This is a genomic window from Novosphingobium sp. Sphag1I (assembly GCF_056279125.1).
Genome location: NZ_JBWBQS010000007.1, coordinates 1 through 220,434 on the forward strand (window position 1 = coordinate 1; position 220,434 = coordinate 220,434).

At 61.9% G+C, this 220,434-nt stretch carries 230 protein-coding genes, 6 tRNA genes and 1 pseudogene; 125 read left to right on the forward strand and 112 right to left on the reverse strand.

Features of this window, described 5'->3' with window-relative positions; genetic code table 11:
- The 3 genes from ACZ9HU_RS09370 to ACZ9HU_RS09380 form a co-directional block, all read right to left on the reverse strand.
- On the reverse strand, nt 1-91 hold a 91-nt coding region (locus ACZ9HU_RS09370), incomplete at its 3' end, for an FAD-binding protein (protein ID WP_476104794.1).
- 143 nt (nt 92-234) lie between these two features.
- The gene (locus tag ACZ9HU_RS09375; protein WP_476104451.1) at nt 235-1,143 is read right to left on the reverse strand and encodes a LysR family transcriptional regulator; all 909 of its coding nucleotides are present in this window, start codon (nt 1,141-1,143) and stop codon (nt 235-237) included.
- A 96-nt stretch (nt 1,144-1,239) separates the two neighbouring features.
- Complete coding sequence (locus ACZ9HU_RS09380; RefSeq protein ID WP_476104452.1) at nt 1,240-3,453, reverse strand: TonB-dependent receptor; 2,214 nt, start codon at nt 3,451-3,453, stop codon at nt 1,240-1,242.
- A gap of 529 nt (nt 3,454-3,982) precedes the next feature.
- Between ACZ9HU_RS09380 and ACZ9HU_RS09385 the strand changes: the two genes are divergently transcribed.
- The 4 genes from ACZ9HU_RS09385 to ACZ9HU_RS09400 are packed head-to-tail and all read left to right on the forward strand — an operon-like array spanning nt 3,983 to nt 7,930.
- Nucleotides 3,983-5,191 carry an MFS transporter gene (locus tag ACZ9HU_RS09385; RefSeq protein WP_476104454.1) on the forward strand — a complete coding sequence of 403 codons (1,209 nt, stop codon included), beginning with the start codon at nt 3,983-3,985 and terminating at the stop codon, nt 5,189-5,191.
- Between the two features lie 5 nt (nt 5,192-5,196).
- On the forward strand, nt 5,197-6,198 hold the full coding sequence (locus ACZ9HU_RS09390) for a sugar phosphate isomerase/epimerase family protein (protein ID WP_476104456.1): 1,002 nt from the start codon (nt 5,197-5,199) through the stop codon (nt 6,196-6,198).
- Entirely contained in the window at nt 6,198-6,584 is a 387-nt protein-coding gene (locus ACZ9HU_RS09395; protein ID WP_476104458.1) for a C-glycoside deglycosidase beta subunit domain-containing protein, read from the forward strand. The genes ACZ9HU_RS09390 and ACZ9HU_RS09395 overlap by 1 nt, the downstream gene beginning before the upstream one ends.
- The gene (locus tag ACZ9HU_RS09400; protein ID WP_476104460.1) at nt 6,581-7,930 is read left to right on the forward strand and encodes a glycoside hydrolase family 1 protein; all 1,350 of its coding nucleotides are present in this window, start codon (nt 6,581-6,583) and stop codon (nt 7,928-7,930) included. The genes ACZ9HU_RS09395 and ACZ9HU_RS09400 overlap by 4 nt, the downstream gene beginning before the upstream one ends.
- Nucleotides 7,931-7,963: 33 nt before the next feature.
- Here the strand turns inward: ACZ9HU_RS09400 and ACZ9HU_RS09405 are convergent, their stop codons facing one another.
- The 9 genes from ACZ9HU_RS09405 to ACZ9HU_RS09445 all read right to left on the reverse strand — a co-directional run bounded on the left by ACZ9HU_RS09405 (nt 7,964) and on the right by ACZ9HU_RS09445 (nt 14,167).
- Nucleotides 7,964-8,590, reverse strand: a complete 627-nt coding sequence (locus ACZ9HU_RS09405; protein WP_476104462.1) for a MarC family protein — start codon at nt 8,588-8,590, stop codon at nt 7,964-7,966.
- A gap of 41 nt (nt 8,591-8,631) precedes the next feature.
- Complete coding sequence (locus tag ACZ9HU_RS09410; RefSeq protein WP_476104463.1) at nt 8,632-9,270, reverse strand: hypothetical protein; 639 nt, start codon at nt 9,268-9,270, stop codon at nt 8,632-8,634.
- Between the two features lie 56 nt (nt 9,271-9,326).
- A complete protein-coding gene (folD, locus tag ACZ9HU_RS09415) occupies nt 9,327-10,241 on the reverse strand; it encodes a bifunctional methylenetetrahydrofolate dehydrogenase/methenyltetrahydrofolate cyclohydrolase FolD (RefSeq protein ID WP_476104465.1) in 915 nt (304 codons plus the stop codon).
- The gene (locus ACZ9HU_RS09420; protein WP_476104467.1) at nt 10,238-10,531 is read right to left on the reverse strand and encodes a YggT family protein; all 294 of its coding nucleotides are present in this window, start codon (nt 10,529-10,531) and stop codon (nt 10,238-10,240) included. The genes folD and ACZ9HU_RS09420 overlap by 4 nt, the downstream gene beginning before the upstream one ends.
- Before the next feature lie 161 nt (nt 10,532-10,692).
- Nucleotides 10,693-11,619, reverse strand: coding sequence for an acetylglutamate kinase (gene argB / locus ACZ9HU_RS09425; RefSeq protein ID WP_476104469.1), 927 nt, complete (start codon nt 11,617-11,619; stop codon nt 10,693-10,695).
- Nucleotides 11,620-11,661: 42 nt separating this feature from the next.
- Complete coding sequence (locus ACZ9HU_RS09430; RefSeq protein ID WP_476104470.1) at nt 11,662-12,330, reverse strand: queuosine precursor transporter; 669 nt, start codon at nt 12,328-12,330, stop codon at nt 11,662-11,664.
- A gap of 294 nt (nt 12,331-12,624) precedes the next feature.
- Nucleotides 12,625-13,305, reverse strand: coding sequence for a guanylate kinase (gmk, locus tag ACZ9HU_RS09435; protein ID WP_476104472.1), 681 nt, complete (start codon nt 13,303-13,305; stop codon nt 12,625-12,627).
- A 64-nt stretch (nt 13,306-13,369) separates the two neighbouring features.
- Nucleotides 13,370-13,645 (reverse strand): hypothetical protein, encoded by a 276-nt coding sequence (locus ACZ9HU_RS09440; RefSeq protein ID WP_476104474.1) that lies wholly within the window; start codon nt 13,643-13,645, stop codon nt 13,370-13,372.
- A gap of 24 nt (nt 13,646-13,669) precedes the next feature.
- Entirely contained in the window at nt 13,670-14,167 is a 498-nt protein-coding gene (locus ACZ9HU_RS09445) for an SspB family protein (protein WP_476104476.1), read from the reverse strand.
- A gap of 107 nt (nt 14,168-14,274) precedes the next feature.
- Here ACZ9HU_RS09445 and hisB point away from each other — a divergent pair, with 107 nt between their 5' ends.
- The 13 genes from hisB to pal all read left to right on the forward strand — a co-directional run bounded on the left by hisB (nt 14,275) and on the right by pal (nt 23,151).
- Nucleotides 14,275-14,883 (forward strand): imidazoleglycerol-phosphate dehydratase HisB, encoded by a 609-nt coding sequence (gene hisB, locus ACZ9HU_RS09450; RefSeq protein ID WP_476104478.1) that lies wholly within the window; start codon nt 14,275-14,277, stop codon nt 14,881-14,883.
- 8 nt (nt 14,884-14,891) lie between these two features.
- The gene (hisH, locus tag ACZ9HU_RS09455) at nt 14,892-15,512 is read left to right on the forward strand and encodes an imidazole glycerol phosphate synthase subunit HisH (RefSeq protein ID WP_476104480.1); all 621 of its coding nucleotides are present in this window, start codon (nt 14,892-14,894) and stop codon (nt 15,510-15,512) included.
- Nucleotide 15,513: 1 nt separating this feature from the next.
- Nucleotides 15,514-16,242: a 1-(5-phosphoribosyl)-5-[(5-phosphoribosylamino)methylideneamino]imidazole-4-carboxamide isomerase gene (gene hisA, locus ACZ9HU_RS09460; protein ID WP_476104482.1), complete on the forward strand. Its 729-nt coding sequence runs from the start codon at nt 15,514-15,516 to the stop codon at nt 16,240-16,242.
- A gap of 232 nt (nt 16,243-16,474) precedes the next feature.
- Nucleotides 16,475-17,239: an imidazole glycerol phosphate synthase subunit HisF gene (gene hisF / locus ACZ9HU_RS09465; RefSeq protein ID WP_476104483.1), complete on the forward strand. Its 765-nt coding sequence runs from the start codon at nt 16,475-16,477 to the stop codon at nt 17,237-17,239.
- Between the two features lie 138 nt (nt 17,240-17,377).
- Nucleotides 17,378-17,578, forward strand: coding sequence for a hypothetical protein (locus ACZ9HU_RS09470; RefSeq protein WP_476104485.1), 201 nt, complete (start codon nt 17,378-17,380; stop codon nt 17,576-17,578).
- A 50-nt stretch (nt 17,579-17,628) separates the two neighbouring features.
- A complete protein-coding gene (locus ACZ9HU_RS09475) occupies nt 17,629-17,973 on the forward strand; it encodes a phosphoribosyl-ATP diphosphatase (RefSeq protein WP_476104486.1) in 345 nt (114 codons plus the stop codon).
- Nucleotides 17,974-17,976: 3 nt separating this feature from the next.
- A complete protein-coding gene (locus tag ACZ9HU_RS09480; protein WP_476104488.1) occupies nt 17,977-18,354 on the forward strand; it encodes a histidine triad nucleotide-binding protein in 378 nt (125 codons plus the stop codon).
- Nucleotides 18,355-18,418: 64 nt separating this feature from the next.
- Nucleotides 18,419-18,928: a YbgC/FadM family acyl-CoA thioesterase gene (locus ACZ9HU_RS09485; RefSeq protein WP_476104489.1), complete on the forward strand. Its 510-nt coding sequence runs from the start codon at nt 18,419-18,421 to the stop codon at nt 18,926-18,928.
- Nucleotides 18,925-19,632 carry a protein TolQ gene (gene tolQ / locus ACZ9HU_RS09490; protein ID WP_476104490.1) on the forward strand — a complete coding sequence of 236 codons (708 nt, stop codon included), beginning with the start codon at nt 18,925-18,927 and terminating at the stop codon, nt 19,630-19,632. The genes ACZ9HU_RS09485 and tolQ overlap by 4 nt, the downstream gene beginning before the upstream one ends.
- Nucleotides 19,633-19,635: 3 nt before the next feature.
- Entirely contained in the window at nt 19,636-20,121 is a 486-nt protein-coding gene (locus tag ACZ9HU_RS09495) for a biopolymer transporter ExbD (protein ID WP_476104492.1), read from the forward strand.
- A 4-nt stretch (nt 20,122-20,125) separates the two neighbouring features.
- The gene (locus ACZ9HU_RS09500; protein ID WP_476104493.1) at nt 20,126-21,136 is read left to right on the forward strand and encodes a hypothetical protein; all 1,011 of its coding nucleotides are present in this window, start codon (nt 20,126-20,128) and stop codon (nt 21,134-21,136) included.
- A gap of 2 nt (nt 21,137-21,138) precedes the next feature.
- Nucleotides 21,139-22,530 (forward strand): Tol-Pal system beta propeller repeat protein TolB, encoded by a 1,392-nt coding sequence (tolB, locus tag ACZ9HU_RS09505; RefSeq protein ID WP_476104795.1) that lies wholly within the window; start codon nt 21,139-21,141, stop codon nt 22,528-22,530.
- 90 nt (nt 22,531-22,620) lie between these two features.
- Entirely contained in the window at nt 22,621-23,151 is a 531-nt protein-coding gene (pal, locus tag ACZ9HU_RS09510; RefSeq protein WP_476104495.1) for a peptidoglycan-associated lipoprotein Pal, read from the forward strand.
- Nucleotides 23,152-23,224: 73 nt separating this feature from the next.
- Here the strand turns inward: pal and ACZ9HU_RS09515 are convergent, their stop codons facing one another.
- On the reverse strand, nt 23,225-23,380 hold the full coding sequence (locus ACZ9HU_RS09515; protein ID WP_476104497.1) for a hypothetical protein: 156 nt from the start codon (nt 23,378-23,380) through the stop codon (nt 23,225-23,227).
- A 124-nt stretch (nt 23,381-23,504) separates the two neighbouring features.
- Here ACZ9HU_RS09515 and ACZ9HU_RS09520 point away from each other — a divergent pair, with 124 nt between their 5' ends.
- The gene (locus ACZ9HU_RS09520; protein ID WP_476104499.1) at nt 23,505-24,047 is read left to right on the forward strand and encodes a J domain-containing protein; all 543 of its coding nucleotides are present in this window, start codon (nt 23,505-23,507) and stop codon (nt 24,045-24,047) included.
- A 116-nt stretch (nt 24,048-24,163) separates the two neighbouring features.
- Complete coding sequence (locus ACZ9HU_RS09525) at nt 24,164-26,545, forward strand: penicillin acylase family protein (RefSeq protein WP_476104501.1); 2,382 nt, start codon at nt 24,164-24,166, stop codon at nt 26,543-26,545.
- 11 nt (nt 26,546-26,556) lie between these two features.
- Here ACZ9HU_RS09525 and ACZ9HU_RS09530 read toward each other — a convergent pair whose 3' ends face one another.
- On the reverse strand, nt 26,557-27,432 hold the full coding sequence (locus ACZ9HU_RS09530; RefSeq protein WP_476104503.1) for a DMT family transporter: 876 nt from the start codon (nt 27,430-27,432) through the stop codon (nt 26,557-26,559).
- A gap of 99 nt (nt 27,433-27,531) precedes the next feature.
- Between ACZ9HU_RS09530 and ACZ9HU_RS09535 the strand changes: the two genes are divergently transcribed.
- Nucleotides 27,532-28,956, forward strand: a complete 1,425-nt coding sequence (locus ACZ9HU_RS09535; protein ID WP_476104505.1) for an aminotransferase-like domain-containing protein — start codon at nt 27,532-27,534, stop codon at nt 28,954-28,956.
- Between the two features lie 33 nt (nt 28,957-28,989).
- Nucleotides 28,990-30,216: an NAD(P)/FAD-dependent oxidoreductase gene (locus tag ACZ9HU_RS09540; protein ID WP_476104507.1), complete on the forward strand. Its 1,227-nt coding sequence runs from the start codon at nt 28,990-28,992 to the stop codon at nt 30,214-30,216.
- Between the two features lie 16 nt (nt 30,217-30,232).
- On the opposite strand, the gene map is transcribed toward ACZ9HU_RS09540, so the two are convergent.
- The 3 genes from map to ACZ9HU_RS09555 all read right to left on the reverse strand — a co-directional run bounded on the left by map (nt 30,233) and on the right by ACZ9HU_RS09555 (nt 31,718).
- A complete protein-coding gene (map, locus tag ACZ9HU_RS09545) occupies nt 30,233-31,003 on the reverse strand; it encodes a type I methionyl aminopeptidase (protein ID WP_476104509.1) in 771 nt (256 codons plus the stop codon).
- Nucleotides 31,000-31,236, reverse strand: a complete 237-nt coding sequence (locus tag ACZ9HU_RS09550; RefSeq protein WP_476104511.1) for a ParD-like family protein — start codon at nt 31,234-31,236, stop codon at nt 31,000-31,002. Before ACZ9HU_RS09550 ends, map begins: the two co-directional genes overlap by 4 nt.
- Nucleotides 31,237-31,331: 95 nt before the next feature.
- Nucleotides 31,332-31,718 (reverse strand): UrcA family protein, encoded by a 387-nt coding sequence (locus tag ACZ9HU_RS09555; protein ID WP_476104513.1) that lies wholly within the window; start codon nt 31,716-31,718, stop codon nt 31,332-31,334.
- 120 nt (nt 31,719-31,838) lie between these two features.
- On the opposite strand from ACZ9HU_RS09555, the gene ACZ9HU_RS09560 reads away from it, so the two are divergent.
- Nucleotides 31,839-33,239 carry an aminotransferase-like domain-containing protein gene (locus tag ACZ9HU_RS09560; RefSeq protein ID WP_476104514.1) on the forward strand — a complete coding sequence of 467 codons (1,401 nt, stop codon included), beginning with the start codon at nt 31,839-31,841 and terminating at the stop codon, nt 33,237-33,239.
- A 63-nt stretch (nt 33,240-33,302) separates the two neighbouring features.
- On the opposite strand, the gene ACZ9HU_RS09565 is transcribed toward ACZ9HU_RS09560, so the two are convergent.
- Together ACZ9HU_RS09565 and ACZ9HU_RS09570 are read right to left on the reverse strand one after the other, a co-directional pair.
- Nucleotides 33,303-33,389: transfer RNA gene (locus ACZ9HU_RS09565), tRNA-Leu, on the reverse strand.
- A gap of 113 nt (nt 33,390-33,502) precedes the next feature.
- On the reverse strand, nt 33,503-34,345 hold the full coding sequence (locus tag ACZ9HU_RS09570; protein ID WP_476104515.1) for a zinc-ribbon domain-containing protein: 843 nt from the start codon (nt 34,343-34,345) through the stop codon (nt 33,503-33,505).
- Between the two features lie 219 nt (nt 34,346-34,564).
- Here ACZ9HU_RS09570 and ftsE point away from each other — a divergent pair, with 219 nt between their 5' ends.
- Genes ftsE through ACZ9HU_RS09595 form a run of 5 tightly spaced genes read left to right on the forward strand, consistent with a single transcriptional unit; the run spans nt 34,565 to nt 38,810 of the window.
- Nucleotides 34,565-35,278 (forward strand): cell division ATP-binding protein FtsE, encoded by a 714-nt coding sequence (gene ftsE / locus ACZ9HU_RS09575; protein ID WP_476104796.1) that lies wholly within the window; start codon nt 34,565-34,567, stop codon nt 35,276-35,278.
- Nucleotides 35,275-36,303, forward strand: a complete 1,029-nt coding sequence (locus ACZ9HU_RS09580) for a cell division protein FtsX (RefSeq protein ID WP_476104516.1) — start codon at nt 35,275-35,277, stop codon at nt 36,301-36,303. Before ftsE ends, ACZ9HU_RS09580 begins: the two co-directional genes overlap by 4 nt.
- Entirely contained in the window at nt 36,303-36,842 is a 540-nt protein-coding gene (locus tag ACZ9HU_RS09585) for a YdcF family protein (RefSeq protein ID WP_476104517.1), read from the forward strand. Before ACZ9HU_RS09580 ends, ACZ9HU_RS09585 begins: the two co-directional genes overlap by 1 nt.
- A complete protein-coding gene (locus ACZ9HU_RS09590) occupies nt 36,835-37,551 on the forward strand; it encodes a lysophospholipid acyltransferase family protein (RefSeq protein WP_476104518.1) in 717 nt (238 codons plus the stop codon). The genes ACZ9HU_RS09585 and ACZ9HU_RS09590 overlap by 8 nt, the downstream gene beginning before the upstream one ends.
- Nucleotides 37,548-38,810, forward strand: a complete 1,263-nt coding sequence (locus ACZ9HU_RS09595; protein WP_476104519.1) for an NRAMP family divalent metal transporter — start codon at nt 37,548-37,550, stop codon at nt 38,808-38,810. Before ACZ9HU_RS09590 ends, ACZ9HU_RS09595 begins: the two co-directional genes overlap by 4 nt.
- Before the next feature lie 235 nt (nt 38,811-39,045).
- Here the strand turns inward: ACZ9HU_RS09595 and ACZ9HU_RS09600 are convergent, their stop codons facing one another.
- Together ACZ9HU_RS09600 and ACZ9HU_RS09605 are read right to left on the reverse strand one after the other, a co-directional pair.
- Entirely contained in the window at nt 39,046-39,954 is a 909-nt protein-coding gene (locus ACZ9HU_RS09600; RefSeq protein ID WP_476104521.1) for a prephenate/arogenate dehydrogenase family protein, read from the reverse strand.
- A 3-nt stretch (nt 39,955-39,957) separates the two neighbouring features.
- Nucleotides 39,958-41,055: a pyridoxal phosphate-dependent aminotransferase gene (locus ACZ9HU_RS09605; protein ID WP_476104522.1), complete on the reverse strand. Its 1,098-nt coding sequence runs from the start codon at nt 41,053-41,055 to the stop codon at nt 39,958-39,960.
- Nucleotides 41,056-41,146: 91 nt separating this feature from the next.
- Between ACZ9HU_RS09605 and metX the strand changes: the two genes are divergently transcribed.
- From metX to ftsH, 3 genes are all read left to right on the forward strand, one after another.
- Nucleotides 41,147-42,268 (forward strand): homoserine O-acetyltransferase MetX, encoded by a 1,122-nt coding sequence (gene metX, locus ACZ9HU_RS09610; RefSeq protein WP_476104523.1) that lies wholly within the window; start codon nt 41,147-41,149, stop codon nt 42,266-42,268.
- Nucleotides 42,269-42,276: 8 nt separating this feature from the next.
- Nucleotides 42,277-42,870, forward strand: coding sequence for a methionine biosynthesis protein MetW (metW, locus tag ACZ9HU_RS09615; RefSeq protein ID WP_476104524.1), 594 nt, complete (start codon nt 42,277-42,279; stop codon nt 42,868-42,870).
- 223 nt (nt 42,871-43,093) lie between these two features.
- Nucleotides 43,094-45,031, forward strand: a complete 1,938-nt coding sequence (gene ftsH, locus ACZ9HU_RS09620; RefSeq protein ID WP_476104525.1) for an ATP-dependent zinc metalloprotease FtsH — start codon at nt 43,094-43,096, stop codon at nt 45,029-45,031.
- A 63-nt stretch (nt 45,032-45,094) separates the two neighbouring features.
- On the opposite strand, the gene ACZ9HU_RS09625 is transcribed toward ftsH, so the two are convergent.
- The 3 genes from ACZ9HU_RS09625 to ACZ9HU_RS09635 form a co-directional block, all read right to left on the reverse strand.
- The gene (locus ACZ9HU_RS09625; RefSeq protein ID WP_476104526.1) at nt 45,095-46,021 is read right to left on the reverse strand and encodes an SGNH/GDSL hydrolase family protein; all 927 of its coding nucleotides are present in this window, start codon (nt 46,019-46,021) and stop codon (nt 45,095-45,097) included.
- 135 nt (nt 46,022-46,156) lie between these two features.
- Nucleotides 46,157-46,501 carry a DNA-directed RNA polymerase subunit omega gene (gene rpoZ / locus ACZ9HU_RS09630; RefSeq protein ID WP_476104527.1) on the reverse strand — a complete coding sequence of 115 codons (345 nt, stop codon included), beginning with the start codon at nt 46,499-46,501 and terminating at the stop codon, nt 46,157-46,159.
- Between the two features lie 93 nt (nt 46,502-46,594).
- Nucleotides 46,595-48,151: a replicative DNA helicase gene (locus ACZ9HU_RS09635; RefSeq protein ID WP_476104529.1), complete on the reverse strand. Its 1,557-nt coding sequence runs from the start codon at nt 48,149-48,151 to the stop codon at nt 46,595-46,597.
- A gap of 189 nt (nt 48,152-48,340) precedes the next feature.
- Between ACZ9HU_RS09635 and ACZ9HU_RS09640 the strand changes: the two genes are divergently transcribed.
- The 3 genes from ACZ9HU_RS09640 to ACZ9HU_RS09650 are packed head-to-tail and all read left to right on the forward strand — an operon-like array spanning nt 48,341 to nt 50,089.
- Nucleotides 48,341-48,859, forward strand: coding sequence for a UPF0262 family protein (locus tag ACZ9HU_RS09640; protein WP_476104530.1), 519 nt, complete (start codon nt 48,341-48,343; stop codon nt 48,857-48,859).
- A 52-nt stretch (nt 48,860-48,911) separates the two neighbouring features.
- Nucleotides 48,912-49,640, forward strand: coding sequence for a glycoside hydrolase family 25 protein (locus tag ACZ9HU_RS09645; protein WP_476104531.1), 729 nt, complete (start codon nt 48,912-48,914; stop codon nt 49,638-49,640).
- An 8-nt stretch (nt 49,641-49,648) separates the two neighbouring features.
- Nucleotides 49,649-50,089 carry a cytidine deaminase gene (locus ACZ9HU_RS09650; RefSeq protein ID WP_476104533.1) on the forward strand — a complete coding sequence of 147 codons (441 nt, stop codon included), beginning with the start codon at nt 49,649-49,651 and terminating at the stop codon, nt 50,087-50,089.
- Here the strand turns inward: ACZ9HU_RS09650 and ACZ9HU_RS09655 are convergent.
- On the reverse strand, nt 50,086-50,520 hold the full coding sequence (locus tag ACZ9HU_RS09655) for a nuclear transport factor 2 family protein (RefSeq protein ID WP_476104534.1): 435 nt from the start codon (nt 50,518-50,520) through the stop codon (nt 50,086-50,088). The two genes, ACZ9HU_RS09650 and ACZ9HU_RS09655, sit on opposite strands and share 4 nt — an antisense overlap.
- A 256-nt stretch (nt 50,521-50,776) precedes the next feature.
- A complete protein-coding gene (locus ACZ9HU_RS09660) occupies nt 50,777-51,508 on the reverse strand; it encodes a nuclear transport factor 2 family protein (RefSeq protein ID WP_476104535.1) in 732 nt (243 codons plus the stop codon).
- Between the two features lie 153 nt (nt 51,509-51,661).
- Here ACZ9HU_RS09660 and ACZ9HU_RS09665 point away from each other — a divergent pair, with 153 nt between their 5' ends.
- From ACZ9HU_RS09665 to ACZ9HU_RS09695, 7 genes are all read left to right on the forward strand, one after another.
- Nucleotides 51,662-52,675, forward strand: a complete 1,014-nt coding sequence (locus ACZ9HU_RS09665) for a zinc-dependent alcohol dehydrogenase family protein (protein WP_476104537.1) — start codon at nt 51,662-51,664, stop codon at nt 52,673-52,675.
- A gap of 10 nt (nt 52,676-52,685) precedes the next feature.
- A complete protein-coding gene (locus ACZ9HU_RS09670) occupies nt 52,686-53,795 on the forward strand; it encodes an NAD(P)-dependent alcohol dehydrogenase (RefSeq protein ID WP_476104538.1) in 1,110 nt (369 codons plus the stop codon).
- A 306-nt stretch (nt 53,796-54,101) separates the two neighbouring features.
- The gene (locus ACZ9HU_RS09675; protein WP_476104540.1) at nt 54,102-55,235 is read left to right on the forward strand and encodes a cobalamin-independent methionine synthase II family protein; all 1,134 of its coding nucleotides are present in this window, start codon (nt 54,102-54,104) and stop codon (nt 55,233-55,235) included.
- A 42-nt stretch (nt 55,236-55,277) separates the two neighbouring features.
- A complete protein-coding gene (locus tag ACZ9HU_RS09680) occupies nt 55,278-56,024 on the forward strand; it encodes an IclR family transcriptional regulator (RefSeq protein ID WP_476104542.1) in 747 nt (248 codons plus the stop codon).
- 172 nt (nt 56,025-56,196) lie between these two features.
- Entirely contained in the window at nt 56,197-56,628 is a 432-nt protein-coding gene (rplK, locus tag ACZ9HU_RS09685; RefSeq protein ID WP_476104543.1) for a 50S ribosomal protein L11, read from the forward strand.
- Nucleotides 56,629-56,632: 4 nt separating this feature from the next.
- Complete coding sequence (gene rplA / locus ACZ9HU_RS09690) at nt 56,633-57,334, forward strand: 50S ribosomal protein L1 (RefSeq protein ID WP_476104544.1); 702 nt, start codon at nt 56,633-56,635, stop codon at nt 57,332-57,334.
- A 131-nt stretch (nt 57,335-57,465) separates the two neighbouring features.
- On the forward strand, nt 57,466-57,801 hold the full coding sequence (locus ACZ9HU_RS09695) for a hypothetical protein (protein ID WP_476104545.1): 336 nt from the start codon (nt 57,466-57,468) through the stop codon (nt 57,799-57,801).
- On the opposite strand, the gene ACZ9HU_RS09700 is transcribed toward ACZ9HU_RS09695, so the two are convergent.
- The 6 genes from ACZ9HU_RS09700 to rimO all read right to left on the reverse strand — a co-directional run bounded on the left by ACZ9HU_RS09700 (nt 57,786) and on the right by rimO (nt 63,412).
- Nucleotides 57,786-58,532: a hypothetical protein gene (locus ACZ9HU_RS09700; protein ID WP_476104546.1), complete on the reverse strand. Its 747-nt coding sequence runs from the start codon at nt 58,530-58,532 to the stop codon at nt 57,786-57,788. The two genes, ACZ9HU_RS09695 and ACZ9HU_RS09700, sit on opposite strands and share 16 nt — an antisense overlap.
- A gap of 2 nt (nt 58,533-58,534) precedes the next feature.
- Nucleotides 58,535-59,731 carry a toxic anion resistance protein gene (locus ACZ9HU_RS09705; protein ID WP_476104548.1) on the reverse strand — a complete coding sequence of 399 codons (1,197 nt, stop codon included), beginning with the start codon at nt 59,729-59,731 and terminating at the stop codon, nt 58,535-58,537.
- An 87-nt stretch (nt 59,732-59,818) separates the two neighbouring features.
- Nucleotides 59,819-60,379, reverse strand: a complete 561-nt coding sequence (locus tag ACZ9HU_RS09710; protein WP_476104550.1) for a YqgE/AlgH family protein — start codon at nt 60,377-60,379, stop codon at nt 59,819-59,821.
- Nucleotides 60,380-60,448: 69 nt separating this feature from the next.
- Nucleotides 60,449-60,979 (reverse strand): hypothetical protein, encoded by a 531-nt coding sequence (locus tag ACZ9HU_RS09715; RefSeq protein ID WP_476104552.1) that lies wholly within the window; start codon nt 60,977-60,979, stop codon nt 60,449-60,451.
- A complete protein-coding gene (locus ACZ9HU_RS09720) occupies nt 60,979-61,755 on the reverse strand; it encodes a competence/damage-inducible protein A (RefSeq protein WP_476104553.1) in 777 nt (258 codons plus the stop codon). The genes ACZ9HU_RS09715 and ACZ9HU_RS09720 overlap by 1 nt, the downstream gene beginning before the upstream one ends.
- A gap of 274 nt (nt 61,756-62,029) precedes the next feature.
- Complete coding sequence (gene rimO, locus ACZ9HU_RS09725) at nt 62,030-63,412, reverse strand: 30S ribosomal protein S12 methylthiotransferase RimO (protein WP_476104554.1); 1,383 nt, start codon at nt 63,410-63,412, stop codon at nt 62,030-62,032.
- Between the two features lie 74 nt (nt 63,413-63,486).
- On the opposite strand from rimO, the gene ACZ9HU_RS09730 reads away from it, so the two are divergent.
- Nucleotides 63,487-63,846 (forward strand): DUF1761 domain-containing protein, encoded by a 360-nt coding sequence (locus ACZ9HU_RS09730; protein ID WP_476104555.1) that lies wholly within the window; start codon nt 63,487-63,489, stop codon nt 63,844-63,846.
- A gap of 54 nt (nt 63,847-63,900) precedes the next feature.
- Here ACZ9HU_RS09730 and ACZ9HU_RS09735 read toward each other — a convergent pair whose 3' ends face one another.
- The 7 genes from ACZ9HU_RS09735 to ACZ9HU_RS09765 all read right to left on the reverse strand — a co-directional run bounded on the left by ACZ9HU_RS09735 (nt 63,901) and on the right by ACZ9HU_RS09765 (nt 70,187).
- A complete protein-coding gene (locus ACZ9HU_RS09735; RefSeq protein WP_476104557.1) occupies nt 63,901-65,031 on the reverse strand; it encodes a peptidoglycan DD-metalloendopeptidase family protein in 1,131 nt (376 codons plus the stop codon).
- A complete protein-coding gene (gene surE, locus ACZ9HU_RS09740) occupies nt 65,028-65,792 on the reverse strand; it encodes a 5'/3'-nucleotidase SurE (protein WP_476104559.1) in 765 nt (254 codons plus the stop codon). Before surE ends, ACZ9HU_RS09735 begins: the two co-directional genes overlap by 4 nt.
- 137 nt (nt 65,793-65,929) lie before the next feature.
- Entirely contained in the window at nt 65,930-66,175 is a 246-nt protein-coding gene (locus ACZ9HU_RS09745; protein ID WP_476104560.1) for a hypothetical protein, read from the reverse strand.
- Nucleotides 66,176-66,251: 76 nt separating this feature from the next.
- Complete coding sequence (serS, locus tag ACZ9HU_RS09750) at nt 66,252-67,523, reverse strand: serine--tRNA ligase (protein WP_476104563.1); 1,272 nt, start codon at nt 67,521-67,523, stop codon at nt 66,252-66,254.
- Between the two features lie 145 nt (nt 67,524-67,668).
- Nucleotides 67,669-67,863, reverse strand: coding sequence for a hypothetical protein (locus ACZ9HU_RS09755; protein ID WP_476104565.1), 195 nt, complete (start codon nt 67,861-67,863; stop codon nt 67,669-67,671).
- Between the two features lie 279 nt (nt 67,864-68,142).
- Entirely contained in the window at nt 68,143-69,432 is a 1,290-nt protein-coding gene (locus ACZ9HU_RS09760; protein ID WP_476104566.1) for a dicarboxylate/amino acid:cation symporter, read from the reverse strand.
- A 257-nt stretch (nt 69,433-69,689) separates the two neighbouring features.
- Nucleotides 69,690-70,187 carry a hypothetical protein gene (locus ACZ9HU_RS09765; protein ID WP_476104568.1) on the reverse strand — a complete coding sequence of 166 codons (498 nt, stop codon included), beginning with the start codon at nt 70,185-70,187 and terminating at the stop codon, nt 69,690-69,692.
- 140 nt (nt 70,188-70,327) lie between these two features.
- On the opposite strand from ACZ9HU_RS09765, the gene ACZ9HU_RS09770 reads away from it, so the two are divergent.
- The 8 genes and pseudogenes from ACZ9HU_RS09770 to ACZ9HU_RS09805 all read left to right on the forward strand — a co-directional run bounded on the left by ACZ9HU_RS09770 (nt 70,328) and on the right by ACZ9HU_RS09805 (nt 76,245).
- Complete coding sequence (locus ACZ9HU_RS09770) at nt 70,328-72,409, forward strand: TonB-dependent receptor plug domain-containing protein (RefSeq protein ID WP_476104570.1); 2,082 nt, start codon at nt 70,328-70,330, stop codon at nt 72,407-72,409.
- 203 nt (nt 72,410-72,612) lie between these two features.
- Nucleotides 72,613-72,966 (forward strand): DUF2946 family protein, encoded by a 354-nt coding sequence (locus ACZ9HU_RS09775; protein WP_476104571.1) that lies wholly within the window; start codon nt 72,613-72,615, stop codon nt 72,964-72,966.
- An 88-nt stretch (nt 72,967-73,054) separates the two neighbouring features.
- Nucleotides 73,055-73,381, forward strand: coding sequence for a hypothetical protein (locus tag ACZ9HU_RS09780; protein ID WP_476104572.1), 327 nt, complete (start codon nt 73,055-73,057; stop codon nt 73,379-73,381).
- A complete protein-coding gene (locus ACZ9HU_RS09785) occupies nt 73,378-73,878 on the forward strand; it encodes a copper chaperone PCu(A)C (protein ID WP_476104574.1) in 501 nt (166 codons plus the stop codon). The genes ACZ9HU_RS09780 and ACZ9HU_RS09785 overlap by 4 nt, the downstream gene beginning before the upstream one ends.
- Complete coding sequence (locus ACZ9HU_RS09790) at nt 73,865-74,476, forward strand: SCO family protein (protein ID WP_476104575.1); 612 nt, start codon at nt 73,865-73,867, stop codon at nt 74,474-74,476. The genes ACZ9HU_RS09785 and ACZ9HU_RS09790 overlap by 14 nt, the downstream gene beginning before the upstream one ends.
- Nucleotides 74,477-74,533: 57 nt before the next feature.
- Nucleotides 74,534-74,656: pseudogene (locus ACZ9HU_RS09795) on the forward strand (ATP-binding protein); the annotation flags it as partial.
- A 25-nt stretch (nt 74,657-74,681) separates the two neighbouring features.
- Nucleotides 74,682-74,996: a hypothetical protein gene (locus tag ACZ9HU_RS09800; RefSeq protein ID WP_476104576.1), complete on the forward strand. Its 315-nt coding sequence runs from the start codon at nt 74,682-74,684 to the stop codon at nt 74,994-74,996.
- A gap of 10 nt (nt 74,997-75,006) precedes the next feature.
- Nucleotides 75,007-76,245 (forward strand): glycoside hydrolase family 6 protein, encoded by a 1,239-nt coding sequence (locus ACZ9HU_RS09805; RefSeq protein WP_476104577.1) that lies wholly within the window; start codon nt 75,007-75,009, stop codon nt 76,243-76,245.
- A gap of 71 nt (nt 76,246-76,316) precedes the next feature.
- Here the strand turns inward: ACZ9HU_RS09805 and ACZ9HU_RS09810 are convergent, their stop codons facing one another.
- Nucleotides 76,317-77,330: a substrate-binding domain-containing protein gene (locus tag ACZ9HU_RS09810; protein ID WP_476104579.1), complete on the reverse strand. Its 1,014-nt coding sequence runs from the start codon at nt 77,328-77,330 to the stop codon at nt 76,317-76,319.
- A 192-nt stretch (nt 77,331-77,522) separates the two neighbouring features.
- Between ACZ9HU_RS09810 and ACZ9HU_RS09815 the strand changes: the two genes are divergently transcribed.
- The 4 genes from ACZ9HU_RS09815 to ACZ9HU_RS09830 all read left to right on the forward strand — a co-directional run bounded on the left by ACZ9HU_RS09815 (nt 77,523) and on the right by ACZ9HU_RS09830 (nt 84,522).
- On the forward strand, nt 77,523-80,045 hold the full coding sequence (locus ACZ9HU_RS09815) for a glycoside hydrolase family 3 N-terminal domain-containing protein (protein WP_476104581.1): 2,523 nt from the start codon (nt 77,523-77,525) through the stop codon (nt 80,043-80,045).
- 73 nt (nt 80,046-80,118) lie between these two features.
- On the forward strand, nt 80,119-82,758 hold the full coding sequence (locus ACZ9HU_RS09820; protein ID WP_476104583.1) for a TonB-dependent receptor: 2,640 nt from the start codon (nt 80,119-80,121) through the stop codon (nt 82,756-82,758).
- A 114-nt stretch (nt 82,759-82,872) separates the two neighbouring features.
- Complete coding sequence (locus tag ACZ9HU_RS09825; RefSeq protein WP_476104584.1) at nt 82,873-84,120, forward strand: MFS transporter; 1,248 nt, start codon at nt 82,873-82,875, stop codon at nt 84,118-84,120.
- Nucleotides 84,121-84,180: 60 nt separating this feature from the next.
- The gene (locus tag ACZ9HU_RS09830; RefSeq protein WP_476104586.1) at nt 84,181-84,522 is read left to right on the forward strand and encodes a hypothetical protein; all 342 of its coding nucleotides are present in this window, start codon (nt 84,181-84,183) and stop codon (nt 84,520-84,522) included.
- Here the strand turns inward: ACZ9HU_RS09830 and ACZ9HU_RS09835 are convergent.
- Nucleotides 84,501-84,575 (reverse strand) — tRNA-Val (locus ACZ9HU_RS09835). The two genes, ACZ9HU_RS09830 and ACZ9HU_RS09835, sit on opposite strands and share 22 nt — an antisense overlap.
- Nucleotides 84,576-84,687: 112 nt before the next feature.
- Between ACZ9HU_RS09835 and ACZ9HU_RS09840 the strand changes: the two genes are divergently transcribed.
- Nucleotides 84,688-84,963, forward strand: coding sequence for a DUF3297 family protein (locus ACZ9HU_RS09840; protein ID WP_476104588.1), 276 nt, complete (start codon nt 84,688-84,690; stop codon nt 84,961-84,963).
- A gap of 344 nt (nt 84,964-85,307) precedes the next feature.
- On the opposite strand, the gene ACZ9HU_RS09845 is transcribed toward ACZ9HU_RS09840, so the two are convergent.
- From ACZ9HU_RS09845 to ACZ9HU_RS09975, 27 genes are all read right to left on the reverse strand, one after another.
- A complete protein-coding gene (locus tag ACZ9HU_RS09845) occupies nt 85,308-86,276 on the reverse strand; it encodes a DNA adenine methylase (protein ID WP_476104589.1) in 969 nt (322 codons plus the stop codon).
- A 160-nt stretch (nt 86,277-86,436) separates the two neighbouring features.
- On the reverse strand, nt 86,437-87,645 hold the full coding sequence (locus ACZ9HU_RS09850) for a phage head morphogenesis protein (protein WP_476104590.1): 1,209 nt from the start codon (nt 87,643-87,645) through the stop codon (nt 86,437-86,439).
- On the reverse strand, nt 87,638-88,237 hold the full coding sequence (locus tag ACZ9HU_RS09855; RefSeq protein WP_476104591.1) for a hypothetical protein: 600 nt from the start codon (nt 88,235-88,237) through the stop codon (nt 87,638-87,640). The genes ACZ9HU_RS09850 and ACZ9HU_RS09855 overlap by 8 nt, the downstream gene beginning before the upstream one ends.
- Nucleotides 88,234-88,359: a hypothetical protein gene (locus ACZ9HU_RS09860; RefSeq protein ID WP_476104593.1), complete on the reverse strand. Its 126-nt coding sequence runs from the start codon at nt 88,357-88,359 to the stop codon at nt 88,234-88,236. Before ACZ9HU_RS09860 ends, ACZ9HU_RS09855 begins: the two co-directional genes overlap by 4 nt.
- The gene (locus ACZ9HU_RS09865; protein WP_476104594.1) at nt 88,356-88,571 is read right to left on the reverse strand and encodes a hypothetical protein; all 216 of its coding nucleotides are present in this window, start codon (nt 88,569-88,571) and stop codon (nt 88,356-88,358) included. The genes ACZ9HU_RS09860 and ACZ9HU_RS09865 overlap by 4 nt, the downstream gene beginning before the upstream one ends.
- A complete protein-coding gene (locus ACZ9HU_RS09870) occupies nt 88,568-89,137 on the reverse strand; it encodes a hypothetical protein (RefSeq protein WP_476104596.1) in 570 nt (189 codons plus the stop codon). The genes ACZ9HU_RS09865 and ACZ9HU_RS09870 overlap by 4 nt, the downstream gene beginning before the upstream one ends.
- Before the next feature lie 181 nt (nt 89,138-89,318).
- Nucleotides 89,319-89,570, reverse strand: a complete 252-nt coding sequence (locus tag ACZ9HU_RS09875) for a hypothetical protein (RefSeq protein ID WP_476104597.1) — start codon at nt 89,568-89,570, stop codon at nt 89,319-89,321.
- Nucleotides 89,567-89,746 carry a hypothetical protein gene (locus ACZ9HU_RS09880; RefSeq protein WP_476104598.1) on the reverse strand — a complete coding sequence of 60 codons (180 nt, stop codon included), beginning with the start codon at nt 89,744-89,746 and terminating at the stop codon, nt 89,567-89,569. The genes ACZ9HU_RS09875 and ACZ9HU_RS09880 overlap by 4 nt, the downstream gene beginning before the upstream one ends.
- Nucleotides 89,743-90,018 (reverse strand): hypothetical protein, encoded by a 276-nt coding sequence (locus ACZ9HU_RS09885; RefSeq protein WP_476104600.1) that lies wholly within the window; start codon nt 90,016-90,018, stop codon nt 89,743-89,745. The genes ACZ9HU_RS09880 and ACZ9HU_RS09885 overlap by 4 nt, the downstream gene beginning before the upstream one ends.
- Nucleotides 90,015-92,075: a phage portal protein family protein gene (locus ACZ9HU_RS09890; protein WP_476104601.1), complete on the reverse strand. Its 2,061-nt coding sequence runs from the start codon at nt 92,073-92,075 to the stop codon at nt 90,015-90,017. Before ACZ9HU_RS09890 ends, ACZ9HU_RS09885 begins: the two co-directional genes overlap by 4 nt.
- A 2-nt stretch (nt 92,076-92,077) precedes the next feature.
- A complete protein-coding gene (locus ACZ9HU_RS09895) occupies nt 92,078-93,619 on the reverse strand; it encodes a terminase large subunit domain-containing protein (protein ID WP_476104602.1) in 1,542 nt (513 codons plus the stop codon).
- A complete protein-coding gene (locus ACZ9HU_RS09900) occupies nt 93,616-94,146 on the reverse strand; it encodes a phage protein Gp27 family protein (protein WP_476104603.1) in 531 nt (176 codons plus the stop codon). The genes ACZ9HU_RS09895 and ACZ9HU_RS09900 overlap by 4 nt, the downstream gene beginning before the upstream one ends.
- Before the next feature lie 2 nt (nt 94,147-94,148).
- Complete coding sequence (locus ACZ9HU_RS09905; RefSeq protein ID WP_476104604.1) at nt 94,149-94,439, reverse strand: hypothetical protein; 291 nt, start codon at nt 94,437-94,439, stop codon at nt 94,149-94,151.
- Nucleotides 94,436-94,795 (reverse strand): hypothetical protein, encoded by a 360-nt coding sequence (locus tag ACZ9HU_RS09910; protein ID WP_476104605.1) that lies wholly within the window; start codon nt 94,793-94,795, stop codon nt 94,436-94,438. Before ACZ9HU_RS09910 ends, ACZ9HU_RS09905 begins: the two co-directional genes overlap by 4 nt.
- Before the next feature lie 130 nt (nt 94,796-94,925).
- The gene (locus ACZ9HU_RS09915; RefSeq protein WP_476104607.1) at nt 94,926-95,414 is read right to left on the reverse strand and encodes a hypothetical protein; all 489 of its coding nucleotides are present in this window, start codon (nt 95,412-95,414) and stop codon (nt 94,926-94,928) included.
- Between the two features lies 1 nt (nt 95,415).
- Nucleotides 95,416-96,078 (reverse strand): regulatory protein GemA, encoded by a 663-nt coding sequence (locus ACZ9HU_RS09920; protein ID WP_476104608.1) that lies wholly within the window; start codon nt 96,076-96,078, stop codon nt 95,416-95,418.
- On the reverse strand, nt 96,071-96,421 hold the full coding sequence (locus ACZ9HU_RS09925) for a LexA family protein (protein ID WP_476104610.1): 351 nt from the start codon (nt 96,419-96,421) through the stop codon (nt 96,071-96,073). Before ACZ9HU_RS09925 ends, ACZ9HU_RS09920 begins: the two co-directional genes overlap by 8 nt.
- On the reverse strand, nt 96,418-96,681 hold the full coding sequence (locus tag ACZ9HU_RS09930; RefSeq protein WP_476104612.1) for a hypothetical protein: 264 nt from the start codon (nt 96,679-96,681) through the stop codon (nt 96,418-96,420). Before ACZ9HU_RS09930 ends, ACZ9HU_RS09925 begins: the two co-directional genes overlap by 4 nt.
- A gap of 27 nt (nt 96,682-96,708) precedes the next feature.
- Nucleotides 96,709-97,281: a host-nuclease inhibitor Gam family protein gene (locus ACZ9HU_RS09935; protein ID WP_476104613.1), complete on the reverse strand. Its 573-nt coding sequence runs from the start codon at nt 97,279-97,281 to the stop codon at nt 96,709-96,711.
- Nucleotides 97,282-97,284: 3 nt separating this feature from the next.
- Nucleotides 97,285-97,500 (reverse strand): hypothetical protein, encoded by a 216-nt coding sequence (locus ACZ9HU_RS09940; RefSeq protein ID WP_476104614.1) that lies wholly within the window; start codon nt 97,498-97,500, stop codon nt 97,285-97,287.
- Between the two features lie 41 nt (nt 97,501-97,541).
- Nucleotides 97,542-97,922 (reverse strand): hypothetical protein, encoded by a 381-nt coding sequence (locus ACZ9HU_RS09945; RefSeq protein WP_476104615.1) that lies wholly within the window; start codon nt 97,920-97,922, stop codon nt 97,542-97,544.
- A gap of 30 nt (nt 97,923-97,952) precedes the next feature.
- Entirely contained in the window at nt 97,953-98,546 is a 594-nt protein-coding gene (locus ACZ9HU_RS09950) for a hypothetical protein (RefSeq protein ID WP_476104617.1), read from the reverse strand.
- The gene (locus tag ACZ9HU_RS09955) at nt 98,543-98,953 is read right to left on the reverse strand and encodes a helix-turn-helix domain-containing protein (protein ID WP_476104618.1); all 411 of its coding nucleotides are present in this window, start codon (nt 98,951-98,953) and stop codon (nt 98,543-98,545) included. Before ACZ9HU_RS09955 ends, ACZ9HU_RS09950 begins: the two co-directional genes overlap by 4 nt.
- A complete protein-coding gene (locus ACZ9HU_RS09960; protein ID WP_476104620.1) occupies nt 98,953-99,768 on the reverse strand; it encodes an AAA family ATPase in 816 nt (271 codons plus the stop codon). Before ACZ9HU_RS09960 ends, ACZ9HU_RS09955 begins: the two co-directional genes overlap by 1 nt.
- A complete protein-coding gene (locus ACZ9HU_RS09965; RefSeq protein ID WP_476104622.1) occupies nt 99,768-101,576 on the reverse strand; it encodes a DDE-type integrase/transposase/recombinase in 1,809 nt (602 codons plus the stop codon). Before ACZ9HU_RS09965 ends, ACZ9HU_RS09960 begins: the two co-directional genes overlap by 1 nt.
- Nucleotides 101,573-102,124 (reverse strand): hypothetical protein, encoded by a 552-nt coding sequence (locus ACZ9HU_RS09970; RefSeq protein ID WP_476104623.1) that lies wholly within the window; start codon nt 102,122-102,124, stop codon nt 101,573-101,575. The genes ACZ9HU_RS09965 and ACZ9HU_RS09970 overlap by 4 nt, the downstream gene beginning before the upstream one ends.
- On the reverse strand, nt 102,121-102,375 hold the full coding sequence (locus ACZ9HU_RS09975; protein WP_476104624.1) for a helix-turn-helix domain-containing protein: 255 nt from the start codon (nt 102,373-102,375) through the stop codon (nt 102,121-102,123). Before ACZ9HU_RS09975 ends, ACZ9HU_RS09970 begins: the two co-directional genes overlap by 4 nt.
- Before the next feature lie 50 nt (nt 102,376-102,425).
- Between ACZ9HU_RS09975 and ACZ9HU_RS09980 the strand changes: the two genes are divergently transcribed.
- Both ACZ9HU_RS09980 and ACZ9HU_RS09985 read left to right on the forward strand, forming a co-directional pair.
- Complete coding sequence (locus ACZ9HU_RS09980) at nt 102,426-103,139, forward strand: XRE family transcriptional regulator (RefSeq protein WP_476104625.1); 714 nt, start codon at nt 102,426-102,428, stop codon at nt 103,137-103,139.
- A 15-nt stretch (nt 103,140-103,154) separates the two neighbouring features.
- Nucleotides 103,155-103,685, forward strand: a complete 531-nt coding sequence (locus ACZ9HU_RS09985) for a hypothetical protein (RefSeq protein ID WP_476104626.1) — start codon at nt 103,155-103,157, stop codon at nt 103,683-103,685.
- A gap of 4 nt (nt 103,686-103,689) precedes the next feature.
- On the opposite strand, the gene ACZ9HU_RS09990 is transcribed toward ACZ9HU_RS09985, so the two are convergent.
- Both ACZ9HU_RS09990 and ACZ9HU_RS09995 read right to left on the reverse strand, forming a co-directional pair.
- Complete coding sequence (locus ACZ9HU_RS09990; protein WP_476104628.1) at nt 103,690-104,265, reverse strand: hypothetical protein; 576 nt, start codon at nt 104,263-104,265, stop codon at nt 103,690-103,692.
- Nucleotides 104,262-104,843: a lysozyme gene (locus ACZ9HU_RS09995; RefSeq protein WP_476104630.1), complete on the reverse strand. Its 582-nt coding sequence runs from the start codon at nt 104,841-104,843 to the stop codon at nt 104,262-104,264. The genes ACZ9HU_RS09990 and ACZ9HU_RS09995 overlap by 4 nt, the downstream gene beginning before the upstream one ends.
- Nucleotides 104,844-105,090: 247 nt before the next feature.
- Between ACZ9HU_RS09995 and ACZ9HU_RS10000 the strand changes: the two genes are divergently transcribed.
- The 19 genes from ACZ9HU_RS10000 (at nt 105,091) to ACZ9HU_RS10090 (ending at nt 122,576) form a co-directional block, all read left to right on the forward strand.
- Complete coding sequence (locus ACZ9HU_RS10000; protein WP_476104631.1) at nt 105,091-106,065, forward strand: hypothetical protein; 975 nt, start codon at nt 105,091-105,093, stop codon at nt 106,063-106,065.
- A gap of 45 nt (nt 106,066-106,110) precedes the next feature.
- The gene (locus tag ACZ9HU_RS10005; RefSeq protein ID WP_476104633.1) at nt 106,111-106,446 is read left to right on the forward strand and encodes a capsid cement protein; all 336 of its coding nucleotides are present in this window, start codon (nt 106,111-106,113) and stop codon (nt 106,444-106,446) included.
- A 145-nt stretch (nt 106,447-106,591) separates the two neighbouring features.
- On the forward strand, nt 106,592-107,521 hold the full coding sequence (locus ACZ9HU_RS10010; protein ID WP_476104635.1) for a major capsid protein: 930 nt from the start codon (nt 106,592-106,594) through the stop codon (nt 107,519-107,521).
- 88 nt (nt 107,522-107,609) lie between these two features.
- Nucleotides 107,610-108,191: a hypothetical protein gene (locus ACZ9HU_RS10015; protein ID WP_476104637.1), complete on the forward strand. Its 582-nt coding sequence runs from the start codon at nt 107,610-107,612 to the stop codon at nt 108,189-108,191.
- An 11-nt stretch (nt 108,192-108,202) separates the two neighbouring features.
- Complete coding sequence (locus tag ACZ9HU_RS10020) at nt 108,203-108,928, forward strand: phage protein Gp36 family protein (protein ID WP_476104640.1); 726 nt, start codon at nt 108,203-108,205, stop codon at nt 108,926-108,928.
- Nucleotides 108,928-109,452: a phage virion morphogenesis protein gene (locus tag ACZ9HU_RS10025; protein ID WP_476104642.1), complete on the forward strand. Its 525-nt coding sequence runs from the start codon at nt 108,928-108,930 to the stop codon at nt 109,450-109,452. The genes ACZ9HU_RS10020 and ACZ9HU_RS10025 overlap by 1 nt, the downstream gene beginning before the upstream one ends.
- Nucleotides 109,449-109,868, forward strand: coding sequence for a phage tail terminator protein (locus ACZ9HU_RS10030; protein WP_476104644.1), 420 nt, complete (start codon nt 109,449-109,451; stop codon nt 109,866-109,868). Before ACZ9HU_RS10025 ends, ACZ9HU_RS10030 begins: the two co-directional genes overlap by 4 nt.
- Complete coding sequence (locus tag ACZ9HU_RS10035; protein WP_476104646.1) at nt 109,865-110,113, forward strand: hypothetical protein; 249 nt, start codon at nt 109,865-109,867, stop codon at nt 110,111-110,113. Before ACZ9HU_RS10030 ends, ACZ9HU_RS10035 begins: the two co-directional genes overlap by 4 nt.
- On the forward strand, nt 110,106-111,041 hold the full coding sequence (locus tag ACZ9HU_RS10040) for a phage tail tube protein (protein ID WP_476104648.1): 936 nt from the start codon (nt 110,106-110,108) through the stop codon (nt 111,039-111,041). Before ACZ9HU_RS10035 ends, ACZ9HU_RS10040 begins: the two co-directional genes overlap by 8 nt.
- A gap of 119 nt (nt 111,042-111,160) precedes the next feature.
- The gene (locus tag ACZ9HU_RS10045) at nt 111,161-111,574 is read left to right on the forward strand and encodes a hypothetical protein (protein WP_476104649.1); all 414 of its coding nucleotides are present in this window, start codon (nt 111,161-111,163) and stop codon (nt 111,572-111,574) included.
- 62 nt (nt 111,575-111,636) lie between these two features.
- Nucleotides 111,637-111,933 (forward strand): DUF1799 domain-containing protein, encoded by a 297-nt coding sequence (locus ACZ9HU_RS10050; protein ID WP_476104652.1) that lies wholly within the window; start codon nt 111,637-111,639, stop codon nt 111,931-111,933.
- Nucleotides 111,930-115,790, forward strand: a complete 3,861-nt coding sequence (locus tag ACZ9HU_RS10055; protein ID WP_476104653.1) for a coiled-coil domain-containing protein — start codon at nt 111,930-111,932, stop codon at nt 115,788-115,790. Before ACZ9HU_RS10050 ends, ACZ9HU_RS10055 begins: the two co-directional genes overlap by 4 nt.
- Nucleotides 115,790-117,958: a hypothetical protein gene (locus tag ACZ9HU_RS10060; RefSeq protein WP_476104655.1), complete on the forward strand. Its 2,169-nt coding sequence runs from the start codon at nt 115,790-115,792 to the stop codon at nt 117,956-117,958. Before ACZ9HU_RS10055 ends, ACZ9HU_RS10060 begins: the two co-directional genes overlap by 1 nt.
- The gene (locus tag ACZ9HU_RS10065) at nt 117,955-118,332 is read left to right on the forward strand and encodes a tail fiber assembly protein (protein WP_476104657.1); all 378 of its coding nucleotides are present in this window, start codon (nt 117,955-117,957) and stop codon (nt 118,330-118,332) included. Before ACZ9HU_RS10060 ends, ACZ9HU_RS10065 begins: the two co-directional genes overlap by 4 nt.
- Entirely contained in the window at nt 118,329-118,691 is a 363-nt protein-coding gene (locus ACZ9HU_RS10070; RefSeq protein ID WP_476104658.1) for a hypothetical protein, read from the forward strand. The genes ACZ9HU_RS10065 and ACZ9HU_RS10070 overlap by 4 nt, the downstream gene beginning before the upstream one ends.
- Before the next feature lies 1 nt (nt 118,692).
- Nucleotides 118,693-119,559, forward strand: coding sequence for a hypothetical protein (locus ACZ9HU_RS10075; RefSeq protein WP_476104659.1), 867 nt, complete (start codon nt 118,693-118,695; stop codon nt 119,557-119,559).
- Nucleotide 119,560: 1 nt separating this feature from the next.
- Entirely contained in the window at nt 119,561-121,276 is a 1,716-nt protein-coding gene (locus ACZ9HU_RS10080; protein ID WP_476104661.1) for a hypothetical protein, read from the forward strand.
- Between the two features lie 13 nt (nt 121,277-121,289).
- On the forward strand, nt 121,290-122,180 hold the full coding sequence (locus ACZ9HU_RS10085) for a hypothetical protein (RefSeq protein ID WP_476104663.1): 891 nt from the start codon (nt 121,290-121,292) through the stop codon (nt 122,178-122,180).
- An 81-nt stretch (nt 122,181-122,261) separates the two neighbouring features.
- The gene (locus ACZ9HU_RS10090) at nt 122,262-122,576 is read left to right on the forward strand and encodes a hypothetical protein (protein WP_476104664.1); all 315 of its coding nucleotides are present in this window, start codon (nt 122,262-122,264) and stop codon (nt 122,574-122,576) included.
- A gap of 157 nt (nt 122,577-122,733) precedes the next feature.
- On the opposite strand, the gene ACZ9HU_RS10095 is transcribed toward ACZ9HU_RS10090, so the two are convergent.
- Nucleotides 122,734-123,411 carry a CHAP domain-containing protein gene (locus ACZ9HU_RS10095; protein WP_476104665.1) on the reverse strand — a complete coding sequence of 226 codons (678 nt, stop codon included), beginning with the start codon at nt 123,409-123,411 and terminating at the stop codon, nt 122,734-122,736.
- A 233-nt stretch (nt 123,412-123,644) separates the two neighbouring features.
- Here ACZ9HU_RS10095 and der point away from each other — a divergent pair, with 233 nt between their 5' ends.
- A complete protein-coding gene (gene der, locus ACZ9HU_RS10100; protein WP_476104666.1) occupies nt 123,645-125,030 on the forward strand; it encodes a ribosome biogenesis GTPase Der in 1,386 nt (461 codons plus the stop codon).
- A 76-nt stretch (nt 125,031-125,106) separates the two neighbouring features.
- Here der and ACZ9HU_RS10105 read toward each other — a convergent pair whose 3' ends face one another.
- Nucleotides 125,107-126,459 (reverse strand): SPOR domain-containing protein, encoded by a 1,353-nt coding sequence (locus ACZ9HU_RS10105; protein ID WP_476104667.1) that lies wholly within the window; start codon nt 126,457-126,459, stop codon nt 125,107-125,109.
- Nucleotides 126,460-126,769: 310 nt separating this feature from the next.
- Here ACZ9HU_RS10105 and ACZ9HU_RS10110 point away from each other — a divergent pair, with 310 nt between their 5' ends.
- Nucleotides 126,770-127,891: an SPOR domain-containing protein gene (locus tag ACZ9HU_RS10110; RefSeq protein WP_476104668.1), complete on the forward strand. Its 1,122-nt coding sequence runs from the start codon at nt 126,770-126,772 to the stop codon at nt 127,889-127,891.
- Between the two features lie 4 nt (nt 127,892-127,895).
- On the forward strand, nt 127,896-129,152 hold the full coding sequence (locus ACZ9HU_RS10115; protein WP_476104669.1) for a DUF418 domain-containing protein: 1,257 nt from the start codon (nt 127,896-127,898) through the stop codon (nt 129,150-129,152).
- 36 nt (nt 129,153-129,188) lie between these two features.
- On the opposite strand, the gene ACZ9HU_RS10120 is transcribed toward ACZ9HU_RS10115, so the two are convergent.
- Nucleotides 129,189-129,986, reverse strand: a complete 798-nt coding sequence (locus tag ACZ9HU_RS10120; protein WP_476104670.1) for an EF-hand domain-containing protein — start codon at nt 129,984-129,986, stop codon at nt 129,189-129,191.
- A gap of 120 nt (nt 129,987-130,106) precedes the next feature.
- On the opposite strand from ACZ9HU_RS10120, the gene recO reads away from it, so the two are divergent.
- The 3 genes from recO to ACZ9HU_RS10135 all read left to right on the forward strand — a co-directional run bounded on the left by recO (nt 130,107) and on the right by ACZ9HU_RS10135 (nt 133,097).
- Entirely contained in the window at nt 130,107-130,733 is a 627-nt protein-coding gene (gene recO / locus ACZ9HU_RS10125; RefSeq protein WP_476104671.1) for a DNA repair protein RecO, read from the forward strand.
- A 13-nt stretch (nt 130,734-130,746) separates the two neighbouring features.
- Nucleotides 130,747-131,805: a 3-isopropylmalate dehydrogenase gene (leuB, locus tag ACZ9HU_RS10130; protein WP_476104673.1), complete on the forward strand. Its 1,059-nt coding sequence runs from the start codon at nt 130,747-130,749 to the stop codon at nt 131,803-131,805.
- A 149-nt stretch (nt 131,806-131,954) separates the two neighbouring features.
- On the forward strand, nt 131,955-133,097 hold the full coding sequence (locus ACZ9HU_RS10135; RefSeq protein WP_476104675.1) for a glycosyltransferase: 1,143 nt from the start codon (nt 131,955-131,957) through the stop codon (nt 133,095-133,097).
- A gap of 21 nt (nt 133,098-133,118) precedes the next feature.
- Here ACZ9HU_RS10135 and ACZ9HU_RS10140 read toward each other — a convergent pair whose 3' ends face one another.
- On the reverse strand, nt 133,119-134,381 hold the full coding sequence (locus ACZ9HU_RS10140; RefSeq protein WP_476104676.1) for a phospholipid carrier-dependent glycosyltransferase: 1,263 nt from the start codon (nt 134,379-134,381) through the stop codon (nt 133,119-133,121).
- A gap of 93 nt (nt 134,382-134,474) precedes the next feature.
- Between ACZ9HU_RS10140 and ACZ9HU_RS10145 the strand changes: the two genes are divergently transcribed.
- Nucleotides 134,475-135,683, forward strand: a complete 1,209-nt coding sequence (locus ACZ9HU_RS10145; RefSeq protein ID WP_476104677.1) for a trans-sulfuration enzyme family protein — start codon at nt 134,475-134,477, stop codon at nt 135,681-135,683.
- Here the strand turns inward: ACZ9HU_RS10145 and ACZ9HU_RS10150 are convergent.
- Entirely contained in the window at nt 135,680-136,108 is a 429-nt protein-coding gene (locus tag ACZ9HU_RS10150; RefSeq protein ID WP_476104678.1) for a DUF6628 family protein, read from the reverse strand. The genes ACZ9HU_RS10145 and ACZ9HU_RS10150 overlap by 4 nt on opposite strands.
- 174 nt (nt 136,109-136,282) lie before the next feature.
- Between ACZ9HU_RS10150 and apaG the strand changes: the two genes are divergently transcribed.
- Nucleotides 136,283-136,696 (forward strand): Co2+/Mg2+ efflux protein ApaG, encoded by a 414-nt coding sequence (gene apaG / locus ACZ9HU_RS10155; protein ID WP_476104797.1) that lies wholly within the window; start codon nt 136,283-136,285, stop codon nt 136,694-136,696.
- A gap of 51 nt (nt 136,697-136,747) precedes the next feature.
- Nucleotides 136,748-137,530 carry a LysR family transcriptional regulator gene (locus ACZ9HU_RS10160; RefSeq protein ID WP_476104680.1) on the forward strand — a complete coding sequence of 261 codons (783 nt, stop codon included), beginning with the start codon at nt 136,748-136,750 and terminating at the stop codon, nt 137,528-137,530.
- A 3-nt stretch (nt 137,531-137,533) separates the two neighbouring features.
- On the opposite strand, the gene ACZ9HU_RS10165 is transcribed toward ACZ9HU_RS10160, so the two are convergent.
- The 4 genes from ACZ9HU_RS10165 to ACZ9HU_RS10180 form a co-directional block, all read right to left on the reverse strand.
- A complete protein-coding gene (locus tag ACZ9HU_RS10165; RefSeq protein WP_476104681.1) occupies nt 137,534-138,043 on the reverse strand; it encodes a hypothetical protein in 510 nt (169 codons plus the stop codon).
- A 334-nt stretch (nt 138,044-138,377) separates the two neighbouring features.
- Nucleotides 138,378-139,160 (reverse strand): 3-hydroxybutyrate dehydrogenase, encoded by a 783-nt coding sequence (locus ACZ9HU_RS10170; protein WP_476104682.1) that lies wholly within the window; start codon nt 139,158-139,160, stop codon nt 138,378-138,380.
- An 83-nt stretch (nt 139,161-139,243) separates the two neighbouring features.
- A complete protein-coding gene (locus ACZ9HU_RS10175; protein ID WP_476104684.1) occupies nt 139,244-139,855 on the reverse strand; it encodes a nucleotidyltransferase family protein in 612 nt (203 codons plus the stop codon).
- Nucleotides 139,855-141,363 (reverse strand): hypothetical protein, encoded by a 1,509-nt coding sequence (locus ACZ9HU_RS10180; protein ID WP_476104685.1) that lies wholly within the window; start codon nt 141,361-141,363, stop codon nt 139,855-139,857. Before ACZ9HU_RS10180 ends, ACZ9HU_RS10175 begins: the two co-directional genes overlap by 1 nt.
- Nucleotides 141,364-141,727: 364 nt before the next feature.
- On the opposite strand from ACZ9HU_RS10180, the gene pstS reads away from it, so the two are divergent.
- Genes pstS through pstB form a run of 4 tightly spaced genes read left to right on the forward strand, consistent with a single transcriptional unit; the run spans nt 141,728 to nt 145,387 of the window.
- Nucleotides 141,728-142,741, forward strand: coding sequence for a phosphate ABC transporter substrate-binding protein PstS (gene pstS / locus ACZ9HU_RS10185; protein WP_476104686.1), 1,014 nt, complete (start codon nt 141,728-141,730; stop codon nt 142,739-142,741).
- Nucleotides 142,714-143,676 carry a phosphate ABC transporter permease subunit PstC gene (gene pstC, locus ACZ9HU_RS10190; RefSeq protein ID WP_476104687.1) on the forward strand — a complete coding sequence of 321 codons (963 nt, stop codon included), beginning with the start codon at nt 142,714-142,716 and terminating at the stop codon, nt 143,674-143,676. The genes pstS and pstC overlap by 28 nt, the downstream gene beginning before the upstream one ends.
- Nucleotides 143,676-144,536 carry a phosphate ABC transporter permease PstA gene (pstA, locus tag ACZ9HU_RS10195; protein WP_476104688.1) on the forward strand — a complete coding sequence of 287 codons (861 nt, stop codon included), beginning with the start codon at nt 143,676-143,678 and terminating at the stop codon, nt 144,534-144,536. The genes pstC and pstA overlap by 1 nt, the downstream gene beginning before the upstream one ends.
- Nucleotides 144,537-144,586: 50 nt before the next feature.
- Nucleotides 144,587-145,387 carry a phosphate ABC transporter ATP-binding protein PstB gene (gene pstB / locus ACZ9HU_RS10200; protein ID WP_476104798.1) on the forward strand — a complete coding sequence of 267 codons (801 nt, stop codon included), beginning with the start codon at nt 144,587-144,589 and terminating at the stop codon, nt 145,385-145,387.
- A gap of 241 nt (nt 145,388-145,628) precedes the next feature.
- On the opposite strand, the gene hemA is transcribed toward pstB, so the two are convergent.
- Both hemA and murI read right to left on the reverse strand, forming a co-directional pair.
- The gene (hemA, locus tag ACZ9HU_RS10205; protein WP_476104689.1) at nt 145,629-146,843 is read right to left on the reverse strand and encodes a 5-aminolevulinate synthase; all 1,215 of its coding nucleotides are present in this window, start codon (nt 146,841-146,843) and stop codon (nt 145,629-145,631) included.
- A gap of 157 nt (nt 146,844-147,000) precedes the next feature.
- Complete coding sequence (gene murI / locus ACZ9HU_RS10210; protein ID WP_476104691.1) at nt 147,001-147,816, reverse strand: glutamate racemase; 816 nt, start codon at nt 147,814-147,816, stop codon at nt 147,001-147,003.
- A gap of 144 nt (nt 147,817-147,960) precedes the next feature.
- Here murI and plsY point away from each other — a divergent pair, with 144 nt between their 5' ends.
- The 3 genes from plsY (at nt 147,961) to topA (ending at nt 152,558) form a co-directional block, all read left to right on the forward strand.
- The gene (plsY, locus tag ACZ9HU_RS10215) at nt 147,961-148,578 is read left to right on the forward strand and encodes a glycerol-3-phosphate 1-O-acyltransferase PlsY (protein WP_476104692.1); all 618 of its coding nucleotides are present in this window, start codon (nt 147,961-147,963) and stop codon (nt 148,576-148,578) included.
- Nucleotides 148,575-149,756 carry a DNA-processing protein DprA gene (dprA, locus tag ACZ9HU_RS10220; protein ID WP_476104694.1) on the forward strand — a complete coding sequence of 394 codons (1,182 nt, stop codon included), beginning with the start codon at nt 148,575-148,577 and terminating at the stop codon, nt 149,754-149,756. Before plsY ends, dprA begins: the two co-directional genes overlap by 4 nt.
- A gap of 192 nt (nt 149,757-149,948) precedes the next feature.
- Entirely contained in the window at nt 149,949-152,558 is a 2,610-nt protein-coding gene (gene topA / locus ACZ9HU_RS10225) for a type I DNA topoisomerase (protein WP_476104696.1), read from the forward strand.
- A gap of 76 nt (nt 152,559-152,634) precedes the next feature.
- On the opposite strand, the gene ACZ9HU_RS10230 is transcribed toward topA, so the two are convergent.
- From ACZ9HU_RS10230 to lepB, 4 genes are all read right to left on the reverse strand, one after another.
- Nucleotides 152,635-154,218 (reverse strand): ArnT family glycosyltransferase, encoded by a 1,584-nt coding sequence (locus ACZ9HU_RS10230; RefSeq protein ID WP_476104697.1) that lies wholly within the window; start codon nt 154,216-154,218, stop codon nt 152,635-152,637.
- A 182-nt stretch (nt 154,219-154,400) separates the two neighbouring features.
- Complete coding sequence (gene era / locus ACZ9HU_RS10235) at nt 154,401-155,315, reverse strand: GTPase Era (RefSeq protein WP_476104698.1); 915 nt, start codon at nt 155,313-155,315, stop codon at nt 154,401-154,403.
- Nucleotides 155,312-156,103 (reverse strand): ribonuclease III, encoded by a 792-nt coding sequence (gene rnc / locus ACZ9HU_RS10240; RefSeq protein WP_476104699.1) that lies wholly within the window; start codon nt 156,101-156,103, stop codon nt 155,312-155,314. The genes era and rnc overlap by 4 nt, the downstream gene beginning before the upstream one ends.
- Nucleotides 156,040-156,888: a signal peptidase I gene (gene lepB, locus ACZ9HU_RS10245; RefSeq protein ID WP_476104701.1), complete on the reverse strand. Its 849-nt coding sequence runs from the start codon at nt 156,886-156,888 to the stop codon at nt 156,040-156,042. Before lepB ends, rnc begins: the two co-directional genes overlap by 64 nt.
- 242 nt (nt 156,889-157,130) lie before the next feature.
- On the opposite strand from lepB, the gene pgi reads away from it, so the two are divergent.
- From pgi to gorA, 4 genes are all read left to right on the forward strand, one after another.
- On the forward strand, nt 157,131-158,660 hold the full coding sequence (pgi, locus tag ACZ9HU_RS10250) for a glucose-6-phosphate isomerase (protein ID WP_476104702.1): 1,530 nt from the start codon (nt 157,131-157,133) through the stop codon (nt 158,658-158,660).
- Nucleotides 158,661-158,817: 157 nt separating this feature from the next.
- Nucleotides 158,818-160,794 carry an alpha/beta hydrolase family protein gene (locus ACZ9HU_RS10255; protein WP_476104703.1) on the forward strand — a complete coding sequence of 659 codons (1,977 nt, stop codon included), beginning with the start codon at nt 158,818-158,820 and terminating at the stop codon, nt 160,792-160,794.
- 41 nt (nt 160,795-160,835) lie between these two features.
- On the forward strand, nt 160,836-162,836 hold the full coding sequence (locus ACZ9HU_RS10260) for an alpha/beta hydrolase family protein (RefSeq protein WP_476104704.1): 2,001 nt from the start codon (nt 160,836-160,838) through the stop codon (nt 162,834-162,836).
- A 90-nt stretch (nt 162,837-162,926) separates the two neighbouring features.
- Nucleotides 162,927-164,273, forward strand: a complete 1,347-nt coding sequence (gene gorA, locus ACZ9HU_RS10265; RefSeq protein ID WP_476104705.1) for a glutathione-disulfide reductase — start codon at nt 162,927-162,929, stop codon at nt 164,271-164,273.
- Between the two features lie 203 nt (nt 164,274-164,476).
- Here gorA and aroB read toward each other — a convergent pair whose 3' ends face one another.
- Both aroB and ACZ9HU_RS10275 read right to left on the reverse strand, forming a co-directional pair.
- Entirely contained in the window at nt 164,477-165,583 is a 1,107-nt protein-coding gene (gene aroB / locus ACZ9HU_RS10270) for a 3-dehydroquinate synthase (RefSeq protein ID WP_476104707.1), read from the reverse strand.
- A 7-nt stretch (nt 165,584-165,590) separates the two neighbouring features.
- Nucleotides 165,591-166,253: a shikimate kinase gene (locus tag ACZ9HU_RS10275; protein WP_476104708.1), complete on the reverse strand. Its 663-nt coding sequence runs from the start codon at nt 166,251-166,253 to the stop codon at nt 165,591-165,593.
- A gap of 147 nt (nt 166,254-166,400) precedes the next feature.
- Between ACZ9HU_RS10275 and ACZ9HU_RS10280 the strand changes: the two genes are divergently transcribed.
- The 4 genes from ACZ9HU_RS10280 to ACZ9HU_RS10295 are packed head-to-tail and all read left to right on the forward strand — an operon-like array spanning nt 166,401 to nt 170,363.
- Nucleotides 166,401-166,568 carry a hypothetical protein gene (locus tag ACZ9HU_RS10280; protein WP_476104709.1) on the forward strand — a complete coding sequence of 56 codons (168 nt, stop codon included), beginning with the start codon at nt 166,401-166,403 and terminating at the stop codon, nt 166,566-166,568.
- The gene (locus tag ACZ9HU_RS10285; RefSeq protein ID WP_476104710.1) at nt 166,565-168,469 is read left to right on the forward strand and encodes a hypothetical protein; all 1,905 of its coding nucleotides are present in this window, start codon (nt 166,565-166,567) and stop codon (nt 168,467-168,469) included. The genes ACZ9HU_RS10280 and ACZ9HU_RS10285 overlap by 4 nt, the downstream gene beginning before the upstream one ends.
- On the forward strand, nt 168,466-169,365 hold the full coding sequence (locus ACZ9HU_RS10290; RefSeq protein WP_476104712.1) for a tyrosine recombinase: 900 nt from the start codon (nt 168,466-168,468) through the stop codon (nt 169,363-169,365). The genes ACZ9HU_RS10285 and ACZ9HU_RS10290 overlap by 4 nt, the downstream gene beginning before the upstream one ends.
- 50 nt (nt 169,366-169,415) lie before the next feature.
- Complete coding sequence (locus ACZ9HU_RS10295) at nt 169,416-170,363, forward strand: acetyl-CoA carboxylase carboxyltransferase subunit alpha (RefSeq protein ID WP_476104714.1); 948 nt, start codon at nt 169,416-169,418, stop codon at nt 170,361-170,363.
- A gap of 111 nt (nt 170,364-170,474) precedes the next feature.
- On the opposite strand, the gene ACZ9HU_RS10300 is transcribed toward ACZ9HU_RS10295, so the two are convergent.
- The 3 genes from ACZ9HU_RS10300 to ACZ9HU_RS10310 form a co-directional block, all read right to left on the reverse strand.
- Nucleotides 170,475-170,657: a Flp family type IVb pilin gene (locus ACZ9HU_RS10300; protein WP_476104716.1), complete on the reverse strand. Its 183-nt coding sequence runs from the start codon at nt 170,655-170,657 to the stop codon at nt 170,475-170,477.
- A gap of 201 nt (nt 170,658-170,858) precedes the next feature.
- A complete protein-coding gene (locus ACZ9HU_RS10305; RefSeq protein ID WP_476104717.1) occupies nt 170,859-171,041 on the reverse strand; it encodes a Flp family type IVb pilin in 183 nt (60 codons plus the stop codon).
- Between the two features lie 232 nt (nt 171,042-171,273).
- Entirely contained in the window at nt 171,274-171,471 is a 198-nt protein-coding gene (locus ACZ9HU_RS10310) for a Flp family type IVb pilin (protein ID WP_476104718.1), read from the reverse strand.
- 110 nt (nt 171,472-171,581) lie between these two features.
- Here ACZ9HU_RS10310 and ACZ9HU_RS10315 point away from each other — a divergent pair, with 110 nt between their 5' ends.
- From ACZ9HU_RS10315 to ACZ9HU_RS10345, 7 genes are all read left to right on the forward strand, one after another.
- Nucleotides 171,582-172,001, forward strand: a complete 420-nt coding sequence (locus tag ACZ9HU_RS10315; RefSeq protein WP_476104719.1) for a (deoxy)nucleoside triphosphate pyrophosphohydrolase — start codon at nt 171,582-171,584, stop codon at nt 171,999-172,001.
- Between the two features lie 65 nt (nt 172,002-172,066).
- A tRNA-Arg gene (locus tag ACZ9HU_RS10320) sits at nt 172,067-172,143 on the forward strand.
- 57 nt (nt 172,144-172,200) lie between these two features.
- Nucleotides 172,201-172,277: transfer RNA gene (locus tag ACZ9HU_RS10325), tRNA-Arg, on the forward strand.
- A gap of 229 nt (nt 172,278-172,506) precedes the next feature.
- A complete protein-coding gene (gene folE / locus ACZ9HU_RS10330) occupies nt 172,507-173,124 on the forward strand; it encodes a GTP cyclohydrolase I FolE (protein ID WP_476104720.1) in 618 nt (205 codons plus the stop codon).
- 44 nt (nt 173,125-173,168) lie between these two features.
- On the forward strand, nt 173,169-174,104 hold the full coding sequence (locus tag ACZ9HU_RS10335; RefSeq protein ID WP_476104721.1) for an alpha/beta hydrolase family protein: 936 nt from the start codon (nt 173,169-173,171) through the stop codon (nt 174,102-174,104).
- A gap of 84 nt (nt 174,105-174,188) precedes the next feature.
- Nucleotides 174,189-174,986 carry a right-handed parallel beta-helix repeat-containing protein gene (locus ACZ9HU_RS10340; RefSeq protein WP_476104722.1) on the forward strand — a complete coding sequence of 266 codons (798 nt, stop codon included), beginning with the start codon at nt 174,189-174,191 and terminating at the stop codon, nt 174,984-174,986.
- A gap of 126 nt (nt 174,987-175,112) precedes the next feature.
- The gene (locus ACZ9HU_RS10345) at nt 175,113-175,856 is read left to right on the forward strand and encodes a ParA family protein (RefSeq protein WP_476104724.1); all 744 of its coding nucleotides are present in this window, start codon (nt 175,113-175,115) and stop codon (nt 175,854-175,856) included.
- Nucleotides 175,857-175,927: 71 nt separating this feature from the next.
- Here ACZ9HU_RS10345 and ACZ9HU_RS10350 read toward each other — a convergent pair whose 3' ends face one another.
- Nucleotides 175,928-176,407, reverse strand: coding sequence for a redoxin family protein (locus ACZ9HU_RS10350; RefSeq protein ID WP_476104726.1), 480 nt, complete (start codon nt 176,405-176,407; stop codon nt 175,928-175,930).
- Nucleotides 176,408-176,697: 290 nt separating this feature from the next.
- On the opposite strand from ACZ9HU_RS10350, the gene ahcY reads away from it, so the two are divergent.
- The 8 genes from ahcY to trxA all read left to right on the forward strand — a co-directional run bounded on the left by ahcY (nt 176,698) and on the right by trxA (nt 189,977).
- A complete protein-coding gene (gene ahcY, locus ACZ9HU_RS10355) occupies nt 176,698-178,101 on the forward strand; it encodes an adenosylhomocysteinase (protein ID WP_476104727.1) in 1,404 nt (467 codons plus the stop codon).
- Between the two features lie 387 nt (nt 178,102-178,488).
- Nucleotides 178,489-180,867, forward strand: a complete 2,379-nt coding sequence (locus tag ACZ9HU_RS10360; protein WP_476104728.1) for a PAS domain-containing sensor histidine kinase — start codon at nt 178,489-178,491, stop codon at nt 180,865-180,867.
- Entirely contained in the window at nt 180,867-181,307 is a 441-nt protein-coding gene (gene tsaE, locus ACZ9HU_RS10365) for a tRNA (adenosine(37)-N6)-threonylcarbamoyltransferase complex ATPase subunit type 1 TsaE (RefSeq protein WP_476104730.1), read from the forward strand. Before ACZ9HU_RS10360 ends, tsaE begins: the two co-directional genes overlap by 1 nt.
- Complete coding sequence (locus tag ACZ9HU_RS10370) at nt 181,301-182,323, forward strand: aminoglycoside phosphotransferase family protein (protein ID WP_476104732.1); 1,023 nt, start codon at nt 181,301-181,303, stop codon at nt 182,321-182,323. The genes tsaE and ACZ9HU_RS10370 overlap by 7 nt, the downstream gene beginning before the upstream one ends.
- Nucleotides 182,320-183,042 carry a nucleotidyltransferase family protein gene (locus ACZ9HU_RS10375; protein WP_476104733.1) on the forward strand — a complete coding sequence of 241 codons (723 nt, stop codon included), beginning with the start codon at nt 182,320-182,322 and terminating at the stop codon, nt 183,040-183,042. Before ACZ9HU_RS10370 ends, ACZ9HU_RS10375 begins: the two co-directional genes overlap by 4 nt.
- A complete protein-coding gene (gene addB, locus ACZ9HU_RS10380; RefSeq protein ID WP_476104735.1) occupies nt 183,035-186,085 on the forward strand; it encodes a double-strand break repair protein AddB in 3,051 nt (1,016 codons plus the stop codon). The genes ACZ9HU_RS10375 and addB overlap by 8 nt, the downstream gene beginning before the upstream one ends.
- Nucleotides 186,082-189,594: a double-strand break repair helicase AddA gene (gene addA, locus ACZ9HU_RS10385; protein WP_476104736.1), complete on the forward strand. Its 3,513-nt coding sequence runs from the start codon at nt 186,082-186,084 to the stop codon at nt 189,592-189,594. The genes addB and addA overlap by 4 nt, the downstream gene beginning before the upstream one ends.
- Before the next feature lie 62 nt (nt 189,595-189,656).
- The gene (gene trxA, locus ACZ9HU_RS10390; RefSeq protein ID WP_476104737.1) at nt 189,657-189,977 is read left to right on the forward strand and encodes a thioredoxin; all 321 of its coding nucleotides are present in this window, start codon (nt 189,657-189,659) and stop codon (nt 189,975-189,977) included.
- A 48-nt stretch (nt 189,978-190,025) separates the two neighbouring features.
- Here trxA and ACZ9HU_RS10395 read toward each other — a convergent pair whose 3' ends face one another.
- The 6 genes from ACZ9HU_RS10395 to ACZ9HU_RS10420 all read right to left on the reverse strand — a co-directional run bounded on the left by ACZ9HU_RS10395 (nt 190,026) and on the right by ACZ9HU_RS10420 (nt 194,752).
- Entirely contained in the window at nt 190,026-190,616 is a 591-nt protein-coding gene (locus ACZ9HU_RS10395; protein ID WP_476104738.1) for an outer membrane protein, read from the reverse strand.
- A 154-nt stretch (nt 190,617-190,770) separates the two neighbouring features.
- Nucleotides 190,771-191,040, reverse strand: coding sequence for a DUF1294 domain-containing protein (locus ACZ9HU_RS10400; RefSeq protein ID WP_476104740.1), 270 nt, complete (start codon nt 191,038-191,040; stop codon nt 190,771-190,773).
- Entirely contained in the window at nt 191,037-191,837 is an 801-nt protein-coding gene (locus tag ACZ9HU_RS10405) for an inositol monophosphatase family protein (protein WP_476104742.1), read from the reverse strand. The genes ACZ9HU_RS10400 and ACZ9HU_RS10405 overlap by 4 nt, the downstream gene beginning before the upstream one ends.
- Nucleotides 191,838-191,849: 12 nt before the next feature.
- Entirely contained in the window at nt 191,850-192,467 is a 618-nt protein-coding gene (locus tag ACZ9HU_RS10410) for a glutathione S-transferase family protein (RefSeq protein ID WP_476104743.1), read from the reverse strand.
- Nucleotides 192,468-192,472: 5 nt separating this feature from the next.
- Nucleotides 192,473-193,699, reverse strand: a complete 1,227-nt coding sequence (argJ, locus tag ACZ9HU_RS10415; RefSeq protein WP_476104745.1) for a bifunctional glutamate N-acetyltransferase/amino-acid acetyltransferase ArgJ — start codon at nt 193,697-193,699, stop codon at nt 192,473-192,475.
- Between the two features lie 33 nt (nt 193,700-193,732).
- The gene (locus tag ACZ9HU_RS10420; RefSeq protein WP_476104746.1) at nt 193,733-194,752 is read right to left on the reverse strand and encodes an acyltransferase family protein; all 1,020 of its coding nucleotides are present in this window, start codon (nt 194,750-194,752) and stop codon (nt 193,733-193,735) included.
- A gap of 99 nt (nt 194,753-194,851) precedes the next feature.
- Between ACZ9HU_RS10420 and ACZ9HU_RS10425 the strand changes: the two genes are divergently transcribed.
- The 4 genes from ACZ9HU_RS10425 to ACZ9HU_RS10440 all read left to right on the forward strand — a co-directional run bounded on the left by ACZ9HU_RS10425 (nt 194,852) and on the right by ACZ9HU_RS10440 (nt 199,538).
- Nucleotides 194,852-195,493, forward strand: coding sequence for an energy transducer TonB (locus ACZ9HU_RS10425; RefSeq protein WP_476104747.1), 642 nt, complete (start codon nt 194,852-194,854; stop codon nt 195,491-195,493).
- 33 nt (nt 195,494-195,526) lie between these two features.
- Nucleotides 195,527-195,799 carry a hypothetical protein gene (locus tag ACZ9HU_RS10430; protein ID WP_476104748.1) on the forward strand — a complete coding sequence of 91 codons (273 nt, stop codon included), beginning with the start codon at nt 195,527-195,529 and terminating at the stop codon, nt 195,797-195,799.
- A gap of 93 nt (nt 195,800-195,892) precedes the next feature.
- Nucleotides 195,893-198,592, forward strand: coding sequence for a preprotein translocase subunit SecA (gene secA, locus ACZ9HU_RS10435; RefSeq protein ID WP_476104750.1), 2,700 nt, complete (start codon nt 195,893-195,895; stop codon nt 198,590-198,592).
- Nucleotides 198,593-198,866: 274 nt separating this feature from the next.
- Nucleotides 198,867-199,538 carry a PilZ domain-containing protein gene (locus ACZ9HU_RS10440; RefSeq protein ID WP_476104751.1) on the forward strand — a complete coding sequence of 224 codons (672 nt, stop codon included), beginning with the start codon at nt 198,867-198,869 and terminating at the stop codon, nt 199,536-199,538.
- Nucleotides 199,539-199,629: 91 nt separating this feature from the next.
- Here ACZ9HU_RS10440 and ACZ9HU_RS10445 read toward each other — a convergent pair whose 3' ends face one another.
- The 5 genes from ACZ9HU_RS10445 to ACZ9HU_RS10465 all read right to left on the reverse strand — a co-directional run bounded on the left by ACZ9HU_RS10445 (nt 199,630) and on the right by ACZ9HU_RS10465 (nt 201,950).
- Nucleotides 199,630-200,031, reverse strand: coding sequence for a hypothetical protein (locus tag ACZ9HU_RS10445; RefSeq protein WP_476104753.1), 402 nt, complete (start codon nt 200,029-200,031; stop codon nt 199,630-199,632).
- Between the two features lie 123 nt (nt 200,032-200,154).
- On the reverse strand, nt 200,155-200,664 hold the full coding sequence (locus ACZ9HU_RS10450) for a hypothetical protein (RefSeq protein ID WP_476104754.1): 510 nt from the start codon (nt 200,662-200,664) through the stop codon (nt 200,155-200,157).
- 154 nt (nt 200,665-200,818) lie between these two features.
- A tRNA-Asn gene (locus ACZ9HU_RS10455) sits at nt 200,819-200,893 on the reverse strand.
- Between the two features lie 66 nt (nt 200,894-200,959).
- Nucleotides 200,960-201,034: transfer RNA gene (locus tag ACZ9HU_RS10460), tRNA-Asn, on the reverse strand.
- A gap of 136 nt (nt 201,035-201,170) precedes the next feature.
- Nucleotides 201,171-201,950, reverse strand: coding sequence for an NAD kinase (locus ACZ9HU_RS10465; RefSeq protein ID WP_476104755.1), 780 nt, complete (start codon nt 201,948-201,950; stop codon nt 201,171-201,173).
- 173 nt (nt 201,951-202,123) lie between these two features.
- On the opposite strand from ACZ9HU_RS10465, the gene ACZ9HU_RS10470 reads away from it, so the two are divergent.
- Complete coding sequence (locus ACZ9HU_RS10470) at nt 202,124-203,500, forward strand: EAL domain-containing protein (protein WP_476104756.1); 1,377 nt, start codon at nt 202,124-202,126, stop codon at nt 203,498-203,500.
- 135 nt (nt 203,501-203,635) lie between these two features.
- A complete protein-coding gene (locus ACZ9HU_RS10475) occupies nt 203,636-204,097 on the forward strand; it encodes a cache domain-containing protein (protein WP_476104758.1) in 462 nt (153 codons plus the stop codon).
- 216 nt (nt 204,098-204,313) lie between these two features.
- Here ACZ9HU_RS10475 and mfd read toward each other — a convergent pair whose 3' ends face one another.
- The 3 genes from mfd to ACZ9HU_RS10490 form a co-directional block, all read right to left on the reverse strand.
- Nucleotides 204,314-207,808, reverse strand: a complete 3,495-nt coding sequence (gene mfd / locus ACZ9HU_RS10480; protein ID WP_476104760.1) for a transcription-repair coupling factor — start codon at nt 207,806-207,808, stop codon at nt 204,314-204,316.
- 159 nt (nt 207,809-207,967) lie between these two features.
- Entirely contained in the window at nt 207,968-208,252 is a 285-nt protein-coding gene (locus ACZ9HU_RS10485) for an FAD assembly factor SdhE (protein WP_476104762.1), read from the reverse strand.
- A 61-nt stretch (nt 208,253-208,313) separates the two neighbouring features.
- The gene (locus ACZ9HU_RS10490) at nt 208,314-208,700 is read right to left on the reverse strand and encodes a host attachment protein (RefSeq protein WP_476104764.1); all 387 of its coding nucleotides are present in this window, start codon (nt 208,698-208,700) and stop codon (nt 208,314-208,316) included.
- 144 nt (nt 208,701-208,844) lie between these two features.
- Here ACZ9HU_RS10490 and recG point away from each other — a divergent pair, with 144 nt between their 5' ends.
- A complete protein-coding gene (gene recG, locus ACZ9HU_RS10495; RefSeq protein ID WP_476104765.1) occupies nt 208,845-210,902 on the forward strand; it encodes an ATP-dependent DNA helicase RecG in 2,058 nt (685 codons plus the stop codon).
- Between the two features lie 210 nt (nt 210,903-211,112).
- Here the strand turns inward: recG and ACZ9HU_RS10500 are convergent, their stop codons facing one another.
- A complete protein-coding gene (locus tag ACZ9HU_RS10500) occupies nt 211,113-212,129 on the reverse strand; it encodes a 2-hydroxyacid dehydrogenase (RefSeq protein ID WP_476104766.1) in 1,017 nt (338 codons plus the stop codon).
- Nucleotides 212,130-212,278: 149 nt separating this feature from the next.
- Between ACZ9HU_RS10500 and ACZ9HU_RS10505 the strand changes: the two genes are divergently transcribed.
- The gene (locus ACZ9HU_RS10505; protein WP_476104768.1) at nt 212,279-213,121 is read left to right on the forward strand and encodes a TorF family putative porin; all 843 of its coding nucleotides are present in this window, start codon (nt 212,279-212,281) and stop codon (nt 213,119-213,121) included.
- 104 nt (nt 213,122-213,225) lie between these two features.
- Here the strand turns inward: ACZ9HU_RS10505 and ACZ9HU_RS10510 are convergent, their stop codons facing one another.
- Complete coding sequence (locus ACZ9HU_RS10510) at nt 213,226-214,161, reverse strand: isopenicillin N synthase family dioxygenase (protein WP_476104770.1); 936 nt, start codon at nt 214,159-214,161, stop codon at nt 213,226-213,228.
- Nucleotides 214,162-214,238: 77 nt separating this feature from the next.
- Here ACZ9HU_RS10510 and ACZ9HU_RS10515 point away from each other — a divergent pair, with 77 nt between their 5' ends.
- Together ACZ9HU_RS10515 and ACZ9HU_RS10520 are read left to right on the forward strand one after the other, a co-directional pair.
- Nucleotides 214,239-214,658, forward strand: coding sequence for an EVE domain-containing protein (locus tag ACZ9HU_RS10515; protein WP_476104771.1), 420 nt, complete (start codon nt 214,239-214,241; stop codon nt 214,656-214,658).
- Between the two features lie 112 nt (nt 214,659-214,770).
- A complete protein-coding gene (locus ACZ9HU_RS10520) occupies nt 214,771-215,061 on the forward strand; it encodes a hypothetical protein (RefSeq protein ID WP_476104772.1) in 291 nt (96 codons plus the stop codon).
- 21 nt (nt 215,062-215,082) lie between these two features.
- On the opposite strand, the gene ACZ9HU_RS10525 is transcribed toward ACZ9HU_RS10520, so the two are convergent.
- On the reverse strand, nt 215,083-216,444 hold the full coding sequence (locus tag ACZ9HU_RS10525; RefSeq protein ID WP_476104773.1) for an MFS transporter: 1,362 nt from the start codon (nt 216,442-216,444) through the stop codon (nt 215,083-215,085).
- A gap of 197 nt (nt 216,445-216,641) precedes the next feature.
- On the opposite strand from ACZ9HU_RS10525, the gene pgsA reads away from it, so the two are divergent.
- A complete protein-coding gene (gene pgsA, locus ACZ9HU_RS10530) occupies nt 216,642-217,235 on the forward strand; it encodes a CDP-diacylglycerol--glycerol-3-phosphate 3-phosphatidyltransferase (protein ID WP_476104775.1) in 594 nt (197 codons plus the stop codon).
- A gap of 32 nt (nt 217,236-217,267) precedes the next feature.
- Here pgsA and ACZ9HU_RS10535 read toward each other — a convergent pair whose 3' ends face one another.
- The 4 genes from ACZ9HU_RS10535 to rnd all read right to left on the reverse strand — a co-directional run bounded on the left by ACZ9HU_RS10535 (nt 217,268) and on the right by rnd (nt 220,329).
- A complete protein-coding gene (locus ACZ9HU_RS10535; RefSeq protein WP_476104776.1) occupies nt 217,268-217,432 on the reverse strand; it encodes a hypothetical protein in 165 nt (54 codons plus the stop codon).
- Nucleotides 217,433-217,497: 65 nt separating this feature from the next.
- Nucleotides 217,498-218,091: a YitT family protein gene (locus ACZ9HU_RS10540; protein WP_476104778.1), complete on the reverse strand. Its 594-nt coding sequence runs from the start codon at nt 218,089-218,091 to the stop codon at nt 217,498-217,500.
- Nucleotides 218,092-218,176: 85 nt separating this feature from the next.
- A complete protein-coding gene (locus tag ACZ9HU_RS10545) occupies nt 218,177-219,073 on the reverse strand; it encodes a hydrogen peroxide-inducible genes activator (RefSeq protein ID WP_476104780.1) in 897 nt (298 codons plus the stop codon).
- Nucleotides 219,070-220,329, reverse strand: coding sequence for a ribonuclease D (gene rnd / locus ACZ9HU_RS10550; RefSeq protein ID WP_476104782.1), 1,260 nt, complete (start codon nt 220,327-220,329; stop codon nt 219,070-219,072). The genes ACZ9HU_RS10545 and rnd overlap by 4 nt, the downstream gene beginning before the upstream one ends.
- Between the last annotated feature and the right edge of the window lie 105 nt (nt 220,330-220,434).

Here is a 220,434-nt window from a genome sequence, read left to right on the forward strand (position 1 = left end):
CCGTGACATTATGCCCCGCCTTGCAAAGCGCTATCGCGCTCGTCAGGCCCCCAATGCCCCCACCAATGACAAGTATGTCGAGTTTGTTCATGGCCGCGCCTCATGCGCGGCGCCGATGTGCTGGCGCATATGCTCTCCCTATGCGCCGCGACGGGCGCGTTGATCGGGGGCATTTAGGGGGAGAGTGGTCAATCTGTAAAAGTCATTATCTGGATCAATAATGATAGATTGAATTTATGATATAGCCTGTGCCGCCAAACGCAATTGCTCGCGCAGCCAGATCAGGCCCGCATCATCCCGGCGCGCTTCATGAAACTGCACCATTTCACGCAGGCGGGGAAAAGGAAAGGGCATCGGCGCGAAAGCCAGATCGAATTGCGGCATCATCGCACGCACCAACCGTTTGTGCAGCACGGCCAGGCGCATCGTGTTTTGCAGGAACCATGGCACAGAGGCAAAAGAGGCGACCTCGATATCGATCCGGCGCTGGCGCCCCATGCGGGCCAGTTGGGTGTCGGCAAAGGTCGCGGCGCGGCGTGAACCCAATGCGACGCCGACATGGCCGCAGGCAAAGAAATCATCAGCCGTCAGCCCTTTGGCAAACAGTGGGTTGCCCGCCCATCCGACCACGACCTGTTCTTCTTCGTAAAGGAATTCAGAGGGATGCCAAGGCGCCAGCAATTGTTCCGGCGCGATCAGCAGGTCGATCTGACCGCCATCCAGATCGTCGGCATTGCGCTCGGTCGGCTGCATCACTTCAAGCTGTATATGGGGCGCGGCGGCGGTCACCCGTTCGGCCAGCCCGACCAGAACCGCGACCATGACATAGTCAGACGCGTTGATGCGGAACCGGCGCGTGGCGGTTGCCGGATCAAAACCGGCGGGTGTGGCAATGGCCTGTTCAACGCTTTGCAGGCTGCGCTGGATTTGCGGAAAAAGTGATTCGGCAAAGGGGGTGGGGTGCATGCGCTTGCCCACCTGCACCAGCAATTCATCGCCAAAGAACGCCCGCAGGCGGCGCAAGGACGCGCTGGCGGCGGGTTGGGTCAGGCCCAGACGTTCGGCCGTGCGGGTGACGCTGCGCGTTTCCATCAATGCGGAAAAGACGACCAGCAGGTTGAGGTCGAGCTGTTTGAAACGCATTTTAGCCATCCCTGTGTTTATGGGAGAGGCGATAAATCAAAATCAGAAATAATGAAAGCGGGGCAGGCGCCATGCCCGCCCCGCCTTTGGAGATGATCAGAATTTCAGGCTGCCGCGAATGCCGAAAGTGCGCGGTGGCTGGAACTGATAGGTGTTCTTGTTCGCCACATAGTTGCGCCCGGCATTGGCCAGAACGACCTTGTCGGTGAAGTTGCGGATAAAGGCGTCAATCTGCCAATTGCCGTGGGCCGGTTTGAAATTGATCGAGGCATTGCCCGTGACATAGGCGTTCGAACGCGTGTCGGCGTCGTTGAACACGTCATAATAGAAGGACGAGGAATATTTGCCGTCGATACGCGGGGTGAACGTGCCGAACCCGGCCTCAACCGCCTTTTCCACGCCAAAGGTGGCGACGAAACCGGGCGCGTTTGGCAATTTGTGGCCGCTGATGTCGCGGGTGGTGCCCGCTCCGTCACGCACCGAAATGCCCTTGCCAAATTCGGTGTGGAGCAGGGCGATATTGCTGTCGAGGCGGAAGCCATGGACCAGCGCGATCGTCTGCAATTCGGCGCCCATGATCTTGGCCGAACCGACGTTGAAAATGCCCGAACCGCCCGACAGCGCATCGGTGCTGCGCGAGGCCTGATAGCCGCGATAGTCGAAATAGAAGGCTGCCGCATTCACCTGCAAATTGTTGTCGAGGAAGCGGTTCTTGGTCCCCACTTCCCATGCCGACAGCTTTTCCGGTTCATAGGAAACCGAGGCGGCCGATCCGTTCGAGTTGAAACCGCCCGCCTTATAGCCGGTGTCAAACTTGGCATAGACGAGGCTGCGCGGGGTGACCTGATAATCAAGGCCGACGTGATAGGTCGGCTCGCTGCTGTTCATATTGCCGTTGCCGGGGGTGATGATGGACATGGCCGGGGCAAATGGGCTGGCCAAAGCGGGCAGGAACAGCACCGCATTGCCCGTGCGGAATTTGCTGTCCCAGGTGTTGCGGGCGCCCAGCGTGAGCTTGACTTGATCATTGATGCGATAGGCGATCTGTCCAAACACCGCGTTCGACTTGGTGGCGATGTTGTAATCGAATTTGATGCCATAGCGGTCCGGCTGTCCCATCGCGGCCAGCGGGCCGCCCGGGGCGAACAATCCGGTCATCTGCACATTGTACAGGCCCGAATTGATGATGTTGTCTTCCTTGAAATTGAACCAGCCCAATTGGAAGAACAGGCGGCTGTTGGCATTGTTCGACAGGCGCACTTCATGGTTCCATGTCGTGGGGTCTTCGGCCTGAACAAATTGGCGCACCGCCGGATAGACCGGGCCGGTAGCATCGGTGCGGTGGCGGAAGCTGCTCTTGTCATAACCGCCGGCGTAGATCAGCGAGAGGCCGGCGGGCAGGGCGTCATAGACCGCTTCCCAACGGACACGGTCCGCGGTCAGGCGCGTCATGGTCGGCGCGGTATTGGCAAAGCTGCGCGCATTGCCGAAATCGGGGCGCACGGCGATGGTCGAATCCATTGTCACGTCGCCGACATTGTCGATCTCGTCATGCTGATAGGACGCCCAGAGCTTGAGCCCGTCGAGCGGTTTCCAAACGCCCTGAATGCGGCCCGACCCGACCTTTTGGTCATCGCCGCGCAAGGGGGTGCCGTTATAAATGCCGGTCAGGTTGCGATAGCCATCATGCGAGTGATAGGTGCCCGATGCGCGCAATTGAACCTTGTCCGATGCGGCCCAGTTGACCCCGGCATCGGCGTCGAAGGCATTGTAATTGCCGGTGCCCAGGCTGACATAGCCCTCGTTGCGGTTGGTCGGGCGATTGGTGATGATCGAGACAAGACCGCCGGTCGAATTGCGACCGTTAAGCGTGCCTTGCGGGCCTTTGAGCACTTCGACACGGGCGACGTCATACATCGATGATTGGATGTTGAACGAGCGGTTGGTGTAGAAACCATCGCGCGCAATCGGCACCGACGGGTCGCCGGTTTCGGTGGTGTCGGTCGAGGCAATGCCGCGCACCGCGACATAGGCGGCGCCGGTGTTGCTGGTGATGTTCAGGCTGGCGTCAATGCTGGACAGGGCCTGCATGTTCGACACGCCCTTGGCGGCCAGATCTGCGCCGGAATAGACGGTCAGCGCGATGGGCGTCTTTTGCGATGAGGTTTCCACGCGCGATGCGGTGACGACGATTTCCGACAGGCCCGCAGATTTGGGCGATTCGGCGGCGGGGGCTTGCTCGGCGGCAAAGGCCGGGATGGCAAGCATGCTGACGGATGCGCAAAGCGCTGCGGCAAGACCGCGATTCATGGCAATTCTCCCTGATGGGCCGAAATGACTTCGGCGCTCTTACAAAATTAAAACTATTGTTCTAGATAATGAGCGTTTCTGCGGCCTGTCAATATGGATCGCTATGGCCACCGTTGCGGGTGTGCAACACAAAGGTGGTTTGCAGGGTGGAGGGCGATACGCCGACTTGCCCGATCGCCCGTTTTTTCCGCGAAAACCAATAGAGCAGCGTGATGGTTTTTTATCGAAAACAACTATCGCTGCATCTGCTCGGAATGCTCGCATTTGCGGAATTTATGGCCATTTTCGCGCAATCATCCGTCGAATCATGCACTATGCTTTGCCCTGTTTCATAAATGGAATTGATGGCTTGGCGATCAGTGCGTTTGCGCCCTCGAATCGGCCCATGATCCTGTTCCAGCCATGCCGATTTCCAAGGTCGCGACAATCATCGCCTTGACAAAAGCACGAGCCCCCATTTAGATTTCAGAATAAGAGTTCTAAATAAATTATGCGACGGCCATGGTCAGTCCGCAATCGGGAGAGAGTCTTGAGCGTCCATTCCCAGGCACCGCGCAAAGCCGGTGCAGCGCAAGGCATCACGTTGGTGACGGTTGCCTTTTTGCCCATTGTGGCGATTGTTTCGATGTTTCCGGCCGTGCCCGCGATCATCGATCATTTCGCCGCGCGCGATCCGGCCGCGATTGCCAAAGTGCCCGCGATGGTTTCCGCGCCGGGCCTGACCATCGCCTTGCTGGCGCTGTTTGCCGGTTTACTGGTCGATAAATTCGGGCGTCGCAAATTGCTGCTGGTGTCGACGGCGCTCTATGGCTTTGTCGGCGTTGCGCCCTTTTTTCTTGACTCGATTGACCAGATCTATGCCTCGCGCCTTGCCCTTGGCGTGGCAGAGGCCGCAATCCTGACCACGCTGAACACGCTGGTGGGGGATTATTGGGACGCCAAGGACCGCCGTTTCTGGCTGACCATTCAGGGCCTTGCCGGACCGGTTCTGGGCAGCGCGGTGATCCTGCTCTCCGGCTATCTGACGGCGGTGCGTTGGAATGGCATCTTCCTTGTCTATGCCATCGGTTTTCCGGCTTTTCTGGCCAGCGCGCTTTTCCTCTATGAACCGGACAGCGACGAGACGGCGCGCAAAATGCTGGGCATGGACGAAGGGGGTGAGCCTTTCCCATGGCGCAACGTACTGACCTATGCGGGCGTGACGCTGCTGGGCAGCGCGCTCTATTACGTGTTCATCATCAATGGCGGCATTGTGTGGCAGGAAATCGGGGTCAGGGATTCGGCCACGATCGGCCGTTTGACCACGGTCCCCAGCCTGTTTGTGATGGCGGGCGCGGGGCTGTTCTGGTTCACGGGCAAGTTTGGGCCGCGCTGGCAATTGTTCACGCTCTTTGGGCTGTTGGGCGCGGGGCTGGTCGTCATCGGGCTGATCCATGACTGGCGCGGCATGTTGGTGGGCATGGCCATTCAGCAAACCGGCGCGGGCATGGCGGTTCCCTGCCTTGTCGCTTGGGCGCAGAACCATTTGCCCTTTGCCCATCGCGGGCGCGGGATGGGCATCTGGACCGCCTGTTTCTTTTTCGGCCAATTCACCTCGCCGCTGCTGGTCAGCCTGTTGCGCGAACATTTCGGCCATATGCAGGGCGCCTTTGTGGCGGCGGGGGTGTTTGGCCTCGTGTCCGCCGTGCTGGTGCTGATTGTTGTTTCGGGGCGCGAAACCGCCCCCACCGGAGCGTGAAAATCATGACATCGAAAATCAAACGGGGCATCAGCCTCTACAGCTTTCAGGAAGAGATGTTCCTTGGCAAAATGAGCGTCGAGGATTGCGTGGCCTTTGGCGCGAAGATCGGCGCGCCGGGCATCGAAATCCTGCCCGAACAGAATATGCCGACTTTCCCGAACATCAGTGATGCGCAGGTGGGCGAATGGCGCGATATGCTGGCCCGCCATGATGCGCATTTCACCTGTTATGACATGTTCCTCGACACCAAGCGCCGCAAGGACCGCCTGATGAGCGACGAGGAACAGGTCGAAAGCATCCATCGCGACCTGATCCTGTGCAACCGGCTTGGCATCAAAAACATGCGCATCCTGATCTTTGTGCGCCCCGACATCCTCGAAAAATGCGTGGCCGTAGCCGAAAAGCTGGACGTGCATATGGGGGTCGAGGTCCATGCGCCATGGCATCTGGAACATGCATGGATCCTGCGCACGATCGAGGTGGCCGATCGCCTTCAGACAAAGCATCTTGGCATCCTGCCCGACATGGGCATTTTCATGAAGCATTACCCGCCCGCCTTCCGCGCCCGTTTCGAACGCCAGGGCGCCCGCCCCGAAGTCTGCGACTTTATCGTCGAGCAGCACGAGCAGAAGGTGATGTGCGAATACACTATCTTTGAAGTCGCCGTTAAGATGCAGGGCAACAAGGCCGAGGTCGCCATGGCCGAAACCCTGCGCCACGCCCCCTATGCCAACCCCAAGCGGATCGGCGATTACGCCCCTTATTTCCGCCATATTCAGGCCAAGTTCTATGAAATGAACGAGGACTGCACGGACCCTGCCATCGCCTATGACGAGGTGATTCCGGCGCTGGTCAAGGCGGGCTGGGAAGGCACGCTTTCGTCCGAATATGAGGGCAACCGCTGGATTCAGGACGTGCATGAAGTCGACAGCCGCGAACAGGTCCGCCGCCAGCATGTGATGTTCGAACGCCTGATCGCCAAGGCGGAAGCGGAGTTTGCGTAATGTTTGACAAATATATCATTGACCCCGCCTCGGTGCAGAACACCGGCCCTGCCGAGGCGCCCACCGGCTTCTCCTTCACGACAAAGCTGGGCTATTATCGCGGCCTTGGTCTGTCGATGGTTGAGGATCTGAAAGTCTCCATCGACGGTGAAGCTTTGCCGCGCGAAGCCATCACGTTTGATGAAGGCCCCGGTCCGTTGACGTTGGATCAGATGGAAACGGCCTTTGACCGCCGCTGGCCCTTTGGCGCGCCCGCGACGATCATGGTGGCGCTGCCGGGTGGCTTCCCCAAGGGCGAGCACAAGCTCTCGCTGCAACAACGGCTGCGCATTTCGTATATGCCGTTCCCGTCCTTCAACAATGATGAAAAGGTGATCAGCCTGTGATCGACCGCAGGGCCATGCTGGGCGCGACGGTTGCCCTTTCCACAGCGGCATCCTCGACGCTAGGCGGGGCCCTGCACGCCGCAGGCAAGGAAAAGCCGTTCAACTCGGCTTTCCCCAAGGGCTTCCTTTGGGGCGCGGCCACGGCGGCACATCAGGTGGAGGGCAACAATACCTCCTCTGACGTGTGGTTTCTCGAACATATGAAACCCACTGTCTATGCCGAACCTTCCGGGGACGCAGCCAACAGTTTTCTGTTGTGGGAGACCGATCTCGATCTGGTCAAAAGCCTTGGTTTGAACACCTATCGCTTCAGCCTTGAATGGGCGCGGATCGAACCGGAGCAGGGCCAGTTTTCCATCGCCATGCTCGATCATTACAAGGCGATGATCGAGGGGTGCCACGCGCGCGGCATCACGCCGGTCGTCACCTTCAACCATTTCACCACGCCGCGTTGGTTTGCCGCGCTGGGCGGTTGGCATGGAGATGATGCGCCTGCGCTTTTCGCACGCTATTGCGACCGCGCGGCGCGCCATCTGGCGGGCGGCATGGCCTATGCCACAACGCTGAATGAGCCGAACCTGTCGGGCAAGCTGGGCGAATTGCTGCCCGGCGATTTTCTGGGCGCGGACAAGGCGATGGTGGAGGCCGCCGCCAAGGCTTTGGGCGTGGCGCTTTATCAACCGGGCAACCCGCTCTACACGCCCGATGGCGCCCGCACGCAAAGGCATCTGCTCGAAGGCCACCGTCTGGGGCGCGCCGCGATCAAGGCGGTGCGGGGCGATCTGCCTGTGGGCGTCAGCCTTGCCATGCTGGATGAACAGGCGGCGCCCAATTTGCCCAAGGGCGCGGTCAGCCTGCGCGATGCAAAGCGTGAGCATTTCTATGGCGATTGGCTGCGTCTGGCCAAGAGTGATTGCGATTTCCTGGGCATCCAGAATTACGAACGCAGCGTCTGGACCGATAAGGGCAAGCTGCCCAATCCGCCAGGTGCCGTCACCAACACGATGGGGGCCGAGGTCTATCCGCCCTCGCTGGCGGGCGTGGCGCGCTATGCCTATGCGCAGACCGGCCTGCCGATCATGGTGACCGAACATGGTGTGGGCAGCGAGCATGATGAAATCCGCGCCAACCTGATCCCTGCGGCGCTGACGGAACTCAAAAAGGCGATGGATGATGGCGTGCCCGTAATCGGCTATTGCCACTGGAGCCTGATCGACAATTACGAATGGGTGTTTGGCTATCGCATCCGTTTTGGCCTGTGCGCGTTCGACCGCACCACATTCAAACGCACCCCCAAGCCCAGCGCCGGGGTGCTTGGCCGGATTGCGCGCGCCAATTCGGTTTGATGGTTTGCGGGGTTTTGGGGCGGGGTTTTGGGCTTAATGCCCCAGAACCCCGCGCACCCCGTCAATCACATATTGCACTGCCAGCGCCCCCAGCAGCACGCCCAGAACGCGGGTGATCACCGCTTCGACCCGGCTGCCCAACAGGCGCATGATCGGCCCGGCGGCCAGCAAGGCAATCCCGGTCAGCAAAAGAACGCTGATCAACGCGGCCAGAACAACCGCCGCGCCCGTCCGGTCGGTGGCATGGCCCATCATCAGCATGACCGTGGCGATCGATCCCGGCCCCGCGATCATCGGCATGGCCATGGGGAAAACGCTGATGTCTTCATGGGGTTCGGGCGTGTGCTTGACCTTTTCGAGCCTTTCCTCGCGCCGCTGGGTCCGCTTTTCAAACACCATTTCCAGCGCGATCAGGAACAGCATCATCCCGCCCGCGATGCGGAACGCATTCAGCTCAATCCCCAGTGCGGCCAGCAACCCTTTGCCGAACAGGGCAAAGGTGATCAGGATCACGCTGGCAATGAAACTGGCGCGGATGGCGGTGCTGCGCGCGGCCTGCGGTGTATAGTTGGCCGTCAACCCGCCATAAATTGGCGCGCAGCCAACCGGATCGATCACCACAAACAATGTGGCGAAGGTGGAGATGAAAAGTTCAAGCATGACCCACTCTTAACCCAGCCCGCAGGCCGGCGAAAGGGGGGCTATCTTGAAGAGCGTTCGAGGACCGCGGTCATCTTGTTCCCGATCTTCACGCTGACGCTATAATCACGCGTGCCATCGGGCCGGGCCGAGGTTTTCCATTCGATCGAGTGATCGCTGCTTTCCCCCGACAGATATTCGCCGGCCGCGATGGGCGTAAACTCCAGCGCCTTTTGCCCGCGCGGCCCGCATTCGGCCACTTTGGCTTCGGCCCATTCGGGTTCGGCCATTGGTTTTTCGGTCACGCCGCCCTGATCCAGAACGAAGAGATACTGGCCCTTCTTCTGACGCTGCCAAATGGTCGAAAACCAGCCATGGGCCGCGCCCTGTTGCCATCCGCCATAGGAAATCGCCGTCGCCCCGTCACAGCTCATCCAGACATTGTGGACCTGCCATTGCAGCGGCTGAGCGGGATTACGCTGGCTTCGGGCAAAGTCCTGCACGCGCACGACCTTGTCGCCGTCGAACATTTGTGCGTCGGGGGCGGCATGGTCGCGAAAGGCGTTCCATTGGCCCTTGTCCCGCACGGCGCGGGCAAAGCCGATTTCGCGCGCGATAATGTCGCTGGGCAGGGCGAACATCGTGGCCATGCCCTTGGGTGGGCGCTGGGCCATGGCGGGGGCGCACAGTAATGCCGTCACCGCCAATGCAGGCAAAGCCCGCCTTCCAAATTTTGCAAGAAAGGCGGGCTTTGTCATCAGATCGAATGCTCCGGCAGATCCGCCGTGGCCAGCGCCAGACCTTCATGCGCATAAGCGGCCACCAGCGCATTGCGCAGCAGAACCGCAATCGTCATGGGGCCAACGCCGCCCGGCACCGGAGTGATGGCGCCCGCCACCTGAACCGCGCCTTGATAATCCACATCGCCCACGATCCGGCCCTTGGTTTTGCCTTCGGCGGGGGGCAGGCGGTTGATGCCAACGTCAATCACGGTCGCGCCCGGCTTGATCCAGTCGCCCTTGACCATTTCGGGCACGCCAACGGCGGCCACAACAATGTCGCTGCGCCGTACGATATCGGCCAGATGTTGGGTGTAACGATGCGCGATGGTGACGGTGCAATTGGCCGAGAGCAGCAGTTGCGCCATGGGCTTGCCCACAATGTTCGACCGCCCGATCACAACCGCGTTCAGGCCCTTGAGATCACCCAGACGATCTTCGAGCAGCATCAGACAGCCCAGCGGGGTGCAGGGCACATAACCGGCCTGACCCACGGCCAGACGGCCCGCATTGGTGACGTGGAAACCATCGACATCCTTGTCCGGGTCGATGGTGGCGATCACCTTCTGTTCGTCCATGTGACGGGGCAGGGGGAGCTGAACCAGAATGCCATCGACGGCCGGATCGGCGTTGAGCTTTTCCACCACGGCCAGCAATTCGGCCTCCGTGGCATCCGCCGCCAGCTTGTATTCAAAGCTGTTCATGCCCGCGGCGACGGTCTGCTTGCCCTTGGAGGACACATAGACCTGGCTGGCCGGATCTTCGCCCACCAGCACCACGGCCAGACCCGCCTTGCGACCAGCCTTTGCCTCGAATTCACCCGCCAGCACGCCGATGCGCGTGCGAAGCCGTTCAGCAAATTCCTTCCCGTCGATTACTTTGTTCTCGCTCATCCGTAATGATTCCCAATGTAAACCAGCAAGATGATGACGATGCGAATCAGCACCAGCAGCGCCATCGGCGATAGGTCAAGAAAGCCGGTGTTCGGCATTACCCGCCGGATCGGCCTCAAGAGCGGCTCCAGAATCGCGTTGAGCGCCTGCCAGATGCCCGAAACCAGCGGATTATGCAGGTTCACGACATTGAAGGCGATCAGCAGCCCGAGAACGACTTGCACCAGAACGGCCGTTGACACGATATCGGCCAACAACAGCAGAATGGGGATAATCACTTCGTTAATCACGGGGCGCTTCCTCTCCCAATGGCAGAGCGCGTGACCTAGCCGAGCAAAGCCACGCGCGCAACCGGAGCGCTGAGGAAGGTTTGTAAGTGTTACTTACAAATTTTGCAAGAGCGTAAGAATAGGCTTGCAGTGGATTCCTGCAAAACTTCGCAAAATGCCCGTTATGCCTTGCGGATCAGCGTGCCTGCGCCCTTGCTGGTGAAGAATTCCAGCAACATGGCGTGGGGTACGCGGCCATCCAGCACGACCGCCGCCTCGCAGCCTGCCTCAACGGCATGGGTGCAGGTGGCCAGCTTGGGAATCATGCCGCCGCTGATCGTGCCGTCTTCTGCCAAAGCCTCGATATCGGCCGGCGTCAGGTCGGTCAGCAGGTTCTTGTCCTTGTCCAGCACGCCCGGAACGTCGGTCAGCAGGAACAGGCGCGCGGCACCAATCGCAGCGGCAATTGCGCCCGCCATCGTGTCGGCGTTGATATTATAGGTTTCACCATCATGGCCCACCGCGATCGGGGCGATGACCGGGATCAGGCCGGCGCTGGACAGGGTTTCAAGGATCGAGGTGTCGATATGATCGGGCTCGCCCACATAACCAAGGTCCACCACGATGGCCTCGCCGCTGTCGGGGTCTTCGATCGCCTTGCCCAGCTTTTGCGCCTCGACCTTGCGGGCCGTGACCAGAGCGCCATCCTTGCCGGAAATGCCGACGGCCTTGCCGCCCGCCTTGCTGATCCAGCTGACCAGTTCCTTGTTGATTGCGCCCGACAGGACCATTTCGGCCACTTCGGCGGTGGCCTTGTCGGTCACGCGCAACCCGTTGATGAATTGCGATTCGATGCCCAGAGCCTTGAGCATCCGGCCAATCTGCGGGCCGCCGCCATGGACGACCACGGGGTTGATGCCCACGGCCTTCAAGAGCACGATATCCTCGGCAAAATCCTGCGCCAGCGCGGGGTCGCCCATGGCGTGGCCGCCATATTTCACGACGAAAGTGCGCCCTTCGTAACGCTTGAGATAGGGCAGGGCCTCAATCAGCGTTTCGGCTTTGGCGAGCAGGGATGCGTTAGAATCGAGATGCGGGGTTTCGGTCATGGGGCGCCGTTTACCGCGCTTTTGCCGGAATAGAAGTGTTTTTTACGCCCGACGCGCGCCATCAAGCCAGCGCCCAAGCGCGACAAACAGATAGATCAGCGGCGGAACCATGATGGTGGAGAGCACCAGCTTGGAAATGATCTGACCCTTCATCAACGGACCAAGGTCGAGCACGCCGTAAAAGCTGATGGTGATGAAGATCAGCGTATCGACCACCTGACTGAGCAAACTGGCCAGCCATGCGCGCATCCACAGCAATTTACCATCGCGCCCCGCCGCCAGCCGCGAGAATACATAGACGTTGAGCGTTTGCGATGTGCCATAGGAGCAAAGCCCGGCAAATTGCATCCGCGCGCCCTGACCCAACAAATGGGCGAAGGCGGCCTGATCGGTCCAGAACGGGGCGGGCGGCACGGCGTGGATGACGATCATCAACAGCGCCATCGACACGATCAGCGGCACAAAGCCAAAGCGGACCAGTTTGTTGGCCGTGGCCGTGCCATGCAACTCCGCCGTCGCGCTGGCCAGGACGACCAGAATGAGGAAGGCGAAAATCCCGCTCTCCACCGCCAGATTGCCCAGCAAAGGCCATGTGCCAAGATCGGCGATCTTGGTCCCCAAAACGCCCGCCAGAACACACAGGCCCCCATAGAGCAGGGCGCCTGCGAAAAGCGAAAGCGGGATGTTGGGCGCGGATTGTGGCTGGTTCATTACAGGGGTTTAGCGGGGTGGTTTTGGGGGCGCAAGAGGGGGAGCGGTGCCTCCGGCGGGCAAAGGGCGATGGCCCTTTGCAATCCCTATACTGTCGGCGTTGCGCCAAGGTGGCGGTGAAAGCTGTCGGACGCGATGGTTGATATTAAAGCCTGCGGCGCATTCAGGCATGAAATCGCCGCGCCGCAGGCCTTCAAAGCTTCGACTTAACCGCAAAGCGGCCAATCCTGCGCCACCCCGGTAATGGGATTGCAAAGGGGCCAGTCCCTTTGCCCGCCGGAGGCACCTCTTCACTCACCCATGTTTCGTCCGCAACAACCCGCGCACAAATGGGATCAACCCGGTCTGACGCTTGCGCCGCAACCGTTCCGAGGCCAAAATCAGCTTTACCTGCTCATAGCATTCGTCGAGGTCTTCATTGACGACGACATAATCATAGGCGTCCCAGTGGCTGATTTCGGCGCGGGCGCGGTCCATGCGTCCGGCGATGACTTCGGCGCTGTCGGTGCCGCGACCGGACAGGCGGCGGTGCAGTTCCTCGATGCTGGGCGGCAGGAGGAAGACGCGGACAACGTCCTGCGCATCCTTTTGATAGAGCTGCTGCGTACCCTGCCAATCGATGTCAAACAGGAAGTCCTTGCCGTGTTTCAGCCCGGCGCGGATGTGGGCCTTGGGCGTGCCATAGCAATTGCCGAAAACCTCGGCCCATTCATAGAATTCGTCGTTTTCCGCCATGCGGTCGAATTCTTCCTGCGACACGAAGAAGTAATCGACGCCATCGACCTCGCCGGGGCGGGGCGCGCGGGTTGTGGCGGATACCGAAGGGTTGATCGCATGATCTTCGGCCAGCAGGCGGCGGGCAATGGTTGTCTTGCCGGTGCCGGACGGGCTGGACAGGATGAACATCAACCCGCGACGATGCAGGTCGGGGTGGTGATGGTCGGAGTGATGAAGATCGTGCGATTCAGGAGCCATGTCGCCCGATGCCGCAACATCGGCGCGCGATCAAGAGGAAGCTGATCGCGCGCTTGGCGGAAAATCAGGTTGTTTTGGGTGTGGGCGCCGGGGTTGCTTCGGCCTTAGCCTTGTCTTTCTTCGCATCATGCAAATGCTTGGCCAGCAGCACGCCGCCCACGATAATGGCGCCCGGCACCGAACGCATCGCGATCCGGGTCAGCGCCACACCGGCGATCTTGCTGGGCAAGGAGAGGGCGGAACTGCCGCCCTTGCCATTGGTGACCACCGAATCGATGGCTTTGGTGATGAAGGATTGCCCGTTTTTGCGGATGATGTTCGAAATTGCGGAACTGGCCATAGAACACTCCTCGGGCAATCGCCCTTATTTCTTGCGACCGAAATCCACCGTCACCACGTTCGAACCATCCTCGCTGGTCGCGATGGGCGGCTCGCTGTCGGGCGAGTCGTTTTCAGCCTGATCATACGGTTCGGGCTCAAGATCCTCCACCGCGGCTTGGAACTGCAGGCCGAAATCGACCGCAGGGTCCACAAAAGCGGTGATCGCGGCAAACGGAATCACCAATGTGGCGGGCACCTGGTTAAAGGTAAGCCCGACAGAGAAATGATCGTCGGCCACAATAAGTTCCCAGAACTTGTTCTGAAGAACGATGGTCATCTCGTCGGGAAAGCGGGCCTTGAGATGGGCGGGGATGTCCACGCCGGGGGCCTGCGTCTTGAACGTGATGTAAAAATGGTGATTCCCCGGCAAGGTGCCGCCGGTATTCGCCACCTGGCCGAGCACACGGCCCACCACGGCGCGCAGCGCTTCCTGCACGATTTCGTCATAGGGGATCAGGCTGTCGGGCGTGTCATCAATCATGCGCACCCAAGTGGCGTGTGCCGCGTGGCGGGTCAAGGGGGGATATGCGTGCAACTTGCGCTCTGAAACCTATTGATCGCTTCGCCGTCGGGTATATAGGCAGCGCCATGCGCACCGCCCGTATCGCCCGCAAGACGCACGAGACCGATATTCTCGTGGAAGTGAACCTCGATGGATCGGGGAAGTATGATGTCTCGACAGGCATCGGCTTTCTGGACCATATGGTGGAGCAATTGTCGCGCCACTCGCTGATCGACATGACCGTGAAGATCAAGGGCGACCTGCATGTGGACCAGCACCACACGGTCGAGGATTGCGGCATCGCCATCGGTCAGGCCGTTGCCGCCGCGCTTGGCGACAAGGCCGGGATTGGCCGCTATGGTCAGGTTTACTCGCCGATGGACGAGGCGCTGGCCCGCGTGGCACTCGACATTTCGGGCCGTCCGTGGCTGGTGTGGAAGGCTGGTTTCACCGTCCACAAGCTGGGCGAGATGGACACCGAGCTGTTCGAACACTGGTTCCATTCCTTTGCTCAGGCCGCCGGCATCACGCTGCATATTGAAGTGCTGTATGGTCAGAACAACCATCACATCATCGAGGGCATCTACAAGGGCCTTGCCCGCGCTTTGCGCACGGCGGTCGAACTGGACCCGCGCAAGGGCGGGGCGGTGCCTTCGACCAAGGGCTTGCTGGGCGATGGGTCGCTGAATGGCTGAGGTGCGTTATGTCTGAGGTTCTGGCCCTCATCGATTATGGCGCGGGCAACCTGCATTCGGTGGCCAATGCGTTGAAGGCCGCCGGGGCCGAAGGGGTGAAGATCACCGCCGACCCTGATGTGGTGCGCGCCGCCGACCGCATCGTCCTGCCCGGCGTGGGTTCGTTCAAATCCTGCGCGCAAGGGCTGCGTTCGATCCCCGGCCTTGTTGCCGCGATGGAAGAGCGCGTGCTGGTGGGCGAGGCGCCTTTCCTTGGCATTTGCGTGGGCATGCAATTGCTGGCCACGCGCGGGGTTGAGCATGGCATTACCGAGGGGCTTGGCTGGATTCCGGGCGAAGTGCGCCTGATCGAGCGCGCCGACCCCTCTATCAAGATCCCGCATATGGGATGGAACGATGTGGGCGTGAAACCCCACGCCCCGCTGATCGAGGCGGGTGAGGCCTATTTCCTGCACTCCTATGAATATGTCGCCGATGATGGTCACCATGTCGTGGCCATGACCGACCATGGCGGGGGCGTGACCGCCGCCGTCGGGCGCGACAATATCCTTGGCGTGCAGTTTCACCCGGAAAAGAGCCAGTCCTACGGGCTGGACCTGCTCTCCCGCTTTCTGACATGGAAACCGTAAGATGATCGTATTTCCCGCCATCGACCTCAAGGGTGGTCAGGTTGTCCGCCTTGCCGAGGGCGATATGGCGCGCGCCACCGTCTATGGCGACAACCCCGCCGCGCAGGCGCAGATTTTTGCCGCTGCGGGCAGCCAGTTCCTGCATGTGGTCGATCTGGACGGTTCGTTTGCGGGCCGCGCGGAAAACCGCGAGGCGGTCGAGGCGATCCTGCAAAGCTTTGAAGGCCATGTGCAATTGGGCGGCGGCATCCGCACGCGCGAATCGGTCGAAGGCTGGTTCAATCTGGGCGTGTCGCGCGTGGTAATGGGCACCGCCGCGCTGAAAGACCCCGAATTCGTCAAGGACATGGCCAAGGAGTTCCCCGGCGGCATCGTCGTGGCCGTTGACGCGCGCGATGGTTTCGTCGCGACGCAGGGCTGGGCCGATGTGTCGGATGTGGCCGTGGTCGATCTGGCCCGCCGGTTTGAGGATGCGGGCGTGGCCTCGCTGCTCTTCACCGACATTGGTCGCGATGGTTTGTTGAAGGGTGCCAATATCGAGGCGACGGTGGACCTTGCGCGTCGCGTCGATATTCCTGTGATCGCGTCGGGCGGGGTCAAGGGGCTGGATGATATCCGCTTGCTGGCGCTCCATGCTGAGGATGGGATCGAGGGGGTCATCACCGGTCGCGCGCTGTTTGAGGGCAAGCTCGATCTGGCCGCCGCGATTGCGATGGCGAATAAAGAGTAAGGGATAGATGCGAGGGTCTGGACCCTCGCGCTCCCATGACTGTCTGCGTTGCGCGTCGGGTTCTGCCTATGGTGTCGGACGCGCCGTTTGAATTGTAAAGCCTGCGGCGCTTTTGGCGCTCCTTCGCCGCGCCGCAGGCTGTAATATAGCGGCATTCCGTCTGCGATGGAGCGCCACCCCAAAACGGGATTGCAAAGGGATCGAATCCCTTTGCCCGCCGGAGGCAAAAGACATGACCGTTCGTATCCGCGTAATTCCCTGCCTCGACGTCCGCGATGGCCGCGTGGTGAAGGGCGTGAACTTTGTCGACCTGATCGATGCGGGCGATCCGGTGGAGCAGGCGCGGGCCTATGACGCGGCGGGCGCGGACGAATTGTGCTTTCTGGACATTTCCGCCAGCCATGAAGGGCGCGGGACGCTGCTCGACGTGGTGCGCCGCACGGCCGAGGTCTGCTTCATGCCGCTGACCGTGGGCGGGGGCGTGCGCAGCGCCGAGGATGCGCGCGCGCTGTTGCTGGCAGGCGCGGACAAGGTGGCGGTCAACAGCGCCGCCGTCAGCCGCCCCGAAGTCGTGCGCGACATTGCCGAGAAGTTCGGCAGCCAGTGCATCGTGGCCAGCGTCGACGCGCGCCGCGTGGCTCCGGGCAAATGGGAGATTTTCACCCATGGCGGGCGCAAGGCCACCGGCATTGATGCGATCGAGCATGCGGTGCGCCTGACCGAATTGGGCGCGGGCGAATTGCTGGTCACCAGCATGGACGGCGACGGCACCCAGAATGGCTATGACCTCGAACTGACGCGCAAAATTGCCGACAGTGTCGGAATTCCTGTCATCGCCAGCGGCGGCGTGGGCAATCTCGACCATCTGGTCGAAGGTGTGACCAAGGGCCATGCCAGCGCCGTGCTGGCGGCCAGCATCTTCCACTTTGGTAAACATTCGATTGCGCAGGCGCATGGCGCGCTGCGGGCGGCAGGATTGCCGGCGCGGGGCAATTGATAGGCAAAAGGTTAACGGAAACTGTCGGAATTTTTACCAATCCGCCATTGTGGTTAATATTTTAAGGCCGTAAATTCAGGCAATTATGCCGTTGGCACGCATCCTGCATTAATCAATTTGATTAATCAGGAGTGTCCCATGCGTCTGTTTCTTAATCTTGCAGCCTTGATGCTGATTGGCGCGATGCTGGTGCAACCCATGCTGGAATCGCACGGGCTTTCGGGTCTGACCTCATCAAATATGGCGATGGCGGCGCTGGGGCTGGCCGGTCTGATGCTGGGCTATCGCGGCAGCAGCCATGTCCGCAAGGCTGATGCTGAAACCCCCGCAACGGTCTGATCCGCCATCCGGGCTTGACGCGGCGCGCGGCGCGCTCCATCGCTGGCGCCATGAACGATACAGTCCGTCATGATCCACTGGCCACGCTGGCCCGGCTTGAAACCACCATTGCCCAGCGTGCCGCCGCCGATCCTTCCTCCTCCTATGTGGCGAAACTGAACGCGCGCGGCGTGCCCAAGATTGCCCAGAAAGTGGGTGAGGAGGCCGTTGAGGCGGTGATTGCCGCCATGGCCGATGATCGCGACGGACTGATTGGCGAAAGCGCGGATCTGATCTTCCACCTGCTGGTCCTGCTGCGCGCCAAGGGCATCACGCTGGCCGACATCGCCGCCGAACTTGACCGCCGCGAAGGCGTGAGCGGGATTGTCGAAAAAGCCAGCCGCAAGGGAGACTAAGCCATGCCGATCGATCCCACGCTCGCCTATGACGACAACAACATTTTTGCCCGCATCCTGCGCGGCGAGATTCCGGCGAAGAAGGTTTATGAGGACGAGTTCTCGCTGGCCTTTCACGACATCGCGCCCCAGGCACCGGTGCATGTGCTGGTGATCCCCAAGGGGGCCTATGTGTCATGGGATGATTTCTCGGCCAAGGCTCCGGCGGATGAGATTGCCGGATTCGTTCGCGCCGTCGGCCATGTCGCGCGCGAACTGGGTCTGGTGGCGCCGGGTTACCGCATGTTGGCCAATATCGGCGTGGATGGAGGGCAGGAAGTGCCACATCTGCATGTTCACCTCTTTGGCGGCAAACCGTTGGGGCGCATGATTCCGGCATAAACCGGTTTATTCGCAGGCGTCACTTGCTCTTAGCTGCATGTGCGGGCTAGATTCAGCGACAATTATGAACGCGCTGCCTTCCTCCCCTTCCGGCTGCTTCGATGGGCCTGTGCATCTCTATGCGGTGCGCGCCTATTTTGAAGACACCGATCTGTCCGGCGTTGTCTATCACGCCAACTATCTGCGCTGGTTCGAACGGGCGCGGTCGGACATGTTGCGCCTGCTGTCGGTGGATCAACGCGCCGTGCATGAAGCGGGCGGGGGCGCCTATGCGGTGGCCGAAATGAACATCCGCTATGCCGCGCCCGCGCGCCTTGACGATGATGTGCTGATCGAAACCCGCCTTGAAGAACTGGGCGCGGCCAGCGTCCGTCTGGTTCAAGCAGCGTTCAGGCGATCGGGTGTTCAGAAAGGCCCGCTGCTGGCGCAGGCGTCCGTGCGGGTCGGGTTTGTCGGCCCCGATGGTCGCCCGCGCCGACAGCCCGCGCCGTGGCGGTCCGCCTTTGCCCAATTCCTTGCCGGGTTCGATCCGGCGTCAACCGATCCAAGCCCCAACCAACCGGGAACCTCATGACCGACCTCGACCTGCTTGCCGCTGCTGCCGGCTCTACTCATCTTGATCCCGTCAAGCTGTTCCTCGATGCCGACATTGTCGTGCGGGTGGTGATGGGCGGTCTGGTTCTGGCCAGCGTTTGGGTGTGGACGATCCTGTTGTCCTTTGGCTTCCGCATGGCCGCTCTGCGTCGCCAGTCGGAAAGCTATGAGGCCGAATTCTGGAAATCGCGCGATATTGACGCGTTTCAGGCCGAACGCGGCGGCGGCAAGAATGCCGACCTGCCCGTCGCCAAGGTGGTCAGCGCGGCATTGGCCGAATGGCGCCGTTCGGCTACGGGCAAGATCGACCGTTCGGGGGCGCGTGAACGCCTCGCCTCGGTGATGGACAATGTCGTGGCGGCCGAGGCGGAATCTCTGGCCGACCGCCTGAACTTTCTGGCGACGGTGGGTTCGGTGGCGCCTTTTGTCGGGCTGTTCGGCACGGTCTGGGGCATCATGAACAGCTTTTTCCAGATCGGCCAGCAGCAGAACTCCTCGCTCTCGGTCGTTGCACCCGGCATTTCCGAGGCGCTGTTCGCCACGGCCATCGGCCTGTTTGCGGCCATTCCGGCGGTGATCGGTTACAACCGCTATTCGCATGTGGTGAACGGCTTTGAATCGCGCCTGCAACGCTTTGCCGACCGTTTCCACGCGAGCCTGTCTCGCGAACTGGACGGGCTTTGATCCATGGCGATGGGCATCCATAAATTTTCCAAGCGGAAAGGGCGGGGCGGGCGCGCGCCCATGGCCGAAATCAACGTCACGCCGCTGGTGGACGTGATGCTGGTGCTGCTGGTCATTTTCATGGTGACCGCGCCGCTGATGAAGGCGGGCATTCCGATCACTCTGCCCGACAGCCGCGCCAAACCGCTGGATCAGACGCCCAAGCAGGTGACGATCTCGATGGACGCGACGGGCCGGGTGTTTCTGGACGATGATGAATTGTCGCCCGGAGAACTGGGTGAGCGCATGGGCGCATTGCCGCGTGGGGCCGATGGGCAAATGCCGCTGGTGACGCTGCGCGCGGACAAGGCGCTGGATTATGGCCGTGTGGTGGGCGTGATGGGCGAATTGAACCGCGCCGGGATCACCGCCATCTCGCTGGTGACGGTGGCGGGCGGCCAAGCCCCGGCCGCCTCGCCGACAGCGTCACCTGTGGCCGAGAAGCCTTGAACCCATGGGGGTCGCGCAAACCTATACCAGCCGCAAGGGCCTGAGCCGGGGTGAGGCCATCGGCCTTGGCGTCGCGGTGGTGGGCCATGTGGCGCTGGTCGCGGTTCTGGCGCTGCAACCGGCCAGCCCGCCTTTGCCCCGCCCGCAGCGGATGCAGGTGACGCTGGCCGATGATGTGGCCAAGGAAGCCATGTCGACCAGCAGGGAGGAGGCCGCGCCCGACCTTGCCCCGCAATTGGGTGAGGCCCAGCCTATGTCGGCCCCGGAACCGCAGCCGGCACCCGTGCCCGCGCCGGTTCCGGTGCCCAAACCCGCGCCCGTGCCGCCCGCGCCCCAGCCCAAGCCCATTGCGCAGCCGGTTCCCAAACCCGCGCCGCCGAAACCGCAGCCCGCGCCGCCCAAGCCCGCGCCGCCCAAGCCCGCGCCGCAGCCTAAGCCGGTGCCGCCCAAGCCGGTTCCGCCCAAGCCCCAGCCGGTGGCCAAGCCCGCACCAACCAAGCCCGCCCCCGCCAAGGTCGATCCGATCTCGGCGGCCATCGCGGCATCGCGCGGGGCCAAGGCCCCTGTCAGCAAGAGCGAAGCGGCCAAGCCCGCCACCAACAAGCAGGCAGGCGGCAGCCGCATCGGCGTCGATTTCCTCAAAGGCTTTGGCACCAGCCCGGCGGGCAAGGCGCAGGCTCCGGCCGCCGCCGCCATAGGACCGGGGGTCAAGGCCGCGCTGTCGGGCGCGATCAGCCGCCAGTTGAAGCCCCATTGGCGCGTGCCGCAAGGGGTGGAAACCGACCAGTTGGTGACGATTCTGGCCTTTGACCTGAACCCGGACGGCACTTTGGCCGGGCCGGTCACGGTGGTCCGTCAGGAAGGCGTGACCGCCAGCAACCGCCCGCAGGCCGGACTGCATCGGGAAAATGCGATCCGTGCCGTCAAACTTGCGGCACCTTTTCCTCTGCCGCCCGATCTCTATGAAGCATGGAAACATGTGCAATGGCGTTTTGACAGGAACCTGTCCCAATGATGATGCGTAAAATTTCTTGCGGGCTTCTGGCTGGTGCTGCGCTGTTTGGCGCGGGCAATCTTGGGGCTCAGACAATCGCTCCGGCGCCGATGGTGACGCAGACGCCCGCCCCGGCACAGGACAATGGCGTGTTGACCGGCACCGTGTCGGATGACACCGCTTGGCAAAGTCTGGGCATCGCGATCCCCAGTTTCGCCACCAATGCCGACGTGCCCACCGCCGCCAGCGCGGGCAGCACCGCACAGGTGGGCCGCGCGATTGCTGAGGTGATTACGGGCGATCTGAAAAACAACGGCCTGTTCAAGCCCACCGGGCCGAACAGCCTGCCCCCCATTCCGATCATTCAGGTGCTGACGCCCGATTTCCCGACGTGGAGCACGCGCGGGGCCGAAATGCTGGTCCATGGCAGCGTCTCGGCGGCCAGCAACGGCAATCTGGTGGTGGGCTGCTATCTCTATGACGTCAGCCTGAAACAGCAATTGGTCAAGGCGACGTGGGAATTGCCGCCGGGCGACTGGCGCCGGGCCGCGCATAAATGCGCCGATACGGTCTATTCGCGCCTGTCGGGTGAAAGCCCGTTCTTTGACAGCCGCATTGCCTATATTGCCGAAACCGGGCCCAAAGATCACCGGATGAAGCGTCTGGCCATCATGGACAGCGACGGGGCGAACCACCGCTTTATCACGACCGGTCAGGCCATGGCGCTGACCCCGCGTTTCTCGCCCGATTATCGCAAGATCGTCTATCTGTCCTATCTGAATGGCCGCCCGCGCATCTACGTCTATGACGTGGAAAGTGCGAGCCAAAAGATGATCGCCGAGCCGGGCAGCCCGGCCTTTGCGCCGCGCTGGTCGCCCGATGGCAAGTGGATCCTGTATTCGATGGCATCGGCGGGCAACACGAATATCTATCGCGTGTCGGCGCAGGGCGGGATCAGCCAGAAGCTGACCGAAACGCCGGGGATCAATGTGGGCGGGTCCTATTCGCCCGACGGCAGCAAGATCGTGTTCGAAAGCGACCGCGGCGGCAGCCAGCAGATCTATGTGATGAATGCCGACGGCAGCAACCAGCACCGCATCAGCTTTTTCGGCGGCCGCGCGGCCACGCCCGAATGGAGCCCGCGCGGCGACCAGATCGCCTTTACCCATATCGTGGGCAATCTGCGCGTGGCGGTGATGAATGTCGATGGCAGCGGGATGCGCTATCTGACCAATGCGTGGCAGGATGAAGCGCCGACATGGGCGCCTAATGGCCGCATTATCCAGTTCTTCCGCACCGAAAAGGGGACAGGTCACACAAGCATCTGGCAAGTGGATCTGACGGGGCGGAATGAAAGGCGTTTGCCCACGCCGGTTGATGGTTCTGACCCGTCATGGGGTCCGGTTCGTCAGTAAGGGCGGATTGACTGAAAATACTGTGCTTTGATTTACGGGGGGGACCAGTTAGACTGTCCCTATCATCAAGGAGAAGACACGATGCCCTCCATGCTCAATACTCGCCTGCTGAGCGCGGGCGTACTTGTCAGTGTTAGCGCACTGGCTCTTTCGGCTTGTTCGCCCAAGCCGCCTGCGCAGTTGCCGCCCGAACCCGGCCCGCCGGTTGCCACCACGACCCCGGCCCCCGCGCCCGCCATGCCCAGCGGCCCGACGCCCGGTTCGCAGGCCGACTTCCTGGCCTCGGTCAATGGTCGCGACACCATCCACTTTGCGCTGGACAAGTATGACATCGATCAGATCTCGGCCGATATCCTGCGCGTTCAGGCCGGCTGGCTGTTGAAGTATCCCGCCAAGAAGGCGACCATCGAAGGTCACGCCGACGAACGCGGCACCCGCGATTACAACCTTGCCCTTGGCGAACGCCGAGCCAATTCGGCCAAGGCGTTCCTGGTCAGCCTGGGCGTCGATGCCTCGCGCCTGACCACGGTCAGCTATGGCAAAGAACGTCCGGTCGATCCGGCTTCGACCGAAGAAGCATGGGCGAAGAACCGCCGCGCTGTGACGGTCACGATCGACTGATCACCGCGCCTAGCGTGCCATGCAAGACCCCGCGCCGTAGCAATCCGGTGGCGGGGTTTTGTTTTTGATGGCGTTAGCGCAAAAAGGCGGGCGCGCGATCAAACATGGCCATCAAACGGTGGTGTGTTTGGGCATTGTCCATGCCCGATGCCGTTACCGGCGCCATTAAAGCGCAGGCCGCGCTGGCGGCAATGGCGATCATGCTGGCAAAGGCAAGTTGGCGGCTCATGGCGTTGCGCATATGGGAATTTGCCTGTGATTGCAATGCGACATAGCGGCAATGGCGGCGGTGCAAGGAAGGTCAATGCCACCTGCCACTTGCGCTGATCGCCCGCATTTGCCAGTAAACGCGGATGGCTAGAGCAGGTCGATCATCAGACTGGGGATTCCCGCGCTGGCGTGGCTATGAAAGCGCACGCGAGGCCGCTCAGGTGCGTCTGTGCGACAGGGCAGGGTGCAGTGAACCGGGCAATTGCCCCGCGCCCAAATCGCCCAACAGCCCTGAACGATGGTATTTTTGCCAGACTCACGCCGCCGAATATAATTCGGGCTGGGACTATTTCGCGGGGTTGGACAAAGAAGAAGCCGAGTCGCGCGAAAAGGCCGAGCAGCAGACCAACGCCGGTTATCGCGAATCGTCCTATTATGGATGGACGGGTTCGGGCGACGGCACGCGCAGCCGCGACGAGATGCGCGCGCTCGAAGTTCTGGAGCTGGACAGCGACGCCGATTTTGACGCGATCAAAAAGGCGTGGCGGACCAAGGCCAAGGAAGTCCACCCCGACGTGCGCCCCAATGACGAGGAGGCCGCCAAGGCTTTCCGCAAGCTGCAACTGGCCTATGAAGTGCTGCGCGCGGCCGAAGATCGGCGTCAGTGGAGGGGCAGCAATATATAATCGGGCGAGGGGGCTTTATGCCTCCCATCCTTACGCCGAAATGCGCCATGCCCGCCTCTTGCCGCGCCCCGACACTATGGCATGATGCCCCCGCCAAAGGGGGAGTTTTCCGTTCCATGTCCAAGACATCTGCTGTTCGTTTGCTGGCCGCTTTGCCGCTGTTGTTTGCCGCGCCCCATGCGATGGCGGAGCGGCAAAAGGTAGAGGGGCTGGAGGCTCCGGCGCGGATCGTGGTGGATCATTGGGGCATTCCCCATATCTATGCCAACAGCACCCATGACGCGTTTTTCACGCAGGGTTTCAATGCGGCGCGTGATCGCCTGTGGCAGATCGACCTGTGGCGCAAGCGTGGGCTGGGACGTCTGGCGGAAAGTTTCGGGCCTGCCTTTGCGGAAAAGGACCGGGCGGCGCGCCTGTTCCTCTATCGCGGCGATATGGCGAAGGAATGGGCGTCCTATCCCGCCGGGGCGCGGGCAATGACGCAGGCCTTCGCCGACGGGGTGAACGCCTATATCGCCATGGTCGAGGCGGGCAAGGCGCCCCTGCCGCGCGAATTCACGTTGACCGGGACAAAGCCGGAGCGTTTCACCCCCGAAGACATCGTCCGCATCCGCAGCCACACTCTGGTCAGCAATGCCACGTCCGAGGCCACCCGCGCCCGCGCCGTGTGCAAGGGCAGTTTGAAATGGGAAAACCTGCGCCGATTCCTTTCGCCCGCGCATGAACCGGTGGTGCCCAAGGGGCTGGACCCTTGCGCGGTGCCGGAAAAGCTGATGCGTGATTATGTTCTGGCCACCGGAGAAGTCAGTTTTGACGGGGTGAAATTGGCCTCCGTCGATGACAATGTCACTTTGGCGGTGCGCAACATCAATGAACAGAGCGAAGGGTCGAACAATTGGGTGGTCGATGCCGCGCATTCCACCACGGGGCGTCCTATTCTGGCCAATGATCCGCATCGCGGGCATGGGGTGCCTTCGCTGCGCTATGTCGTCGATATCAATGCGCCGGGGCTGCATATAGCCGGGGCGGGCGAACCGGCGCTACCGGGCCTGACCTTTGGCCATAATGAAACGTCGGCATGGGGCATCACGATCTTCTACGCCGATCAGGAAGATCTGTATGTTTACAAGACCAGCAAGGACCACCCCGGCGCCTATTTCTACAAGGGCGCATGGGTGCCGTTCGAGGTCGACCGCCAGCCTTTGGCCGTCAAGGGCGAGGGAACCCGCGAGGTTGATCTGAAATTCACCCGCCACGGCCCGGTCATTTATGAGGACGCCGAAAAAGGCCTCGCCTTTGCCATGCGCACCGTATGGAGCGAGCCGGGCGGGGCGGGCTATTTTAACGCATCATGGATGTTCGGCGCGACCAAATGGGATGATTTCGAAATCGCGCATCAGCGCTGGGGCGCCCCGCCGCTTAATCTGGTCTATGCCGACACGCATGGCGACATCGGCTGGCGCGCCTCGGCCTTTGTGCCCAAGCGCAAGGGGTGGGACGGGTTGATGCCGGTGCCCGGAGACGGGCGCTATGAATGGCAGGGGATGGTCAGGCCCGATGACCTGCCGGTCATCAAGAACCCGGCACGGGGCTGGGTGGCGACGGCCAATCAGATGAATTTGGACAAGGGATACGATTCCACCAAACAGCCCATCGGCTATGAATGGGTGGATCGTTCGCGCATAGACCGGATCGAAACCCTGCTTTCGGCCAAGCCCAAACTGAGCCTTGCCGATATGGAGGCGATCCAGACCGACGCGACCAGCCCTCTGGCGGCACGCAGCGCGGCGGTGGTGGAAAAGGTCGGCGGACTGACCGGCGATGCGGCGCGGGCGGCGGCGCTGCTGCATGGCTGGAACGGTTATGAAGGCGTCGATAGCGCGCAGGCCGCGCTTTACGAAATCTGGATCGCGCGCCATTTGCGCAAGGCTCTGGCCGAGGCGGTGGTGACGCCGGAATTGCAGAGCTTCTTTGCCGATGCTTCTGTGCCGGGGGTGATCGACTGGCTGGCGGCGCTTGATCCGCGTCTGGGGGCCGATCCGGCGGCGGTGCGGGCTAAGGTGGTGGGCGTGTCTCTGGCCGGGGCATGGGTCGAGGCGAGCAAATTGCTGGGGCCGGACCCGAAGAAATGGCGCTGGGGCGATTTGCACCGCGCCGATTGGGCGCCCGCGATTGCCCGCGTGGCGCCCGCGCTGGAAAAACCGCAATGGACGGTGGGGCCGCTACAGATTGCCGGATCGGGTTCGACCCCGGCGGCGGCCACCTATCGCGGCGCGGGCTTTGGCGTCAGTTCGGGCGCGTCGGTGCGCATGGTGCTGGACGTGGGGGCGTGGGACAATTCGCGCATCATCAATACGCCGGGCCAGTCGGGCGATCCGTTCAGCCCGCATTACCGCGATCTGTTTCCGCGCTGGGCGGCGGGGCAGTATGTGCCCTTTCTGTTCAGCGAGGCGGCGGTGAAGGCCAATGCCGAACAGGTGATCGAGTTGACGCCTTAAGCAAATCGCCCTTAAGCAAACCGCCGGGCGCCCGCCACGCATCCCACCACCGCGCCCACGGCCACCAGCATGGCGGGCGCGATGGTTTCATGCAGGAACATGGCCGCCAGCCCCAGCCCCATGAAAGGCTGGAGCAATTGCAATTGCCCCACCCGCGCAATCCCGCCCAGCGCCAGCCCGCGATACCAGAAGATGAAGCCCAGCAGCATCGTGCAGACCGAGACATAGAACAGCCCGGCCCAGCTGGGCATGACGACCGCGCCCATGCTTTGCGGCCATGTATAGACCGCCAGCAACCCGGCCAGGGGGGTGCAGATGACCAGCGCCCAGCAGATCACCTGCGTCCCTCCACCTTGGCCCCCCATCTGCCGGGTCAACACCGCGCCCTCGGCATAGCCCAATCCGCAGACGATGACGGCGGCCACCATCAACGCATCGCCCACCGGCGAGGAGGCCCCATCATGCGAGAGCGCAAATCCCGCCACGCATCCCGCGCCCATCAACGCAAAGAGCCAGAACATCGCGCCGGGCCTTTCTCCCCCGCGCATCACGCCGAACAGGGCGGTGGACAAAGGCAGCAGGCCGACAAAGACCAGCGAACGCGCCGCCGAAATCTCCTGCAAGGCAATGGCGGTCAGCAAGGGAAAGCCCACCACCACGCCCCCCGCAATCATCGCCAGCGACAGCCATTGCCGCCCGCGCGGCAAAGCCGGACGCATGGAAATCAGCATCAACGCGCCCAGCCCACCCGCGATCATCGCCCGCGCCGCAGTCAGGAACAGGGGGGTAAAGCTGATCACCGCCGCGCGCGTGGCCGGCATCGACCCGCTGAACAGCAACACGCCGATCATCCCGTTGATCCAACCTTTTCTGATATCCTGCATCATGGCCTCCTTGGCGACGATCCATAGGATGGCGGGGGGCTTGCAGACAGATACAGTATGATACAGATTACATCATCTGTATCGTTTCAAAGGCCAATACACATGAATGCCCCCACCCGCATATCCATGGTGATCGACAGCATCCATGGGCGCATCCGCTCCGGCCTTTTGGGCGAGGGCGACAAATTGCCATCGGTGCGCCAATGCGCGGCGGCTCTCCATGTCTCCCCCGCCACGGTGGTTGAGGCCTATGACCGCATGGTGGCCGAAGGCGTGATCGAGGCGGTGCCAAAATCGGGTTTCTATGTCGCGCGCCTTGCCGCAACGCCCAAGGGACCGGCGCAAAATGCCCCCGCGCGCCTGCCGGAAATCGATCCTTTCTGGGTTTCGCGCCAATCGCTGGACGCCGATGCGGATACGGACAAACCGGGCTGCGGATGGTTGCCGCCCGACTGGATGCCGCAGGATGCGCTGCGCCGGGCCTTGCGCGTGGCGGCGCAGGACATTGGCCTCATCACGCTCTATGGCTCGACACGGGGCGAACCTAGCCTGCGCCGACAACTGGCGCTGTCCATGGCCGCCGAGGGTCTGTCGGTGCATCCCGATCAGGTGCTGCTGACCGGATCGGGGACACAGGCGATTGACCTTATCTGTCGCCTGATGATCAAGCCGGGGGATGCGGTGCTGCTGGATGACCCGTGCTATTTCAATTTTCAGGCCTTGCTGGCCGCGCATAAGGCCCGCGTGGTCAGCGTCCCCTATGGCCCGGACGGCCCCGACCCGGAGCAATTCGAGGCCATCGTCGCGCGCGAAAGGCCCCGGCTCTATCTGACCAATTCGGCGCTGCACAATCCCACCGGGGCCAGCCTGTCGCCGCAGGTCGCCCACCGCCTGCCCGCCATCGCCGCCGCGCATGGCATGGTGATTGTCGAGGATGATATCTTTGCCGATTTCGCCCCGCAAACCCCGCGTATGGCGGTGCTGGACGGATTGCACAGCATCATTCGCATCGGCAGCTTTTCCAAGACGCTCTCGGCCTCTTTGCGATGCGGCTATATCGTCGCCCGGGCGGATTGGATCGACGCGCTATGCGATCTTCAGGTCGCCACCAGTTTTGGCGGGCCGAGTCCCTTGTCGGCGGCGGCCATCGCGCATGTTCTGGCGGGCGGGCAATATCGCAAACATATCGAGGGGTTGCGTCGGCGTCTAGCCGGTGCGCGTGGCGATTTGGCGGAGCGACTGGTGGCGATGGGGCTGCGTGTCCGGGGCAATCCGGCGGGAGGGTTCTATCTTTGGGTCGCAACGCCGCCGGGGATCGACGGCGCGGCGCTGGCACAGGCATGTCGCGCGCGCGGCGTTGTACTGGCCCCCGGCAATGTGTTCAGCCCCAGCCAGAGCGCGGGCGCCTATCTGCGCTTTAACGCGGCGCAGACATCGCCGCGCGCCCTGTCGATCATCGGGCAGGAAATCGCAAGGCAGCAGGATTTGAAAGGATTGCAAAGCACTTCTGTTCACTGTGGCGATTGACGGCGGCGCGGTTTTCGTCAAACCACTCCGGTCATGGACAAGAAAGACATTCTGATCGTGGGCGGGGGACACGCCGGGGCTCAATGCGCGATTGCGCTGCGTCAGGGCGGCTTTGCCGGTTCGGTCGCGATAGTCGGGCGCGAAAGCGAACCGCCCTATGAACGCCCGCCCTTGTCCAAGGAATATTTCGCGCGCGAAAAGACGTTCGACCGCCTCTATATCCGCCCCGCCGCGTTTTGGGAGGAAAAGCAGGTCGAGATGCTGTTGGGCCGTGAGGTCGTGTCGGTCGATGCCGATGCGCATCAGGTTACGCTCTCGGACGGGTCTGTCCTCGAATATGGCAAGCTGGTCTGGGCCGCCGGGGGCGATGCGCGCCGTCTTTCCTGCGAAGGCGCGGATCTGGCGGGCGTCTATGGCGTGCGCACGCGGGCCGATGCCGATGCGTTGATGGCCGAAGTGGATGCGGGCGCGCAGAATTTCGTCGTCATCGGCGGCGGTTATATCGGACTGGAGGCGGCTGCGGTCCTCTCCAAAATGGGGCGCAAGGTGACGCTGCTCGAACTGGCGCCGCGCGTTCTGGCGCGTGTGGCCGGACCGGAACTCTCGGCCTTTTACGAAGGCGAACATCGCGCCCATGGCGTCGATCTGCGCACCGGCATCAGCGGGGTGGCCCGACTGGTCGGCGGGGACAAGGTTTCGGGCGTCGAATTGTCCGATGGCGAGGTTGTGCCTGCTGATGTGGTCATCGTCGGCATCGGCATCGTGCCTGCCGTCGGGCCGCTGATTTTGGCTGGGGCCTCCGGGGCCAATGGGGTGGATGTGGATGAATTCTGCCGCACGTCCTTGCCGGATATTTATGCTGTCGGTGATTGCGCGGCCTTCGCCTGTGACTTTGCCGAAGGTGTGGTCATGCGCGTGGAATCGGTCCAGAACGCCAATGACCAAGCCACTTGTGTCGCCAAACATATCCTTGGCGAGGAAAAGCCCTATCACGCCTTCCCGTGGTTCTGGTCGAACCAGTATGATCTGCGGCTTCAGACGGCGGGCCTGTCGGTGGGCTATGATCAGACGGTGCTGCGCGGCGATGTGGCGGCGCGGTCCTTCAGCGTGGTTTACCTCAAGGCTGGCCGGGTGATCGCCCTCGATTGCGTCAACAGCGTCAAGGACTATGTTCAGGGGCGCAAGCTGGTCGAAGCGGGGGCGAGCCCGGATGTGGATCGTCTGGGCGACAGCAGCGTGCCGCTCAAGGAACTGCTTTAATTTCGGGGCGCGCCAGTCAACGGCGCGCCACCTTCTCATCCGGGCGCAGCGTCAGGATACGCGCGCCTTGCGGCGTCACCGCGACGGTATGTTCAAATTGCGCGGATAATTTGCCATCGGCGGTCACCACGCTCCACCCGTCATCCAGCGTTTCGACCTTGGCGCGGCCTTCGTTCAACATCGGCTCGATGGTGAAAACCATCCCTTCGCGCAGGGTCAGGCCCGTGCCGGGTTTGCCGAAATGCAGAACCTGCGGGTCTTCGTGCATTTCGCGCCCGATGCCATGGCCGCAATAATCGCGCACGATCGAATAGCCCGCCTTTTTGGCATGGCGTTCGATCGCATGGCCAATATCGCCCAGCCGCGCACCGGGGCGCACCGCCCGAATCCCCTGCCACATGGCGTCATAGGTGGTTTGGACCAGCCGCCGCGCATGGGGCGCCACGTTGCCGATCATATAGGTCTTGGACGAATCGGCGATGAACCCGTCCTTTTCCAGCGTGATGTCGAAATTGACGATATCGCCATCGGCCAGAACATCGTCCTGTGACGGCATGCCATGGCACACCACATGGTTGCGGCTGCAATTGAGGACATAGGGATAGTTATATTGCCCCTTGCTGGCAGGGCGGCTTTGCAGCGGGCCTGTGATATAAGCCTCGACCATGTCGTTGACCTGCATCGTGTTCATCCCCGCCAGAGGCAGCGTGTCGAGATAGGTGAACACATCGGCCAACAGCCGTCCGGCCTGTGCCATGACGTCGATTTCAGCGGGGGTTTTGATCATGCCGGTATCGCCGACAAAGGCGCTGGCGTGGACGCCGTCAGGGGGCTTGGATCGACCCCGGCCTCGCGCAATTCGCGCGCGACAATGTCGTGAAAGCTCATGTTCGGGTTCAATTCGGCCAACATGCCGATCTTGATCCAAAAGGCCGCCTGCGCGTTGATCGACCGGCACGAAACCTTGCTGGCCCTGCGCAATTGTTCGTGCAGTTCATCCTCGATGTTGACGATGCCCATTGTCGCTCATGAATATACGATTCGTATATAAGATATAGTCATAGCATATGGGCGATGCAAGAAGGTGTGGGGCGACACCCCGCCCCACACCCAAATTACGGCCGGAACCGCGCCCCATCCGCCAGCGCCAGAGGCAGCAAAGGCGAGCGGATCTGGGCCAGCGCCCCGTTCATGGCACTGTGCCAGCAATCGGACCGGCGGATGGCGTCATTGACCTGACGGCTGGAAAAGCCGCCCCCGCCGCAGACCTCCAGAGCGGCGGCGTCAATCCGCGACCAAGTGCGTTTGGCCGCCGGGGCGTCGGATGGATGGCGGTCAATGCTGCGCAGGATGATTCGGTCGCCCTCTACCCCCATCGGATTGCCCGTTGTCGTGCTGGCCATCGCCTGACCGATCACAACAAACAGCGCGGCCAGAGCGAGCGGCGCAAAAGCGAGCAGGCTGAGGTTGCGGCTGAAACGGCTGGTATTGGGGGTAGTCATCTCGATCTCCTGTTGGTTGTCTCCTGAATGGACGACGCCATGTGGCGCAAAAGGGGCTGGCGCGAACAGGAACAATCCAATACAATTTCGATAAACCGTATTGGTAGGATCATCGGTACAATGCTCGAAGCCTCATCCCAAACCGCCCAGCGCCGGACCCGCACGGAACAGGTGATGGACCTGATCCATCAGCGGATCGAGCGGCGCATGCTGGTTCCCGGCGCGCGTCTGCCATCGGTCCGGGCGATGGCGGAGAGCACCGGCTTTTCCAAATCCACCATTGTCGAAGCCTATGACCGGCTGGCCGCCGAAGGGGTGATCCGGGCGCGGGTGGGGGCGGGGTTCTACGTCGCGGCCCCTTTGGCCCCCTTGGCGCTGTGCGATGATGAGGCAAAAAGCGCGCGCGAGATCGATCCCGTATGGCTGCTTCGCCAATGTTCGGACGATCGCGCAGGGGTGATCAACGCCGGTTCGGGCACATTGCCGGGCGATTGGCTGGCGCAGGATTCGATGCGCCGCGCCTTGCGGGCCGAGGCGCGGGGGGCGCCTGCTGCGGTCGAATCCGATCTGCTGGGCTATGAACCGATGCGGATGCTGACCAGCCGCCGGCTGGCCGAACAGGGGATCGAGGCCAGCCCCGATCAGATCATCCTGACCGACAGCGGGACACAGGCGCTCGATCTGGTGTGCCGCTTCCTGTTACAGCCGGGCGATACGGTGCTGCTGGATGATCCGTGCTTTTTCAACTTCGTGGCGCTGTTGCGCGCCCATCGCGTTCGCGTGGTCAGCGCGCCTATGACCCCGCAAGGGCCGGATCTGGCCGCCTTTGCCGAGGTTGTGGCCCGTGAAAAGCCGCGCCTCTATATCACCAACAGCGCGGTCCATAATCCCACCGGCGCCACCTTGTCGGCCACCCATGTCCACCGCGTGCTGAAGATCGCCGCAGAGGCCGATATGGTCATCGTTGAGGATGACATTTTCGCCGACTTCGAAACCGAACCATCGCCCCGTTATGCCACGTTTGACGGGCTGGAACGGGTGATCCGCATCGGCAGTCTGTCAAAAACCGCCTCCACCGCGATTCGCTGTGGTCATATCGCCTTGCGCGCCGATTGGGTGGATGCTCTGGCCGATCTGCGCATCGTCACCTCCTATATGGGCAATCCGTTGGGCGCGCAGTTACTGGTGACGATGCTGACTGACGGCACCTATCGCCACCATATGGAGACTTTGCGCCGCCGACTGGCGCGGGCGCGGGCGCGGACATCGGCGCGGCTCAAATCGCTGGGAATGGAATTGTGGTGCGAACCCAAGGCGGGCATGTCGCTGTGGGCGCGCTTGCCCGGCGGGATGGATGCGGCGCAACTGGCGCGCGAAGCGGCGGGCCAGCAGATCATTCTGGCCCCCGGTATTGTGTTCAGCCCGTCTGGCGGCTGGCAGGACTATCTGCGCATCAATGCCGTGCAGGGCGACAATGATCGCTTCTTCGATTTTCTGGATCAGGCATTTCGCAAGGGGTGAGGCGGGCAACAAAAAAGGCGCCCGTAACAAAAAAGGCAGGGCGTTGGCCCTGCCTCTTTGTGATGGTGCGGTCGAGAAGACTCGAACTTCCACGGGTTTTCACCCACAACGACCTCAACGTTGCGCGTCTACCAATTCCGCCACGACCGCATCTTCATGTCTGACCGTCCAGAGTATCTGGCCCGTCAGTGGGGTAGGAGCGCGCCCCTAACAGAGGAGTTTGACCTTGCCAAGCGCAGAATCGAACTTGTGGAAAATTTGTTTCAATTCACCTTCCATTTCACCTCGGCCGAGACCGCCGCTTTGGGCGCATCCACGATCGCGGTGTTGATGGTCAGGTTTTCGCCGGGGTTCAGCACCGGCTTGGGCGGCGCGGCCTCGACCGTATAGACCGCGCGGTTGCGCGCATCGCGCAGCACGATCATCAGGCTGGGCACGCTGCGGCGGCTTTGGCCGATATTGGTGATGGTGCCGGAAATGTTGAAATAATCATTCTGGCTGTTGAGCGGACGCCGCTCCTGCCGTGCGGCGGGAAAGGTCAGCTTGAGATCTGGCTCGCTATGCCCCGTTTGCGGCAAGGGCAGCCAGTCGGGCAGGCCGAATTCATAGACCGCCGCCATCGCGCCGGTCGACACCAATGCAAATCCCACCGCCAGCATCGTCCACATGCGCGCCGGATTGCGGCGCGGGCGAAACGGCGGTTCGTGGGCAAAGCTGGACGGGCTGCTGGCAAATCGATCCTTGATCGAGGGCGCAGGGGTGGGTTCGGGCGCGGCCGGTTCCACCGGCGGTGCGACCACGGGGGCGGGGTTAGCAGGCGCGGCGGCGGCCATGACCGGCGCAGCAACCGGCGCCGGGCTGGGTGCGGGCGGCGCAGCGACGGGCGGCTGGGCTTCCATCACGGTGGTCTGGGTCATGGGCGCCGGGGCCGGTTCGCTGATCGGGGCCGGGGCGGGCGTGGGCGCCATGGGCGGAACCTCGACCACCGGGCCTTCCTGAAACCAGCTGTTGCGGCATTTGGCGCAGCGCACGGTCCGACCGTCCACCCCGATGGCGCTATCGGGGACAGCATAGCGTGTCGCGCAGGCAGGGCAGGCGATAATCATCGGTTACATCTAAAACATGCAATCCTTGCAAAGCACAAGGGGAACAGCCTGCGACTCGCCTGTTCTCAGGCATTTTTCCACCGCCCTTTTTTCGCGGGCAAAGCCGTACTATAGCTGGCCGGTGATGGTCGAAAGCTCTCCTGTTAAAAGCCTGAAATCCGCCGTGCGGCGCGGGTGGTCGCCTGCGCCCCATCCGCGATGGAGGGGCAAGTGACGGCCATGGCAGGGGAAATCGCCCGGTTTGATAATGTCGGTTTGCGATATGGCACCGATCGTGAAGTTTTGTCCGATGTCGGCTTTACGCTGCACGCGGGCCATTTCTATTTCCTGACCGGGGCCAGCGGCGCTGGCAAATCCTCGCTTTTGCGCATGCTCTATCTGGCCCAGCGCCCTTCGCGCGGGATGATCAGCCTGTTCGGCACTGATGCGATCACCCTGCCGCGTCAACGCCTGCCCGGATTTCGGCGGCGGATCGGGGTGGTCTATCAGGACTATCGGTTGGTTCCCCACCTTTCGGCCTTTGACAATGTCGCCTTGCCGTTGCGCGTGGCGGGGATACCCGAACGCGACGTGGTACAACCGGTCAAGGATATGCTGGAATGGGTCGGTCTGGCCGACCGGATGGGGGCCAAACCGGCCACGCTGTCGGGTGGTGAGCAGCAGCGCGTCGCCATTGCCCGCGCGGTGATCGGGCGGCCCGAATTGCTGGTGGCCGACGAACCGACCGGCAACGTTGACCCCGACATGGCGGTTAAGCTGCTGCGTCTGTTCGAGGCTCTCAACCGGTTAGGCACGACCGTTGTGGTTGCCACCCACGATATGCATTTGCTGCAAAAAGTGCCGGGCAGCCTGATCATGCGGCTGGACAAGGGGCGGATGTCGGACCCCACCGGCGCCTTGCGCTATCCCCCGCGTCGAGGGGGGCAGCCATGACCGATATGGATGGCCGCGATTCTGTGCAGATCCCGCACCGCCCTATTTCCGCCGCAGACGGGCCGCCCGATGCGGCCAACCCGCATGGTGCGGCTCGCGATTTTGGTCGGGGCGAAGGCAAGCTGGCCGGATGGCGCGCCTTTGGCAGCGGGGGCGAGGGGGTTCTGGTGCCGCAGGCGCGGCTGTCGGGGCCGACGCCTTGGGTTATCGCCATCATGGTCACCATCACGGTGATCGCGGCGGCGACGGGCCTTGCCTTGCGCAACATTGCCAATGCCGCCGCAACCGACCTTGCCGGGGGCGTGACGGTCCAGATTATCGAGGCGCAGGCCCCGATCCGCAACGCGCAGGCACAGGCCGCGCAAAAGGCGTTGCTGGCCGTGCCGGGCGTGATTTCGGCCCGCACCGTGCCGCAGGAGGAACTGGATCAACTGCTCGTGCCATGGCTGGGCGCGGGGATGAGCGATGGCGATATGGTGCCCGTGCCCGCGATGATCGATGTCCGGTTGGAGGGCGGCGTGGACGGCGGGCGCATCGATGCCTTGCGTAGGGCTGTGGCCAAAGTCGCGCCGGGCGCGCGGGTGGATGCGCAATCGCATTGGCTGGCTCCGGTGTTTGACGCGATGGATTCGCTGCGCTGGCTGGCGGTGTCGATGATTGGGCTGCTGGCGCTGGCGCTGGCGGCGGCGGTTTTGCTGTCGGCGCGTTCGGCGCTGGGTACGCATCGGCAAACGATCGAGATTGTCCATAATCTGGGCGGCACCGATGCCCAGATCGCCCGGATTTTCCAGCGCTCGATGGGCATGGACGCCGCTTTGGGCAGCCTGGTCGGGCTGGTGCTGGGCCAGATTGCGGTGGTCGTGCTGGGTGCGCGATTTGCCGGGCTGGGCGCGGGGCTGCTGGCGGGCGGGGTGCTCGGGCCGCTGGATTGGGCCGTTGTGGCGCTGGTGCCGGTGGTGGCGGTGGGGTTGGCCATGCTGACGGCGCGGCTTTCGGTGCTGATCGCGCTGCGAAAGATGCTGTGATGCTGCGCCGCTTGCTTGCTCTTTTGCTGATCGTGTGGGCCTTGGGCTTTGTCGGTTTCGCCGCGTTTCAGCCGCAACCGGCCCCGATGGCCAAATCCGATGGCATTATCGTGCTGACCGGGGGCGAGGGGCGGATTGCGCGCGGGCTGGAACTGCTGCGCGCCGGCGCCGCGCCGCGCATGTTGATTTCGGGCGTCGATCCCGAAGTCAAACCGGGCGAATTGGCCGCCGAATATAAAATCGGGGCGGCTTTGCTGGCCTGTTGCATCACGTTGGGATATGATTCGGTTGATACGCGCAGCAATGCGCGCGAATCCGCGCAATGGATCGCGCGTCATAAACTGCATCGCGTTCGTTTGGTGACATCGGATTGGCACATGCGCCGCGCGGCGTGGGAATTACGCCAGACCATCCCCGCCGATGTTGAATTGACAGAAGATGCCGTGCACACGCGCCCGTCGCTGGGCATTCTGTTTGCGGAATACAGCAAATATGTGCTGCGACGCCTGTGGCATATCGGAAAAGGTTATTATGGATAAAGAGCCGCTGGGCCTGGGCAATGCATTACGTTCGATTGCCTTCAATCTGTATTTTTATCTGTGCTCGACGTTGATGGGGCTTTCTATTCCCCTCTTCACGCTGTTCGGCGGGCGCGATGGGGCGATCTGGATCTGTACCAAATGGTCGAACATGCATCGCTGGGGTGCGGTCCATATCCTTGGCATGACCATCGTGATCGAAGGCACGGTGCCTTCCGGTCCGGTCTTTGTGGCGCTGAAGCACGAAAGCATGTTTGAGGCGATCGACCTGCCTACGCTGCTGCCCTTTCCGGCGGTCTTTGCCAAGGTCGAGCTGCTGCGCCTGCCGCTGTGGGGCAAGGCTGCCGGGCTCTATGGCCTTGTCCCGGTGGAGCGTGATCAGGGCGCCAAGGCCCTGCGCGCGATGGTGTCGGCGGCGCGGACCCTGTCGCAGCAAAACCGCCCGCTGGCGATTTTCCCCGAAGGCACGCGTGTGCGCCATGGTACGCGGCCCGCGCTTCAGGCCGGGTTTGCGGGCCTTTACAAGATGATCGGATTGCCGGTCGTTCCGGTGGCGGTCAACACCGGGCCGCTGTTGCACGGGTTCTGGAAAAGGCGCGGCACGGTGACCTATCGTTTTTGCGAAACGATCCCCGCCGGTCTGCCGCGTGAGGAGATCGAGGCGCGGGTTCATGCCGCCATCAATCAGCTGAACGCTCCAGAGGTATGAGCGAGGAACCGGCCCCCGAAAAGCGTGACGTCTGGGACGTTCTGGGGCCGGGGCTGGTAACCGGGGCGGCCGATGATGATCCATCGGGCATCGCCACCTACAGCCAGGTCGGGGCCAGTTTCGGCTTTGGTCTGGCTTGGCCCATGCTGTTTTCCTATCCTTTGCTGGCGGGCATCCAATTGGCCTGTGCCCGCATCGGCAGCGTGACCGGCCATGGCATCGCCCAGAACCTGAAGCGCCATTATCCGCGCCCGGTGCTGGCGCTGGCGGTGATGCTGCTTCTGGTGGCCAATATCATCAACCTTGGCGCGGATCTGGGGGCGATGGCGGCCGCGCTCAATCTGATCGTGCCGGGGCCGGTGCTGTTTTATGTCGTGGCTTTCGGCCTGCTCTCGGTCGGGCTGGAAGTGTTCATTTCCTATGCCCGTTATGAAGCGATCCTGAAATGGACGACGCTTTCGCTGCTGGCCTATGTGGCGGTGCCTTTCGTGGCGCGGCTGGATTGGGGGGCGGTGGCGCGCGGGTTGATGGTGCCCACCATTCCCCATGGCCGCGCCGAAACCATGGCATTGGTCGCGCTGCTAGGCACGACGATCAGCCCCTATCTCTTCTTCTGGCAGGCGGGGCAGGAGGTTGAGGAGCAGCACAGGCGCCACCTGCATCCGCTGGGCGTGTTCCCGCGCCGCGCCGCGGTTAGCCTGTCGCGCCTGCGCACGGATACGATGGTGGGGATGGGGGTGACGCATCTGACGGCGCTGTCGATCATCATTGCCACGGCGGCCACGTTGCACGCCCATGGCATCACCCAAATCGCCAGCGCGGATCAGGCGGCTCTGGCCCTGCGTCCGATCGCGGGGGATTACGCGTTCCTGTTCTTTGCCGTGGGCATCATCGGCACCGGGCTTTTGGCGGTCCCGGTCCTTGCGGGCAGCGCAGCCTATGCCCTGTCGGAAACCTTTGGCTGGGCCGAGGGGCTGGATAAACCGCCCCGTGGCGCGCGGGCCTTTTACGGGGCCATCGGGCTGGCGGTCGCTGGCGGGGTGGTGTTCAACTTTCTCAACATCGATCCGATGAAGGCGCTCTATTGGACGGCGGTCATCAACGGATTGCTGGCGCCGCCGTTGATGGTGATGACGCTGCTGGTCGCGCGTAATCCGCGGGTGATGGGGCGGCTGGTGCTGCCTTTGCCGGTCGCGGCTTTGGGTTGGGTGGCGACGGGGGTGATGGTTTTGGCCGGCGTCGGTTTTTTGGTGAGTTAGGCGCGAAGGCTTTTGCCTCCGGCGGGTTAAGGGCGGGGGCCCTTAACAATCCCGGTTTGGGGTGGCGTTTGGTTCGCGCGTTGCGGTTTTTTGGGGGGTAAAGCCTGCAGCGCGGAAATGTAGCGCCGCAGGCTATCAAATCTCTACATGGCGTCCGACACAAAAGGCCGAACCCCTGACGCAACGCAGACAGTCATGGGAGCGCGAGGGTCTAGACCCTCGCATCTAACCTCCCTTAAACCTTCCCATCCCGCCCAAAATTGGCACTGGCCACATCCTGACCCTGCTCGATGATCGAGCGGCGGATGGCGCGGGTGCGGGTGAAATGATCGAACAGCTTTTCGCCATCCCCCAACCGGATCGCCTTCTGCAGCTCGGTCAGGTCTTCGGTGAAGACTTGCAGCATGTGGAGGACGGCGTCCCGGTTATAGAGGAACACGTCGCGCCACATCGTGGGGTCCGACGCGGCGATGCGGGTGAAATCGCGGAAGCCACCGGCGGAATATTTGATGACTTCGTTTTGGGTCACTTCTTCGAGGTCGCCCGCGGTGCCCACGATTGTATAGGCGATAAGGTGCGGCAGGTGGCTGGTCACGGCCAGAACGCGGTCGTGATGCGCGGGGGCCATGATCTCGACCTTGGCGCCGATGGCCTGCCACAGGACCGAAAGGCGCTCAATCTCGAAGGGGTCGGTGCCCTCGGCAGGCGTGATGATGCACCAGCGGCCTTCGAACAGGCTGGCGAAACCGGCGTCGGGGCCGGAGTTTTCGGTGCCCGCCACCGGGTGGGCCGGGATGATGAGGTGGTTGGGCAAAACCTCGCCCAATACCCGCGCCACGGCTTCCTTGGACGAACCCACATCCGAAATCACTGCATCGGCGCGCAGGCCCGGCGCGCATTCCCGCGCCGCATCGCCCATCGCGCCCAACGGCACGCAGAAGATCACCAGATCGGCGTCCTTGACGGCCTCCACGGCGGTATCGGCCACATGGCCCACCAATCCGCGCTCGGCTGCACGGGCGCGGGTGGCCGGATCGCGGTCATAGCCCGAGGTGGCGATCTTGGGCAGATATTGCTGAACCGCAAGGCCGATCGAGCCGCCCTGAAGGCCCAGACCGATAATGGCAATCTTGGCAAAGGACATGGCTTAAACGCCCTGTGCCAGACGGGCGATTTCGTCGGCGATCTGGGTCATCTGCTCTTCGCTGCCGATGGTGATGCGCAGGCCATGCGGCAGACCCTGATTGGGCAGCCAGCGGGTAATATAGCCGATCTCCATCAAGCCGTTATAGACGGTTTCCGCGCTCAGCTTGCCTTCAAACAGGATCAGCACGAAATTGGCCTGTGACGGCAATGGGCGCACGCCATGGTTGCCAAGGGCCTCCAAACGCTCGACAAAGCGGGCGCGGGTTTTGGCGTTATGTTCGCGGCTGGCGACAACAAAGCTCTGATCGGCAACGGCGGCAAGGCCCATCGCCTGGGCTGTGTTTGACAGGTTGAACGGCCCGCGAATGCGGTTGAGCGCATCGATGATGTGATCGGCCCCCGTGCCCCAGCCAAGGCGTTCGCCCGCCAGACCATAGATCTTGGAAAAGGTGCGCGTAACCAGCACATTGCCCGCATTTTCCGCCAGAGCCAGCGCGCCATCATCGTCCGCCGGATCGACATATTCGCCATACGCCTGATCCAGCACCAGCAGAACATCGGAGGGCAGGGCGGCATGCAGGCGGGCAATCTCGCCGCGCGGCAGGAAGGAGCCGGTCGGATTGTTCGGGTTAGCGACAAAAACCACGCGGGTCTTTTCATTCACCAGCGCCAGCAGCGCATCGACATCGGTGCCGTAATCGGCATCGGGCGCCACAACCGGCGTCGCCCCGCAACGGCGCGCGGCAATGTCATAAACACTGAAACCATAGCGGACATAGATGATCTCGTCCCCCGGCCCGGCATAGGCTTGCGCGGCAATATGCAGGATCTCGTCCGAACCCGTGCCCATGACGATGCGGGCGGCGGGAATACCGTGCAATTGCCCCAATGCCGCGCGCAAGGCGTTGCTGTCGGGATCGGGATAGAGCGCCGGGGCCGCCGCATCGCCGCGCGCCGCCAGAGCCGCCGCCGATGTGCCCAGCGGGTTTTCATTGGCCGAAAGCTTGGTCAGCGGTTTGCCGTCCTTGCCCTTGGACTTGCCGGGGACATAGGCGTGGATCGCGCTGATCCAGGGTTTGGGGGTCGGAAGATTGGTCATAATGGCGCGGCCCTTAGCCCAAGATGGTGTGAATTGACAGGGGGCGCATGCATTGACTTCCCGCGCGCCAGCCCCCAATTCAGCGCGCATAATGGCAAGCCTCTTTACGCCCTGTTCGGAAACATACGATCTGCCGCACCCGCTGTTGCTTGACGGCGGGCAAAGCCTTGAAGGCGTGCGGATCGCGTTTGAAACCTATGGCACGCTTAATGCGGCGGGTGACAATGCGATCCTGATCTGTCACGCCACGACCGGCGACCAATATGTCGCCAATCCGCACCCCATCACCGGCAAGCCGGGGTGGTGGAGCAAGATGGTCGGGCCGGGTAAACCCATCGATACCGACCGTTTCTTTGTGATCTGTCCCAATGTGCTGGGCTCCTGCATGGGCACGACCGGGCCGGGCAGCCTTGCCCCCGATGGGCAACCTTATGGGCTGCGTTTTCCCGTCATCACCATCCGCGACATGGTGCGCGCGCATATGTTGCTGCTCGACCATCTGGGGGTGGAACGGCTCTATGCGGTGATCGGCGGGTCGATGGGTGGGATGCAGGCACTCTCGCTCTCGGTCAATTGGCCCGAACGGGTGGAGCGGGTGCTGCTGCTGGCCACGACGGCGGTGATGCCGGTGCAGAATATCGCGTTTCAAGAGGTCGGGCGGCAGGCGATCATGGCCGATCCCGATTGGCAGGGCGGGGCCTATTACAACACCGGGCGCGCGCCCGATGCGGGGCTGGCGGTGGCGCGGATGGCCGCGCATATCACCTATCTGTCCGAGGAAACGCTGTCGGAGAAATTCGGGCGGCGGCTTCAGGATCGTGACGCTAAGAGTTTCGGCTTTGGCGCCGATTTTCAGGTCGAATCCTATCTGCGTTATCAGGGCAGCAGCTTTACCGGCCGGTTCGACGCCAATTCCTATCTCTATATCACCCGCGCGATGAGCTATTTCGACCTGACCGAGGAACGCTGTGCCGGGCAACACAATGCCCGCCTGTCCGAAGCCTTTGCCGGGGTCAGCGCGCGGTTTTGTGTGGTCAGCTTCGATACCGACTGGCTGTACCCCACCGCCGAATCGCGCAAGATCGCCCATGCGGTCAATGCCGCCGGGGCGCCGGTGTCCTTTATGGAACTGGCCGCGCCCTTTGGGCATGACAGCTTCCTGCTTGATGTGCCTGCGCTTGACCGGGTGATTACGGGGTTCCTGAGCCGATGAACCGGATTATGGCAAATTTGCGCCCCGATTTGGCGGTGATTGCGGGCCATGTGGCGTCGGGCGCGAAAGTGCTGGACGTGGGTTGCGGCGATGGCACGCTGATGGCGGCTTTGCGCGATGAGCGCGGCTGTGATGCGCGCGGGCTGGAACTGGACCCGGCCAATGTGGCGGCCTGTGTGGCGCAGGGGCTGTCGGCGATACAGGGCGACGCGGACACCGACCTCTCGCTCTATCCCGACGCCAGTTTCGATTACGCGATCCTGAGCCAGACGTTGCAGACCACCAAGCGCCCCGACATGGTGCTGGAGGAATTGCTGCGTATCGGGCGGCGGGCCTTTGTGTCCTTTCCCAATTTCGCCCATTGGCGGGTGCGTACCGACCTGCTCTGGCGGGGAAAGATGCCGGTGACGCGATTGCTGCCGGTGGCATGGTATGAAACGCCCAACATCCACCACCTGACCATTGCCGATTTCCGCGATTTTGTGAGGGCGCGCGTGTTAAAGGTCGAGGGGGCATGGTATCTGAACGGCGACAGCCTGATCAGCCCGGCCATGGCCAATTGGCGGGCGGAACATGCGGTCTATCTGCTTTCGCGTGATTGATTTGGTGCGCTTCAGGCGTCCGCCTGAAGCTTGACGGCACCGGCCCTCTCCCCCGGCCCTGCCACCCACAGGGTACACTATATGGGTGGCAGGGCCGGGGGAGAGGGCCGGTGCCGCTGGAAAATCGCAGATGCGATTTTCTGCCCATAAAAGAAACCATCGCTAACTTGCGCTTCAGGTCTGTCGTCCTACATTACATGGGTGTGAAAGGACGCGCCCTGCAATGAATGACGAACAGCCCAATGGTAACCCCTGGACGAAGAGCCTGCTGGTATGGGGAGGCATCTTCCTTGCCCTGTTCTTCGCCGTATCGCTGTTCAGCGCGCGCAATGATATCGGCGCGCAGGCGATCCCCTATTCCGAGTTCAAGGCCAAGGTGAGCGAGGGCAGCGTCTATGAGGCGCAGGTGGGCGAACAGCGCATCACCGGCAAATTCAAGAATGGCGAGGCCTATACCACCGTTCCCATCCCCAATGACGTTACGCTGGCGCCGCTTTTGTCGCAAAATGGCGTGAAATATCAGGGTAAGGCGCCCGAAGAGCCGAACGTCCTGCTTTATATCCTGCTTCAGGCTCTGCCTTTCCTGCTGATCGTGGCGGTCGGTTTCCTGGCCATGCGTCAGATGCAGAAGGGCGGCGGCGGCGGCGCCATGGGCTTTGGCAAGAGCAAGGCCAAGATGCTGACCGAAAAGCAGGGGCGCGTGACCTTTGCGGACGTCGCCGGCATTGACGAGGCGCGTGAGGAACTGGAAGAAATCGTTGAATTCCTGCGCGATCCGGGCCGCTTTTCGAAACTGGGCGGCAAAATCCCCAAGGGCGCGTTGCTGGTCGGTTCGCCCGGTACGGGTAAGACGCTGCTGGCCCGCGCGATTGCGGGTGAGGCGGGCGTGCCCTTCTTCACCATTTCGGGTTCGGATTTCGTCGAAATGTTCGTGGGCGTGGGCGCAAGCCGCGTGCGCGACATGTTCGAACAGGCCAAGAAGAACGCGCCCTGCATCGTCTTCATCGACGAAATCGACGCCGTGGGCCGCAGCCGCGGCAATGGCCTTGGCAATTCGAATGACGAGCGCGAGCAGACGCTGAATCAGTTGCTGGTCGAGATGGATGGGTTTGAGGGTAATGATGGCATCATCATCATCGCTGCGACCAACCGCCCCGACGTGCTGGATCCAGCGCTGCTGCGTCCGGGCCGTTTCGACCGTCAGGTCGTAGTGCCGGTGCCCGATATCGAGGGCCGCGAAAAGATCCTGGCCGTGCATATGAAAAAAGTGCCGCTGGCCCCCGACGTTCAGCCCCGCGTGATTGCGCGCGGCACGCCGGGCTTTGCGGGCGCGGATTTGGCCAATCTGGTCAATGAGGCGGCGCTGCTGGCCGCCCGGCGCAACAAGCGTCTGGTGGCGATGCAGGAGTTCGAGGACGCCAAGGACAAGGTCATGATGGGCGCCGAGCGCCGCAGCATGGTCATGACCGAGGAAGAGAAGAAGATGACCGCCTATCACGAGGCGGGCCATGCTCTGGTCTCGATCAATGAACCGGCCAGCGATCCGATCCACAAGGCGACGATCATCCCGCGTGGCCGCGCTTTGGGCATGGTGATGCGTCTGCCGGAGCGCGACAGCTATTCGTACCACCGCGACAAGATGCATGCGAACCTCTCGGTTGCCATGGGTGGCCGCGTGGCTGAAGAACTGATCTTTGGCTATGACAAGGTGTCGTCGGGTGCTTCGGGCGATATTCAATATGCCACGGGTCTGGCGCGCAACATGGTCACCAAATGGGGCATGAGCGACAAGCTGGGGCCGTTGCAATACGAAGATCAGAACGAGGGCTATCTGGGCATGGGCGCCAGCCAGCGCCTGTTTGCCTCGGATGAGACGAACAAGCTGATCGACAGCGAAATCCGCACCTTGGTCGACAATGCCCATGTGCGCGCCACCAACCTGTTGCAGGAGCAGATCGACAAGCTGCACACGCTGGCACAGGCGTTGCTGGAATATGAAACGCTGACGGGTGATGAGATCAAGCAGGTGGTCGACACCGGCAAGATTGACCGCCCCGAAGCGCCCAGCGGCATCCCTCTGCCCGCTGCCATCCGTGGCACCAGCGTGCCGCGTGCGGGACGTTCTGGCGGTCTGGGCGGGATTGCCCCCCAAGGGGCGTAACCGGCCGTTACGGCTTTGGATATGGGCCTCGCTGGCAACAGCGGGGCCTTTTCCTATGGCGTATTAAATATCTGCTCGAATGGCGTTGGCCAACTGTTTTGCAATTAGGGCATTGCCAGCGGAATTTGGATGCGCTGCGTCCAGAAAGAGGTTGTTAGCGTCCGGCCTTTTGTGAAGTTGAGGGCGAATAACGGTAATGTTTTGAGCTTTTGCCCAAGTGAACAATCTCTCCCTGCGTTCAGGACTGTCCGTTTTCGGATCGCGCATGTCCCAATAAAGAATTATGAGCTTGCAGCCTGCGGTTTTGGACATGCTATGAATTGCATAGATATGGCTGAAAATATCCTCGTCAGGGGCGATTGTCATTTGGCCGGTGGATCCAGGGTCGACGGGTGCTGCGTTAAGGCGTAATTTCGGCCCAATGTACCGAACGGCAATTTCATGTAAAGCCGTGGTTGGGTTGCGAGTGGGGAAGCTGGGGTGGTTATCTAAAATGGTATGGGGGGAATAGCCTTGCGTGAGGTCTCGCTGATTAATTTCAAGCACAAGCACTTTTGCGCCCAGCGTTCCGTGCTGGGCTAGCCATCGCCGTTCATTTTCCAAAGCCCAACCGCCTGCAGATGCATTCAGTACGGCAGCACTAAGGTCAGCTAGGGCCAGTTGCGTCAGGGCTGGAAATGTATGGCTATCATCTGTAAGTGTTGTTCCAAAGGCGACGGAATCACCCAAAATTAGAACGCGTTTCTTTTCAATTCCCGGAACATCTTCCCCACGCAAGCCAATGGCGTTTGTTGTTACTTTCTTCCCGAATCTGTAAATATTCTGATTTGGCGCTGGCTCATATCCAGAGAATGATGAGCGATAAAGCAAAGGGTGCCCAAAACCAAAAGCATTTGCAGTTATTTCTGCTGTCATAAAGGATAAAACTGCAATCGAAGGGATCAGCCATAGCCACTTTTTTGCTTTTTTAGGTGGCAATTGCGTCGTCATTCGTTTTCACCTTTTGGGGCAGTACTAAGTATTTTTACCTTTTGCAGCAAAAAGCCCCGGAAAGCTAGTGCTCTCCGAGGCCATTTGTTCAATCGTTCAAGGCGTTGCCGCCCTGTTGTGATCAGCCGCCGTAGATCAGCCGTCGTAATCACCGCCCAGCGAGGTGTTACGCACCGGAGCCGCCGCAGTGATACGCAGCGCTTCGGCCGACTGTGACAGCGAGCCGATGTCATCGACTTCATCATCATCGTCGGGCAGGACGCGCTGCATCGAGGTGATGAGCGATTCCTTGAGGATCTTGGGACGAACGGTTTCCTCTGCGATTTCACGCAGGGCCACCACCGGGTTTTTGTCACGATCGCGATCGAGCGTCAGTTCCGCACCGCCCGAAATCTCACGCGCGCGCTGGGCAGCCAGCAGCACGAGGTCAAAGCGGTTAGGGATCTTGTCGACACAATCTTCAACGGTTACGCGCGCCATGGGCACTCCGTCTTGAATAGGGAAATTCCAGCGAACCTTGGCGCCTAGGCGGCAAAGCGGCCAAAGTCAAGGATTCGTGAGGAGCGGACCTCCTCACTCCTCCAGATCATAGGAATAATTGGCCAATTCCTCGGGCGCCAGATCGCTGAACTTGGTGATCTTGGCTTCGAACCGCATGCGGACCTTGCCGGTGGCGCCGTGGCGCTGCTTGGCGATGATCAGTTCGGCAAGGCCAAAGACGCGCTCCATTTCCTCTTGCCACTTGGCATGGGCCTCGACCACTGCGGGCGGATCGGTGGGGCCGGGTTCCTTGGGTTCGCGGCCCTTGACGTAATAATCCTCGCGGAACACGAACCACACCATGTCGGCGTCCTGTTCGATCGAGCCGGATTCACGAAGGTCGGAAAGCTGGGGCCGCTTGTCTTCACGCTGTTCCACCGCACGGGAAAGCTGGGACAGGGCGATCACCGGAACATGCAGTTCCTTGGCCAAGGTTTTCAAACCACGCGAAATTTCCGAAATTTCGTTCACGCGATTGTCGGTGGCGCGCCCCCCGCCCGAGAGCAGCTGAAGATAGTCGACGATGACCAGGCCAATGTCGTGGCGACGCTTCAACCGACGCGCGCGGGCGCGCAGGCCCGCAATCGTCAGGCCCGGCGTATCGTCAATATAGAGCGGCAACTGGCTCAAACGCTGGCTGGCAAAAGACAGCGCCTGAAAATCCTCGCGGCTGATCTTGCCCATACGCAGCGCGCTGGAGGAAATACCCGACTGTTCGGCAAGGATACGCGTGGCCAACTGATCCGCGCTCATTTCGAGGCTGAAAAAGGCCGTCGCCGCACCGATGCTCTTGGCCGGATCGATGCCCAACTCGCGATCGGTCAGCAGGCGATTGGCCGCGTTAAACGCAATATTGGTGGCCAGCGAGGTCTTACCCATACCCGGACGACCGGCCAGAATGATAAGGTCGGAATCGTGCAGGCCGCCGATACGCTGGTTGACTGAATCGAGGCCCGTCGTTTTGCCCGCGACATGGCCGCCCGAATTGAACGCCTTTTCGATGCCGGAAATGGCGACGCGGGTCGCCTCGCCAAAGCTCTTGGCCTCATTCGCGCTGCCCGCGCCATCGGCCACCTTGTACAGCGCGGCTTCGGCGGCCTCGATCTGTTCGAGAGGCTCGACCGACTCGCTGGTGTCCATTGCGCCCTGAACCAGATCGCGCCCCACGCGCACCAGTTCGCGCAGCAGCGCCAGATCGTAAATCTGTTCGGCCAATACGCGCGGTGCGATCAACCCCTGACCATCGGCCGTCAGACGCGCCAGATAGGCCGTCCCGCCCAGCGCGCGCAGCGCCTCGTCGCTTTCGAAATAGGGCTTGAGCGTGACCGGCGTGACCACCGCCTTGCGGTCCAGCAATTGCAGGATGCGTTCGAAAATCCGCCCATGGACGGGTTCAAAGAAATGCGCGGGCGAAAGTGGCTTGGCCAATTCCTCGATCACGCGATTGTCGATCAGGATCGCGCCCAGAAAGGCCGCTTCGGCTTCAATATTGGCAGGCAGCGCCTGCGCACGACCGTCCTTGCCGGGGGCCGCGTCATTGGCAGGCGAAAACGGCAAAGCCGGTGCGAGATGGGTGTCAGATGGTGCCATGGATTGGCCCTCATGCGCTCCATGCTGCGGCGGCGCAATGGGGATAGGTATTCATGGCCCTGTGGATAACGGGGATGGTTTTGGTGAAATCCATTGCGACGGCGGTGGGGTAGTCATGCGATGGATTGCATCATAGTTCCTAACACCCCCTTGCGGCGGCCCCTCGCATTTGCGAAACGAGACGGCCTTATGACGCCCACCCCGACATCCGCTTCGCCCTCTGCGCGCATTTCCAGCATCGATCTGGATGAAACGACGATTCTGCGCCGCAATGACGACATTGAACAGGAACGGCGGGTGGCGGTCTTCGATCTGATCGAGGACAATGTTTTCAAGCCCTTGCGCATTTGGGAATCGGGTTATCACGGCCCCTATGCGGTGCGCCTTGCGGTGCATGACGGGCGTTTGTCGATGGAGATCAGCGACGGGCGCGAAGGGCATGAAGGTGTATTGCTGGAAACCATCATGTTGGGGCTGGGGCGATTCCGTCGCTCGATTCGCGAATATTTCGCAATCTGCGAAAGCTATTATCAGGCCATTCGTAAAGCATCGGCCAAGGAAATCGAAACCATCGACATGGCCCGGCGCGGGGTTCACAACCATGCCGCCGAACTCCTGCTCGAAAGGCTGGAAGGTAAGGTGGAAACCGACTTCCCCACGGCGCGGCGCTTGTTTACGCTGATCTGCGTGCTGCATATCAAGGCCTGATGGGGATTCGCCTTTCCCTGTTGAACGGCCATCACAAAGAACGTTGAAAATCATGGCAAAAACCAAAACCCGTCCGCGCGGCAAATCGGCCGGCGGGCGCCCCGGCCTCCTTTGGCGCGTCTTGGCCCTGTTGGCGCTGATCGCGATGGTGGGCGGGGTCTGGGCGTGGTGGAGCATGCGGCATTGGCAGCCTGATCGCACGACCTTTCCGACGCAGGGCGCCTTGGTGGGCAGCGCGGATGGCCCGGTCGATTTCACCGCCTTAAAGGCCATCGGCGCCGATTTCGTCTATATCGAAGCCTCGGCCAGCGCTTTTGCGCGCGATCCCTCCGTGGTTAAAAACCTCGACGCCGCGCGTGCCAGCGGCCTGCCATGGGGCGCATTGCACAAATACGACCCGTGCCAGCCCGCCGATAAACAGGCCGCCAATTTCGTCACCGTGGTGCCGCGCGACAAAAAGATGCTGCCCCCCGCGGTCGAGTTGGAGCAATTGGCCGACCATTGCCCGGTGCCGGTATCCGACGCCGCCGTGGTCAGCGAATTGATGACTTTCCTCAACCAGATCGAGACGCATACGGGCAAGCCGGCGGTGCTGAAACTGGGGCGTCAGTTTGAAAAGACCTATCCCATCGCCGCGACGCTCGACCGCGCCCTGTGGCTCAGCTCGGATCGGGTGGAGCCGGATTACGGTGGCCGCCCATGGGCGCTGTGGACCGCCAATTCTGCCTTACAAACCTCGGCGGCCGAGCAGCCCTTGCGCTGGGTGGTGGTGCAGAGGTAAGCGGGCCTATGAACCACGACCGTGACACTTTGATCGCCGCCGCCCGTTCGGCTTCTGCCCGTGCCTATGCGCCCTATTCGCTGTTCCATGTCGGCGCGGCGCTGGGCTTTGCCGATGGCAGCGTGGTGTTGGGCGCCAATGTTGAAAACGCGTCCTATGGCCTCGCGCTTTGCGCCGAAACGGTGGCCGTGTCCAAGGCGATGGCCGATGGCGTGCGTGGGGGCCTTGTGGCCGTGGCGGTGATCGGCGGTTCGCCGGGTGAAGACGGCACGGCCCAGCCCGGACCGGGGCCGGTCACACCCTGTGGCCGTTGCCGTCAGGTGCTGAACGAAATCGCCCAGCTTGGCGGCACCGACCCGGTGGTGTGGAGCGCCTCGGCCGATGGCGTGGCGGAAATGAAGCTGTCGGAATTGCTGCCGCTGGCGTTCGGGCCTGCGAACCTGCTTTAAGCCTGACGGAAATCCAGACTGCCGCGACGCTCTGCAAATTTCCAGCCATCGGCTTCGCGCACCAATTGATCCTGATAGCTGCCCACCAAAGGCGGCTTGGGCGATTGTAATGGCAGCCCGTCCCCATCCGCCTCGCCGGTGAACAGCAGGATCTGGCTATAGGCCGACGCGCTCTGGCCATCGGGCGCCAGATCGACCACGATATTGGCCACGATATGGCGACTGGCGCGCGGCGGGCGGGCCTGAAACGCGGCCAGAATGGCGTCGCGCCCGACGGTAAAGCTGTCCGGCGCGGTGGGGCGGTTCATGCGACCATCCTGCGTGTAGAGCGCGGCGAGTTCATCCCATGCCCCCGCATCGTTCAGGTGGACGTAGCGCGTGATAAGGCGGGCGATGGCGTGTTCGGCAAGCATGCGGTCGATGTCGGTCATAGGGGCGGGCTTTAGCAGGTTTTGCCTCCGGCGGGCAAAGGGACTTGTCCCTTTGCAATCCCGTTAATGGGGTGGTGCATTGGAGGCGAGGTGGGGGGATCGATATTTAAAGCCTGCGGCGCGGGGAGCGCAGCCTTGGCCGCGCCGCAGGCTTTAATAATTCTAACATCGCGTCCGACACCCGGCGCCGAACCCAATGCGCAACGCAGACAGTAACGGGAGCGCGAGGGTCCAGACCCTCGCACCTAACCCTTCTTTAGTCCTTAAATCCTTCCCGCGCCCGCGAATTGTCCAGCACGATGGGCGCGCCGGTGACGGGGTGGGGATAGTGGAACGGCACCGTATCGGTGGCGGGCCACAGGCGGGGCAGGGGATCGACCAGCGCATCCGGGCCGAGCGGATCGGTGGGATAGAGCGTCTTGGTCATCGGGATATAGTCGATCGGCGTCTTGGCCCAGCCATCGGCAAAGGTGCCGTGCCAGAAGGGATAATAGCGCAGCGCCTTGATCTTCCAGACCAACTCGCCCGCATCATTGGCTTCGCGGACATACTCGTTTTCATAGAGGCCGCCTTCCCACCATGCGCGCTGATTGCCCTCGGCGCTTTCGTGCAGGCCCGCCTGCATCATCGAGCGGCCGCGCACATGGGCTGTCTTGCGGTCGGGGGCCACGTCGATCACCATCTGCAACTGGGGATGGTCGAGCAGCCAGCCATAGCGCGGGCCGTTGTGGCCCTGGGTAAAATTGGTCTGGAACCGTTCGATATAGAGGCGACGAACCCCGGCCTTGCCCTTGTAGATCCCGCCAAGGAACCACACTTCGCCTTCATCGGAAAACAGGTCCACCACTTCATTATATTGTGATTTATCAATGAAGAAGCCATAGGTGTACTGCACCCGGCGGATCTGGTGGATATCCTGCTGGATGGCCAGATCGTGTTCCACCTTTTCAAGGCGCGCGGCAAGGTCTGCGATGGTAGGTTCAGCCATGGTACTCTCCCGACATGGAGTCTTGTGACTCTGCGAATCTTGTCATCCATGCGATAACTTCATGGTTGCGAATATCAAAGCAAGAAATATGTATTACATACAAATTGCCGCCAAAAAACATAAGCGCCGCAAGAGCGCGGCCAGGAGGATGCGATGAAAGCCTGGGTTTTGAACCAAGGGGCGACCAGCCTCGATGACCTCCATTTGGTGGAACGCGATGTGCCGCGTCCCGGTTGGGGCGAAGTGCTGATCCGCATGCGGGCCTGTTCGCTCAATTTCCGCGACCAGGCGATTGTGCGCGGGCAATATATCGGCGGGCCGGTGACGTCCGATACGGTGCTTCTGTCCGATGGGGCGGGGGAAATCGTCGGGCTGGGTGATGGGGTGCATGATCTGGCTTTGGGCGACCGGGTGGCGGGGATATTTTTCCAGCACTGGTTGGAAGGCCCGCCCAATCCGGGCGTTGGTCCGGCGCTGGGCGCGTCGGGCGCGCTGGGGATGTTGTCGGAATATGTCGTGCTGCCCGCACAAGGCGTGATCCGAATCGCCCGGACGCTCAGCTTTGAAGAAGCCGCCTGCCTGCCTTGTGCGGGGGTGACGGCGTGGAATGCGTTGATGTGCGGGCCGCGCCCGGTACAGGCTGGCGACAATGTGCTGGTGCTGGGCACCGGGGGCGTGTCGCTGATGGCGTTGCAAATCGCCAAGGCTGTGGGCGCGCGGGTCGTTGCCACCAGCAGCAGTGCGGGCAAGCGTGAGCGCGTGGCCGCCATGGGCGCGGACGCCACGGTCAATTATCGCGATAACCCGCAATGGGGCGCCGAGGCCGCGACCCACACCGGCGGCGGTTTCGAACATGTGGTCGAGGTGGGCGGCGCGGGCACATTGGCCCAATCCATCGCGGCGGTGGGTTTTGGCGGGGAAATCGCGCTGATCGGCGTGTTGACGCGGGCCGGGGACACCAGCCCCCATGGATTGATGATGAAAGGCGCCAGTCTGCGCGGCATTTTCGTCGGGTCGAAACAGATGGCGCTGGACCTGAACGCTTTTATCGATAGCAATTCGATCAGGCCTGTCGTCGATCGGGTGTTTCCGATGGCGCAGGTCAAGGATGCCTTTGCCTATCAATCTTCGCCCGACCTGTTCGGCAAGGTTGTGATCGCGCTTTAAGGAGTAAAACATGCCCGAAATTACCGCCGCCGTTTGCCGTCAGCCGCATGGCGCATTGACGTTGGAGGCATTGCGCCTTGATGATCCGCGCGCGGACGAGGTGCTGGTGCGGATTGTGGGATCGGGCATTTGCCACACCGACCTTGCCGTGCGTGACCAGCAATTGCCCACGCCCATGCCGGTGGTGCTGGGCCATGAAGGGGCCGGGATCGTCGAGGCGGTGGGGGCGGATGTTACCCATGTCAAACCGGGCGACCGGGTGCTGATGAGCTTTAATTCCTGCGGCACCTGTCCGTGCTGTCACGATCACGCGCCGACCTATTGCTACAACTTCTTTCCGCATAATTTCGCCGGGGCGCGGGCTGACGGCAGCTATACCCTGCACGCGGGCGAGGAGCCGGTGCATGGCAATTTCTTTGGCCAGAGCAGCTTTGCCACCTATGCCTTGGCCACGGCGCGCAATGTGGTGCGTGTGCCCGACAGTGCCGCCGATGTGCCGTTGCAGCGCCTTGCGCCGCTGGGTTGCGGGATGATGACCGGGGCGGGGGCGATATTGCGCAGTATGAAGGTGCAGGCGGGCATGCCGATTGCCATTTTCGGGGCGGGCGCGGTGGGCTTGGCCGCGGTGATGGCGGCCAGGATTGCCGGGGCCGATCCGATCATTGCCGTCGATCTGCACGAAAACCGTCGCGCGCTGGCGCTGGAATCGGGGGCGACCCATGCGCTGGACGGGCGGGACGATCCCTTTGGCAAGATTGCCGCGCTCTGCCCCCAAGGGCTGGCCTATGCTTTCGACAATACCGGCCTTGCCAGCATTATTGAGGGAGCGTTCAACCTTCTCGCCCCACGCGGCATGCTTGGAATCGTCGGGGCCAGTGATCCGACCGCGATGCTGACGTTCAACGAAACCGCCTTCATGGGCGGCGGGCGCACGGTCAAGGGCATCCTTGGCGGGGACAGCGACCTGTTCGGCTTTCTGCCCGAATTGATCGAGCATCATCTGGCGGGGCGGTTTCCCTATGATCGGCTGATCGGAGAGTTTCCCTTTGCGCAGATCAATGAGGCGATTGAGGCCGGGGAAAGCGGCGCGGTGGTCAAGCCGGTGGTGGTGATGGGGTAGGGGATTAAGGGAAGAGATTATGCGAGGGTCTAGACCCTCGCGCTCCCGTTACTGTCTGTGTTGCGCCACGGGTTCGGCCTTTTGTGTTGGACATGCCCTTGAAATTTGAAAGCCTGCGGCGCGGACGGGGATGCGTTCGCCGCGCCGCAGGCTTTCTGTCGTCATCCCGCGTATGCACCCTAGCACCACCCCAAACCGGGATTGTTAAGGGCCCCCGCCCTTAACCCGCCGGAGGCACACTTCATCCTTCACCCATCCGATAATTTCATATAGGAGAACGGCAAAACCCGTCACAGGAGAGGTCACATGCCCCATATCGCCACCACCCATGTCGGCTCCATGCCGCGCGGGGAGAACCTGACGCCGCTGCTGATCGCGCGCGACCGGGGCGAGGCCTATGATGCGGCGGAGTTTGACGCCAAGGTTTCGGCGGCGGTCAAAGAAGCCGTGCGTCATCAGGTCGAATGCGGCGTCGATATCGTTTCGGATGGCGAGATTGGGAAGATCGGCTATTCGACCTATATGATCGAGCGCCTGTCCGGGTTTGGCGGCCATGTAGACCGCAAATCCGCGCTCGATCTGGCCGAACATCCCGCGTTGGTGAAAAAGCTGTCGGCCATGATGGGCAGTCAGGACTTCGTGCGGGCAAGCTGTGTCGGGCCGATCAAGCTGGTCAATCTGGAGCCGCTGCACGAGGATATTCGCCGGTTCAAAGCCGCTCTGGCCGAGCATGGCCGTGAGGGGACGCAGGCCTTTATGAATGCGGCCTCGCCGGGCCTGATCACCGCGTTTCAGGTCAACAAATATTACCCCAGCCACGAGGCCTATCTGGCCGATCTGGCCGAGGCGATGCGGACCGAATATGAAACCATCGTGGATGAAGGTTTCTATCTGCAACTCGACTGCCCCGATCTGGCGATGAGCCGCCACACCGGCTATCAGGATTTGAGCGAGGCCGAATTCCTGAAGGTCGCCGAGGAGAATGTCGCTGCCCTCAACGCTGCAACCGCCAATATTCCGCCCGAACGGATGCGGATGCACATTTGCTGGGGCAATTATGAAGGCCCCCATGACCATGACATTCCGCTGGAACGCGTGGTCGATATCATCCTCAAGGCTCGCCCCGCCACGATCCTGTTCGAGGCGGCCAATCCGCGTCACGAGCATGAATGGAAGATCTGGGCCGATGCCAAGATCCCCGACCACAAGATCCTTGCGCCGGGCCTGATCGACACTTGCTCGAACTATGTCGAACATCCCGAACTGATTGCGCAGAGGATCGAACGTTTCGCCGGGATCGTGGGCGCCGAACGCGTGGTGGCCAGCACCGACTGCGGCTTTGGCACCTTTGCCGGTTATGGCAAGATCGACCCGGATGTGACGTGGAAAAAACTGCGGAGCTTGCGTGAAGGCGCCGATATTGCGGCGGCTCGGCTGTAATCAGGGCTATTGCCGGGGCGCGGGTGCGTTATAGGGGGCGATATGGCTGACGCTGGAACCACCACCTCGCACGTCAAATCGGCGATGCGCACGCTCGACATCATCGAATATGTCGTGGCGAGGGGCAGTCCGGCGGTGGCGCAGGAAATCGCCAGCGCTCTGGCCATTCCCGTTTCCAGCCTGTCCTATCTGCTCGCCACATTGGTCGAGCGGGGCTATCTGGCACGCGAAGGGCGCAATTATCTGCCCGGTGTGGGCTTGCAAAGATTGCAAGCCCGCAGCGCGCCCAGCCTTGAGGACCGCGTGGCGCCCTTGGTCCGCGCGCTTCGGGTGCAATTGAACGAGACCGCTTCGTTCTTTGTCCGCGACGGCTGGCAATTGCAGACATTGGTGACCGAAAGCAGCGAGCACGCGCTGCGTTACGCCATTGCGGTGGGCGCGCGGGCGCCTTTGCACGGTCTGGCGGCGGGCAAGGCGATATTGGCCGCTATGCCGGAGGACGAGTTTGAGCGCTATTTGCGCGAAAGCCGCCGCGAAAGCTTTACCGAGGCCACGATGGTCAGCGCGGCGGATCTGCGCCGCGAAATTGCCCTGACGCGCAAGCGTGGGTATGGCCGCACGGGCAGCGAATATTCGGTTGGTATTGAGGGCCTTGCCTGCGCCGCGATGGCGGGCGGGGAAGTGATCGGGGCCTTTGCCGTGGCCATTCCGGCGGTACGCTTTGATGATGGCGTGGAGCGGCGCGTGGCCGATCTGTTGATGCGGACGGCGGGGTTGCTGGACGGTTGAGAGCCGGGCGCTTGCAATTACCGGACAAATCTGTATGGGCCACCGCTTGCCGGTGATGTCGGGCCTGCCCGATTCTTCGGCATATCCGCGCGGGAGGAGCCTTCGGGCGCCGTTTGACCGCTTGATCTGAAGGGTCGGCCCGCCGGCTCGTACAGGATGAAAGGAGGCCATCGTGGCCAAGAAAATTGACGGTTACATCAAGCTGCAGATCGCAGCTGGCCAAGCCAAGCCCAGCCCGCCGATCGGCCCGGCTCTGGGTCAGCGCGGCGTTAACATCATGGGTTTCTGTAAGGAATTCAACGCAGCGACTCAGGGCGTTGAGCCCGGCACCCCGCTGCCCACCGTGATCACGGTTTATTCGGACAAGTCGTTCTCGTTCGTGACCAAGACCCCGCCCGCGACCTACTTTATCAAGAAGGCGCTGGGCCTGAAGTCGGGTTCGAAGAATCCGAGCAAGGAATCGGCTGGCAAGATCACCCACGCTCAGCTCGCTGAAATCGCTCAGGCCAAGATGAAGGATCTGAACGCCAACGATCTGGACGCTGCTGTCAAGATCATCGCCGGTTCGGCCCGCGCCATGGGCGTCCAGGTTGTGGAGGGCTAAGAACATGGTAAAGCTGACCAAGAAGCAGAAGTCGCTGGCCGAAAAGCTGGGCGACAACCAGAAGCTGCACGGCATCAACGATGCCATCGCGCTGCTGCGTGAACTCAAGAGCGCCAAGTTCGACGAGAGCCTCGAAATCTCGATGAACCTGGGCGTTGACCCCCGCCACGCCGACCAGATGGTCCGCGGCATGGTCACGCTGCCCTCGGGCACCGGCAAGGACGTCAAGGTTGCCGTCTTCGCGCGTGGCGACAAGGCTGAAGCGGCTCTGGCCGCCGGCGCCGATCGCGTGGGCGCAGAAGACCTGCTCGAAGACATGCAGGCTGGCAATCTCGACTACGGTCGCGTCATCGCCACGCCCGACATGATGGGCATTGTGGGTCGTCTCGGCAAGCTGCTGGGCCCCAAGGGCCTGATGCCGAACCCCAAGCTGGGCACGGTTACGCCGAACGTTGCCGAAGCGGTCAAGGCTGCCAAGGGCGGCCAGATCGAATTCCGCGTCGAAAAGGCCGGTATCATCCACGGCGGCATCGGCAAGCTCTCGTTCTCGGACGAAGCGCTGCGCGCCAACTTTGACGCTTTCGTTGACGCCATCGTCAAGGCAAAGCCGGCTGGCGCCAAGGGCAAGTACCTGCGCAAGATCGGTCTGTCGACCTCGCAGGGTCCGGGCATCAAGGTGGACATCGCCGAAGTCAACAACGCTTAATCCCATCGGGATAGAGCCGTTGCACCTTTGAGCGTGTACGGATTTCAAAGGGCCGGAAAAGGGGAAACCTTTTTCCGGCCCTTTTCCGTTAGGGCTGGACGCATCTTGTGCGGTGCAGCATAGAGGGTGCCATGTCCTTGCTTGCGCACTATCTTAAATTGGTCGACTGGATCGTCACCTTTGCGCCCAGCGAGTCGGACAAGATCGTCCATACCTACGTGGGCCTGGCCATTTGGCTGATCACGGCCTTGGCCCTGCGCCGCCCGCTTGGCAGCAGGGTGCCCATTATGGCGGTGGTTTTGGCCGAGCTGCTCAATGAGATATTTGACTATGCCGGTCGGACTCTGTGGACATGGGCGGACACCCAAGGTGACGTCATCGCCACCTTGTTCTGGCCATTGGTGCTGTTTGTCGTGATCCGATGGATCCCGGCCATGACGCGGTCAAAGGCTCAATCCGCGCCCTGATCGCCATATTTGTAATCGATAAACCGGCTCTGGATCGCCAGATTGTCCAGCTTGCCCTCGGCCAGTTGGCGCGTGACGCTGTCCAGTTCGCCGCTCAATCGTGACAGGCTCTGGGTCAATTGCTCGTCCGGGCTGGTCCCGGCATGGTCCTGCCCGCGCAGGGCGGGTGGCACGGCGGTATAGGCGTTGATCAGATCGGGCAGATGTTGCCCCACCAATTGCCGCACTTGGCCCACGGCGGGCGCATTCTCATCCACCCGGTCCAGTTGCAGCGCCAGCCCGTCAAGCTGTCCGCCGATATGCCCTACCAGATTGAGCGCGGGTGCGGGCAGGGCGGGGCGCTGCGCCTCCAGCCACAATTGCGTTTGACCGACCAACTGGCGCGGGGGGCTGACACGCAGCTTTTCAAGGCTGGGGACCGCCACGTCGCGGTTGCGCATCAGTGCCCATATTACCGCCACCAACAGCGCCACGCCCGCCCCGCTGGCCAGCCAGCCAATCAGGTGCAACACGCCCGACAACAGGCTGATCAGCAGATTGACCAGCATAAAGGCCACCACCACGCTCAGCGCCATGGCGGCGGCCTTGCGCTTTTGCCCGCTGCGGCGCAGGGCGGCGGAACGTTGGCCGATGGGTTTGCCGGTTACGCGACGCCCGCCTGCGCGCTGATCGTTCAAAGATGCGCGCGCGGCGGCCAGAATGGCGTCGCTGTTATGGGCGCTGTCGGCCATGATTACCCTTCAAGGCTGAGCAGCGAGGGGCCGTCATGGGCCACCTGCGCCGAGGATTGCCCCTGTGCGCGGGCGATATAGCCCTTCGACTTCTCGACCTCGGCGGACAGCGTGTTGACCGTCTGCTTCATCGAATCGAGCGCCTTGATCTTGAACGTGTCGATCGTGTCCATCGTGTCATAGATGTTCTGGAACGCGCGTTGCAGCACCTCGACCGGGATCGTGCTGGCGGCGGCCTGCTGGTGGATCTGGCCGGTCTGTTCTTTCAGCAGGGTGCTGGTCGAATCGATGATGCCCGCTGTCGTCTCGTTCAACGCCGTGATCTGTTGCAGAACAAGGCGCTGGTTGGTCATCGCCTGCGCCACCGTCACCGCCGTGCGCAACGCCGCCACCGTGGTCGTGCTGGCGCGGTCCACGCCCTTGACCAGTTCGACATTGTTCTTCTTGACCAGATCGAGCGCCAGATAACCCTGCACCGTCACCGCCATTTGCGTCAGCAGATCCTGCGTGCGCTGGCGCGTGTAAAACAGCGCGCTTTCCCGCAAAGCCTTGGCCTTGGCCGGATCGGTGGCGTCCAGATCGCCCGCCTTTTCCTCGATCTTCTCGTCCAGCTTCTTGGAGATATGGATCATCTGTTCCAGATTGCCCATAGCCTCCCACAGCTTGCTGCGTTCGACATCGATGGCGGCATTGTCCATCAACAACTCGTCCTTGCCGCTGGCCAGCTTATCCAGGATCGCTTTGATGTGGCCCTGCGACGACACATAGCCGTCGAAATATTTCTGCATCGAATTGCCAAAAGGAATGAGGCCGAACAGTTTTTTGCCCGGCGACAATTTACCCGCCTTTGCCGGGTCCAGAGCCTCGACCGTGCGGCGCAATTCAATCAGGTTGGCGCCGACGCCCTGATCCTTGTCCATCGCGCGCACGGGGCGGTCGAGGAAACGGTTCGACATGCCGGCCGCGGCCGCGATTTCCTTGCGGCCCATTGACGTCAACTGGTCGACGCGCTTGCCAAATTCGGGCGAATTGGTGTCCTGCGCGATCAGGTCATTGACGAAACTGTCGACCTTTTCGTCCAGCTTGTCCTTCTGTTCGGGGGCCAATGGCACCAGCCCTGCGGCCTGCGCGGGCGCGACGACCGGCACCGGATCGGGCGGGGTCAGCGTGATTGCGGGGGCTTCAAGCGTGGTCGCCATGACTATCCTCTTTTCGCAGATAAGCGTTCAATCGTGTATTATAGTGGCAATACAGTATGCCGCAAGAGCCAATGGGCCAGCAGCCAATCAGGCCCGTCCGGTCACATTGGTCAGATGCGCCGGGTCAATACCCTCGGCCCGCCATGCCGCGCTCCAGCGGCGTTCCACCGGCTCTCCAAACAGGATCTTGGCGCGACCTTCGGCGGCATACCAGCCGTGCTGGCGCATTTCGCCGTCCAACTGCCCTTCGCCCCATCCGGCATAGCCCAATGCCACCAGCCAGCGCGAAGGGCCGCGCCCTTCGGCTATGGCCACCAGAATGTCGCGGCTGCCCGTCAGGCTCCATTGCTCGCAGACCAGAAGCGTGCCTTCGCCCTCCCAATCGGGGCTGTGCAGGACGAAACCGCGTTGGGGTTCGACCGGGCCGCCGTGGTGCACTTCGCAATCGGGGGCGTGGCCGGTGGGAATATTCAGGTCATCAAGCAGGTTGTGCAGCGTTACGCCATCCAGCACCTGCCCCACGCCAATGCCCAGCGCGCCATCCTTGTCATGCATGCACAGCGCCAGCACCGCTTCTTCAAAGCGCGGATCAGGCATGCCCGGCATGGCCAGCAGCAGGCGTCCGGCAAGGGATTGCGCTTCGATCATGGGTTAAAGGTAAGCGGGAAGGGCCATTTTCGCAAGCCGTGGAACATCCACTATTTGCCCCTCCATCGACTATTTACCCAATGTTGCGGGCGTATAGCATTCCACCACCAGCGCCAGCGGCGCCCCATCGGGCAGGCGCAGCAAGGCGCGATGCGATAACACCGTGTCACGCGGACATCCCGGTGCGGCGCCTTCAATCGCGCCCAACCGTTCCCGCCGGAAATTCAGCGCCATGACCGCCTTGCCAAAAGGCGTGTCGGTTGTGTCCAGCACCTTGTTCATTGCCGGTGTCAGCCTTTGCGGCGCATACCAATTATGCGCCTCGGACAAAACCTTGCCGCCGCAGGACAGGCGGACATGGCGATAGCCCGCCTCCTGATCCTCGGTCAGCTTGAGCGTGTCATCCAGATCGGGCGGCGGCAGGGCGTCCTGCCCCTTCACCAGCGTCGCGGAAATTGTCGCCGGATCGGCCAGATGGCGCGCGGCGCACACTTGCCCCAAACCCGCCGTGGCGCTGTCTTGTGCGGCCAAGGTCGCCTCCAGCGCGGCCAGCGCCCCGCCATGGGCCAGCATGGCCGGTGCCAACAGCGCCAGCAGCATCAGATACCGCCCAGCACCGGTTCGTGGCCCAATGCCTCCAGCGCGGCCGACAGAGCCGTGACGCAGGTGGCCAATTGTTCGGCATCGGTCGATCGGACTACGAAATTGGACCCTGTGCGCCCTTCACGGAAAAATGGATAGGAGCCGATCGAGACGCCCTCATGGTCCTTTTCCGTCTGGGCCAGCAGTTTGGCCACTTCGCTCTCACCCACCCAGCAGCCGACCGTTTCGGCCATCACCGGCAATCCGCCCTCCAGCGATCCGGTCAGCGCGTCCAGCATGCCCGCCGTGATCATCGGCACGCCCGCCATGATATAGATATTGCCCCAATGGATGCCCGGAGCGCCGGAATAGCGATTGGGGATCAATCCAGCGCCTTCGGGCACACGGGCCATACGCAGGCGCATCTCGGTCAATTCGCTGCCGCGTGAGGCATAGTAATCGGCCAGAATCTGGCGCGCTTCGGGATGGACCACCACCGGCACACCCACGGCCTGGGCAATGGCGTCGACCGTGATGTCATCATGCGTCGGGCCGATGCCGCCGGTTGTGAACAGATAATCATTGCGCGCACGCAGCGCGTTGACCGCCTCGACAATCGCGTCCGTATCATCGGCCACCACCCGCACTTCACGCAGGCGAATGCCCTGAACGCCCAGCCAACTGGCGATCTGGGCGATATTCTTGTCTTGCGTCCGGCCGGATAGGATTTCGTCGCCAATCACCACCAGCGCAGCGGTGAAGATGCGGGGCGAGGGAGATGCTGTATCAACCATGACCACAGGCGTACCGGAGTAAGGCGCATCGCGGCAAGGCGGTATCAGGGGCAAAGCTGTGCAAAATCAGCAAGAGCGCCCCAAAGTCCCGATTCGGGACGGAAAATGCGACCCTGCGGCAACAGGGCGAAAAAAAACCCGGCCGGAGCCGGGCTTTGGAAGTTTTGGGAGAGGATGCCTAAAAGGCCCGCTCCTTAAGCCTGACAACGCTGACTATTGCAATTGCGAAAACTGCGTACACGATTGCATAAATGGCAACCACGTACGCTGCATTTTACGCAATCACGCCAAAAAGGTCATGCGCATCAGCATCTTCGATCAAAACATCAACGATCATTCCGGGGCGCAGATCCTTCGGCACATCGCGCAAAAGTACCTGTCCGTCGATCTCCGGCGCGTCGGCCTGGCTGCGGCCGGTGGCGCCCATGTCGCCATCTTCGTCGGGTTCGCCCACTTCGTCGATGATGACGGGGATGGTGCGGCCGACCTTGCGTTGCAGACGCGCGGCGCTGATCGCCTCGGTCTTTTCCATCAGGCGGGCATAGCGCTCTTCCTTGACCGCTTCGGGCACGGCGCCGGGCAGGTCATTGGCGGTGGCGCCTTCGACCGGCTCGAAGCGGAACCCGCCCACGCGGTCCAATTGCGCTTCGTCCAGCCAGTCGAGGAGGTACTGGAAATCCTCCTCCGTCTCGCCGGGGAAGCCCACGACGAAGGATGAGCGAATCGCCAGATCGGGGCAGATTTCGCGCCACTTCTTGATGCGTTCAAGGACGCGCGCTTCGTTGGCTGGGCGCTTCATCGCGCGCAGTACATTGGGTGCGGCGTGCTGGAAGGGAATGTCGAGATAGGGCGTGATCAGCCCTTGCGCCATCAGCGGGATGACATCATCGACATGCGGATAGGGATAGACATAGTGCAGGCGCACCCAAGGTGCATGGCCTTCGGGCGTGTGCAATTGCCCCAGTTCGCGAGCCAGATCGGTCATGTGGGCGCGAACCTCGCGGTCCTTCCACGTGCGGCTTTCGTGGCGGATGTCGACGCCATAGGCCGAGGTGTCCTGCGAAATGACCAGCAGTTCCTTGGTCCCTGCCGCCACCAGTTTTTCCGCCTCGCGCAGCACCGCGTCAATGCGGCGGCTGGCCAGCTTGCCGCGCAGGCTGGGGATGATGCAGAAGGAGCAAGAGTGGTTGCAACCTTCTGAAATCTTGAGATAGCTGTAATGGCGCGGGGTCAGCTTGACCTCGCCATCGGGGCCGGCGGGGATCAGGTCCACGAAAGGCCCGCGCGTCGGCGGCGCGGCGATATGGACCGCGTCCACCACCTGCTCATACTGATGCGCGCCGGTCACGGCCAGAACGTCGGGGAAACGGGCGCGGATTACGTCGGCCTCATTGCCCATGCATCCGGTCACGATCACGCGGCCGTTTTCGGCAATCGCCTCGCCAATTGCGGCCAGAGACTCTTCCTTGGCCGAATCGAGGAAGCCGCAGGTGTTGACCAGCACCACGTCGGCGCCTGCATAATCGGGCGCAAACGTATAGCCATCGGCGCGCAGCCGGGTCAGGATCCGTTCGCTGTCGACCAGCGCCTTGGGACAGCCAAGGCTGACCATGCCAACCTTGGGGGATTCGGGAATTGTTGTCAGCTTGTCACTCATGGTCCGCGCCCCTACGCTAAATTGGCGGATAAGGCCAGTTGCGGCGAATCCGGCAATGCAAAGAGGGAAAGTTGATGGGTCCGGTGAACTGGATGGCGGTGGTTGTGTCGGCGCTGGTGGCGGGGTTGCTGGCCTATCCGTGCTATGGGTTGTGGCGGGTATCGCGCATGCCTTCGCCGCGCAGCTTTCTGGCCATGCTCTTTCCCGCCGCGCTCATCGGGCACAATTTCGCGCGTCTGGGCGCAGAAGCGCTGGCGGCAAAGCCCAAGCTTTACTGGATGATGTCGGGTGGATGGGCGCTGGCCATCATCATCCCGGTGGGCGTGGTTCTTTACAGCCGCCATGCCCTGCGCGGTCGGGAAGCCATGGCCGATGCGACCTATGTTCTGGTCGCCTTTATGGCGATGGGCACGGTTTTCTGGGCGATGGGATAACGCGCCAAACCAACGGACGGGCTTACGCGCGTTCACGCATTTTGCGTCTTGGCGTCAGTACCGGACCGGCGCCTTGACCGATTTCGACTTGGTTTGCGATTCGTCCTTGCCCGGCTTTTTGCCAGAGGTCTGCTTTTCCGGGCTGGGTTTGGTGGCCGAGGTTGGGGCAGTGTTCTGGCGCCCTTCGATGGGGCCATTGACGATGCGCTCGGCGTCTTTCTTGTCCGCCTTCACCCCTTCACGGCGGGGCAGCAGCGGCGTGGGATCGACCGGAATATCATTGCGACGGATTTCGAAATGCAATTCGTCGCGTGTGGCCCGGCCGGAATGTCCAACCAGGCCGACCCGATCATGGGCCTTGACCTTGTCGCCGCGTTTCACCGTCAGCTTGGACAGGAAACCATAGGCGCTCTGCCAGCCATTGCCGTGATCGACCACGACCAGATTGCCGAAACTGTCGGGTTCGCGGGCGGCAAAGATGACTTCGCCCGGCGCAGCGGTGCGCACGGTTTCGCCTTCGGGCGCGACAAGATCGAGGCCATTGTGAAAATCGCCGCCGTCGCCGTCACGCGTCTTGGCCACGAAACCGCGCCGCAAACGCCCCTCCATCGGCCACAGAAAGCGGGGCTTGGCATCAGCCTTTTCGGTCGGTTTGGCGCTGCCCTTCGCATCATCGGTGGCTGCCTTCGCGGCCTTCACCTCCGCCTCGCTGGGCGGCTTAAGCAGGGTGGGGATCAGCAATTTCTGGCCGGTGCGCAGCTTTTCATTGGGCTCCAGCCCATTGGCGACGGCGATGGACGAATAGGACACGCCATAGCGCATGGCGATGTCAAAGCCTGATTCGCCCGCCTTGACGATGTGGTGGCGCGTGCGCGGCAAATGCAGCTTTTGCCCGGTGCGGATGGCATAATGGGGCGGCTTGAGGTGGTTGGCCTCGATAATCAGGATCTTGGGCACCTTGGCCCGGTTCGCAATTCCGCCCAACGTTTCGCCGGGGATGACGACATGTTCGGTTTCTTCCTCCAGCGGCAGAGGCGTCGGCAATTCGCCCTCATTGCCCGAGCGCGCGGTACGGGGCTTGCCGCTTTGCGCTGACTTCGCCTTTTCGGCAAAGGCGGTAGGTCCTGCGCCTGCCAACATACAGGCCGCAGCCATCGCGGCAAAACGCCCCCCGCCACGCATCATTGGGCGAAACGCCCGGCCAGCGCCGCCAGCGAGGCGTCATGCGTCAGATCGAGATGGAGCGGCGTGACCGAAATGAAGCCATCGGCAATCGCTTCCAGATCGGTGTTGTGGCCCAGCGTGTGTTCAATGCCGTGCAGGCCAAACCAGAAATAGGGATAGCCGCGCGGGTCCGTGCTTTCCACCACCGAACCGCGGGCATAGTCATGGAAACCCTGACGCACGACGCGGATGCCTTTGACATCGTCGGCGCGGATCGGGGGGAAATTGACATTGATCAGCGTGCGCGGCGCAAAGGGCGCGTCGATCAGCGGGCGCAGCACCTTTTCGCCCCATTTTTCCGCCGCATCAAAGGAAACCGCGTCGCCCACGCCTTCCTTGGAATAGACCTGGCTGAGCGCGATCGAGCGGATTCCCGCCAGCGAACCCTCGAGCGCGGCCGAGACGGTGCCCGAATAGGTGACGTCATCGCCCAGATTGGCGCCGCGATTGACCCCCGACAGGATCAGGTCCGGCGCCTCCGGCATCACCTTGCGCAGGCCCAGCGTCACCGAATCGGTGGGCGTGCCGGTGACCGAAAAGCGGCGCTCACCATGCTGGCGCAGGCGTACCGGGCGGGTCAGCGTCAGGCTGTGGCCTGCGCCCGACTGTTCCTCGGACGGGGCGACAATCCAGATGTCGTCGGACAGGGTGCGCGCGATGGCTTCGAGAACCTTGAGCCCGGGCGCGTGGATCCCATCGTCATTGGTCAGAAGGATACGCATGCCAAGGCCCTTTCAGTCAGTTAACCACACAGGGCCTTACAGGCAAGCGCGCCGCCCCGCAATGAATGCGCGGCGGCGCGAACATGTTTTATCCAGCTTTCTGATGACTTGCGACCAAATGGGTCAAGGTCAAGTAATCAGAATTCCTTTTTGGCCGACTTGGCGGCGTCTTCAACAGCATCGCCTGCCTTGTTGGCCGCATTGCCGATCTGATTGGCGGCATGTTCGATGGCGTTGTTCTTGTTCGTTTCGCTGGCATTATACTGGTTGAACAGGATCAGCCCGCCCACCAGCGCCACCAGAAGAACGATGGCCAGCATAATAGTGCTGGTGCTGCTCTTTTCGACTACGACGGTATGGGTATCGCCCGGTTGACTATTCATGGGTGCCTCCTTTGTGCCGATGCTTCCCTGTTAAGAAGCACCGGCGGCAAAGGTTCCATGATGGCGTGCGTGGGGCTTACAGCGCCTCGATACGCTCCAGCCCGCCCATATAGGGGCGCAGCACATCGGGGATGGTCACGCTGCCATCTTCGTTCTGATAATTTTCAAGGATCGCCACCAGCGTGCGGCCCACGGCAAGACCCGAACCGTTCAGCGTGTGGACGAACTTCGTGCCCTTTTCGCCGGCGGGGCGATAGCGCGTGTTCATGCGGCGCGCCTGAAAATCACCGCAGTTCGAGCAGGAGCTGATCTCGCGATACTTGCCCTGACCCGGCAACCAGACTTCGAGGTCATAGGTCTTGCGCGCGGAAAAGCCCATGTCGCCGCTGCACAGCAACATCCGGCGATAGGGCAGGCCCAGGCTTTGCAGGATATGTTCCGCAGCCCCCGTCATGCGCTCGTGTTCGGCATCGCTCTGTTCGGGCGTGGTGATGGAAACCAGTTCCACCTTGTCGAACTGATGTTGGCGGATCAGGCCGCGCGTATCCTTGCCCGCCGCGCCCGCTTCGCTGCGGAAACACAGGGTCAGCGCGGTGAAGCGCAGCGGCAGTTCACCATCGAGGATCTGTTCACGCACCAGATTGGTCAGGCTGACCTCTGCCGTGGGGATCAGCCAGCGGCCATCGGTGGTGGCAAACAGGTCTTCGGCAAACTTGGGCAATTGCGCGGTGCCAAACAGCGCATCGTCGCGCACCAGCACGGGCGGCACGACTTCCTGATAACCAAAGGTTTCGGTGTGCGTGTCGAGCATGAATTGCCCGATGGCGCGGTTGAGGCGCGCAATGCCCCCGCGCAGATAGGCGAAACGGGCGCCCGAAACGACCTGCGCGCTTTCAAAATCGAGGCCCAGCGGGGCGCCAATGTCGAAATGTTCGCGGGCATTGGCGATTTCGACCGGTTCGCCCCAACGGCTGACTTCGGCATTGTCATTTTCGTCCGCGCCCTGCGGCACTTCATCCACCGGCAGGTTGGGGATCGTGGCCAGCATGTCGACCAGCACCTTGTCGGCGGCACGCTTGGCTTCTTCCTTGGCGGGCAGATCGACCTTGATCGCCTCAACCTCGGCCTTGAGTGCGGCGGCGCCTTCCTTGTCGCCCTTGCCCATCAACGCGCCGATCTGTTTCGACGCAGCGTTGCGCGTGGCCAGCATCGTGTCCACCGAGGTCTGCGCCGAACGCGCATCGGCGTCCGCGGCAAGGATGGTGGCCGAAAGCGGCTCTAGCCCGCGGCGCGCAAGGCCGGCGTCAAAAGCTGCGGGGTTTTCGCGGATGAATCGAATGTCGTGCATGGGGTAAGGCGGGTATGGGGTGGGCCGGTTTTGGTCAAGTCCCTATGGGGAACGAACCGGGCCATCGCCGCACTATGGCGCGCCGCCATGCCGCCATGCGGCAGGGCCGGGTTTCCCGCGCAGCCCCACCGTATATGCGTATTAATCAGTGCTGCGAACGGTCAAAGAAAGAACGCAGCTGCTGTTCGTCAACTTCATGTTCGACATCGACGCGAATCTTGCCCAGGAAATTGCGAATTTCTACTTCGCCCAGATTGTTGCCATCACCGATCCACTTTTCAATGTCGGTGATTTGCGTGCGATCAACAGTGAAAGTCTTAAAGGGGATCGGCATACCCATGGCAGTTTCCTCGATGTGTTTAAAAGGTTGAAGTCAGCATCATCGTTCGGAGATCTGTTGTTTATGCGATTTTGGTTACCGACTGATTAAGTGGTGACACCTAGTTGGTTCACCCAAGGGTCTTATGGACCCGTTGGCAAAGGACATGGCCTTTGCCACGAAAGAAGAGCTTATCCGTTGGACAGAATACTTCACTGTGTCCAATTTGAAGTTACAGCATCACAGTGATGCGGGCAATGTGGATTCGGTTGAACGCTGGCGGTCCAGCCGAATATTGCCTCATTTGGCCGACAGGGCGCGGTCCAGGGCGGCCTGGTCCAGCTTGCCTTCCCAGCGCGCGACGACGATCGTGGCCACGGCATTGCCGACGAAATTGGTCAGGCTGCGGCATTCGGACATAAATCGGTCAATGCCCAGAATGAGCGCCATACCCGCCACCGGCACGCTCGGCACAATCGAGAGCGTCGCGGCCAGCGTGATGAAGCCCGCGCCCGTCACCCCCGCCGCACCCTTGGACGAAAGCATGGCCACGCCCAGCAGCAGCGCCTGTTGGCCAAAGGTCAGATCGACATTGCACGCCTGTGCGATGAAAAGTGCGGCCAGCGTCATATAGATATTCGTGCCATCGAGGTTAAACGAATAGCCCGTGGGCACTACAAGCCCGACCACCGCCTTGGGGCAACCGGCACGCTCCATCTTTTCGATCAGCGCGGGCAGGGCGCTTTCCGAAGATGACGTGCCAAGCACCAGCAGCAGTTCCGATTTCAGATAGGCCAGCAGGCGGAAAATCGAAAAACCGGCAAAACGCCCGACAATCCCCAGCACCACCAGCACAAAGAGCAGCGACGTCAGATAGAATGTGCCGACCAAAGCGGCCAGATGCGACAGGCTGTGCACGCCATATTTACCGATGGTGAAAGCCATCGCGCCAAATGCGCCCAAGGGGGCCGCCTTCATCACGATGGACACCAGCCGGAAAAAGACCGTCGAGACATCCTCCAGCACGGTCAGCACCCGTTCCCCGACCTCACCCACCGAAGCGAGCGCGACGCCAAACAGGATCGCGACGACCAGCACTTGCAGGATATTCCCTTCGGTCAGCGCCGAGACATAGGTTTCGGGCACCATTGCGTTAATGAAGCCCATGATCGTGCTTTCATGCGCCTTTTCGGCATAGCCGGCCACTTTGCTGGCATCCAGACTGGCCGGATCGATGTTCAGGCCGTCGCCGGGGCGAACCGTGTTGGCCACGATCAGCCCCACGATCAGCGCCAGCGTCGAGAAGGTGAAGAAATAGGCAAAAGCCTTGCCCGCCACGCGCCCGACCGAGGACAGATCGCGCATCCCCGCAATCCCCGTCACGATGGTCAGGAAAATCACCGGCGCGATCACCATCTTGACCAGCTTGATGAAGATGTCGCCCAGCGGCTTCATCGCCTCGCCCGCATCGGGGGCGAAATGGCCCAGCGTCACGCCTGCGGCAATCGCCAACAATACCTGCGCATAAAGGTGGCCGTACCAGCGCTTGATTGCCGGTTCGGCAAGTGTGGAAACATCGGGAATGTGCATGAGGGCCTTTCGCGCAGAATATCGTGCCCATGATAACGGCAGAACTGGTGCGCGAAAGGGGGCGTATTACGCCTAATCGCTTATGCAAGAGGCGGCATGTGATGGTCGCAGCACTTTATGAACGCCGGGCGCAGAACGCCGTAACGCGTTGCATTCAAAATGTGACTTTGGATCATTTTGCACCACAAATCCCGACCGTCTCCAGGGATTTATGGTGGGCGCGACAGACATTGCGCCCCGCTTCTTGACTAGACGCTTCATTGCACAGGCGCATTTGGTACGGGGATCGCCAGCACGATCACCGAAGGCGCGCCATTGGCCGAGATCTGGACCAGATAGCGCCCCGGCTCCAGCGTGAAATCGACCATCTTGCGGATGCCGGTGCAATCTGGGCCATGGCCATGCGCGATTGAGAGCAGCGGGCCATCTTTGCCGACCACATCGAGCCATGCCGCCGATCCAAGAGCAATGCGATAGGTGCCGGCCTTGGCAATATCGAGCGCGAGGAGACCTCCATGGCTGACCGAGCCGCCCGGCTTTTCCGGGCGATGGGCATAATGAACGTCCTGGGTTGCGGACAAGGCGACCTGTGCCGCGCCGCCAAGTGTCAGCATCGCTGGAGCCGCTGCCTCGCGCCCTGCGATCAGCGCTTTGGGTTGGTTCCACGCGGCATAATCGCCCTTGGCGGCGACGGGTGCCACACATGCTGGCGTGGCCGGCATCTGGGCAAAGGCCGGAGTGGAAAGAGAGACCATCAGGCAGGTGGCCAACTGAGCTTTCCAAATCTTGCAGCTTCCCATTTTTGCCTCCTTGCGTTGCAATCTATATTCCTATGAATATAGAAACGCGTGAAAATCACAAGCCTGCAATCAGGGCGTTACTGAGGGAAATCTCCATGCGTTTGTCCAAAATCCTGCCCACCTTGCTGGCTTCTGCTGCGGCCATGCCTGCCTTCGCGCAGGAGCAACCCTCCAGCTTCGCTCTGGGGCAGATCGTTGTGACGGGCCAGCAACCCAAAGGCATCGAGATCACCAGCCAGACGCTGGATGCGAAGGCCATCGACACATTCGGGCGGGTGACGCTGGATGATGCGGTGGCGCAGGCGCCCGGCGTTTCGGCCGGCAACAGCGGGGGCAGCCGCAATGAACGCCTGATCTTCGTGCGCGGCTTCAACCGTTTTCAGGTGCCGCTGACCATCGACGGCATCCGCGTCTATCTGCCCGCAGACAACCGTTTGGACTTCGGCCGTTTCCTTACCAACGACATTGCCGAGGTGCAGATCGCCAAAGGTTATGTGTCCGTGCTGAACGGCCCGGATGGCATGGGCGGGGCGATCAATCTGGTAACGGCCAAGCCCACCAAGGCGCTGGAGGCCAAACTCGGCGCAACGCTCAATCTTGGGCGGCAGGGCGAATATGCCGGATATACCACCCATGCTCTGCTCGGTACGCGCCATGACAAGTGGTATTCCCAAGCCAGCTTTGCCCGCAATTTCACCGATCACTGGGATCTGCCCGGCAGCTTTACCGGCACGGCCAACCAGGCCGCCGGACGTCGCGACTTTTCACGCAGCGCCGATTGGCGGGTCAATGTGAAGGCAGGCTTCACCCCCAACAGCACCGATGAATATGCCATCAGCTATACGCGGCAGGAAGGCGAGAAGGGCGCGCCGTTGCACGTTAGTGATCCAATCTCGGCCCAGCGCTTTTGGAGCTGGCCCGCGTGGAACACCGACAGCCTCTATTTCCTGTCCACCACGGCTCTGGGCGATCTGGCGACACTCAAGACCCGCCTGTACCGCAACACCTTTTACAACCTGCTGCGCGCCTTCGACAATCGAAACGAGAACACCCAGACGCTGGGCCGCGCGTTCAACAGCCCCTATTGGGATGAGGCACTGGGCGGATCGGCGGAATTGACCCTGCGCCCGTCTGCCAAGGAGCGCTTTTCTATCTCGATGCAAATGCGGTCCGACCGTCACAAAGAGGCGCAGACCAGCTTTCCCAGCGGCGCGACCGAACCGATGCAGACATCCCTTGAAAACACCTACAGCTTTGCCGCCGAACATGAATATCATCTCACGCCAGCCCTGAGCCTGACCATGGGCGCGGGCTATGACTGGCGTGATCTGAAGCGGGCCGAGGAATATGGCGCGCCGCTGGGGACATCGGGGGCCAGCGTGCTGTATAACTACCCCATGCGCAACAGCAGCGCGTGGAGCGGTCAAGGGCGTCTGGACTGGGCAGCGAGCGAGGCGACCCGTCTGCACATCAGCCTGTCCTCGCGCAGCCGCTTCCCCACCATCTTTGAACGCTTCAGCCAGCGCTTTGGCACCTCGATCCCCAACCCGTCGCTGGCCCCGGAACGTGCGCGCCAGATCGAGCTTGGCGGATCGACGAGGCTGGGCGCGGTCGGCCTTGAAGGCGCGGCCTTCCACGCGCTTGTGACCAATGCGATCGTCTCGGAAAGCGTGCTGGGCTATGCCTGTACGGCCAGCACCACGCCCGGCCCTTGCGCGCAAACGGTGATGACGCAATCGCGCAACGTCTCGCGAGGCGAGTTCTATGGCATCGAATTGAGCGCCCAGGCCCCCGTGCTCAAAACATTGAGCGTGGGCGCCAATTACACCTGGCTCCATCGCGATCTGGTCGATCCGGGCAATGCCGCCTTTCGCCCCACCGATGTGCCCACGCACAAGGCTTTCGTCTATGCCGATTGGACAGCCCTGCCGCGCCTGCATCTGATCCCCAGCGCGGATATTGCATCGAGTCGGTGGACCGTCACCAGCGCGGCCCCGATTATCTATTATCGCACGGGTGCCTATGTGAATGCGGCGCTTAAGGCGGAATATACCTTGCGCAAAGGTGTCAGTATCAGCGCCTCGGCGCGCAATCTGTTCGATGACAAATACCAGTTGGTGGATGGCTTCCCCGAAGCGGGGCGCAGCTATCAATTGGCGCTGAAGGCCGCCTATTGAGGGTATCAATTTCTTCGGGTTGGCGTGTTTATTGCCAACCCGAAGGTTCGACGCGACCAACACGATAGTGTGATTTGGTTGCGCCCATTGCCTGAGACAAATTGTCCAAATTTGATCCAGACCGGTGACAGGCTGCAATTCAGACTTTAGACGATTGTTCGATCATGCATTCATTACGCGCCTACTTCTTGTCTCACGCCCGCGTGGCCGCATTGCTGGTCGCGCTGGCTTTGTGCATGAAGGCGCTGATTCCTGCGGGTTATATGCTGGGTGGGGAATCGAAAACCATCACCGTGCAGATCTGCGCAGACTCGCTTGGGGCAAAAATTACCAAGCAGATCGATGTGGGGACCAAGGACCACGGCAAGTCCAAGGCTGACACGCCTTGCACCTTTACCGCGCTGAACCATGGTGTGCTGGGCGGGGCTGACCCGATCCAGCTCGCCCTCGCGCTGCTGTTCATTCTGACGCTTGGTTTTGCGCCGCTCCTTCCCGCAGGCGTAAAGCGTGTCCACTACCTGCGTCCGCCTCTGCGCGGACCGCCTGCACTGGCCTGACAGAACCTTCCCTTTTCTGTCGGATAGGCCGGTGCGTTGGCCCTCCTTCCCAAAAAGCTGACGCCCCGGCCCTGCCGGAGTAGATTTCATGTATGACATACTGTGCCGCTCGCCCGAGCGGCCCTTTGCCCTGAGCGCGCGCAGCGACATGCTGCGCGAGAACCGATTGTATTTGAACGAACCTGCCCGCCAGACTTTTGCCGTGCTGGGCGCGGCGATGATGGCGCGCGCCAAGCCCGATGGCGAAGTGCTGGAAATCGCCCATGGCACGATCCGCCACCTGCGCGCCATCCGGCGGCGCGCCTGGTTTCTGGTCGCGCTTGGCCTTGTTGGCCAGATCGCAGGCGCAGCTCTCGACCCCGCCACCCAATCCGGTGCCGCCATGGCCGCGCCCATTCAGGAGATAGTCCAATGACCATGCGCCTCGCCGCCACTCTTATGCTCGCCACGCTGACCGGCGCGGCATCGCCCGCTTTCGCCCATGACGGCCATCATGCCGCCGCCCATCAGGCCATCGCCGTCACCAACGCCTGGGCACGCGAAACCGCCCCCGCGCAGGTCAATGGCGGCGGGTTCCTGACCATTACCAACAAAGGCCCAGCCGACCGCCTCGTCTCGGCTTCATCCCCTGTGGCGCCCACGGTCCAGCTCCACACGATGAGCATGGATGGCGGCGTGATGCGGATGCGCGAATTGCCCGATGGCATTCCCGTACCCGCACAATCCGTGGTCGAACTGAAGCCGGGTGGGATGCACATCATGTTCATTGGGCTGAAAGCCCCGCTCAAACCCGGCCATAGCGTGGCTCTCACGCTGCGCTTTGAAAAGTCGGGTGTGGTGAAACTGGCCATGCCGGTGCGCGCCATCGCCGACACGGCCCAGACGATGGGTGGCGGCCATGACCACCACTAAGCCGCCCTCGCGCGGCGCCATCATCTGGGGCGGATTGCTGCTTGCCGCGCTGGCCTTCGGGCTTGGCCTTGCCGCCTATCTGGGCGGCGGGGCCAAGCGGCAGGCCAATTCGCAGCGCGAAGGCCCCGGCGGCCCGTTCACATTGGTTTCCAGCACTGGTAAGCCCTTTACCTTGGCTGATCTCGGGGGCAAACCTTACGCCATCTACTTCGGCTTCACCCGCTGCCCCGATGTCTGCCCGACCAGTCTGGCCAAGATGGCGCGGCTGCGCGCCCGGATGGGCAAGGATGGCGAGAAATTCGCCATCCTCTTCGTCTCGGTCGATCCGGGGCACGACAAGCCCAAGGACGTTGGCCAATATGTCACGCTGTTCGGCACACCGATCATCGGCCTGACCGGCAGCGATGCCCAGCTTGCCGCCATCGAGAAGGCCTATGGCGTCTATGTCGCCAAAGTGCCCCAACCGGGCGGCGACTACACCATCGACCATACCGCCGCGATCTATCTGATGGATGCCAAGGGCGGCTTTCAAAACATGATCGGCTATGACGAGGGCGATGACGCCGCGCTCGCGAAGCTCAAGCAGCTTGTGGGCTGAGAACTGGATAACAGGGGGGGCTTTCCGTGAAGACTTCACTAACCGGGCTGGCCTGTCCTCATTATCCTGAATGAACGGTGCTATCTGCCCTTCAGCCCATCCGGCGGGGCCTTGCTGTTCCACCTGCTCCGCAAGCCGTCCAAGCGCACCAGCGTGGTGATCACCACCAACCCGAGCTTTCGCGCAACGAAGTTCACCGAAGGTAATGGGCCAGCATCTTGGGCGATGCCAAGATAAAACTGCCCTGCGGGCCGTTTCAGGTGCATGCGCATGTTGCGGACGCCGGGATGGCAAGACCCTCCGCCAGCGCGATGGTGTCGGCGATGAACTCGTCGGCGGTGCGGGCTGTAAGGTTGAGTTTGCCAAGCAGTTCGGCGGGGAAATCGGAGATGTTCTCGGCAACGATGGTCTGAGCCTGAGTCTTGACCTCGATTGGTCTGACAGCACCATCAAACAGAGAAACGGAAAACGTTGTCAGAATCGCGTTTGGTTTGTATCAGCAGCCTATGACCTAGCTTGAAGGAGGAAACATGGGCTTCCTTTCCACAGCCCCTCTTGGACGCCACACAAAGCGGATCGCTGCAAAAGGATTGCTGGCCGCATCGCTTGCCATCTTGCTGGGCGGGAGCACTGGCGCGCAAAGCTCTGGCCGGAGGCTCTATGTCAATCCTGACAGCACCGTTGTGCGCGCTGCCAAGGGTCTGACCGGCCAGGCGGAGCAGGATGCCCGCTTGATTGCGCAGTTTCCTTCGGCCACCTGGCTGACCAACGGCACCCCCGAAGAGGTGCAGGCACAGGCCCGCAAGCTGGTAAGCGATGCGGCAAAGACTGGCACGATTCCGGTGTTGGTGGCGTATAATGTACCGGCCCGCGACTGCTCGCTCTATTCCGCAGGCGGGGCGGCCGACAGCGCGGCCTATGCGGCATGGATCCGTGGCCTTGCCGCAGGGGTCGGCGAGGGCAGGGCCATCATCATCCTGGAGCCGGACGGTCTGGGCGTGATCCCATGGAACACCACGCTGACCGGGCAGCAGGAAAATTGCCGGCCGGCCAACATGCATGCCGGCGCTGCCGAAGAACGCTATCGCCAACTGCGCGATGCTGCTGGAGTGCTCTCGGCTCTGCCGGGAGCCCAGCTCTACATGGACGGCGGGGGCAGCAGCTGGCTGCCTCCGGGGGAAATTGCCGCGCGCCTCTTGCGCGCCAATATTGGCAAGGCGCGAGGCTTCTTTCTCAACGTATCGAATTATGAGAGCGATGCGCGGCTAAAGCGCTATGCGCATTGGGTCAGCGATTGCATCGCACTGGTTTCGCAACGTGGCCTCAATCCGCGCGAATGCCCCGGCTTTCCGATTACTGGAGCGCGTGACTATCCGGGGGCCTGGGCGGATGTCGATGCCGCTTACGATAGGTTGTTCTGGCGCCTGCACCTCACACGAAACCCGCAGGCACAGAAACACGCGGTGCTGGACACCAGTCGCAATGGTCGCGGCGGATGGGTTCCGCAGCCCGGTCGCTATCGCGATGCCGAGGTGTGGTGTAATCCACCAGGGCGCGGACTTGGCCGTCGGCCTACGCTGGCCAGCGACGATCCGTACATCGACGCCTTTCTTTGGATCAAGATCCCGGGCGAATCCGATGGCCAATGCTATCGCGGTACGGGCGGGCCAACCGATCCCGAACGCGCGGTGGTGGCGCCAGCTGCGGGAGGATGGTTTGCCGCGCAGGCGCGCGAACTGATCGCTTTGGCCCGTCCCGCGATGCCCTGACGAGCGCCGGATACGTCCCCTAGAGCGGTTTCTGATCTGGCTGCGCCAGATCCGTCTGGTTCGAAAATGCTCTAGTGCTCTGACCCGGCCATGCCCGGCGGCGCGGTAGAAGCTCTGACCAGAAGGGCATGGTCATGGTTATGGCGCTGCTCAAGGGGGGCGGTGTTGTCTGTCGCATCCAGTTTGCCGATCAGGCGGTCGGTTGCATCCCATGCCATGGCGCTGACCGGTTGTCGCACGGTGGTAAGCTGGGGCCAGGTGGTGCGTGAAACCTCTGAATCATCGAATCCGGCGATGGAGATATCGCCCGGTACGGAAAGTCCTAGCGCACGCGCGGCACCAAGGGCAGCGACGGCCATATCATCGTTCTGGGCCAGAATTGCGGTGGGCACAGGACGCCGGCGCAGCAGATCGAGCGCCACATCATAGCCGACCGCATAGGTGAAATCGCCGGTCACGATCAGGTCTTCATCCAGCGTCGCGCCATGTTCGGCAAAGGCGCGGCGATAGCCTTCCATACGCGCCATGCTGGCCGCGTGCGAGGGATCGCCCAAAATGACGCCGACGCGGCGATGGCCCAGTTCCAGCACATGGGAGGCAACGGCATGGGCTGCGGCCACTTCGTCCATGGTGATGACAATTCCCCGCTCCAGCGCCTTTTGTGGCGTGATTCGCGCATAGGCCAACCCTTGTCGATCCAGCAGATCAAGCAGCTCAAGCTGGTCGCACGCAGGCGGCGCGAGCAAAACCCCGTCCAGCCCGGCGCTCAGCAACAGGCGACCCAGCTCCTCCAGACGCTCCGAAACCCTGCTGAAAGGCAGCACGATCAGCCGGTATCGCCCGCTTTGCATGCGGTCCAGCGCGCCGTTCTGCAGATCAACGACATAGCTGGGACTGGGTCGTTCATAGGTCAGCCCGATGAGGAAGCTGCGCCTTGCGATGAGGCTCTGCGCGGTCAGGTTAGGGTGATAGTCCAGCTTGGCCGCTGCTTCCTTCACCAATTGCCGCACGCGCGCGCTGACATGGGGTTCATCGTTGAGCGCGCGAGAAACGGTCTTGGGCGAAACGCCGGACATTTTGGCCACATCGATGATCGTCGTACGCCTGGAAATGGGGGCCTCCCTGATGATGTCGCGGCCGTGATCACACGGCGCAGAGCGCTTCTTAGCCTGTGACTTGACTTCTGTCGATGTGTGACGGTAAACGCTGTCAGACAGAATCGGTAAACGTTGTCAGATTCGACGGGAAACGCCGTCAAGGATGTCAGGGGAGGTTTCATGCAGTTGATGCGGCGCAGTGGTTTGGCATGGAGGGTTGCCTTTGCGGCGATGGCCGCGGCAGGCATTCCGGCGGCCCATGCGCAACAGCCGCAGGCAGACGATGCGCGCGGCCAGGTCGCGGGCATCGCCCATCCCGAACTCTGGCCAGAACGACACGCTCCGCTCGCGCGTGACCCGGCGATCGAGACGCGGATCGACGCGCTTCTGGCGACCATGTCGCTGGAACAGAAGGTCGGGCAGATCGTCCAGGGCGATATTGCCAGTGTCACGCCCGATGATGTGCGCCGCTATCATCTCGGCTCGGTGCTCAACGGTGGCAATTCGGACCCGGGCGGGCGCTACAATGCTCCGGCCAAGGACTGGCTCGCGCTGGCTGATGCGTTTTACGATGCCTCGATGGCGCCGGATGGGAAATTGCCGCGCATTCCCATCATCTGGGGCAGCGACGCCGTGCATGGCCATAACAATGTGGTGGGGGCCACGCTGTTTCCGCACAACATCGGTCTTGGCGCCGCGCGCGATCCCGAATTGCTGCGCCGGATCGGGGCGGTCACGGCCAAGGAAATGCGCGTTACCGGGCTGGACTGGACCTTTGCGCCCACGCTGGCCATCGTGCGCGATGACCGCTGGGGCCGCACCTATGAAGGTTTTGGTGAAGCGCCGGAAATCGCGGCCTCCTATGCCGCTCCGCTGATCGAGGGCTTGCAGGGCAAGCTGGGCGACAAGGACTGGCTGCGTGGGCCGCATATCATTGCCACGGCCAAGCACTTTCTGGGCGACGGCGGCACCTACGGCGGAAAAGATCAGGGCGACACGCGGATTTCCGAGGCGGGCCTGCGCGATATTTTCAGCGCGCCCTATTTGCCCGCGCTCGACGCCGGGGTGCAGTCGGTCATGGTCAGTTTTTCCAGCTGGAACGGGGCCAAGATGCACGGCAACCAGTCGCTGCTGACCGGGGTGATGAAGCAGCGCTGGGGCTTTGACGGTTTTCTGGTGGGCGATTGGAACGGCCATGCACAAGTCGATGGCTGCACCGCCACCGATTGCGTTCAGGCGGCCAAGGCGGGGCTGGACATGTATATGGCGCCCGACAGCTGGAAGGCGCTGTGGCAAAGCACATTGGCCCATGCCCGCGACGGATCGCTGCCCATGGCGCGCCTTGATGATGCGGTGCGGCGCATCCTGCGCGTCAAGCTGCGCGCGGGCCTGTTCGAGGCGGGCAAGCCTTCCTCGCGCCCCTATGGCGGTCAGTTCGATCTGCTGGGCAGCGCCGAACACCGCGCGGTGGCGCGCCAGGCAGTTCGCGAATCGTTGGTCCTGCTCAAGAATGCCGGGCAATTGCTGCCGCTCAAGCCTTCGGCGCGCGTGCTGGTGGCTGGCGACGGGGCGGACAATCTGACCAAGCAGACCGGCGGCTGGACGTTGAGCTGGCAGGGCACGGGAACCACCCCCGCTGATTTTCCGCATGCGCAATCGATCTGGTCGGGCATCGCCGAGCAGGTGAAGGCGGCGGGCGGCACGGCCACGCTGGCGGTGGACGGGCGATATACGATCAAGCCTGATGTGGCCATCGTGGTCTTTGGCGAAGACCCCTATGCCGAATTTCAGGGCGACCGGCCCGATGTCGGCTTTGATGATGCGCGAACCCTTGAAACCCTGCGCCGGTTGAAGGCGGCTGGCGTACCGACAGTGGCGGTGTTCCTGTCCGGGCGGGCCATGTGGGTCAATCCCTTCCTCAATGCCGCCGATGCCTTTGTGGCGGCGTGGCTGCCGGGGTCGGAGGGCGGCGGGATTGCCGATGTCCTTTTCGGCAAATCCGATTTTCGCGGCACCTTGCCCTACAGTTGGCCGCGATCGAGCGACCAGACCGCCGTCAATGTGGGCGACAAGGATTACAATCCGCTCTTCCCCTATGGCTTTGGCCTGAAATTTGGCCAGAACGGCGATCTGGCGCCTTTGCCCGAAACGCGGGCAACGGCGGCCGCAGCCGATCCGGGCGTGCTTTTTGCCGCTGGACGGCCGGGGGCAGGGCGCAGGTTGCTGCTGGGCGCGTCCGGCGCGCTCTCCACCAATCCGGGCCCCGAACTGATCGACGCTCGCCCGGCCGATCACCGCGCGCAAGAAGATTCGGTGCGTCTGCATTGGACGGGCGCGGGTCCGGCCATGGCGGCCATCGTGGGCGATGCGCCCATCAACCTGACGCGGGAAAGCAATGGCGAATTGGCCATCGAGATGGAATTCCGGGTCGATGCCGCACCCACCGCCGATGTGAACCTGATCATGCAATGCGGGGCCAACACATGCGCGGGCGGTTTTCCGGTGGGCGCCATGTTCCGGGCGGCGGCGCAAACCGGCAAATGGTCAAGGCTGGCCATACCTTTGCGCTGTTTTGAAAAGGCGGGCGTGGACATGAGCCGGGTGAGCACGCCGCTGGCGCTGTCCACCGCCGGGGCGATGACGGTCACGCTCTCATCGGCGCGGATTGCATCGCCCGCCGGCCCTGTCTTGGCCTGCAAATGAGTGTTCCGCGCCACATCCGGCGCGGGACGGATAGAATTTTGGTGAAGTGACAATCCAATCAGGAGAGGAAAAAATGAACAGGGGAATCTGGAAGCGCGGCCTCGTGCTGGCGCTGCTTTCGACCTGCGCCGGGGCGCCTGCTCTGGCTCAGGAGGCATCTGCGGACAAACCCGTTGCCAAGCCCGCGGCGGCTCCGGCCAAGGATGGCCCGTCCGACATCATTGTGACGGCCAATCGCCGCGAACAGAATCTGCAGGACGTTTCCGGCGTGGTTCAGTCGCTGGGTGCCGATCAGCTGCGCAAGGACGGGATTGTCGAATTGCGCCAGTTGCAGCAGGCGGTGCCGGGGGTCAGCATTGCCAATCAGGAAGGCAATGTCGAAATCTTCATTCGCGGCGTTGGTTCGGCCAATAACACCGAACTTGGCGATCCGGGCGCAGCGCCGCATCTCAACGGCACCTATATCCCGCGTCCCCGCGGTTTGGGCGTGATGTTCTATGACCTTGAGCGTGTGGAAGTGAACAAGGGCCCGCAGGGCACGCTCTATGGCCGCAATGCTTTGGCCGGCACGCTCAACATCATCACCGCCAAGCCGCGCTTTGATCGTTACACCGGCTATGCGCAGGCCGAGTATGGCAATCGCAATTCCTATGCGGCCGAAGGTGCGATAAACATCCCTCTGGCACCCAATTTTGCGGTTCGTGCGGCGGGCTATTATGTCAACCGCGACTATGGCTTCAAGAATGTCTCGACCGGAGCGCCCGCTGCTTCGCTCAAGCCCGCCGGGCTGGAAGAGAATTATGCAGGCCGTCTCTCGATGCTGTGGGAGCCGACCAGCCGCCTGACCGTTTCGGTGATCGGCGACTATGGCAAAGAAACCGGCACCGGCTATCCGGGCGCCAACATCTTCAGCGCGGTCAAAGCCACGAACCTTGCGGCCAGTGACCTTGACCTGCGCCGCGTTGTCTATCGCGGACTTCAGGGGCGCATGACCAACGATTTGTGGGGCGTTCAAGGCAAGATCGCCTATGATTTCGACAAGATCGGCATGGAATTGACCGGCAGCTATCGCTCGGTCGATTTCAACCAGGTCAATGCATCGAGCGACGGCATCGACTATCCCGGCCGCAATCTGGCCACCGAGCAGTATGACAATTTCTCTGGCAATTTCTGGCAGACGAAATCGCAGAGCGAAGTGTTCGAACTGCGCGTCTTTGCCAAGAAGGGGCAGCGGTTCCGGTGGAATCTGGGCGGTTTCTACTTTAACGAAGACCAGCAGGTAGGCTACCTTGCCTTGGCCGACCGTGGTTATTGCTGTTATTCCGGCACCGAATTCACGATGCCCGATGTGCGCGGCAAGAGCTATGCCTTCTATGCCGACGGCACCTATGATGTGACCGATCGCCTGCGCATTCTGGGCGGGTTGCGCTATACGGATGAAAGCAAGTCGCGTTACGGCATCGGAGGCAACTGGGCGCTGACGCTGGGCGGGGCGAATTATGCGTGCTGTGTGGCCACCCGCCTTGGCACCGAGGGTTTCGCGCCCGCTCTGCTCAACCGAGCGAACTTCGACGTGTCCAGGATCAACACGCCCCAGGGCATGGCCCAGTTCCTGATCCAGGGTATTGCGAAGCCGGGCGCGCGTGACACGCTGATCAACCAGATCGGCGCGATCGCCAACGGCACCAATCCGGCGGGCACATGCTTTACCCGGCCCGACATCGACAATGGCTTTGTCACCTGCCCCATCAACACCAATGGCGGTTTCAGCTATGCCAACCTGACCATTCCGGGCCAGCAGGTGGGCAGCGCGAAGTTCAACTATGCCGACTGGCGCGTGGGCTTTGAATATGATGTGAGCGCCGGCCACATGGTCTATGGCAAGATCTCCACCGGCCACAAGGCGGGCGGGTTCAACGACAGCTTCAATGGCTCGACCGTGCCCGAAACCTATCGCCCTGAAAAGCTGATGGTCTATGAAATCGGCAGCCGCAACACGTTTGACGTGATGGGCCGCCGCGCGGTGTTCAATGTCACCGGCTTCTACTATGACTACACCGATCAGGTGTTCCAGGACCTGACCTGCATCAACCTCGACACCACCCAGACGCCTGCGGTCTGCAACGGCTATTCGTTGGTCAACCGCAACATCGGCGCCTCGCGCATTCTGGGCGCTGAGGCGGAGCTGCGCCTTTCGCTGCCGCATCATTTCGCCTTTGACGTGAACGCGGCCTATCTGGACACGCGCATCACCCAGGGCACGGTGGCCGATGCCCGCGCACAGGACAATGGTTCGGGCGGCAAATCGCCGCTGATCAGCCTTGTGGGCAACCAGCTTCCGCTGGCCTCCAAGGTCAATATCAGCGCGCATCTCTCGCAATGGATTGACCTGCCCCATGGCCGGTTCGATTGGCAAGTTCTGGCCAATTACCGCTCGGGCTATTATCTGACCCAGTATAACAACAAGGATGTCGTCTTCCTTGACGGCACGCGCCAAAGCGCTCTGACGGCGGGCTTCCCGGACCGCCAATCGGGCTTTGTCACGCTCAATCTGGGCGTGGGTTATCAGGTGAAGAATCTGCGCTTCGAGGCTTGGGCCAGCAACCTGCTTGATGTTCAGGCCTCACAGAAGGAACTGGCGGGCGCTTCGCTTAACATCCGCTTCCTTAATGACGCGCGCAGCTATGGCGCGCGCATCCGCTACTCGTTCTGATTGCCCTAAAACTTCTCTCATCTGGCCCGGTTTGTCATGGCGCAAACCGGGCCTTTTGCTTGTTGGGCGCCATGGCGCTAAGGCTTTAGATATATCATGGGGGGCGGGTGAGGCATGCAGGAGAGGGTTTCACAGGCGCCCGCAGCGGTGACGCAGGACGGATTGCCGCAGGTGGCGCTGGCGCGCGCGCAATTGCTGGGGCTGGCGCTGGCGCAGGGCGGGGGGGTGATCGCCTATGCCCCTTTCCTCACGCTCCTGCTGCCCGCGCGGGTAACGGCGCTGGCGGGCAGAGATGATGTGGCGTGGCTCGGGGCCATGACCTTTGCCGGGGCGGCCGCATCCAGTCTGGGTGGCGTGCTGTTTGGCTGGCTTTCTGATCGCAGCGGTGGGCGGCGGGGATGGGTTGTCGCTGGGCTGGCCCTGTCGGCGGCGCTGCAGATGGCCACGGCATGGGCGCCCGATCCGCGCTGGATGCTGGCTTTGGTGGTGGGATGGCAATTGGCGCTCAACATGATGCTGGTGCCGATGATGGCATGGGCGGGCGATGTCCTGCCGCCTCGGCAACAGGGCCGCTTTGGCGCCATGCTGGCCTTTGCTCCCGCGCTGGGGGCTGTGTCCGGGGTTGTGGTCACCGCGCTTGCGCCGGGCGCTTATCTGGGCGAACTGGGGCTGGTGGCGCTGCTTTCGAGCGGGGCCTGTCTGCCGCTGTTGCTGGGCCGTTTGTCCGGGAAAGTCACAAGAGGCCACGGACATCTCCCGCCTCAACGTCGCTTTGCCAAGCGAGGCATGTGGCTGGGGCGGCTGCTGGTTCAGATCGGGGTCGCCGGATTGACGGGCTATGTCTATTTCTGGCTGCGCGGAATCGATCCGGCGATGGGCGATGTGGACAAGGCGCTGTGCCTTGCGGCGGGATTGGTGCTCTCGATTGTGCTGGCGGCGCTGGCGGGGCATCATGCCGACCGCACCGGGCGAGCGCGCAAGATGCTCGCGCTGCTGTCATTGGGCGCGGCGGCGGCCTTGATCATCATGGCGGCGGTCTCCAAACCGCTGGCTGCCAAGCTGGCGTATGTCTTCTATGCCGGGACCAGCTCGGCCTTTCTCGCCCTCCATGGCAGCCAGATGCTGCGCGTGCTTCCCAATCCGGCAAGGCGCGGGCGCGATCTCGGGCTATTCAATCTGGCCAATACGGTACCCGCCCTGCTGATGCCTGTGCTGGCTGTGCCTCTGGTCTCGCGGCTTGGCTATGCTCCGTTTTTTCTGCTGCTGGCAGGACTTGCGGCGGGCGCGGCAATCATCGTGTGGCTTTCGATGCCCCCCGCACCGTCGCAAGGGCGCGCGCGCAACCCCGATCTTTTTTCATAGAACCGCGCGCAAGCCCTTGTGCTTGTAACACCCGGACGGCCCATCCATAGGGCATGGAGCGTGCAGTTAAGCAAGGGCTGGGCCAAGGCCTGCAAGCTGGCAGGGATCGATCTGCTGCCATTTCATGCCGCTGGCCGTCATGGTTTCGGGCAAGAGATGAACGTCCGGCAGGGTATCGACGAGAAGGCCGCTGAGGAGCGCACCAAGCTCACGCTGTTCGGCGCTGGGACTGGCAAAACGAAGGGAAGGCCGAGATGGCCGTCTACGCGATTTGTACGGGCTCGATCCGAAACGAGGCGTTTGTTCCGGTTATTTTCCGCTTTGAAATTTTTTACGGGAAAATTCGTCTCCATAAAATCCCCTTATTCCAGAGGGTTTTATGGTGGGCGCGACAGGGATTGAACCTGTGACCCCACCCGTGTGAAGGGTGTGCTCTACCGCTGAGCTACGCGCCCGCTGGCATGGATGGCGGCTTCATCAAGAAGCGACTTCCGTTGCCGGGAGCCGCGCCTCTAAAGGGGTTTGTTTGCGTTGACAAGTGGGTATTGCAATTTATTTCACGCAACCATGACTGACACCGAAAACACCCCGGCCGCCATTGGCGATACCCCTCCCGATCGCCTTGCCATCAACCCCAAGAGCCCGTTCTTTGACGCTGAAAAGCTTCAGCGCGGCATCGGCATCCGCTTTAAGGGCGTGGTGCGCACCAATGTCGAAGAATATTGCATTTCCGAAGGTTGGGTCCGCGTTCAGGCCGGCAAGAGCTTTGACCGCAAGGGGCAGCCGCTGACCATCAAGCTGAACGGCCCGGTTGAGGCATGGTACGATGTGACGCGACATTAATATGGGAACTGGAATTGCCGGGATATTCCGGGACATTCTGAGCCCATAATGGGATGAACGCCCCGGAAATCGGGCATTTTCGTACGTCGGCGGCGCGCAAAAACCGGCTGGGGAATTTTTGTCGCGATCTGCGGAAATGATGTGCCGAAGCCGGTGTATCGGCAAAAACAGATCGGCAGAAATCCGCCATTTTCAAAGAGCCAGTTCGGAGTTATCCGGCATCTCAGTTCGGACTTAGGATTTTCGGCGGATTTCTGGGGTTTTGCAAGCCATGCACCGCCCCTTCTATGCGACAAAAACTCCGAACTGAAATAAGCCTAACTCCGAACTGAAAATCAGCCTGATCAGGCGTTAGAAATGATCACCTCCCCGGCCTTCTGCGCCTTGCTTCCGCCGCCCACGGAGTAGGTTGTCGTCACCGCCTCGATATCGAAGCCTGCGAAGATTTCCCGGACCTCGGGGCGATCATTGAGGGACAGGATGAAGCGCCCTTTCAGCGTCCGCAATCTCTCGGCCATCAGGGCGAAATCCTCGCGGGAGAACATATCCCGGCCATAATCGCCCTCGTTCGAATAGTAGGGCGGATCGAGATAGAAGAGCGTAGCCTCCCGGTCATAGCGGGTGAGGAATTCGGCCCATGGGAGCCGTTCGACCGTCACCCCGGCCATGCGTTCGTGAATCGCCTCTAGCATGGGCACGATCTTGGTGATGTCGAAGCGGGCGGAGTTAGACGGGTCGACGCCAAAGCTCCTGCTCACCACCTTTCCGCCAAATGAGAGGCGCTGCAGATACAGGAACCGGGCCGAACGCTCCAAGTCGGTGAGGCTTTCAGGTGGCATGGCAGCCAGCTTTTCGAATTCGGCGCGGCTGGTGATCTGATGCCGCATCATATCGACAAAGGCGACGTAATGCCGCTGCAGCACCCGAAAGAAGGTGGATACATCGCCCGACCAGTCATTGATGACCTCAACCTTGGGGCGGGCGTTGCGGCGCAGGAAGACGCCGCCCATGCCCACGAAGACCTCCGCATAGGTGGCATGGGGAATGGTGGCGATGCGCTTCACCAGCCGCCCGGCCAGATTGCGCTTGCCGCCGATATAGCCTGCGGCTGGCAAGGCCGGTCGGACGGGTTGCAACGGGGTTGAAACGGCAATGTCACCCGCATGCACCGGGTGTGAAATAGGACTCGACTCTCTCAATTTGTTCTCTATGTGTTCACGCCGTCCAGCGTTGGATGGCGGGATGGTTTCGGCAAGCGCTTGCCGGATCATGACGGGTGCAAGCCGTCGGCTTGGGGCGTTGGTGCGCCCCATCCCCCGCCCACTGGCGGCGAATTGCTTGTTAAGGGTGGCGGTGCTATAGGCGCGATAGCGATGCGCGCGACACGGTGAACCTTGCGGCCGTAGCACGCTGGCCCAGCCGCCAGCGGAGCGCCATGTGGGGAGTATGCAAGCCCCCACCGCGCATCGCCCCTTACCTCTCATCACGAATAATCTCCGTGCCTTTCAACAGGCGGGGCAGCGTGCTGGCAGATTGCTGCCTCACACTGGTGACAAACAGGCCCTGACCGCTGGCAGTGCGCTTCACCACGGCCACGGTCCAGAGATTGGCAACCGGCTGGGCGAAAATCAGCGTGTTGTCGCCATCCTTGGCCAGAATGGTGGGGCTGTCCGTCAGGGTGGGCAGCTGGCGGTAAACATCGGTAGGCAGATCCGCCCGCTTAGCCGTCTGTTTGGCCATTGTATCAGGCGAAAGCACGGCCACACGCTGGTTGGCGCCCAAAATATCGGCCAGCGCCTTGTCCAGGATCATAACCGGGAAAGCCGGATCGGGCAGAGCCACAAACTGATCAAAAGCCGGATCGGCCACGATCTCGCGCATGGTCTGGCGCGCGGCTGTCTCCAGCCCGGCCTCCACGGCCTGCTCAATCGAGTTTGCGGCCTTGCTTGCCACGGCTTTCAGGTGGGCAATGCCCGGATTATAGCCAAAGCCGGGGTCGATACCTGCCGGAACGCTGATCGGATTGCCCGAAGCCGGTATGAATTGCTGCGCCGGGCCGGTGGCGATGTCGCCAACAGGGGTCATCGACCAGCCTTTTTTGGCCATTTTACGCTCGGATACCTGCTCAAAATGGCATTTACAGAACCAGCCGTTGGGCGGGAAGTGGGTCTGCCACCACGGATGGTCGACCGGCAGTAAGGTGCCGTACCATGCCATATGCAGCGGGCGCTTATGCTCCGAGGTGGATGGCAGGTAGCGGAGATAGGGGAAAACGTCCTTTTGGGCCTGAATGCGCGTCCAATGGCCCGAGGCAAGGCTCATGCGGACATTGGTGTCATAGATCGTGCGCAGGCGCCGCTCATTGACGGTGATCGGCTCGTCCGTTCCGGTCAGATCCTTATTGGCCACGGTGCCCCACCAGCCCGCGCTTTTCAGGATGGGCAGGATATTGGCTTTCCAGCCCTCGAACGTGCCGCCCTCGCGGATGACGGTATCCAGCGACGTCTGGATCTGGCGCAGCAAGTCCAGCTTGGCGACCTTGGCCACGGTGAAGGCCACCGCGTGCTGCTCGTGCCTCATTTCCGACCAATTGACGGTCGGCTGCAGTGCTCCGCGCATTTCCCATGCGCGCACGGTGTCCTTCGGATCGAGGAAAATGGAATAGCCGAGGCTGTCAGCCATGAGAGCATCCATGCTTGGCGAGGAAGGCGCGCGCGTTCAAAATTTCGCCATCCGCTTCCAACTTGCGCCGTCCTATCGCTTCGATCCTGTCCTCAATCGACAGACCTACCAACGGGTCTTTGAAGGCAGGCTCCATCATTTCCGCGATAGTCGGCTTTGCAGCAGTGACTGCCAGCAATTGCACCGCCTCATCCTTCACGCGCTGGGCGGCGGTGAGTTGAGTAACAGGCACGGCCCGCACCATCTTACGCTCTGGGCAGCAAGTGAAAGCCTTAGGGTTATGGCGGCGGATCGACGCGACGGTTTCAGTGCTGCCGCATCCGGTGCAAATCAGGCGATTGCCGTCTGCATCACGCTCGATTTCGATCAGCCGCTCCACGTTCGGGATAGGCGCTTGGGCAAGCCCGTCCTCATAAGCAATGAACTCCGACACGATTTCGAGAATTGTGTCCATGAACCATTCCCGCTGTGCAGTTTGCCAAGCCTCAAGGCGCTGGCGTGTACGGTCGGGGTACGCGGCTACGGCTTCGCTTGCAGCGGCTTGGTCTGCAAGATAGCGCTTCGTGCGGTCGGCGCGGGCTTTGTCAGTCATCTCCGTTTTCCCAACGCATGAGCTACCACAAAGCCAAATACCGCGAAGATAACGATAAGCAGTCCGACCGGAATGCCGATCAGCAAAATGAGCCATTTGGGAATGGTGATGAAAAAGGTCATCCCTGCGCCTCCTGCAGATAGGCGCGCACCTGATTGCCCAGCGGACTGAGGACATAGCGCCGGGCGGCGCTGGTCATGATATTTTTGGCCATGAGCGCATTCAGGATCGGCCAATAGCCGGAGCCATATTTTGGCCCACCGGCAAGTACGGCCCGGCGCTGGGGAGCCGTCAGCTTTGCCGCGATGGCGGCGATGTCCGGCGATGCGGTCATGCTGTTGCACCCTTCCCAGCCGGTTGCCCGTCGATGACGGTGCGATAAGCGGCGGCAAGGCTTTTCAAAGCCCGGTATAATTCACCGTTGGTGTCCGCTGGGGCCGCAAGCGAATGGTATGGCCTCGGGTTATCGGCAAAATCCAAGGCGATATGCAGCGCCATCATCTCGCGCTTTTGGGCTTCAGGATGTTCAACGACCTGAAGATCAATCAGCCCGCCGCTTTCCTGAAAATGTTCGGCGATATCGGCGAAAGATCCGGTGGACTGGCCTTCGATATTCATGGTGCCGTCGATCCGCTCGACTTCGGCCATGATCAGGGCACCCGCGACGATCAGGCGATGGCGGCGGGCAGCGTAGGTGGGCATGAGGCTCGACCAAGGCCAGAGGATATCGGCGCCGCTGCCTTCGCCGGTGGACTGGACGGCAAAGGCAGCGGCGGCCATCGCCAGTTCGCCCTCATCATGCGAGAGATCGAGGCGAACGTAGCCATCCGTTGTGCCCTGATGCAGGCGCTCGGCCTGAAACTCGGCCAAGATAGATGATGTCTGGACATTGGTGGTCATAACAGTAATCCTTGCCCCGGAGATTGCGGGGCCAATGTGCCAGCATCTGCGGCGGAGCTTGGTGTCCCTGTACGGACGTCACATGGGCGGCAGCGCCAAGGCCCGCGCGATCCGTCCCGGCTGAAGCTGGGATGCGGTGCCCCGCAATTCACGCATTCGCGCGGTTTCCAGTTCGGGCCATTCATGGCTCTTCGGCCTGATCGGACAGGCGCCGATAATGAGCGATGGCCTCGTCAATTTCCTGACTGCGCAGGTCTTCGAATGGCACCTGAAGCTCGCGTAGTTCATCCATCGCTATGGACAAGAATTCGGCGAGGGCCCGACCCTTCAGTTTCTTGGCCTTCAGGTGGGTTTTCAGCACCTGAAGCGTGGCAATAACCCGGTCGATGGCGGCGGTTGCTTCAGGGGCGATGCTGGCGGGTTTCTTAGTCATTGCAACGCGCTTTCAGGGCCGCCGGTTTCGCCCTGCTGATCCTCCGAAATAGCCGCCGCATCGGCCGCTGCGCTCTCGGCCGCGAAACCGGCACAGGGGCAAACATCCATGCAGAAGCCGCAATGATCGAGATAATAGGTGCCATCGCACATCGGGCACCGGCTTGCGCCGCTCATGGGGTGCTCCTTTCTTTCAGCCAGTCGGGATCGGGGCGCTGATGCGCGCAGCCCTCAGGAAAATCGCCGCGCACTTCGCATTTGGGGCAAGGCTCGGCCGTGTTGACGATGACGCGTTGGTCAGGCTGACGGACGCCAGTCCGGCCGAGGCCGGTCAGGCGCGAGGCACCGACCGGCGCGCGAAAGCGCTCTGCGACGGAAGTGTGGCCACCGGCTGCGATCAATGCGGCGGCCAATGCGGCGGAGCCTTCGCGGATCGTGATATCGGTCATGCGCCGTCGCCCTTGGGGGCGGGTTGCGAGGCTGCGTCCAGCTTGACGGCAAAGCCTGCCCGTTCGAGCGCCTGCATCAGGGGGGCCTCGTCCATAATGCCCAGCGCCGAAGCGATCAGGGCACGAGCCTCGGCCTCGCTGTTGGCTGCGATCACGCGGTCGATAAGCGGGCCTGTCATGGCGTCGGCCGCGCGATAGCCATCGGCGGCGATCATGCGATCCACGACAGAGTCTACTGCGTCCGGTTGCGTGGCGGCGGGCGGCGCGGTTTCGGCAAAGCTGGCGCTAGTGGGCGTTTCCTCCAGCGTATCGAGTCGGTCGGACTGGATGGCCTCGAAACGCTCCGGGCCGAATACCAACATGCCCTGATAAGGCTGCACCTTGGCCAGATCAATGCCGCCTGCGTCATAGGTAATGGTGATATGGGGCAGATAGCTGGGGTAATCCCAGCTTGCCCCGGCATCGCGCATCTGGCGGTGGCGATATTGCAGATCCGCCGAGCCGAAGATCAGCGCCACGGCACCCTCTGTGCCCATAGGTTCGACCATGCGCGGGCCACCGGCAGCTACCACCAGTTCGCCGTTCGAACCACACCAATCGCCCATGGCAAACCAGTTTACCGGCCGCTTGGAATACATGACGGTGACGTGCAGATCGTTGGGCGTCAGCGTGGATGCGAAGCCCTGCTGCTGCGCCCATTGCAGCAGGTCGCTGGTGTTGAGCAGGGCGCGCGAAACGTACAGCGGGCGCGGATCATCGGCGGCGAAACTGGCGGCCATGGTTGGGAGGGGTTTTGCGGGCTTGACCGGCTGCGCGGATGCATCGGTCGGTGCGGCGGCGCCCTGCTGCGATCCTGATGGTGCCTGCGGATCATCCTTGCGGACCCAGCCTTCGCCATAGGTATCGCGGAAGCTTTCTTCGGTACGGACCCACCCGGTTTCGCCCAGGACCTTGTCGGTTTCCGCCGTGGTTTTGGTGTCCTCCTCCTCTTCCACCTTGCGGCGAACGATGGGCGCGGCCACATCGGGGCCATAGTTGAAATCAGTCCACCAGCGCGCCGGGCCGCCCTTGCCATCGGGGCCATTGATGAAGCTGTCGGTCTGGTCGTCCGCGTCGGACTGGACGACATCGTCGCGAACACCGGCATGGGTCTCGCTCTGCGAACGCGAGGAGCCGTTGTCCGTGGTCATAGTCTGTGACAGGACGATCTTGGCGATGGCACCGTCCATGTAGGTGCAAAGCTGATGAAAGTCGGCCGCGCCGGAGCGGGTTACGGAGAGCAACTCCACCGCCACGCCTTCGGGCACAACAAAGCCGCTGTCGGTGGCAATGGCGCCCAGCGCCGCCAGCAACTTGTTGATCTCATCCCTGCTTGCGCCGCGCGGATAGGTTCCCTTGGCCGTGGGCGTCCCGAACTTATCGAGAAAGATGTTCCAGAAGCGGATACCGTTGCGCTTGAACAGCGTCGGCCAATAGAGCCAGTGGGCCAGTCCCTGACCATACGGCTGATCATCATCGGCGGCGCCAACGCGATGCACCCAGAATTTACGCTCGGGCATCAATTCGCCCTGCGGGTTGGTGGGCGTCAGCATCACCAGCTGGTCTTCCGCATTATAGCGGAAGCGCCGGGCATGGCGGACCTTGATGCGCGCCCAATCGAACCGGCCGTCGCGCACTTCCCACATGATTTCGGCCACGCCATAACCGTAGAATGTTGCCATCGACATTTTACGGGTCACGCGGTCCCAGCCGATGCGCTTGAGCGTCTCATCAAACTTCTCGGCCGCCTCAACCGAACGGGGGTCGCTTTCATCCCCGGCCACCACGGTCCAGTTGCGCGATACAACCGCGCTGATGCGCTGTTGCATGGTCGCATAAACCTGATCGTCATTCAAAATGACATCATAAGCGCCCCAATCGACCGCTGTAGCCAGCTTGGGGTCTTTGGCCTCGCGCAGGCCCTTTACCCACGGCTGGGTAATGTCGCGGCCGTCCCTCGTGGAGGCGATCTCGGTCATCAACACCGGTTCGGGCGTTGGTTTGGTGGTTTCTGCCATGGTCAAAATACCAGTCCGGTGTTGCGGGAGCCAACCGTGCCAAAGCCGGTGGACGTGATAATCGTTGCGGGGGCGGCGCTGCGGTTCTGACCAAGAACCTGCACTTCAATCGGGCCAACATCCTCTTCGGAGGCGGCCACCAGATGCATCAGCGCCACGGCATTGTCGCCGTGCCGCTTACCCTTCGCGCCATCGGCCTTGGACACTTTGGAGCTATCCGGGATCTTGGGGATGCCCTTGACCTTCTTGACCATGCCAAGGTCTTCCATCGTCCCCTCATCCTTGGGGATCAGGAAAGTGCGGTCTTCCAGCCCGGACTTGAGCTTGGGCATATAGGCCAGATAGGTGCTGTCGTTGGACATCACGGCCTCGATCCGCGTGAAGCCCCATTTCTGCTGGGCAAACTCGCTGAGCGCCTGACCGTTGCCGCGCGCGTCCATCTTGCCCGCGCAGAAGTTGGGAACGCGGGCGACAATCCAGTTGAGAACAAACTCCTGCTCGCGAAACGGTACGTTGCGCATTTCGAGAATGAACCGGCAGACAAGGTTCAGGTGTTCGTCATGCTGGCCAAAGGCCATCGGCGAAACGTCACCCGAGCGGGCAAAATCCTGCCCGAAATAGGACCGGCGTAGCGGATCGAATTTGCGCAGCAGCGGGCCGATTTCCCGTTCGAGAAATTCCTCCACGAAATCGGTTCGGAAGCTCTCGTCGTTCAGTTCAAAGCCGCTGGGGCATTCCATCCGCACGACAGGTAGATCAGCCGACATGGCCGCCTTGATCATGGCTCGCGACAAGTAGACTCCAGATCCGCGCGAAGGGATTACGTCCAGTTCTTCCTCAGCCGCGCTGCCGTAGCGTTTGCGCAGCGAAGCCTCCCATTTCGCTTCGGCTTCGGGCGACCATTGCTGCCCGGTGCGCAGACAGATGCGCTTGAACAGGCCATCGGCCAGTGCCTCTTCAAGGGTCAGGCGCATGACCACGCCTTCTTTCTTGCCGGAGCGGATGTCTTCAATCAGCAGGTTGAAGGGATTTTCCTCGCCATCATGGGTGGAGATGACAACGACATGGCTGCCCCACATGGTGAGCGCCATGGCGGCCTTGAGCAGTTCGTCCAGTTCGTCATGGAACGCGGCTTCGTCGATCAGGACTTTGCCCTGCATCCCGCGCAGCGAGCGTGGGCGGGAGGGCAGTGCGACAATCGACTTGCCCGAGGGGAAGTCGATGCGCAGCGCCTTGATGCCTTTCTCCGATCCGTCGTCAAACAGGAATTCGGCTTGTGCGGAGGCAACCTCGTCGAACGCTTTGGCAAATTCACCGCAATAGCCGATGAATTCGCGCGTCATGTCGAGGTTATAGGCGATGTAATAGACGTTCTGCGGTCGGTCGGCCGGGGCCGCTGTCAGCACCGCATCGGCGGCAAAAGCATAGCTGATGCCGGTACGGCGTGATTTCTCAATCACCAGCAACTGGTGAGCAGCACTCAGCGCAATGGCTGATGTCTGGTACTTGAGCAGTACGCGCAGATCGCCGATGGCCGTCGTCACGTTGACAGACCCAGAATTTCGGCTTTGACCTTGTTGATCGTCTCGGCCGTGGCGCCGGTTTTGCGCAGGGTTTTCTCAGCCGCTTCTGCCGCTTCGCGTTTAGCCAGGTCTCGCACCTTCTCGTCGCGATCCGCATCGAGTTTGGCCGCGTTGATCAGTTCCTTGGTGCCGCGCGCCAGTTCGAGAAACTGCTTGCTGTCGAGATCGGGGTCATCCTCGCTGGCCATGGGCAGGATCATGCGGGCGCCGATGCTGGTGAGCATTTGCACCATCAGCTTGCCCTCGGCATTTTCCGCGCCGCCGAAGTCCTTGCCGAAAGCCTCGGCCACCACGCGAATGTCGGCCTGACGCTTGGCCAGTTCCTGATAGGACTTGGCATAGCGGCCCACGGCCGAGCGCGAGCGCGGGTGGCCAAGATCGCCCAGCCGTTCGACAATGGCATCGATGGTCGCGCCGCTTTCCAGCGCCTTGACCACGGCGGCCTGAACCTGCGTGGGCAATGCGGAGAGGCTTGATTTGCGGGCCAAGGTCAATCGCCCGTCTTGTGGCGCCAGACGCCATCGACAACGAGGCGGCCCTCGGCAATATCGCGGCCATCGGCCAGAATGCGGCCTACCACAAATGGGCCAAGGTCTTCCACCGCGATCAGCTTCTGTTCGGCCAGCCAATACATCTGCTCGGCCACGTCGCGGCGCGCAATACGATGCCCAAGTTCTGCGAGCAGGATGGCCAGTACATCGTCATTCTGTTCGCCGCCGATATCGAACAGCAGATCGAGCATGGCGCGACGGATCAGCGGACGGATCGCGGCGGGGATCATCGGTCCATCCCCCGCTGAACGAGGATTTGCAGGTAATCATTGGCGGTATCGAGACGGGATTTGATGCCCTGTACATCGGCCTCGATGCCGCTGGCACGACCTTCGACGGCAGCGATTTTGTTGAGCAATTCGATGCGGGTTGGCGTCGAGTCCTGCTCGGCCGTCAGGTGGTCGATGCTGCCCTGGGCGGTCTGGACCGCAGTGGTCAGATTGATGACCTTGAGCGAGAGCGCGTCGAAGTCGGCCTTGGAGGCAAACTGCGTCCGCAGATACCAAACGCCACCGGCAAGCACGAAGGGCGTCAGGGCCGAAACAATGGGCCACAGCCCGATCAGCATGGAAGAAACGGGAGACATGATCAGTCTCCCGCGCGCGCGTAAGAATTGACAGGCAAAACAGCCTCCTGCACCGGGGTTGCAACCGCGATGCAGGGTGGCGGATCAGGGGGTTAAGCGCGGGGTGCCCAACAGGGCAGTGCGGAGGCGATCAGGCGGGATCGGTCTCGCCGAACATATCAAGTTGGCGCGGGTCTTTGCGGGGTTTCAGCACCAGAGGCTGGCAGTCCAGACCTTCATCCGTCTTATTGAGCAGGCGAGTAAAATGCCTGCGGGGCATTCTCAAGATAGCGGCTCCTTCGGCTGCGGTCATCAACCTTTCACGCACAGCGGCGACAATGCCTTGGCGACGGGCGCGCAGCAATTCGCGGCGGCCCGAAGGTATCTGCAACCGTTCACGGCAATAGACATGGGTGATTATGGCCGCTTTGTCAGCCCCCACGATGTCGATGAAGGGGTTTCTGGCCGGATCGCGTGAGACATAGACGTCCTGACCGGCAAAGGCATCCACCAGCAGCAGAGTTGCATAAGGCCCGATATGGGCGGCCATATCCAGCATGATCGGCGCCCAATTCGGATAGGCTTGGGCGTCGGTCGGGATCGGAATATCCTCTGGGCGGAAGGTGCGCGGGCGGGCCATATCACCCCCTTGCCGCGCGCAATTTCGCGCCCTGTTCGCGGATCATCATATCCAGCATTTCAACGGTCATGGCGAAGGTTTCGCCATTCTGCCCCAACACGATCTCAGCCGGAATGCCGACAACACCAAGCCGGGCATTGATGGCGCGCAGAACCGCGATCCTGTCCCCATGCGTTGCCGTAAAGCCGGGGTTGAGGCTAACGATGCGGGCCATGTTGGCCGGATCAGGCCAAGCGACACCTGCGCGCGCCAGCCACGATTTCAGGGCTTCGATAATGGCCGGGGCACTTTTGTGATCAACAAAGCGCAGGGCATTGATGCCGGTCTGGCGCTTGACGAAGGCGCCGATTGCGTGGTCATCGGCGCTATCAACCGTCCCCAGCCAGTACAGGCTCCACCACAGGGCGCGGATTTTACCGACATGGGCGCGGGCACCAGCCGGGGCCTTGCGGTTGCGGTTCAGCCGGTTCAGCAGACTGGTGATCTCGCTTGCCGCCATATCGGACAGGCTGGCCTTGCCGAACAGTTCGACCTGCAACGCCTTGCGCTCATCATCGTCCAGTCCGTTTGTGCGGCATGCCGCATGGACGGCGCGATAGAGCCGGGTGCGTTCATCGCTGGGTTTGGCCGTGCCACTCTTGGCCACCGACATTTTCTTAGCCATGGGTCGCCCCCTTTCGCGCCATTTCGGCTCTGTTCGCAGCGCTGGCGTGAAGGCGTTCGGCCACCCCGCGAATGGTATCGCCTGCCCGGCGCTGCAATTCGGCCTGAAGGGCCTCGGTCGGGACATGCGCCAGCCCGGTATGTTCCGGCAGTGCGAGGTTGCGCGCGCCGGAGCGAGTGCGGACAAGGTGGCCCGCGTCGATCAGCTGCTGTACAACGCGGTGCGCGCCGGATCGCCCGCTCAGCCCCAGAACCGCCCGGATCTCGTCCAGCTTGGGCGTCGTGCCGCTCTCGCGGTGGTATCGCTCGATATAGTCGAGCGCTTTGCGCATCTTGGGCGTCATTGGCGGCTCTCCAAGCTGGGGTGGGCCGCGCGGGTGGCTTTGCTCATGGCAGCGGCCATCTGGTGAGCAACCGCGTCGATGTCTTCGTCCGCCAGAGTGATGAAATAGGCGTAGCCCTGATAATTGATGCTAATGATCACCTCGCCCTTCACGTGGGCGATGCCGATGCCATCAGTCTTGTTTCCGCGCGCACGTTCCACCGGAAGATCAACGCTATTATAAAAGTGCATAGCGTAAAGCTGAGTGTCATTGCTGCTCATGGATTTGCTCCTCGATGTCGGTGGGGGTCAGACCGTCTGCTCAGCCGGTTCGGCTTCGGGCACCGTTTCGGTGGCGGCGGGCTTGGGCCAGTCGATGAAAAATTCCTCCTTCTGGCCGACGCTGGCGCCCAATTCGGCTAGTTGCTTGCCGTTGGCGTCATCGGCCTTGATGGCTTTGATGGCGGCGGGTTTGTCGAGCTTGTGAGTCGTGCGCAAAAGCGCCTGAAGCTCCAATTCGAGCAGCTTCTCGACCAAGGTTTCCATCGTGACGCCCTTCTTCAGCTTCAGGGCGCGCGGCGTGGTGCGTTCGCCGATGCTGCATCCGGCCAGCGAAATCGACTTGCGCTTGCCGTCGGTCATTTCCGGCGCGGCAACGCCCCACCATGCCCGAAGCTGGCGGAAGATTTCGATGGAGCGGACTTCGAGCGGTTTGGCGAAGCCGTCATATTCGGCCAGAATGCGGGCAATGGCGCTACCCTTGGTGATTTCCAGTTCCTCGACCTTGTCAGTCAGGTCGCGGTATTCGGAAATCAGGGCGATGGCCTGTTCAAGCGTCTGGGGCGCTTCCTGTTTGGGAGCCTTGCGGCGGGGCGGTGCCATATGTCAGCCTTTCGTGAGATGGGTTTGGGTGTTGGGGGTGGCCAGAATGGCCGGTGATCCGCAGACGGCGCATTCGGCGCTCCGGCGCCCCACCAGCCAATGGCTGGCGCCGCAGGAGGTGCAGCGGGTGGTCTCGCCGGAGCGAAAGGGCGGCTGGGGCGCGGCGCGCAGGAAGCCATATTCGTCCTGGACAAGCGTTCCCGCCTTCAAGCCGCGCATGGCACTGATGACGCGCCGGTAAGACGTTTGATGGGCCAGCCTCATTGGTCGCCGCCATCGGTGTTATGCGGGCAGGTCGGGCAATAGGCCGCGAACTGGTGATGGGTGGCGTTGCGCGGTGGCCCTTTGCGGCGGCGGTTGCGAATACAGCTTTGCAGCGGGATCTGGCCGTGCAGCGGGCAGGCCACGTCATCGCCACCATAAATCGCCAAAACGGCTCGTTCCGGTTCGGCCATGCTGGCCGGATATTTCCGGTTGATCAGCTTGGAAATCGTGCCGGAAGAACAGTTAAAACCGGCGGCGCTCAGCCGGTCTGCCACGGCGCGCTGGCTGGCGCGGTCGCATGCCTCGGCCAACAATTTGACCCAGCGCGGGACATCGGCACCCCATGCGGCGGCTGCGCGGTCCAAATTCGTGTCCAAATTATTAACAAACATGGATAATTCCAAAGGTCAAAAAAGGGGAGGAAGCGGTGACTGCGCAGAAATTTTTCGGGCGGTTCCGGTATTGGGATCGAGAACCGTTGTGGTTCTGTCCTTGCGGTCGATGCGGATGACCGGCGCATTCGGGCCAAATGAGCCATTGAGCGCATAGATCGAGCGTTGGCCGGTAGCGGCATGGCCGCGCACAACGCAGCGGAGGATCTCTGCGCGCAGAAGGGCAGAGATAAATACCTTTGCCGACCCCATGCTGACTTCGGCTGTGATCGTGAGTTGCACCAAGTCAAAAGACTTCAGGACGCGGATCGCGCGCCACATGGCCACCCGGCGGCTGCGATAAGTGCCGAATTGCCCTTGATCTCGAAGCGCGGGCGGCTCAACGAGTCTGCGCGTCTGCTCCGGCATCAGATAATGGATAGGTGCGTTCTGACCCGCATCGACCGGCGGCTTGATCGCTTCAAGCAGACCGGCCTGTGCCCAGCGAGAAAGACGGCGCTGGATGGCTTTGTTCTGTGCGCCGGTCGCGCGCGCCATATCGCGCGCGGAAACAGGATCATTGCGATTGCGCAGGGCGTTCCACAGATGATGGCGGATGGAAATGGTCATTGCATCATCCTTGCAAAGAGCACCGGGGCGGCATTGCTGATGGCCAGCAGGACCGTGCCGCCGATGGCCGCCACGCAAAGGCATTCGGTCAGGCATGAAAGCCGGTCGATGTAGGACGGCGTGATGTCCGCCTCGGCCTCGTCTTCCAGATCGAGGATCGGCACATCGGCGCTGGGAATGCCGGTCAGGATATAGGTCGTATCCAGCCCTGCCTTGGCCCATGCCTGAATGGCATGGGCATCAGGCAGATGGTGGCCCGCCTCCCAATAGGCGGCCTGAGTGCCGCTGTTGCCGGATAGCGCGCCCAATTCGTCCGTGGTCAGGCCGAACAGGAAGCGCTGTTCGCGCAGCCGGGATGGCATCCCGGCCGGGCTGGGGCCAAGGCTGACAGTGTCGCGGCGGGCCATCACACGCCCTCCTTGCGGCGCACGGCAACCTCGCCGGTCGCAATCGGGCGATTGCCCCACCATGCCGCATCGATCTGGCCGATGCCCTCTGCAGCCGCCGCGCGTTGCGCCGCTTGCAGATTATTGACGATACGGCGGGTGATGCCCCGGCACCGGACCCGGAAGAGTTCGGCTAGATCGTCCGCGATCTGAATGCGGTGGCAATAGTGATCGCGCAGTTGGAGCGCATCTTCCACGCTGGCGGGTTGCGCCGGGGTGGCTACGAGGATGCGGTTGTCAAACCGCTCCCACCGCTTGAGCTTGGAGGGAAGCGCCTCTTCGCCGATCATAAGGATCGCCACGCGCGTTGCGTCATGGATATCGCGGATGAATTCGACCAGCCCCTTGTCGGCCAGATAATCCATCTCATCAATGATGATATCGACTGGCGCGAGATTGAGCTGATCGACAACCTGCCGGAAGATTTTCGGGCCGGAGCGTTCGAGCTTTGCAATCCCAAGCTCCTCGGCAATGGCCTCTAGCACCGTCTTTTGGGTCCAGATACGCTGGGCCTGAACATAGATGGCGCCGGTGCGCGCGGCGGAAAAGCCAGCAGCCACTGTTTTGCCATAGCCGGAAAAGCCATAAAACAGGCCCATGCGGGCGGAGGGGTTTTCGCTCTCACGGCAGTCCATCAGGGTTTGCAGCATGAGCGACATATTGGTGAGCGGCGCGTGACCTGTAGGGCGGTCACCAAGGGCAAGCCGGGGCTGTGTTTCAGCATTATACATCGGCGTTTCTCCAGTCGTGAAAGGGTGTTGAAAGATGCGCGCCATCAGGCCGCGCCTTGACGGCGGCCGGGGGTGGCGGGGTTGGATCGGGGGAATTCGACGAAGGTCATCTTGTGGGCGCGGTATTCGCTGGACCCGGCGTAAAGCTCGGCCCGGCGCAGGGCCTCGGCTTCAACCTCTTCCCCGCGCGCCTTGGCCGCGAGGATGGCATCGGCCTCGGCCACCTTTTGCGGCACGGTGCGCGCGGCCGGGGCGGGCTGCGTCTTGCGCATTACCTCATCCAGTCGGCCGGGCTGGACCGCGACCGGCGCGGGCTTGTCGGCCATGCTGGCAATAGTGGGCGAGATGTGCTGTGTGGATGGTCCCGGCAGGTGGACCAGCTTGCCTGCCGCCTCGGCCTCATCACGCAGCATCTTGTCGCGCGCCGCCTCGAAGCTGAACCGCTTCTGCTTGACCCGGATCTCGGCCTTGGCCTGCGACATATGGGCTGCCATCTGGCGCTGTGCCGCCATCGTAAACTGCTGTTCGCTCAGGCCCGAGCGCTCGGCATTGACGGCGGTGTCGATATAGTTTCCGTCGCCGTCAAAGATGAAAAGCTCGCCCAGATCATCTTCATCGCGGCGCAGGACGACCGGTTTGCCCATCCATTCGACAAAGCAGGGCGACCAGTACCGGCCATTCTTCCACCGCACCCCGCGCTTGCCGATCACCGCTGTGCCGACATAGGCCGACAGCGCCAGCTTCAGTTCACGCTCACCAGCTGCTGCGCGCGGTGGCATGGGGCTGCGTTGCCACTTTTCCATGGGCGACATTTTGAGGGTGCTGTGGGTGCGCTGATGATATTCGCCATCCACCCAAGCATCCAGAATGGCCTGCAATTCGGCGCTGCTGATGCTGGCGGTGATTTCGGCCCGGCCGGTCTTCTTCTTGGCGGCGGCGCGCAGCTTTTGCGCCTGCGCCACGTTATGACCGATGAAGCCGTCCAGCATGGAGGCGCGCTCGCGCATGAAGGTGCCGAACAGGCGCTCGACATGCGGCTTGTCCTCCGGTGTGCCGGGCAGGCAGGGATCAAGCACGATGTCGAGATAGGGCAGAGCCGTCTCCATCGTGGCATTGATGAAACCCGAGCCGTTGTCGGTTTTCAGGATCGCGGGCATCACGCCCCATGCGCTGATCGTCGTCACCAGCATTCGGCGCACCGATTGTGCGCTTTCGCTTTCGACCACCAGAAAGCGCGCGCGGCGGCTCCAGCGGTCGATGATGCCCAGCACTGCCTTGCGGCCATCGGTGCACATCACGTCCGCCTTGGTGGTGTCGATTTCCCACATCTCATGGGCGTAGGACACCGTTGCATCCATGCGGCCGAGCGCTGGACTGTAGGCTGATTTATAGCCGTCTGGATCGCGCAGGGCTGTAAACAGCACCTTCTTGCGGTCCTCCAGATCGCGAACGAAGCGTTGCAGCGTCCGCATGGTGGGCAATTCGGCAAAGCCGTCCGCCGCCAGCAGCTTGAGCAGGTTGCGGGCCGATACCGGGCGCGCCGTCAGATAGGCTTCGACCGCGTCGGCAGCGTCGGGGTTGCGGTCGAAATAGCTGGTGCCTTTGGGGCGCCCTACTGGACGGTTTGACGTGGGCAGCGCTTCGGAGCGCCGGGCCAGCAGATCGTCACGCGCGGCGGCGGGTAAGCCCAGAACCGAGTACAGCTTGCCCCCGCCCAGACCGGCGCGCGGCTTCCACGGCCAGCTTTCGGCATCGGCGCGCTTTTGCACTCCGCGTTCGGTTGTGGGCAGACCGGCAAGGCGCAGATCAGCAATCTCGCGGGCTTTCAGCCAAAGGTTATCGGAGGCGCTCACCGGGCGCCTCCATGTCGCCGCGCGGCGATCAGGCCAGCCAGAACCAGTGCGGTCAATGCCGCGCCAGCCCCGATGAGTCGTTTTGAGACAGTGTGAACAAAAGGGTTACAGGCGGCGCTATCGACACTATACAATGGCGCCATGAGAGTCGTGTTTGCCTCAACACTTTTGGCGCCGATTTCGCCTGCCTTGCGCTGCGTTGTGGTAGGCGCGTGATGCGGCCAGATCTGCTCGACAGGGATGCCCATCCAGTCATTCACTTGACTGTTTCGGATAGGGCGGATGCGCATCGTGCCCATTACATGGTGCATGTTAGCGCCGAAGCCTTCGGCAAGGGCGTCCTGATCGATGATGGCTTGGGCCGCACTCATTCGGCCAGCGGTGATTACAGAGATCGGCGCCAATTCCGGCGCAAGAAACTCCGCGATCACCTTGCGCAGGGCATACGCATTCCATTCTTCCAGCGCGTCATATTTGGCATGGCCAACCTTGGGAGGAATGGCAGGCAGAACGAAACCGCGCGATGCGAGAGTGCGCCCCGCCGTCATGCGACAGCTCTTCTGGCTGCTGCACGTGCAGCAACAACAGACATACGGTTGCCATTCGCGTCATATCGCGAGGGCCAGATTTGCTGTGGCTTCAAATTAATGAAATTGGCGATGACGGTCTCTGCGCGAGCTGAGGCACGAGCATGCAATGCAACAGACATAGTTTGGCGGCTGATGCCTGCAGCCTTCGCCAAATCAGCCAGAGTTTTACCCCTTGAGCGGATCTCATACTTGATCAGCTCGGGGTCCATATCGAGAGGATGCATTATGATGCCTGTCATTTTGCCTGTCTATTTGTCGTATGACAGGTAAAATGACAGGCGGTCAAGCAGAAAGTGAGAACGCGTTCGTTGCGGGCTGGTCCGCTGCGTCCGCACAGCGCTTAAAAACGGCGATCAAGGAGTTTGGCAGCCAAGGGGCGGTTGCCGCCCGAGCCGGGATAACTCGTCAGTCTCTGACGGAAATTCTGCGCTTTGACGAAAAGGAGCAGAGTGGATCAAGGCCGAAATATAAAAGCCTTTCTGCATTATGCGAAGTTATCGGGCGATCCGTATCTGAAATATTAGAAGGTGTTGTGAGTGAAGCTGCAATATTTTCTCCAAACATAGTTTCGATACCACGACTTACATCAGTGGCCTCTGCGGGTAATGGCGTCGTTGTGGATCGAGAAACATTGCAAGTTAGCCCGTTCCATCTCGCAGAAGATTGGTTGCGCGTGAAATTCGGGTCGATCAATTCCCTGCGCGTTGTCTTGGTCAACGGAGCCAGTCAGGAACCGGATCTCCGCGATGGAGACTGGGTATTGATCGACGAGGCTAAAAATGCGGTTGAAGATGGGCTTGCCGTTGTCCGGCTGGATGACAGCCTACTGGTCAAGCGCCTGCAGCGCGAAGGGCATATTCTTCATTTGCTGAGCAAGAACCCAGAATACCTTCCAACGACTTTAGATCTTCGAAAGGATGAGGATCGCATAAGGGTGATTGGTAAGGTGCTATATTCGTTCAAGTCTATGTGATTTATGGAAATATCTATGAAGATGGCAAACACCCTTGGAGTGGCTCTTGCATTTTTTACATATTCAACATCTGAAGTATTAGCGCAGGCCAGCAATCCAACAAAAATTGGAGATTGGGTTTATGCTGATACTACTGATGCAATGTCAGATCGCCATGGCGGGATGGCTGGAACTGTAGATGCAGTGAGCAACGCTAGCCTATCCGTGGCCTGCCGTATTTCAATGAAAGAAAACCCCATCCTATTTATCTTGACGTATCCGAAGACGCAAAGGGTGTATCAGAAATATATACGAATATACCTTCGACCTGACGGCGGTGACGTCGCCTCTATGCAGTGGTATAGCAATCCAGAGGAAGCCATGATTTATAGTGGCGTTGACATGAGGAAGCTATACAAGACCATCGCGTCGGCAAAAATTGTAAAAATTCGTGTAAAGCGCGAAGATGAATCATATTTCGATTTTGATCTTAAGGTTGATCAGGCAAAAGATGCAATCGACCGTGTTTATAGCGGATGTGGTAGAAAGCCTCTTTTCGCTCCATAAGACCTCAATCCTCTACCTTCACCGCCCGCCCCGCTTCAATCTCACTCTCGCCCCACTGGCGGACACGCTCCAGCCTCAGGGTGTTGTCGCGGAGCTGGTCGAAGTGGGCGCGGGGGATGACCACGGCATCGGGACCGGGTCCGTCACGAGCCGGGGCAGTGCCATTCGCGGGTGGGGCGTCGGGTTGGCCGGATAGACGGCAATCCGTTTCGGGCCGCAGGCGGTGAGCATCGGCGTAGCGATCAGCAGCAGCACGCTGATGGGTAACAGACGGCGATATAACATTGTCGGCTTTCCTTGCATTGGTGGCGGATTTGGCCTCGGTGGCGATGCGATCCGCCTCGGCCTTTAGGGCTGCCTCGACGGAGGCTTTAGTGAAGGCGGATTGCTGATCCTGGACGGCCTTGCGCCACTTGTCGCGATCCGCGCCCAAGATGTTGCCGCGCAGCCATAGTCCGACGACGAGGATGATGAGGAGCCATGGGCGCCAGTTGGCCTTGATCCAAGATCCTATGTATTTCTTGAACCAAGGCCCCGCGATAGCGGCGGCGCGGCGCCCGTAATAGAGCAGAGAAATCATGCTGCATCCTTGATGCAAAGGGCGTGTTCGCGGGCGCGACGGGCAACAAAGCCCGGCACAACGCGGCCCTTGGATTTGTTGAAATCAGGCAGGGTGTCGCAGGCGGCGCTCAGGCGGCCCTGCGCGATCTTAAGTCGGATGCTCGACCGGCACACCGCAGGCGGCCCGACATGATAGGCCAGCGATACCATCGCGGCGCGGATGTGGTCGCGGCCGGGGATCGTGGGCGACAGGCCGGGAATGCAGGTGATCAACTCGCGCGCGTGGCTCTCCAGTTCGGCCTCCAGCATCTGCGCGCATTGCTGCTCAGTGTAGATCTGACCAAGCTTTACACCCCGCGTGATGCCGTCACAGGCCGTCGGCTTTTTCACCAGATCAAGGTAGGCTTTGAGATATTGCGGCCCGCTGATATGCTTGACCGTGACGGCTCCGGTTTGAGGCGAAACCGAGGCCGTCACCTTTCTTCCGCTTTCTTCCATCGGGATGGAGGTGAGCAGCATCAGGGCCGAGGCTACGCCCACGGTGCCGACCAGAGTGCGGCCTTTTTGGGATGGCTTGGGGGGCTGATTGTCAGCCATCGGGCAATCTCCGAATTTAAGCCCCGTACAGCGCGTTCAATCGCAATCCGTACCCAACAACCCAAAACGGCATCGCCTATACGGGGCATCGTGCCCCGGCGAAATTTTGGGCTATTGCGATGGCGGGTTAGACTGGCACTTGCCATTGCGGCGGCGATGGGCCAGTAGGTGCCTGTAACCGAGGCATTTTGTTGATGTCCCTGCAGGGACATCAACGTGCCCGATCCGCCCCCGCTATCGATGGGGCATGGATCAGACATCACCCTCCATCCGCATCGCCCGCGTCGGCACTTTCACCTCGAACGAGGGCGTGAAGGTTTCCTTCGGCGCGAAAGAGCTTGCCGACGCCGCATCAGCCTATGATCCGGCGCTCGACCCGGCGCCGCTGGTTGTCGGCCATCCCAAGATCGACGCTCCGGCTTATGGCTGGGTTTCCAGTCTCGCCATGGATGGCGATGTGCTGGTGGCGACGCCCGACAAGATCGAGCCGACCTTTGCCGAACTGGTCCGCAAAGGGAGCTATCCCAAGGTTTCGGCGCAATTTTACACGCCCGACAATCCCGGCAATCCCAAACCCGGCAATTGGTATCTCAAGCACATCGGATTTCTGGGCGGCCATGCCCCCGGCATCAAGGGATTGGGTACCGTGCAGTTTGCCGCTGGCGATGATGAGGGTGCGCTGACCTTCGACTTCCCCACAGATGGAGACAATGACGTGACGAAGATCACTGAGGTGAGTTTCGCCGAACGGTCGGCTGCGCTCGATGCGCGTGATGCCGAACTGAAGGCGCGCGAGGCGGAAATCGCTGCCCGCGAAAAGGCCGATGCTGAGCGGACGGCCAAGGCGCGCCATGAAGAGCATGTCAGTTTTGCCGAAGGGCTGGTGTCCTCGGCCAAGTTGGCTCCGGCCGCCAAGGGGCTGGTGGTCGGCCTGCTTGATCATTTCGAGGCGACGGCTGTCGTCAGCTTTGGCGAGGCGGGCGACATGGCCCCGGCTGCGGCCTTTCGCAAACTGTTCGACACCGCGCAGCCGCTGATTGATCTGCGCGAGCGCGGTCAGAAGCCTGATGGCGAGAGGAGCTATGTCAGCTTCGCCGCTCCCGATGGCTACGAGGTCGATGCGGAGCGGGTCGAGCTCTACGGCAAGGCCAAGGTCATTCAGGACGCCAACCCCGACAAGCCGTGGATGGACTGCGTCAGGCAGGCGCAGACGGCGGGCTGATGCTCCGCATGTTTCTTTTCCTCATCTCACTCAGGGACATAACCCATGCAGAAAACTTCTATCTTTTCCATGACCGCTATCGCCACGGCGGCGATTACTGCCAGCCGCTTTGTCGGCATGCTGACCGGCGCGCCCTGCGCCGCTGGCGCGAAGGCGCAGGGCGTGGCGCAATATGCCGCCGCCGCTGGCGAAGCTTTCGCGGTGGACGTGCTGGGCACTTCCATCGTGGACAGCGGCGCGGCTGTCGCGGCGGGCATTGCGCTGAAATCCGACGCCACCGGCCGCGCGATTGCGCAGGGCGGCGCGGGTGAAATCATCGCCTATTCGGTGACGGCGGCCACGGCGGCTGATCAGAAGATCGAAGTGCTGCTCACACCGTAATCGGTCACGTTATCCCATTGCCCGGCCGTGGCCGGGCTGACCAAGCCCAAGGGAGGCGACCTGCTCCGGGATCTGGACCGGCAGGCAGGTGGCGCAACGGCCTCCCCTTTCTCCTTTCCCCTCTTTGAAGGATGCCTTTATGTCGATGAACGCTGCACAAGCGCGCGTGGTTGATCCGATCCTGACCAACCATGCCCGCGGCTATCAGAATGCCGATTTTATCGGCAATTACCTGTTTCCGCTAGTCAACATGCCCACCCGCGCCGCCAAGCGGATCGAGTTTGATCGCTCCAGCTTCAAACGTCGCCGCACCCGCCGCGCGCCCGGCGCGGCCATTGCAACGCTCGAATTTGGGTATGAGGGCAAGCAGGTGCAACTCCATCAGGAAGCGCTGTCGGGTCTTGTCCCGCGTGAATTTATGGAGGACGCCAAGGCTGTTCCGGGTATCGACTTGCAGCAGGATGCGGTGGACACGGTTTTGGCCGTGATCGCGCTGGAAAAGGAAATCCAGCAGGCGGGTGTCGCGCGCAATGCGGCGGCCTATGCCGCCAGTAACAAGGCCGCGCTGGCGGGCGATGACAAATGGTCGGACCCGGACAGCGACCCGCTTGTGCAGGTGAATGATAGCATTGAAGTCATTCGCGGCCGTACTGGCAAGCGTCCCAACACTTTGGTGCTTGGCGGCAAGCTGGCCAGCAAGCTCAAGGTCCACCCCAAGATCCGCGACCATTTCAAGTTCACCACTTCGGCCAGTGTGACCATGGCTATGCTTCAGGCCTATTTCGATCTCCCCAACGTAATTTCTGGCGATGCGATCTATGACCTGCAGGATGGCACCACGGTGGATGTCTGGGGTGGTGACGCCATACTTGCCTATGTGGCCCAGTCCACTTCTGGCCGCCGCAGCATGGCGCTGCCCAGTTATGGCTACACCTATGAGCTGCTGAACCATCCGCTGGTTGAGGCAAGCCGGTTCTGTGACGAAACCAAGAGCTGGAAGAACGACGTGCTGGACGAATTCTCGGCCGAGCTCGTTGGTCCCGATGCGGGCTTTCTGTTTCAGGACGCGCTCTGATCCAAGCGCGCCTGACCGGGCGGCGTGTGCGTCGTGGGCATTGCCTATCGCGCCGCCCACCTTCTTCCCTGACCTGAGGTAGACTCCGATGGAAAACTACAAAACCAGCATCACCGTGCGCGGCCTGCGCCGTGCGGATGCGGCGAGCGAGATCAAGGCAAAAGAGCCAATTGGCGAAGGCGAAGTGATCGCGCTGCCCTATGAGGTGGCGCGGTCCCTGCTGCGTGTCGGTGCGATTGAACCGACCGATGCTGCTGTTACGGTCGAACTCGAATGGGGCAAGCCTGCCACCCTGATCAAGGCCAATGACCTTGATGGGCTAAGGGCGGCTCTTTTCGGTCTTGGTGCCGAACTTCCGGGCGGGGCTGGCGACGCAGTGGTGGAGCTGGCTGATGTACCTGGCCTCGATCTGCTTTCGGCAGTGCAGGTCCAGTTGGGCGACGCGCGCTTGAGCGAATATGAAGTCGCGCAGATCCTCACGCCCGAGCAGGTTTTGAACATCGTGGCCCGACGTCTGAATGAGGATGCCATTGACCGCGAAGGTCTGCGCTTCTTGCTCGGCATGGCCGTCGGTGAAGGCGAGGCCCCCGAAAACAAGGACGAAGGCGATCCGCCCCCCTCCGATACCCCCACCGAAAAGCCTGCCGCGCGCGGCAAGGCTAAGTCCTGATCGGGTGATGCATGGCGGTTGAAACCATCCTGAAACAGCCTGCCGAAGTGCGCCGCTACCCGATCCGGGTGGCGGCGCTGCCTTTACCTGCGGCGGTGGACAGCGTGAGCGTAGACTCGCGCGGCCTTGTCCCCGGCTCGGCCATGATGACGGCCTCGGCCGGGATCGAGGCGGGCGCGGTGGTGGCCGATCTGGCCGGGGGCACCGATGGCGAGCACTATCTGGTGACGGTGCGCGTCAGTAATGCGGCGGGTGAGATTGCCGAGGCCGAACTGGACGTGACCGTGATCGACGGCGCATGGGCGATGCCCGATGGCGGTGCCGGCTACGTGACCATCATGGAATTTGTTACCCGCGTCGGCCTGCCCGAAGTGATCCGCGCCACCGACGGGATTGGCGATGGCCGCATCGACCGGGATATGCTGGTCAATGCGCTGATCGATGCGCAGGCGCTGGTCGATACCTATTTCGCCTCGCGCTATATGGTGCCGCTGCTCGATCCACCGCTGGTCGTTAAAAAGTTTGTGACGGATCTGGCGCGCGCGGCGCTCTATCCCTCCGGCGCTCCCGATGGTGTAGCGGAACAGGCCAAGGCAACGACGCGCCTGCTCGAGCGCATCCAGTCCGGGGCGGTGCAATTGCCGCTGACGACGCAACCGGCACCGGCTGTTTCGGAAAACCCGATCCTGATCGCGCCGGGGCGCCGGGCCTATCCCGATGGGCTGCAGGGCTACTGATGAGCGGCATCGGCTATACCATCGAGCTCGACAGCGCCGAACTGGATGCGATGATCGCGCGCGCCATCAATGAAGCCCGCGATATGCGCCGCCCGATGGGCGAGATCGCGGAGGAATGGCTCGACCATGTCCATGAGCGGTTTGACCAGGAGAAAGACCCGCAGGGCGTCCCTTGGGCCAAGCGATGGGGGGAAACCGGCAAGGATGAAAACGGGGATGCATCCCGCAAGGTGCTGCATCTGACCGGCGCGCTGGAAAACCAGATCGTGCAGGATTTCGGGTCTGACTTTGCGCAGGTTGGCCTGCTGCCCAGCGGCGGCCCCGGCAAATATGGCCGCATTCACAATGAGGGCGGCGTGATCCGCCCCAAGGAAAAAGCCGCCCTGTCTTTTGGCGGGCGCGTTGTCGCGCAGGTTGTCATGCCCAAGCGCCAGTTTCTTGGTTTCGGCCCGGCCGAGCAGGAAACGGTTGAGGATGTGATGGGCAACTGGCTGCGCGGCCTGTTTGGAGCCAGCACAGCATGATCTCTTTTGAACCGACAATTGCCCGTCTGAAGGATGCCGGTTTCGCCCATGTCGAGGGCCTGCTCGAAATGGTGTCTCTGGCTGAAGCGCCGCGTGTCAGCCCGGCGCTTTTCATTGTGCCGGAGCGCGGCGGCGCCAGCCCCAATTCGCTGGGTGCTGGCGCGATTGACCAGAAGGTGACCGAGACCTTTTCGGTAGTCTTGGTGCTGGAGGCGGTGCGCCGTGTCGGGGGAACATCCGAAGCCCTGCAGGAAAATACCAAGAAGGTGATGGAAGCGCTTTTGGGATGGCAGCACCCGGAAGCCTCAAAGCCCTGCGAATTCGCGGGTGAGCGCTTGGTGTCCGCGCAGGGACGTCAAGTCCTCTGGGCAATGTCGTTTACCACTTCTCGGCACATCAGGAAGGTAAGTCAATGACGAAAATCAAGGCGGTACAGGAGGTACGGAGCGAGGCGACCCAGCCGCGTCAGACCGATGCGGCCGGGCGTGAACTGGATGGTTTCGGCCTGCCGCTGAATGGCCCGGCGCGCGTTGGCATGCTGCTGGAATTGGGCCTCCCTGACCCGAATGTGGACCCTGCGGCGTGGGATGCGCTGAAGGCCGCTGCGGAAAAACCTGCCGATGCCACCGGCTCGGCCAGCGCGGAGAGCAAGAATGGTTGATTGGGTGGCGGTGGTCCTCGCCAAGAAGGAAACGACCTACGGCACCGATGCCGTGCCGACAGTGTTGGCCAATGGCATCATGACCCGCAATTATCAGGGCAAGCCGGTCGATGTCGATCAGGTGGGCCGCAATCTCGATAGCGGCACCTATGGCGAGCAGCCCAGCATGCCCAGCAATGAGCGCCGCACCTTTTCCTATGAGGTGGAGATCGCCGGTTCGGGCGCAGCAGGCACCGCCCCGGCGTGGATGGAACTGCTCGAAGGTTGCGGCATGGCAGCGGCGGCGCTGACGGCTCTGACCGATGCCAAGCAGGCCTTTGCCGCGCCGGGTACGATGTCCTCGCTCACTCATTATGATTTCCTGTCGGATCAGCGGCGCAAGGCGCTGGGCTGCGTCGGCACATTCTCGATGGACTTCTCGGCCGGGGCCTACCCGTTTATTTCGTTGAACTGGACGGGTCTCGTCCCGGCCGCCACCCCGTTCGACAAGACGGCGCCGGGCGCAGTGACGTTGACCCGCTGGCAGCAACCGCTCGAAGTCAATGACGCGAACACCGATTTCACGCTGGACGGCTATGCTGCCAAAATGAAGTCGTGGAAGATCGATGGCGGTGTGTCGGTTGCCATGCGTAATCTGGTGGGAAGCCGCTCGGTGCGCCGGGGCAACCATTCGACCAAATCGACCGTGGTGATCGAGGCGGTGGACGTGGCGACCAAGGATTACATTTCCAAGCTGCGTCAGGGCGCCTTGATCGCCGTGGATCTGATCCATGGCACGGTGGCGGGCAATATCGTCGAGGTATCGGCCGCCAAGGCACAGATCACCAACATCACCGAGAGCAAGGAAAACGACATCGTCATGTGGACGGTCGAATTGCTCCACACGATCAGCGGCGGCGCGGCCGACCTGCAGATCACCGCGAAATAACCACCCCCGAGAGGGGCATTTGAGCGCGATGCCGGAGATCACGGTCTGGCTGAAGCGCACGCCCCGCATGACAGCAGGCGGGGCCGTGATCACCCGCCTGCACCCTTTGGAGATTGCCCATGTTTCGTATCGTTAATGAGCGCCTCGCGTGGTGGCCCGTCACCTTCCCCGGCGTGTCCGAGGATGGCGCGGTGATCGAAAACAAGATCGAACTGCGCTTCCGCATTCTGGACGAGGACGAATTCCCGGAATTTATGGTCAAGCTGACCGATACGGCGGCCTTGGCTAATCCTGCCGTTGCTGAGGCTGCCGCGTCCGGCAAGGCACCGGAGGCCCCCAGTGTTCTGGCCGCGCGCCTGCTGGCTCCGATTGTCCGCGACTGGCGCGGCGTTGCCTCCGAAAACGGCGAAGCTCTGCCTTACAGCGAGGAAACCTTCCGCCTCCTGCTTCGTCAGCCGGGCGTCTCGGGTGCGGTGGGCCGGGCCTACATCAATTGTCGCAATGCCACGCCCGAGATCCGGGCGGGAAACTGAAAGCCGCCGCGCGCGCTTGGATCACCGGGCGCGGCGGCGCCACGCGCAGGATGTCTGATCCGATGACCCAAGCTGCTGTCATGCCCGAATGGATGCAAAAGCGTCTGGCAGGCACGGTGGCGGCGCCGGGCGAGATTGAAATCTGCCCCGATGAATATGGTGCGTTCAGCCTGTTTATCGCGCTGGGCACCCAATGGCGCTGGTGCGCTATGTCCGGCCGCCGCCTTGGGCTGGATTACAATGTCATCCCCAACACTGCCCAGATGATGGGCACGGAAATGACCCCGGCGCTGTTCCGCGATCTGCGGGTGATGGAGCATGCCGCGCTCGATGCGCTGGCTGAGAGGCAAGCGAAATGAGCGGCGGCAATGTTGTCGAAATCGGCGTTCGCGTCAAAATGGACGGCAGCGGCTTTGTTGGCCAGATGCAGGGCATGCGCGGGGAATTGGCGGGTATGGCCACGGCCAATCAGGCCGCCGCCGCATCGGCCGGGGCGCTGACGGCTGCCACCGAAGCCACTGCCGCCGCCAATGACGAACTGGTGGAGGCGTTCCGCCAGTCGAACGCGGCCTTGCAGACGGCGATGCAGGCGATCATTGCCAATACGGCCGCGACCAATCAGGGCATTGGTGCGCTGGCGGCCGCAGCCAATGCATCGCGCGAACGCGCCGATGCCTCGAATGCGCAGGCTGCGGCAGAGCGCATGGCAGTGGCGGCGGCCAATGATAATGCCGCCGCTCTGCGCAAGGCGGCGGCCGATGCCCAGCAGTATGCCAGCATGGCGGGCCAACTGCGCTCGGCTATCGATCCGATGTATGCCGCGCAACAGCGTTTCAACCAGCAGTTGGATGCTGCGGAACTGCTGCTCGAAAAGGGCATCATTACCGAGCGGGAATATGCCAGCGCTTTGGCTTTGGCGCGCAAGGAATTGCAGGATAATGCAAAAGCCGTAGCTGGCGCTGGCGATGCTGCCGAGGGCACGGAGGGCCAGAGTAGGAAGGCGGCGGCGGCTTATACCAACATTGGCCGTCAAATGCAGGACGTGGCCGTCATGGCGCAGGGCGGCGCCAATTTGGGCACGATCTTGTCAACACAGGGCGGGCAGATTGCCGACGCTCTGTCCCAGACCGAAGGCAAGTATGCCCGGTTCGGCGCGTTCTTCATGACCACGTCTGGCACGATTGCGATTGTTGCCGCCAGCGCCCTTTTGAACCTTGCGGAGAATTTCCTGAAGAGCGGCAATGCTGCTCAGGAGGAAATGGAAAAACTTCAGAAGAATGCGGAAGAAACCCGCCTTGCGGCTCAAGCCAAGAAGCTGTTTGCAGTATCCGAGCAGGGTGTCACCCAAGCCATTCTCGACCAGAAGGAAGCGCTGGATAAGGTCGAGAAGTCCCTCCGTTCGGCTGCGGAACTGGCGCGCAATGACGCAATCCTGAATTGGGAAAGAGCCAAGAATATCCGCAATGCCACGGCGGCATTGATCGAGCAGGCCATTGCTCAGGAGAAGCTGGACAAAATCCGTACCCAGCAGGTCGGGCCGCGTGGCGATCTGGCTGACCTTGCTGTTGGCGTCAGTTCCAATCGTCTGGCTGCGCTGCAAAACCTGCTCAATGAGCAGCATGGGGCTGGCATTATCGCTGCTCAAAGCCTGTTGCGCGCGCAAAGTCAGCTTGATGTCGAAGAAGGCAAAAAGCTCGCCGATCCGGTTGAGGTTATCAAGCGCAAGTATGAAGGTGCTGGCGGCCTTATCGAACTTGTTCGCAAGCGCGCAGTTGCGGAGGGTCTCGTCGGTGAAAAGCTGCAGCAGCAGATCAAGGTTTATGCCGAGCAGGAAAAGGCAGAAGTCGACGCAGAGCGTAAAAGCCATCGTACTCGGAAAACGACCGATAACAGCGCTGCCGTTGCCAAGTTCAGCGAAGATGAAGCTGGCCGCATTGCAAAGATCGCCAATCAATTTGCCGAGATGCCGACGGCCGTTCAGAAGGCGAATGCCGCCTTGCTGGATCTGGACGCCATCCAGCGCGACATTGTCGCCAAAGCTAAGGGCAAGAACGGTAACCTGATCGATCTGCCGGGGCTGACCTCGCAGATCGAGGCAGCGCGTGCGCTGATTGAAACCGGCCTCACCAAGCCATTCCGCGATTATGTCGAGGCGCAGGCCGAACAGGCTTCGATCAATAAGCTGATCCTTGCCGGGCGGCAGGGTGAAGCCGAAGCATTGCGCGTCATTCTCGATCTCCAGAAACGGCAGCAGCCACTCTCCGAAGGTCAAGCCGCGCAAATTTTGGAGATCGTGCGGGCGAACCAGTTGAACGCGCGAGTGCTGCGCGATCAGCAGGCTTTGATCCAAGCCACCGTATCCGTTGCAACGAACCTGCGCACTACCCTTAACGAGGCTGTGGCCGATACGCTCAAGGGGCGCGGGTCTTTCGACAAGATCATCGCATCCATCGGCAATGGTTACGTCAACGTCATGTCGCAGCGCATTGTCGAAAGCATGTTCGGCGACAGCCTGCGCGCGTTTGAGGACGAGGCCACGCGGAATTTCCGGGCCGCTACAGATGTCGCTGGGCAAAAGGTCACGGATTTCGGCGATATCGTCGCGGCGGCATCGGCCAAGATCAGTGGTGGCAGCGGCGTCCCGTCTCAGGCGGATCTTGTCAGCGCTGATCCGTTGGTCGATTTCCTCAATGGCGCATTCGCAAAGGCGGCGGCCAATGACAATGGTGTGCCGGTTACGACTGGTGAGGAGATTGTTGCAACCGGGCGCCGCTCGAAATCCAGCGAAGTTGCCGGGCTGGCCAGCCCTCTTATCAGCCTCACCAGTTCGCTGTTTCGCGGCCTCGGGGTCAACATTCCCGATGGCCTTACCAAGGGCCTGAAGCCGCTTTTCACCAAGCTTGAAACGGCGCTGCCGGATGCGGTTCAGGGCGGCTTGCTTGGCGGCACGGCGTCACGTCTGATCAATGGCGGCGGCGCGGGCAGCGGCATTGGCGGGACGATTGGCGGCGCCATCGGTCAGGAGATGGGCAAGAAGTTCCTGCCTGCCGGGCTTGAGGCCATTTCCAAGGGGTTGGGGTCCAGCCTCGGCAGCTTTGCCGGGCCGCTGGGGAGCATCGTGGGCGGTGTGCTTGGCGGAATGCTTGGCGGCCTGTTCACCCCGACGAAGGCAGGCACTACGGTTATCACCGGGGTTGATAAGGCCAGCACCACCGCCAGCACTCAGGAGGTCAGCGCCGGGCTGACCAATATGGGTAACAGCATCGGGTCTTCGCTTCAGGCGGTGGCGAACAAGTTCAACGCCACTGTGGGCGACTTTGCAGTCAGCATCGGCCAATACAAGGACTATTACCGCGTCTCGGCCTCCGGCTCTTCGCGGGTTGGCGACAAGTATTATCCCAACACGGCCGGGTCGGACATCCTCTATGACGGCACCGATCAGGCCACGGCGGTTTTGGTTGCGATCCAGAATGCGATTGCGGACGGGGCGATCAGGGGCCTCTCAAAGGCCGTTCAGAAGGCTCTGAGCAGCAGTTCGAATATTGAGGTCGCGGTTACCGAAGCGCTGAAGGTTCAGGAGGTCGAGCTTGCGATCGGCGGCATCGGCGCGCAGCTGCAAAAGGCTTTCCGCGAGGATGAGCAGACGGCGGCCGAGCGCCTCCGCATCGCCAAGCAGTACGGCTTTGACATGGTCGCCACCGAAAAGACCAATGCCGAGGCCCGCGCCGCGCTGACCAAGAAGCTGCTGGATGATCAGGTCGGCTCGCTTCAGCAGATCCTCGACGAAATGTCCTCCGGCGCCCTGTTTGAAGGCTCGGCAGTGGATCAGCGCGCGGCGATCCTTGCCAAGATCACCACGGCCAAGGCCGATGTGGCGGCGGGCAAGGATGGCGCGTCGGATACGCTGGCCAAGCTGCTCGAACAGCTTAACACGGTCAGCAAAGAGGCGTTCGGCACGACGGCGCAGTATCAGGCCGACCGCGCGATGATTGCCGATGTGGCGCGCGATGCGATCACGGCCGCCAACCAGCGGATCAGCGATGCGGCGGCCATGGCCACGGCGCAGGCGCAGACGAACAGCGCGCTGGACGAGGCCAACGATCAACTGGCGCGGATTGCTTCGGCGCTCGGGATGACCGTCGATTACCTGAAGCAGCTGGTGGACAGCGGCTATGTTTCCTCCTCGGCTCTGGCCGATCTGGCGAAGACGAGCTGATGGCCGCGCTGCTCTATCTTGTCGAAGCCGAGCCGAGGCAGGCCAGCGACGGCGCCGTGCGCACGGTGCGCCTTGCAGGCGGCGGCGCGGCCTATCCCTATTTCTATGCCGGTGGGCATTGGATGGCAGGGATTACGGGCGCGCCCACCATCATCACCAGCCTGACTTTTGACGGCACAGACCTTGGCACGGGCGGCGTTGCGCAGGCGGCCGAGATCGTCTGGGGCACAACCAACCGCGCCGATCTGGCCGATCTGGCCGGGCTTGTGTGGGCGGATGCGCCGATCACGATCCGCATCGGGCCGGAGGGAAGCCTGCCGCCCATCGCGCTTTCGGGCAAGGTTTTGACCGCCGTGGTCGAGGATGGCGGCAGGCTGAAAATCTCCATGGCCGATCCGGCGGCCGACCTGAAAAAGCCGCTGCTGACGGATCGGTTCGGGGGCACGGGCGGCCTTGATGGCCCGGCCGATTGGGCGGGCACCATCAAGCGCCGCATCTGGGGCCGTGTGTTCAATGTGCTGGGTGAGCCGCTCGATGCCGTTCACAATATCTATGCGTTTGCCGATCCGCTGCGCCACCTTCAGGCGATCACGGCCGTGCGCGACAAGGGCGCGGCCGGGCCGCTGACGGTGCTGGCTTGGGCGGGCACGGCCGAGGCCACCTTTGCCGCGCTTCAGGCGGCGGTCGTGCCTGCCGGTGGCGGAATTGTCTGCCCCTCGCTGGCCTGCGTCCGCTGGTGGACCCAGCCTGCCGGAGACCTGACGGCCGACATCGAGGGCGAGACCGAAGGCGGCTATGTCGAGACGGCAGCGGGCATCGCCTCGAGGCTGGTGGCAGCGGTGGCAGGCCCGGCCTTTGCCGCTGGCGCCATCGCCTCGGCCGACACGGATCGACCGGCGCCGGTTGGCTGGATCGCGGCCGATGAAAGCACCACGGTCTCCGCAATGCTCGATCAGCTGCTCGGTTCGGTTTCGATTGTCTGGGTGCTCAATGGAGAGGGGCAGATCGAACTGCGGCGCTGGGAATGGGGCGCGTCGTCCCTGTCGGTTCAGAGCCATGCGGTGACGCGCAGCGCGTCCTATCGCCCGGTTTCCTCGCGCCGTCTCGGCTATCGGCGCAATGAACACAAACAGGCGCGCGGATCGCTGGCGGCCATTGTCCTGGTCAGCGATGTTGCGTTCGAAGACGGCTCTGGTTTGGCCGAGACCTTGGGCGATCTGGCCACCGCCGCCAGCGATGCCGCCAGTGCGGCCGCCACGGCGCAGGCCGCCGCCAATCTGGCCAATGCGGGCCTTGCCGATATCGCGTCCGACAATGTGCTGACGCCCGGCGAAAAGCCGCAGGTGGTGCTGAATTACAATGTGCTGGTGACTGAGCATGGCGGGATCGACGGGCAGGCATCGGCCTATGGCATCACAACCGAGCGCACCAATTATGACGACGCGCTCGATGCGCTGACGACGTATCTGTCAGGCCTGACGACGCCCTATCTATGGTCCAATCTGACCGGCAACACCGATATCGTCGGCCCCACCTTTCGGGGCAAGTTTGCCGATGTGTATGCCGCCCGGCAGATCCTGCTCAATGCGATCAGCGCCAAGGCCAAGCTGCTCGCGGACAATGCGGCGGCCGATGCGGCCGAGGCATCCGACGCAGCGGCCGTCGCGGCCACCACGGCAACATGGACAGGGATCAGCGGCGGCGCTGGCATCCCTACCGGCGATGACGTTGCATCGACCGTGGCCGAGGGCGGCGGGGTTGCGACAAATCAGGTCAGCACTCCCGCTATCGTGGCCGATGGCGTGACCGAGGTCATGCAGGCCTACAACGGATCATCGTTCTCCGGCTCCAATGCGGGGGACTATCATGATGTGATCTCGCTCACCGTCAACATGGCCTATGATGGTGACATCGTGGCGCTCGTAGCCGCCAAGCAGTGGTATTATTCGGGCGGGCGGGATTGGGCTGCACAGATCACCATCGACGGGACCGAGGCCTTTTATACCGAAGGCGGCACCGGGGCGATTTCGGACAGTATCGCGCTCTCCGGCCGGGCCACGGTCACGGCCGGGACGTATGCCGTCAAATTCCGCTGGCGCAGTTCTGACAGCACGCTGGCCATGCTGGCGGGCAAAGCCTCTCTCGTTACCATTCGGAGGTATAAATGAGCCTGTTTGCCGTTGGCATGCCCGGCCGGACGCCCCGCCTGCTGCTGACCGGGCGCGGCATCGAACGCGTCGAAATTCATCTCGATGATGGCGAGGTAGCGTTGCCGGTGGACGGGCCGGGCGAATGGCTGATCGCGGCGGATGGGCAAAGCATCAGCGCGGTTCCGCCCTCCGTTGAGCGGCAATGGATGGATGTTCGGCGCCGCCGCGATCAGCTGCTGTCCGAATGCGACTGGACGCAACTGCCCGATGTGGCCGAGTCTACCCGCGATGCTTGGGTGCCCTATCGGCAGGCGCTGCGCGATCTGACCGAGGCAGCCAGTCCGGCCGACGTGATCTGGCCGACCATGCCGGGCACCGGACAGCAGGCATGACGACGGTCGATCCTCTCTATGCCCAATGGCTCCAGTCGGCCGCGCTCTACACGCTGCGCGAGGATGCAGACTTGGTGTCCCGCTGGGGAAGCACAGCCCAGCGGGCAGAGCGCATTACAACCATCGTGCAGCGCGCCGATGCCGAGGCCGAGGCGGACCGCCATCTGGCCTTTTTGGGCGGTCCGCTGGTGACCGACGTTCATACGCTGGTGGGGCAGTTCGCGGCTTATCTTGGGCGGGTCATCACCATCACGATTGAGCAGCTTGGCTATGATGCGGGCGTGGACGTGTTTGTGATCGGCGCGGAGGACAACCGCGCCACCGGCCTGTCCAAGGTCACGGTTCTTAGGAGGCTTTGAGATGGCCAATATCCTGATCTGTCCGCCTACCGGCATCGCCAATGTCGGGGCATCGCGCGGCACGGGTGTGGCTAATCTGCTGCGCCCCGATCCTAAGGAAGTCTGGCAGGACAGCGCGGTCGGATCGGCTGCAACCATTGATGTCGATTTCGGCTCTTTGGTGGCCATCGACACAATCTTTCTTGGCGCGATCTACCGCCCGGCCGTCGATGCCGTCTGGACGATCAGCGGCGGTGCGGCCGGTTATGCCGACGCAGTGATCAAGGCGGCCGGTCCTTTGCGCGTTCCTGATCGGCCGGGGCGTACCTCGCCTGCCAGCCATGCCTTCTGGCATGGTGATGACGTATGGGTCCGCTATCTGCGCCTGTCGATCACGCAACCGGCCGGGAATGATCCGCTATCGATTGGCGTCCTGCTGGCAGGGCTTGGCTGGCAACCGCAATACAATCAGGAGTGGGGCGCCGGGCGCGGCGTCAAGGATACCGGATCGGTTTCGCGCCTGCCTTCGGGCGGCTTCGCTGTGGTCGATGGCGCCCGCTATGCCACCTATAAATGGACCCTTGGCGATCTCACCGAAGACGAGGCCGACTATCTCCATGACCTGCAAATGGACCGGGGCGAAAGCCGCCGCCTGTTGGTGGTGGAAGACCCTGACTGGACAGCCGGGCTGCGCTCCCGGCTGCACTATGGGTTGCTGACGGGGCTGCGGCCCAACGAGCGGCGTAATCCGGCGCAAACGCGGTGGGACATGCAGATCGAGGATTGGATCACCGGAAGCGGCATCGTGGAGCCGATGCCGCTTCCGGTGATGACGCTGAGTGGCGAACCGCTGTCGCTTGGCGGCGAAATTTTGACGATTGGGGGCTAATATGACCAAGCCGATTGAAAGTCTTGAAGGGGATGACCGGACGGCCTTTAAGGAGGCCATCGAGCCGATCCTGTCGGAAGTGTTGACCGACAATGGCTATGCAACGCTGGCCGAAATGACCGAGGCGACCCAACAGATTGCCGATCAGGTGGCCGGTGTGGATGCCGCGAAAGAGGCGGCGGAAACAGCGCAGGGACTGGCGGGAGATAGCGCCGAAGCGGCCAGTGCTGATCGCGCTCAGACTGCGCTGGATCGTGCTGCCACTGACACTGCGGCCGCCGCAGCGCTGGCGGCGCAGACCGATATTGTCGGGCGCATCGGCGATTTGCGGGTCGTTGATTATCAGGACTACACCTATTCGCATGCGATTGTGTCGGCTAATGGCTACATCCTCGCGCTTGTTGAACGCGCCACCGGCAAGTGGAAAATGGCGCTTACCGCCGATTCGATCCTGCCCAGCCAGAAAGGCCTGATGCAGATCTATGACATCGATCCGACCACGAACGGCGGGTGGATGCTTCCTATCGTAGACCAACTCAACGTACTGCTCGGTGGGTGGAAGTCGGATGGGACGCTGGTGGCCAGCCTCAATGCCGCCTCGATCCTGCCGCGCTCACTGGCCGGGCTGTTGCCCACTTCCCTCGATATTACCCCGATTGACGACACCACATCGGGTTGGTTGCTGCCGATCACGGATGACTCCGGCAAAATTCTGGGCGGTTGGAAGAAGGACGGCACCTTTGTTGCCTCGATGGCACCGGAGAGCATCCTGCCCTCGGGCAATACGCTTGAAGGCGTTGAGGATGCGCTGTCCGCCGCGAAGATGGGACTGCCTTCGGGGCGGCTGTATATTAGCGGCGATAGCATGTCGGTGGCCAGCGGCGGCGGCCCAAACTCCTATCCGGCGATCATGTCCGCAGCCATTGGCCTGCCGTACTATTCCTCGGCCATCGGCGGAACGCGGTCGGAAAGCATCATGGTTCGTCAGGGTGGCCTCCCGATGTTGTTGACGATCACCGGCAACACGCTGCCCGCCAACACCAGCGAGGTCGATGTGACCGCGTACAGCGCGGGATGGCTTAGCAATAATCAGGGGTCGCAGTCGATCACCGGCCTGCTGGCGGGCCAGCCTGTGGTGCTGACCCATTACCTTGATGGCAGCGGGGCCACGCTCAAATACACGGTCAGACGTCAATCCGCATCAGGTTCTAGCACGGCGGTCCCGCCGCAGACCCGTTTCGACGGCGATCCGTATCAGGGCAATGAGCTGGATTACCACTACATCTGGGCGGGGCGGAACGACGATAAGTCAACGCGGGTCAACCGGGTGAAGGTGCGTGACAACATCCTGCGCGGGATTGACCGGATCAAGCATGATCGGTTCTGCATCATCTCGATTTGTCCGACCACTGACGAAACTATCGGCAGCGTGGGGCGCGGATACACCGACGAGACGAATCAACTGATCCTTGATGCTGTAGGCGCTCATCATTGGGCCAACCTGATCGGCTATATGACCAGCCGGGGCGCGCTTGATGATGCGGGCCTGACGCCCTCATCACAGGACCTGATCGATGTCGGAAACGGCATTGTTCCCGCCAGCTTGCGCGCCGATCAGGTCCATTTCAATTCGGCCTACGGCTATCCGCTGGCGGGCAATTTCATGGCCCGGTGGCATCGCGGCCACGGCTGGTCAACCGGCACTCTCACTCTGTAATCGGAGACGTAAAATGACAGGTTCTGCAATCAAGCTCGCCGGGGCAGTAACTACCGCGCCTTTCGGCAAATTCCATCCCTACGAAGGCACGTGGGACAGCACGATGTTTTTGTGGGACGCGGGCTACGCGCCTTTGGCTGCGGTTCCAGCCAACGGGGCCACGCTGACCAATCTCGTGCGCGACCAATGCGCGGCGGTGTCCGGTCAGACGCTGGCCAACTGCGATTTTGCCGTGATCAATCAGGCCGGATCGTTCCTCGCCAATGAACTGACGAGCAAGGGCGGCATTCACACCGCCAGCACGCAGGCAGGCGGCCAGAATGCAGCGGCGGCGTTTGAACTGACGTCCTCTGCCGCGTTCACGAACTGGCTCTTGACCCAGACGGATGCCGGGGCGGACTATGCCGTCATGATGACCGCATGGGCGCGTCCCACGCGGGCGCAGCTTTCCGCCGCCGGACCGCAGCCATTCCAAATGTTCACCGCGTCAGTGTCGCCGTCGTCGAATTATCATAGCGTTGGCCCGGTGAGCGCCAACTTGGCAGGTGGCGTGGTGATCAGCGGCAACGGTCTGCCCATGAGCAACACGCCCGGAACGCCGCAGGTCGCGGTGGTGGTGTCAAATGGCTGGGCGGGGACTAAGCCGGGCTCCGGCGTTCTGGTCCCGTGGAACGTGGGGGCCGCATGGGCCTATGCCAGCGGGAACTATAACAAGGCCCCCAGCGCGGCGGTCTATCGGGTTCAACTCGATCTGGTGGATCTGTCCGATATCGCCGGGGCCAGCGTGGCGGCTAAAACCAGCGCCATGATTGCCGTGCATCAGGCGATGCTGGCCCGCGATTTCGCGGCGGGCGGGCGGTTCTACGGGGACACCTATACCGCCGCCTCGACGCTTAAGGCTTAATCATCCATCCAGCTCTTTGACATCGTGAAATTTTGGCTAGGTAGGTTGCGAGGCGCTAGGTAGCTGGTAAATCCTAAGCTCATGAGCAAGCTTTCCTTATCCGATATGGATGTCATGATCAGCCGTTTAACTGCTGAATTGCATCTGGACGTGCCATCATTGGGCAGAATCGCCCACAAGGCCGTCCATGATGCTTACGCCCATGGCCTAAAAGGTGAGCTTCTAAAGTCACGCATTGCTGATGCTATCGAGGATGGTCTCGCCTCCAATGGTGAGGGGCTGCATCGTCACTTGAATGCCGCTGCAATTGCTGACTGGCGGGGCATCTGCGCTAGAGCTTTTGACAAGGCACTGAACTCCACTTTCAATACCTCTACATCGGTGGAGCGAGGCTAATTTTTGTCGCGGAATTTTTGTCGCGATTTTTTGGCGCGCTACATACGAAGATCTGGGCGAAAACGCGCCCACCATCTCGGCCTGATCCGCGAATCGAAAAAGGTCCGGGTTTGCGCCCGGACCTTTCCCATCGACTGCTACTTCGAATTTTTTGGATTCAGCGGCGCGAATAGGCCGCGATGATCGCCCCGATGGGGTCGCCCAGATAGCCATGGCCCGCGCCGTGATTGACGGTGGACCATCCACGGCCCGAAACCGCTTTGGCCGCGCCGTTGTTGTAGATAAAGCCCGCCACCGGCCAATGAGTCGTGCCCAGACCGCCCAGCGGCTGATACCACACGCGCACTTCGCTCCAGTCATTGCGGGGCGAAACGTCGGTGGCCAGAACATTGTCCTCAATCTGTCCACGCTCGCCGCCCAGCGGGCTCCAGTTCGCGTGACGGACCAGAATTTGGCGCGAATCGATGATCCGGCTGACCGTTGCGACATGGCCCAACACCATCGCGCCATAGGGTTTGAACGCCATCACCGCGCCAACGCGGGGGGAAAAACCGCGCTGATAACGACCGGCGGCCTGTTCCCACCATGTATGGGCGTCGCCGTAAAGCTGGATGCCCGACACCTCGCGGGCATAGGGAACGCATTGCAGGAAGCTGCGGCTGACGGGGGCTGCGATGACATTCTGGCTGCGCGGCACAATCCGGCCATTTTTGCTGGCCAGATCGGTAAAGGCCACGGCAAAGCGCGTCGGCGCCGGGGTGCGACCTGCGGCATGGGCGGCGGGCGATCCGAAAATCGGCCCCATCATCAGTGCGATGGCCAAAGCCTTTGCCATGGATCTGGCTGGCTGTGTGATGAGGTTCGTTCCCGACATGAGACATGTTTATAGGCGCGCAGGTTAGGGCCGGGTCGCGGGACATAGTTACCAAGTGGGTAACCATAGGATTCGCAAGTTGGAGGCCCACGCGGCCAAAACGCCTCAATTCGGGCCATTTGCCGCCCCATCCGCGCCTTTGCCCGCGCCGTTTTGCTTGCCAAGAGCGCGATCTTGTGAGCATGGCTTTGCCCATGTCCCGTCAGATTATCATTATTGGCCGACCCAATGTCGGCAAATCAACTTTGTTCAACCGCCTCGTGGGTAAGAAGCTCGCGCTGGTGGATGACCAGCCCGGGGTGACTCGCGACCGCCGTTTTGGTGAGGCGAGCCTGCTGGGCCTGGATTTTACCATCGTCGACACCGCCGGTTGGGAGGATGATGATCCATCCAGCCTGCCCGGCCGTATGCGTGCCCAGACCGAGGCCAGCCTTGATGGCGCGGATATCGCGCTGTTCGTGGTGGACGCGCGTGCCGGTATCACCCCGCTGGACGAGGAAATCGCACGTTGGTTGCGTGAACAGCCGGTGCCGGTGATCCTTTGCGCCAACAAGGCCGAAGGGCGCGCGGGTGAGGGTGGTTTGTACGAAGCCTTCAGCCTTGGCATGGGCGAACCCGTGGCCATCAGCGCCGAACATGGCGAAGGCATGGGCGACCTGTTCGAGGCGCTGCTGCCTTTCTTTGAAGGGGATGAGGAAGAGGAGGAATTCGCTCCCTTTGATCCCGATGACGAAGAAGCCGTCAATGCCGCCCCGCTCAAGCTGGCGATTGTCGGTCGCCCGAATGCGGGTAAATCGACGCTGATCAATGCGCTGCTGGGCGAAGATCGCCTGCTGACCGGGCCGGAGGCCGGGATCACCCGCGATTCGATCGCCATCGATTGGCAATGGACCGATCCCAAGACCGGCGAGGAGCGCCCCGTCCGTCTGATCGACACCGCCGGTATGCGCAAAAAGGCGCTGGTGGTCGAAAAGCTGGAGCGTATGTCCGTGGCCGACGCGCGCCGCGCCATCGACTTTGCCGAAGTGGTGGTGCTGCTGCTCGACGCGACGCGAGGGCTGGAGCATCAGGATCTCAAGATCGCCAGCATGGTTCTGGAAGAAGGCCGTGCGTTGATGATCGCCATCAACAAATGGGACGTGGCCGAGGATGCTTCGGGCCTGTTCAACGGTATCAAGGCGGCGTTGGATGATGGTCTGGCGCAGGTGCGCGGCCTGCCGCTGATGAGCGTGTCGGCCCGCACCGGCAAGGGGCTGGATCAGATGTTGAGCGCGGCCTTTGAATTGCGCGCGGCGTGGAGCAAGCGCGTGCCGACCGCGGGCCTCAACCGCTGGTTCGACGATGCACTGGCCGCCAATCCGCCGCCGGCCCCCGGTGGCAAGCGGATCAAGCTGCGCTATATCACCCAGGTCAAGACCCGTCCGCCCAGCTTCGTGCTGTTCGGTACGCGCCTGGATGATCTGCCGATGTCGTATCAGCGTTATCTGATCAATGGCATCCGTCGCGAACTGGGCTTTAACGCAGTGCCGGTGCGCCTGACGCTGCGTATGCCGAAAAACCCGTTTGCGCCCAAGAAGTAAGCGCTTCTTTCCGGCCAACAAAAAAGGGCTGTTCCCGGCGGGGAGCAGCCCTTTTTGCTGTGTGGAGCAGGCCGGATCAGCGCTTGGGCGTGACCATGGCCAGAACCGCCGATTGGGCCAGATTGCCGGAATGGGCAAAACAGGCCCCGCCGCTCTTGCGGATGGTGGCGCATTTGTTCGACGCGGTGTTGGCGCTTAACCCATTGACCGATACGCGCCAGAACTGGCGTTGATCGACCGTCGCCTTGGTGATGGCCACATCGGCGTCGGCAAAGGACTTTTCACGGGCGAGGAAAGCCTTCTTGGCGCGCAAGGCGTTCTTTTCCGACAGAAACGCGCCCAATTGCATGACATGCGTGCCAGAGGCGCCGCGCGGTTCGCCAACCTTGGCGGGCTTGGCCGAGGCCATCTTGACCGCTGAAGGCTTGGCCTTGGCGCGAGGGCTTTGCGTCGCCATCACGGCGGCGCGCGGCGCGGGCATGGGCGTGGCAATGGCGTGGAAAACCGGGGCGGGGGGCGTTACCGCTTCGCTCTGCGCAATGGCGGGCAATTCGGCCTGCTGGGGCGCGGGATCATGGCTTTGCAATTCGCGGGCGGACCACTGGCTGACCGGCAATTCTGGCGCAGGCGCGGCAGGCGCTGCGGCCGCCACCACTGGGGCGCTCATCGGAGCGGGCTCGGCCGAGGCCATCTGCACCGGGCTTTCACTCTTGTTCAGCGCCAGTTGCATTGGTTGGCCCGCATCATCGGCCATGCCTACGCCCAAAAGGCTGGCTACGCGCTGACGGCTGGCTTCGGGGCGGGCGATGGCGGCCCATTCGGTCATCCGCTCGTCCACCTTGTCGGCGGGCAGGTCCATGGCCACGATTGTGCGCGCCTCGGTCCATCGGCCCGCCAGCGCATAGGCATAGCCCAGATTGGCGCGCAGCTTGTCGCTCTTGTCCCCGGCGCGCAGGGCGTCGGCCAGCAGGACCGAACCCTTGTCCGCTTCGCCGGCCAGAGCCAGCGCAAGGCCAAGGTCGGCCACGGGAATCACGTTATTGCCCATTTCCAGCGTGCGCAGCGCGGCGTCATTCTGCCCGCTGCCGATCTGGGACAGGGCAAGGGCCAGCAAGGTGCGGCCCGAATTGTCGCCCAGCGATACCGCATCGGACAGCGCGGTCGCCGCCGATTGGAACCGTCCATTTTTCAGATAGGCGCGGCCCAGCGTGGCCCGCAGCGAGGATTCGCGCGGCGATTGGGCCACCGCCGATTCGGCCAGATCGACGCCCTTTTCCCCCTGACCCTTGGCCAGAGCGGTTTCGACCGCCTGCGGTTTGACCTTGGTGCGGGCCATGGCCGGTTGGGCCAGCGTGCCGGCCATCAGGGCCAGAGCCAGCGAGAGCGGGGCAGCAGCGGTGTGAAGAGCAAGCGGACGGCGCGCGATCATGGTCGGCTCCTGAATGGGACTCGGGCGCGCAGGGCCATCCGTGGCGATGTGCCAAAGGTGAAAAGGCAATCTTTTCATGTGGCTATGTGCCCCGCGCATCCCGACCTCATGGTGGGATTTCTGGGGAAAATACTGGCAGATCGTTCCTAAATTTGAGTTAACGAGAAGGTAGTAACCTCGGTGGTAAGCATAAGTGGGCCAACGGGGTGCAGGCTGGCAGGCGATGCCAATTTGTGCAAAGAGGCCATTGGATAGGCGTGGGTGGCGCGTGATGCGTTGCCAAGGGGATCGGACGATGGGTTTCTCTCTGATGCGTAAGGGTTTGCTGGCGGCGGGTGTGATGGCTGCAACCTTTGCCGCCCCGGCGCTGGCCGATGTAAAGGCGGGGGTCGATGCGTGGACCCGTGGCGATTTTCCGGCCGCCGTGCGCGAATGGCAACCCTTGTCCGACAAGGGCGATGCCGATGCGCAATTCAATCTGGCGCAGGCCTATAAGCTGGGCCGCGGGGTGCCGCAGGACCTGACCCGCGCCGAAATGCTTTATGCCAAGGCGGCATCGCAGGGCCATCTTCAGGCGGGCGACAATTACGGTCTGCTGCTGTTTCAGCGCGGCCAGCATGCCGCCGCCTTGCCCTATATCCGCGCCGCATCGGACCGGGGCGATCCGCGTTCGCAATATCTGCTGGGTCTGGCCTATTTCAACGCCGACGTGGTGAACAAGGATTGGGTGCGGGCCTATGCGCTGGAAAGCCTGGCCGCACAGCCGACTTCGGGCGCGCCGGGGCTGCCGCAGGCCAAGGCTGCGCTGGCCGAGATGGACAAATATGTGCCGATCGAGGATCGCCAGCGCGCGATTTCGCTGGCCACCGAATTGGCCGCGCAGGTCGAGGCCAATCGCCAGCGCCAGTTTGCCGCCGCCGATCTGGGCACGCCCAATACGCCGGTGACCGGCCCCGCGCCGACGCGCCCGGTGGCCGCACGTCCCATGCCGACGGGCATGGCCGGGGCGATGACGCCGCCTGTTCCCCGTGAACCGACGCCGCGTGTCAGTGTCGCCGCGCCCGTCGGATTGCCGCCCGCACCCATGCCGCGCACGGCCATGGCGGTTCAGGCGCGGTCCGCTCCGGCGCCGGTTGCCACGATGGCCCCGCCGCCCAAGCCTGTGCCTGCCCCCAAGCCGACTGCGCCCAAGGCAACCCCGGTTGGTGGGCCGTATAAATTGCAATTGGGCGCATTCGGCGTGGCGGGCAATGCCGACGCGCTGTGGGCCAAGGTCAAGTCCATGCCCGAAATCTCCGGTCACCCGCGCGTGAATGTGCCCACTGGCAAGGTCACGCGTCTGTTGGCCAGCGGTTACAGCGAAGAGGGCGCGCAGGCGGCCTGTCGCAAGCTGTCGGGTGCGGGGCTTGGCTGCATGGTGGTCAAGGACTGAACATTTGACGCAAGTTAGCCGCGAGCGCATCGCCACGCTGGATCTGGTTCGCGGCTTTGCGGTTCTGGGTATTGTCGCGGTCAATATCGCGGGCTTTGCTGGGCCGCGTTTGGCCACCTTGACGCCGACGCTGCTGATCGCGCAGGGCGCGGGCTTTGCCTATGCGCCGGCCTCAGGCTTGGACGAGGCGGTCTTTGCCGCGATCCTTGTCCTGTTCGAAGGCAAGATGCGGGCGATTTTCACGATGATGTTCGGCGCCTCGATGCTGCTGTTCATCGAAAGGGCGGAAAGCGCGGGGCGCAACGGGCTGGTGCTTCAGGCGCGGCGGCTGGGGTGGCTGCTGCTGTTTGGTTATCTGCATTATGTGCTGCTGTGGTGGGGGGATATTCTGTTCCTCTATGCGGCCTGCGGCTTTATCGCGCTGGGGCTATGTGTGTTTTCGAACCGGGCGCTGTTGATCGGCGCGCTGGCGGGCTATCTGCTCTGGGCGGTGATGGGTGGTCTGGGCGGTTGGCCGATGGTTCTGGCCGAAGATCATGTGCGATTGGGCGTGGCCACGGCGGCTGAAGCCTCCGGCCTGAAAACCGCGCTCGGCGATAGTATGGTGATGATGCGCGGTGATGTGGCGCAGGCGCATATGGGTTTTGTCGCCATGGCGCATGACAAGCTGGTCCACGCGCCGGGCTGGCCTTTGGTCATGCTGTTCGCCAGTTTTGGGGAGACTTTGCCCCTGATGCTGATTGGCATGGTCCTGTATCGCACCGGCTTTGCGCAAGGCATGGTTTCGCGGCGGGTGTTATGGATCGTGGCGGCGCTGGGGCTGGGCCTTGGGCTGCCGATGGCGGTGGGGATGACGCATTGGGCATGGGCGCGCCATTATCCGCCTGTGGCCATGGGTGAATTGATGGCCAATTGGGCTGCGCCGCAACATGTGTTGATGGCTTTGTGCTATTATGCGCTGATCCTGCTGGCCGCGCCTGCCTTGTTGCGCGGCTGGTTGGGCGCACGTCTGGTGGCGGCGGGGCAAATGGCCTTTACCAACTACATCGCGACCAGTGTCGTGCTGGCGGCGCTTTTCTATGGATGGGGGGTGGGGCTGTTTGGCCGGGTCGATCATGCGGGGCAAATGGGCATCGTGCTGCTGGTCTGGGCCGCGATGCTGGGGTTGAGTGCGCCTTGGCTGGCGCATTATCGGCAAGGTCCGCTGGAATGGCTGTGGCGATCGCTGGTCGAGCGTCGGGCCCTTCCTTTCAAACGATAAACGCCGGAAGGTTTCCCTCCCGGCGCCTGATCGGATTTAATTGCCGCCGCCCATCGGGGGCATTCCGCCCGGCGGAGGGCCATCTTGTCCGCCGCCGCGACGCCCGCCGCCCATCGGAGGCATCCCGCCGCCGCGACCGCCACGCATCGCCTCGATTTCCTCGCGGCTCAGGAACAGGTCCTTGTTGGTGTCGGCCTTGTCGAAACGGGCGCGTTCATAGGCCTGCAATTCGGCAAGGCTGATCCCGGCGTCATAATCGACATTGGCTTTGGCAATTGCCACCGGCCCCAACGGTTCGACCGCCATGCGCAGCGCCATGTCGCGCTCGCCTTCGCCCAGATCGGGGAAGATGGCGTCGGGCACGATTTCGGCGAATTCACCGCCATCCTCGGCGATTTCCGCGCTGCTCTTGCGGCTTTCCCATGCGATGAATTCGGCCTCGTCAATGCGGCCGTCGTGGTTGGCGTCCACCTCGACAAAGCGTTTGTGGATCAGCGCGTTGCGGCGGCCCGTAATCACGCTTTCAAATTCGGCCATGGTGACCATGCCATCTTTGTTGGCGTCCGCCACGCGGAACATGGATTCCACCGCCGCCTCATATTTCTTGAGCGCGATGGGCTTCATGTCCTTGGGGCCGCCACGCGGGGGGCTCATGTCGCCGGGGCCGCCGATGTCACCGCCGCGACGGCCGCCGCCACCGCCCATGCCACCCATGCCTCCGCCGCCCATGCCGCCCATTCCCCCCATGCCGCCCATTTGGGCCATGGCGGGTGAAGCAGCCATCAAGGGCGCGACCAAGAGCGCCGCGGCCATCAAAGTCAATCTGTTGCGCATATTTCATCCCGGACCAATGCGAAGCCCTCCCCATAGCATGCCTGCCCGTTAAAAGATTGCGGGCAGATGAACAGAAGGCCATGTTTTGCGTGGGGCGGGATTTTGCTCTAGCCCGGCGCGATGCATATTCGCGCCCATGCCATTTTATGTTCCGCCCGCCCGCATGGAGAGGTGGGCGTCATTGCGCGCCTGCTGACCGCCGATCACGGGATTGTGGCGGCCTATGTCGCGGGGGGGCGGGGGCGTGAATTGCGCCCGGTACTGATCCCGGGCAATGAGCTGGCCGTGGATCTGCGCGCCCGGATCGCGTCCCAGATGCCCGCCGCCAAGGTAGAATTGGCGGTCAGCCGCGCGCCTTTCCTGACCGAACCTCTGCCTGCGGCGGCGATTGGCTGGGTTACGGCATTGTCGGCGACATCCTTGCCTGAACGTCATGCCTATCCCGCGCTGTACGATGCGATGCGGGCTTTGCTCGACGCCATATGTCACGCTCCATCGGCGCGGGGATGGGCGCCGGCGCTGTTGGCCTATGAGGCGCTCTTGCTGCGCGAATTGGGCTATGGCGAGCGGTTTGGCGCGGGGACGGATGGCCAACGGATGCTGGATGGCGGCGCATGGGATGCGGTTTTGGCCCGTTTCGATGCGCTCGGCCTTGCACTTTCGCGCTATCTGCTTGCCGATCGGCGCGGCGATGTTATGGGGGCGCGCGATATATTGCGCCAGCGTCTGGGGCGCATGGCAGCTTGAAAGAGGTAGAGCCATGAAGATTGCGGTTTTCGCCGGTGACGGTATCGGCCCCGAAGTGACGGCACAGGCCGTGCGCGTTTTGGACAAGCTGGCGATTGCCGGTCTTGAAATGGTCGAAGGCGACGTGGGCGGCGCGGCTTACTATAAGCATGGTCACCCTCTGCCCGAAGCGACCAAAGACATTGCGCGCAGCGTGGATGGTATCCTGTTTGGCGCGGTGGGCGATTTTTCCTGCGACCATCTGGAGCGCGCGCTGCGCCCGGAGCAGGCCATTCTGGGCCTGCGCAAGGAACTTTCGCTGTTCGCCAATCTGCGCCCCGCCACGCTCTTCCCCGGCCTTGAAGGTTTTTCGGCGCTGCGTCCCGAAGTGGCCAGCCAGATCGACCTTTTGATCGTGCGCGAGCTCAACGGCGACGTCTATTTCGGCGAAAAGGGCATGCGTACCCTTGAGGATGGCCGCCGTCAGGGCTGGGACATGATGTCCTATGCCGAGGATGAAGTGCGCCGCATCGCCCACGCCGGTTTCAAGGCCGCGCAGGGCCGCAAGGGCAAGCTGTGCAGCGTGGACAAGGCCAATGTGCTGGAAACCAGCCAGTTGTGGCGCGATGTGGTGATCGAGGTTTCGGCCGAATATCCCGATGTCGAGCTGTCGCACATGTATGTCGACAATGCCGCGATGCAGTTGGTGAAATCGCCCGGTCAATTCGACGTGATCGTCACCGGCAATCTGTTCGGCGATATCCTGTCGGATCAGGCCAGCATGTGCGTGGGTTCGATCGGCCTGCTCGCCTCGGCCTCGCTGGGTACGCGTCAGACCGAATATGGCACCGTCGGCCTGTATGAACCCATCCACGGCAGCGCCCCGGACATTGCGGGCCAGAACAAGGCCAACCCGATGGCGACGATCCTCTCGGCCGCCATGTTGCTGCGCCACTCGCTGGGGCTGGAGGCGGAAGCTGCGCGGATTGAAGCGGCGGTGGCCAAGACGCTGGCCGACGGCATTCGCGGCGGCGATCTGGGCGGCGACGCATCGACCAGCGCGATTGGTGATGCGGTTCTCGAGAGGCTTTAAATTTGGACAATTGCGCCCTTGCCATGTTTTGAACAAGGTTTGGGCGCAATTGGATCAGGTTTTCCGGGGGGCGATGTACCCGGCAACATGCCGAATGGGCGAGAGCGGGGGCTCCGCCTGATCGTTCGGCTTTTAAAGCTTCAGGAATTATGAGTCAGACTTTGCAACTTGCCATCGTAATGCCCACGCTGAACGAGAGGGGTAATCTGCGCCCTCTGGTCGCGCGGCTTGACGCCGCGTTGAAGGGCATCACGTGGGAGGCTATTTTCGTCGATGACAACAGTCGCGACGGCACCGCCGACGAGGCGCGCGCCATCGCGCTGGAAGATCCGCGTATCCGTTGTATCCAGCGCATTGGCCGCCGCGGTCTGGCCAGCGCCGCGATCGAGGGTATGTGCGCCACCGCCGCGCCGATTGTCGCGGTGATGGACGCCGATCATCAGCACGATCCCAAATTGCTGCCGGGCATGTTGGCCGCGATTGAATCGGGCGAATATGATCTGGCCTATGCCAGCCGTTTTGCCGAAGGTGCCAGCACCGAGGCATGGGGCCGCCCCGACCGCGTCAAGGCCAGCGGCTTTGCCAATGCCATTGCGCGCAAGGTGACGGGCGTTGACCTGTCAGACCCGATGAGCGGCTATTTCATGCTGCCCACGGCCACTTTGCGCTGTGACGCGCATCGGCTTTCGGGTGTGGGTTTCAAGATCCTGCTCGACATTCTCGCGACGGTTGATACGCCGCTGCGGGTTAAGGAATTCCCCCTGGACTTTGCCGCCCGCGCGGATGGTGAAAGCAAGCTGGATCGGACGGTTGTGTTTGAATTTCTGATCGGTCTTTACGACAAGTGGCTTGGCCGCATCATCCCGACCCGTTTCGCGCTGTTCGGCACGGTGGGGGCGCTAGGCGTGGTGGTACAATTCGCCATGCTCTGGCTGATGCTCAGCGTCGTTCTGGGAGAACGCTTCGTCTATGGCCATTGGTCGAGCGATGAGACGACCTTCAATATTGCCAATACGCTTGCCGCTGTTGTTGCGATGACGTTCAACTTCGTGCTGAACAATGAACTGACCTATGCCGACAAGCGTTTGCGCGGGTTCTGGCCGCTGTGCAAGGGTTGGGCGCAATTCGCGCTGACCTGTTCGCTGGGTCTGTTGACCAATATTGGCTCGACCGCGGCGTTGAAGCGTATGCATATCCACGACGTGGTCGCGGTGCTGGTGGGCATCGTGCTGGCGTCGGTGTGGAACTTTGCGCTGTCGAACAAGTTCGTCTGGGGCAAATACGGCAATTGATGGATCGGCCAGCTGGCGTCTTTAGCGCCAACTGGCCAGCCACATCCAGTCCTCGAAACTGGCCACGCCTTTGTGCAGCGTTGCGGCCGAGAGGATGGGGAAGAACCAGGCAAAGACGCCCAGCGACAGCACCAACATGCCGATTGCCTCGCGTCGCCAGCGTTGCCCCCGCGCGCACCAGAAATCATCGACCACCAGCCCCAGCGCCCCCATCATAAAGGTGCCGGGCAAAAGATAGTGGTAATAGAACTGGACGGGTTTGTTCCCCACGATCCACATGCCCAGTGATCCGGCATAAAGCGCGACCAGAACCAGCGGCAGCCAAGCGCCGCGCATCAGCCCATTCCACGCCGCCCAGACCAGCGCCACCAGACCCGCAATCATCGTAAACGGATTGCCGATCAGCATGACGCCGCGCTGCGCCCCATCGGTCACTTCATACAGATACCAGATCGCCCGCCAGTTGATGATCCACTGGCTCCACACGCTTTGATAGGGGTGGTGCTTGGTCACGCTGCTCTGCAATTCCAGCATATGGCGATGCCACCCCACCGGATCGAGCACCGGCACCGCATCGCGCAGGGTCAGGAATCCGGGCAGGAACGTCAGCCAATAGACCAGCATCGGCATCAGGATCAGCGCGCCGAACAATTCGCGCGACCGCAAAGCCGGCACGATGGGGCGATGGCCCGCCGCCCAAGCCCACCCCCGCGCGACCATCACCAACCCCGCCACGACAATCCACACCGGCAAGACGCTCCACTTGGCGCCAAGGCTGAGGCCCAAGGCAACCCCTGCGGCCCAGACACGCCATCGCGCGCCATCACCATGCGCCATCGCCCCGGCCAGCATCCACAGTGCCACCATCGCCAGCCCCGCCATCACCATGTCGAGCATCGCGATCCGGCTTTGCACATACCAGGCGAAATCCGTGGCGAGCAGGACCATCGCCGCCACCGAGGCCATCGCCCGCCCGCTGGCCAGCCACATGGCGCGGCCAAAGGCCCACAGGCCGACAATGCCGCACAGCGCCGATGGCAAACGCCAGCCCAGTGGCCCATCGCCAAACAGGCGGATCGAGGCCGCGATCATCGCCTTGCCCAGCATGGGGTGTTCCGGGTTGGCCGGATTGCCCGCGATCATCGCGCGGGCTGCGGGGACATAGTGGATTTCGTCAAAATAAAGATGCGACGGAATGGTCAGGCGCAAAAAGACCAGCCCGGCAAACAGCAGCGTGACAAGGATCTGAAATGCCCACGGGTCGGACTGTGGTTTTGCAAACATTGCCGCAGGCTAGATCGCTGTTCATACGGGCGCAACCGGCCTTGCGCTGGATACCCTTGCTCTTGCGCCGTGCCGGTTCTAGAGCAAGGCCCCATGAAAAGGGACACTGGACAGGATCGCAAGATCACCCGCAACTGGCGCAGCGCGACGCAGGCCGTGCGCGGCGGCACATGGCGCAGCGAACAGGGCGAAACGTCCGAGGCCATCTATATGACCTCTGGCTTTGCCTATGACAGCGCCGAAACCGTGGCCGACCGTTTCGCGGGCAAGATTCCCGGAATGACCTATTCGCGCACGTCGAACCCCAGCGTGCAGATGCTGGAGGAACGCATCGCCCTGATGGAAGGGGCCGAGGCATGCCGTTGTCAGGCCAGCGGCATGGGCGCGATGTCGAGCGTATTGCTGTGCCAGCTTTCGGCGGGCGACCATATGGTCATCGCCAAGGCTGCCTTTGGCCCCACCCGCTGGGTGACGGACAATCTGTTGCCGCGTTTCGGTATCGAGGTCACCGCCATCGACGGGCGCGACCTCAATCAGTGGCAGGACGCCATTCGCGACAATACCAAGCTGTTTTTCTTTGAAACCCCGGCCAATCCGACGATGGATCTGGTCGATATTGCCGAAGTGTCGAAGATTGCCCATGCGCGCGGCATTCGCGTGGTGGTGGACAATGCCTTTGCCAGCGTCGCTTTGCAGCGGCCTTTGGATCACGGCGCCGATGTGGTGGCCTATGCCGCGACCAAGCTGATGGATGGTTCGGGTCGGACGCTGGCGGGCGCGGTGGCGGGCGACGCCAATTTCATCAACACGGTGCTGCATCCTTATACGCGCAACACCGGCAATGTGCTCTCGCCCTTCAACGCTTGGGTTGTGCTCAAGGGGCTGGAAACGCTCGAACTGCGTGCCAAGGCGCAGAGCGATGCGGCGCTGGAACTGGGCCGCTGGCTGGAGGCGCGTTTGCCGCGGGTGCTGCACCCCGGATTGGAAAGCCATCCCCAGCACTATCTGGTCAAAAAGCAGATGTATGGTGCCGGTTCGATCTTCTCGTTCGAGGTCGATGGCGGGCGCGAGGCGGCGATGAAGCTGCTTAACGCGCTGCAACTGATCGATATTTCGAACAATATCGGCGATACCAAATCGCTGATGACCCACCCGGCCAGCACGACCCATTCCTCGATCTCGCCCGAAACGCGCGCAGCGATGGGCGTGACCGAGGGCATGGTCCGCATCAGCGTCGGTCTGGAAGATCTCGAAGACCTCAAGGAAGACCTCGACGGCGCCCTTAAGGCCATCGGGCTTTAATCAAGGCTCAGGACGCGTCCTGAATCGACAAACGCGCTGGCCAGCACGCGGGTGGTGGCCAGCAAGCCTTCGATGGCGGGCGCATCGGTCAATTCGCGCAAATGCTCGCCCGCCTGCGCCGGATCCTGCGCCGCGCAGGCCATGGCGCGCAGCAGCGAATTTTCCGCAGGCGTCATGCGGGGCGCACAACAAGGTGCAATTTGGATCGGTTGTCGCGTGGTTTGCGACACCTCCATCAACAAGGCCCGCATCAGCACCAAGGGCTTGCGGAAATGCAGGCCGAAATGTTCCAGCATCAACATCGTTACATAGGCATCGTGCAATCCGTGGATCGCCATGCGGCGCATCGCCACCAGAACGGCGCGTGTGACGCCATCCTGCGGCACGGCATGAGGGAGGATGCGGGCCAGATGCGGTTCGTTCATGGGGAAACTCCTGAGCGTTGAACCACCATTTAACGCTATTGCGAGTGAGTTGCAATAATGGGCGGGGCAAATTTGCGACGGACCGATGCTCGGAACCGGCGCAAATGACCCCAAAGGCCCGTTGCGAAGCGACAAAAGCAGCGCTACTTTGCGCATATGTCAGACCGATCCTTCATCAAGGAACTGTTCCAGCACGCCGCCACCACCCATGGCGTGACCGTGCGGGTGGCCGTTAACTTCCTGCCCGAACAATCGCGGATTGAGGCGGGCAAGTGGTTCTGGGTCTATCATATCCGGATTGAGAACGACTCGGATCGTATCCTGCAACTGGTCACGCGTCATTGGCGGATCACCGACGGGCGCGGCGCGGTCAATCTGGTCGAGGGTGAGGGCGTGGTGGGTGAAACCCCGGTGCTGCACCCCGGACAGAGCCATGACTATGTGTCGGGTTGCCCGTTGGCCACACCGCAAGGCAGCATGGAGGGCTATTACACCTTCCGCGAGATTATGGGTGATGGATCACAGGGCGACTCGGTTCTGGTGCCGATCCCGCATTTCCCGCTGGCCGCGCCCGCTACGGCCGGCTGATCGCTTAAACCGCGCTTGACGTCGGCGCGTCCCGGCGTAACAACCCCCGCCATGAAGCGTACCCATCTTCCGCTCAACGCCTTGCGCGTGTTTGACGCTGCCGCCCGCCATTTGTCCTTTACCCGCGCGGCCGACGAATTGGCCGTGACGCCCGCCGCCGTGGGCCAGCAGATCCGCGCACTGGAGGATTTGCTGGGCGTTGTCCTGTTCCGCCGCACGACCAAGGGGCTGGAACTGACCGATGAGGCGCAGGCGGGTCTGGAGCCTTTGCGCGCCGGTTTCCTGCAATTTGAAGATGCGGTGCAGGCGATGCAGGCGGGGCAATCCTCGCATGTTTATACGATTGCCGCCCCGCGTGATATTTTCGCGGCATGGCTGGCCCCGCGTCTGGCCGCGTTCCGGGCCGCCAATCCCGACATCCGCGTCGTTCTGGTCGATGGCGACGCCACCGATTTCACCGAGGCCAATCTCGATCTGGCGCTGCGCCTGTCCGAAGGTCCGGGTGATCTGGAAGGCGTGGCGATTGGCGAAGCGCAGCAGACCGTCGTGGGTGATGGCGAATGGATCGCCTGGCCTTGTGACCCCAATCCGGCCGGTGACGGGATTGAGGCGGGCCTGCATGTGGGCGACGCGGGACAGGCGATTGCCGCTGCTGCCGCCGGGCTTGGCCGTGCGCGCGTACCCTTGCTGTTGGCGCAAGGGTGGCGCGATCTGGGCCGCATTCCCGGCTTTGGCGAACCCGAACCGGCGCGCAAGGCCTATTGGCTGGTCGCGCCGCTGCCCCAATGGCGTCAGAAGAAGGTCAAGGCGCTGGTCGCTCACCTGACCGCATAAGGGTCAATCGGCGCGTTCCATCCTGCGTTGGACATGGCTCAATGCGTCGAGCTGGGCGCGCAACCGGCGGTTCTCGGCGCGCAATTGCGCCATCTCCGTGCGTTCGCGCATGGAGGGTTCCGCCACTTCGCTGCGAATAAGGCTACGCGGTGGACGGGGCAGGGGCGCCCGCTTCTTCTTCACGATAAAGCCCGCCGCCACCATGCGGCCAAAACTGTTGAGCCATTCACCAATTGCGGCGACCAACCCGACCGGTGGTTTGGCGAGCGACTGATTGCGCGGCAAAGCGCTTTCCGGTTCAGGACGGACTGGCGCCGCCATGATCGGTGGCGGTTCGTTGCAAACCAAAAGTTCGTGAACAGATGGCAGCGGGATGGCTGGTACCTCTGCTGCCTCCATCGTCGCAACCTGCGGCAGGTGTATGACAGGGTGGGGCTGGACATGCCTGTGCCGCCGCCCGTTGGTCTTTTTGGCGCGGGCCACTTTGGACATGGGGACACTGGTGATGGTCACCCCGATCCGAGGTGGGGGCACCAGCCCCTTTGGAAAACTGGGTGGGTTTTTCGATCTCCCGCGGGATGGGCCCGGACCGGGAATGTTGCGATAGGTGCCTTTTCCGCCTCTACGCTTGGACATCTTATCCCCCTATGGAAAGGGATGGGAGATGTTGGCAGGTTTGGGGAGTGCCGGGCCTGCCCTGTCGATCTGGTTTTTGTTAACCATCTCTTGGCGCCAGATTGGCATGATCGGCAAAAGGCATGAAATAGAAACGCATCGGCTTTGGACCAGAATTCCGGGCCAAAGCCGATGGCGCATCTTGCTAAAAACGTACGGTTTACCGGGAGTGTTACTCCATCACCCAACCATGGCTGGCAATTAGGGACTGGCCCGTAAGCGCATTGGTGGGGAAGGAGGCGAAAAACAGCGCCACTTCGGCGATATCTTCGATTGTCGTGAATTCGCCATCGACCGTCTGGCCCAGCATGACCTTTTTCACGACCTCATCTTCGGAAATATTCAGCTCTTTGGCCTGTTCCGGAATCTGCTTTTCCACCAAAGGTGTCAGCACGAAACCGGGGCAAACGACGTTGGAACGGATGCCCTTGGTGCCATTTTCCTTGGCAATCGCGCGCGACAGACCCATCAGGCCGTGCTTGGCCGTGACATAGGCGGATTTCAGCGGGCTGGCGACCTTGGAATGGACCGAGCCCATGAAGATGATCGCGCCCGACTTCTGCTTCTGCATATGGGGCAATACGGCCTTGCTGGTTAGGAATGCGCCGTCCAGATGGATGGCCAGCATCTTTTTCCAGTCGGCATAGGCAAAATTTTCCACCGGATTGACGATCTGAATGCCCGCATTGGACACTAGCACATCGACCGTGCCCCATTTTTCCACGACCTGCGCGACGCCTGCGTTGACCTGATCCTCGCTGGTCACATCCATGGCGATGCCGATGGCCTGTCCGGGGCCGGCCGCGTTCAATTCGGCGGCGGCCTTGTTGGCGGCGTCAAGGTTGAGGTCGGCAAGCGCGACCAGCGCGCCTTCGGCCACATAACGCTTGGCGATGCCCAGACCAATGCCGCTGGCCGCGCCAGTGACGATGCAAACCTTCTTGTCGAGTGTCATTGCGGGCTTACTCCTCTTGTCATCTCATCATGGCGTGTGACGGGCCGGGGGCAGGCTAGCGATTCCCAAACATGAATCAACCGTCAGTTGATGGGGGCGTCAGATGAGTGGTGATCACGCAACAGCCGATCCCTGTCGCATGGAGTATCTATATCGCTTGTGTAACGGTTATGTTCCACATCATGCCAATAAATCCGCGCCTTATGGCTCTCGATCCAGGCTTTGGGCGCGATGTCGGTGGCTGCGTCGTACAGGCCGCGCGCCAGATCGCCTGGCATGATCAACGGATGCCCGCGCGCACCGTCATGGCGCGGGATGATGATATTGTCGGCATGCGCGGCAAACCGGTCGATCAGGGCGGCAATATCCGCGCCCGTCAGCAATGGCTGATCGGCCAGCGCAATCATCACGCCATCACCATCGCGCCGACATGCCGCCAGCCCGACCCGCGCCGACGCGCCTTGCTCGCTCTGCCCGTCAGGATTGGCGACCAGCGTGACGTCCAGACCTTTCATCGCCTGCGCCAAACCTTCATCCTGCGCCCGGCCCACCACCACCACCGGCAGGCCCAGCCCGCAATAGAGCGAGGCGGCATGGCGCACCATCGGTTGGCCGCGCCATGGCAAGAGGCGCTTATCTGCCCCCTCCATCCGCCGCGACCATCCCGCGGCCAGAAGTACGACCTCCAGCCGCATCAGAAACGGATCGCGGTGAACAGCCCCACTTCGTCATAGGTGCCATTGCCGCGGCACATGGCGGCAAGGCTGGCCGCCGTGCTAAAGGCATTGGGCGATGCAATCGTGCTGCACCCGATGACGCCATTGCTGGTGGCCACCGAACCGCCATTGACCGTCTCGCGCTTATAGACCAGCGCCAGATCGACGAATTTGAGCGGCGAGAACTGTAAGCCGCCCATCAACAGATCATCCTTCAGCCCCGGAACGGTGTCACGGTTGGGCTTGATATGGTCATAGCGGGCAAAGGCGCGCCACTGACGCGACAGATTGTAATGGGCAAAGCCCGACCAGCCCATTGCGGTGTCTTCCGACAGGGCGAACAGCGCAGGGTTGACGCCGACATTGTTCCAGTTGCGGGCATAGAAGAACTCGCCCCCAAATCCGATGACCGAGCTTTTGTATCCGGCCATCACGTTGCCGCGTGTGGCGGTGCGGAAAGAGGTGGCGGTGGTGCCGGTGATCGATTCGATGTCATTGCCGCGCTTGCCATAATAGCCGCCCACCGCGCCATAGAACCCATGCCATGTGCCCGAAAAGCGCGCCTCGACATCGATGGATTTGGTGACGCGGGCTTGCCGGTAACCGCTGCCGTTGACCACCGAAATGGCATAGGACAGGCTGGCGTCATCCTTGCGGATAAAGTCGCCCAGAAGATGCACGCCCCAATCGGCCGGATTGCCATAGCCAAGACGCTCCAGCATCGAGCGTTCGACATGGCGCTCATTCTCGGCCTTTTCGGCATAGGCGATCCACGGCATGTCCGCCGCGCCCAATCGAATGGTCAGCGCCGGGTGGAGCTTTACCTCGCCATAGGCGTTGCGGATATACAGGCCCTTGCCCACCAATTGCGTGGCCGAAGAATTCGGGTTCACCGTGCTGGGCTGTCCGGTCACGTTGTCCGCGTCGAGCAGGATGGCTGCCGAAACCTTGTTGCTGAACCGGTGGTCAATGCCCAAAAAGGCACGTTTCAGATTGACGCCCTGACCGCTGGCGGGATTGTTGCCGCCGCCGGTGTGCTGGGTGATATTGGACAGGTTCAGGAATATTTCGCCCGAAACGCTGGTGTTGGCGGCCCATTTGGTGGCGGCGACGGCACGCTGGGTGACGGCAATCGCGCCATTGGCCTTTTCCGCGCTGGCCAAGGCCTGCGTGGCTGTGTCTTGCGCCTGTTGCGCAGTCTGGGCGGTCGCAGCCAGCGTTGGGGGCGATTGCGCAGCATCGGGCGCGGCGGCGGCCATTTGCGGAGCGCCTGCGTTCCCGCCGGTCATTGCGGTCAGCTTCTTTTCCAGCGCGTCGATCTGGGCCTGCATGCGCGCCATTTGCGCCTGTGCCTGTTGCAACTGGGCCTGAAGTGATGGGGTGGCTGCGCTCTTTGTTGCGGGGGCCTTTGTTCCGGCTTGGGCGATGCCGGGCGCCATGGCGCTCGATGCCAGCAGGGCCAGAGCAAAGGGCTTGAACACATTCATTGAAACATTCCTCGAAGCTGCGCGGGGGGAGCAGCAGTGATCCTGAAACCCTGGCCGATCGGACTGGTTCGGCGCCATGGATTGACCGCATCAGTTTAGGAGCGCCCCGTGCATCAGGATAGATAGATTTTGGCCGCATATTCAAGAAATGGCGCGGGACAGGCGAAGGATGGTTTGAAAATGACGTTTATGTGACAATGTGTCGGTATGATGCCGGCACAATCGATGGGCGGAGCGACATTTTTCGAGGTTTTGGGCAAAATTGCGCGAAAGTGCCGGGGCTTGGATATTGTCACAAAGCTGTCATATGGACCGTTTAGCGCCCCATGTGGGCGAACCTGTGCCCATTGGTGGAGAATCGCCCATGTTCCGCAAAACCGTGCTGGCGTTCGGCCTTGGGCTGGCGATGATTTCGCCCGCTCGGTCCGAATCGTTCACCGGCGCGGGGGCCAGCTTTCCTGCCTCGCTCTATCAGGCATGGGCCCGCGAATATGCCGCAACCAGCGGCGATCGGCTGAATTATCAATCGATTGGTTCGGGCGGCGGCGTGCGGCAAGTCATCGCCCATACGGTCGATTTCGGCGCGACGGACAAACCGCTCAAGCCCGAGGAATTGGCGCGCAGCGGTTTGGTGCAATTCCCCGCCGCGATTGGTGGCGTGGTGCCGGTGTTCAATTTGCCGGGCATCGGGCCGGGGCAATTGCGGTTGACGGGGCCATTGCTGGGCGAAATCTTTTTGGAACGTATTAAGCGCTGGAACGATCCGCGCCTTGCCGCGGTCAATCCGGGGCTGAAACTGCCGCCTTTCCCGATTACGGTGGTGCATCGTGCGGACGGTTCGGGCACGACATTCCTGTTCACCACCTATTTGGCCCAGACCTCGCCCAATTGGGCGCGTATGGTGGGGGCCAGTGATGCGGTCAAATGGCCCGCCGGGATCGGGGGCAAGGGCAATGATGGCGTGGCGGCCTTTGTGCGCCAGACTTATGGCGCGCTGGGCTATGTCGAATATATTTACGCGCGCAAGGGTAAGGTCAGCTACGCGCTGCTTCAGAACGCGGCGGGCCAATTCCCCGCGCCGACGCTGAACAGCTTTGCGGCTGCGGCCACCGCTGCTCCTTGGGGGCGGGCTTCGGGCAATTACGTCTTGCTGGTCAATCAGCCCGGCGCGCAGGCATGGCCGATTTCGGGCGCGACCTTCATTCTGATGCATCGTGAACAGGAGCGCCCGGAAAAGGCGCGGGCGGTGTTGCGCTTCTTTGACTGGGCCTTTGGCCATGGTGACGCAACGGCAACGCGCCTGTCCTATGTGGCCTTGCCCGCATCGCTAAAATCCATGGTGCGACAGCAATGGCGCGCCATCGGGGGCGTGAAATGACGAGGCATACGACCGGCCTTTCGCGCGCGGCGCGTCAGGATGCTTTCTTTCAGGCGCTGTGTTTTTCCGCGGCCATGGTGTTGATGGCGACGCTGGCGGGCTTGTTGATCGCTTTGGTGATCGGGGGCTGGCCGGCGCTGGCGCATTTCGGGCCGAAGTTTTTCATCTCTGCTGCATGGGACCCCGTGGCCGAGGATTATGGTGCCGCCGGGCCGATTGTCGGGACGCTGGTGACCGCCGGGCTGGCCATGGTGATGGCGCTGCCGCTGGCGGTAGGGATTGCGGTCTTTCTGGTGGAATTCTGTCCGGCGGGATTGGCCAAATATGTCGGCATGGCGGTCGAGCTTTTGGCGGGCATTCCCTCGATCGTTTACGGCATGTGGGGCCTGTTCGTGTTGGCGCCGTGGTTTGCGCTGCATGTGCAATTGCCGCTGTTCTATATCGTCGATCCCGACAGTTTCTGGGGCCATCTGTTCGAAGGCATCCCCAATGGGGCCAATATTTTTACCGCCGCGATGATCCTGGCAATCATGGTCTTGCCCTATATCGCGACGGTTTTGCGCGAACTGCTGCTCTCCGTGCCGACCCATGTGCGCGAGGCGGCCTATGGCATGGGCTGCACCCCCTATGAGGTCGTCAGCCGGATCATGCTGCCCTATATTCGGCGCAGCGCGATTGGCGCGGTGATGCTGGGGCTGGGGCGCGCGCTGGGTGAAACGATGGCGGTGACCTTTATCATCGGCAACAGCCACGAATTCCCGCGCAGCCTGTTTGCCAGCGGTTCGACCATTGCATCGACCATCGCCAATGAATTTGCCGAAGCCAGCAGCGACCTGCACGTCTCGGCGCTGATGGCGCTGGGGCTGGTGCTGTTTGTCATCACCTTTGCCGCGCTGGTCGGTGCGCGCATGTTGATTGGTCAGGAGAAGGCGTGATGCGGATCGAGAGGCGCCTTTTCGACCGCCATGCGCGGCGCAAAATGGTCAATTATGCCTTTGTCGGCCTGACCATGGCGGCAACCGGCGTTGCGGTGATCGCGCTGTTGCTGATCCTGTGGTCGCTGGTGGTCAACGGGCTGGGCGGCATCAATCTGGACATTTTCACGATGGATCAACCGCCGCCCGAAGCGCCGGGAGGGCTACGTAATGCCATTCTGGGGTCGGTCGAAATGTGCCTGATTGGCATGGTCATTGCCGTGGTCATCGGCATTCTGGCCGGCACATGGCTGGCCGAATATGGCGAGGGCAAGAAGCTGGCCGAAGTGGTACGGTTTTTGAACGACGTGCTGCTCTCCGCGCCTTCGATCCTGATTGGTCTGTTTGTCTATGAATTGCTGGTGCGGCCGCTGCACGGGTTTTCGGCCGGGGCGGGCGCGGTGGCGCTGGCCTTTGTCGCGACGCCGGTGGTGACGCGCACGACCGAGGACATCCTGCGCCTGCAATCGAACCAGTTGCGCGAGGCAGGCATGGCGATCGGCGCGGGCAAGAGCTATGTCATCCGCGCGATCATCTGGCGCGCATCGCGCCCCGGTTTGGTGACGGGCGCATTGCTGGGCTTTGCGCGTATTTCGGGGGAAACGGCGCCGCTGCTCTTTACCTCGCTGGGCAATCCTGACCTGTCCTTTGCCCTGACCCAGCCGATGGGCGCCTTGCCCACGACGATCTATCAATTCGCGCTGTCGGCTTTTGACGACTGGCGCGCGCTGGCATGGGTGGGGGCGCTGTTGATCGCGATCACCGTTCTTGCCGCCAATATCATCGGACGCGCCTTGACGCGGGGGAGCCACAATTCGTGAATTTCGACGCCAAACAGGCCGATAGCGCCAGCGTGATCGTGCCCCCGCCGATGGAGCAGCGGGTTCTGGACGTGCGCGGTCTGGATTTCTTTTACGGCAAGCATCAGGCGTTGTTCGGGGTCGATTTGCCCGTGGCGCGCAACAAGGTGACGGCGTTGATCGGGCCTTCGGGCTGCGGCAAATCGACGCTGCTGCGAACGCTGAACAAGATCTATGACCTCTATCCCGGCCAGCGGGCAGAAGGGCAGATCCTGTTCAATGGCGAGAACCTGTTGGGCGGTGAAGCGGTGGCCGATGCACCCCCCGCATCGGGCGCGCCGATTCATGGCGATAATGCCCGGCTGCGCGCGCGCATCGGCATGGTGTTTCAGCGGCCCACGCCGTTCCCGATGTCGATCTATGAAAACATCGCTTTTGGCGTGCGCCTGCACCGCAATGTGTCGCGCGCGCAGATGGATGAGATCGTCGAAACCTCGCTGACCCGCGCCGCGCTGTGGGACGAGGTCAAGGACAAGCTGGACAAATCGGGCCTCAGCCTGTCGGGCGGTCAGCAGCAGCGGCTTTGCGTCGCGCGCGGGATTGCGGTGGAGCCGGAAGTGTTGCTGCTGGACGAGCCTGCCTCGGCGCTGGATCCTTTGTCCACGGCCAAGCTGGAGACGGCGCTGATCGAACTCAAGCAGAGCTTTACCATTGTCATCGTCACGCATAACCTGCAGCAGGCGGCGCGGATTTCCGATTACACCGGATTTATGCTGATGGGCAAAATGGTCGAATTCCGGCCTTCGGGCGAGGCATTTGTGAAGCCCGTGACGGCGGCGATGCGGGATTATGTGACGGGACGGTATGGGTGAGGTGAAAGATGCGAGGGTCTAGACCCTCGCGCTCCCGTTACTGTCTTTGTTGCGTATAGGGTTCGGCGAATGAGTGTCGGACGCGGCGTTGAATTTTGAAAGCCTGCGGCGCTTCCGGCCCCAAGGTTGCCGCGCCGCAGGCTTTCAAACTCTCTTCACTGCCCTGCCAACCCGGCACCACCCCATTACCGGGATTGCAAAGGGTCGAGACCCTTTGCCCGCCGGAGGCAAAACCTAAAAATCAAGCCGCCAGCTTCAACTCCAGCCGGTCCCAGATTTCCACCAATGCCCGCGTCAGATCGCGCATCATGGCCTCGGTATGCTGCGGCCCCGGCGTAAAGCGCAGGCGTTCCGTCCCACGCGGTACGGTGGGGAAATTGATCGGCTGCACATAGACGCCATATTCGGCAAGGAGGATGTCGCTGATCTTCTTGGCCTTGACCGGATCACCCACCATCAGCGGAACGATATGCGTGGTCGAATTCATCACCGGCAGCCCGGCCTCGCGCATCATCGCTTTCAGCGATGCGGCGGCGGCCTGCTGGCCATCGCGCTCAACACAGGAAGCCTTGAGATGGCGCACGGAGGCCAGCACGCCCGCCACCAGCACCGGCGAGAGCGAAGTGGTGAAGATGAAGCCGGGCGCATAAGAGCGGATCACGTCGATGATACGCTTGTCCGCCGCGATATAGCCGCCCATCACGCCGAAAGCCTTGCCCAGCGTGCCTTCGATAATGTCGATGCGGTGGGCGGCATTGTCGCGGTCGGTGATGCCGCCGCCGCGCGGGCCGTACATGCCCACGGCGTGAACCTCGTCGATATAGGTCAGCGCGCTGTACTTTTCCGCCAGATCGCAGATTTCATGGATCGGCGAAATGTCGCCATCCATCGAATAGACGCTTTCAAACGCAATCAGCTTGGGCAGGGCGGGATCGGTTTCGGCCAGCAATTCCTCAAGATGTTCAAGGTCATTGTGGCGGAACACCTTCTTTTCCGCGCCCGAATTGCGGATGCCGGCAATCATGCTGGCATGGTTCAATTCGTCGGAAAAGATCACACATCCCGGCAGGATCTTGGCCAGCGTCGAGAGCGTCGCATCATTCGACACATAACCCGAGGTAAAGAGCAGCGCGCCTTCCTTGCCATGCAGGTCGGCCAACTCTTCTTCCAGCTGGATATGGTAATGCGTGTTACCGCCGATGTTGCGCGTTCCGCCCGAACCTGCGCCCACGTCATGCAGCGCTTCTTCCATCGCGGCGATCACCTTGGGGTGTTGCCCCATCGCCAGATAGTCGTTGCTGCACCACACCGTGATCGGTTTCGGCCCGTTATGCCCGGCAAAACAGCGCGCGTTGGGATAGGCGCCCTTGTTACGCAGGATGTCGATAAACACGCGATACCGCCCTTCGGAATGCAGGCGGTCGATAGCTGCGTCGAAAATCTGGTCGTAGTTCACTGGCTCTTATCCTGAACGGCACCGTTGATCCGGCTTCCGGCTCTCCCCCGATAGAACATATGAGGGGATGCATAAAATGACCAGAGTCAAACACTGTGATAGGGCATTCTGTCCAAAAGTAGTATTCGTCTTTCCCGCAGGGTGATCACTTAGGCGATCAAAACAAGTCCACCCGCATCAATCCGCGCCGGGTCAGGGCAGGCTCCAACCCTTCGATTCCATCGCCGGTGGTGAATAGCGCCAGATCGGGTGAATTGCGTCTGAATTCCTGACCTTGCGTCAAAAAGCGTATGCGCCGCGCGATGCCATCGGACCCGTCAATATAGCGCACATCCGGGCCGAAAAACGCGCCCAATTCCTGGGTCAGCAACGGAAAATGGGTACAGGCCAGCACCACCGTATCGATCCTGTCGCCGCCCGGTTGATCGCGCAATCCATCGACGGCGCGGGCAATCAGCCGGGAATCGACGGGTTGCCCGCGCAATTTCGCCTCGGCGGCTTCGACCAGTTCAGGCGCGCCGTGGCGCAGCAGCAATTTGTCGGCGGCAAATTCATGTTCCAACCGATCGACATAGGCCTGCCGGATCGTCGCCTGCGTGCCCAGCAAACCGATCACGCCGGTCTGGGTCATGGCGGCGGCGGGTTTGATCGCGGGCACGGTTCCGACAATCGGCACCTCCAGCACCTCGCGCACACTGGCCAGGGCAATCGTGCTGGCCGTGTTGCAGGCAATGCAGACAAGGCGCGGGCGCAAGCGTTCGGTCATCCGGCCCAACAGGCCCGACACGCGCGCGGCAATCTGCGCCTCGGTTTTTGTGCCATAGGGCAGGCCCGCATTGTCCGCGACATAGATCACCGGCGCATCGGGCACATGACGGCGCAGCGCGTCCAGTACGGTCAACCCGCCAACGCCGGAATCAAACAGCAATATCGGGCTATCCGGGGTAATGCCGGGGGGGAGAGTCGAGGCCATGACAAAGCCTCTTTGAAACGATTGCGGCAAAAAGGAAAGAGAAGGGGGTTCGACAAAGCCGCCGCTGCGACTAAAGGAGGGTTGGCGCGCCGCTATGTTGCATGGGCGACCTTAAAGATGGCGGCGCATAAAAGGGTGAATGCAATGTCTTTGATGGTGGCCTCGGTGCTGGGCTATGCGCTGGGTTCGGTTCCTTTCGGGCTGTTGTTGACGCGGGCCTTTGGGGCCGGTGATCTGCGATCGATCGGTTCGGGCAATATCGGGGCGACCAATGTGCTGCGCACCGGGCGTAAAGGGCTGGCGGCGGCGACGCTGTTGCTCGACGGGGGCAAGGGCGCGGCGGCGGTCCTGCTGGCCGCGCATCTGCCCTCGGGCACGTTTGCCGATGGGGCCAGCGGGGCGCAATGGCTGGCGCTGGCGGGCGGCGCGGGGGCGATGGTGGGCCATTGCTTCCCGGTCTGGCTGAAATTCAAGGGCGGCAAGGGCGTGGCCACGATGCTGGGCGTGGCCTTGGGGCTGGCATGGCCGGTGGGGTTGATTTGCCTTCTGGCATGGGTGGGCATGTTCAAACTCTCGCGCATTTCCAGCGTGGGGGGCATGAGCGCCGCGCTGGCCGCGCCGCTGGGAGCGCTGGTGTTGGGCCATACGAATATGGTGCCGATGCTGGCGGCGCTGACCGCGCTGGTGCTGTATCAGCATCGTGAAAATATCGCCCGCCTGCGCGCCGGAACCGAACCGAAAGTGGGCGCGAAAAAGGGATGAGCGGCCAAGCACCGGGCCTGTCGCGCGATGAAGGGCTGGCGCGGATACGCCTGATCCGGTCGCCAAACATTGGCCCGGTGACCTTTACCCAATTGCTGCGCCGGTTTGGCAATGCGCGCGCGGCGATAGACGCCTTGCCCGATCTGGCCGCGAGGGGCGCGGGCAAGGGGCGTTCGGCCTATCGCGCCATCGAACATGGCGTGATCGAGGCGGAAATCGCCGCCGTTCGGGCCGCTGCCGCGCGCTATATCTTTCACGATTCGCCCGATTATCCCGCCCTGTTGCGACAGGTTGATTCCGCGCCGCCCTTGCTGATTGCGCGGGGGCGGGTTGATCTGTCCCGCGCCGCGCCTGTCGCCATGGTGGGTGCGCGCAATGCCAGCGCGGCGGCCATGCGTCTGGCCCGTGAAATGGCGGGCGCCTTGGCCGAGGCGGGCTATCCGGTGGTGTCGGGCCTTGCGCGCGGCATCGATGCCGCCGCGCATGAAGGCGCATTGGCCGGGCGCGGCGAGGCCTTCGGCAGCGCAAGCACGATTGCCGTCATCGCGGGCGGGATCGACGTGGTCTATCCGCCCGAACATGCCGCCCTGCAAAACCGCATCGCCGAAGAGGGCATGGTGGTGAGCGAAGTACCGCCCGGTGTCGAACCGATCCAGCGGCATTTCCCGGCGCGCAACCGCATCATCGCCGGCATGTGCGCGGGCACGGTCGTGGTCGAGGCGGCGTTCAAATCCGGCTCGCTGATCACCGCGCGTCTGGCCGGGGATTATGGGCGCGAGGTGATGGCGGTTCCCGGATCGCCGCTCGACCCGCGCAGCCATGGGTGCAACGAAATGATCCGCGAAGGCGCGGTGCTGATCCAGCGGGCCGAGGATATCATCGAACTGATCGCCAGTTTCGACGGCGTGCCCCGTTCGCATTTCCATGAGGATGACGGCAATATCCTGCCCGATTTCGGGGGGGATGATTTGCGGATCGGCCCCGACAGCGATGAAGATGGCAGTGCGCAGGCCAATGAACGCCTGCTTGCCCTTATCGGCCTTGCCCCGGTCAGCGTGGATGAAATGATCCGCCAATCCGGCATGGATGCGGGCGCGGTGCAAATGGCTCTGATTGAACTGGAATTGGCCGGTGCCATCATCCGTCATGCCGGGGCGCGGATCAGCCGCGCGGTATGAAACCTGCTGCCCCCTTGACGGAGGGGCGCGGTAGCCGCCAACCTCGCGCGTATACGTGAGGGGCCGTGCGGTCATAAGGGTGACCCTTGGGACAGGCGGTCTTCACAAGTCTTTCAATTGGGGGCATGGCCGCATCCACGGCTTTGTTTCTTTTTGGCCCTCGCGGCCGATACGGATAGTACAAGAGAACTCATGCAGCTTGTTATTGTCGAATCCCCGGCCAAGGCGAAAACCATCGAGAAGTATCTCGGCAAGGATTATCGCGTGTTGGCGTCCTATGGCCATATCCGTGATTTGCCGCCCAAGGATGGGTCGGTGCGTCCCGATGAAGATTTCGCGATGGATTGGGAGCTGTATGGCGACAAGCAGGCCCGCGTCCGTGAAATCGCCGACCTTGCCAAACAGGCCGACCGACTGATCCTCGCGACTGACCCTGATCGCGAAGGGGAGGCGATTTCGTGGCATGTGAAGGAACTGCTGGCCAAGCGGCGCGCATTGCCCAAGGAGGTCGAGCGCGTCACGTTCAACGCGATCACCAAGGATGCCGTCACCACGGCGATGAAGCATCCGCGAGAGCTGGATCAGGATCTGATCGATGCCTATCTGGCGCGGCGCGCGCTGGACTATCTGTTCGGCTTTACGCTCTCGCCGGTGTTGTGGCGCAAATTGCCGGGCGCGAAATCGGCAGGCCGCGTGCAATCGGTGGCTTTGCGCCTGATCGTTCAGCGTGAGCGCGAGATCGAACTGTTCAAGCCCGAAGAATATTGGCAGGTCGTGGCACGGATGCTGCACGATGGCTCGCAATTCCCGGCGCGTTTGGTCAAGTTCGAAGGCAAGAAGCTGGAGAAACTGAGCCTTGGCGATGCGGGCACTGCCGAGCGTGCGAAGGCTGCGGTCGAGGCGGGCGCCTTCCGCGTGGAGGAGGTGGAAACCAAACCCGTCCGCCGCAATCCCTATCCGCCTTTCACCACATCGACCCTGCAACAGGAAGCCGCGCGCAAGCTGGGCTTTTCGGCCAGCCATACGATGCGCGTGGCGCAAACCCTGTATGAGGCGGGCGCGATCACCTATATGCGTACCGACGGCGTCCAGATGGACTCCAGCGCCATTTCCGCCGCCCGCCGCGAGATTACCGAGCGCTTCTCCGGCCATTTCTGCCCCGAAAAGCCGCGCCATTACGAGACCAAGGCCAAGAACGCGCAGGAGGCCCACGAAGCCATCCGCCCGACCGAGTTCAGCCGCGACACCTATGGCAGCGGCGATGAGGCGCGCCTCTACGACCTGATCTGGAAACGCGCCTTGGCCAGCCAGATGGCGAGCGCCGCGTTGGAGCGCACCACCGTCACCATGCGCGATGGCACGGGGATGCACGAATTGCGTGCCACGGGTCAGGTCGTGAAATTCCCCGGTTTTATGGCGGTCTATGACGAGAGCCGCGATAACAAGACCGACGACGATGATGATGCAAACCTGCTGCCGCTGATGAACAAGGGCGATATGCCCTTGAAGCAGGGCGTGGACGCGACCCAGCATTTCACCCAGCCGCCGCCGCGCTATTCCGAAGCTTCGCTGGTCAAGCGTCTGGAGGAATTGGGCATCGGGCGTCCTTCGACCTATGCGGCCACGTTGCAGGTGCTCAAAGACCGCGCCTATGTGCGCACCGAAAAGAACCGCTTTTTTGCCGAGGAAACCGGGCGTCTGCTCACATCCTTCCTCGAACGTTTCTTTGACCGCTATGTCGCCTATGAATTTACGGCGGGCATGGAGGATGAACTAGACGATGTTTCGGGCGGGCGGGCGCAATGGCGCACGGTGCTCGAAGCGTTCTGGAAGGATTTCAAGCCCAAGTCCGACGAGGTGATGGAGAAGAAGCCCTCGGAAGTGACCGAGGCGCTGGATGAATTCCTCTCCGATTATCTCTTCCCGCCCAAGGAAGACGGCAGCGATCCGCGCAAATGCCCGCAATGCGAGGCGGGGCGCCTGTCGTTGCGTGGCGGAAAATATGGCGCTTTCGTCGCCTGCTCGAACTATCCGGAGTGCAAATTCACCCGCAAGTTCGGTCAGGCAGGCGGCAGCGCTGATGCAGGTGAAGAAGGCGAATTAGGCAAGCACCCGGAAACGGGCGAGCCTATCATGCGCAAGGCGGGTCGTTTTGGCCCCTATATCCAGATGGGCGAGGGCGAGACGCGCAAGATGGCGTCCATACCCAAAGATATTGGCGAGATGACGCTGGACTGGGCGGTCAAGCTTCTGTCCCTGCCGCGCACCATCGGACCGCATCCGGAAAGCGGTGAGCCGATCACCGCCAGCATTGGGCGCTATGGTCCCTATCTGGCGCATAGCGGCAAATATGCGCGCCTGCGCAGCACGGCCGAAGTGTTCGAAACGGGCATGAACCTAGCCGTGACCAAACTGGCCGAGGCAGCGGCAGGCGGCGGACGCAGCCGCAGCGCCCCTGCAGAGCCGTTGAAGGTCTTTGGCACCCATCCTACCACCGGCGGCGAGATCAAGCTTCTGGCGGGGCGCTACGGCGCCTATGTGACCGATGGGACGACCAATGCCACGCTGCCCAAGGCGGTCGAGCAGGACAGCCTGACGCTGGAGCAGGCGATCGGCCTGATCGACGAAAAGGCGGCCAAGGGTCCGGCCAAGGGCAAGAAAAAGGCGCCCGCGAAAAAGGCCGCGCCCAAAAAGGCCGCCGCCAAAAAGGATGATGGCGAGAAGGCTCCGGCCAAGAAGGCACCTGCCAAAAAGCCTGCCGCGAAAAAGGCGGCGCCCAAAAAGGCGGCTGAAAAAGCCTGATCGCAGCATTCACGAAAAGAAAGGGCCGCGTCGGAATTGTCCGGCGCGGCCCTTTTCTTATGCCTCAATGCCAAACCTATTTCCGGCGATAGACCAGCAGATCGCGCCAGCCTACCTTGGCGAGGCCGACTAACTGGTAATCCTGATTAAGGTGGTGGAACATCAGATTGCGGTTTTTCCAATTGACCGGCAACGATGAAGGCTCTGCGGCCATCACCACAACCTGGGGATGGCGGCGCATTGTGGCCTCGATTTCCTGTGCGGCATCCACACCCAAGGCATTGGCATCGACCATGCCGTTAAGATGGTTGGGGAAGACATAGCGCGTGACAAAGCACGTGTTGGTCATGTGATAGAGGATGGGATCACCCTCGTTGATATAGGCGCAGCCCTGTCCGGTCGGCGTGGCGGCGGCGCGACGGATCATGTCGGCGGCTTCTTCGACCTGCTCGCTGGTGCCATGGTGGCGAGTGTTGTAAATCGTCACCACGGCGGCGGCCAGAATGCCAAAGCCGATCATGAAATGCGTCAGCCAGCGCAGCGGACGACCGCGACCCAGAGCAGGGGCCGCCAGCGCCATCAGCGGCACCAGCAGCGGCGCAACATAATGGTCATACCACGTGCCAAAGATCAAAAAGCCTGCCACCGCGACAAAGGCCCAGATCCGCAAAAAGCCGTAGGCCGGGCGCGACAGAAAGCGCAGTGCGGGAACCTTTCGCGGCGCCCAGAAAATGGCCAGCCACACCGGAATCAGCGCCATCGTTTCCTTGAACAGGCGGAACAGCGATCCGTCGAAATCCTCGTGCCGGCCAAAGATCGAAAGGAAGTTGGCCTGCGCAAATTCCATGCCGTGGCCCATGGCGATATAGACCGCCCATGCCGCCAGCGTCGGAGCCAGCGCGATGCCCGCCCAGCCGGTTGCCGCCGCCCAAACCTTGCCATGCGACCAGCCCAGTTGGCGCGCACGGACCATCAGCATCAGGCCAAAAGCAACGCCTTCGAACACGACCGTATATTTGATCTGAAGCGAAATGCCGACCACGCCCATGATGGCCAGACCATGCACAAACAGGCGATCGCTGTTTTGTGCGGTCCACACCCGCATCATGCCAAGCCCGGCCAGAGCCATCAGCAGATTGTAGAAAACCGGCGCCTGTCCGCCAAAGCAGAAAAAGGCCGAGAGATACAATTGATAGGCAACGCCGGCCCAGAAAGCCCCCATCGGCGAGGCGATTTCACGCGCCATGCGATAGATGACCAGTGAGGTTCCCGCGACACAGGCCAGCGCAACCAGTTGATATTGCAGGATGCCATCGCCACCCAGCAGGCGGATCGCCGCATACAGGATGAACAGCCCAATCGGCTTGCGGTCCCAGATATCGACAAAGGGCACCGCGCCATGCAGCATGCGGTCGCCCACCAGCAGATAGAACTGCTCGTCAATATGGATAACAGGAAAGCCCAACGTGGCGCCGCGGATCAACAAACCCACCGCCAGATAGGCAAAGCCCATCATCAGCAGGTTGATTGCGCGCACCGCTCCCAGACCGGATCGATTGATCCGCCCCGCCGCCCCCTGAAAGGGCGAGCCGGCATTGGGAGCTTCCGACCCGGCTGCACCCCGCAGCCGCGCCGGAAGTTCTGCGATATATTCGACCATCAAACACTCCGTCCGCCTGATCGCCATTCGTAACCGCACAGACCCCCATCTGCACTGCGGTCAGGCGACCAACCCCCGATGTCCAATTCACTACCCAAACAGCATTTTATAGCTTTTCGCAGCTTTTGCGCGATTTGCCACAAACTTTGTACATGAGACTTACAAAAGATCAGCGCCGCACATTAACGTACCCATTCCAGGCCGATCTCTTCATAGATTTCCTTGGCGTCCGCCCAGTTTTCATCAATCTTGACGTGCAGGAACAGGTGTACCTTCACGCCCAGCAGTTCGGCCAGCTCCGCCCGCGCCGCTTCGCCAATCGCCTTGAGGCGGGCGCCGCGCTTGCCCAGCACGATGGCCTTTTGGCTGTCACGCGCAATTACGATCTGCTGACGGATCTCGACACTGCCGTCGCGGCGAACCTTGTAGCTTTCCGGACGAACCGTGCTGTCATAGGGCAATTCGTCATGCAACTGACGGTAAAGCTGTTCGCGGGTGATTTCGGCGGCCATCAACCGTTCCGATGCGTCCGACACCTGATCTTCGGGGAAATTCCACGGACCTTCGGGCATCAGATCGGCAAGGCGGGCCTTCAATTGCGCCACGCCATCGCCGGTCGAGGCAGAGATGAAGAAGACTTCGGCAAAATCCACCGCCTGCGTCAATTCCTGCGCCAGAACCAGCAGCGGTTCCTTGGGGCACAGGTCCACCTTGTTGAGCGCGAGCAGCTTGCGTTCCGGGCGACCCTTCAGCGATTCGAGGATTTCCTCCAAACCCTGACGGTTCTTTTTCGCGGCATCGACCACCAAAAGGATGGAGTCGGCTTCGGACGCGCCTTCCCATGCGGCGGCAACCATCGCGCGGTCCAGACGGCGGCGAGGGGTGAAAATACCCGGCGTGTCGGCAAGGATGATCTGCGTATTATGCTTGTCCGACTGTTCCAGCGCGATGCCCATCAGGCGGGCGCGGGTCGTCTGCGCCTTTTGCGAGACAATCGCCACCTTTTGCCCGACCAGCGCGTTGACCAGCGTGGACTTGCCCGCATTGGGGGCGCCCAGCACGGCCACCAGACCGCAAGATTCGACTACATCACTCATCCAAATTGCCTTAAAAATGCGGCGGCCGCCTGGGTTTCGGCCTCCTGTTTGCTGTTGGCGACGGCTTCGACCTCGCCCACACCCTTGACCGCCACGGCGACGGTAAAGCGGGCGGCATGATCGGGACCTGAACGGTCAACCAGTCGATATTCGGGGGGCTTGCGGCGATTGCCGGCGGCCCATTCCTGAAGCGCGGATTTGGGGTGCTTGGCCTGTCCTGCATGGCCGCCGACCGCTTCGGCCCAAAGGCTACGGATCAGGGCGCGTGTGGGTTCAAAGCCGCGCGTGACAAAGGATGCGCCGATCAGCGCCTCCATCACGTCGCCCAGAATGTTTTCGCTGTCCGCGCCGCCATCATCGCGCGCCTGTTTGCCAAGGCGCATGTGTTCGCCCAGCCCAATGCCGCGCGCCACGGTCGCGCACATCTGTCGGCTGACCAGCACGTTCAGGCGCTGCGAGAGGCGGCCCTCGGCCGCGCCCTCGCTTTGATACAGCCATTCGGCAATGGTCAGGCCCAGAACCCGGTCGCCCAGAAATTCGAGCCGTTGATAATCCTCGATCCCCTTGCCACGCGGAGCAGCCTGCGCGGCAAAGCTGCCATGGGTCAGCGCCGCGATCCATTCCGGGGCATCGACATTGTCAGCACCGATCACGCGGGTCAGAAATTCCCGTGTGGCATCCGAAAGAGCCGGGTTGTTCACCGATTTGAGTGTCAGGCTCTTGGTCAAAAGGTGCCCCCGATCCGGTTCCATCGCGCGGCGGTCAGCCAGGTCCAGGGCTTGTACCATGAAACCGATCCGTCCGTCGACCACATCACGATGGTGGCGCGGCCCACCAGATTGCCTTGGGGCACATAGCCGATGCCGCCCACTTCGACGGGGAAACGGCTGTCCTGCGAATTGTCGCGGTCATCGCCCATCAGGAACAGCGCGCCTTCGGGCACGATATAGGGCATCGTGTTGTCCTGCGGCGTGGCCTCCAGATCGAGGACGTTATAGGACTTGCCCGGCTTGCCATTGTCGGACGGCAGCGTTTCGCGAAATTGCGGATAGTGGCAGATGGTCTTGCCATCCTTCACCGTTTCATAATTCACATTCATGCCATAGCGCGGCTGATAGCAGGAGGTGTTGGGCGAGACGGCGATCTCGAAATCCTCGATCCTTTGCTTGGGCACGGCATTGCCATTGATGTACAGCACGCCGCCCTTCATCTGGATCGTGTCACCGGGCAGGCCGATCACGCGCTTGATCCAGTCGTCCTGATTGGTCGGCGGGGCCTTGAAGATCACCACATCGCCGCGCTTGGGCTGGGTGGCCAGAATGCGGCCCGGGATCAGCGGCAGGCTGAAAGGCATCGAATAGCGCGAATAGCCATAGGGCCATTTGGCGGCCAGCAGATAGTCACCGTTAACCAGACGCGGCAACATCGATTCGCTGGGGATGTTAAAGGGCGAGAAGAAGAAGCTGCGGAACACCGCAACGATCACCACCAGCTTGATAAGGAAAACGAAAAAGTTCTCCTCCTGTTTTTCCGGCTTGGCGCCGGGCTTGGTGGTGGGTTCAACTTGGCTCATCAGTGCTTATCCTTGAATCTGGCCGTGCTGCCATGTTGGTCCAGAAGCGCCGCGTCAAGCCATGGATTGGCTGAGCAGGGCATGAACCGTGCATCTTTGGGGCAGGGGAATGGATGCAAAACGTATGCGGGGGCCTGATTCATTCAAAATTGCTGCGCTGCACCCTTGGCCAATTGTCATGCGCAGGGCATAGGCATGACGCATATATTTGATCGCATCTGCAAGACGGGAGTGAAGCGAACATGTCCACCAACCAATCGGCCAAGGCAGCTTGGGACCATCTGGCGGGCTTGCCGCGCCCCACTCTGGCGGAACTGTTCGCTGGTGATGCTGACCGCCTCAGCAAATTGTCGACGCGTTTCGAACTGGGCGAAGGGCTGGGCGGCATCCGCTTTGACTGGTCCAAGATGCACCTTGATGATGCCGTGATCGCCGGTTTTGAGGCTCTGGCCACCGCGCAGGATTTCGATGGCCGCCGCGCGCAATTGTTCGGTGGTGAAAAGATCAACAACACCGAAGGCCGCGCCGCCGAACACACCGCCCAGCGCGGCGTGGGCAAGGACACCAGCGTTGAGGAAGCCCAAGCCCTGCATCAGCGCACGGCTTCGCTGGTCGCCGCGATCCATGAAGGCGCGTTTGGCGAGGTCAAGCACCTGATCCATATCGGCATTGGCGGTTCGGCCCTTGGCCCGGCGCTGGCGATTGACGCGCTGACCCGCGATGGTTGCGTGGTCGAGGTGCATGTCGTCGCCAATATCGATGGTTGTGCGCTTGAGGCCGCCTTTGCCAAGGCCGATCCGGCCACCACGATGATCGCGGTGGCGTCCAAGACCTTTACCACCATCGAGACGATGACCAATGCCAAGTCGGCCCTCAACTGGCTGAAGGAAAACGGCGTCGATGACCCCTATGGCCGCGTGGTTGCGTTGACCGCCGCGCCGGAAAAGGCGGTGGAATGGGGCGTGGATGAAACCCGCATCCTGCCTTTCCCGGAAAGCGTGGGCGGGCGTTATTCGCTGTGGTCCTCGATCGGTTTCCCGGTGGCGCTGGCGCTGGGTTTTGAGGAATTTGCCGAATTTCTGGCGGGTGCGGCCGCGATTGACGAACATTTCGCCAATACGTCGGGCGCGGACAATCTGCCCCTGCGCGCGGCCTTTGCCGATCAGCTCTACACCCGCCTGCGCGGTTGTCAGACGCGCGCCTGCTTTGCCTATGACGAACGCCTCGCGCTGCTGCCCGATTATCTGCAACAGCTTGAAATGGAATCGAACGGCAAGAGCGTGACCTTTGACGGCGCGCCGCTGGATGGTCCTTCGGCGCCGATCACCTGGGGCGGCGTGGGCACGGATGCACAACACGCCGTGTTCCAGTTGCTGCATCAGGGCACCATCGTTGTGCCGGTGGATTTCATCGCCAGCATCGCGCCGGGCGATCAGCTTGATCCGGCCCATCACCGCATCCTGTTGATGAACTGCTTTGCGCAGGGCGCCGCGCTGATGGCGGGCAAGGATTCGGATGACAAGTCGCGCGCCTATCCGGGCAACCGTCCTTCGGCGACGATTCTGGTCGATGACCTCTCGCCCGCCAGCCTTGGCGCGCTGATCGCGTTCCACGAACATCGCACTTTTGCCAATGCGGTCCTGCTGGGCATCAACCCGTTTGACCAGTTCGGCGTCGAACTGGGCAAGCAGATCGCCAATGCCATTGACAAGGGCGAGGCCGAATTTGACGCCAGCACCACCGCGCTGCTGGCCGAGGCAGGGTTGGTTTAACCGACACTTTGCCATAATTGATGGAACCAAATCGCGCCATTTCTGAAAAGAGATGGCGCGATTTTTGTATAAATTTTCATTGAGTTGATCGCTTTTTCATGGATATTCTTCATCCGTTTGGGTGACTGAACAGGTTTATCGAAAAAGCGGGGGCTTCATGATCAAATATTGGCGCGGTCGCGGTGTCGGCCATGCGCTGGCGCTTGCCATTCTTTGCGGCGCGGCGGGGCATGTTCACGCGCAAAGTGCCGATCCGGTCAAGAAGCCCGACCTCATTCCGACCGATGCTCTGGCCGAACGGCCCTTTATGTCGACGCCCAAACTGGCGCCCGACGGCCTGCATATTGCCGCGCGCATGAATGTGAAGGGGGCGGAAAATCTGGCCATCCTTGCGGTCAGGGATGAGGCGCCGATCCTGATCCCGATTGGTCAAAAAAAGGGCGACCCGGACCTGCGCTGGTATCGTTGGGCGGGCAATAACACACTGTTGATCAGCGTGGGCAAGCTGGTGCCATGGTATGATGACGAAGCCTTGCTGACGCGGTTGATCGCCTATGACATCACTACGAAAAAGATGACCTTTCTGGGCGATGCGACCGAAGGGTTGACGGGCGACGATGTTCTCTGGGTCGATCCGGAGGGCAAGAGCGTGCTGATGGCCTATCAGGCCACGATCTATCAATATCCCAGCATATGGCGCGTGGATATCGCGACCAACAAACGCAAACTGGTCGAATCGTCACAGGATGGCGTGTGGGACTGGTATGCCGACAATACCGGCGTTGTCCGCGTCGGATACCGGATGAAGGATGGGGGCAAATGGGACATGCTCTATCGCGCCAAGGCCGGGGAGCCGTTCCGCACGGTGGTTCGCGCCAAAAGCCGTGAGGACGAGGACGCACAGATGAGCGCGGTGCATCTGTGGTCCGGGACGGACCTTGGCTATCGCATTCTGAAAAATGAAAAGACCGGGCGCGATGCGCTCTATCGCTATGATTATTCCAAGCGGGAAAGAGGCGAGTTGGTCTTTGAATCGGCGAAAAACGATATCGAGGATTTCGACCTGAGCGAGGACAAGGGCGAATTGGTCGATGTGTCCTATACCGACGATCAATATCGCGTGCATTGGTTCGACAAGGAACTGGCCGAATTACAGGACAGTTTGGACAAATCGGTCGGCAATCGCCGCGCATGGGTGGTGACGCGCAGCCGGGATCGTCAAACGATGATCGTCCATGTCGGCTCCTCCTCGGATCTGGGCAGCTATTATTACTATCAACTGGCCGAAGGGGTGATGCATCGGCTGGCGGCGGTGAATGAAAAGCTGCGTTCGATCAGTTTCGCCGCCCCGCGCTATGTCACCTATAAGGCGCGTGATGGGATGGATATTCCGGCCTATCTGACCCTGCCGGTGGGGCGCGATCCAAAGGGGTTGCCGCTGGTTATCCTGCCCCATGGCGGCCCATATGGTGTGCGTGACCAAGGTGACTTTGACACGGATGTCCAGTTTCTGGCCAATCGCGGCTATGCCGTGTTGCAACCGCAATATCGCGGGTCGAGAAGTTTTGGCGATGATTTTTATCAGAAGGGGCGCGGTGAATGGGGCCGCAAGATGCAGGATGACCTTGACGATGGCATGGACTGGCTGGCCAAGGATGGGGTGATCGATCCCAAGCGGGTTTGCATCGTGGGGTCGTCCTATGGCGGCTATGCCGCGCAATGGGGCGCGATCCGCAACCCGGAACGCTATCGCTGCGCCGCCAGTTTTGCCGGTATTTCCGATATGCCGCGCAGCCTCAAGTTCCAGTTGAGCGACATGACCAATTTGAAGCGCGGGGCGGCCGAATGGAAAAAGACCGTCGTGGGGCCGGAGGATTTTGACCTTAAAACGATCTCGCCTTTGATGTTTGCGGATAAGCTGAAAGTGCCGCTGATGCTGCTGCACGGGGACAAGGATCAGCGGGTGCAGTACAAGCAATCCACGCTGATGGCCGATGCGTTAAAGGCGGCGGGCAAGGATTATGAATTCTATCCCATGCCCGGCGAAGGTCACGGTTTTTCCAAAAGCGTCAATGCCAAGCTTTGGTATGACAAGCTGGATGCGTTTTTGAAGAAGCATAACCCGGCGGATTAAGGGGCGTTGCTGACATCGGGGCGGTTTCAAGGGGTGAACGGATGAAAGTGTCATTGCGGCGGTTGCTGGCGCTGAGTATCTCAAGTGCGTTGTGCTGGACCCATGTTGGCATGGCCCATGCCCAGAGCGTTGCTCCGCCTGATCGTGTTGCACAGGTTCCTGTGGCGGCGGACTATGCCTCTATGCCCTTTGTCACCTTTCCCGTTCTGTCGCCCAATGGCGAATGGATGGCGGGATTGTTCGGCATTGCGGGCGAAAGACAGCTTTGCATGATCAGCCTGTTCGGCACGCTGGCGGATCGCCAATGTGTCGGCATGCCGGACATGACCGATGTTTTTGCGATTGAATGGGTCGGCAATGACAATGTCGTCGCCCGCCTTTCTCAGGCGACAAAGGCCGGCGACGGGACGTCCATGAAGTTTTCCCGGCTGATCGGGTTCAATCGCTTGACCGGCCAATATACGACGCCCTTGCACAATGTGATGGGGCAAAATGCCTCTGATGTCCTGTGGGTGGCGCGTGATGGTTCGCCGATGATTTTGGTGGCGGCCCAGCAATCGATGTTCAATGAAACGGTCGACCGGTTTCGCGGCAATGACAATAGCCGGGAAGCTTTGTTCTGGCCTGCGGTGTTCCGGGTCAATGTCGCCACGGGTGAGGTGCAGAAGGTTCAGGGCGGGATTGAATATGTGCTCGATTGGCGCGCGGATGCTGCCGGGCGGCTGCGCATGGCGGTGGCATATCGCGATGACATCGGGCTGACGGGGGCCTTTTATCGCGGCGAAAAAGAGGATTTGATGCATTCGCTTAAATCCCCCGGCGATGGCAAGGCAATGGCGCTGCCGGAAATTTTTCTGCCCGGCGGTGATCATGCGATCGTCATCCGCAATGCCAAGGATGGCAGTTCCTTGTGGGAGGTCGATCTGAACAGCGGGGCCGACGTGGCCAAGGTTTATGAAGCTCCCCCCGGTCGCACGATTGCCGATGTTCTGGCCAATGCTGACCGGACGGCGTTGATTGGCGTGTCGCTTTCGGGCGGGCGGGACGAAATTGTGTGGCTGGACAAGGATTTGGCCGAATTGCAGGCGAATTTGCAAAAAGCGGTGGGCGAACGACGGGCAAGCATCCTGTCGATGAGCGATGATCGTCAACGCCTGCTGGTGCGGTTGGATCGCGCCGATTCTCCGGGCTCGCTTTTCATGTTCGACTATGCCTCGGGCAAATTGCATGCCTTGGCCAATATGATGGACAGGCTGGGCAATGGGCCGCTCAACCCCGTGCGGGCGGTGCGTTACAAGGCGCGCGACGGGCTGGAAATCGAGGCGATCCTGACCCTGCCCAAGGGGCGTGTAGCAAAGGATCTGCCTTTTGTGGTCATGCCCCATGGTGGGCCTTGGGCGCATGACACGCTGGATTTTGATTATTGGGCGCAATTTGTCGCCAGCCTTGGCTATGGCGTGATCCAGCCCAATTTCCGCGGCTCGGACGGCTATGGCGAGGATTTCCTGAAAAAGGGCGAGGGCCAGATGGGGCTGGCCATGCAGGATGATTTGAACGATGCGCTGGGTTTTGCGGTCAAGGAAGGATGGGCCGACGGCAAACGGGCTTGCCTGATGGGCGGTTCTTATGGCGGTTATGCGACGATGTGGGGGCTGGCGCGGGATCCCGATCTGTGGCGTTGCGGCATTTCCGTGGCGGGGGTTTCCAATCTTCGGCGCGATGTCAATGATATGCGCTCCTATCTCAACAGCCGGACCTATCAGGCCGATTGGAAGAAGATGACGCCTGATTTCAATGCAGTTTCGCCGATCAAGGCTGTGGCGCGAATCAAGGCGCCGCTGCTGCTTGTGCATGGCAAGAAGGATGTCCGGGTCGATTTCCAGCAATCGTCGGATATGGCGTCAAAGATGGAGGGCGCGGGCAAGGTGGTGCAATTCCTGCCCCTGCCCAAGGCCGATCACAATTTTTCGCGTGAGGCGGATCGGCTGGAATTGCTCAAGGCCACCGAGGCGTTTCTGCGCAAATATAACCCGCCCGATTAATATTGTATGCATTGCATACGGTCACTTGGCAAAGCCTAGTTCTGGCCCCATATCGGCGCGGAAATATGTTCCCCCCGGTGGAGTTAGACGATGGCCGAATTTGACTACGACCTGTTTGTGATTGGCGCCGGGTCGGGGGGCGTGCGCGCCAGCAGGATCGCGGCCAGCCACGGCGCACGCGTTGCCGTGGCCGAGGAGTTTCGCGTGGGCGGCACCTGCGTTATCCGCGGCTGCGTGCCCAAGAAACTGCTGGTTTACGCCAGCCAGTTTGCCGAGGAACTGCACGATACGGCCAAGCTTGGCTGGACGCTGGGCGAAAAGAGCTTTGACTGGGCGGCTCTCCGCGATTTCGTCGCCAGCGATGTCGACCGGTTGGAGCGGGCCTATACGTCCACGCTGGACAACAACAAGGTCGATCATTTCCACGAACGCGCCACCATCGCCGGGCCGAACACGGTGCGGCTGGCATCGGGGCGCGAGATCAGCGCCAAATACATTCTGGTGGCCGTGGGCGCTTGGCCGGTGATGCCCGAATTTCCGGGCAATGAACACGCGATCACCAGCAATGAAGTGTTCCATCTGGAGAGCTTTCCCAAGCGCGTGGTGATTCAGGGCGCGGGCTATATCGCGCTGGAATTTGCGGGCATCTTCAACGCTCTGGGCGCGCATGTCACGGTGGTGAACCGTTCGGACAAGATCCTGCGCAGCTATGACGAAAGCCTGACCGACCGCCTGTTGACCATGATGCGGGCGCGGGGCGTGGAATTCCGTTTCAACGCGCCGATTGAAAGCATCATCAAGCAGTCGGACGGCTCGCTCTGCGTCAACACCAAGGGTTTCCTGCCGATTGAGGCGGACGTGGTGCTGGTCGCCACCGGGCGCAAGCCCAAGACGCCGGGGCTGGGGCTGGAAAACGCCGGGGTCGAACTGGGCAAGAATGGCCAGATCCCGGTGGACGAATATAACGCCACCTCCTGCCCCTCGATCTATGCCGTGGGCGACGTCACCGACCGGGTGCAATTGACCCCCGTGGCCATCCGCGAAGGCCATGCCTTTGCCGACACGGTGTTTGGCGGCAAACCCCGCACCATCGCCTATGACCATATCCCCAGCGCGGTGTTCAGCCAGCCGCCCTTGGCCGGCGTCGGCATGACCGAGGCGGCGGCGCGCGCGGCGGGGCACGACATCAAGATCTACACCAGCGATTTCCGCCCGATGAAGAACATGTTCGCCACGCGGGCGGAGCGTGGCTTTTACAAGCTGATCGTGGATACGGCGACCGACAAGGTCATCGGCGTTCACATGATCGGGCCGGATGCGCCCGAGATCTTGCAAGCCGTGGCAATTGCCGTGAAAGCGGGTCTGACCAAGGCCGATTTCGACGATACGGTGGCTTTGCACCCCTCGATGGCCGAGGAATTGGTGTTGATGCGGTAAGAAGCGGGGAAGGGTTTATATCACGAGGGGCTAGCCCCTCGTGGCTCCCCGATACTGTCTTTGTTGCGCTACGGGTTCAACCTTGCGGAAGGAGGCCCCGCCGGAAGCTGTTATTGTCTGCGGCGCTCCCATCTGGCGCTCACGGTTGGGTAGTGCGCGACAATGACAGTAATGGGAGCGCGAGGGTTATGACCTTCGCATTTTCACCCTTCCAATTCTTCCGCCAAAAACGCCGAAACTTCCGCCAAGGTCACATCCTTGGTCAAAAACGTCCCGCCGATCCCGCGCATCAACAGAAACGCCAAGCGCCCCGCATCGACCTTTTTGTCATGCAGCATATGGGCCGCCAATTGCGCCCCCGATACATTCAGCCCCAGCGCCCGCACATCCGCAGGCAGGCCCACGGCAGCGATATGGGCGGCAACGCGCGCTGCCTCATCCGCGTCCATCAGCCCCCGCCGCGCCGAAAACCGCGCCGCCAACACGCAGCCCAGCGCCACCGCCTCGCCGTGCAGCAAGCGGTCGGAAAAACCGGTTTCGGCCTCCAGCGCATGGCCGAACGTGTGGCCAAGGTTGAGCAGCGCGCGCAGGCCCGTGGTTTCAAACTCATCCTGCGCCACAATGCGCGCCTTGGCGGCCACCGAATAGGCCACCGCATATTCGCGCGCCGCCCGGTCGCCCGAGAGCATGGCCTCGCCATTGGCTTCACACCACGCGAAAAATTCCGGGTCGTTGATCAGCCCGTATTTCACCACCTCGGCATAACCTGCGGCCAATTCGCGGCGAGGCAGCGTTTCCAGTGCATCGAGATCGGCCAGCACCAGCGAGGGCTGATGAAATGCGCCGACCAGATTCTTGCCCGCAGGCGTGTTGATGGCGGTCTTGCCGCCCACGCTCGAATCGACCTGCGCCAAAAGGCTGGTCGGAACCTGAATGAAATGGCACCCGCGTTTCAGCATAGAGGCGGCGAACCCTGTCAGATCCCCGATCACCCCGCCGCCCAGCGCGATAATATGGTCACCCCGCTCCACCTCCAGCGCCAGCAGCCCATCGACCACCGCCACCAGATTGGCCCAGCTCTTGGTGCTTTCACCCGCGGGCAGGACATGCCACGCGGCCTTCTTGCCCGCGCGTTCCAGTGAGGCATCGACCGCCGCGCCCCATGCGCCATGGACATTCGCATCGGTAACGATCGGCACGACGGGCTTGCGCAAACGCGCTCCCGCTTCCTGCGCCAGATTGGCAATCAGCCCGGCGCCGACGCGCACTTCATAGGGGCGTCCGGCAATATCGACAGGAATAATCGGCATCGTTCAATCAGCCTTTCGCGCCATGGGCATTAAGCCATTCGTCCAGCGAGACCATCAGGCTGGCCAAAGTGCGCGAATGGGGCACATTGCCGCTCATCACCTTGATCGGGGCCTGCGAATAGAAAGGTTCGCGCGACGATTTGAGATTGGAGAGAATTTCACGCGGGTTGCCGGTTTTCAGCAAAGGCCGGTTGCCCTTGCGCGCCGTGCGATCGACCAGAGTATCGAGTTCCGCGTCCAGCCACACCGCAATCCCGCGCGCCAGAATCAGTTCACGCGTGGCATCATTCACAAAGGCCCCGCCGCCGGTGGACAAAACCTTCAGCCCCGCCTTGCCATTGCCCGCATGGGGCAGCTTCAAACCGCTGGCCGCATCGCCCGGCGTGTTTTCACCCAGCAGGCGGGCAATCACCCGGCGTTCGCCCTCGCGAAAGAAGGCCTCGCCGTAAGTGGCGAAAATATCGGGAATCGGCATATGGGCCGCCTTCTCGATTTCGTCATCGGCATCGACAAATGGCACATTCAGCAAGGCGGCCAGGCGCCGCCCAAGGCTGGTCTTGCCCACGCCCATCATGCCCACCAAAACGATGGGGCGGTCGATATGCGCCAGAACCGCGGCCAGATGAGCGGCCTCTGCTGCGCTTTCGGAAAGAGTGTGATCTTCATCCATTGCCGGGTTGCCTATACTTTTGCTAACCGGCGGCGCAAGCATGGCATGATGCAGGTCGCATTATGGGCCGTTATTTCGAGGATTTTGGATTTGACTGTCACGATCCGGCGCGATGGCGGCAAAAGCAGGGTGACGCAATCAAGGTCTATGGCACGGTCCATGGCCCATTGGGGGTGGTGGCTCCTGCTGGCGATTTTGCTGGCGGGGGGCGTTCTGATTGCGGCATGGATCAAGGGCGGGCCGGTGCAGATGCACGAACAGGCGGTGGAACTATCGGCCAGACAGGTCGGCGTGAACGGACAGGTAGGTCGATGAAAGTGGTTTCAAAAAGCATCCTGTCGCGCGGTGCTGTAACTTTGCTGGGTGCGGGCGGGCTGACGCTGGCGGCGTTGGGTGCCGGGGCGGCCGTGGCACAGAACGGGCCGGAATCGCTGCTGCCCCCCGGATTTGATCGTCCTGCGGCGCGTCCCACCCGTGCCGCCGCGCCTGTGGCCGCGCCGGGACGCCCGGTATCAGCCTCGCCCACGCCCGAACCCACGATTGCGGCGCAGCCGGTTGTGGAAACCCCATCAGGGTTGGGCGCGATTGGTGCGGCAACGGCGGTGGGGCCGGTGGTCCTGCCCGACGGCATCACGTCCTTTGAACAATTGATCGCTTTGCCGCCGGACAAGCTGGATCGCCTGTTGGGCCTGATCCCCAAATATGACATTCCCCCCGGCGCGCAGCGCGCGGTGAAACAGGTCGGCCTGCTCGACACGGGTGAGGGCGGCATGGCCCCCGAATCGCTGGCGGGTCAGAATGTCGGGCTGGTCCGCGCGGTCCTGTCGGGCAATATGGGGCAAATGGTGTCGCGTTGGGGGCATATTCTGGTGCGCCGCGCTCTGGCCTCGCGTCTGGATGCTCCGGCGGAAATGGCGCCCACCGAATTTGCCGCACTGCGCGCCGCGCTTCTGCTGCGCATGGGCGAGGGCGTGGCGGCGCGCGCCTTGGTGCAGGATGTCGATCCGGGCAATTATGATCCCACACTGACGCAAGCGGCGATGGATGCCTATATTGCGACGGGCGATTTCACCGGCTTCTGCCCGGTGATGCAGTTGAACTATTCAGCGCGCGATGATGCGTCATGGATGGTGATGCGCAGCATTTGCCAGACCTATGGCGGGGCCACTTCGACCGGCCAATCGGAACTGGACCGGCTGGGCAAGAGCAAGGTCTTGACCGGCATCGACATGGAACTGGCGCAGAAATATGCCGGGGCCGTGGGCGGCGCGCGGGCGCGGGCGGTCAAGATCGAGTGGGACAATATCGACGATCTGACCCCGATGCGCCATGGGTTGACGCTGGCCGTGGGTTTGGCGCCGCCCGAAACGCTGTTGGCCAAATCGGGGCCGATTTACGCGACGATGACGGCGCTTTCGCCGATGGCGGGCTTGGGCCTGCGTGCGGATGCGGCCGATGTGGCGGGCGCGATGGGCGTGTTGTCGGGCGCGGCAATGGTCGATCTCTACAGCCAGATCTACAACAATGATGACATCACCGGCGGCCCGGCAGAACGCGCGCTTTTGCTGCGCGACGCCTATGTCGGGGTGACGCCTGCGGACCGTATGTCCGCGATCCAGCAATTGTGGGATGGTTCATCCAACCCGATGGCGCGCTATGCGCGCATGGTGCTGACCGCCTATGCGGCGGCGCGGCTGGCCCCCTCGGCGGATTTGAGCGGACAGTCGGGCGATTTGCTGGCCTCGATGCTGTCGGCGGGGCTGGATGGCAATGCGGCGCTGTGGCGGCCGGTGGTCGAGGTCGGCTCGGCGGGCTGGGCGCAATTGGCGGTTGGCCTGCCCATGGGCGGCGAGGTCGATTCGGGCGCGGTGGAAAGCTTTATCGGCAATGACAAATCCGATGGCCAGCATCGCAGCGCCTTGTTGATCGCGGCTTTGTCGGGTCTTGGCCGGATCAAGGACGGCGATCGCGATTCGTTGCTGGGCAAGGTGAATGCCAGCGTGGCGGGCAATACGCGCTGGACCGGCACGATTGATGGCGCGGCCAATGTGAACAATGCCACGCTGGTCGCATTGCTGGCCGGTTTGGGGATGCAGGGGGATAGCTGGGCCAAGATGACGCCGCGCTATCTTTATCACATCATCTCGGCGCTTAACCGTGTGGGCCTGGGGGCCGAAGCCCGCATGATCGCCGCCGAAGCGGTGTCGCGCGGGTGAGGAAACCGCCCAGCGCGGCGGTCGCGGCCTTTCTGGCGATGCTGGCGGCGGAGCGCGGCGCGGCGGCCAATACGCTGGCGGCCTATGAACGCGATTTGCGCGGGGCCGAAGATGTGCTGGGCGATCTGGAGAGGGCCGATGTGGCCGCGCTGGAGCGATTGGCCGCGACATGGGGACATTTGTCCCCGGCCAGCGTGGCGCGCAAATCCTCGGCCTTGCGGCAATTCTACGGTTTCCTGATCGACGAGGGCTGGCGCGAGGATGATCCCAGCCCGGCCTTGCCGCGCGTGGCGCAGCAGCGTCCCTTGCCGCGCATTCTGGGGCATGATGACATCGCCGCCCTGTTCGGGCGGGCCGAGGAGGAAGCAGCGGGCGATAAGCGGGAGCCGTTGCGGACGCTGGCCTGTCTGGAATTGCTCTATGGTTCGGGGCTGCGCGCGACGGAACTGGTGTCTTTGCCGATCAATGCGGTGCCGCGTGATGCCCCTTTCCTGACCATCACCGGCAAGGGTGGGGCGCAGCGCATGGTGCCGATCAGCGCGCGCGCGACGCAGGTTTTGCGGCGATGGATCGCATTGCGGGGGGCGGGCCGGGATTCGCGTTTCCTCTTTCCCTCGACCGGCAAGGACGGGCATCTGACGCGGGTGCGCCTGTTTCAACTGCTGCGGGCCCTGGGGGCGAGGGCGGGGCTGGACCCGACGCGGCTCAGCCCGCATGTGCTGCGCCATGCCTTTGCCACGCATCTGTTGGAAGGCGGGGCGGATTTGCGCGTGGTTCAGACACTTTTGGGCCATGCCGACATTGGCACGACCCAGATCTATACCCATGTCGATGCCGCGCGTCTGGTCGATTTGGTGAACCAACGCCACCCTTTGGCGACCAAGGCGGTTCATTGAAGGCCGAAAGGCTTGCCCAATCCCGCGCATCGCACTAGGGCCTTGTCCCCATGGTTTCCTATCTCGAATTTGAAAAGCCGGTGGCGGCGCTTGACGCCCGCATCAAGGAATTGCGCGCAACGGCGGTGGAGGGCGACCTCGACATCTCCGCCGAGATCGGCAGGCTGGAGCGCAAGAGCGCCGACCTGCTGGCCAGCACGTACAAGGCGCTGACGCCTTGGCAGAAGACGCAGGTGGCGCGCCATCCGATGCGCCCGCATTTCGTCGATTACGTCGAAAAGATCTTCGCCGATTTCGTGCCGCTGGGCGGTGACCGTCTGTATGGCGAAGATCAGGCGATCATTGGCGGCTTTGCCACGTTGAACGGGCGCAAGGTGATGTTGATCGGCCATGAAAAGGGCCACGACACCGCCACGCGCATCAAGCACAATTTCGGCATGGGCAAGCCCGAAGGCTATCGCAAGGCGATTCGCCTGATGGAACTGGCCGGGCGGTTTGGTTTGCCGGTGGTGACGCTGGTGGATACGTCGGGCGCGTTTCCGGGGGTTGAGGCCGAAGAACGCGGTCAGGCCGAGGCCATTGCCCGTTCGACCGAGGCCTGCCTTGCCCTTCGCGTGCCGATGGTGGCCGTGATCGTGGGCGAGGGCGGCTCGGGCGGCGCGGTCGCTCTGGCCAGCGCCGAACGTGTGCTGATGCTGGAGCATGCCGTCTATTCGGTGATTTCGCCCGAAGGTTGCGCCTCGATCCTGTGGCGCACCGCCGAAAAGGCGGCGGATGCGGCCGAAGCGATGAAGGTGACGGCGCAGGATCTGCTTGGCCTCAAGGTCATTGATCGCATTGTGCCCGAACCCATCGGCGGCGCCCATCGTGATCCCGATGCCGCGGCCAAGGCGCTGGGCAAGGCGATTGGCGAGGAATTGGACAAGCTGCTCAAGCTGGATGCCAAGCAGTTGCTGGCCATGCGCGAAGAGCGTTTTCTGGCGATTGGCGCCGAATAAGGCGCCCTATCGTTCGATTACACAAAAAGGGCGCAGCGCGGATGGTCGCTGCGCCCTTTTTGTTGTGCCGATGGCGCGGGCGGATGGCGCCCGTGCCAGCAGCGCCCCGGATCAGTTGGCCGCAGCGTTGGCGGTCGACATCTGCGACGAGGTGGTGTTGAAGGTGCTCTTAAGCTGATTGCCCAGGCCATTCATCGCGGTGATGGCGGCAACGGCGATCAACGCGGCAATCAGGCCATATTCAATGGCGGTGGCGCCGGCTTCGTCGCGGATCAGCTTGTTCAGGAACTTCATGTTTGATCTCCGTTGGTGTCGGACAAACCCCCTTGCCGACAATGGATAGATACAGAGAACCTTTTGATTATGCGACTATAATATATTGATTAACTGATATTAACCTTAAAATGCCCAATGGGCGCATGGTCCGGCCGGGCAAAAAGAAGGGGCGGCAGGTTTCCCCGCCGCCCCGTTCCTTAACCTTAACGCGCTGGCGAATTAGGCAGCAGCAGCGTTGGCCGTCGACATCTGCGACGAGGTCGTGTTGAACGTGCTCTTGAGCTGGTTGCCCAGGCCGTTCATGGCGGTGATGGCGGCAACGGCGATCAGAGCAGCAATCAGGCCATATTCGATGGCGGTCGCACCAGCTTCGTCGCGGATCAGCTTGTTGATGAACTTCATGGTCAGTCTCCTGTAGCAGTCTTTCCGCCCTGCCAGTTTTCCCGTCTCAGCCCGGCGGTGAACCTCTTCCTAGTGGAGATGTCTTAACAATCCGTCAGCGCAGCCGAGTCGCTCGTGGATAATACGGATGGGCCGATTCATGAGGTGTCAGGACACGGCTCCGCTTTGCATTTTGCAAATGGCGGGTGGCCGTCGCGGCAAAATGTGTGGCGAATCGGACGTTAAGGTCGAATCAGCTTCCAGTGGCCTGCTGGACGGCGGTTTCGGTCTGGGAGCTGACGTTGTTCCACGTTACGCCAATGGCATTGGCCATTCCGCTGAGCGAGGCGACCATGGCGATGACGATAAGGCCGCACAGCAATGCATATTCGACCGCGGCAAGCCCGCGTTCGTCCCGAATAAGCCGGGCCAGGATTTTTGGAATAGACATATTTCCCGCCTGCCCAATTGCATTGCGACGCTATTGTGCCCGATGCGGAGTTAATAAGCTCTTGAACGCTGTATAATTAGGTTTTCGGATGAATGGACAAAGGGAATAGGATGATTTTGCCGGTGGTGGCCGTGGCGCTGTTAAATAAGGATGGGCGCATATTGATGCAGCGCCGCCCGGAAGGGAAGGAGCATGGCGGCCTTTGGGAATTTCCCGGCGGCAAGATTGATCCGGGCGAGGGGGCTGTCGATGCCGCACTGCGCGAGATGGAGGAGGAATTGGGTGTGGGGTTGGATGCCGATGCCCTCTACCCTGTCAGCTTTGCCGAGAATGGATCGGGGCGGCGCATTCTCCTGCTGCTTTATGCTGCGCACATCTGGCGCGGCGAACCGGAGGCGCGGGAAGGCCAGCATTTTGAATGGATTGCGCAAGGCGATCTGATGGCGCTTTCCATGCCTCCGCTCGACGTTCCTCTGGCGCAGGCGCTTTTGCGCTGGATCGCGGCCGGAAATGGGCCTTGTGAAAATTAGTTTTTGCGCGTTGCATTTTTCTGCTTGCCAAGCTGGTGAATGCCCCTTAGAGGGGCGGCTCCAACGCACCCGTAGCTCAGCTGGATAGAGCATCAGACTACGAATCTGAGGGTCGGACGTTCGAATCGTTCCGGGTGCGCCATTCCTCTTACAGGTGGAATGGACAGCCTTTTGGTTGTTGGGTCCTGTGCCAAATTGCGCACCCGTAGCTCAGCTGGATAGAGCATCAGACTACGAATCTGAGGGTCGGACGTTCGAATCGTTCCGGGTGCGCCAATTTGTCCATGGGTTTGCGACATGGTCGCCTTTTGCCCCATCGGGCATGTTTCCTCCAAAATGACAATTGCTCTTGCTTTGGCCGAGAGAACGGCCGAAAGCGGCGCCCAGAAGCGGTCGATAAAAGACCCGTAAACCATGCTGGCCCTGACAATGGCTGACGACGCCGCGAGAGGATTTCCTTGACGCCCCGTCGGTCCGATTGGCCCGCATGATGGAGTAGCGCAGGATGAACGTGATCAGCGACCATTTCGACCCGCATGATGATGCGGATGACGGCAAGCTGCCGGTGCCTCAGGAAGTTCAGGAAGCGATTCGCACGCTGATTCGCTGGTCTGGCGATGATCCGCAGCGCGAAGGGCTGATCGACACGCCCGCGCGTGTCGCCCGCGCGTGGAAAGAATATTGCCATGGTTACGACGAGGATCCCGCCGCCCATCTTTCGCGCACGTTCGAGGAAGTGGGCGGTTATAACGAGATTGTCCTGCTCAAAGACATTCCGTTCCAGAGCCATTGCGAACACCACATGGCCCCGATCACCGGCAAGGCCAGCATTGCCTATTTGCCGCGTGAACGCGTGGTGGGCATTTCAAAGCTGGCGCGCGTGCTGCATGGCTATGCCCGTCGTTTGCAGATTCAGGAGCGCCTGACCGCCGAAGTGGCCCAGTGCATCTGGGACAATCTGGACCCGGTGGGCGTGGCCGTGGTGGTTGAGGCGCAGCATGGTTGTATGACCGGGCGCGGCGTAAAGACGCCGGGCGTGGGCATGGTGACCAGCCGCATGATGGGCGTGTTCCTGTCCGATCCGCGCAGCCGCAAGGAAGTGCTCAGCCTGATGGGCTATTGATCGGTTTGGTTGACCCGGCGCGTGCGGGGTGAAAAGGTGGGGTTATGAAATTCCAAGCCTTCGCCCGCCGCGCTATGCTTTGCGCTCTTGTCGCTGTTCCTCTGACTTCGGCCCAAGCCGGGGCGGCTGTCAGCAAGGCAAGCCTGCCCGCCGCCATCTATGCCGATCCTCCGCACGATGCGGCCCATCCGGCGCGGATGGAGGTTTTGCACATTCCATCGGGCGGGCCATCGGGCGGGCCATCGGGCGGGGTAGAGATCAATGGCGTGGCCTATCTGGCCTCTGGCGCCGCGCCGCGTCCGACGGTGGTGATTTGCCACGGTTTTCCCGGCAATGAAAAGAACCTCGATCTGGCGCAGGCGTTGCGCCGGGCGGGGTGGCACGCGATCACTTTCAATTATCGCGGATCATGGGGCAGCCCCGGCACGTTCCGCTTTGGTCAGAACCCGCAGGATCTGGAGGCAGTGCTGGCCTATCTGCGCGATCCGGCCCATGCCAAGGCCTTGGGCATCGACACTGCGCACATGGCGGTTGTCGGCCACAGCATGGGCGGATGGGTGACGGCCATGGCCGGGGCGCAGGATAGGGGGCTGGTGGCGCTGGGGCTGATTTCTGCCGCCAATTTCGGGGCGATTGGTCAGATGGCGCCGGGGCCGCGCGTCAAAATGATGTCCGAGAATATGGAAACGCTGGCTGGAACATCGCCGCAGGCCTTGTCGGATGAATTGGGCGCACATACTGCGGACTATGATTTCACCGGCACGGCGCCAGCTTTGGTCAATAAGCCTTTGCTTGTGCTGACTTCCGAAGATGGCCTTGCGGGCCATGTTGCGCCTTTGGTTGCCGCGATCCGCAAGGCGGGTGGGACAAAGGTGCAAACCGGGCATGTCGTGACCGATCACAGTTGGTCGGACCATCGCGTCGATCTGGAGGCGCGGGTGATCCGCTTCCTGACCCCATATTTGCGCGGCAAAGGTTGATTCGACGCGGAATTGATTCGAAATTGAACGGAGTTCCCTTCGACGAGGGTTAATGATTTCCGCATCCTTTGCCTCATGCAAACTATGGATCGAACGGTTATTGCGACATGGGTCAAAGGATGGGGGGGTAAGATTCTCGCCATCCTTCTGGCCGGAATTCTGCCAACGTCGCCCGCATACGCGCTGATCGACCAGACATGGATATCGGTCTATGGCGTGGACAGCGGGTCGTGCAGCGGGACGGCGCCATGTGCCACGCTTGCCTACGCCCTTCGTCAAACATCCACCGGTGGCACGGTCTTTGTGATGGATAGCGGTTATTACGGCGCGGCCACTATCGACCGCAGCATGACCATCCGTTCCGAATATGGCCAGATGACGATGATCACCTCTTTGACCATCAATACGCCATCCACGGGCCAGGTCGTTGTGGACAATGTGGCAATTGAATGCGCAGCGCCCGCCCGCGGCATCACCTATAGTACCGGCGTCAAGATTTTAAGGGCAGCCGATGTTCTGCTCAACCATGTTTCGATCAAGGATTGTGCATCGGCCAGCAGCGTGGCGGCCGGAGTCTATATCTATTCGACGACAAATTGCCGTGTGACGATCAATGACTCGGTGATTTTCAACAATCCGGTCGGCGTTCTGGTGTCCAGCACCGATGGTATGGCCCATGCCAAAATCTATCGCACCCTGTTTCTTTCCAATAGTGAATCGGGCGTGCGTGTGGTGGGCACGGGCAATGACGCGATCATGGCCGACAACAACATGCTGGGCAGTGTCAAGTCGATGGACCTGCAATCGGGCGGGGCGTCGCGGTCCTTTGGCAATAATTCGATGACCAGTGGTGATACGCCCATCTTGATGTCGCAATATTGATTTAGCATTTGGGCTGAACTCGATCCCATTTTGGGCCAATCGGGATTCAGCCCTTGCGCCTGCTCGCCACCGTGCAATGGATTAGCCCCAAGGCTTGTGGGCTTTACGAATTCTGGCGCGGGAAGCATGGCGGTCATTGCGGTTTACAGTTCTAAGGGCGGCGTGGGAAAGACGACACTGGCGGTCGATCTGGCCTGGCGCTCGGCCGCTTTGGGTGGGCATCGTACGCTGTTGTGGGATTTGGACGTGCAAGGTGGGGCCGGGTTCCTGCTGGGCATGGAGGAGGTGCCGAGGATGCGTGCGGCCAGCCTGTTCCAGCGTGAGGGGCGCCCGGAGCAGTTGATCGAGCCGACACCCTATCATGGCCTCTCGCTGCTGCGCGCCGATGACAGTCTGCGCAGCCTGCCGGTGCATTTGGCCCGGTTGGGTCAGAAGAAGCGGCTGGCCCAACTGACATGGCCGCTGCGGCGGGAATTTTCGCGCATCATCCTCGATTGCCCGCCCATGCAGAATGAGGTCAGCGAGCAGATCCTGTCGGCGGCCGACGTGCTGATCGTGCCCTTGCCCGCATCACCTCTGGCGGCGCGGGCGCTAGATCTGTTGCGGCGCGATTTGGTTAAGGAAAATGGGCGGCACCCGCCGCTCTTGCCCGTCCTGTCCATGTATGATGCCCGGCGCAAAGGCCATCGCGCCGCGAGAGAGGGCAAGATGGCGCCTTTCCCGATAATCCCCATGGCCAGCATGATTGAACAGACGGCATTCCGCCGCGCGCCTATCGGAACATTTGCGCCCAATTGCGAACCGGCCCGCGCGCTGGACCGTCTGTGGCGCGCGATTGAGGTCAAGTTGCAGGACGAAGCGGCCGCATAATGGGCAAAACAAAACCCCGGCACCGCATGGGCACCGGGGCTTGTTTTGCCGATCCGGGGATCAGCGGAAAATCAGAGGTTTTCCAGCACGTATTCGGCGCTCGACACCTTGAATTCGCCCGGACCTTCGACGAAAACCTTTTCGACCACGCCGTCATTGACGACCAGCGCGAAACGCTGACCACGCTTGCCAAGGCCAAAGCCCGAACCGTCCATGGTCAGACCCAGAGCTTCGGCGAAATCGCCATTGCCGTCGGCCAGCATGGTGACGTCGGCGCTGCCCTTTTGCGCGCCCCACACGCCCATCACGAACGGGTCGTTGACGGCGGTGCACACGATTTCGTCCACGCCGGCGGCCTTGAGTTCAGCAGCCTTTTCCACGAAGCCGGGCAGGTGCTTGGCCGAGCAGGTCGGCGTGAAAGCGCCGGGCACCGAGAAGACAACGGCCTTCTTGCCCTTAAAATATTCGGCGGTCTGAACGGGTTCGCGCTCGGAATCGGTCGACTTGACGAGCTTGACGTCGGGCAGGCTTTCGCCGGGGGCGATGGTCATGGCTTTCTCCTTATACGGGGCGGCGCGTTAGGAAAGCCGCCTCCTGTCTGTGTCAGATATAGGCCGCCCTTTCGCAGTCGCAACCGGGCTTTGTCATGGGCGCGCGAATTTATCGCAAATGGAGCACATGACCGTGGGTGGTGCAGGTGTTAATCCGTGATCGTTAGGCAAGGGATATAAAGGAAGCTTTATATTCATTGCGCGCGCGGTGCCGCTGGGCTAAAGGGCGACCATGATGGCGTCCATGCGGCGCCCGAATTGTTGACACTCTCTCGTTGAGGAGCCCTCTCGTGACCACGCTGGAAGCCCAGAAGGACTATGTGATCGCCGATATCGGCCTTGCCGATTTTGGCCGCGCGGAAATCGCCATTGCCGAAACCGAAATGCCCGGCCTGATGGCTCTGCGCGCCGAATATGGCGCGGCCCAACCGCTCAAGGGCGCGCGGATCACCGGTTCGCTGCACATGACGATCCAGACCGCCGTGCTGATCGAAACGCTGGTTGCTTTGGGCGCGGACGTGCGCTGGGCCACCTGCAACATCTTCTCGACGCAGGACCACGCCGCGGCCGCCATTGCCGCGCAGAACATCCCCGTGTTTGCCGTCAAGGGCGAAAGTCTGGCCGAATATTGGGACTATGTGGGTCGCATTTTCGACTGGGGTGATGAACCCTGCAACATGATTCTGGACGATGGCGGCGACGCCACGATGTTCGCCCTGTGGGGCGCGCGCGTTGAGGCGGGCGAAGAACTGTTCGAACCGTCGAATGCCGAAGAAATCGAATTCGTCCGCGCGCTCAAGAACTTCCTCAAGGCCAAGCCGGGCTATCTGACCGCCACGGTCAAGGCCATCAAGGGCGTTTCGGAAGAAACCACCACCGGCGTTCACCGCCTCTATGCGCTGGCCAAGCAGGGCAAGCTGCCGTTCCCTGCGATCAACGTGAACGACAGCGTGACCAAGTCGAAGTTCGACAACCTCTATGGCTGCAAGGAATCGCTGGTTGACGCGATCCGTCGCGCCACCGACGTGATGCTGGCCGGCAAGGTCGCTTGCGTGGCCGGTTTCGGTGACGTGGGCAAGGGTTCGGCGGCATCGCTGCGCAATGGCGGCGCCCGCGTGATGGTGACCGAAATCGACCCCATCTGCGCGCTTCAGGCCGCGATGGAAGGTTATGAAGTCGTCACGATGGAAGAAGCCGTCAAGCGCGCCGACATCTTCGTGACCTGCACCGGCAATGAAGACGTCATCACCGCCGACCACATGGCCGCGATGAAGCCCATGTCGATCGTGTGCAACATCGGCCACTTTGACAGCGAAATTCAGATTTCGGCCCTGTCGAACTATCAGTGGACCGAAGTGAAGCCCGGCACCGACCTGGTCACCTTCCCCGATGGCAAGCAGATCATCATTCTGGCCAAGGGCCGTCTGGTGAACCTTGGCTGCGCCACCGGCCACCCGTCCTTCGTGATGAGCGCATCGTTCACCAACCAGACGCTGGCCCAGATCGAGCTGTTCACCAAGGCCGACCAGTACAAGAACGACGTCTATGTGCTGCCCAAGCATCTCGACGAAAAGGTCGCCGCGCTGCACCTCGAAAAGCTGGGCGTGAAGCTGACCCAACTCAGCCAGAAGCAGGCCGATTATATCGGCGTGCCGCAGGCCGGGCCGTTCAAGGCGGATCACTACCGCTATTGATCCCTTGGGATTGATTGTAAAAACGCCTCGCGGGGGAGAGATCCTTTGCGGGGCGTTTTGTTTTTTGCCAGGGTTTTTGCCTCCGGCGGGTTAAGGGCGGGGGCCCTTAACAATCCCGTTAATGTCTGCGTTTAGTTATGGAGGCAGCGTTAGGTGTCGGACGCATTGTTTGAATTTTAAAGCCTGCGGCGCCTTTGAGGCCGCGCTCACCGCGCCGCAGGCTCTATAAACTCTCCCGCCATCGCAAACCTCCCACCACCCCATTCATGGGATTGCAAAGGGACAAGTCCCTTTGCCCGCCGGAGGCACCTCCAAACGGCAACCCCACACCCTTATATCTCACACCCCCCATTGCCATTCCGCCCCCATCCGCTTAGCTGATAGGCGATGCAATGGACCCCTCTAACCATGGTTGTCATGGGCTTGCTGCTGGCCGGATGGGCTGTGGCGGCGGGCTGGGCTGTGCTGTCGGCGTTGTCGCGCGGGCGGGCGGCAGAGGGCGCGGTGCGTCAGGCGCGGCGGCTGGCCCGAATGGTGGAGGACAGCCCGGCGCAATTGCTGATCGTGCGCAGCGATGGCCGGATCGAGGGTTCGGCGCGTCTGGCGTCATGGCTCGGCTTTTCCTCGATGCCGCAGTTTTTGAGCGAGTTGGACGGAGGCAAGGCCGATCGCGGTTTAAGCGCAGAGCAATTGGAACAATTGAACGAGGCCGTGCTGTCTGCCCAGCGCACCAGCCGCCCTTTCAGCCTGTCGCTCAGCCCGCGCGGTTCGCGCCGTTCGCTGTCGCTGCGCGGCGGGGTTGCCGATCCGCAAGTGGCCCCCGCCGGATCGGCACAGGTCTGGGTGTTCGACGCCAGCGAGGCCGAGACCCAGATCGCCCGGATGCGCGCCGAAACCGCCCGGTCGAAAAGCGATTTTCTCGCACTGGTCGGCCTGATCGAGGCCGCGCCCATTCCGATGTGGTTCCGCTCGCCCCAGGGTGAATTGCGGCTGGTAAATTCGGCCTATGTCCGCGCGGTCGGGGCCGAAAATGCCGAGGCTGTCGTCAATGGCGGGCTTGAACTGGTCGAGCGGATTGACGGGCAGACACCTGCACAGGTCGCCGCGCGCGCCATGCTGGAAAGGCGGCCCGTCGAACGCCTGGTTGCCGCGACCATCGATGGACAGCGCCGCGCCTTGCGCGTTTCGGACTTGCCGCTGGGGGACGAGGGCGTAGCGGGCTATGCCATCGACATCGAGGAAATGGAGGAAATCTCTCGCGCTTTCCGTGCCTTCCGCGATGCACAGCGCTCGATGCTCGATCTGCTTTCCTCGGGCGTGGCACAATTTGATGCGCGCCACCGCCTGACCTTTGCCAATCAGCCGTTCCAGCGGCTCTTTGCGCTTGGTCCGGCGGACATGCATGACGCGCCGTTTGAGCGCCTGCTCGATGCCGCACGGGAATCGGGCCGCGTGCCGGAAATGCGCGATTATCGTGCATGGCGCAAAGAACGCGCGGAATGGTTCGCCGCCTCCGAGGCGCAGGAAGAGGCATGGCCGCTGTCCGATGGCACGCATTTGCGCGTTGTGGCCCAACCCATGCCCGATGGCGGCCTGTTGCTGGTGGTGGAGGATCGCACCGAAACCCTGCGCATTTCGGCCATGCGCGACACTTTGCTGCGCACCCGCACCGCCACATTCGACAGCTTGTTCGAGGCCGTGGCGGTCTTTGCCCCCGATGGCCGTCTGCAATTGTGGAACCGCCTTTTCGCCAGCGCCTGGGGGCTGGAGCCGGAAGTGCTGGACGCCCACCCGCATGCCGATGATGTAATCGCGCGCATCGCCGCGCATCTCAGCCAGCCCGAACAGGCGCAGGCCGTGGCCGACGGATTGCGCACCGCCACGCTGGAACGGCGCCAGACCAGCGGGCGCGTGACCATGGCCGATGGGCGGACGCTGGAATATGCCGGGGTGCCTTTGCCCGATGGCAACGGCTTGCTGACGGTTCTGGACATCACCGATTCGCAAAAGGCCGAAGAAGCCCTGCGTGAACGCAATGCCGCGCTGGTCGAGGCGGACCAGCTCAAGACGCGTTTCCTTGCCAATATGTCTTATGAATTCCGTACGCCTTTGACCTCCATCGGCGGCTTTGCCGAAATGCTGGAGGCCGGATTTGGCGGCGAATTGTCCGAAAACGGGCGCGAATATGTCGAGGCGATCCTGACTTCTGTTGCGCGCCTGACCGATCAGATCGAGAATGTCCTCGACCTTTCGCAATCCGAAGCGGGCATGTTGCCGCTGGCGCTGGAGCCGGTCGATCTCTTCGCCCTGATGCGCCAATTGGTGCAGGAGCGCGAGGCGCTGGTTCACACCAAGGAACTCGAACTCGACCTGCGGGGCAGCAGTCTGAACACCGGCAAGATCGAGGCCGACCCGCGCCGTTTGGGCCGCGCTTTGGCCCATTTGCTGGACAATGCGCTGGATGCAACGCCGGTCGGCGGGCGCATTCTGGTCGAGGTGGGGCGCCATCGTTCGCGCCATGGATCGGGCAACAACCGCGCCCGCGTGGTGATTTCGGACAATGGGCCGGGCATGGACCGGGCGGCGCTTGCCCGCGCCTTTGACGGTTTGCCGATCGAACCCACCAGTCCGGGCAGCAAGAACAGCATCCGGCGTCAGGGCCTTGGCCTGCCCTTGGCGCGCCAATTGATTGAGGCGCATGGTGGCAGCCTTGAACTCTTGTCCGAACCGGGAGCGGGCACCGCCGCGATTGTGGAGCTGGATTGATGAAAGTGGAATTGCCCGATCTGGCCGCGATGGAGCGGTGGGGCATGGCGATTGCGCAGGCATTGCGTCCGGGCGATGTGGTGGCGCTGCATGGCGGGCTGGGCGCGGGCAAGACCACGCTGGCGCGCGCGATCATCGCCGGATTGGGCCATGATGGCGAAGTGCCATCGCCCAGCTTTGCCATTATCGAACCCTATGATGGCTTGCGCTTTCCCTTGGTCCATGCCGATTTCTACCGCCTTGCCGATCCGTCTGAGGCGCAGGAACTGGGGCTGGATGATTACCGCGATGGCGGGGTGCTGATTGCCGAATGGCCGGAAATGGCAGGCGGCTTTGCGCATGAACCGGGATGCCTGTCGATTTTTCTCGAAACTGCGGATGACGGCCGCTTGGCCATTGTCGAGCCGGGGGCGGATTGGCTAGGGCGCGTTCCATGCTGAACACTTTGCCTGATGGCCTGACCGAATTTGTTGCGACTGCCGGTTGGGGCGATGCCGCTGTGGAGCCTTTGCCCGGCGATGCTTCGTTCCGTCGCTATTTCCGCCTGCGCCGCGCCGTAGTGGAAGATGGGGGGGGCGAAACGGCGATGTTGATGCATGCCCCGCCGCCGCAGGAAGATCCCGCGCCCTTTCTGGCGGTGGCCGACTGGCTGGGCGCCCATGGATTGCGCGCGCCCGCCATTTTGGCGCAACAGGCGGCGCAAGGCTGGGTGCTGCTCGAAGATTTCGGCAATGACCGCGTGCGCGACTGGCTGGACGACAATCCGCAGGACGAGCGGGCAGTTTACGAAGGCGCGCTGGCTCCGCTGGTCACGCTGACCCAATTGCCCGGCGGGCCTTGGGCGCCCTATGACTGGTCGGTCTATCGCCGGGAAGTGCGGCTGCTGACCGAATGGTATGTGCCCGCCATGGGCCTGTCGGTGGATGAGGCCGGTTTTGACGCGGCATGGGAGGAAGCCCTTGCCCCGATGATCGCGCGCCAGAATGCGTTCAACGCAACCGGCGGCGTCACGGTCCTGCGCGATTATCACGCCGAAAACATCATGCTGCTGTCGGGCGGTCTGGCGGATCAGGGCCTGCTGGATTTTCAGGACGCCTTGGTGGGCCACCCCGCCTATGATCTGGTCAGCTTGCTTCAGGATGCGCGTCGCGATGTCTCGCCCGAAATCGAGGCGGCGATGATCGAGCATTACCTTGCCGCCACCGGATTCGACCGCGAGGCTTTCCTTGCAGACTATGCCCTGTTGGGCGCGCAGCGGAACGCCAAGATCGTGGGCATTTTCGTGCGCCTGTGCAAACGCGATGGCAAGGCGCGCTATCTCGACATGATCCCGCGCGTATGGGCCGCGATGGAGCGCGATCTGGCGCATCCGGCGCTGGCCCCGGTGGCGCGTTGGTTTGAAACGAATATCCCGGCCGAAATCCGCGCGGCCCATGGTGGAAGGACCCCCGCATGAAGCCCCTGGTTTCCGATACGGCCATGGTGCTGTCCGCAGGGCTTGGCAAAAGGATGCGCCCGCTGACCGCGACGCGGCCCAAGCCGATGGTGCCGGTTGCGGGTAAGCCGCTGATTGATCATGCGCTGGACAAACTGGCCGAAGCGGGCGTGGCGCGGGCGGTGGTCAATGTCCATTACATGGCCGATCACATTCTGGCGCATATGGGCAAACGGAAAACGCCTGCGGTGACGATTTCGGATGAGCGGGCACTCTTGCTGGAAACCGGCGGCGGCATGGTCAAGGCGTATCGTGACGGCGCGCTGCCCGATCCGTTCTTCGCGCTCAATTCGGATAATGTCTGGCTGGATGGGCCGGTCGATGTGTTCCATGACCTGTCCTCGGCATGGGATGCGGATCGGATGGATGCTTTGCTGTTGATGGTGCGCCATTCGGACGCGGGCAATTATCGCGGCGTGGGTGATTTCCGCCTCGATCCGCTGGGCAGGGTTGCGCGCCGCGCCTCGCGCAAGGTGGCGCCCTTCATCTTTACCGGCATCCAGATCGTATCGCACCGCCTTTTGCGTGATGCGCCCGAAGGCGCCTTTTCCACCAACATCCTGTGGGACCGCGCGATGGAGGAGGGCCGACTCTATGGTCTGGTCCATACCGGCAAGTGGTTTGAAGTAGGCACGCCCCAATCCATCGCCCCGACCGAGGAAGCTCTGGGCCGTGGGTGATCGGGCGGGCGTGAAACCGCGCCAGCCCAAGGTCTATTCGATCCCGGCGCATCGCGGCTTTGCCGATGCCTTGGTGGCGGGTCTGATCCCGCGCTACGCCGATCCTGATCTGGGGCTGGCGCGGCTGACGCTGTTGTTGCCCAATCAGCGTGCGGCGCGTAATCTGACCGAGGCTTTTGTTCGGGCGGGCACCGATGGGTTTCGCGGGGGCGCTGCTGGTTTGCTGTTGCCGCGCATGGTCATCGTCGGCGACCTTGATCTGGACGAGGCGCTGGGGCCTTTGCTCGACCCCATCGGGGCCAGCGATATTCCGCCCGCGGCCGATCCGACCCGGCGCTGGCTGCGGCTTGCCGATATTCTGGCGCAGGTCGAAGGGGCCGAGGGCACGCAGGGCGGGGCGGTACGCCTGCGCCGTGCCGCCGAAATTGCCCAGAGCATCGACCGTCTGGCCGTCGAAGGCATCGCGCCAGAAGATCTTCTGTCGGAGGATGTTCTGGCCATCATCGGCGAACAGGCTGAGCATTGGCGTCAATCGACCCGCGCCTTTCTGACGGTACAGGCCCACTGGTGCGCCCAGTTGGAGGCTCAGGGCGAGGTCGATCCGCCGGTGCGCCGCAACATGCTGTTCGACCGCGCCGCCATGGTCTGGCGCGACAATCCGCCGCCCCATGCCGTTGTCGCGGCAGGCATCACCAGCGCTTCGCCATCACTGGCGCGGTTTTTGCGCGTGGTGTCGGAATTGCCGGACGGGGCGGTGGTGCTGCCCGATCTCGATCTGGCGCTGGATGATGATGTGTGGGACGAATTGGGCCATGCGGGCGTAGCGCCGGAATTGGGCGATGCGCCCTTTGGCCGGGAAGACGCGCTGACCCATCCGCAATATCACCTCAAGCTGCTGCTCAACCGCATGGGCGTGGCGCGGGGGGAGCTTGACCTGTGGCATCGCGCCGGGCCGTCGGCGGCCCCGCCCGAACGCAGCAAGGCGATCTCGAACCTGTTCCTGCCCGCCAAGGCTTCGGCGCGCTGGGTCGATCTGCCTGAACGGCAAAGGCGTCTGGCCGCCGTTCGCCTGATGGAAAGCGAGCATCCGGGCGAGGAGGCGCAGGCCATCGCCATCCTGATGCGCGAGGCATTGGAAACGCCGGAAAAGCGCGTCGCTTTGGTCACGCCCGATCGGGGTTTGGCAAGCCGCGTGGTCGCCCATCTGCAACGCTGGGGCATCAAGGCCGACGATACCGCAGGCCGCGCCTTGCCCCAGACGGCGGCGGGGCGGCTGTTGCTCCTGCTGGCCGAGGTTGCGGGGGAAGGCGCGCCGCCGGTGCCGTTGATCGCCTTGCTGGGCCATCCGATGGTGGGCGGATCGCAAGGGCGCGCCTTGTGGCTGGACCATGTGCGCGTGCTGGACCTCAACCTGCGCGGGCCAAGGCCGGATGCGGGGCTGGCGCCTTTGCGCGCGATTATTGAGCGGATTGAGAAAAAGCGCGGCCCCGGCCCATTGACCGCATGGTGGGACGAGGTTGAGGGCATTCTTGGCCCGTTGATGAGCCTGCCCGAAGAGGCGCCGCTGGCCGATCTGATCGACGCGCTGGTGGCCGCCGGTGAGGCGCTTTGCGGCGAGGAATTATGGGCCGAAGCACCGGGGCGTTCGCTCTCCTCCTTTGTCGAAAATCTTCGTCTGGCAGCTTCGGCCGAAGGGACGCGGCTACAGGTCCGCGATCTGGCCTCGGTCCTGCGCCATGCGATGGACAAGGTGGCGGTGCGCCCGCAATGGGGCGGCCATCCCCGCGTGGCGATCTATGGCTTGCTGGAGGCGCGCATGACGCGCAGCGATCTGGTCATCTGCGGCGGCCTGACCGAAGGGTCATGGCCGGGCAGCCCGTCGCCCGATCCGCTGTTGCCGCCCGCTGTGCTGCGCCATCTGGGCGTGCCGGGGGCCGAGTTTCGCATTGGTCTGGCCGCGCATGACCTTGCCGGATGCCTTGGCGCGCCGCAGGTGGTGTTAAGCTGGGCGCATCGTGATGAAGGTGGGCCGGTGATCCCCAGCCGCTTTGTCCTGAGGGTTCAGGCGATGTTGGGCAAGGAATTGTCCAAAAGCCATGCCGAGGAACTGGCCGTCACCTATGCCCGTGACATTGATGTGGGCAAGGTGGCCGCGCCCCATCCGCGCCCCCAACCCATGCCCAGCGCCGAGCAGCGCCGCGTGGACATTCCCGTCACCGCGCTCGACCGTCTCCGCGCCGACCCGTATCAGTTTTATGCGCAGGCGATCCTGCGGCTCAAATCGCTCGACCCCTTGGATGCGGAGCCCAGCGCGGCATGGCGCGGGACGGCGGTTCACGCCATTCTGGACGCGTGGCACAAGGATGGCGCGCCGCGCGGGGCCTTGGTGGCAACGGCCAACAATGTGCTGGACGGCATGAGTGCGCATCCGTTGGAGCGCAGCCTGTGGCGTCCGCGCCTGCTGGCCGCGCTGGAATGGATTGATGAGGAAGTGGCTGCTTTGGCCGCGGAAGGGCGTCGCGTTCTGGCCACGGAAATCCGGGGCGAGATGCGCATCGATGGCATCCGCATCCATGGCCGCGCCGACCGTATCGACCGGATGCCCGATGGCAAACTGGCGGTGGTTGATTACAAAACCGGCGGCCCGCCCAGCGGCAAGATGGTCGAGGCGGGTTTTGCGCTGCAATTGGGTCTGATCGGGATGATTGCCGCAGATGGCGGGTTCAAGGATGTCGAGGGCGTGCCCAATGTCTTTGAATATTGGTCGCTTTCCCGTCGTAAAAAGGGTGATCCCGGCTTTGGCTGGCGCGATGAACCCATTTTGGAAAATCGCAAGAAATCGGGCATCCCGCGCGAGGAATTCCTGCACAAGACCGAGGAATATCTGACCGATGCCATCGGGCAATGGTTGTTGGGCCAGGCGCCTTTTACCGCGCGGCTGCGGCCTGATATTCCCAGCTATAATGATTATGATCAATTGATGCGGCTGGACGAATGGATCGGATGGATCGGTTCGGACGAAACGCCGGAGGATGAAGCGTGAGCGGGCCTCAAAAACTCCACGGCCTGCATGGCAATCAGGCCAAAGCAGTGCTGCCGCAGGAAACCGTGTGGCTTTCGGCCAGTGCGGGGACGGGCAAGACGCAGGTTTTGTCCTCGCGCGTGTTGCGCCTGTTGTTGACCCCGCATGTGCGGCCCGAACAGATCCTGTGCCTGACCTTTACCAAGGCGGGCGCGACCGAAATGGCCGAGCGCATCAACAGCAAACTGGCCGGATGGGTGCGGGCCGCCCCCACGCAATTGGCCGCGGAGCTTGAGGCGATCGGGGCGGAAATCCTGCCCGACATTCAGGACAGGGCGCGCACTTTGTTCGCCTCGGTGCTGGATTGTCCGGGCGGGGGCCTACGGATCGACACGATCCATGCCTTTTCGCAATGGCTGCTGGCCGCTTTTCCCGAAGAAGCGGGGCTGAGTGCGGGCGCCCGCCCGATGGAGGAGCATGAGAAAGTGCTTCTGGCGCGGCAGGTCTTGGCCGATCTTTTGCTTGATGCGGAAAAGCGGGGGGATCATGCGCTGCTCAATGCGCTGGCCTCGCTCTCGCTGCGCATGGGCGGGGATGCGGTGGAAGGCTGGCTGATGCGCTGTGCCGGGGCGCGGGGCCTGTGGTTTGGCCCCGGCGCGTGGCAGGTGCCCGTCGCACCGCGCGTGAAACAGGCGCTGGGCCTGCCCGCCGATGCCGATATGGCGCAGGTTGTCGCCATGTGCGCCGATGATGCCTTTGACGTGCGTTCGGTGCGATGGCTGCTGGATGTGGTCAAGCAATGGACCGACAAAAAGGGCAACATGACCGCCACGGCCGAGAAAAAGGCCAATGCGCTTTGTGACTGGCTGGAGGCATCGCCCGAACAAAGGCTGGAGGGGCTGGGCGGGCTTTACTCGGCAATTTTTACCAAGGAGGGCGTGCCTTCCTATCAAAAGAATCTGGACAATATCGCGCCCGATTATGGCGAATATTGCTACCGCGTCGCTCTGCATATTGACGCGGTCAAGGCGCGGCGGGCGCTTGTGGCCTTGGCGCAATGGCTCTCGCCCGCGCTGGAATTGGGCCGCGCCTATGCTCTGGCATGGGAAGAGGCCAAGGCGCGTGAAGGGCTGATCGATTTTGATGATCAGATCGCCCATGCCGCTGATCTGCTCAGCCGGGCCGATATGGCCGATTGGATCCGGTACAAGCTGGACCGCCGTTTCGACCATATTCTGGTGGACGAGGCGCAGGACACCAACGCCGAACAATGGCGGATCATCGAGGCGCTGACCGAGGAATTTTTTGCCGGGGAGGGCGCGCATAGCGATTTTGCGCGCACGCTGTTCGTGGTGGGCGATTTCAAACAGGCGATCTTTGGTTTTCAGGGCACGAGTCCTGAAAATTTCGCCGCCGCGCGTGAACGGGTCAAATCCCGCATGGGCGGTGCGGCGGATAATGCCGACGCCATTCGCGGCGCGCCAAAGGCGCATCGCCTGATGGAATTGGGGTTGGAGCGCTCTTTCCGCACCGCTGCGCCGGTTTTGAACTTCGTTGACCGGGCGATTGAGCATCTGGGCGCCCCCGCCTTTGGTCTGGACGCCACGCCCGAACCGCATCAGGGCGAGGACCGCCCCGGCCTTGTCGCCATGTGGCGGCCGGTGGGCGGGGCGGCCCAGAACGATGACGAAGATGGCGGCGATGAAGATAGCTGGCTCTCGCGCCCCGAACGCGAAATGGCGGACCGGATTGCGCGTCAGGTCAAACATTGGCTGTTTTCGCCCGATGGTTTCCCGCTGATCAAGGGGCGCAAGGTGGCGCGCCGGGCAGAGGCGGGCGACATCATGATTCTGGTGCGCAAAAGGCGCGAGTTGGCCGGGTTGATCGTGGCGCGATTGCATGCCGCAGGCGTGCCGGTGGCGGGGGTGGATCGCCTGCGTCTTGGCGCGCCTCTGGCGGTCAAGGATCTGATGGCGGCCCTGCGTTTTGCCGCGCAACCGTTGGATGATCTCAATCTGGCCGCCTTGCTGGTGTCGCCTTTGTTTGGCTGGTCACAGGATCAATTGCTTGAACATGGCTATCGCGACGAGGGCGTAAAGCTCTGGGCGCATCTGCGGCGCAGCGGCGCGCCTTTGGCCCAATCGGTGGTGGAGCAATTGAACCAGTTGCTGGCCCGCGCCGATTTTGAACCGGTGCCGGTGCTGCTCCACTGGCTGTTGGTGGGGCCGTGGGGCGCGCGTGAAAGGCTGGTGGCGCGGTTGGGGCGTGAAGCGAATGATCCGCTTGATGAATTGATCAATGCCGCCCACGCCTATGCGGCCAGCGCGACGCCCAGCCTTGTGGGTTTCCTTGCATGGTTTGACGCGGGCGATGGCGAGTTGAAGCGCGAGGCGGGCAAATCCGACGGTCTGGTCCGGGTGATGACGGTCCATGGTTCAAAGGGGTTGCAGGCGCCCATCGTCATCCTTGCCGATGCCACCGGCGATCCGGCCAAGAGCAAGGGTTCCCCGCTGTCGGTGGAGGACCCCAGCGCGGTCCTGACCGGCGACAAACGCACCGTGCCTTTGCCCAATCTGGGCAAGGAGGAAAAGCAAGGGCCGATTGCCGAAGCCGCCGCTCGTGCCGCCAAGGCCGAGGGGGAGGAGCATTGGCGCCTGCTCTATGTCGCCATGACGCGGGCCGAGGAAGCCTTGTTCATCGGCGGCGCTCTGGCCGCCAATGAAAAGGAACCGGCCAAGGGCAGTTGGTATGCGCGGCTGGCCGAGATATTCGGGCCTGAAGATTGGAAGGCCGACCCGCTCTGGGGCGCAGAGGCGCGCTGGGGCGCTTTGGCTCCGGCGGCTCAGTGGCAGGCCGAGACGATGGAACTGGCCATGGAGGCGGGCAAGCCGGGTTGGCTGAGCCGCGCCGCGCCCGAAGAAGCGCGCCCGCCGCGCCCGCTGGCACCTTCAGCCTTGGGCGAGGACACCGCCGCCGATCCGCCCACCGCGCTGGGGGCCGCACGGGCGGCGGCGGCGCGTCGGGGTACGTTGATCCACGCCTTGCTCGAACGCCTGCCCGGTGCGGCCGATCCGATGGGCGCGGCGATGATATGGCTGGGGCGGCAGGCGCGTGATCTGGACGAAGACGCCCATCGCGAGATGGCGCAGGCGGCGATGGATGTTCTGGCCAATCCCGATTGGGCCGAGTTGTTTGGGCCTAACGCATTGGCCGAGGTGCCGATTGCCGCAACCGTGGGGACACAGGTGGTGGCGGGTACGATCGACCGTTTGCTGATTACGCCCGACCGCATTCGCCTGATCGATTTCAAAACCGCGCGTCGGCCTGCTGCGTCCGTGGCGCAGGTTTCCGTCGCCATCCTGCGCCAGATGGCCGCCTATGTCGCCGCGTTGGAGGTCGCCTATCCGGGGCGGCGGGTGGAGGCGGCGCTGCTCTACACCACCGGGCCGCATCTCATCGACCTGCCCGACAGCATTCTGGCCCCGCACAAGGCCAGCTTGACCCATACGCAGGAAAGCTTGGCGCTCTAGGGTGGTTGCGCCCGCCCCATCATCGACTATCTTAGGTTCAACATTTCAGGAGATTTCAGGCCATGGCCACGATCAAGGTAACCGACGCAAGCTTTTCCACCGACGTTCTGGCTTCTGACAAGCCGGTCGTGGTCGATTTCTGGGCCGACTGGTGCGGGCCTTGCAAGATGATCGGCCCGGCTCTGGAAGAGCTGAGCGATGAACTGGGCGAGCAGGTGACCATCGCCAAGGTGGACATCATGGAAAACACCGAAATCGCCAGCCAGTTCGGCGTGCAGTCGATCCCGCTGCTGCTGGTGTTCAAGGATGGCAAGCCGGTGGCGCAAAAGCTGGGCGCGGCGCCCAAGAGCCAGCTCAAGGCATGGATCGAAGGCGCGCTCTGAGGCGTTATGATAGAGGGCAGAGCGCAAGAGCGCTTTGCCCTCTATGTATCAGAAACGGACCCCGACGCCGGTCACGACCTGATTGCGGGCAAAACCCGAGCTGTAATTGGTATAGCGATATTCGGCCAACACATAGGCCGGCCCAAGGATCGTTTGTTGAATGCCGACGCCCGCGCGAATGCCGCTGACGTTGCGCTTCTCTGTGAAAAAGATGGCCGGGCCGTGCAGGGCAAATGACGCATTGTTGGTGAAATCTGCATTGGCATAGCCAAGCTTGGCATAGATCTTTGTTGAAGGCAGGACTTTGACGCTGACCCGCCCGCCCGCATAAATATCGCGGTCCGCCCGCAAGTAGGCCGGACCAGCTTCGCGTCGCCCCGAACTTCCATTGATTTCGGCATCTGCGCCAATGGAAATCATCGGCATTACGGCCAGATCATAGCCAATGCCGCCGCCATAGGTTAGCCCATTGACCTTCGTGAAATCGGAAAGATTGACGGCAAAGGCGCTTCCCGAATTTGAAACATTGTCCCAGCCGACCACCGCTTCTGCACGTAGATTGCCGCGCGCTGATGCTGGGGCGGAGACAAGGCAGATGGAGGAAAGGATCGCACACGTAGTGGCGGTTGTAAAACGCATCTCCAGGGTCCCCTGTATCATTTAATGAGATCTATTTTTGGAGATATTTCAACTATTTTTGGGAAAGGCAAATGAAATAAGGGATTTTTCTTTTCTGTATCGGATCATCTGTCCCATAGGGGCGGCCCCGGCGGTAAAAGGGGGCCGGTTTCGATTAAAGCATAAACCATCCGGTTATCAGGGCAGCCTGCACAGCGACAATCAGCCATAGATAGGTCGAAAACGGCTGTTTGCGCGTCTTGTGCCGAAACCATGGCCGCGCGATGATGGCGCCGGGCGACCCGCCCAGCGCCGCCATCAGCAAGAGGCTGGATTCCGGGATGCGCCGCCGTCCCTCCCGTGCGTAACGCTTGTCTTGCCAGAACAGATGGACCGTGCGCGCATTGACCAGCACCAGGGCGAGGGGGACATAGCCTGAGATCAAATCCCCGCCATCCGCTTCGCCAGTTCATCCCACAAGGCGGGCGAAGATGCACCGATCAGACCCTTGCGATCCTCGTCCACGCGATAGGGGGTGCCGTCAAATCGGGCCGCCTTGCCGCCCGCCTCGTTGAGGAACAGGACGCCCGCCGCATGGTCCCAGGCCAGCGTGCGCTCAAAAATCGACACATCGTTCACGCCGGTCGCCAGACGCGGATATTGTTCGGCGGCACAGCGGGGGATATCGACCATGCGGTAATGCGGGGCGATGTGGTCCATCAGGGCCGCCCGCCGCGCCGGATCGGCAAACAGCACAGAGATGGCCGCAATCGCCGGGCTTTCCCCGCTGGTGCGCGCGGTCAGGCGTTCGCCGTTGAGATACGCGCCCTCGCCGATCCGCGCATGGCAGAACCGGCCCGAAAGCACGTCATAAATCCAGCCGCCAATCGTTTCGCCCCCCTGCGCCAAAGCGACAAGGATGCCGAAAGGCGGGCGGCCATGGGCGAAATTGTTGGTGCCATCCAATGGGTCGATGATCCAGCAAAGGTCGCTGCCCAAACGCCCCATGATCGAGGGATCGGCAAAGGCCGCTTCCTCGCCCACAATCGCCGCTTCGGGCAGGATGCGCGCCAGACCCTCGGCCAGAATTGCCTCGCTCTCCTTGTCGGCAATCGTCACCAGATCGTCGGAGGCTTTTTCGATAATGTCGGCGGCGGCCAGATGCTGATAACGCGGGGCAATGGCGCGCGCGGCAGCGTCCGCCATCACATCATGGACGGCTTCGCTCAGAGTATCGGTCATGAATCGCGCCTTTCAGGTGAGGGGGATGGCGACATATTGGAAACCGGGGCGGGCGCTGACCGCGTCAAACCAGCGGCGGATATTGGGCACATCTTCGCGCGCAAAGCCCAGCTTGAACCAGGTGTAGGCATAGGCGCCCATCGGAATGTCTGCGATGCCGAAAGCCTCTCCGCTCAGGAAAGGCTGGCGGGTCAGCGCTTCTTCCATGATCCGCATCAGCTTGTTGGTTTCGGCGATGGTGCGCTCGATCTTGGCCGCGTCGCGGTCCGGTTCAGCCACGCGGACCATTTGCAGGAAACCGTCGCGCTGCGCATCGGCAAAGGCGAATTGCCAATCCATCCATTTGTCCGCCAAAGCCCGCGCAGGCAGGCCCTCTGGCCACAAATGCGGCGCATAGGCATCGGCCAGATAGCGCAGGATCGCGTTCGATTCCCACAGCGAGAAGGTATCGGCCACCTGATGATCGACCAGCGTGGGCACCAGCCGGTTGGGGTTCATTGCCAGATATTCGGGCGTATAGCCAAACTGGCCCCCGATATCATGGCGCACCCATTGGGCGCCGGTTTCGACCGCCGCCCAGACGACCTTTTTGACATTATGCGAATTGAGCCGACCCCAGATGGTGAGCATGGGCCTCAGCTCCGGTAATCGGCGTTGATGCTGATATAGCCATGCGTCAGGTCGCAGGTCCACACCGTCGCGCGCCCTTGCCCAAGGCCGATATCAACCTCGATGCTGATCTCCTGACCCTTGAGGTGCGCGGCCACCGGGGCCTCGTCATAATCGGGCAGGGGCTGGCCGTCCTTGGCCTGCCACACGCCGCCAAAACCGATGGAGAGACGGTCGCGGTCGGCCGGTTCGCCCGCCTTGCCCACGGCCATGACGATACGGCCCCAATTGGCGTCCTCGCCCGCGATGGCGGTTTTGACCAGCGGCGAATTGGCGATGGCCATGCCGATTTTGCGCGCGCTTTCATCCGACACCGCACCTGTGACGGAAACGGCGATGAATTTCTGCGCGCCCTCGCCATCTTTGACCACCAGATGCGCCAGTTGGCGGCACACATCGGTCAGCGCCGCGGCAAAGGCATCGGCGCCCTCGCAGCCCTCGCAATTGATGATCGTGTTGCCCGCCTTGCCCGTGGCAAAGGCCAGCACCGTGTCGCTGGTCGAAGTGTCGCTGTCCACGGTGATGCAGTTGAACGTTTCGTTCGCGGCCTTGGTCAGCAGTTCCTGCAAAAAGGCCGGATTGATGGCGGCATCGGTAAAAATATAGCCCAGCATCGTCGCCATATCCGGGGCGATCATGCCGCTGCCCTTGATGATGGCGGAAAAGGTCACGGTCTTGCCGCCGATGATGGCGGTGGCGGTCGCGCCCTTGGCGAAAGTGTCGGTGGTGCCGATGGTGTTGGCCGCATCTTCCCACGAACAGGGGGCGGCGGTCAGGGCGTTGTTGACGCCTTCCTTGGCCTTGTCCTTGGGCAGCGGGACGCCGATCACGCCGGTCGAGGAAACAAAAACCTGTTCACGAACGCAGCCCAGATGGGCCGCAACCTGATCCATGATCTGTTCGACCGCCTCGCGCCCGCGGTATCCGGTGAAGGCATTGGAATTGCCCGCGTTCACGATCAGCGCCCGCGCGCGGCCCTGCTTCACATTGGCGCGGCCCAATTCCACCTCGGACGAACAACAGATGTTGCGCGTGAACACGCCCGCCACGGCGGTGTTTTCATCCAGCTCGACATAGGTCAGGTCGCAGCGATCCCATTCCTTGTATCGCGCGCGGGCAACGCGGGGCGTGGCCCCGGCAATCGCGGGCAGGGTGGGGAACGGCGTGGCGAGCGGAGAGATGGCGTGTGACATGGCCACGCGGGTTAGCGCCTGATGCGCGCCACATCAACCTTTCCGGCGTATCGGAATACCATGGGCCAGCGGGCTGATCGCCAGCGCCGCGCCCAGCGCCAGCACGGCGGCCAGCGTGAGTGGGCGGATTACAGCCGCCTGCGCCCCATGGCTGCGCGCCAGCGACGCGCCCCAGATCAACACCGGCCCGTGAATGGCATAGATGGGATAGGACAATCGCCCCAGCGCATCGGCCACTTTCGCGCCAATCCGGCCCAGCGAAACCTGCGCTGCGCACCACAGCGCCACTGGGAATACGCCAAAGACCGCCAGCAGATCGCCCGGCACCGTGGCCATCGGCACATGCGAAAGCCCCGCCAAGGTCAGCGGCACCCATGCCGCGCCGACCCATGCCATCCATGGCGTGACACGCCAGCGCCCGGTGGCAAATTGCCGCCCCATCCATACGCCTAGGCCATAGCCGAAGCCGACGCGGGCAAAGCCGCCCCACCAGTTGCGCCCCGTATCGCCCAGACCGACCGAACCCCAGTCATAGGCGCAAACCGCCAGCAACCCGCCGCAGGCCAGCGTAAAAATCAGCAGCATCCGGTTCCCCAACCGTCGCAGCAACAGCGCATGGGCCGCATTGGCCAGCACTTCATAGGCCAGCGACCATTGCGGGCCGTTGAGCTGAAATAACGCGCCCTTGCCTCGCTGATAAGGGATCAGCAGCAATCCCGCCGCCGTCAGCCAGCCCAATTGCCACGTCATGCCCATCGTATAGCGCCACGCCGCCCCGATCAGCACGCCCACCGCCAAGACCGGCCATAACCGCGCCACCCGGCGGAGCATGAAGTCGCCCGCGCCCATGCCCGCCCGCAATTTCGGTTCGAACGCCAGCGTCAGGACAAAGCCCGAAAGCATGAAGAAGAAATCCACCGCCAGATAGGCGCGCGGAAACAGGCCCGGTGAATGATAGAGCGGCGCTTCATGATGCAGCACCACGCCCACAGCCGCCAGCCCGCGCAGGGCATCCAGCATCGGCAGGCGGGCGGGAGAGGCGGTTTTGGACATGCGCCGTCGCCTTGGGGCAGAATGGCGCGTCAGGCAAGCGTCACACTTGTCTCGGCTTCGCCTTGGCCCTAGCCTTTGTGTGCTTTGGGGAGATTGGCTATGCTGGCTGGAATGTTGATTGTGTTGCAACAGGCAGCGATTGCTCATCCAGCAGCTCCGCCGCCGCCAATCGCTATTTCGCCGGCGCCGGTGATTACGCCCGCCGAAACCCTGCCGCGTGGGCCGATGCCCAAGAATGGGCCAAGCGGCTGGATCCAGACCAGTGATTATCCGGCCATGGCGGTCAAGAACGGCGAATCGGGCACCACCCGCTTTATGGTCAGTGTTGATGCCAAGGGGGCGATCACCAATTGCGTGGTGGTTTCAACCAGCGGTTCAGCGGCGCTGGACCGGGCAACATGCGATTTGATCCGTGCCCGCGCCACATTCAATCCGGCGCTGGACAATGCGGGCAAACCTGTTTCGGGCAGCTATACGAACCAGACGCGCTGGGTCCTGCCGCCGCCGGGCACGGTGCCGCAACCGGGCGAGTTTCAATTCCATTTCGTGGTCGAAAATGATGGCCGCCAAACCGAATGCAAGGTCGAAAAGGCAACCGGAACGATGGAGGGCCGGGTGAAAGTCGTCGGCGATGGATGTCCGGCGGTGCATTTCCGCGAACCGTATAAGGACGCGCAGGGCAATCCGGTGCGCAGGCGGGTTACCATCATTCAATCGGTCATCGTCGAACCTGCGCCCTAGACGTCGTCAATAGTCCTGCCTATATCCCCAAACATGCTGCGGCTGCTGTTATCATTTCTGGCTCTGGTTTCCGGTCTTGCCGCAATGGCTCCGGAAACGGATGCGCGCGCCTTTGCCGCGCGTCCCGCCATTGCCGCCACGATGCAGGATGCAGGCGCCGCGCGGGTTTCGGCCCATGTCGTGGCCCATGCGCGGGAAATTACGCGCCCGGCCCAACCCCGGTTGATCGAGGCGGTGCAAACGCCCGCGCCTCTGACCTATGCTGCGCCTTCGGTGCGGCTTCGCGTGGATCGTGCCCACGAATAAGGCCGGTTGGCCCATTTGATTTTCGACATGCTTTGATGGCGCGCGCCCGCGGTTGGCGCCCCATGCCCCACATCTGTATTCAGGAATTTCCCCATGTTTTCCAAGCTTGCCAAGTCGATCTTCGGCTCGTCGAATGATCGTTATGTAAAGTCGCTCGACAAGATTGTTCGCCAGATCGGCGCCTATGAATCGCAATTGGCCGAAATGAGCGACGAGGAATTGCGCGGCATGACTGCCAAGTTCCGTGAGGAAATCGCGGGCGGGCGCACGTTGGATGACATCCTGCCCGAAGCCTTTGCCGTGGTGCGTGAAGCGTCGAAGCGTTGCATGGGTATGCGCCATTTCGATGTGCAGATGATCGGCGGCATCGTGCTGCACCGTGGCGAAATCGCCGAAATGCGCACGGGTGAGGGCAAGACGCTGGTGGCGACGCTGGCGGTTTATCTCAACGCGCTGGAAGGCAAGGGCGTGCATGTCGTCACGGTCAACGACTATCTGGCCCGGCGCGACGCGGAAACGATGGGCGTGCTGTATAATTTCCTCGGCCTGACGGTGGGCGTGATTGTGCCCAACCTTAACGAGTACGAACGTCGCGAGGCGTATAATTGCGACATTACCTATGCCACCAACAATGAGCTGGGTTTTGACTATCTGCGCGACAACATGAAGCATGATCGTGATCAGATGGTCCACCGTCCGTTCAATTACGCGATCGTTGACGAAGTCGATTCGATCCTGATCGACGAAGCGCGCACGCCTTTGATCATTTCCGGCCCGACCGATGACAAGAGCGACCTCTATGTCTCGGTGGACGCGGTGGTGCGCGAACTGATCAAGGACGACAGCACGTTTGAGGCCGATGAAAAGTCCAAGAACGTCACGCTGACCGAGGATGGCGTGGAAAAGGCCGAGCGCCTGCTGGAAGGCGCGGGGCTGCTGGAAGGCAGCAACCTCTATGCCATTGAAAACACGCAGGTCGTCCATCACCTGGATCAGGCGATGAAGGCCAATGTCATGTTCAAGCGCGACATTGATTACATCGTCAAGGATGGCAAGGTCGTCATCATCGACGAGTTCACCGGGCGCATGATGGATGGCCGCCGCTGGTCCAACGGCCTGCATCAGGCGGTCGAGGCCAAGGAAGGCGTCAAGATCGAGCCGGAAAACCAGACCATGGCCTCGATCACCTTCCAGAACTATTTCCGCATGTATCCCAAGCTTTGCGGCATGACCGGCACGGCCGCGACCGAGGCGGCCGAATTCTTCGACATCTACAAGATGAACGTGGTGACCATCCCCACCAACGTTCCGGTGCAGCGCATCGACGAGGAAGACGAGTTCTATAAGAACACGCTCGATAAATTCGCCGCCATTGCCAAGCTGATCCGCGAGAAATATGAGAGCGGTCAGCCGGTGCTGGTGGGTACGGTTTCGATTGAAAAGTCGGAACTGCTCAGCGAATTCCTGACCAAGGAAGGGGTGAAGCACAATGTGCTGAACGCCCGTTTCCACGAGATGGAAGCCCATATCGTCGCGCAGGCGGGCCGTCTGGGCGCCGTCACCATTGCCACCAACATGGCCGGACGCGGCACCGACATCAAGCTGGGCGGCAATCTGGAATTCCGCATCGAGGATGAATTGCGCGACATGCCCGAAGGGCCGGAGCGCGACGCCAAGATCGCCGAATTCAAAGCTGAGATCGACGCTGAGAAGGAAAAGGTGCTGGCCGCGGGCGGACTTTGCGTGATCGGCACAGAGCGCCACGAAAGCCGCCGCATCGACAACCAGTTGCGCGGCCGTTCGGGCCGTCAGGGCGACCCCGGCCTGTCGAAATTCTACCTCTGCCTTGAGGACGATCTGCTGCGTATCTTTGGCCCGGACACGATGTTCTCGAAATTGATGAACAGCAACCTTGCCGATGGCGAGGCGATCGGGTCACGCTGGCTGTCCAAGGCCATCGAGACGGCGCAGAAGAAGGTCGAGGCGCGCAATTATGACGTGCGCAAGCAGGTCGTCGAATATGATGACGTGATGAATGATCAGCGCAAGGTCATCTATGAACAGCGCGCCGACATCATGGATGCGCAGGCGATGGATGAAGTTGTCCATGACATGCGCCACGATACGGTCAACGCGCTGGTCGGTACGGCATGCCCTCCGGGTTCGTATCCGGAAGTTTGGGACATCGAAGGCCTGACCAATGCCGTGCGCTTTACGCTGGGCATTGAGGCGCCGATTGCCGATTGGGTTCAGGCCGAAGACGGGATCGAGCCGGAAACCATTGAGGAACGTCTGGCCGAAATGGCCGACGCCCACATGGCCGACAAGCTGTCGCGCAATGATCCCGAAATCTGGCGTCAGGTGGAAAAGAGCGTCTTGCTGGAACGACTCGACCACCATTGGAAGGAGCATCTGGCCACGCTCGACGCGCTGCGTCAGGTCGTTTTTCTTCGCGCCTATGCGCAAAAGACGCCGATTAATGAGTATAAGCAAGAAGCCTTCGGTCTTTTTGAACGTATGATTGAGCAAATTCGCGAAGATGTGACGCGAATTCTTGCAACCGCCGAATTGCAGTTTGCACAGCCCGAAGCGCCTGCGCTGCCCGAATTGCCCGATTTCCTGACCACGCATATCGATCCGTTTACCGGAGAGAATGATGCGATTGCCCCTGCCTTGCCGAGTGCCGCGCCGGGTTTCGATCCCAACCAGATTGACCCCACAATGTCGCGTAACGCCCCGTGCCCCTGTGGTTCGGGCCAGAAATATAAGCATTGTCACGGGGCTGTGGCTTAATGCCTGACCGGGGCGCGACATCATGTTCGCGCCCCTTCGCAAGGCGGCCCGGCGGTGCAAATGGCCTGCAATGCAAAAATCTGTATGCTTTGAAAATTAACCATGTAGCAGGGTTTTGCCCCCGCTAAACGGCTACATTTCGTACCTATCGGCTATTGCTGACGGCTTGTTCATAACCGCTTTACCATTTCCTGCAATATATAGGGGGCAAACCTTGGGAAGGCGGGCTTGCTCTTCTTCCCTCTTCGCCAAACTTTCGCAGGTGGACCGACCGGTGAGTCAAGACTTCTTCCGTACCGAAATGGCAGCGCCCCCGGCGCCAGAGGTCGGGCAAGTCTCTGGTGCGGAATTGCGCGGAGCGCCGCGTTTCACGTTGCTGGTCCGATCGGCCAAGCTGATCATCGACGGGCGTGAATATCTTTGCGTTTTGCGCGACGCGTCGGCAACCGGGTGCAAGGTGCGCGTGTTCCACGCCCTGCCGCCGTTCAGCTCGATTGCGCTGGAAACGTCGAGCGGCGAACGCTTTCCCATGGAATTGATGTGGAATCGCGATGACCATGCCGGTTTCCGCTTCTTTGACATGATCAATGTTCAGCGTCTGCTTGATGACAAATGTGGCCTTTATCCAAAGCGCCAGATTCGTCTTAAGACCGACGCCGAAGCCATCATCTTTTCGGGCAGCCAGCAGATCCGCGCGATGTTGCGCGATATTTCGCAACAGGGCGCCTGTATCGAATGCCCCGAACGCCTGATGCTGCGCCAGTCGGTGCGGGTTGAAACCTTTGGCTTCCCCCCGCTTCACGCCAAGGTCGTGTGGCGCCAACAGCCCCGTCACGGCCTGGTGTTCGACCGCGGTTTCCTGATGGAGGAATTGGCCCAGAACATGGCCAAGATGCACGAGGGCGATGGCCATGACCCCAAGGGGCGTTTGCGCGCGGCCTGCTGAGGATATTTGTCGATTTAACGGCTTCTCACGCAAAAAGGCCCGGCAAGCATCTCCAGAGCGCTTGCCGGGCCTTTTTGTGTCCCTGCCGGGCCTAGGAAACGCCGCGCAACACCTTTTTGACCCGGCGGGGTTTGTGATGGCGATGATCGCGCAGGATCAGGCTCGTCCCTTCCTCGCCAATCGCATAATCTTTGCGGACCTGATCGATCAGCGCGTCGACATCCTCCTCGCTGGCGGCCGGGCTGATCGGGATGCGTGCGATGGTCATGCCTTCGTCGGGATCATCGATCGAGAGGAACGATGTGGCCGCATCACCCAGGGTTTCGACATTAAAGCCGCCGTCGATGTGCCACATATTGCCGTCGATGCTGAAAATCGCGCGGCGGCAATGGCGGCATTGCGCATAAAAGGCGCCATCGACACGGTCGCGGGGTTTGTGGGCGGGATGATGTTCGCGGGTGTACCAACATTGAGTAAGCGCGAGCGTGGACATGGCAGGTCCTCGGAAAGGCGGGAACAGGCCATCAGTCTAGACGCAATCGCTGATAGTTTGGTTATTTTGAATTAGGCAGTCCGCCGGGCAAAAACCCCTATGGCGTTGACGATTGGTGGTTGGTTACTTGTCATACTGTTCCAGAAACTGACGCTCGGCGTCTTCGACATCGCTGGTTATACCGATCATGCGCCGTTTGACGCGAATAAAGTCGCCCGCGACATCTTTGGGCAGGTCGGCACGAATTTCCGCATTATCGCTGCTGCTTGAACCGGCGGCGACGTGCAGAGCCACGCGTTGCTCACTCGAATGCAATCGGGTGCAATCTCCTTGCGGCGACATCAGGCGCGGACAGGCATAGGCATCGACCCACATGTCGACCGATGTGACGGTGGAATCCGTGCCGTTAAACACTTTAAGCGGCAATTTGAGCACAAGTTCGCCATCTTCGATCGCGCCCGATGTGCCGTCGGTTTCGACCTGCACGCTGCCCTCGACGAAATGTTTGCTGGCCTCATAGGTGCGCACCGCCGCCGTACCGCCCCCGATGGCGACCAGCAGCAGAAACAGATAACCCGGACGCCACAGGGCCAGATTGCGCAGGTCATTTGATTTGAGGGATTGCGAAGGCATTGGTCGTCCTTGCTGAAGCAGGATCAAACCTATGCGTGATGGCGCGTTAAATAGGCGCTGCAAAACGGGGTGAAGGTAAATTAAGGCTGTTTTTCAAACACCTAGTATAAACACCTAGGTTCAGCGCGTTTCTTGCCGCTTGGGCTGGGCCGCATGGCTCCCTGAGTAGGATTCGAACCTACGGCCGCTCGATTAACAGTCGAGAGCTCTACCGCTGAGCTATCAGGGAACGGGCCGGCGATGCCGGGCGTTTATGCGGTCTTTCATCATGCCGGACATATGTCCGAGGATGAAATGGCTCCCTGAGTAGGATTCGAACCTACGGCCGCTCGATTAACAGTCGAGAGCTCTACCGCTGAGCTATCAGGGAGCAGCCCGGCGAACCGGGCAGGTGCGCGCCAATACCATCTTGTCCGGCTTTGACAAGCCCGCATTGGCGCAGGATCAAATTTTTTTGTCTATGGTGTGGAAAACTCGGTCGATTTAATCGGGTGTGGGCCGAATCCTCAAACCTGGAACTGTTCCGCAAAGATTCGCTCGTCCAGACTCGAATGCCGGTCGAACAGCAAGGTCAGCGAATGTTCGCGGTTGGCCGATACGCGCACATGGGCGATGTCGCGCACTTCCTTTTGGTCGGCCACGGCCGCCACTGGGCGCTTGTCGGGTTCCAGAACGCGGAATTCGACCGTGGCATTGTCCTTGATGATCGCGCCCTTCCACCGGCGTGGGCGGAACGGGCTGATCGGGGTCAGTGCCAGAATGCCGCTGCCCATGGGCAGGATCGGGCCATTGGCCGACAGGTTATAGGCCGTCGATCCGGCAGGCGTTGCCACAAGGATGCCGTCGCACGCCAATTCGGCCAGACGCACCTTGCCATTGACCGAAATCTCGATCTTGGCTGTCTGGCGCGTTTCACGCAGCAGCGAGACTTCGTTGATGGCGTAAAAATGCTGCGTCTCGCCCGCCCATGTGGTGCAGGTCATCTCCAGCGGGGCCACCGCCAGCTTGCTCGCCTTGGCGACGCGGGTGGCAATATGCTTGGTCGATTTGGGCTTGTTCATCATAAAGCCCACCGTGCCGTGGTTGAGGCCGTAAGCCGGGATCACCCGCCCCGCATCCAGCATCCGGTGCAGCACCGTCAACATAAAGCCGTCGCCGCCCAGAACCACCACCACATCGGCTTCTTCCAACGGCACCCATGGGTGGTCATTGGCCATAACCTCGGCCGCCGCCATCGCCTTGGGCGTGTCCGATACCACCAGCGCCAGGCGCAATTCTTCTGTCATTGCCGAAAATTCCGCTCCGCAAAGTTGATTGCCGGGCTGATGGCGCGCCCTTACCGGCGTCATAGGCGCGGTTTTTGACAATTGCCAGTATGGGCTTTGTGATTAGACCGCATGGCGGGAACACTTTGGCAAGAGCTTGTCAGTTATGTTAAAACCCGGTTTGAACAAACAGCGTGAAAGCACCGATGCCATTTCGCCACGATTTGCCCAATGGCATCATCCCCGCTGTCATGCAGGGTGACGATGACGCCGCCCGCGATCCTTTGACCGGATTGCTGACGCTGGACGCGGCGCGGGCGCGGCTGACCGAATGGGTGGAGCAGGGCAAATCGGCGGCCGAAACGGGTGGGGGCATTCCCCGCGTCCACGCCATGCTGATCGGCATCCGCCGCTTTGAAACCATCAATCTGGCCTATGGCGAGGCGACCGGGGACGGCGCGCTGATTGAGGTGGCGACGCGCCTTGCCCGATTGGCGGGCGAAGGGCTCAATGGCCCATGGTTCGCCGCGCGCGGGCCGGGGGGGACATTCCTGTTGATCGTGGACGAAGCGTGCAGCCGCGAACGCTGGCATGCCTTTGCCGATCAATTGGCCGACCGGATTGCCCAGCCGATTCAGCGCCGCGTTGGTACGTTGCGCTTGTCTCCTCGCATTGCCTTGCTCCGCGTGCTGGTGGGGGAAAGCGCTGAAAGCGCGATGGACCGACTGGCCCAGACCCTTGCCGTGGCGCAGCGCGATGTCGCCCGCCGCGTGGTGTGGGTCGATGGCGAAACCAACCGGGCGGGCCGTACCGCCGCGCAATTGGAGGCCGACCTCCTCCACGCCATCGACAAGGGCGAGATCGAGGTTCATTACCAACCTCAATTCGCGCTGGACGAGGATGGCAACGAACATCTCTCCGGCGCGGAGGCTCTGGCCCGGTGGAATCACCCGAAACTGGGGCGGATCGGGGCGGCGGCTTTGTTTGCCATTGCCGACCGGGCCGATCACCTGGCGCCTCTGTCGCGTCATATCGCCGAAACCGCGTTAAAGGCGGCATCGGCTTGGCCGGGGGATCTGCGCCTGTCGCTCAACGTCACAGCCGCCGATCTCGCGGCGGGCAGCTTTACCTTCGATCTGGGCAAGGCGCTGGGCAAGACCGGCTTTCCCACCGACCGGCTGACGCTGGAGGTGACCGAGCAGGTGCTGGTGGCAGACATGACTTTGGCGGAACGTTCGCTGTCCGATCTGGCGCGGTTGGGTATCCGTATTGCGCTGGATGATTTCGGGGCGGGGTTTTGTAACTTCCATTATTTGAAAACGCTGCCGCTGCATTACCTCAAACTCGACCGGTCGATGGTCGATGGCATTACCGAAGACCCGCGCGACCTTGCCGTGTTGCGTGCGATTGTGGCCATGGCCAAGGCGCTCGACCTGGATGTCGTGGCAGAGGGTATCGAAACCGAGGCGCAGCGCCTGACCGTCGCGCGCGAAGGTTGCTCCAGCTATCAAGGCTTTGTCCGGGCACAACCCATGCCGGAAAGGGCCTTTCTCGCGCTGGTGCGGGGGTGATCCTCATACCCTGCTGACGGGCGGCCTTGTCCCTTTGGTCAAAGACAAAACGCCCCGCGGGCTTGATCTGCCTCCACGACGGCGGCGGCATTTTGCGCGAAACGGCCTTCATCGATGCCGATGATGGAGGCTCTTATGAAGAACTACCTTGCCCGCCTGCTGCTGGCTCCTGTGCTGTTGGCTTTGCCCGCTGTTGCCATGGCCGGTCCCCACGGCAATTCACAAGAGGCGCAGGGCCTGTTGGACCGCGCCGTGGCCGAAGTCGGCACCGTCGGCCCCGCCAAGGCCTTTGCCGAATTCAACGACCCCAAGGGCGGCTTCAAGAACAAAGACCTCTACGTCTTCGTCTTCAGCGCCAAGGGCGTTTACGAAGCCACCGGCGCCAACCCCCAACTGGTCGGCACGCCGGCCATCGACATGACCGACGCCGAGGGCAAGCCTCTGGTTCAGGCCATGATCGCCGCCGTGAAAGATCAGCCGCAGGGCAAGGTCGATTACGTCTGGCTCAACCGTGCGGACAATCGGGTCGAGCATAAGGTCTCGCTGATCCGCCGGGTGGGGGATCATATCGTGGGGGTGGGGTATTATAAGGGGTGAGTGTTAGGGGTTGGGGCCTCCGGCGGGTTAAGGGCGGGGGCCCTTAACAATCCCGATACTGCCAGCGTTGCGCCATGGGTTCACCCAAAGCGCAACCCCGCCGCGCCGCAGGCTATAAAACCGCTTCGCGGACGGGCGCTTCTTGGCCAAGGAAGCGCCACCCCAAAACGGGATTGTTAAGGGACGATGTCCCTTAACCCGCCGGAGGCATACCCCTTAACCCTTCTTCTTCCCCTTACGCGCCACAGCGCTGAGCCCCTTGGTCAGCTGGAACAGCCCGTTCAAACGCGCCTTGGGATCGCCCCACACGCGCTGGACCACCAGCTTGGAATCGGGCCGCAGCTTGATCACGCCGCCGACACGCTCGACATAGGCGAACAGCCCCGCCGGATCGGGGAAGTTGTCATTGTGGAACGCGACCAGCGTGCCGCGCGGCCCCACGTCGATCTTGGCGATATGGGCCTCGATGGCTTGGCGCTTGATCTGGATAAGCTGGATGAGGTTCTCGGTGGCGCTGGGCAGCGGCCCAAAACGGTCGATCATTTCGGCGGACAGGGCTTCGACCTCGCGCGTGTCTTCGGCATCGTTCAACCGGCGATAGAGCGCCATGCGCACGGCCAGATCGGGGACGTAATCCTCGGGGATCATGATCGGCGCATCGACCGTGATCTGGGGCGAGAGGCCCTTGGTGCTTTCGCGCTCCAGCCCGTAATCGCCCGCCTTGGCGGCCAGAATCGCGTCCTCCAGCATGGATTGATAGAGTTCGAAGCCCACCTCGCGGATATGGCCCGATTGCTCATCGCCCAGCAGATTGCCCGCGCCGCGAATGTCGAGATCGTGGCTGGCCAACTGGAACCCTGCGCCAAGGCTGTCGAGATCGCCCAGCACCTTCAACCGCTTTTCCGCCGTCTCATTCAGCGCCCGCCCGCCCGGCGTGGTCAGATAGGCATAGGCCCGCAGTTTCGAGCGCCCCACGCGCCCGCGCAACTGATACAATTGCGCCAGACCAAACCGATCCGCGCGGTGGATAATGATCGTGTTGGCCGATGGAATGTCGATCCCGCTTTCAACAATGGTCGTGGAGAGCAGCACGTCATAGCGCCGCTCATAAAACGCGCTCATCCGCTCCTCGACCTCGCTGGCCGACATCTGGCCATGGGCGGAGATATATTTGACCTCCGGCACGGCGGCGTGCAGCCAGTCCTCGATCTCGGCCATGTCCGAAATGCGCGGCACGACGATAAAGCTCTGCCCGCCGCGATGATGTTCGCGCAGGAGCGCCTCGCGCATCACCACCTCGTCCCATTCCATCACATAGGTGCGCACGGCAAGGCGGTCGACCGGCGGGGTCTGGATGGTGGAAAGTTCACGCAGCCCCGACATGGCCATCTGCAACGTGCGCGGAATGGGCGTCGCGGTCAGCGTTAGCATATGCACATCGGCGCGCAATTGCTTCAAACGCTCCTTGTGGTTGACGCCGAAACGCTGCTCCTCGTCCACAATGACAAGGCCCAGATTCTTGAACTTCACGTTTTTGGCCAGCAGCGCGTGGGTGCCGACCACAATATCGACCGTGCCATCCTCCAGCCCCGCACGGGTCAGGCTGGCCTCCTTGTCGGGCACGAGGCGCGAGAGGCGGCCCACGTTGAGCGGGAAACCTGCAAAACGTTCGGTAAAGCCCTTGTGGTGTTGGCGCGCCAGCAAGGTTGTGGGCGCGACCACGGCCACCTGTTGCCCCGCCATGGCCGCGACGAAGGCGGCGCGCAACGCCACTTCGGTCTTGCCAAAACCGACGTCGCCGCAGACGAGGCGATCCATCGGGCGACCACTGGCCAGATCTTCGATGACATCGGAAATCGCCGCTTCCTGATCTTCCGTCTCCTGCCAAGGGAAGCGGTCGCAGAACGGATCATAGCTGGCCGGATCGGACAGCAGTGCAGGCGCGGTGCGCAGTGCGCGCAGGGCGGCGGTCTTCAGCAATTCATGCGCGATCTCGCGGATACGTTCGCGCAGCTTGGCGCGCCGCTTCTGCCACCCTTCGCCGCCCAGCTTGTCGAGCGAAACACCTTCGGATTCAGACCCAAAGCGCGAGAGCACGTCGAGATTTTCCACCGGGACATAGAGCTTGTCGCCACCGGCATAGGTGAGCATCACGCAGTCATGCGCCGACCCGCCGACAGGGATCGACTGCAACCCTTCATAGCGCCCGATCCCATGCTCCATATGCACGACCAGATCGCCCGGCGTCAGGGCGGCCAGTTCGGCAAGGAAAGCGTCGGCGGATTTCTTCTTCTTTTTGCGGCGGACCAGACGGTCGCCCAGCAGGTCCTGCTCGGTGACAAGTTCGATATCCGCATTGGCAAAGCCGGTGTCGAGCGGCAACACGATGGCCGCCACGCGCCCGGTCCCGGCAATGCCCAGCGCTTCTTGCCAATTGTCGGCCAGCGTGGGTCCGGGCGATTGCGCCTCGGCCAGGATCGAGGTGATACGCGCCCGGCTGCCCGTGGAGTAAGCGGCGAGGATGGCGCGGCGGCCCGAACGTGCGGCGGTCAGCAGGTGCCGCGCGGCGGCCTCATAGGCATTGTCGCCGCGTGCGCGTTCGGGGGCAAAATCGCGGGCATTGCCAAAGGCGAAATCGACGGTGGCCGCGCCATCGGGCTGGGGGAAAGGTTCGGCGCGGTGGGCGGGCCATGCGGCAAGCCGCGCGGACAATTCATCCTGCGTCAGGTAAAGCGAGGCCGGTTCGAGCGGACGATAGGCACCCGGAGCCTTGGCCGCGGTATCGCGCCGCGCCGCATAATAGTCGGCAATGTCGGTCAGGCGCTCTTCGGCCGAATGGCTGGCCGATGCGTCGATGATCAAAAGGTCGCTGGACGCCAGATGGTCAAAGATCGTGACCAGCCGGTCTTCGAGCAGCGGCAACCAATGTTCCATCCCGGCCAGACGGCGGCCATCGGAAATAGCCTGATATAGCGGATCGGATGTGGCCGTCGCGCCGAACATCTCGCGGTACCGGGTGCGGAAACGTTTGACGGTGGCGTCCTCCAGCATCGCCTCGCTGGCGGGCAGCAGCAGGTGTTGGTCCACCGTACCCACGGTACGCTGCGTGTTGGGGTCGAACAGGCGCAGGGTCTCGATTTCATCGCCAAAGAAATCGAGGCGCAGGCCATGTTCCAGCCCCGAGGGGAAAATGTCGAAGATCGAACCACGCACCGCATATTCGCCCGCATCCGCCACCGTATCGGTCCGCGCATAGCCCGCACGCGACAGCAGCCCGGTCAGCGTTTCACGCCCAACCTCGGCCCCGGATTTGAGCAGGCGCACCGATTCCCGAATGCGAAAGGGCGTGAGCACGCGTTGCAGCACCGCCGCAATCGTCGTGACCAGCAATTGCGGGGTCTTTGCCGGTTGTTGCAAGCGGTGGAGAGCCGCCAGACGGCGCGAGGATACCGACAATGCCGGACTGGCCCGGTCATAGGGCAGGCAGTCCCATGCGGGAAATTCAATGACCTCCAGCTCTGGCGCAAAGACCGGAGCAACATCGGCGATGGATCGCATAGCGGCTTCATCCGCCGCCACAAACACCGCCCGGCCCCCCTTATGCGCCACCGCCCGCGCCAGATCGGCCAGCACCAAAGGCTGGCTGCCGCGCGACAGACCCGCCAGCGTCAGGGGGGCGCTTGCGCCAAGAATGCGGGAGATATCAGCCATGTCTAATCCGTGTCCAAACAGCACCAAGCAACAGCAATTGCCCGCCGCACCGATTCGGTGGGCGGGGGCGTGGGTTGCCGGGCCTTTAGGGGAGTTTGAAGAGGTATGAAAGGGAAGGTGCGAGAGTCATCACCTTCGCCTTACCCCGTCATCCGCGCATCAACGTGGAATATCGACGTAATCCAGCTTTTTCAAAGCCACCATCATCGGCCCTTCATATTCGGCCGGGGTGGACAGCGATCCGAGCGCCCAGCCGAGGATGTCGACGTCTTCTTCATCGATCAGCTTTTCAAACCAGACGAGTTCTTCCTCGTCCCATTTGGCGTGGAAAGCGTCGAAGAAGCCGCCGATCATGTAATCGGCCTCACGCGTGCCGCGATGCCATGCGCGATAGTGCAGGCGCTTGAGGCGGGCTTCGCGGGCGGGGTCAATAGAGTCGGTCATGGGTGCCTCGGTTAGGGCAGGCGGGGCCGCAGATCAATGCCTGATGCGACCCCTTTTGCCGTCACTTCCCGCGAAGATGGGCCAGAATTTCGGGCGCCTTTGCCTCGCCCAGATCCTTGGCCAATTCACCCAGCAGCGCAGCCTCCAGCCCTTTGGTATAGGCCTTGCGCAATTCGCCAAGGCTGCGCGGGGCGGCAATCACCACGAGGTGTTCGATGCGGCGGCTCTGAACCTCCTGTGCCAGATATTCGATGGCGGCGGTGGCATGGGCGTCATGGGCCATGGTGATGGTCGAGCCGTGATGGCTGCCGCCCGAATGGTTGTGCGTGTCCAGACGCGGCGCATCGGTTTCGGCCAGTTCCGGGCTGGCTTCATCGCCGGTATTGCGGAACAGGCGGAAATTGCGGGCGTCAATCACGGCGATCACTGTACCATGGGGCAGAAGCATCTTTGTCTCCTTTATCCGGCCGGTGTTGTCGGCCGGTAAGGGCACCCAAGGCCGATTTGCCGCGCCATTCCATGCGCAAGGTCAAATCGGGCGCGACAAAATTGAGGAGTGGCACGTTTTGTTCCATGCGCTAATAGCCTGTGCATGCGTCCCGATTTGCTCAACCCCCTGTTTGTCGAGGCCGATGGCCTCAAAGGTGTAGGGCCGAACTTGGCCCGTCCGCTCGAAAAGCTGGGGCTGAAACGGATCCGTGATTTCATCTATCACCTGCCGGACCGTTTCGTGCATCGCCGCGCCATCTCCGATCTGGACGAGGGCAGCGTGGGCGAGCAGGTCGTGGTGGCGCTGACCCCGGTGGAATATCGTGGCGGGCCATCGCCCAAGGCGCCGTTCCGCGTGATGGCCGAAGATGCGAAGGGCAATCTTTGCACGCTGGCCTATTTCGGGCGCAATGCGGGCTGGGCGAAAAAACAATTGCCTTTGGGCGAGAAGCGCTGGGTGGCCGGGCGGCTGGATCAGTTCGGGGCGAATTTGCAAATCGTCCATCCCGACCATGTGAACCCGGAAGGCGCGGCCATGCTGGGACAACTGGCCGAGGCGATCTATCCATTGTCGGACGGTCTGACACAGGGCCGCATGGCGGCGCTGGTGCAACAGGCGCTGACCCATGCGCCCGAATTGCCCGAATGGTGCGAGCCGGGCGTTGTGGACCGCATGAACTGGCCGCGCTGGCGTGAGGCTTTGACGCAGGCGCACAGGGACGAGCACAAGGAGGCGCGCGACCGGCTGGCCTATGACGAATTGCTGGCCAATTCTCTGGCGTTGATGTTGGTGCGGGCCAGCAATCGCCGGGCGCAGGGGCAGGCTCTACGCGGGGATGGGCGGTTGCGCGGGGCGTTGAAACTGCCCTTTGCTCTTACCGGGGCGCAGAGCAGGGCGATTGCCGAGATTGAGGGCGATCTGGCGCAATCGGCGCCCATGCTGCGTCTGCTTCAGGGCGATGTCGGGTCAGGCAAGACCGTGGTGGCGCTCGAAAGCCTGCTGATCGCGGTGGAGGCGGGGGCGCAGGGGGCCTTGCTGGCCCCGACCGAAATCCTTGCGCGTCAGCATTTTGAGACGTTGCGCCGGATGGCCGCGCCCACAGGTGTCAACATCGCGCTCTATACCGGGCGGGACAAAGGCCGCGCGCGCGAATCGATCCTGATGGGATTGATGGATGGCAGTATCGACATCGTGATCGGCACCCATGCGATCTTTCAGGACGCGGTGGTCTATCGCAATCTGGGCCTTGTGGTGATTGACGAACAGCACCGCTTTGGCGTGGGACAGCGCCTGATGCTGACGCAAAAGGGCAAGGGCACGCATTGCCTGGCCATGACCGCCACGCCGATCCCGCGCACGTTGACGCTGGCGCAATATGGCGAGATGGATGTGAGCCGTCTGGACGAATTGCCGCCGGGGCGTCAGGCGATCGACACGCGCGTGGTGGCGCAGGAACGCTTGGGCGATGTGGTCGAAGCCTTGGCCCGCCATTTCGCCACTGGCCAGCAGGCCTATTGGGTTTGCCCCATGGTGCGCGAGAGCGAGGTGGCCGACCTTGCCGCTGCCGAGGAGCGGCACGAGATGCTCTCGTTGCGTTTTGGCGAGGATGCCGTGCTGGTCCATGGCCAGATGAAGCCTGAGCAGAAAGACGCCGCGATGGAACGTTTTGCCAGCGGGCAGGCGAAATTGCTGGTGGCAACCACGGTGATTGAGGTGGGTGTGGACGTGCCCAACGCCACGCTGATGGTGATTGAGCAGGCCGAGCGGTTTGGGTTGGCCCAATTGCATCAGTTGCGCGGGCGCGTGGGGCGGGGCAGCGAGAAATCGACCTGTTTGCTCCTGCGCGGGGAAACGCTTTCGGAGGTTTCTCGCGAAAGACTGGCGCTGATGCGCGAAACGCAGGATGGCTTTCGGCTGGCCGAGGAGGATTTGCGTTTGCGCGGCGGGGGCGAATTGCTGGGCACGCGCCAGTCGGGGGATACGCCGTTTCGCGTGGCCTCGTTGGATCAGATTACGCGTCTGTTGCCGATCGCGCATGATGACGCCCGCTTGCTGATCGAGCGGGATGGGGGATTGACGGGCGAGCGAGGTGCAGCGGCACGTGTGTTGCTCTATCTGTTTGAGCGGGATTGGGGTGTGCAATTGTTGCGGGGCGGATAGTTTTGCCTTCGGCGGGTTAAGGGCGGGGGCCCTTAACAATCCCGATATTGTCAGCGTTACGCCTCGCTGATTGGATGGCGCAAGGTTTCACCGCCGGAGGCTATAAATTAAGCCGTTTCGCGGAAATGGTGTTTCGTGGCCGACAAAGTGCGACCCCAGTAACGGGATTGCAAAGGGACAAGTCCCTTGCCCGCCGGAGGCAAAACCCCCCTATAAAATCCCCAAAACCTCGGCCACCGGCGTCAACGCGCCCTTGCCCGAAAACCAGCTGACCAGATTATCCACCACCAGTTGCCCCATCGCCTCGCGGGTGCGTACCGAACCTGATCCGATATGCGGCAACAGGACAAGCCCCGGATGGTCGATCAACTCTTGCGGAACTCGCGGTTCATCCTCGAACACATCAAGGCCCGCGGTCAGGATTTTGCCTTCGCGCAGCGCCGCGATCAGGGCCTGCGTATCGACCACGCTGCCGCGCGCCACGTTGATCAGGATGCCGCCCGGGCCGAGTGCCTCCAGCACCTGTGCGTTTACCGTGTGACGCGTTGCCGCCCCGCCGGGGATCAGCACGATCAGCACATCGACCGCCTTGGCCAAAGCCAGAGGCGTGGGGTAATAGGCGTAAGGCACGTCCTGCGGCTTGCGCCCGCAATAGGCGATGTCGACCGCAAAGCCTTCGAGGCGCCGTGCCACCGCCTTGCCAATGTCGCCAAGGCCAAGGATGCCGACGCGGCGACTGCGCAGCGATGCGGACAATGGAAAGGACCGTTCCAGCCATTGTCCGGTGCGCAAATGGCGCTCGGCCGCCGGGATCTGGCGAATCGTGGCAAGGAGGAGGCCCAGCGCCAGATCGGCGGTTTCCTCGGTCAGGACGCCGGGCGTGTTGGTGACGACAACGCGACGGGCAAGGGCGGCATCGACATCAATATTGTCATAGCCCACGCCAAAACTGGCGATGATTTCGGCCTTGGGCAGATGGTTGAGCAGGTCTTCGCCCACCCGACCGTACAGTGTCGAGGTGGCAATTCCACGAATTCGCGGCCCAACTTCGCGCAGGAATGCTTCTTTGTCCGAAGCCTCCCACAAGTGATGGGTGGTAAATCGATTGCCCAATTGGGCAATGACCAAGGGCATCATTGGGGCGGTAATCAGTATATCTTTATTTTGCATGGTTTTTCCCATGGAACGCCCCGCCGCAATGCCATGGATAGCTCGCGTTTGCAGCATGAAATTTTGTTTTGCAGTTGAAAATGGTGCAATCATGCGCTAACCATCGTCTGTCGGACACGAGGCCCAATGACGATTGATCGTCGGGATGGCTTCGGTTGCGATCTGCAGGCGGGACGACATCTCTTGTTCAGGGTGGAGTCCACATAATGAAAGCACACAAGAATTTCCGCGCGCTGGCTGGTCTTGCCGGTATTGCTCTGACGCTGAGCGCGCAGGCTGCCAAGGCTGAAGACGCCGCTGCGCCCAAGGAATTCACCGTCACCGGCAGCGCGGCTCTGGTCAGCGATTATCGTCTGCGTGGCGTTTCGCAGTCGGATCGTGGCAAAGCGCTTCAGGCTGGTGTTACCGTCACCCACAAGAGCGGCTTTTACGGCAGCCTCTGGTCGTCGAACCTGGCCGGTTGGGGCACGTTTGGCGGTCCGAACCTCGAACTCGACGTGATCGGCGGCTATGCCAAGGCTGTTGGCCCGGTGACGATTGACGCCGGTCTGACCTGGTACATGTATCCCGATGGTGCGGCCAAGACCGACTTTGGCGAACCCTATGTCAAGGTTTCGGGCGCGGTTGGCCCTGTCAGCTATCTGGCCGGTGTTGCCTATGCTCCCAAGCAGAAGGCTTTGGGCAACTATTCGAACACCTCGTACAGCTATGGTCAGGCCTATGACAATCTGTACCTGTGGGGCGACACGTCCTATGTCATTCCCTCGACCAAGCTGAAGCTCAAGGGTCACCTCGGCTATTCAAAGGGTAACCCCGGCCTTGGCCCGAACGGTACCTCGGTTGCGCCGACCGGTTCGTATTGGGACTGGCAGCTGGGCGCCGAATATCCGGTTGGCCCGTTCACGTTTAGCGCTTCGTGGGTCGACACCGACATCACCGACGCCAAGGCTGCCTATCTTCAGCCCAACTTCTCGGTCCAGAACGGCCGTCTGGCTGGCAAGAGCATTGCCGGCAGCACCGCTGTCTTCTCGGTCAGCGTGGGCTTCTGATCCGGCCTGCGGGCGCTTTCATGAGGGATCGCGCCCGCAAGAACGGATGACATGAAAAAGCGCGGGGAGGGCAACCTTCCCGCGCTTTTGTCATTTGAAGCCGGTTACTTTTTCAGGCCGATTTCGCGCAGGCGTTCCTGAAGATAATCGTCGGCCGTGATCGATACCGGATAGCGATCCGGGTTTTCCGGCGTGATGCACTGTTCCAGCGTCTTGAACGGAAAATCGCTGCGCAGATGCAGGAAGAAGGGCATCGAATAGCGGCTGTGGGCGGCGCGTTCGGCGTCCGGGTTGCGGACGCGATGCGTCGTGCTGGGCAGGACGTGGTTGGTCAGGCGTTGCAACATGTCGCCAATGTTGATGACGATGGCGCCTTCGGGCGGGGCCACGCCGACCCAGCGGCCATCCTTGGTCAGCAGTTCAAGCCCGGCTTCCTGCGCGCCCAGCAACAGGGTGATGAGGTTGATGTCCTCATGCGCGCCGGCACGAATCGCACCGCCTTCGGCATCGGCAACGGGGGGATAGTGCAGCAGGCGCATCACCGAATTGCCGTCCTCGATTGCCGGATCGAACCAGCCTTCGTCCAGCCCCAGATGCAGCGCGATGCGCGACAGAATGGTGGCGCCTGCCTTGTCAAATTCGGCATAGAGGCGCGTAAAGACGTCCTGAAAGCCTTCGGGCGAATCGGGCCATACGTTGGGCGGCATGCTGCTGGCCAGCGGCGAATCGGCGGGAACATCGCGCCCGACATGCCAGAATTCCTTCAGGTCATGCAGCTTTGCGCCCTTGGCAATCTCGGTTTTGAACGGGGTATAGCCGCGCGCGCCGCCGATGCCGGGAATAAAATACTTGCGCTTTTCCTCTTCGGGCATGGCAAAGAATTGCGCGGTCAGGGCCCATGCCTGATCAATCAATGCCGAATCGATGCCGTGATCCTTGACCAGCGCAAAGCCATATTCGCGGAAAGACGCGCCAATCGCGCGGGCAAAATCATCCGGGCTGTCGGACAGCGAAAGAACGGGAAGTTTGGCAAGATCCATGGGTGGTTCCGTGTTGTAACAGGCGCTAAAGGAGCGCCATCCATGAAGCCTTCTTAGGCGATCCGAGGCGAGGACGCATGACCAAAATCAAATCCTATTGGCTGATGAAGTCGGAACCGGACGCCTATTCCTATGACGATCTGGTCAAGGAAGGCGAAGGTACGTGGGACGGGGTGCGCAACCATCGCGCCGCCAACAATATGCGCGCGATGCAACCGGGCGATCTGGCCTTTTTCTACCATTCGAACATCGGGCTGGAAATCGTGGGGATAATGGAGATCAGCCAGTCGGGCCTGACCGATCCGTCGGATGAAACGGGCCGCTGGGCCTGTGTGAAGGTAAAGCCGGTGCGCAAGTTGAAGCGCCCGGTGACGCTCAAGCAGATCAAGAGTGATGCAGTGTTGGCCGAGATCGAAATGCTGCGCCTTTCGCGCCTGTCGGTCAGCGCGATCACGCCCGCCGAATGGGACTATATCATCGGTCTTTCAGAGGCTTGATCGACCGCACGTCCTGTCCCGATCTGGGGCAGGGCGACCGCGTCCCAAATGGGGACGTCTTAACCATTGCGGTACGCTTTCGTAATGGTGAACAAATTCTTAAACCAGCCGCATGAGACGTTCGCTGGTTCTGGGTGACGAGAGCGCCCATCATCCCTTTCTGCAAACCTTGCCCCCGCATGTGCGGGTCGGACAGGTGATTGCATGCCGTGATGGCGATATGACGCAGGACGCGCCGCAGAAGGCCGCAGCCGACTGGGTCAAGCGCCACGCCCATGCCGCGCCCCACACGGTTATGGCCCGGCTGCGCCATTGGCGCGGGGCCGTAACGATGCAGGACGCGCGCGATTTCCTGCTGGCTTATTGCGCCTGTTTCGTGGCGGTGATGGCCTTTATCGCCTGATGCGCGGCAGGGCGGCTTGCCTTATTTAAAGGGACGCGGCCCGCCGTTGATGTCCGCTTCCTTTTCCGCCCGGACCAGCAGCACCGCCAGCCATGCCGAAATCAGGCACATGGCCGCCGAAATCAGCACCAGATCGACAATCTCGACCCCTGCGGCGCCAAGGCCCACGGCAATGGCCGCGCCCACCACCATCGCGCCGGAGTTTACGACATTGTTGGCGGCAATGGTGCGCGCGGTTTGCGATTTATCGACGATGGTGGTCAGGAACGCATAAAGCGGCACGACAAACATCCCGCCCGCCACCGCAATCCCGCCCAGCGTGAGCAGCAGAACCGGCGTCAGGGGATGATGCATGAATTCGCCAATGCTCATCAAATGGCCATCAGGCGTCGGGGCAAAGCGGGTGCAGACCTGTTGAAACGCCACCACGAACAACGCCATGATCAGCACCGAGGGTGGCGAATAACGGGCCGAAACCTTGCCTTTCAGCAGCGCGTTGATCGACACCGAACCCAGCGCCACACCGATGGAAAAGATCACGAGGAACAGGCTGGCGACTTCTTTGCTGGCGCACAAAACGCGTTTGGCCAGCAGCGGGAATTCGATGAACAGCACCGCGCCCACGGTCCAGAAAAAGCTGATCGACGCAATCGCCAGAAACACGCGGCGATCATGCATGGTGTTCTTCACCAGTTGCACCGAGGCGCGCAGGATATGGAAATCCAGCGGCTGGGCCGCTTCCTGCGGCGGCGCAGCGGGCACCGACAGGCAAGTGGCATAGCCGATAAGCGCGGTCGCCAGCACCCCGCCTGCCGCCCATTCCACCGGGATGAAACCGGCCAGAATCGTGCCTGCCAGAATGGCAATATAGGTGCCTGCCTCGACAAGGCCCGTACCGGCCAGCACTTCCTCAGATTTGAGATGTTGAGGCAGGATCGCATATTTGATCGGGCCAAAAAACGTCGAGTGAATGCCCATGCCCAGCAAGGCGAGCAGGATCAGCGGCATGGCCACCGGCATCAACAGGATGTTTTCCCAAGGCGCCAGAATGCCGTGCTTGGCCTGCCAGGCGATGACCAACCCCGCGCCGCCCGCCAGCATGATGAGGATTTCGGCCAGTTTTACCCATCGGATAATCTGCGCCTTGTCCCGCATGTCGGCCAATTGCCCGGCCAGAGCGGAGAGCACGAAAAAGGGCACGATAAACAGGGCCGATGCCACCGCCGAGAAGATCGCCTCGGATTTTTCCGAGTTGAACACGCCGTAAACCACAAAGAACACCGCTGCATTCTTGTAGAGATTGTCGTTGAACGCGCCCAGCAATTGCGTTGCGAACAGAGGCAGAAAGCGCCGCCGCCGCAACAGGTGGGTGGATGTGGTCATGCTGTCTTATCGATCCTTGTTGTGCGCGCAGTCCTAGCGAAACGCACGGAAGGGGCAAGGGGGGATGGTATCGTTTGATAATTGATCGTGGTTTGAACATTCAACGGGCCCGCTTGAGATAAATCGCGCAAGGCTTTTGCCAACCTTGTTTGCCGAGTCTTTTTTGCGTTGCGGTTAAAGGCTATGGCGATTCGGTCATGCTCACATTGCCCAACTTGCTCACCCTTTCCCGAATCGTCACCGTGCCCGTGTTGGTCTGGCTGCTGTGGTGGCCCGAATGGACCGCCGGCTATGCGCTGGCCTTTGGTGTGTACAGCCTGATGGGCATCACCGATTATTTCGACGGCTATCTGGCGCGTGCTCAAGGAGCGGTCAGCAAGCTGGGCATTTTCCTCGATCCTATCGCGGACAAGATCATGGTGGCGGCGGTCATTCTGGTGCTGACGGCCAAGGGGGTTTTGACCGGACCCTATGTGGGCGAATTGCATGTGGTGGCGGGGCTGATCATTCTGCTGCGCGAAATTGCGGTTTCCGGCCTGCGCGAATTTCTGGGCGGGATTCAGGTTTCGGTGCCGGTCTCGAAACTGGCCAAATGGAAAACGACTTTTCAGATCCTGTGCCTTGGCGCGCTGATTCTGGGCCGGGCGATGCCCTGGTGGCAGGTTGATCTGGGCGGGTTTGTCGTCAATTTGCCCCATACGGTGGGTCTGACCACATTGTGGGCGGCGGCGGGTCTGACGATGATCACGGGCTGGGATTATCTGCGTGTGGGTTTGAAACACATGGATTGACGGGGCGGATTTACGCCGCCCCATTCCGCCGTTTAACGAACCCAGCGGCAGACCCGCTTGGTGTGATGTTTGTAATGCACCACCTTGCAAACCTTGTGCGGGTGGCGATGCGGATAGCGGCGCGGGTGCGCGTCCGCCGTGGGGGCGGCCAGAGTGGCGGCGGCAAGAACGCTGAGCGTGGCGGCGATGAAACGCATGGGTGTCTCCTCCAAATGACCGGAACTTCCAGCCTTTTGAACAAGGCGCCCCTGCAAAGGTTCCCTCAAACCTCGCTGCGATAACGGTCGGGCCGGTGCCAGACCAGCACCACGCCATTCATCATCAGCGCCGCCACCAGCGACCAGAAACCCCGTTGCAGCCCCAGCACCGCAAAGGCGGATGACACGATCACCGCGTCTATCACCATGCAGACCGCGCCGAAATGCCACCCCTTCCATTGCGAGAGCCAGCGCGCAAAGACCGCCAGTCCGCCAACCCCCGTGGCATGGCGCGTCACGGCCAGAATGCCGATACCCAGCGCCGTTCCCCCGACAATCGCCGCCATGGGCATGGTGATGCGCGCAATGACCATATTGTCCGCCACCACATCGACCAACAGCATGATCGCCAGCGTCGCCACACAGGTGCGCAAAATATAGGGCGTGCCCAACCGCGACCAGAACAGCGCAAAGATCGGCAGGTTGATCCATGTAAACAGGCTGCCCGGAGGATAGGGCAGGATATAGGAGAGCAGCAGCGCCACCCCGGCCACGCCGCCTGTGATCAGCCGCGCCTCATGCAGCAGGTGCAGGCCAAGACTGATCAACAGACAGCCGTTGGCGATGCCGAAGATATCCTCGACAAGCGTATGGGGCACAGCCCGGGGTGGAGCGGATTCGGCAAGAGGCTCTGTCATGATGTTTCGCAATCATGACATAATATTACGCGCCCCGCAATATGGATTACCCCGCGCGCAATTCCTCGGCCAGCATCCGAAATTCCTCGGATCGCGGCGATTGGCGGCGCCAGATCAGCGCGATTTCGCGATTGGCGCTGTCCGAACGCAGGGGGCGGGCCACCACATTCGTCCCGTTCAAAATCCCGGCATCCAGCGCCATTTCCGGCAACATGGTCAGCCCCAGCCCATTGTCCACCATCTGTACCAGCGTATGCAGCGAAGTGCCGATCATCGTGGCCGAAGCGCGCAATTCCGGGCGGTTACACGCGGCCAGCGCATGTTCTTTCAGGCAATGCCCATCCTCCAGCAACAGCAAGCGGTTTTCATCGATCAGATCCGGGCTGATTTCGGCGGGCGGGTCGCGCGGGTCATCCTTGGGAAAGGCGACGAAGAGCGCGTCGAGTTCGATCGTCTCTTTCTCCACCTCTCCGGTGGGAAAGGGCAGGGCCAAAAGCACGCAATCGGCGCGCCCGTGATGAAGCGATTCGATGGCCTGCGCGCTGGGTTCCTCGCGCAGGAACAGTTTGAGATTGGGCCTTTCGCGCCGCAACCGGGGCAACATGCGGGGCAACAGGAATGGCGCAATCGTCGGGATCACGCTCATCCGCATCTCGCCCGAAAGAGGTTGGGCGGATGAATGGATAAGGTCGGACAATTCCTCCGCCTCGCGCAGGATGCGGTGGGATTTTGCCACCACCGCATTGCCCAGCGGCGTAAAGCGCACATTGCGCTTTGTCCGTTCCACCAGCACCACGCCCAGCAACGTTTCCAGATCGCGCAAGCCCGCCGAAAGCGTCGATTGCGACACAAAGCACGCCTCTGCCGCACGGCCAAAATGGCCATGTTCATGCAGCGCGACCAGATATTGCAGCTGTTTCAGCGTGGGCTGATAGACGCTCATTCTTCTTCGCCTGCCTCTTGCAGCGGTGCTTCCTCATCGGCCACCGGCAGGATGGCTTCCGGGTTGGCCTCGCGCATATCGCCATGCAATTCATCGACATGGGTCATTTTCAACCGCCCATTGACCACCGCAAAGGCCAGCTTGCCTTCGACCAGATCCAATGCATCGCGGCCAAACACGCCATAGCGCCAGCCTTCCAGAACGCTCACGCCCTTGCGCACGCCCGCGGCCAGAAGTTCCAGATCGTCGCTGCGAGCCAGCAGGCGCGCGGCCACGTCAATTTCCCGCGCCCGGATTTTCAGCAACAGCTTGAGCAGATCGGCCACCAGCGCGCCTTCCTTGCCCAGCGGGGCGCCGCGCGGCGTCTTGGGCGGCATTTCCGCCTCGGTCAAAGGCTGTGCATCGGTCAGAGTCTGCATCAGGCGTTTGCCGATGTCATTGTCCTTCCACCCGGCGGAAAGGCCGCGCACCTTGGCCAGATCGGCCTGGGTTTTGGGCGGATGGCTGGCAATATCGGCCAGCGTTTCATCGCGCGCGATGCGGCCGCGCGGGATGTTCTTGTCCTGCGCCTCATATTCGCGCCACGCGGCAATGGCGCGCAAACGGCCCAGCATCGCCGGATTGCGCCCGGCCGCCTTGATTTTGAGCCATGCATTTTGCGCATCATTGCGGTAATTTTCGGGATCGGCCAGACGCTCCATTTCCGCATCCAGCCATTGCCCACGCTCGGTCTTGATCAGGCGTTTCAGGATCTTGGGGAAAATCTTGGCCAGATGGGTGACGTCGCCAATCGCATATTCGATCTGCCGCTCGGTCAAGGGGCGGCGGCTCCAGTCTGTAAAGCGCGCGCCCTTGTCGATCACCAGACCCAGCCAGCTTTCGACCAGATTGGAATAGCCGATCTGTTCGCTCTGGCTGATGGCCATCATCGCGATCTGGGTGTCGAAAATCGGGTGAGGGGTCTTGCCCGTCAGATTGTAGATGATTTCCACATCTTGACCGCCCGCGTGAAAGATTTTCAGCACGTCTTCATTGTCCACCAACAGGTCGAGCAGCGGGGACAGGTCAAGGTCGGGCGCCTTGGGGTCAATCGCGGCGGCTTCATTGGCGTCCGCTATCTGGATCAGACAGAGTTCGGGCCAATAGGTGCTCTCGCGCATGAATTCGGTATCGACGCAGACGAAATCAGCTTTGGACAGACGGCTGCAAAGATCGGCCAGCGCGTCCGAAGTGGTGATCAGCTTATGAATCTTCATCGGCTTCTTTTCTATGCGCCAACCCTTATGGGATGGCTTGAGGGTTGGCCCGGATGCGGGCCGGAGCCTGCCAACAGCGCGAAAACGCATATCAGCGGGCGGTTT

Coding starts and splice junctions, on each gene's coding strand:
- ACZ9HU_RS09375 (WP_476104451.1), bottom strand. CDS start 1,143: ATGCGTTTCAAACAGCTCGACCTCAACCTGCTGGTCGTCTTTTCCGCA.
- ACZ9HU_RS09380 (WP_476104452.1), bottom strand. CDS start 3,453: ATGAATCGCGGTCTTGCCGCAGCGCTTTGCGCATCCGTCAGCATGCTT.
- ACZ9HU_RS09390 (WP_476104456.1), top strand. CDS start 5,197: ATGACATCGAAAATCAAACGGGGCATCAGCCTCTACAGCTTTCAGGAA.
- ACZ9HU_RS09395 (WP_476104458.1), top strand. CDS start 6,198: ATGTTTGACAAATATATCATTGACCCCGCCTCGGTGCAGAACACCGGC.
- ACZ9HU_RS09405 (WP_476104462.1), bottom strand. CDS start 8,590: ATGCTTGAACTTTTCATCTCCACCTTCGCCACATTGTTTGTGGTGATC.
- folD (WP_476104465.1), bottom strand. CDS start 10,241: ATGAGCGAGAACAAAGTAATCGACGGGAAGGAATTTGCTGAACGGCTT.
- argB (WP_476104469.1), bottom strand. CDS start 11,619: ATGACCGAAACCCCGCATCTCGATTCTAACGCATCCCTGCTCGCCAAA.
- ACZ9HU_RS09430 (WP_476104470.1), bottom strand. CDS start 12,330: ATGAACCAGCCACAATCCGCGCCCAACATCCCGCTTTCGCTTTTCGCA.
- gmk (WP_476104472.1), bottom strand. CDS start 13,305: ATGGCTCCTGAATCGCACGATCTTCATCACTCCGACCATCACCACCCC.
- ACZ9HU_RS09440 (WP_476104474.1), bottom strand. CDS start 13,645: ATGGCCAGTTCCGCAATTTCGAACATCATCCGCAAAAACGGGCAATCC.
- ACZ9HU_RS09445 (WP_476104476.1), bottom strand. CDS start 14,167: ATGATTGATGACACGCCCGACAGCCTGATCCCCTATGACGAAATCGTG.
- hisB (WP_476104478.1), top strand. CDS start 14,275: ATGCGCACCGCCCGTATCGCCCGCAAGACGCACGAGACCGATATTCTC.
- hisH (WP_476104480.1), top strand. CDS start 14,892: ATGTCTGAGGTTCTGGCCCTCATCGATTATGGCGCGGGCAACCTGCAT.
- hisA (WP_476104482.1), top strand. CDS start 15,514: ATGATCGTATTTCCCGCCATCGACCTCAAGGGTGGTCAGGTTGTCCGC.
- hisF (WP_476104483.1), top strand. CDS start 16,475: ATGACCGTTCGTATCCGCGTAATTCCCTGCCTCGACGTCCGCGATGGC.
- ACZ9HU_RS09470 (WP_476104485.1), top strand. CDS start 17,378: ATGCGTCTGTTTCTTAATCTTGCAGCCTTGATGCTGATTGGCGCGATG.
- ACZ9HU_RS09475 (WP_476104486.1), top strand. CDS start 17,629: ATGAACGATACAGTCCGTCATGATCCACTGGCCACGCTGGCCCGGCTT.
- ACZ9HU_RS09480 (WP_476104488.1), top strand. CDS start 17,977: ATGCCGATCGATCCCACGCTCGCCTATGACGACAACAACATTTTTGCC.
- ACZ9HU_RS09485 (WP_476104489.1), top strand. CDS start 18,419: ATGAACGCGCTGCCTTCCTCCCCTTCCGGCTGCTTCGATGGGCCTGTG.
- tolQ (WP_476104490.1), top strand. CDS start 18,925: ATGACCGACCTCGACCTGCTTGCCGCTGCTGCCGGCTCTACTCATCTT.
- ACZ9HU_RS09495 (WP_476104492.1), top strand. CDS start 19,636: ATGGCGATGGGCATCCATAAATTTTCCAAGCGGAAAGGGCGGGGCGGG.
- ACZ9HU_RS09500 (WP_476104493.1), top strand. CDS start 20,126: ATGGGGGTCGCGCAAACCTATACCAGCCGCAAGGGCCTGAGCCGGGGT.
- tolB (WP_476104795.1), top strand. CDS start 21,139: ATGCGTAAAATTTCTTGCGGGCTTCTGGCTGGTGCTGCGCTGTTTGGC.
- pal (WP_476104495.1), top strand. CDS start 22,621: ATGCTCAATACTCGCCTGCTGAGCGCGGGCGTACTTGTCAGTGTTAGC.
- ACZ9HU_RS09515 (WP_476104497.1), bottom strand. CDS start 23,380: ATGAGCCGCCAACTTGCCTTTGCCAGCATGATCGCCATTGCCGCCAGC.
- ACZ9HU_RS09520 (WP_476104499.1), top strand. CDS start 23,505: ATGGCTAGAGCAGGTCGATCATCAGACTGGGGATTCCCGCGCTGGCGT.
- ACZ9HU_RS09525 (WP_476104501.1), top strand. CDS start 24,164: ATGTCCAAGACATCTGCTGTTCGTTTGCTGGCCGCTTTGCCGCTGTTG.
- ACZ9HU_RS09530 (WP_476104503.1), bottom strand. CDS start 27,432: ATGATGCAGGATATCAGAAAAGGTTGGATCAACGGGATGATCGGCGTG.
- ACZ9HU_RS09535 (WP_476104505.1), top strand. CDS start 27,532: ATGAATGCCCCCACCCGCATATCCATGGTGATCGACAGCATCCATGGG.
- ACZ9HU_RS09540 (WP_476104507.1), top strand. CDS start 28,990: ATGGACAAGAAAGACATTCTGATCGTGGGCGGGGGACACGCCGGGGCT.
- map (WP_476104509.1), bottom strand. CDS start 31,003: ATGATCAAAACCCCCGCTGAAATCGACGTCATGGCACAGGCCGGACGG.
- ACZ9HU_RS09550 (WP_476104511.1), bottom strand. CDS start 31,236: ATGGGCATCGTCAACATCGAGGATGAACTGCACGAACAATTGCGCAGG.
- ACZ9HU_RS09555 (WP_476104513.1), bottom strand. CDS start 31,718: ATGACTACCCCCAATACCAGCCGTTTCAGCCGCAACCTCAGCCTGCTC.
- ACZ9HU_RS09560 (WP_476104514.1), top strand. CDS start 31,839: ATGCTCGAAGCCTCATCCCAAACCGCCCAGCGCCGGACCCGCACGGAA.
- ACZ9HU_RS09570 (WP_476104515.1), bottom strand. CDS start 34,345: ATGATTATCGCCTGCCCTGCCTGCGCGACACGCTATGCTGTCCCCGAT.
- ftsE (WP_476104796.1), top strand. CDS start 34,565: ATGGCAGGGGAAATCGCCCGGTTTGATAATGTCGGTTTGCGATATGGC.
- ACZ9HU_RS09580 (WP_476104516.1), top strand. CDS start 35,275: ATGACCGATATGGATGGCCGCGATTCTGTGCAGATCCCGCACCGCCCT.
- ACZ9HU_RS09585 (WP_476104517.1), top strand. CDS start 36,303: ATGCTGCGCCGCTTGCTTGCTCTTTTGCTGATCGTGTGGGCCTTGGGC.
- ACZ9HU_RS09590 (WP_476104518.1), top strand. CDS start 36,835: ATGGATAAAGAGCCGCTGGGCCTGGGCAATGCATTACGTTCGATTGCC.
- ACZ9HU_RS09595 (WP_476104519.1), top strand. CDS start 37,548: ATGAGCGAGGAACCGGCCCCCGAAAAGCGTGACGTCTGGGACGTTCTG.
- ACZ9HU_RS09600 (WP_476104521.1), bottom strand. CDS start 39,954: ATGTCCTTTGCCAAGATTGCCATTATCGGTCTGGGCCTTCAGGGCGGC.
- ACZ9HU_RS09605 (WP_476104522.1), bottom strand. CDS start 41,055: ATGACCAATCTTCCGACCCCCAAACCCTGGATCAGCGCGATCCACGCC.
- metX (WP_476104523.1), top strand. CDS start 41,147: ATGGCAAGCCTCTTTACGCCCTGTTCGGAAACATACGATCTGCCGCAC.
- metW (WP_476104524.1), top strand. CDS start 42,277: ATGGCAAATTTGCGCCCCGATTTGGCGGTGATTGCGGGCCATGTGGCG.
- ftsH (WP_476104525.1), top strand. CDS start 43,094: ATGAATGACGAACAGCCCAATGGTAACCCCTGGACGAAGAGCCTGCTG.
- ACZ9HU_RS09625 (WP_476104526.1), bottom strand. CDS start 46,021: ATGACGACGCAATTGCCACCTAAAAAAGCAAAAAAGTGGCTATGGCTG.
- rpoZ (WP_476104527.1), bottom strand. CDS start 46,501: ATGGCGCGCGTAACCGTTGAAGATTGTGTCGACAAGATCCCTAACCGC.
- ACZ9HU_RS09635 (WP_476104529.1), bottom strand. CDS start 48,151: ATGGCACCATCTGACACCCATCTCGCACCGGCTTTGCCGTTTTCGCCT.
- ACZ9HU_RS09640 (WP_476104530.1), top strand. CDS start 48,341: ATGACGCCCACCCCGACATCCGCTTCGCCCTCTGCGCGCATTTCCAGC.
- ACZ9HU_RS09645 (WP_476104531.1), top strand. CDS start 48,912: ATGGCAAAAACCAAAACCCGTCCGCGCGGCAAATCGGCCGGCGGGCGC.
- ACZ9HU_RS09650 (WP_476104533.1), top strand. CDS start 49,649: ATGAACCACGACCGTGACACTTTGATCGCCGCCGCCCGTTCGGCTTCT.
- ACZ9HU_RS09655 (WP_476104534.1), bottom strand. CDS start 50,520: ATGACCGACATCGACCGCATGCTTGCCGAACACGCCATCGCCCGCCTT.
- ACZ9HU_RS09660 (WP_476104535.1), bottom strand. CDS start 51,508: ATGGCTGAACCTACCATCGCAGACCTTGCCGCGCGCCTTGAAAAGGTG.
- ACZ9HU_RS09665 (WP_476104537.1), top strand. CDS start 51,662: ATGAAAGCCTGGGTTTTGAACCAAGGGGCGACCAGCCTCGATGACCTC.
- ACZ9HU_RS09670 (WP_476104538.1), top strand. CDS start 52,686: ATGCCCGAAATTACCGCCGCCGTTTGCCGTCAGCCGCATGGCGCATTG.
- ACZ9HU_RS09675 (WP_476104540.1), top strand. CDS start 54,102: ATGCCCCATATCGCCACCACCCATGTCGGCTCCATGCCGCGCGGGGAG.
- ACZ9HU_RS09680 (WP_476104542.1), top strand. CDS start 55,278: ATGGCTGACGCTGGAACCACCACCTCGCACGTCAAATCGGCGATGCGC.
- rplA (WP_476104544.1), top strand. CDS start 56,633: ATGGTAAAGCTGACCAAGAAGCAGAAGTCGCTGGCCGAAAAGCTGGGC.
- ACZ9HU_RS09695 (WP_476104545.1), top strand. CDS start 57,466: ATGTCCTTGCTTGCGCACTATCTTAAATTGGTCGACTGGATCGTCACC.
- ACZ9HU_RS09700 (WP_476104546.1), bottom strand. CDS start 58,532: ATGGCCGACAGCGCCCATAACAGCGACGCCATTCTGGCCGCCGCGCGC.
- ACZ9HU_RS09705 (WP_476104548.1), bottom strand. CDS start 59,731: ATGGCGACCACGCTTGAAGCCCCCGCAATCACGCTGACCCCGCCCGAT.
- ACZ9HU_RS09710 (WP_476104550.1), bottom strand. CDS start 60,379: ATGATCGAAGCGCAATCCCTTGCCGGACGCCTGCTGCTGGCCATGCCG.
- ACZ9HU_RS09715 (WP_476104552.1), bottom strand. CDS start 60,979: ATGCTGCTGGCGCTGTTGGCACCGGCCATGCTGGCCCATGGCGGGGCG.
- ACZ9HU_RS09720 (WP_476104553.1), bottom strand. CDS start 61,755: ATGGTTGATACAGCATCTCCCTCGCCCCGCATCTTCACCGCTGCGCTG.
- rimO (WP_476104554.1), bottom strand. CDS start 63,412: ATGAGTGACAAGCTGACAACAATTCCCGAATCCCCCAAGGTTGGCATG.
- ACZ9HU_RS09730 (WP_476104555.1), top strand. CDS start 63,487: ATGGGTCCGGTGAACTGGATGGCGGTGGTTGTGTCGGCGCTGGTGGCG.
- ACZ9HU_RS09735 (WP_476104557.1), bottom strand. CDS start 65,031: ATGATGCGTGGCGGGGGGCGTTTTGCCGCGATGGCTGCGGCCTGTATG.
- surE (WP_476104559.1), bottom strand. CDS start 65,792: ATGCGTATCCTTCTGACCAATGACGATGGGATCCACGCGCCCGGGCTC.
- ACZ9HU_RS09745 (WP_476104560.1), bottom strand. CDS start 66,175: ATGAATAGTCAACCGGGCGATACCCATACCGTCGTAGTCGAAAAGAGC.
- serS (WP_476104563.1), bottom strand. CDS start 67,523: ATGCACGACATTCGATTCATCCGCGAAAACCCCGCAGCTTTTGACGCC.
- ACZ9HU_RS09755 (WP_476104565.1), bottom strand. CDS start 67,863: ATGGGTATGCCGATCCCCTTTAAGACTTTCACTGTTGATCGCACGCAA.
- ACZ9HU_RS09760 (WP_476104566.1), bottom strand. CDS start 69,432: ATGCACATTCCCGATGTTTCCACACTTGCCGAACCGGCAATCAAGCGC.
- ACZ9HU_RS09765 (WP_476104568.1), bottom strand. CDS start 70,187: ATGGTCTCTCTTTCCACTCCGGCCTTTGCCCAGATGCCGGCCACGCCA.
- ACZ9HU_RS09770 (WP_476104570.1), top strand. CDS start 70,328: ATGCGTTTGTCCAAAATCCTGCCCACCTTGCTGGCTTCTGCTGCGGCC.
- ACZ9HU_RS09780 (WP_476104572.1), top strand. CDS start 73,055: ATGTATGACATACTGTGCCGCTCGCCCGAGCGGCCCTTTGCCCTGAGC.
- ACZ9HU_RS09785 (WP_476104574.1), top strand. CDS start 73,378: ATGACCATGCGCCTCGCCGCCACTCTTATGCTCGCCACGCTGACCGGC.
- ACZ9HU_RS09790 (WP_476104575.1), top strand. CDS start 73,865: ATGACCACCACTAAGCCGCCCTCGCGCGGCGCCATCATCTGGGGCGGA.
- ACZ9HU_RS09800 (WP_476104576.1), top strand. CDS start 74,682: ATGGGCCAGCATCTTGGGCGATGCCAAGATAAAACTGCCCTGCGGGCC.
- ACZ9HU_RS09805 (WP_476104577.1), top strand. CDS start 75,007: ATGGGCTTCCTTTCCACAGCCCCTCTTGGACGCCACACAAAGCGGATC.
- ACZ9HU_RS09815 (WP_476104581.1), top strand. CDS start 77,523: ATGCAGTTGATGCGGCGCAGTGGTTTGGCATGGAGGGTTGCCTTTGCG.
- ACZ9HU_RS09820 (WP_476104583.1), top strand. CDS start 80,119: ATGAACAGGGGAATCTGGAAGCGCGGCCTCGTGCTGGCGCTGCTTTCG.
- ACZ9HU_RS09825 (WP_476104584.1), top strand. CDS start 82,873: ATGCAGGAGAGGGTTTCACAGGCGCCCGCAGCGGTGACGCAGGACGGA.
- ACZ9HU_RS09840 (WP_476104588.1), top strand. CDS start 84,688: ATGACTGACACCGAAAACACCCCGGCCGCCATTGGCGATACCCCTCCC.
- ACZ9HU_RS09845 (WP_476104589.1), bottom strand. CDS start 86,276: ATGGGGCGCACCAACGCCCCAAGCCGACGGCTTGCACCCGTCATGATC.
- ACZ9HU_RS09850 (WP_476104590.1), bottom strand. CDS start 87,645: ATGGCTGACAGCCTCGGCTATTCCATTTTCCTCGATCCGAAGGACACC.
- ACZ9HU_RS09855 (WP_476104591.1), bottom strand. CDS start 88,237: ATGACTGACAAAGCCCGCGCCGACCGCACGAAGCGCTATCTTGCAGAC.
- ACZ9HU_RS09860 (WP_476104593.1), bottom strand. CDS start 88,359: ATGACCTTTTTCATCACCATTCCCAAATGGCTCATTTTGCTGATCGGC.
- ACZ9HU_RS09865 (WP_476104594.1), bottom strand. CDS start 88,571: ATGACCGCATCGCCGGACATCGCCGCCATCGCGGCAAAGCTGACGGCT.
- ACZ9HU_RS09870 (WP_476104596.1), bottom strand. CDS start 89,137: ATGACCACCAATGTCCAGACATCATCTATCTTGGCCGAGTTTCAGGCC.
- ACZ9HU_RS09875 (WP_476104597.1), bottom strand. CDS start 89,570: ATGACTAAGAAACCCGCCAGCATCGCCCCTGAAGCAACCGCCGCCATC.
- ACZ9HU_RS09880 (WP_476104598.1), bottom strand. CDS start 89,746: ATGAGCGGCGCAAGCCGGTGCCCGATGTGCGATGGCACCTATTATCTC.
- ACZ9HU_RS09885 (WP_476104600.1), bottom strand. CDS start 90,018: ATGACCGATATCACGATCCGCGAAGGCTCCGCCGCATTGGCCGCCGCA.
- ACZ9HU_RS09890 (WP_476104601.1), bottom strand. CDS start 92,075: ATGGCAGAAACCACCAAACCAACGCCCGAACCGGTGTTGATGACCGAG.
- ACZ9HU_RS09905 (WP_476104604.1), bottom strand. CDS start 94,439: ATGATCCCCGCCGCGATCCGTCCGCTGATCCGTCGCGCCATGCTCGAT.
- ACZ9HU_RS09910 (WP_476104605.1), bottom strand. CDS start 94,795: ATGTCTCCCGTTTCTTCCATGCTGATCGGGCTGTGGCCCATTGTTTCG.
- ACZ9HU_RS09915 (WP_476104607.1), bottom strand. CDS start 95,414: ATGGCCCGCCCGCGCACCTTCCGCCCAGAGGATATTCCGATCCCGACC.
- ACZ9HU_RS09920 (WP_476104608.1), bottom strand. CDS start 96,078: ATGGCTAAGAAAATGTCGGTGGCCAAGAGTGGCACGGCCAAACCCAGC.
- ACZ9HU_RS09925 (WP_476104610.1), bottom strand. CDS start 96,421: ATGACGCCCAAGATGCGCAAAGCGCTCGACTATATCGAGCGATACCAC.
- ACZ9HU_RS09930 (WP_476104612.1), bottom strand. CDS start 96,681: ATGAGCAGCAATGACACTCAGCTTTACGCTATGCACTTTTATAATAGC.
- ACZ9HU_RS09935 (WP_476104613.1), bottom strand. CDS start 97,281: ATGGCACCGCCCCGCCGCAAGGCTCCCAAACAGGAAGCGCCCCAGACG.
- ACZ9HU_RS09940 (WP_476104614.1), bottom strand. CDS start 97,500: ATGCGCGGCTTGAAGGCGGGAACGCTTGTCCAGGACGAATATGGCTTC.
- ACZ9HU_RS09950 (WP_476104617.1), bottom strand. CDS start 98,546: ATGACCATTTCCATCCGCCATCATCTGTGGAACGCCCTGCGCAATCGC.
- ACZ9HU_RS09955 (WP_476104618.1), bottom strand. CDS start 98,953: ATGGCCCGCCGCGACACTGTCAGCCTTGGCCCCAGCCCGGCCGGGATG.
- ACZ9HU_RS09960 (WP_476104620.1), bottom strand. CDS start 99,768: ATGGCGCGCATCTTTCAACACCCTTTCACGACTGGAGAAACGCCGATG.
- ACZ9HU_RS09970 (WP_476104623.1), bottom strand. CDS start 102,124: ATGACGGCGGGGCGCACTCTCGCATCGCGCGGTTTCGTTCTGCCTGCC.
- ACZ9HU_RS09975 (WP_476104624.1), bottom strand. CDS start 102,375: ATGGACCCCGAGCTGATCAAGTATGAGATCCGCTCAAGGGGTAAAACT.
- ACZ9HU_RS09980 (WP_476104625.1), top strand. CDS start 102,426: ATGACAGGTAAAATGACAGGCGGTCAAGCAGAAAGTGAGAACGCGTTC.
- ACZ9HU_RS09985 (WP_476104626.1), top strand. CDS start 103,155: ATGAAGATGGCAAACACCCTTGGAGTGGCTCTTGCATTTTTTACATAT.
- ACZ9HU_RS09990 (WP_476104628.1), bottom strand. CDS start 104,265: ATGATTTCTCTGCTCTATTACGGGCGCCGCGCCGCCGCTATCGCGGGG.
- ACZ9HU_RS09995 (WP_476104630.1), bottom strand. CDS start 104,843: ATGGCTGACAATCAGCCCCCCAAGCCATCCCAAAAAGGCCGCACTCTG.
- ACZ9HU_RS10000 (WP_476104631.1), top strand. CDS start 105,091: ATGGATCAGACATCACCCTCCATCCGCATCGCCCGCGTCGGCACTTTC.
- ACZ9HU_RS10005 (WP_476104633.1), top strand. CDS start 106,111: ATGCAGAAAACTTCTATCTTTTCCATGACCGCTATCGCCACGGCGGCG.
- ACZ9HU_RS10010 (WP_476104635.1), top strand. CDS start 106,592: ATGAACGCTGCACAAGCGCGCGTGGTTGATCCGATCCTGACCAACCAT.
- ACZ9HU_RS10015 (WP_476104637.1), top strand. CDS start 107,610: ATGGAAAACTACAAAACCAGCATCACCGTGCGCGGCCTGCGCCGTGCG.
- ACZ9HU_RS10020 (WP_476104640.1), top strand. CDS start 108,203: ATGGCGGTTGAAACCATCCTGAAACAGCCTGCCGAAGTGCGCCGCTAC.
- ACZ9HU_RS10025 (WP_476104642.1), top strand. CDS start 108,928: ATGAGCGGCATCGGCTATACCATCGAGCTCGACAGCGCCGAACTGGAT.
- ACZ9HU_RS10030 (WP_476104644.1), top strand. CDS start 109,449: ATGATCTCTTTTGAACCGACAATTGCCCGTCTGAAGGATGCCGGTTTC.
- ACZ9HU_RS10035 (WP_476104646.1), top strand. CDS start 109,865: ATGACGAAAATCAAGGCGGTACAGGAGGTACGGAGCGAGGCGACCCAG.
- ACZ9HU_RS10040 (WP_476104648.1), top strand. CDS start 110,106: ATGGTTGATTGGGTGGCGGTGGTCCTCGCCAAGAAGGAAACGACCTAC.
- ACZ9HU_RS10045 (WP_476104649.1), top strand. CDS start 111,161: ATGTTTCGTATCGTTAATGAGCGCCTCGCGTGGTGGCCCGTCACCTTC.
- ACZ9HU_RS10050 (WP_476104652.1), top strand. CDS start 111,637: ATGACCCAAGCTGCTGTCATGCCCGAATGGATGCAAAAGCGTCTGGCA.
- ACZ9HU_RS10055 (WP_476104653.1), top strand. CDS start 111,930: ATGAGCGGCGGCAATGTTGTCGAAATCGGCGTTCGCGTCAAAATGGAC.
- ACZ9HU_RS10060 (WP_476104655.1), top strand. CDS start 115,790: ATGGCCGCGCTGCTCTATCTTGTCGAAGCCGAGCCGAGGCAGGCCAGC.
- ACZ9HU_RS10065 (WP_476104657.1), top strand. CDS start 117,955: ATGAGCCTGTTTGCCGTTGGCATGCCCGGCCGGACGCCCCGCCTGCTG.
- ACZ9HU_RS10070 (WP_476104658.1), top strand. CDS start 118,329: ATGACGACGGTCGATCCTCTCTATGCCCAATGGCTCCAGTCGGCCGCG.
- ACZ9HU_RS10075 (WP_476104659.1), top strand. CDS start 118,693: ATGGCCAATATCCTGATCTGTCCGCCTACCGGCATCGCCAATGTCGGG.
- ACZ9HU_RS10080 (WP_476104661.1), top strand. CDS start 119,561: ATGACCAAGCCGATTGAAAGTCTTGAAGGGGATGACCGGACGGCCTTT.
- ACZ9HU_RS10085 (WP_476104663.1), top strand. CDS start 121,290: ATGACAGGTTCTGCAATCAAGCTCGCCGGGGCAGTAACTACCGCGCCT.
- ACZ9HU_RS10090 (WP_476104664.1), top strand. CDS start 122,262: ATGAGCAAGCTTTCCTTATCCGATATGGATGTCATGATCAGCCGTTTA.
- ACZ9HU_RS10095 (WP_476104665.1), bottom strand. CDS start 123,411: ATGGCAAAGGCTTTGGCCATCGCACTGATGATGGGGCCGATTTTCGGA.
- der (WP_476104666.1), top strand. CDS start 123,645: ATGTCCCGTCAGATTATCATTATTGGCCGACCCAATGTCGGCAAATCA.
- ACZ9HU_RS10105 (WP_476104667.1), bottom strand. CDS start 126,459: ATGATCGCGCGCCGTCCGCTTGCTCTTCACACCGCTGCTGCCCCGCTC.
- ACZ9HU_RS10110 (WP_476104668.1), top strand. CDS start 126,770: ATGCGTAAGGGTTTGCTGGCGGCGGGTGTGATGGCTGCAACCTTTGCC.
- ACZ9HU_RS10120 (WP_476104670.1), bottom strand. CDS start 129,986: ATGCGCAACAGATTGACTTTGATGGCCGCGGCGCTCTTGGTCGCGCCC.
- recO (WP_476104671.1), top strand. CDS start 130,107: ATGCATATTCGCGCCCATGCCATTTTATGTTCCGCCCGCCCGCATGGA.
- leuB (WP_476104673.1), top strand. CDS start 130,747: ATGAAGATTGCGGTTTTCGCCGGTGACGGTATCGGCCCCGAAGTGACG.
- ACZ9HU_RS10135 (WP_476104675.1), top strand. CDS start 131,955: ATGAGTCAGACTTTGCAACTTGCCATCGTAATGCCCACGCTGAACGAG.
- ACZ9HU_RS10140 (WP_476104676.1), bottom strand. CDS start 134,381: ATGTTTGCAAAACCACAGTCCGACCCGTGGGCATTTCAGATCCTTGTC.
- ACZ9HU_RS10145 (WP_476104677.1), top strand. CDS start 134,475: ATGAAAAGGGACACTGGACAGGATCGCAAGATCACCCGCAACTGGCGC.
- ACZ9HU_RS10150 (WP_476104678.1), bottom strand. CDS start 136,108: ATGAACGAACCGCATCTGGCCCGCATCCTCCCTCATGCCGTGCCGCAG.
- ACZ9HU_RS10160 (WP_476104680.1), top strand. CDS start 136,748: ATGAAGCGTACCCATCTTCCGCTCAACGCCTTGCGCGTGTTTGACGCT.
- ACZ9HU_RS10170 (WP_476104682.1), bottom strand. CDS start 139,160: ATGACACTCGACAAGAAGGTTTGCATCGTCACTGGCGCGGCCAGCGGC.
- ACZ9HU_RS10175 (WP_476104684.1), bottom strand. CDS start 139,855: ATGCGGCTGGAGGTCGTACTTCTGGCCGCGGGATGGTCGCGGCGGATG.
- ACZ9HU_RS10180 (WP_476104685.1), bottom strand. CDS start 141,363: ATGAATGTGTTCAAGCCCTTTGCTCTGGCCCTGCTGGCATCGAGCGCC.
- pstS (WP_476104686.1), top strand. CDS start 141,728: ATGTTCCGCAAAACCGTGCTGGCGTTCGGCCTTGGGCTGGCGATGATT.
- pstC (WP_476104687.1), top strand. CDS start 142,714: ATGGCGCGCCATCGGGGGCGTGAAATGACGAGGCATACGACCGGCCTT.
- pstA (WP_476104688.1), top strand. CDS start 143,676: ATGCGGATCGAGAGGCGCCTTTTCGACCGCCATGCGCGGCGCAAAATG.
- pstB (WP_476104798.1), top strand. CDS start 144,587: ATGGAGCAGCGGGTTCTGGACGTGCGCGGTCTGGATTTCTTTTACGGC.
- murI (WP_476104691.1), bottom strand. CDS start 147,816: ATGGCCTCGACTCTCCCCCCCGGCATTACCCCGGATAGCCCGATATTG.
- plsY (WP_476104692.1), top strand. CDS start 147,961: ATGTCTTTGATGGTGGCCTCGGTGCTGGGCTATGCGCTGGGTTCGGTT.
- dprA (WP_476104694.1), top strand. CDS start 148,575: ATGAGCGGCCAAGCACCGGGCCTGTCGCGCGATGAAGGGCTGGCGCGG.
- topA (WP_476104696.1), top strand. CDS start 149,949: ATGCAGCTTGTTATTGTCGAATCCCCGGCCAAGGCGAAAACCATCGAG.
- ACZ9HU_RS10230 (WP_476104697.1), bottom strand. CDS start 154,218: ATGGTCGAATATATCGCAGAACTTCCGGCGCGGCTGCGGGGTGCAGCC.
- era (WP_476104698.1), bottom strand. CDS start 155,315: ATGAGTGATGTAGTCGAATCTTGCGGTCTGGTGGCCGTGCTGGGCGCC.
- rnc (WP_476104699.1), bottom strand. CDS start 156,103: ATGGTACAAGCCCTGGACCTGGCTGACCGCCGCGCGATGGAACCGGAT.
- lepB (WP_476104701.1), bottom strand. CDS start 156,888: ATGAGCCAAGTTGAACCCACCACCAAGCCCGGCGCCAAGCCGGAAAAA.
- pgi (WP_476104702.1), top strand. CDS start 157,131: ATGTCCACCAACCAATCGGCCAAGGCAGCTTGGGACCATCTGGCGGGC.
- ACZ9HU_RS10255 (WP_476104703.1), top strand. CDS start 158,818: ATGATCAAATATTGGCGCGGTCGCGGTGTCGGCCATGCGCTGGCGCTT.
- ACZ9HU_RS10260 (WP_476104704.1), top strand. CDS start 160,836: ATGAAAGTGTCATTGCGGCGGTTGCTGGCGCTGAGTATCTCAAGTGCG.
- gorA (WP_476104705.1), top strand. CDS start 162,927: ATGGCCGAATTTGACTACGACCTGTTTGTGATTGGCGCCGGGTCGGGG.
- aroB (WP_476104707.1), bottom strand. CDS start 165,583: ATGCCGATTATTCCTGTCGATATTGCCGGACGCCCCTATGAAGTGCGC.
- ACZ9HU_RS10275 (WP_476104708.1), bottom strand. CDS start 166,253: ATGGATGAAGATCACACTCTTTCCGAAAGCGCAGCAGAGGCCGCTCAT.
- ACZ9HU_RS10280 (WP_476104709.1), top strand. CDS start 166,401: ATGGCACGGTCCATGGCCCATTGGGGGTGGTGGCTCCTGCTGGCGATT.
- ACZ9HU_RS10285 (WP_476104710.1), top strand. CDS start 166,565: ATGAAAGTGGTTTCAAAAAGCATCCTGTCGCGCGGTGCTGTAACTTTG.
- ACZ9HU_RS10295 (WP_476104714.1), top strand. CDS start 169,416: ATGGTTTCCTATCTCGAATTTGAAAAGCCGGTGGCGGCGCTTGACGCC.
- ACZ9HU_RS10300 (WP_476104716.1), bottom strand. CDS start 170,657: ATGAAGTTCCTGAACAAGCTGATCCGCGACGAAGCCGGCGCCACCGCC.
- ACZ9HU_RS10305 (WP_476104717.1), bottom strand. CDS start 171,041: ATGAAGTTCATCAACAAGCTGATCCGCGACGAAGCTGGTGCGACCGCC.
- ACZ9HU_RS10310 (WP_476104718.1), bottom strand. CDS start 171,471: ATGTCTATTCCAAAAATCCTGGCCCGGCTTATTCGGGACGAACGCGGG.
- ACZ9HU_RS10315 (WP_476104719.1), top strand. CDS start 171,582: ATGATTTTGCCGGTGGTGGCCGTGGCGCTGTTAAATAAGGATGGGCGC.
- folE (WP_476104720.1), top strand. CDS start 172,507: ATGAACGTGATCAGCGACCATTTCGACCCGCATGATGATGCGGATGAC.
- ACZ9HU_RS10335 (WP_476104721.1), top strand. CDS start 173,169: ATGAAATTCCAAGCCTTCGCCCGCCGCGCTATGCTTTGCGCTCTTGTC.
- ACZ9HU_RS10340 (WP_476104722.1), top strand. CDS start 174,189: ATGGATCGAACGGTTATTGCGACATGGGTCAAAGGATGGGGGGGTAAG.
- ACZ9HU_RS10345 (WP_476104724.1), top strand. CDS start 175,113: ATGGCGGTCATTGCGGTTTACAGTTCTAAGGGCGGCGTGGGAAAGACG.
- ACZ9HU_RS10350 (WP_476104726.1), bottom strand. CDS start 176,407: ATGACCATCGCCCCCGGCGAAAGCCTGCCCGACGTCAAGCTCGTCAAG.
- ACZ9HU_RS10360 (WP_476104728.1), top strand. CDS start 178,489: ATGCAATGGACCCCTCTAACCATGGTTGTCATGGGCTTGCTGCTGGCC.
- tsaE (WP_476104730.1), top strand. CDS start 180,867: ATGAAAGTGGAATTGCCCGATCTGGCCGCGATGGAGCGGTGGGGCATG.
- ACZ9HU_RS10370 (WP_476104732.1), top strand. CDS start 181,301: ATGCTGAACACTTTGCCTGATGGCCTGACCGAATTTGTTGCGACTGCC.
- ACZ9HU_RS10375 (WP_476104733.1), top strand. CDS start 182,320: ATGAAGCCCCTGGTTTCCGATACGGCCATGGTGCTGTCCGCAGGGCTT.
- trxA (WP_476104737.1), top strand. CDS start 189,657: ATGGCCACGATCAAGGTAACCGACGCAAGCTTTTCCACCGACGTTCTG.
- ACZ9HU_RS10395 (WP_476104738.1), bottom strand. CDS start 190,616: ATGCGTTTTACAACCGCCACTACGTGTGCGATCCTTTCCTCCATCTGC.
- ACZ9HU_RS10405 (WP_476104742.1), bottom strand. CDS start 191,837: ATGACCGATACTCTGAGCGAAGCCGTCCATGATGTGATGGCGGACGCT.
- ACZ9HU_RS10410 (WP_476104743.1), bottom strand. CDS start 192,467: ATGCTCACCATCTGGGGTCGGCTCAATTCGCATAATGTCAAAAAGGTC.
- argJ (WP_476104745.1), bottom strand. CDS start 193,699: ATGTCACACGCCATCTCTCCGCTCGCCACGCCGTTCCCCACCCTGCCC.
- ACZ9HU_RS10420 (WP_476104746.1), bottom strand. CDS start 194,752: ATGTCCAAAACCGCCTCTCCCGCCCGCCTGCCGATGCTGGATGCCCTG.
- ACZ9HU_RS10425 (WP_476104747.1), top strand. CDS start 194,852: ATGCTGGCTGGAATGTTGATTGTGTTGCAACAGGCAGCGATTGCTCAT.
- ACZ9HU_RS10430 (WP_476104748.1), top strand. CDS start 195,527: ATGCTGCGGCTGCTGTTATCATTTCTGGCTCTGGTTTCCGGTCTTGCC.
- secA (WP_476104750.1), top strand. CDS start 195,893: ATGTTTTCCAAGCTTGCCAAGTCGATCTTCGGCTCGTCGAATGATCGT.
- ACZ9HU_RS10445 (WP_476104753.1), bottom strand. CDS start 200,031: ATGTCCACGCTCGCGCTTACTCAATGTTGGTACACCCGCGAACATCAT.
- ACZ9HU_RS10450 (WP_476104754.1), bottom strand. CDS start 200,664: ATGCCTTCGCAATCCCTCAAATCAAATGACCTGCGCAATCTGGCCCTG.
- ACZ9HU_RS10465 (WP_476104755.1), bottom strand. CDS start 201,950: ATGACAGAAGAATTGCGCCTGGCGCTGGTGGTATCGGACACGCCCAAG.
- ACZ9HU_RS10475 (WP_476104758.1), top strand. CDS start 203,636: ATGAAGAACTACCTTGCCCGCCTGCTGCTGGCTCCTGTGCTGTTGGCT.
- mfd (WP_476104760.1), bottom strand. CDS start 207,808: ATGGCTGATATCTCCCGCATTCTTGGCGCAAGCGCCCCCCTGACGCTG.
- ACZ9HU_RS10485 (WP_476104762.1), bottom strand. CDS start 208,252: ATGACCGACTCTATTGACCCCGCCCGCGAAGCCCGCCTCAAGCGCCTG.
- ACZ9HU_RS10490 (WP_476104764.1), bottom strand. CDS start 208,700: ATGCTTCTGCCCCATGGTACAGTGATCGCCGTGATTGACGCCCGCAAT.
- recG (WP_476104765.1), top strand. CDS start 208,845: ATGCGTCCCGATTTGCTCAACCCCCTGTTTGTCGAGGCCGATGGCCTC.
- ACZ9HU_RS10500 (WP_476104766.1), bottom strand. CDS start 212,129: ATGCTGCAAACGCGAGCTATCCATGGCATTGCGGCGGGGCGTTCCATG.
- ACZ9HU_RS10505 (WP_476104768.1), top strand. CDS start 212,279: ATGAAAGCACACAAGAATTTCCGCGCGCTGGCTGGTCTTGCCGGTATT.
- ACZ9HU_RS10510 (WP_476104770.1), bottom strand. CDS start 214,161: ATGGATCTTGCCAAACTTCCCGTTCTTTCGCTGTCCGACAGCCCGGAT.
- ACZ9HU_RS10515 (WP_476104771.1), top strand. CDS start 214,239: ATGACCAAAATCAAATCCTATTGGCTGATGAAGTCGGAACCGGACGCC.
- ACZ9HU_RS10520 (WP_476104772.1), top strand. CDS start 214,771: ATGAGACGTTCGCTGGTTCTGGGTGACGAGAGCGCCCATCATCCCTTT.
- ACZ9HU_RS10525 (WP_476104773.1), bottom strand. CDS start 216,444: ATGACCACATCCACCCACCTGTTGCGGCGGCGGCGCTTTCTGCCTCTG.
- pgsA (WP_476104775.1), top strand. CDS start 216,642: ATGCTCACATTGCCCAACTTGCTCACCCTTTCCCGAATCGTCACCGTG.
- ACZ9HU_RS10535 (WP_476104776.1), bottom strand. CDS start 217,432: ATGCGTTTCATCGCCGCCACGCTCAGCGTTCTTGCCGCCGCCACTCTG.
- ACZ9HU_RS10545 (WP_476104780.1), bottom strand. CDS start 219,073: ATGAGCGTCTATCAGCCCACGCTGAAACAGCTGCAATATCTGGTCGCG.
- rnd (WP_476104782.1), bottom strand. CDS start 220,329: ATGAAGATTCATAAGCTGATCACCACTTCGGACGCGCTGGCCGATCTT.